At 66.9% G+C, this 230,686-nt stretch carries 193 protein-coding genes, 4 tRNA genes and 13 pseudogenes (2 of these 210 only partly in view); 104 read left to right on the forward strand and 106 right to left on the reverse strand.

Translation table 11 applies throughout. The annotated features are described in order from the left end of the window. A protein-coding gene (locus tag QP166_RS09575; RefSeq protein WP_333915708.1) for a PepSY-associated TM helix domain-containing protein crosses the window boundary here: on the reverse strand, positions 1-783 show its beginning. The gene continues 783 nt to the left of window position 1, outside the view; 783 of the gene's 1,566 nt are visible here — the first part of the coding sequence; its start codon is at positions 781-783; its stop codon lies off the left edge, out of view. Then, the gene (locus tag QP166_RS09580) at positions 780-1,082 is read right to left on the reverse strand and encodes a hypothetical protein (RefSeq protein WP_333915709.1); all 303 of its coding nucleotides are present in this window, start codon (positions 1,080-1,082) and stop codon (positions 780-782) included. The genes QP166_RS09575 and QP166_RS09580 overlap by 4 nt, the downstream gene beginning before the upstream one ends. Positions 1,083-1,396: 314 nt before the next feature. Between QP166_RS09580 and QP166_RS09585 the strand changes: the two genes are divergently transcribed. From QP166_RS09585 to QP166_RS09640, 12 genes are all read left to right on the forward strand, one after another. Next, a complete protein-coding gene (locus tag QP166_RS09585; RefSeq protein WP_333915710.1) occupies positions 1,397-3,154 on the forward strand; it encodes a type I secretion system permease/ATPase in 1,758 nt (585 codons plus the stop codon). 3 nt (positions 3,155-3,157) lie between these two features. Then, positions 3,158-4,522, forward strand: coding sequence for an HlyD family type I secretion periplasmic adaptor subunit (locus QP166_RS09590; protein WP_333915711.1), 1,365 nt, complete (start codon positions 3,158-3,160; stop codon positions 4,520-4,522). A 488-nt stretch (positions 4,523-5,010) separates the two neighbouring features. Next, positions 5,011-6,795, forward strand: coding sequence for an ATP-binding cassette domain-containing protein (locus QP166_RS09595; protein WP_333915712.1), 1,785 nt, complete (start codon positions 5,011-5,013; stop codon positions 6,793-6,795). 221 nt (positions 6,796-7,016) lie between these two features. Next, positions 7,017-7,937, forward strand: coding sequence for an ABC transporter ATP-binding protein (locus tag QP166_RS09600; RefSeq protein WP_333915713.1), 921 nt, complete (start codon positions 7,017-7,019; stop codon positions 7,935-7,937). Continuing rightward, the gene (locus QP166_RS09605) at positions 7,934-9,160 is read left to right on the forward strand and encodes an ABC transporter permease (RefSeq protein ID WP_333915714.1); all 1,227 of its coding nucleotides are present in this window, start codon (positions 7,934-7,936) and stop codon (positions 9,158-9,160) included. Before QP166_RS09600 ends, QP166_RS09605 begins: the two co-directional genes overlap by 4 nt. Before the next feature lie 123 nt (positions 9,161-9,283). Beyond that, positions 9,284-12,733 carry a TonB-dependent receptor gene (locus QP166_RS09610; protein ID WP_443027202.1) on the forward strand — a complete coding sequence of 1,150 codons (3,450 nt, stop codon included), beginning with the start codon at positions 9,284-9,286 and terminating at the stop codon, positions 12,731-12,733. Between the two features lie 92 nt (positions 12,734-12,825). Then, positions 12,826-13,977 carry a sensor histidine kinase gene (locus QP166_RS09615; RefSeq protein WP_333915715.1) on the forward strand — a complete coding sequence of 384 codons (1,152 nt, stop codon included), beginning with the start codon at positions 12,826-12,828 and terminating at the stop codon, positions 13,975-13,977. After that, positions 13,977-14,777, forward strand: a complete 801-nt coding sequence (locus tag QP166_RS09620) for a LytR/AlgR family response regulator transcription factor (protein WP_159759347.1) — start codon at positions 13,977-13,979, stop codon at positions 14,775-14,777. The genes QP166_RS09615 and QP166_RS09620 overlap by 1 nt, the downstream gene beginning before the upstream one ends. After that, entirely contained in the window at positions 14,774-15,694 is a 921-nt protein-coding gene (trhO, locus tag QP166_RS09625) for an oxygen-dependent tRNA uridine(34) hydroxylase TrhO (RefSeq protein WP_333915716.1), read from the forward strand. Before QP166_RS09620 ends, trhO begins: the two co-directional genes overlap by 4 nt. Before the next feature lie 86 nt (positions 15,695-15,780). Then, positions 15,781-16,860 carry an AI-2E family transporter gene (locus QP166_RS09630; protein WP_333915717.1) on the forward strand — a complete coding sequence of 360 codons (1,080 nt, stop codon included), beginning with the start codon at positions 15,781-15,783 and terminating at the stop codon, positions 16,858-16,860. 42 nt (positions 16,861-16,902) lie between these two features. Continuing rightward, a complete protein-coding gene (locus tag QP166_RS09635) occupies positions 16,903-17,187 on the forward strand; it encodes a hypothetical protein (RefSeq protein ID WP_333915718.1) in 285 nt (94 codons plus the stop codon). 176 nt (positions 17,188-17,363) lie between these two features. Next, the gene (locus tag QP166_RS09640) at positions 17,364-19,229 is read left to right on the forward strand and encodes an ABC-F family ATP-binding cassette domain-containing protein (protein ID WP_333915719.1); all 1,866 of its coding nucleotides are present in this window, start codon (positions 17,364-17,366) and stop codon (positions 19,227-19,229) included. A gap of 134 nt (positions 19,230-19,363) precedes the next feature. Here the strand turns inward: QP166_RS09640 and QP166_RS09645 are convergent, their stop codons facing one another. Both QP166_RS09645 and QP166_RS09650 read right to left on the reverse strand, forming a co-directional pair. After that, entirely contained in the window at positions 19,364-19,648 is a 285-nt protein-coding gene (locus QP166_RS09645; RefSeq protein WP_333915720.1) for a DUF3297 family protein, read from the reverse strand. Positions 19,649-19,726: 78 nt separating this feature from the next. Further along, the gene (locus QP166_RS09650) at positions 19,727-20,071 is read right to left on the reverse strand and encodes a hypothetical protein (protein ID WP_333915721.1); all 345 of its coding nucleotides are present in this window, start codon (positions 20,069-20,071) and stop codon (positions 19,727-19,729) included. Between the two features lie 368 nt (positions 20,072-20,439). On the opposite strand from QP166_RS09650, the gene QP166_RS09655 reads away from it, so the two are divergent. Then, positions 20,440-22,770 carry a TonB-dependent receptor gene (locus QP166_RS09655; RefSeq protein ID WP_333915722.1) on the forward strand — a complete coding sequence of 777 codons (2,331 nt, stop codon included), beginning with the start codon at positions 20,440-20,442 and terminating at the stop codon, positions 22,768-22,770. 87 nt (positions 22,771-22,857) lie between these two features. Here the strand turns inward: QP166_RS09655 and QP166_RS09660 are convergent, their stop codons facing one another. From QP166_RS09660 to typA, 3 genes are all read right to left on the reverse strand, one after another. Continuing rightward, positions 22,858-23,553, reverse strand: a complete 696-nt coding sequence (locus QP166_RS09660; protein ID WP_333915723.1) for an HAD family hydrolase — start codon at positions 23,551-23,553, stop codon at positions 22,858-22,860. Positions 23,554-23,571: 18 nt separating this feature from the next. After that, complete coding sequence (locus QP166_RS09665) at positions 23,572-24,285, reverse strand: hypothetical protein (RefSeq protein WP_333915724.1); 714 nt, start codon at positions 24,283-24,285, stop codon at positions 23,572-23,574. Between the two features lie 596 nt (positions 24,286-24,881). Next, positions 24,882-26,702 carry a translational GTPase TypA gene (gene typA, locus QP166_RS09670; RefSeq protein ID WP_333915725.1) on the reverse strand — a complete coding sequence of 607 codons (1,821 nt, stop codon included), beginning with the start codon at positions 26,700-26,702 and terminating at the stop codon, positions 24,882-24,884. A gap of 181 nt (positions 26,703-26,883) precedes the next feature. Between typA and QP166_RS09675 the strand changes: the two genes are divergently transcribed. The 3 genes from QP166_RS09675 (at position 26,884) to QP166_RS09685 (ending at position 29,319) form a co-directional block, all read left to right on the forward strand. After that, positions 26,884-28,089: a toxic anion resistance protein gene (locus tag QP166_RS09675; protein WP_333915726.1), complete on the forward strand. Its 1,206-nt coding sequence runs from the start codon at positions 26,884-26,886 to the stop codon at positions 28,087-28,089. Then, entirely contained in the window at positions 28,086-28,784 is a 699-nt protein-coding gene (locus tag QP166_RS09680; RefSeq protein ID WP_333915727.1) for a hypothetical protein, read from the forward strand. Before QP166_RS09675 ends, QP166_RS09680 begins: the two co-directional genes overlap by 4 nt. Positions 28,785-29,243: 459 nt before the next feature. Then, positions 29,244-29,319, forward strand: a tRNA-Val gene (locus QP166_RS09685). Between the two features lie 5 nt (positions 29,320-29,324). Here the strand turns inward: QP166_RS09685 and QP166_RS09690 are convergent. From QP166_RS09690 to QP166_RS09720, 7 genes are all read right to left on the reverse strand, one after another. Continuing rightward, positions 29,325-30,245, reverse strand: a complete 921-nt coding sequence (locus tag QP166_RS09690; RefSeq protein WP_333915728.1) for a winged helix DNA-binding protein — start codon at positions 30,243-30,245, stop codon at positions 29,325-29,327. A 3-nt stretch (positions 30,246-30,248) separates the two neighbouring features. Beyond that, entirely contained in the window at positions 30,249-31,742 is a 1,494-nt protein-coding gene (locus QP166_RS09695) for an NAD(P)(+) transhydrogenase (Re/Si-specific) subunit beta (protein ID WP_333915729.1), read from the reverse strand. Between the two features lie 170 nt (positions 31,743-31,912). Then, a complete protein-coding gene (locus QP166_RS09700; protein ID WP_333915730.1) occupies positions 31,913-32,209 on the reverse strand; it encodes an NAD(P) transhydrogenase subunit alpha in 297 nt (98 codons plus the stop codon). Positions 32,210-32,227: 18 nt separating this feature from the next. Then, positions 32,228-32,596, reverse strand: coding sequence for a PH domain-containing protein (locus tag QP166_RS09705; RefSeq protein ID WP_333915731.1), 369 nt, complete (start codon positions 32,594-32,596; stop codon positions 32,228-32,230). A 25-nt stretch (positions 32,597-32,621) separates the two neighbouring features. Continuing rightward, a complete protein-coding gene (locus QP166_RS09710) occupies positions 32,622-33,104 on the reverse strand; it encodes a hypothetical protein (protein ID WP_333915732.1) in 483 nt (160 codons plus the stop codon). Then, a complete protein-coding gene (locus QP166_RS09715; RefSeq protein ID WP_333915733.1) occupies positions 33,101-34,222 on the reverse strand; it encodes an NAD(P) transhydrogenase subunit alpha in 1,122 nt (373 codons plus the stop codon). Before QP166_RS09715 ends, QP166_RS09710 begins: the two co-directional genes overlap by 4 nt. Positions 34,223-34,229: 7 nt before the next feature. Further along, positions 34,230-34,352 (reverse strand): aa3-type cytochrome c oxidase subunit IV, encoded by a 123-nt coding sequence (locus QP166_RS09720; RefSeq protein WP_333915734.1) that lies wholly within the window; start codon positions 34,350-34,352, stop codon positions 34,230-34,232. A 154-nt stretch (positions 34,353-34,506) separates the two neighbouring features. On the opposite strand from QP166_RS09720, the gene QP166_RS09725 reads away from it, so the two are divergent. Together QP166_RS09725 and QP166_RS09730 are read left to right on the forward strand one after the other, a co-directional pair. Then, entirely contained in the window at positions 34,507-35,916 is a 1,410-nt protein-coding gene (locus tag QP166_RS09725; protein ID WP_333915735.1) for a sigma-54-dependent transcriptional regulator, read from the forward strand. Positions 35,917-35,934: 18 nt separating this feature from the next. Beyond that, positions 35,935-36,705 carry an SDR family NAD(P)-dependent oxidoreductase gene (locus QP166_RS09730; protein WP_333915736.1) on the forward strand — a complete coding sequence of 257 codons (771 nt, stop codon included), beginning with the start codon at positions 35,935-35,937 and terminating at the stop codon, positions 36,703-36,705. A gap of 66 nt (positions 36,706-36,771) precedes the next feature. Here the strand turns inward: QP166_RS09730 and QP166_RS09735 are convergent, their stop codons facing one another. From QP166_RS09735 to QP166_RS09770, 8 genes are all read right to left on the reverse strand, one after another. Continuing rightward, on the reverse strand, positions 36,772-37,659 hold the full coding sequence (locus QP166_RS09735; RefSeq protein WP_333915737.1) for a bestrophin family protein: 888 nt from the start codon (positions 37,657-37,659) through the stop codon (positions 36,772-36,774). A 51-nt stretch (positions 37,660-37,710) separates the two neighbouring features. Further along, the gene (gene folP, locus QP166_RS09740) at positions 37,711-38,763 is read right to left on the reverse strand and encodes a dihydropteroate synthase (protein WP_333917311.1); all 1,053 of its coding nucleotides are present in this window, start codon (positions 38,761-38,763) and stop codon (positions 37,711-37,713) included. A gap of 148 nt (positions 38,764-38,911) precedes the next feature. Beyond that, the gene (locus QP166_RS09745) at positions 38,912-40,045 is read right to left on the reverse strand and encodes a site-specific DNA-methyltransferase (RefSeq protein ID WP_333915738.1); all 1,134 of its coding nucleotides are present in this window, start codon (positions 40,043-40,045) and stop codon (positions 38,912-38,914) included. Positions 40,046-40,229: 184 nt separating this feature from the next. Next, positions 40,230-40,838 (reverse strand): ribonuclease HII, encoded by a 609-nt coding sequence (locus QP166_RS09750; RefSeq protein ID WP_333915739.1) that lies wholly within the window; start codon positions 40,836-40,838, stop codon positions 40,230-40,232. Continuing rightward, positions 40,826-41,653: a bifunctional hydroxymethylpyrimidine kinase/phosphomethylpyrimidine kinase gene (gene thiD / locus QP166_RS09755; protein ID WP_333915740.1), complete on the reverse strand. Its 828-nt coding sequence runs from the start codon at positions 41,651-41,653 to the stop codon at positions 40,826-40,828. Before thiD ends, QP166_RS09750 begins: the two co-directional genes overlap by 13 nt. Next, on the reverse strand, positions 41,650-41,874 hold the full coding sequence (locus QP166_RS09760) for a DUF1272 domain-containing protein (RefSeq protein ID WP_333915741.1): 225 nt from the start codon (positions 41,872-41,874) through the stop codon (positions 41,650-41,652). The genes thiD and QP166_RS09760 overlap by 4 nt, the downstream gene beginning before the upstream one ends. 110 nt (positions 41,875-41,984) lie before the next feature. Next, complete coding sequence (locus QP166_RS09765) at positions 41,985-42,815, reverse strand: ferredoxin--NADP reductase (protein WP_333915742.1); 831 nt, start codon at positions 42,813-42,815, stop codon at positions 41,985-41,987. A gap of 101 nt (positions 42,816-42,916) precedes the next feature. Further along, entirely contained in the window at positions 42,917-43,282 is a 366-nt protein-coding gene (locus tag QP166_RS09770; RefSeq protein ID WP_333915743.1) for a hypothetical protein, read from the reverse strand. A gap of 163 nt (positions 43,283-43,445) precedes the next feature. Between QP166_RS09770 and uvrB the strand changes: the two genes are divergently transcribed. Together uvrB and QP166_RS09780 are read left to right on the forward strand one after the other, a co-directional pair. Next, positions 43,446-45,629, forward strand: coding sequence for an excinuclease ABC subunit UvrB (gene uvrB, locus QP166_RS09775; RefSeq protein ID WP_333915744.1), 2,184 nt, complete (start codon positions 43,446-43,448; stop codon positions 45,627-45,629). A gap of 211 nt (positions 45,630-45,840) precedes the next feature. Then, entirely contained in the window at positions 45,841-46,587 is a 747-nt protein-coding gene (locus QP166_RS09780) for an energy transducer TonB (RefSeq protein WP_333915745.1), read from the forward strand. Positions 46,588-46,807: 220 nt separating this feature from the next. On the opposite strand, the gene QP166_RS09785 is transcribed toward QP166_RS09780, so the two are convergent. After that, the gene (locus tag QP166_RS09785) at positions 46,808-46,939 is read right to left on the reverse strand and encodes a hypothetical protein (RefSeq protein WP_333915746.1); all 132 of its coding nucleotides are present in this window, start codon (positions 46,937-46,939) and stop codon (positions 46,808-46,810) included. Positions 46,940-46,950: 11 nt separating this feature from the next. Further along, a complete protein-coding gene (locus QP166_RS09790) occupies positions 46,951-47,319 on the reverse strand; it encodes a PRC-barrel domain-containing protein (RefSeq protein WP_333915747.1) in 369 nt (122 codons plus the stop codon). A gap of 110 nt (positions 47,320-47,429) precedes the next feature. Between QP166_RS09790 and QP166_RS09795 the strand changes: the two genes are divergently transcribed. The 6 genes from QP166_RS09795 to QP166_RS09820 all read left to right on the forward strand — a co-directional run bounded on the left by QP166_RS09795 (position 47,430) and on the right by QP166_RS09820 (position 54,861). After that, a complete protein-coding gene (locus QP166_RS09795; RefSeq protein ID WP_333915748.1) occupies positions 47,430-47,966 on the forward strand; it encodes a hypothetical protein in 537 nt (178 codons plus the stop codon). A gap of 736 nt (positions 47,967-48,702) precedes the next feature. Then, on the forward strand, positions 48,703-50,877 hold the full coding sequence (locus tag QP166_RS09800; protein WP_333915749.1) for a TonB-dependent siderophore receptor: 2,175 nt from the start codon (positions 48,703-48,705) through the stop codon (positions 50,875-50,877). Positions 50,878-50,951: 74 nt separating this feature from the next. Beyond that, positions 50,952-51,950, forward strand: coding sequence for an SDR family oxidoreductase (locus QP166_RS09805; protein WP_333915750.1), 999 nt, complete (start codon positions 50,952-50,954; stop codon positions 51,948-51,950). Positions 51,951-52,210: 260 nt separating this feature from the next. Next, positions 52,211-52,738 carry an SRPBCC family protein gene (locus tag QP166_RS09810; protein ID WP_333915751.1) on the forward strand — a complete coding sequence of 176 codons (528 nt, stop codon included), beginning with the start codon at positions 52,211-52,213 and terminating at the stop codon, positions 52,736-52,738. Next, positions 52,735-53,910 carry a zinc-dependent alcohol dehydrogenase gene (locus QP166_RS09815; RefSeq protein WP_333915752.1) on the forward strand — a complete coding sequence of 392 codons (1,176 nt, stop codon included), beginning with the start codon at positions 52,735-52,737 and terminating at the stop codon, positions 53,908-53,910. Before QP166_RS09810 ends, QP166_RS09815 begins: the two co-directional genes overlap by 4 nt. 135 nt (positions 53,911-54,045) lie before the next feature. Next, entirely contained in the window at positions 54,046-54,861 is an 816-nt protein-coding gene (locus tag QP166_RS09820; RefSeq protein WP_333915753.1) for an SDR family NAD(P)-dependent oxidoreductase, read from the forward strand. Between the two features lie 79 nt (positions 54,862-54,940). Here QP166_RS09820 and QP166_RS09825 read toward each other — a convergent pair whose 3' ends face one another. After that, the gene (locus QP166_RS09825; RefSeq protein WP_333915754.1) at positions 54,941-56,326 is read right to left on the reverse strand and encodes a helix-turn-helix domain-containing protein; all 1,386 of its coding nucleotides are present in this window, start codon (positions 56,324-56,326) and stop codon (positions 54,941-54,943) included. A 147-nt stretch (positions 56,327-56,473) separates the two neighbouring features. Here QP166_RS09825 and QP166_RS09830 point away from each other — a divergent pair, with 147 nt between their 5' ends. The 3 genes from QP166_RS09830 (at position 56,474) to QP166_RS09840 (ending at position 58,580) form a co-directional block, all read left to right on the forward strand. Beyond that, positions 56,474-56,632 (forward strand): hypothetical protein, encoded by a 159-nt coding sequence (locus QP166_RS09830; RefSeq protein ID WP_333915755.1) that lies wholly within the window; start codon positions 56,474-56,476, stop codon positions 56,630-56,632. 10 nt (positions 56,633-56,642) lie between these two features. Beyond that, positions 56,643-58,232: an isocitrate lyase gene (locus tag QP166_RS09835; protein WP_333915756.1), complete on the forward strand. Its 1,590-nt coding sequence runs from the start codon at positions 56,643-56,645 to the stop codon at positions 58,230-58,232. 123 nt (positions 58,233-58,355) lie between these two features. Continuing rightward, positions 58,356-58,580, forward strand: a complete 225-nt coding sequence (locus QP166_RS09840; protein ID WP_333915757.1) for a hypothetical protein — start codon at positions 58,356-58,358, stop codon at positions 58,578-58,580. A gap of 121 nt (positions 58,581-58,701) precedes the next feature. On the opposite strand, the gene QP166_RS09845 is transcribed toward QP166_RS09840, so the two are convergent. The 9 genes and pseudogenes from QP166_RS09845 to QP166_RS09885 form a co-directional block, all read right to left on the reverse strand. After that, positions 58,702-59,280 carry a hypothetical protein gene (locus tag QP166_RS09845; protein ID WP_333915758.1) on the reverse strand — a complete coding sequence of 193 codons (579 nt, stop codon included), beginning with the start codon at positions 59,278-59,280 and terminating at the stop codon, positions 58,702-58,704. Continuing rightward, positions 59,271-60,503 carry a glucans biosynthesis glucosyltransferase MdoH gene (mdoH, locus tag QP166_RS09850; RefSeq protein ID WP_333915759.1) on the reverse strand — a complete coding sequence of 411 codons (1,233 nt, stop codon included), beginning with the start codon at positions 60,501-60,503 and terminating at the stop codon, positions 59,271-59,273. The genes QP166_RS09845 and mdoH overlap by 10 nt, the downstream gene beginning before the upstream one ends. Then, positions 60,500-61,990, reverse strand: coding sequence for a glucan biosynthesis protein (locus QP166_RS09855; protein ID WP_333915760.1), 1,491 nt, complete (start codon positions 61,988-61,990; stop codon positions 60,500-60,502). Before QP166_RS09855 ends, mdoH begins: the two co-directional genes overlap by 4 nt. A gap of 75 nt (positions 61,991-62,065) precedes the next feature. Beyond that, positions 62,066-62,861 (reverse strand): annotated as a pseudogene (locus tag QP166_RS09860) (thymidylate synthase). Between the two features lie 210 nt (positions 62,862-63,071). After that, positions 63,072-63,782 carry a class I SAM-dependent methyltransferase gene (locus QP166_RS09865; protein ID WP_333915761.1) on the reverse strand — a complete coding sequence of 237 codons (711 nt, stop codon included), beginning with the start codon at positions 63,780-63,782 and terminating at the stop codon, positions 63,072-63,074. 18 nt (positions 63,783-63,800) lie between these two features. Next, the gene (gene prfB, locus QP166_RS09870; protein ID WP_333915762.1) at positions 63,801-64,928 is read right to left on the reverse strand and encodes a peptide chain release factor 2; all 1,128 of its coding nucleotides are present in this window, start codon (positions 64,926-64,928) and stop codon (positions 63,801-63,803) included. Positions 64,929-65,050: 122 nt separating this feature from the next. Further along, positions 65,051-67,546 carry a penicillin-binding protein 1A gene (locus QP166_RS09875; protein ID WP_333915763.1) on the reverse strand — a complete coding sequence of 832 codons (2,496 nt, stop codon included), beginning with the start codon at positions 67,544-67,546 and terminating at the stop codon, positions 65,051-65,053. Positions 67,547-67,591: 45 nt separating this feature from the next. Continuing rightward, positions 67,592-67,912: a DMT family transporter gene (locus tag QP166_RS09880; protein WP_333915764.1), complete on the reverse strand. Its 321-nt coding sequence runs from the start codon at positions 67,910-67,912 to the stop codon at positions 67,592-67,594. Between the two features lie 251 nt (positions 67,913-68,163). Further along, a pseudogene (locus tag QP166_RS09885) lies at positions 68,164-68,919 on the reverse strand (N-acetylmuramoyl-L-alanine amidase family protein); the annotation flags it as partial. A gap of 593 nt (positions 68,920-69,512) precedes the next feature. On the opposite strand from QP166_RS09885, the gene QP166_RS09890 reads away from it, so the two are divergent. From QP166_RS09890 to QP166_RS09910, 5 genes are all read left to right on the forward strand, one after another. Further along, on the forward strand, positions 69,513-72,182 hold the full coding sequence (locus QP166_RS09890; protein ID WP_333917312.1) for an Rne/Rng family ribonuclease: 2,670 nt from the start codon (positions 69,513-69,515) through the stop codon (positions 72,180-72,182). Between the two features lie 270 nt (positions 72,183-72,452). Further along, on the forward strand, positions 72,453-73,802 hold the full coding sequence (locus tag QP166_RS09895; RefSeq protein ID WP_333915765.1) for a M48 family metalloprotease: 1,350 nt from the start codon (positions 72,453-72,455) through the stop codon (positions 73,800-73,802). Then, positions 73,799-74,509: a DsbA family protein gene (locus QP166_RS09900; RefSeq protein WP_333915766.1), complete on the forward strand. Its 711-nt coding sequence runs from the start codon at positions 73,799-73,801 to the stop codon at positions 74,507-74,509. The genes QP166_RS09895 and QP166_RS09900 overlap by 4 nt, the downstream gene beginning before the upstream one ends. Before the next feature lie 136 nt (positions 74,510-74,645). Next, on the forward strand, positions 74,646-75,575 hold the full coding sequence (locus tag QP166_RS09905; protein ID WP_333915767.1) for an ABC transporter ATP-binding protein: 930 nt from the start codon (positions 74,646-74,648) through the stop codon (positions 75,573-75,575). Then, entirely contained in the window at positions 75,572-76,333 is a 762-nt protein-coding gene (locus tag QP166_RS09910; protein ID WP_333915768.1) for an ABC transporter permease, read from the forward strand. Before QP166_RS09905 ends, QP166_RS09910 begins: the two co-directional genes overlap by 4 nt. A gap of 354 nt (positions 76,334-76,687) precedes the next feature. Here the strand turns inward: QP166_RS09910 and QP166_RS09915 are convergent, their stop codons facing one another. From QP166_RS09915 to QP166_RS09925, 3 genes and pseudogenes are all read right to left on the reverse strand, one after another. Further along, positions 76,688-77,107: a Dabb family protein gene (locus QP166_RS09915; RefSeq protein ID WP_333915769.1), complete on the reverse strand. Its 420-nt coding sequence runs from the start codon at positions 77,105-77,107 to the stop codon at positions 76,688-76,690. A gap of 127 nt (positions 77,108-77,234) precedes the next feature. Beyond that, on the reverse strand, positions 77,235-77,534 hold the full coding sequence (locus QP166_RS09920) for a hypothetical protein (RefSeq protein WP_333915770.1): 300 nt from the start codon (positions 77,532-77,534) through the stop codon (positions 77,235-77,237). Positions 77,535-77,545: 11 nt separating this feature from the next. Beyond that, positions 77,546-80,373 (reverse strand): annotated as a pseudogene (locus tag QP166_RS09925) (M16 family metallopeptidase). 147 nt (positions 80,374-80,520) lie between these two features. Here QP166_RS09925 and QP166_RS09930 point away from each other — a divergent pair. The 8 genes from QP166_RS09930 (at position 80,521) to QP166_RS09965 (ending at position 90,451) form a co-directional block, all read left to right on the forward strand. Beyond that, entirely contained in the window at positions 80,521-80,982 is a 462-nt protein-coding gene (locus QP166_RS09930; protein WP_333915771.1) for a MarR family winged helix-turn-helix transcriptional regulator, read from the forward strand. Further along, positions 80,973-81,524: a hypothetical protein gene (locus QP166_RS09935; RefSeq protein ID WP_333917394.1), complete on the forward strand. Its 552-nt coding sequence runs from the start codon at positions 80,973-80,975 to the stop codon at positions 81,522-81,524. Before QP166_RS09930 ends, QP166_RS09935 begins: the two co-directional genes overlap by 10 nt. Continuing rightward, positions 81,422-82,438: an efflux transporter outer membrane subunit gene (locus tag QP166_RS09940; protein ID WP_333917313.1), complete on the forward strand. Its 1,017-nt coding sequence runs from the start codon at positions 81,422-81,424 to the stop codon at positions 82,436-82,438. Before QP166_RS09935 ends, QP166_RS09940 begins: the two co-directional genes overlap by 103 nt. Beyond that, positions 82,435-83,604: an efflux RND transporter periplasmic adaptor subunit gene (locus QP166_RS09945; protein WP_333915772.1), complete on the forward strand. Its 1,170-nt coding sequence runs from the start codon at positions 82,435-82,437 to the stop codon at positions 83,602-83,604. The genes QP166_RS09940 and QP166_RS09945 overlap by 4 nt, the downstream gene beginning before the upstream one ends. A 426-nt stretch (positions 83,605-84,030) precedes the next feature. Further along, positions 84,031-85,575, forward strand: a complete 1,545-nt coding sequence (locus QP166_RS09950; RefSeq protein ID WP_333915773.1) for a DHA2 family efflux MFS transporter permease subunit — start codon at positions 84,031-84,033, stop codon at positions 85,573-85,575. Positions 85,576-85,758: 183 nt separating this feature from the next. Further along, on the forward strand, positions 85,759-86,952 hold the full coding sequence (gene kynU / locus QP166_RS09955) for a kynureninase (RefSeq protein WP_333915774.1): 1,194 nt from the start codon (positions 85,759-85,761) through the stop codon (positions 86,950-86,952). Beyond that, positions 86,949-87,764, forward strand: a complete 816-nt coding sequence (kynA, locus tag QP166_RS09960; RefSeq protein WP_333915775.1) for a tryptophan 2,3-dioxygenase — start codon at positions 86,949-86,951, stop codon at positions 87,762-87,764. The genes kynU and kynA overlap by 4 nt, the downstream gene beginning before the upstream one ends. Before the next feature lie 59 nt (positions 87,765-87,823). Then, positions 87,824-90,451, forward strand: a complete 2,628-nt coding sequence (locus tag QP166_RS09965) for a M1 family metallopeptidase (protein WP_333915776.1) — start codon at positions 87,824-87,826, stop codon at positions 90,449-90,451. A gap of 170 nt (positions 90,452-90,621) precedes the next feature. Here the strand turns inward: QP166_RS09965 and QP166_RS09970 are convergent, their stop codons facing one another. The 4 genes from QP166_RS09970 to QP166_RS09985 form a co-directional block, all read right to left on the reverse strand. After that, entirely contained in the window at positions 90,622-92,019 is a 1,398-nt protein-coding gene (locus QP166_RS09970) for a sugar porter family MFS transporter (RefSeq protein WP_333917314.1), read from the reverse strand. Between the two features lie 109 nt (positions 92,020-92,128). After that, positions 92,129-92,881, reverse strand: coding sequence for an SDR family NAD(P)-dependent oxidoreductase (locus QP166_RS09975; protein ID WP_333915777.1), 753 nt, complete (start codon positions 92,879-92,881; stop codon positions 92,129-92,131). Next, the gene (locus QP166_RS09980) at positions 92,878-94,011 is read right to left on the reverse strand and encodes a fumarylacetoacetate hydrolase family protein (RefSeq protein ID WP_443027203.1); all 1,134 of its coding nucleotides are present in this window, start codon (positions 94,009-94,011) and stop codon (positions 92,878-92,880) included. The genes QP166_RS09975 and QP166_RS09980 overlap by 4 nt, the downstream gene beginning before the upstream one ends. 167 nt (positions 94,012-94,178) lie before the next feature. Then, on the reverse strand, positions 94,179-96,245 hold the full coding sequence (locus tag QP166_RS09985; protein WP_333915779.1) for a putative bifunctional diguanylate cyclase/phosphodiesterase: 2,067 nt from the start codon (positions 96,243-96,245) through the stop codon (positions 94,179-94,181). A gap of 274 nt (positions 96,246-96,519) precedes the next feature. Here QP166_RS09985 and QP166_RS09990 point away from each other — a divergent pair, with 274 nt between their 5' ends. Both QP166_RS09990 and QP166_RS09995 read left to right on the forward strand, forming a co-directional pair. Beyond that, entirely contained in the window at positions 96,520-96,996 is a 477-nt protein-coding gene (locus tag QP166_RS09990) for a GAF domain-containing protein (RefSeq protein WP_333915780.1), read from the forward strand. 113 nt (positions 96,997-97,109) lie between these two features. Continuing rightward, positions 97,110-97,517, forward strand: coding sequence for a response regulator transcription factor (locus QP166_RS09995; RefSeq protein ID WP_333915781.1), 408 nt, complete (start codon positions 97,110-97,112; stop codon positions 97,515-97,517). Here the strand turns inward: QP166_RS09995 and QP166_RS10000 are convergent. Next, positions 97,483-98,223 (reverse strand): D-alanyl-D-alanine carboxypeptidase family protein, encoded by a 741-nt coding sequence (locus tag QP166_RS10000; RefSeq protein ID WP_333915782.1) that lies wholly within the window; start codon positions 98,221-98,223, stop codon positions 97,483-97,485. The genes QP166_RS09995 and QP166_RS10000 overlap by 35 nt on opposite strands. A 164-nt stretch (positions 98,224-98,387) precedes the next feature. On the opposite strand from QP166_RS10000, the gene QP166_RS10005 reads away from it, so the two are divergent. Next, on the forward strand, positions 98,388-98,960 hold the full coding sequence (locus tag QP166_RS10005) for a DNA-3-methyladenine glycosylase (RefSeq protein ID WP_333915783.1): 573 nt from the start codon (positions 98,388-98,390) through the stop codon (positions 98,958-98,960). A 65-nt stretch (positions 98,961-99,025) separates the two neighbouring features. Here QP166_RS10005 and QP166_RS10010 read toward each other — a convergent pair whose 3' ends face one another. The 5 genes from QP166_RS10010 to QP166_RS10030 form a co-directional block, all read right to left on the reverse strand. Next, positions 99,026-99,802 carry a 3-keto-disaccharide hydrolase gene (locus tag QP166_RS10010; protein ID WP_333915784.1) on the reverse strand — a complete coding sequence of 259 codons (777 nt, stop codon included), beginning with the start codon at positions 99,800-99,802 and terminating at the stop codon, positions 99,026-99,028. Beyond that, positions 99,799-101,169, reverse strand: a complete 1,371-nt coding sequence (locus tag QP166_RS10015; RefSeq protein WP_333915785.1) for a Gfo/Idh/MocA family protein — start codon at positions 101,167-101,169, stop codon at positions 99,799-99,801. Before QP166_RS10015 ends, QP166_RS10010 begins: the two co-directional genes overlap by 4 nt. A gap of 107 nt (positions 101,170-101,276) precedes the next feature. Next, positions 101,277-103,046: a DUF885 domain-containing protein gene (locus QP166_RS10020; RefSeq protein WP_333915786.1), complete on the reverse strand. Its 1,770-nt coding sequence runs from the start codon at positions 103,044-103,046 to the stop codon at positions 101,277-101,279. 13 nt (positions 103,047-103,059) lie between these two features. Then, complete coding sequence (locus QP166_RS10025; RefSeq protein ID WP_333915787.1) at positions 103,060-104,067, reverse strand: Ldh family oxidoreductase; 1,008 nt, start codon at positions 104,065-104,067, stop codon at positions 103,060-103,062. After that, positions 104,064-106,403, reverse strand: coding sequence for a beta-L-arabinofuranosidase domain-containing protein (locus QP166_RS10030; protein ID WP_333915788.1), 2,340 nt, complete (start codon positions 106,401-106,403; stop codon positions 104,064-104,066). The genes QP166_RS10025 and QP166_RS10030 overlap by 4 nt, the downstream gene beginning before the upstream one ends. A gap of 107 nt (positions 106,404-106,510) precedes the next feature. On the opposite strand from QP166_RS10030, the gene QP166_RS10035 reads away from it, so the two are divergent. Next, positions 106,511-109,180, forward strand: coding sequence for a DUF5695 domain-containing protein (locus QP166_RS10035; RefSeq protein WP_333915789.1), 2,670 nt, complete (start codon positions 106,511-106,513; stop codon positions 109,178-109,180). Positions 109,181-109,413: 233 nt separating this feature from the next. Here QP166_RS10035 and QP166_RS10040 read toward each other — a convergent pair whose 3' ends face one another. From QP166_RS10040 to QP166_RS10085, 10 genes and pseudogenes are all read right to left on the reverse strand, one after another. Beyond that, positions 109,414-109,647, reverse strand: a complete 234-nt coding sequence (locus tag QP166_RS10040) for a prolyl oligopeptidase family serine peptidase (RefSeq protein WP_333915790.1) — start codon at positions 109,645-109,647, stop codon at positions 109,414-109,416. Between the two features lie 7 nt (positions 109,648-109,654). Then, positions 109,655-111,691, reverse strand: a pseudogene (locus tag QP166_RS10045) (DPP IV N-terminal domain-containing protein); the annotation flags it as partial. Further along, the gene (locus QP166_RS10050; RefSeq protein WP_333915791.1) at positions 111,661-114,771 is read right to left on the reverse strand and encodes a glycoside hydrolase family 2 TIM barrel-domain containing protein; all 3,111 of its coding nucleotides are present in this window, start codon (positions 114,769-114,771) and stop codon (positions 111,661-111,663) included. The gene QP166_RS10050 and the pseudogene QP166_RS10045, both read right to left, overlap by 31 nt. Before the next feature lie 60 nt (positions 114,772-114,831). Continuing rightward, the gene (locus tag QP166_RS10055) at positions 114,832-117,759 is read right to left on the reverse strand and encodes a TonB-dependent receptor domain-containing protein (protein WP_333915792.1); all 2,928 of its coding nucleotides are present in this window, start codon (positions 117,757-117,759) and stop codon (positions 114,832-114,834) included. A 168-nt stretch (positions 117,760-117,927) separates the two neighbouring features. Then, positions 117,928-118,596, reverse strand: coding sequence for a GntR family transcriptional regulator (locus tag QP166_RS10060; RefSeq protein ID WP_333915793.1), 669 nt, complete (start codon positions 118,594-118,596; stop codon positions 117,928-117,930). A gap of 114 nt (positions 118,597-118,710) precedes the next feature. Then, positions 118,711-119,943, reverse strand: a complete 1,233-nt coding sequence (locus tag QP166_RS10065) for an NAD(P)/FAD-dependent oxidoreductase (RefSeq protein ID WP_333915794.1) — start codon at positions 119,941-119,943, stop codon at positions 118,711-118,713. Continuing rightward, positions 119,940-121,355, reverse strand: a complete 1,416-nt coding sequence (locus tag QP166_RS10070) for an amino acid permease (RefSeq protein ID WP_333915795.1) — start codon at positions 121,353-121,355, stop codon at positions 119,940-119,942. The genes QP166_RS10065 and QP166_RS10070 overlap by 4 nt, the downstream gene beginning before the upstream one ends. Before the next feature lie 104 nt (positions 121,356-121,459). Next, positions 121,460-122,455: a 4-hydroxyproline epimerase gene (locus QP166_RS10075; protein WP_333915796.1), complete on the reverse strand. Its 996-nt coding sequence runs from the start codon at positions 122,453-122,455 to the stop codon at positions 121,460-121,462. After that, positions 122,455-123,360, reverse strand: coding sequence for a dihydrodipicolinate synthase family protein (locus tag QP166_RS10080; RefSeq protein ID WP_333917315.1), 906 nt, complete (start codon positions 123,358-123,360; stop codon positions 122,455-122,457). The genes QP166_RS10075 and QP166_RS10080 overlap by 1 nt, the downstream gene beginning before the upstream one ends. A 72-nt stretch (positions 123,361-123,432) precedes the next feature. Beyond that, a complete protein-coding gene (locus QP166_RS10085) occupies positions 123,433-124,758 on the reverse strand; it encodes a chloride channel protein (protein ID WP_333915797.1) in 1,326 nt (441 codons plus the stop codon). Positions 124,759-124,862: 104 nt separating this feature from the next. On the opposite strand from QP166_RS10085, the gene QP166_RS10090 reads away from it, so the two are divergent. Beyond that, positions 124,863-126,401 (forward strand): DUF389 domain-containing protein, encoded by a 1,539-nt coding sequence (locus QP166_RS10090; protein ID WP_333915799.1) that lies wholly within the window; start codon positions 124,863-124,865, stop codon positions 126,399-126,401. A 173-nt stretch (positions 126,402-126,574) separates the two neighbouring features. On the opposite strand, the gene mltG is transcribed toward QP166_RS10090, so the two are convergent. From mltG to fabG, 5 genes and pseudogenes are all read right to left on the reverse strand, one after another. After that, entirely contained in the window at positions 126,575-127,543 is a 969-nt protein-coding gene (mltG, locus tag QP166_RS10095) for an endolytic transglycosylase MltG (RefSeq protein ID WP_333915800.1), read from the reverse strand. 10 nt (positions 127,544-127,553) lie between these two features. Further along, positions 127,554-128,810 (reverse strand): beta-ketoacyl-ACP synthase II, encoded by a 1,257-nt coding sequence (gene fabF / locus QP166_RS10100; RefSeq protein ID WP_333915801.1) that lies wholly within the window; start codon positions 128,808-128,810, stop codon positions 127,554-127,556. Positions 128,811-128,972: 162 nt separating this feature from the next. Then, positions 128,973-129,209: an acyl carrier protein gene (locus QP166_RS10105; protein WP_028056834.1), complete on the reverse strand. Its 237-nt coding sequence runs from the start codon at positions 129,207-129,209 to the stop codon at positions 128,973-128,975. A gap of 142 nt (positions 129,210-129,351) precedes the next feature. Further along, a complete protein-coding gene (locus QP166_RS10110; protein WP_333915802.1) occupies positions 129,352-129,726 on the reverse strand; it encodes a hypothetical protein in 375 nt (124 codons plus the stop codon). Between the two features lie 96 nt (positions 129,727-129,822). Then, positions 129,823-130,565: pseudogene (gene fabG, locus QP166_RS10115) on the reverse strand (3-oxoacyl-[acyl-carrier-protein] reductase). A gap of 196 nt (positions 130,566-130,761) precedes the next feature. On the opposite strand from fabG, the gene QP166_RS10120 reads away from it, so the two are divergent. Then, positions 130,762-131,481 (forward strand): acyltransferase family protein, encoded by a 720-nt coding sequence (locus QP166_RS10120; RefSeq protein ID WP_333915803.1) that lies wholly within the window; start codon positions 130,762-130,764, stop codon positions 131,479-131,481. Continuing rightward, entirely contained in the window at positions 131,466-131,819 is a 354-nt protein-coding gene (locus QP166_RS10125; protein WP_333915804.1) for a hypothetical protein, read from the forward strand. The genes QP166_RS10120 and QP166_RS10125 overlap by 16 nt, the downstream gene beginning before the upstream one ends. 12 nt (positions 131,820-131,831) lie before the next feature. Here QP166_RS10125 and fabD read toward each other — a convergent pair whose 3' ends face one another. Beyond that, positions 131,832-132,791 carry an ACP S-malonyltransferase gene (gene fabD / locus QP166_RS10130; protein WP_333915805.1) on the reverse strand — a complete coding sequence of 320 codons (960 nt, stop codon included), beginning with the start codon at positions 132,789-132,791 and terminating at the stop codon, positions 131,832-131,834. Between the two features lie 311 nt (positions 132,792-133,102). On the opposite strand from fabD, the gene rpsF reads away from it, so the two are divergent. From rpsF to rplI, 3 genes are read left to right on the forward strand one after another with little or no spacing between them, the layout of a single operon-like run. Next, positions 133,103-133,549 (forward strand): 30S ribosomal protein S6, encoded by a 447-nt coding sequence (gene rpsF / locus QP166_RS10135; RefSeq protein WP_333915806.1) that lies wholly within the window; start codon positions 133,103-133,105, stop codon positions 133,547-133,549. Next, complete coding sequence (gene rpsR, locus QP166_RS10140; protein ID WP_007403456.1) at positions 133,549-133,773, forward strand: 30S ribosomal protein S18; 225 nt, start codon at positions 133,549-133,551, stop codon at positions 133,771-133,773. The genes rpsF and rpsR overlap by 1 nt, the downstream gene beginning before the upstream one ends. A gap of 12 nt (positions 133,774-133,785) precedes the next feature. After that, on the forward strand, positions 133,786-134,379 hold the full coding sequence (rplI, locus tag QP166_RS10145) for a 50S ribosomal protein L9 (protein ID WP_028965469.1): 594 nt from the start codon (positions 133,786-133,788) through the stop codon (positions 134,377-134,379). 592 nt (positions 134,380-134,971) lie between these two features. Here rplI and QP166_RS10150 read toward each other — a convergent pair. Together QP166_RS10150 and QP166_RS10155 are read right to left on the reverse strand one after the other, a co-directional pair. Then, positions 134,972-136,045 (reverse strand): NAD(P)/FAD-dependent oxidoreductase, encoded by a 1,074-nt coding sequence (locus QP166_RS10150; RefSeq protein ID WP_333915809.1) that lies wholly within the window; start codon positions 136,043-136,045, stop codon positions 134,972-134,974. Further along, the gene (locus QP166_RS10155) at positions 136,042-136,980 is read right to left on the reverse strand and encodes an alpha/beta hydrolase (RefSeq protein WP_333915810.1); all 939 of its coding nucleotides are present in this window, start codon (positions 136,978-136,980) and stop codon (positions 136,042-136,044) included. The genes QP166_RS10150 and QP166_RS10155 overlap by 4 nt, the downstream gene beginning before the upstream one ends. A gap of 86 nt (positions 136,981-137,066) precedes the next feature. Between QP166_RS10155 and QP166_RS10160 the strand changes: the two genes are divergently transcribed. From QP166_RS10160 to QP166_RS10190, 7 genes and pseudogenes are all read left to right on the forward strand, one after another. Continuing rightward, positions 137,067-137,507, forward strand: coding sequence for an A24 family peptidase (locus QP166_RS10160; RefSeq protein WP_333915811.1), 441 nt, complete (start codon positions 137,067-137,069; stop codon positions 137,505-137,507). A gap of 47 nt (positions 137,508-137,554) precedes the next feature. After that, the gene (cpaB, locus tag QP166_RS10165; RefSeq protein WP_333915812.1) at positions 137,555-138,580 is read left to right on the forward strand and encodes a Flp pilus assembly protein CpaB; all 1,026 of its coding nucleotides are present in this window, start codon (positions 137,555-137,557) and stop codon (positions 138,578-138,580) included. A 1-nt stretch (position 138,581) separates the two neighbouring features. Continuing rightward, positions 138,582-140,633, forward strand: a pseudogene (locus QP166_RS10170) (CpaD family pilus assembly lipoprotein); the annotation flags it as partial. Positions 140,634-140,768: 135 nt separating this feature from the next. Further along, a complete protein-coding gene (locus tag QP166_RS10175; protein WP_333917316.1) occupies positions 140,769-142,040 on the forward strand; it encodes a P-loop NTPase in 1,272 nt (423 codons plus the stop codon). 30 nt (positions 142,041-142,070) lie between these two features. Next, complete coding sequence (locus QP166_RS10180) at positions 142,071-143,039, forward strand: type II secretion system F family protein (protein WP_333915813.1); 969 nt, start codon at positions 142,071-142,073, stop codon at positions 143,037-143,039. A 1-nt stretch (position 143,040) separates the two neighbouring features. Beyond that, entirely contained in the window at positions 143,041-144,024 is a 984-nt protein-coding gene (locus QP166_RS10185; RefSeq protein ID WP_443027204.1) for a type II secretion system F family protein, read from the forward strand. A gap of 52 nt (positions 144,025-144,076) precedes the next feature. Then, positions 144,077-144,526, forward strand: a complete 450-nt coding sequence (locus tag QP166_RS10190) for a hypothetical protein (protein ID WP_333915814.1) — start codon at positions 144,077-144,079, stop codon at positions 144,524-144,526. A gap of 588 nt (positions 144,527-145,114) precedes the next feature. Here QP166_RS10190 and QP166_RS10195 read toward each other — a convergent pair. The 4 genes and pseudogenes from QP166_RS10195 to QP166_RS10210 form a co-directional block, all read right to left on the reverse strand. Further along, positions 145,115-146,248 (reverse strand): Gfo/Idh/MocA family protein, encoded by a 1,134-nt coding sequence (locus QP166_RS10195; protein ID WP_333915815.1) that lies wholly within the window; start codon positions 146,246-146,248, stop codon positions 145,115-145,117. 181 nt (positions 146,249-146,429) lie between these two features. Next, entirely contained in the window at positions 146,430-149,141 is a 2,712-nt protein-coding gene (gene ppdK / locus QP166_RS10200) for a pyruvate, phosphate dikinase (RefSeq protein WP_333915816.1), read from the reverse strand. A gap of 74 nt (positions 149,142-149,215) precedes the next feature. Further along, a pseudogene (glyS, locus tag QP166_RS10205) lies at positions 149,216-151,341 on the reverse strand (glycine--tRNA ligase subunit beta). Further along, entirely contained in the window at positions 151,338-152,177 is an 840-nt protein-coding gene (locus QP166_RS10210) for a glycine--tRNA ligase subunit alpha (protein WP_333917318.1), read from the reverse strand. Before QP166_RS10210 ends, glyS begins: the two are co-directional and overlap by 4 nt. 107 nt (positions 152,178-152,284) lie before the next feature. On the opposite strand from QP166_RS10210, the gene QP166_RS10215 reads away from it, so the two are divergent. The 4 genes and pseudogenes from QP166_RS10215 to QP166_RS10230 all read left to right on the forward strand — a co-directional run bounded on the left by QP166_RS10215 (position 152,285) and on the right by QP166_RS10230 (position 155,564). Beyond that, a complete protein-coding gene (locus tag QP166_RS10215; RefSeq protein WP_443027250.1) occupies positions 152,285-153,205 on the forward strand; it encodes a TraB/GumN family protein in 921 nt (306 codons plus the stop codon). A gap of 313 nt (positions 153,206-153,518) precedes the next feature. Continuing rightward, positions 153,519-154,179: pseudogene (locus QP166_RS10220) on the forward strand (50S ribosomal protein L25/general stress protein Ctc). Positions 154,180-154,272: 93 nt separating this feature from the next. Beyond that, the gene (gene pth / locus QP166_RS10225; RefSeq protein WP_333915818.1) at positions 154,273-154,839 is read left to right on the forward strand and encodes an aminoacyl-tRNA hydrolase; all 567 of its coding nucleotides are present in this window, start codon (positions 154,273-154,275) and stop codon (positions 154,837-154,839) included. A 140-nt stretch (positions 154,840-154,979) separates the two neighbouring features. Beyond that, positions 154,980-155,564, forward strand: coding sequence for a TIGR02466 family protein (locus QP166_RS10230; protein ID WP_333915819.1), 585 nt, complete (start codon positions 154,980-154,982; stop codon positions 155,562-155,564). Here the strand turns inward: QP166_RS10230 and QP166_RS10235 are convergent. Continuing rightward, positions 155,548-156,408, reverse strand: coding sequence for an oxidoreductase (locus tag QP166_RS10235; protein WP_333915820.1), 861 nt, complete (start codon positions 156,406-156,408; stop codon positions 155,548-155,550). The genes QP166_RS10230 and QP166_RS10235 overlap by 17 nt on opposite strands. A gap of 86 nt (positions 156,409-156,494) precedes the next feature. Between QP166_RS10235 and QP166_RS10240 the strand changes: the two genes are divergently transcribed. Next, entirely contained in the window at positions 156,495-158,198 is a 1,704-nt protein-coding gene (locus QP166_RS10240; protein WP_333915821.1) for a DEAD/DEAH box helicase, read from the forward strand. 488 nt (positions 158,199-158,686) lie between these two features. Here the strand turns inward: QP166_RS10240 and QP166_RS10245 are convergent, their stop codons facing one another. Then, positions 158,687-161,185 (reverse strand): PhoX family protein, encoded by a 2,499-nt coding sequence (locus tag QP166_RS10245; protein ID WP_333915822.1) that lies wholly within the window; start codon positions 161,183-161,185, stop codon positions 158,687-158,689. A gap of 397 nt (positions 161,186-161,582) precedes the next feature. On the opposite strand from QP166_RS10245, the gene rplJ reads away from it, so the two are divergent. After that, positions 161,583-162,098 carry a 50S ribosomal protein L10 gene (gene rplJ / locus QP166_RS10250; RefSeq protein ID WP_333915823.1) on the forward strand — a complete coding sequence of 172 codons (516 nt, stop codon included), beginning with the start codon at positions 161,583-161,585 and terminating at the stop codon, positions 162,096-162,098. A gap of 69 nt (positions 162,099-162,167) precedes the next feature. After that, positions 162,168-162,542 carry a 50S ribosomal protein L7/L12 gene (rplL, locus tag QP166_RS10255; protein ID WP_333915824.1) on the forward strand — a complete coding sequence of 125 codons (375 nt, stop codon included), beginning with the start codon at positions 162,168-162,170 and terminating at the stop codon, positions 162,540-162,542. A 141-nt stretch (positions 162,543-162,683) separates the two neighbouring features. On the opposite strand, the gene QP166_RS10260 is transcribed toward rplL, so the two are convergent. The 3 genes from QP166_RS10260 to QP166_RS10270 are packed head-to-tail and all read right to left on the reverse strand — an operon-like array spanning position 162,684 to position 164,169. Beyond that, positions 162,684-163,427, reverse strand: coding sequence for a hypothetical protein (locus QP166_RS10260; RefSeq protein WP_333915825.1), 744 nt, complete (start codon positions 163,425-163,427; stop codon positions 162,684-162,686). Beyond that, complete coding sequence (locus QP166_RS10265) at positions 163,424-163,642, reverse strand: helix-turn-helix domain-containing protein (protein ID WP_333915826.1); 219 nt, start codon at positions 163,640-163,642, stop codon at positions 163,424-163,426. Before QP166_RS10265 ends, QP166_RS10260 begins: the two co-directional genes overlap by 4 nt. Next, on the reverse strand, positions 163,642-164,169 hold the full coding sequence (locus QP166_RS10270; RefSeq protein WP_333915827.1) for a DUF2975 domain-containing protein: 528 nt from the start codon (positions 164,167-164,169) through the stop codon (positions 163,642-163,644). Before QP166_RS10270 ends, QP166_RS10265 begins: the two co-directional genes overlap by 1 nt. A gap of 297 nt (positions 164,170-164,466) precedes the next feature. Between QP166_RS10270 and rpoB the strand changes: the two genes are divergently transcribed. Beyond that, positions 164,467-168,654, forward strand: a complete 4,188-nt coding sequence (gene rpoB / locus QP166_RS10275) for a DNA-directed RNA polymerase subunit beta (RefSeq protein ID WP_333915828.1) — start codon at positions 164,467-164,469, stop codon at positions 168,652-168,654. A gap of 132 nt (positions 168,655-168,786) precedes the next feature. Next, positions 168,787-173,085, forward strand: a complete 4,299-nt coding sequence (gene rpoC, locus QP166_RS10280) for a DNA-directed RNA polymerase subunit beta' (protein WP_333915829.1) — start codon at positions 168,787-168,789, stop codon at positions 173,083-173,085. Between the two features lie 512 nt (positions 173,086-173,597). Here rpoC and QP166_RS10285 read toward each other — a convergent pair. The 4 genes and pseudogenes from QP166_RS10285 to QP166_RS10300 all read right to left on the reverse strand — a co-directional run bounded on the left by QP166_RS10285 (position 173,598) and on the right by QP166_RS10300 (position 176,160). Further along, complete coding sequence (locus tag QP166_RS10285) at positions 173,598-174,317, reverse strand: ribonuclease T2 (protein WP_333915830.1); 720 nt, start codon at positions 174,315-174,317, stop codon at positions 173,598-173,600. A 2-nt stretch (positions 174,318-174,319) separates the two neighbouring features. After that, positions 174,320-174,829, reverse strand: coding sequence for a hypothetical protein (locus QP166_RS10290; RefSeq protein WP_333915831.1), 510 nt, complete (start codon positions 174,827-174,829; stop codon positions 174,320-174,322). Continuing rightward, positions 174,826-175,669 (reverse strand): annotated as a pseudogene (gene nadC, locus QP166_RS10295) (carboxylating nicotinate-nucleotide diphosphorylase). The gene QP166_RS10290 and the pseudogene nadC overlap by 4 nt, the downstream one beginning before the upstream one ends. Next, positions 175,666-176,160: an SH3 domain-containing protein gene (locus QP166_RS10300; protein ID WP_333915832.1), complete on the reverse strand. Its 495-nt coding sequence runs from the start codon at positions 176,158-176,160 to the stop codon at positions 175,666-175,668. Before QP166_RS10300 ends, nadC begins: the two are co-directional and overlap by 4 nt. A 74-nt stretch (positions 176,161-176,234) precedes the next feature. Between QP166_RS10300 and QP166_RS10305 the strand changes: the two genes are divergently transcribed. Beyond that, the gene (locus QP166_RS10305; protein ID WP_333915833.1) at positions 176,235-177,233 is read left to right on the forward strand and encodes a 2-hydroxyacid dehydrogenase; all 999 of its coding nucleotides are present in this window, start codon (positions 176,235-176,237) and stop codon (positions 177,231-177,233) included. A gap of 681 nt (positions 177,234-177,914) precedes the next feature. Further along, positions 177,915-178,106: a hypothetical protein gene (locus tag QP166_RS10310; protein ID WP_184034251.1), complete on the forward strand. Its 192-nt coding sequence runs from the start codon at positions 177,915-177,917 to the stop codon at positions 178,104-178,106. 508 nt (positions 178,107-178,614) lie between these two features. On the opposite strand, the gene bla is transcribed toward QP166_RS10310, so the two are convergent. The 4 genes from bla to QP166_RS10330 all read right to left on the reverse strand — a co-directional run bounded on the left by bla (position 178,615) and on the right by QP166_RS10330 (position 182,589). Next, the gene (bla, locus tag QP166_RS10315) at positions 178,615-179,475 is read right to left on the reverse strand and encodes a class A beta-lactamase (RefSeq protein WP_333915834.1); all 861 of its coding nucleotides are present in this window, start codon (positions 179,473-179,475) and stop codon (positions 178,615-178,617) included. Between the two features lie 68 nt (positions 179,476-179,543). After that, complete coding sequence (locus QP166_RS10320) at positions 179,544-179,993, reverse strand: hypothetical protein (RefSeq protein ID WP_333915835.1); 450 nt, start codon at positions 179,991-179,993, stop codon at positions 179,544-179,546. Continuing rightward, positions 179,993-181,396 carry an NAD(P)H-dependent flavin oxidoreductase gene (locus QP166_RS10325; RefSeq protein WP_333915836.1) on the reverse strand — a complete coding sequence of 468 codons (1,404 nt, stop codon included), beginning with the start codon at positions 181,394-181,396 and terminating at the stop codon, positions 179,993-179,995. The genes QP166_RS10320 and QP166_RS10325 overlap by 1 nt, the downstream gene beginning before the upstream one ends. Before the next feature lie 74 nt (positions 181,397-181,470). Beyond that, a complete protein-coding gene (locus QP166_RS10330) occupies positions 181,471-182,589 on the reverse strand; it encodes a glycosyltransferase family 4 protein (protein ID WP_333917319.1) in 1,119 nt (372 codons plus the stop codon). Between the two features lie 110 nt (positions 182,590-182,699). On the opposite strand from QP166_RS10330, the gene QP166_RS10335 reads away from it, so the two are divergent. After that, positions 182,700-182,948: a hypothetical protein gene (locus QP166_RS10335; RefSeq protein ID WP_333915837.1), complete on the forward strand. Its 249-nt coding sequence runs from the start codon at positions 182,700-182,702 to the stop codon at positions 182,946-182,948. A 102-nt stretch (positions 182,949-183,050) separates the two neighbouring features. Here the strand turns inward: QP166_RS10335 and QP166_RS10340 are convergent, their stop codons facing one another. From QP166_RS10340 to QP166_RS10350, 3 genes are all read right to left on the reverse strand, one after another. Continuing rightward, positions 183,051-184,184, reverse strand: coding sequence for a glycosidase (locus QP166_RS10340; protein WP_443027205.1), 1,134 nt, complete (start codon positions 184,182-184,184; stop codon positions 183,051-183,053). After that, positions 184,181-184,939, reverse strand: coding sequence for an SDR family oxidoreductase (locus QP166_RS10345; protein ID WP_333915839.1), 759 nt, complete (start codon positions 184,937-184,939; stop codon positions 184,181-184,183). The genes QP166_RS10340 and QP166_RS10345 overlap by 4 nt, the downstream gene beginning before the upstream one ends. Positions 184,940-185,275: 336 nt before the next feature. Continuing rightward, on the reverse strand, positions 185,276-186,148 hold the full coding sequence (locus QP166_RS10350) for an alpha/beta fold hydrolase (protein WP_333915840.1): 873 nt from the start codon (positions 186,146-186,148) through the stop codon (positions 185,276-185,278). A gap of 38 nt (positions 186,149-186,186) precedes the next feature. Between QP166_RS10350 and QP166_RS10355 the strand changes: the two genes are divergently transcribed. The 8 genes and pseudogenes from QP166_RS10355 to QP166_RS10390 all read left to right on the forward strand — a co-directional run bounded on the left by QP166_RS10355 (position 186,187) and on the right by QP166_RS10390 (position 194,142). Beyond that, the gene (locus QP166_RS10355; protein WP_333915841.1) at positions 186,187-187,545 is read left to right on the forward strand and encodes a protein adenylyltransferase SelO family protein; all 1,359 of its coding nucleotides are present in this window, start codon (positions 186,187-186,189) and stop codon (positions 187,543-187,545) included. A 46-nt stretch (positions 187,546-187,591) separates the two neighbouring features. After that, positions 187,592-189,000: pseudogene (gene astD, locus QP166_RS10360) on the forward strand (succinylglutamate-semialdehyde dehydrogenase). A 22-nt stretch (positions 189,001-189,022) separates the two neighbouring features. Next, positions 189,023-189,937: a DUF808 domain-containing protein gene (locus tag QP166_RS10365; protein ID WP_333915842.1), complete on the forward strand. Its 915-nt coding sequence runs from the start codon at positions 189,023-189,025 to the stop codon at positions 189,935-189,937. Between the two features lie 231 nt (positions 189,938-190,168). Beyond that, complete coding sequence (cobA, locus tag QP166_RS10370; RefSeq protein WP_333915843.1) at positions 190,169-190,957, forward strand: uroporphyrinogen-III C-methyltransferase; 789 nt, start codon at positions 190,169-190,171, stop codon at positions 190,955-190,957. After that, positions 190,954-191,250 carry a DUF2849 domain-containing protein gene (locus tag QP166_RS10375; RefSeq protein WP_333915844.1) on the forward strand — a complete coding sequence of 99 codons (297 nt, stop codon included), beginning with the start codon at positions 190,954-190,956 and terminating at the stop codon, positions 191,248-191,250. The genes cobA and QP166_RS10375 overlap by 4 nt, the downstream gene beginning before the upstream one ends. 40 nt (positions 191,251-191,290) lie before the next feature. Beyond that, complete coding sequence (locus tag QP166_RS10380) at positions 191,291-192,922, forward strand: nitrite/sulfite reductase (RefSeq protein ID WP_333915845.1); 1,632 nt, start codon at positions 191,291-191,293, stop codon at positions 192,920-192,922. Then, positions 192,915-193,376, forward strand: a complete 462-nt coding sequence (locus tag QP166_RS10385; RefSeq protein WP_333915846.1) for a DUF934 domain-containing protein — start codon at positions 192,915-192,917, stop codon at positions 193,374-193,376. The genes QP166_RS10380 and QP166_RS10385 overlap by 8 nt, the downstream gene beginning before the upstream one ends. Beyond that, positions 193,369-194,142, forward strand: a complete 774-nt coding sequence (locus QP166_RS10390; RefSeq protein ID WP_333915847.1) for a phosphoadenylyl-sulfate reductase — start codon at positions 193,369-193,371, stop codon at positions 194,140-194,142. Before QP166_RS10385 ends, QP166_RS10390 begins: the two co-directional genes overlap by 8 nt. A 152-nt stretch (positions 194,143-194,294) precedes the next feature. On the opposite strand, the gene QP166_RS10395 is transcribed toward QP166_RS10390, so the two are convergent. The 3 genes from QP166_RS10395 to QP166_RS10405 are packed head-to-tail and all read right to left on the reverse strand — an operon-like array spanning position 194,295 to position 195,759. Next, complete coding sequence (locus tag QP166_RS10395; protein WP_333915848.1) at positions 194,295-194,930, reverse strand: trimeric intracellular cation channel family protein; 636 nt, start codon at positions 194,928-194,930, stop codon at positions 194,295-194,297. Further along, positions 194,927-195,310, reverse strand: coding sequence for a PaaI family thioesterase (locus tag QP166_RS10400; RefSeq protein WP_333915849.1), 384 nt, complete (start codon positions 195,308-195,310; stop codon positions 194,927-194,929). The genes QP166_RS10395 and QP166_RS10400 overlap by 4 nt, the downstream gene beginning before the upstream one ends. After that, complete coding sequence (locus tag QP166_RS10405; protein ID WP_333915850.1) at positions 195,307-195,759, reverse strand: PaaI family thioesterase; 453 nt, start codon at positions 195,757-195,759, stop codon at positions 195,307-195,309. Before QP166_RS10405 ends, QP166_RS10400 begins: the two co-directional genes overlap by 4 nt. Positions 195,760-195,936: 177 nt before the next feature. Between QP166_RS10405 and QP166_RS10410 the strand changes: the two genes are divergently transcribed. The 3 genes from QP166_RS10410 (at position 195,937) to QP166_RS10420 (ending at position 197,452) form a co-directional block, all read left to right on the forward strand. After that, positions 195,937-196,242 carry a glycine zipper 2TM domain-containing protein gene (locus QP166_RS10410; RefSeq protein ID WP_333915851.1) on the forward strand — a complete coding sequence of 102 codons (306 nt, stop codon included), beginning with the start codon at positions 195,937-195,939 and terminating at the stop codon, positions 196,240-196,242. 114 nt (positions 196,243-196,356) lie between these two features. Further along, positions 196,357-196,785 carry an OsmC family protein gene (locus tag QP166_RS10415; protein WP_333915852.1) on the forward strand — a complete coding sequence of 143 codons (429 nt, stop codon included), beginning with the start codon at positions 196,357-196,359 and terminating at the stop codon, positions 196,783-196,785. Between the two features lie 97 nt (positions 196,786-196,882). After that, the gene (locus QP166_RS10420) at positions 196,883-197,452 is read left to right on the forward strand and encodes a glycine zipper 2TM domain-containing protein (protein ID WP_333915853.1); all 570 of its coding nucleotides are present in this window, start codon (positions 196,883-196,885) and stop codon (positions 197,450-197,452) included. A gap of 52 nt (positions 197,453-197,504) precedes the next feature. On the opposite strand, the gene QP166_RS10425 is transcribed toward QP166_RS10420, so the two are convergent. Beyond that, complete coding sequence (locus QP166_RS10425; RefSeq protein WP_333915854.1) at positions 197,505-197,726, reverse strand: hypothetical protein; 222 nt, start codon at positions 197,724-197,726, stop codon at positions 197,505-197,507. 91 nt (positions 197,727-197,817) lie between these two features. On the opposite strand from QP166_RS10425, the gene QP166_RS10430 reads away from it, so the two are divergent. Genes QP166_RS10430 through QP166_RS10440 form a run of 3 tightly spaced genes read left to right on the forward strand, consistent with a single transcriptional unit; the run spans position 197,818 to position 199,657 of the window. Then, positions 197,818-198,147, forward strand: a complete 330-nt coding sequence (locus tag QP166_RS10430; RefSeq protein ID WP_333915855.1) for a DMT family transporter — start codon at positions 197,818-197,820, stop codon at positions 198,145-198,147. A gap of 56 nt (positions 198,148-198,203) precedes the next feature. Beyond that, on the forward strand, positions 198,204-198,563 hold the full coding sequence (gene crcB, locus QP166_RS10435; RefSeq protein WP_333915856.1) for a fluoride efflux transporter CrcB: 360 nt from the start codon (positions 198,204-198,206) through the stop codon (positions 198,561-198,563). After that, a complete protein-coding gene (locus QP166_RS10440) occupies positions 198,560-199,657 on the forward strand; it encodes an RluA family pseudouridine synthase (protein WP_333915857.1) in 1,098 nt (365 codons plus the stop codon). Before crcB ends, QP166_RS10440 begins: the two co-directional genes overlap by 4 nt. A gap of 115 nt (positions 199,658-199,772) precedes the next feature. Here the strand turns inward: QP166_RS10440 and QP166_RS10445 are convergent, their stop codons facing one another. After that, on the reverse strand, positions 199,773-200,486 hold the full coding sequence (locus QP166_RS10445) for an NAD-dependent deacylase (RefSeq protein WP_333915858.1): 714 nt from the start codon (positions 200,484-200,486) through the stop codon (positions 199,773-199,775). A gap of 54 nt (positions 200,487-200,540) precedes the next feature. On the opposite strand from QP166_RS10445, the gene QP166_RS10450 reads away from it, so the two are divergent. Continuing rightward, the gene (locus QP166_RS10450) at positions 200,541-201,320 is read left to right on the forward strand and encodes a TSUP family transporter (protein WP_333915859.1); all 780 of its coding nucleotides are present in this window, start codon (positions 200,541-200,543) and stop codon (positions 201,318-201,320) included. A gap of 4 nt (positions 201,321-201,324) precedes the next feature. Here the strand turns inward: QP166_RS10450 and QP166_RS10455 are convergent, their stop codons facing one another. Continuing rightward, a complete protein-coding gene (locus QP166_RS10455) occupies positions 201,325-201,900 on the reverse strand; it encodes a L,D-transpeptidase family protein (RefSeq protein WP_333915860.1) in 576 nt (191 codons plus the stop codon). Positions 201,901-201,958: 58 nt separating this feature from the next. Further along, positions 201,959-202,216, reverse strand: a complete 258-nt coding sequence (locus QP166_RS10460; protein ID WP_333917395.1) for a hypothetical protein — start codon at positions 202,214-202,216, stop codon at positions 201,959-201,961. Between QP166_RS10460 and QP166_RS10465 the strand changes: the two genes are divergently transcribed. Next, positions 202,215-202,853, forward strand: coding sequence for a murein L,D-transpeptidase catalytic domain family protein (locus QP166_RS10465; RefSeq protein ID WP_443027206.1), 639 nt, complete (start codon positions 202,215-202,217; stop codon positions 202,851-202,853). The two genes, QP166_RS10460 and QP166_RS10465, sit on opposite strands and share 2 nt — an antisense overlap. A gap of 77 nt (positions 202,854-202,930) precedes the next feature. Here QP166_RS10465 and QP166_RS10470 read toward each other — a convergent pair whose 3' ends face one another. Then, positions 202,931-203,233, reverse strand: a complete 303-nt coding sequence (locus tag QP166_RS10470; protein ID WP_333915862.1) for a chorismate mutase — start codon at positions 203,231-203,233, stop codon at positions 202,931-202,933. 181 nt (positions 203,234-203,414) lie between these two features. Here QP166_RS10470 and rpsD point away from each other — a divergent pair, with 181 nt between their 5' ends. After that, positions 203,415-204,029: a 30S ribosomal protein S4 gene (gene rpsD / locus QP166_RS10475; RefSeq protein ID WP_184034336.1), complete on the forward strand. Its 615-nt coding sequence runs from the start codon at positions 203,415-203,417 to the stop codon at positions 204,027-204,029. 874 nt (positions 204,030-204,903) lie between these two features. On the opposite strand, the gene QP166_RS10480 is transcribed toward rpsD, so the two are convergent. Together QP166_RS10480 and QP166_RS10485 are read right to left on the reverse strand one after the other, a co-directional pair. After that, positions 204,904-204,979, reverse strand: a tRNA-Ala gene (locus tag QP166_RS10480). An 84-nt stretch (positions 204,980-205,063) separates the two neighbouring features. Continuing rightward, complete coding sequence (locus QP166_RS10485; protein WP_333917320.1) at positions 205,064-205,384, reverse strand: FYDLN acid domain-containing protein; 321 nt, start codon at positions 205,382-205,384, stop codon at positions 205,064-205,066. Positions 205,385-205,483: 99 nt separating this feature from the next. Here QP166_RS10485 and aroA point away from each other — a divergent pair, with 99 nt between their 5' ends. Continuing rightward, positions 205,484-206,821 (forward strand): 3-phosphoshikimate 1-carboxyvinyltransferase, encoded by a 1,338-nt coding sequence (gene aroA / locus QP166_RS10490; protein ID WP_333915863.1) that lies wholly within the window; start codon positions 205,484-205,486, stop codon positions 206,819-206,821. After that, a complete protein-coding gene (gene cmk, locus QP166_RS10495) occupies positions 206,818-207,441 on the forward strand; it encodes a (d)CMP kinase (protein WP_333915864.1) in 624 nt (207 codons plus the stop codon). The genes aroA and cmk overlap by 4 nt, the downstream gene beginning before the upstream one ends. On the opposite strand, the gene QP166_RS10500 is transcribed toward cmk, so the two are convergent. Together QP166_RS10500 and QP166_RS10505 are read right to left on the reverse strand one after the other, a co-directional pair. Next, positions 207,438-207,665 (reverse strand): type II toxin-antitoxin system RelE/ParE family toxin, encoded by a 228-nt coding sequence (locus tag QP166_RS10500; RefSeq protein ID WP_333915865.1) that lies wholly within the window; start codon positions 207,663-207,665, stop codon positions 207,438-207,440. The genes cmk and QP166_RS10500 overlap by 4 nt on opposite strands. Before the next feature lie 65 nt (positions 207,666-207,730). Continuing rightward, a complete protein-coding gene (locus QP166_RS10505; RefSeq protein ID WP_443027207.1) occupies positions 207,731-207,964 on the reverse strand; it encodes a type II toxin-antitoxin system ParD family antitoxin in 234 nt (77 codons plus the stop codon). Between the two features lie 276 nt (positions 207,965-208,240). Here QP166_RS10505 and rpsA point away from each other — a divergent pair. The 6 genes and pseudogenes from rpsA to QP166_RS10535 all read left to right on the forward strand — a co-directional run bounded on the left by rpsA (position 208,241) and on the right by QP166_RS10535 (position 212,430). Beyond that, positions 208,241-209,948: pseudogene (rpsA, locus tag QP166_RS10510) on the forward strand (30S ribosomal protein S1). Positions 209,949-210,121: 173 nt separating this feature from the next. Then, positions 210,122-210,403: an integration host factor subunit beta gene (locus QP166_RS10515; protein WP_333915867.1), complete on the forward strand. Its 282-nt coding sequence runs from the start codon at positions 210,122-210,124 to the stop codon at positions 210,401-210,403. A gap of 59 nt (positions 210,404-210,462) precedes the next feature. Next, positions 210,463-210,546: transfer RNA gene (locus tag QP166_RS10520), tRNA-Leu, on the forward strand. A gap of 44 nt (positions 210,547-210,590) precedes the next feature. After that, positions 210,591-211,424 (forward strand): annotated as a pseudogene (locus QP166_RS10525) (ABC transporter substrate-binding protein); the annotation flags it as partial. Between the two features lie 74 nt (positions 211,425-211,498). Next, complete coding sequence (locus QP166_RS10530; protein ID WP_333917396.1) at positions 211,499-212,002, forward strand: hypothetical protein; 504 nt, start codon at positions 211,499-211,501, stop codon at positions 212,000-212,002. A 5-nt stretch (positions 212,003-212,007) separates the two neighbouring features. After that, positions 212,008-212,430, forward strand: a complete 423-nt coding sequence (locus QP166_RS10535; protein ID WP_333915868.1) for a DUF4112 domain-containing protein — start codon at positions 212,008-212,010, stop codon at positions 212,428-212,430. A gap of 12 nt (positions 212,431-212,442) precedes the next feature. Here QP166_RS10535 and QP166_RS10540 read toward each other — a convergent pair whose 3' ends face one another. Further along, on the reverse strand, positions 212,443-213,537 hold the full coding sequence (locus QP166_RS10540) for an anhydro-N-acetylmuramic acid kinase (protein ID WP_333915869.1): 1,095 nt from the start codon (positions 213,535-213,537) through the stop codon (positions 212,443-212,445). A 94-nt stretch (positions 213,538-213,631) separates the two neighbouring features. On the opposite strand from QP166_RS10540, the gene rimO reads away from it, so the two are divergent. Then, a complete protein-coding gene (rimO, locus tag QP166_RS10545; RefSeq protein WP_333915870.1) occupies positions 213,632-214,963 on the forward strand; it encodes a 30S ribosomal protein S12 methylthiotransferase RimO in 1,332 nt (443 codons plus the stop codon). Between the two features lie 138 nt (positions 214,964-215,101). Then, on the forward strand, positions 215,102-216,082 hold the full coding sequence (locus tag QP166_RS10550; protein WP_443027208.1) for a methyl-accepting chemotaxis protein: 981 nt from the start codon (positions 215,102-215,104) through the stop codon (positions 216,080-216,082). Positions 216,083-216,253: 171 nt separating this feature from the next. Here QP166_RS10550 and QP166_RS10555 read toward each other — a convergent pair whose 3' ends face one another. Both QP166_RS10555 and QP166_RS10560 read right to left on the reverse strand, forming a co-directional pair. Continuing rightward, positions 216,254-216,502 carry a hypothetical protein gene (locus QP166_RS10555; protein ID WP_333915871.1) on the reverse strand — a complete coding sequence of 83 codons (249 nt, stop codon included), beginning with the start codon at positions 216,500-216,502 and terminating at the stop codon, positions 216,254-216,256. Between the two features lie 572 nt (positions 216,503-217,074). Then, positions 217,075-217,161: transfer RNA gene (locus tag QP166_RS10560), tRNA-Leu, on the reverse strand. 171 nt (positions 217,162-217,332) lie between these two features. Here QP166_RS10560 and QP166_RS10565 point away from each other — a divergent pair. From QP166_RS10565 to gltB, 6 genes and pseudogenes are all read left to right on the forward strand, one after another. Continuing rightward, positions 217,333-218,262, forward strand: a complete 930-nt coding sequence (locus QP166_RS10565) for a complex I NDUFA9 subunit family protein (RefSeq protein ID WP_333915872.1) — start codon at positions 217,333-217,335, stop codon at positions 218,260-218,262. Positions 218,263-218,297: 35 nt separating this feature from the next. Further along, positions 218,298-219,107, forward strand: coding sequence for an undecaprenyl-diphosphate phosphatase (locus QP166_RS10570; RefSeq protein WP_333915873.1), 810 nt, complete (start codon positions 218,298-218,300; stop codon positions 219,105-219,107). Between the two features lie 155 nt (positions 219,108-219,262). Beyond that, the gene (locus QP166_RS10575) at positions 219,263-220,702 is read left to right on the forward strand and encodes an NAD(P)-dependent oxidoreductase (protein ID WP_333915874.1); all 1,440 of its coding nucleotides are present in this window, start codon (positions 219,263-219,265) and stop codon (positions 220,700-220,702) included. Then, positions 220,699-220,995, forward strand: a complete 297-nt coding sequence (locus QP166_RS10580) for a hypothetical protein (RefSeq protein ID WP_333915875.1) — start codon at positions 220,699-220,701, stop codon at positions 220,993-220,995. Before QP166_RS10575 ends, QP166_RS10580 begins: the two co-directional genes overlap by 4 nt. A 50-nt stretch (positions 220,996-221,045) precedes the next feature. Beyond that, positions 221,046-221,474 carry a hypothetical protein gene (locus tag QP166_RS10585; protein WP_333915876.1) on the forward strand — a complete coding sequence of 143 codons (429 nt, stop codon included), beginning with the start codon at positions 221,046-221,048 and terminating at the stop codon, positions 221,472-221,474. Further along, positions 221,471-225,993 (forward strand): annotated as a pseudogene (gene gltB, locus QP166_RS10590) (glutamate synthase large subunit). The gene QP166_RS10585 and the pseudogene gltB overlap by 4 nt, the downstream one beginning before the upstream one ends. 89 nt (positions 225,994-226,082) lie before the next feature. Here gltB and QP166_RS10595 read toward each other — a convergent pair. The 6 genes from QP166_RS10595 to QP166_RS10620 form a co-directional block, all read right to left on the reverse strand. Next, on the reverse strand, positions 226,083-226,586 hold the full coding sequence (locus tag QP166_RS10595) for a hypothetical protein (protein ID WP_333915877.1): 504 nt from the start codon (positions 226,584-226,586) through the stop codon (positions 226,083-226,085). A 239-nt stretch (positions 226,587-226,825) separates the two neighbouring features. After that, positions 226,826-227,707: a 3-hydroxyisobutyrate dehydrogenase gene (gene mmsB / locus QP166_RS10600; RefSeq protein ID WP_333915878.1), complete on the reverse strand. Its 882-nt coding sequence runs from the start codon at positions 227,705-227,707 to the stop codon at positions 226,826-226,828. Continuing rightward, positions 227,707-227,976, reverse strand: coding sequence for a hypothetical protein (locus QP166_RS10605; protein ID WP_333915879.1), 270 nt, complete (start codon positions 227,974-227,976; stop codon positions 227,707-227,709). Before QP166_RS10605 ends, mmsB begins: the two co-directional genes overlap by 1 nt. Before the next feature lie 11 nt (positions 227,977-227,987). Beyond that, on the reverse strand, positions 227,988-228,764 hold the full coding sequence (locus QP166_RS10610) for an enoyl-CoA hydratase (protein ID WP_333915880.1): 777 nt from the start codon (positions 228,762-228,764) through the stop codon (positions 227,988-227,990). Between the two features lie 271 nt (positions 228,765-229,035). Further along, positions 229,036-230,079, reverse strand: a complete 1,044-nt coding sequence (locus tag QP166_RS10615; RefSeq protein WP_333915881.1) for an enoyl-CoA hydratase/isomerase family protein — start codon at positions 230,077-230,079, stop codon at positions 229,036-229,038. A gap of 136 nt (positions 230,080-230,215) precedes the next feature. Beyond that, positions 230,216-230,686: the final stretch of an acyl-CoA dehydrogenase family protein gene (locus tag QP166_RS10620; protein ID WP_333915882.1), read on the reverse strand. It continues 675 nt past the right edge of the window; only the last 471 of its 1,146 coding nucleotides appear in the window; its start codon lies off the right edge, out of view; its stop codon occupies positions 230,216-230,218.

Below are 230,686 nucleotides of genomic sequence, written 5' to 3' on the forward strand. Positions count from 1 at the left end.
CGGCGCGATGGGCACCAGCGGCGCATTGCGTTCGCTCGCCACCGCATCGCTCGCCAGCCCATAGGCTTCGCGCCCGAAATCGAGCGGCTGCTTGTAATTGATCGCGATCGGATAGGGCAGGTACATCAGCACCAGCGTCATCAGCCCGGTATAGGTGATGACCGCGTGATACGGCAGCGCGAGCACCGCCGACACGTTGTGCGCGTCGAGCCAGCTCCGCTGTCCCTTGTTCCAGCGCAGCGTGAAGAAGTCGGCGAAGATGCGCTTGTGCGTCACGACGCCCGAGATGATCGCGCCCAGCATGAACATCGCGCACACTCCGGCCAGCCAGCGACCCCATGGATGCGGAAGCTGCAACTGGAAGTGGAAGCGATAGAAATGCTCGCCCCCGCGCGTCTCGCGCGCGTGGATCGGCGCGCCGGTCGCGGGGTCGAGCACCTGCTCGTCCGCGCGCTTGCGCCGCTTGCCCGGCTTCGCGGCCTCTGCCTCGGCATCCGGCTTGGGCGTCGCATAGACGTGGGTCACGCCATCGCGATCGTTCGGCAATTGGATGAACCATTGCTGGTCGTGGATGCCGTCACGCGACAGGCTGGTGACCGCATTCTGCGCCGCATCGGCGGCGGCGGTGCGGTTCATCGGCAGCTCGGGCTGCATCCAGCGCGTGATCTCGGGACGGAAATAGCTCGCCGTGCCGGTCAGGAACATCGCGAACAGGATCCAGCCGGCGAGCAGCCCCAGCCAGCTGTGGATCCACGCCATCGACTGACGCAGCGATCGCGTCACGGCCGCACGCCCAGCAACCACAAGGCGATCCCGGCGACGATCGCGCCGCCCCACACCGCCGCTGCGGCCCGCGCCAGCCGCGGCTCGTGGAAGCACCACAGACCGATCGTCGCATAGAAAAGGAAGGCGGGGATCATCCCCCAGAGGGTCGCCTCGACGCGCGAAATCGGCAGCAACCGCGCCACCAGGGTCGCGACCGTGGCGGTCAGCGCATATCCGCCGAGGAACGCCGTCACGCAGCGCACCAGCATCGCCAGTGCACCGACGCGGATGTGACGAACGCGTCGGGTCGGTGTCATGACCGTGTCCGCCCGCTGCATCAACATCCGCTGTCATCCCCTGTTCGTGAACGAGGCCGACATAGCAGCGATTGCGACTGACTATCAATAGTGATCGCACATTTCGCGCGAATGAATCGCATCCCGGACCCGCGGACGTCCCTCGTCCGGCGCGCCGCACGGTCGCGGTGTCGCTAGGATTTTCTTCAGCAAACGCTGGAATATAGGCGGTGGGAAAGGGAAACCGGACTGGCGTGCGAGGCAGCCCATAATACGGGTGCGCCTCGCACGTATCCCGTCGCCACGGCGAAACCGAGATGCTAGGCATTGGTTCCATGACGATCATCTCGAATTCGGGGGCCGCCGGTCCGATGCGCGCGGCCTTGTCGCTGTGCCGCCGCCATATTCTGGCGGCGTTCGGCTTCAGCGCGCTGGTCAATATCCTCTACATCGCACCGACGCTCTACATGCTGCAGGTGTACGACCGCGTCGTGCCCACGCACGGCCGGCTGACGTTGTGGTTCCTGACCGCGGTGCTGCTGTTCGCGCTGATCACGCTGTCGATGCTCGATCGGGTGCGGACGCGGTTGCTGGTCCGCGCCGGGGTCCGGCTCGACGCGACGCTCGCGCCGCTGCTGCTCGACGCCACGATCGGCCGCCCCGACCAGCCGGTCGCGCGCCAGGCGTTGCGCGAGTTCGACAATGTCCGCCAGACTCTGAGTGGCCCCGGCGTGCTCGCGCTGTTCGACGCGCCGTGGACGCCGATCTACGTCGCGGTCTGTTTCCTCGTCCATCCGGTGCTCGGCGTCGTCGCGCTGGTCGGCGGGACGATCCTGCCGCTGATCGCGTGGCGCAACGAGAAGGGCACGCGCACCGCGCTGGAGCGCGCACAGGTCGCCGCCACCACCAGCTACGCCAGCCAGGAGGCGATGCTCGGCGGCGCGGAGGCGGTGCGTGCGCTGGGGATGCGCCGCGCGATGGTGTCGCGGCAGCTGCGGTATCGCGAGGCGATGCTCGCGCTCCAGACCCGCGCCGGCTTCACCGGCGGCAATTACATGACCGCCACCAAGTTCGTCCGCCTCGCGCTGCAAAGCCTCGCGCTCGGGCTCGGCGCGCTGCTGGCGATCGACAACCAGATCTCGGGCGGCTCGATCTTCGCCGCCTCGTTCCTGATCTCGCGCGCGCTCGCCCCGATCGAGATGCTGATCGGCAGCTGGAAGGGCATCGCGCAGGCGCACGGCAGCTACCTGCGGCTCGACAAATTGCTGACCGAGGCGCAGGCGACCGGCGCGGTGACGCAACTCCCCGCCCCCAAGGGCACGCTGCGGCTGGAGAATGTCACGCTCTTCAACGACACCCGCGACGGCACGATCATCAGCGACGTCTCGCTGCCGATCGCCGCGGGCGAGGTGATCGCGATCGTCGGCCCGAGCGGCGCGGGCAAGTCGACGCTCGCACGCATCATCGCCGGCGCGATCCGCCCCGATCGCGGCCGCGTCCGCATCGACGGCGCCGACGTCACCGACTGGGATCCGGAGCTGCTCGCCGAACATATCGGTTATCTCCCGCAGGACCCGTCGCTGTTCGCGGGGACCGTGAAGGAGAATATCGCGCGCTTCCGTACCGAGCTGGCGCACGATCCCGCCGCGATCGACGCCGCCGCGATCAAGGCCGCCGAGCGCGCCCGCGCGCGCGAGCTGATCCAGCGGCTGCCCGGCGGCTTCGACCATGAACTCAAGCCCGGCGGACGCGGCCTGTCGGCGGGTCAGGCGCAGCGCGTGGCGCTGGCCCGCGCGATGTTCGGCGATCCCGCGGTGCTGATCCTCGACGAGCCCAACGCGCACCTCGACGCCGAAGGCGACGGCGCGCTGCTCGCCGCGATCGACCATTACAAGAAGGCCGGGCACACGATCCTCGTCGTCAGCCACAAGCTCGGCATCCTGCCGGTGGTCGACAAATTGCTGGTGATGCGCGGCGGCCGGGTCGAGATGTTCGGCCCGCGTGACGAGGTGCTGCCCAAGATCGCGCCGCAACGCCCGCGCGCGGTGCCGCGCCCGACTCCTTCGATCAACGCCCCCAGCGGGAGCGCCTGAGCCATGGCCACCCTTCCCCTCTCCACCACCCCCGCCCTCACCGGCGACGACGCGGTCCACCTGCCCGCCGATCCGCGCAGCGACATCCGCAACGGCCTGATCGTCGCGGCGCTGTTCTTCATCGGCTTCCTCGGCTGGGCGGCGTTCGCGCGGCTCGACGCCGCCGCTTATGCCGAAGGCGTGCTCGCGGTCTCCGGTCAGCGGCAAGCCGTCCAGCACCGCGACGGCGGCGTGGTCGAGAAGATCTTCGTCCGCGACGGCCAGCGCGTCCAGCAAGGCCAGCTGCTGCTTCGCCTCGGCACACCCGAAGTCTATGCCAACGAACGCGCCCTGGCGTCGCAGGTCATCCGCCTGCTCGCGCAGCGTGCGCGGCTTCAGGCCGAACAGCTCGGCCAGTCGCGCATCCCGACCCCGCGCGAGTTCGCGACGCTCGACGCCGAGGATCGCGCTGACGCCGCACTGGCGATGCGGCTCCAGCAGACCGAACTGAGCGCCCGCACCGCGACGCTCACCGCACAACGCGACGCGCTCGGTCAGCGTGCTGCGCAGTCGAACGAACAGGGCCGCGGCTATGGCGAACAGGTCGTCTCCGCGCAGGAGCAATTGAAGCTGCTCGACGCGCAGCTCGATGCACTGCGCCCGGTGGCCGCCAAGGGCTTCGTCTCGCAGACCCGGCTGCGCGAACTGGAGCGGATGCGCGCCGAATTGCAGGGCCAGCGCGGGCAATATTCCGCCAGCGTCGCACAGACCCGCGAGGCCGCGCGCGAAAGCCAGATTCAGCGGCTGGAGGCCGAAGGCACCTTCACCGAACGCACCGCCGCCGATCTGCGCGACGTCGAGGTGCGGCTCGGCGAGCTGATGCCGAAGCTGGGCGCGGCGCGCGAGCAACTGGCGCGCACCGAGATCCGCGCCCCCGCCACCGGCGCGGTGGTCGGGCTGACCGTCTTCACCCCCGGCGGCGTGATCCAGCCGGGACAGAAACTGATGGATATCGTTCCCGAAGAAGCGCCGCTGCGCATTCAGGCGCGCATCTCGCCCGACGATGCCGACGACCTGCGGGTCGGCCAGCACACCAGCGTCAAGTTCCCGAGCCTCCACGAACGCGACATCCCGCCGCTTGACGGCACGATGACGCGCCTCTCCGCGGACAGCTTCACCGACGAGAAGACCGGCATCAGCTATTTCACCGCCGAGATTACGGTGCCGCCGGAAGAGCTGCACGTCCTGTCGCGCTTCCGCGGCGAACAGTTCAAGCTGCGCCCGGGGATGCCCGCTCAGGTGCTGATCCCGCTGCGCAGCCGCACCGCCCTCGATTATGCGCTCGAGCCGCTGGTCGGCGCCTTCTGGTCATCGTTCCGCGAGCATTGATCGCTGCGCCGTCTTGTCGCCCCGGACGTGATCCGGGGCGACGCTTTTGCGCGGACAGAAAGTATAGAAGTGAAGGCCGCCAACTTCATCCGTCATTGCGAGTGTAGCGAAGCAATCCAAGGCGTCCTGGTCAGGCTCTGGATTGCTTCGCTACGCTCGCAATGACGGTAGAAGGTTCGAAGACTCGTCATGCCGGACTCGTTCCGGCATCCACCCATCCGCAACCGCACCAGCCGTTGCTCTTGCGGACTAGGTCCGATCGACAATCACCGATCACCCGCCTTCTCCCGTCATCCCGGACTTGATCCGGGATCCCGCTTCTTCCTTATGTCGGGAAAAGCGGGGCTCCGGAACAGGTCCGGGGTGACGACAGTGAAGCGCCCCGACCCCGGACACACCTTCCGTTAACCATCTTCCCCTACTGCAACCACCGTCGGTCGCCGCACGCGGTCCCGCCCGGTCCCCCATCGTCGATTAATGAGTTGGCCATGCCCCAATCCGCCGAACGCACCCGCTCGCCCCATGTCGTCCTCCGCGCGCTCACGCTGCTCCGCCCGGAGCGGCTGAAGGCCGGCTCGCTGCTCGGCGCCGGAGCGCTGGTGGCCTTCCTGCAGGTCGCCGAGCCGTTGCTGTTCGGCAAGGCCGTCAATGGCCTCACCACCGGCGCCAACCCGATGCGCTACGTCGGCCTGTGGTGCGCGATCAGCGTCACGGTCTTCGCCGCTGGCGTGGTCATCGCCCTGCTCGCCGATCGCATGACGCACCGTCGCCGGCTGATCGCCATGTCCACCTACGTCGAGCACCTGCTCGCGCTGCCCCCCGCCTTCCACACCCAGGCGCGCTCGGGCCGGCTGATGCGGATCATGATCTCGGGGTGCGAGGGACTGTTCAACCTGTGGCTGCCGCTGCTGCGTGACCAGATCACCAACCTCGGCATCCTCGCGCTATTGCTCCCGATCGCGATGATGACGAACTGGCGGCTCGGGCTGGTGCTGGTCGTGCTGATGCTCGTCTATTCGGCGGTCAACCTGGTCGTGATGCGCCACACCGCCACCGGTCAGGCGCGCGTCGAGGATCGCTTCACCGATATCTCGGGCAATCTCGGCGACCTGTTCGGCAACGTCACCGTGCTGCAGAGCTTCCTCGCGGTGCCCGGCGAGATGGGCAACGTCCGCCGCTCGCTGCATGACCTGCTCCACGCACAATATCCGGTGCTCAACTGGTGGGCGGTGTCGGCGGTGCTGACGCGCGGCGCCTCGTCGATCGCGATCGTCTCGGTATTCGGCTTCGGCGCGGCGCTGATCACCCGCGGGCTCGCGACGATCGGCGACGTCGTGTCGTTCGTCGGTTTCGCGACGCTGATGATCGCGCGGCTGGAAACGGTTACCGGCTTCATCGTCAACGTCGCACAGCGCCTCCCCGCGCTCCGTCAGTTCTTCGAGGTGCTCGACCAGCAGAGCCACATCGCCGAAGCCGCCGACGCCGTGCCGCTCGCGGTCGCGGACGGTCGCGTCACCTTCGAGAACGTCTCGTTCCGCTACCCGACGGGCTCGGGCGCGGTCCACGATCTCGACTTCGAGGTCGCCCCCGGCGAGACGGTCGCGATCGTCGGCCCGACCGGTTCGGGCAAGTCGACCGCGCTCGGCCTCTTCCAGCGAGCATGGGACCCGGAAAAGGGCCGCATCCTCGTCGACGGTCAGGATATCAGCGGCGTCACCCTCGCCTCGCTGCGCGCCGCGACCGGCGTGGTGTTCCAGGAGGCCGGCCTCTTCAACCGCTCGATCGCCGAGAATATCGCGATGGGCAATCCCGACGCCACGATGGAGCAGATCGAGGATGCCGCGCGGATCGCGGGTGCCTATAACTTCATCATGCGCAAGCCCGACGGCTTCGCCACCGCGGTCGGCGATCGTGGCGCGGGGCTTTCGGGCGGCGAGCGGCAGCGGATCGCGATCGCGCGCGCCTTGCTCAAGAACGCGCCGATCCTGCTGCTCGACGAGGCGACCAGCGCGCTCGACGTCGCGACCGAGGCGCGGCTTCAGGAAAGCCTCGAGCGGTTGCGGCAGGGTCGGACCACCTTCGTCATCGCGCATCGCCTCTCGACGGTGCGCGCGGCGGACCGGATCGTCGTGCTCGATCAGGGGCGGATCGTCGAACAGGGCGGCTTCGACGAACTGCTCGCGGCGGGCGGCGCCTTCGCGAAGCTGGCGCAGGATGGCGGGCTCAGCACGCCGGCCGCCAACGACGACGCCGGCGCCCGCGCCGCCGCCTGACGTGACAGTCCACTTTCCGTTCCCCGGCGAAGGCCGGGGCCCAGGTGGGAAACGCCTGTAATCAACCGAAAGCCCTTCCAACTGGACCCCGGCCTCCGCCGGGGAACAGCATTAGGAACTCACGCAGCCCCACTTCCACACCAGTCTCGCCCGACGAGCCGATAGCGATTGGCGACGCGAACGCGCCCCGCTACGCTGCGCTGCGACAGGGGGAAGCACGCGTGGCATCGAACGATTACGCCGTCATCGCCGACGGACTGGTGAAACGATACGGCGAGCGGCGGGTGGTCGACGGAGTCGACCTGACGGTGCCGGCCGGGATGATCTACGGCGTGCTCGGTCCCAATGGCGCGGGCAAGACGACGACGCTCCGCATGACGCTCGGCATCATCGAGCCCGATGAAGGCTCCCGCACCCTGCTCGGCAGCGCGCATCCGCGCGATGTCGGCGACCGCGTCGGCTATCTGCCCGAAGAGCGCGGGCTGTATCCGTCGATGAAGGCGCGCGAAGCGGTCGCGTTCATGGGCGCGCTGCGCGGGCTCGACTGGCAGACGGGTCGTGCGCGCGCCGCCGAGATGCTGGAAGCCGTCGGGCTCGGCCATGCGGTCGACGAGAAGATCCGCAAGCTGTCGAAGGGGATGGCGCAGCTCGTCCAGTTGCTCGGCGCGGTCGTCCATCGCCCCGACCTGCTGGTGCTCGATGAGCCGTTCTCCGGACTCGACCCGGTCAATCAGGAAAGGTTGGAGCGGCTGATCCTCGCCGAGCGCGATCGTGGCGCGACGATCCTCTTCTCGACCCATGTCATGCAGCATGCGCAGCGCCTGTGCGATCGGCTGGCGGTGATCGCGGGCGGGCAGCGGCGGTTCGAAGGCACGGTCGACGAGGCACGCGCGCTGCTCCCGCAGCAGGTCCATTACGTGCCGACCCATGCCGACGCGCAACTCGCCGCGATGCTGCCGCCCGGCGCCCGGCACGAGGCGGAGGCGTGGCGCTTCGCCTTGCCCGAGGAAGGGATCGAAGGGCTGCTCCGCCGCCTGATCGACGCCGGCTACGGCATCAAGGCGCTGTCGATCGAACGGCCCGGCCTTCACGACGCGTTCGTGCGGATCGTCGGCCAGACCGCCTCGGAGTCGAACGCATGAGCCCGCTGCGCCGCCAGATCCGTCAGACGCTGACGATCGCCCGCCGCGATTTCACCGCGACGGTCTTCACCCCGATCTTCCTGCTCTTCCTGTTCGCGCCCGCCATCATGGGCTCGCTCAGCGTGCTCGGCGGGGTCAGCGCCGCCTCGGTCACGCAGGGCTCGTCCGACAAGGCCCGGCTGGTCGCGATGTTGCCCGCCGCATCGGCGGCCGCGCTGCGCAGCGCCGACGCGCAATTGCGTCCGCTGGTGCGTGGCGACGCGGCGCCTCCGCCGCTGGCGCTGCACCCGTCGGTCGAAAACGCGCCGATTGCGGCCCGCGCGATGCTCGATGCGCCCGGCGCCGACATAAACGCTGTTCTATATGGTACGCTTGCGCAGCCGAGGGTGGTATTTTCGGCCGGAAACCGGGACGACGCGCGGTATCTTGCCGCCGTAATGCGACAGGCCGCGTTGATCGAACGTGCCGGTGCCGCCGCCCCGACGGTGCGGATGGAGGCGATCAGGACTGCCGGCCCGACGCGCGGTGACCGCAACGCCGCAGCGTTCGTTGCAGTGTTCGGTATCTTCTTCCTCACCCTGTTCCTCTCCGGTCAGGTGGTGGGCACGATGGCCGAGGAGCGCAACAACAAGGTCATTGAAATCCTTGCCGCTTCCGTCCCCTTGGAGAGTGTTTTCCTCGGCAAGCTGCTCGGCATGTACGGCGTCGCGCTGCTGTTCGTTGCCTTCTGGGGTACGGTGCTCAGCCAGGTTGGCATGGTCGCCGCCGGCGCTCTCGGGGACAGTTTCATGTCTGTGACCCCGGCGATCGGCTGGTTGGCCTTCGCCGCCTTGTTCGCCGCCTATTTCACCACGGCCTTCCTGCTATTAGGCTCGGTTTTTCTAGGGGTTGGCGCACAGGCGGGGACGATGCGCGAGGTGCAGATGCTCTCGCTCCCGATCACGATCATCCAGGTCGCGATGTTCGGCCTCGCCTCCTCTGCGGTGTCGCACCCCAACAGCCTGCTCGCGACCGCGGCCGAACTTTTCCCGCTTTCCTCGCCATTTGCGATGGCCGGCCGGGCGGCGTCGGGTGCGCAATGGTGGCCGCATCTGGCCGCACTCGCCTGGCAATTGCTGTGGGTCGCGATCTTCATCACGATCGGCGCCCGACTGTTCCGCCGCGGCGTCCTGCAATCCGGCAGCGCCAAGCCCGCCTGGAAGCGGATCTTCACCCGCAGCTGACCCTTGCGGGACAAGAATGCTGTCGCTTTTTTGCAACGCCGCACGGGACTTTTGCAGCGGTGCAGCAATCGACTCGCAACTGTCACGCAACCTTCACATAGTGCGCTCATCGGCGCCCCAACGATGAAGCTGTCGCGGGTCGCACTGCGGCAAAAAGGGGACAATTTTCCGATGCGCAACAATCTGTTCGTAGGCGTGGCTGCGGTCGCGCTGGTCATGCCGGCCGCCGCGATGGCGCAAGAAACCACCTCCTCGATCCGCGGCACCGTAACCGCGAACGGCGCGCCCGTCGCGGGCGCGACGGTCACGATCCTGAACGTTCCGACGGGCGGCACCACCAACGCAACCACCGACGCCAGCGGCAGCTTCAATGCCACCGGCCTCCGCGTTGGCGGGCCTTACACCGTCACCGTCGCTGCACCTGGCTACGCTTCGACGCAAGTCACCGACATTCAGACGATCGTTGCGCAGAGCTTTGAGCTGCCGATCGAATTGACCGCCGAAAGCGCCGGCGGTGGCGACATCGTCGTTACCGCGTCGCGCTTGCCGAACGCGCGCAATCTCAGCCAGGGTCCGGCGACCGTCCTCTCCGCCGCCCAGATCGCCAGCGTCGCGTCGGTCAACCGCGACGTCCGCGACCTGATGCGCCGCGACCCGTTCGCGCGCCTCGACTATTCGGAAGGCAGCGGCCGCGCGGTCAGCTTCGCTGGGCAGAACGCGCGCTACAACCGCTTCTCGATCGACGGCGTGCCGGTGACCGATAACTTCGGCCTCAACCCGGACGGTCTGCCGACCCGCCGCTCGCCCGTCCCGTTCGACGCGATCGGCCAGTTCCAGACCAAGGTCGCGCCCTATGACGTCCGCGAAGGCAACTTCCAGGGCGGCGCGATCAACGCGATCCTGAAGTCGGGCACCAACGAGTTCCACGGCACCGGCTTCTATGCATATTCCAGCGACGAACTGACCGGCAAGCGCACGAAGGCGGGCCCGGGCGTGCCGACCGGCCGCGTGACGATCCCGAACTTCAAGTATGAAAACTACGGTGCCGAACTGTCGGGCCCGATCATCAAGGACAAGCTGTTCTTCATGGTCGCGGGTGAGCGCGTTCGCGCCGGCACGCCGATCGTGGAAGGCACGCCGGGCAACAACGCCGGCACCGTCATCCCGAACATCACCGATGCGGCGGTCCAGCAGATCCAGCAGATCGCGCAGAGCCGCTACGGCTACAACACCGGCGGCATCCTGAACAATTCGGACGATCGCGACGATCGTTTGGTCGCAAAGCTGGACGCGAACCTTTCCGACACGCAGCGCGCGTCGGTGACGTACATGTACACGAAGGATCAGATCCGCTTCAACCAGAACACCCAGGTCGGCCCGGCAAGCGCCACGGCCAATGCTCCGGGCCTGGGTCTGGAATCGAACGGCTACGTCGGCTCGAACCGCCTGCATGCTGGCGTCGTCCAGTTGAACTCGGACTGGTCGGACGAATTCTCGACCGAGGTCCGCGGTTTCTACAAGGACTACAAGCGCGGCCAGGACCCGATCTTGGGTCGCGGCTTCGCGCAGTTCCAGGTCTGCACCGCAGCGCAGTCGGATCGCGGCAGCTTCGGTACCGGCGGCAGCACGGCGACTGGCATCGACCTGTCGACCAACTGCGCCAACGGCTCGGGTGTCGTGTCGTTCGGCCCGGACATCTCGCGCCAGTCGAATGAGCTGAGCAGCCGGACCTGGGGCGGCACGGTGCAGGCGCGCCTGACCCGTGACGACCACGATCTGCGCATTTTCGGCGAAATGTCGGATACGAAGATCGTCAACCTGTTCGTGCAGCGCACGGCCGGCGACTATTACTTCGACTCGCTGGCCGACTTCCAGGAGGGGAATGCCCAGCGCCTGCGCTACCAGAACGCCATCCCGTCGCTGAACCCGATCGACGGCGCAGCGCGCTTCCAATATCAATCCTACGCCTTCGGCATCCAGGACAATTGGCGGATCAACGACCTGCTGACGCTGTCCTACGGCATGCGTTACGACATGTACGGCGGTCACGGTCGCCCGGCGCTGAACGAGAATTTCGTCAACCGCTACGGCTTCACGAACCAGGAATATATCTCGGGCAAGGGCGTGTTCCAGCCGCGCATCGGGTTCGACTTCAAGGCGACGCCGCAGCTCACCTTCCGCGGCGGCATCGGCATCTTCTCGGGCGGCTCGCCGGACGTCTATATCTCGAACAGCTATTCGAACACCGGCTTCCTGACGAACAGCATCGACGTCACGCAATCGAATAACGGCAGCTATTCGGTGGGTACCGGCGGTCAGATCCTGACCAACGTCAGCGGCACGACGATCCCGACGGCCGCCAACGATCTGGTGAAGAGTGCCGCAACCTCCACCGGCGCGCCGACCAACGCGCTGGCGCGTGACTTCCGCCTGCCGTCGCAGTGGCGCGGCACGCTGTCGGCCGATTTCGACAGCGACTTCGGCGGTTTCCTGGGCGGCGGCTGGCACCTCGGTGCCGACTTCCTGTGGTCGGAAGTGCGCAACCAGGTCTATTTCGCCGACTATCGCGTCACGCCGACCGCGCTGACCACGCCGGACGGGCGTGTCCGCTACCAGTCGGTGACGACCTTCAACGACCGTTTCCAGGACATCGTGTTGACCAATACGTCGCAGGGCCGCGCCTACATCGGCGTCGCGCGCTTCGACAAGTCGGTCGACAACTGGTTGAGCTTGTCGGCCAGCTACACCTACCAGGACGTCAAGGATAAGACGCCCGCCACCTCGTCGACCGCCGGTTCCAACTATGGCAATGGCGCATTCTTCGATGGCAGCGGCGCGACTTACGGCGTGTCGAACGATCAAGTCCGCCACTTCATCAAGTACGGCGCGACGTTCGATCACGCCTTCTTCGGCGATTATAAGACCAACTTTGCCATCTTCGGCGAAACCCGCATTGGCAAGCCGTACAGCTATACGATGCAGGACACGTCGTCGAACCGCAGCCCGATCTTCGGCAACGTCGGCACCCAGTCGCGCTACCTGATGTACGTGCCCACCTCGACCACGGACGCGCTCGTCAGCTACGGTGACACGATCGTGAACGGCGTGGTCACGCAGACCGCCGCACAGACCGCGCAGAACCTGGACGCGCTCATCAATTCGAGCGGGCTGTCCAAGTTCCGTGGCAAGATCGCGCCGCGTAACGCGTTCAACTCGCCGTGGTTCACGAAGGTCGACCTGCATCTCTCGCAGGAAATCCCGACCGGGCTGGGCGGCAGCCGCATCACGCTGTTCGCGGACGTCGAGAACGTCGGCAACTTGATCAATAAGAATTGGGGCCAGATCCGCGAATACGCCTTCCCGTACACCACGGCGGCGATCCGCGTGCAGTGTCTGCAGGCGCCGGTTGCCACGGGCACGAATCCGACCAGCGCGCAGACGACGCAGAACACCGGTCAGGCCTGCGGCCAGTATCGTTACACTGCGCCGTCGGTGGCACCGGGCCAGCAGAACGTGATCTCGTCGCGTCAGTCGCTCTACTCGGTTCGTGTCGGCGCGCGCTTCACCTTCTGATCCGCACCGAACGCACCTGACCGGGTCGCCGTCTCCCCCGAGACGGCGACCCTTCTTTGCGTGACGGCACCCGCCGGTGTAGAGAGGGCGCGATGGCGACCTCCGCGACTTCCGTCTCCGCTGCTCCTGCCCCGTCCGCTTATGCCGGTACGCCGGAGCGCCCGCTGTTCGTCCGGCCGTTCTTCGAGAACAAGGGGTCGGCATTCTGGAAGCTCCAGGCGGTCGGCTGGACCGGCTATCTGGTGCTGCGGCTCGTGTCCTCGCTCAGCAGCAATGCCTCGTTGCAGGTGATCGGCTCGGTCCTGATCGAGTCGATCATCGGCTATTGCATCACCTTGCTGCTGTCGGTGCTCTACGGCCATTATCGGCAGCTGCCGCGCGTGACCGGCATCCTGTTGTCGATCTTCACGCTGGCCGCCGCGACGTTCCTGGACGCGACGCTCTACGCCTTTTCGTTCAGCCTGATCCGACTGGCCGCGCCCGGAGTCGATCTGACGCTGCTGCTCGCCGCGCTGTTCCTCAGCTTCACGACGCTCGCCGGCTGGTCGGCGCTGTATTTCGGGATCAACTTCTACCTGATCCTTGAGGACCAGATCGACCAGATGGAGCATCTGGAAAATCAGGCATCGTCGGCGCAGCTCGCGATGCTGCGCTACCAGCTCAATCCGCATTTCCTGTTCAACACGCTCAACTCGATCTCGACGCTGGTGCTGTTGAAGCAGACCGAGCGCGCCAACGCGATGTTGAGCCGGCTGTCGTCGTTCCTGCGCTACACGCTCGCCAACGAACCGACCGCCCACGTCACCGTCGCGCAGGAAGTCGAGACGCTGAAATTGTATCTCGAGATCGAGAAGATGCGGTTCGAGGACCGGCTGCGTCCGAAATTCGATATCGATCCGGCCGCCGAAAAGGCGCGGCTGCCCTCGCTGCTGCTCCAGCCTCTGGTCGAAAATGCGATCAAATATGCCGTGACCCCGCAAGAGGATGGCGCCGAAATCTGTGTCTCCATTCGGCTCGTCGGCGACAGGGTGCTGCTCGGCGTATCCGACACCGGCCCGGGTTTGATGCCGACGAAATCGCGGCCAAGCCTTTCAACCGGCGTGGGCATCGCCAATATCAGGGAGCGGCTGGCACAGGCTTACGGGCCTGATCACCGCTTCGATGTGCGGGCCATGCCGACGGGCGGGTTCGGGGTCGAGATCGAGATCCCGTACCAGCTCGAAGTACCGAACAGAGAGGTGTGATGACCATTCGTACCATCCTCGTCGACGACGAGCCGCTTGCGATCCAGGGGCTCGAATTGCGGCTGCAGGCGCACGACGACGTCGAGATCATTGCCAAGTGCCAGAACGGCCGCGAGGCGATCAGCGCGATCAAGACCCACAAGCCAGACTTGGTTTTCCTCGACATCCAGATGCCGGGATTCGACGGTTTCTCGGTCGTTCAGGGCCTGATGGACGTCGAGCCCCCGCTCTTCGTGTTCGTCACCGCCTATTCCGACCACGCGATCCGTGCGTTCGAGGCGCAGGCGACCGATTACCTGATGAAGCCCGTCGAGGAGTCGCGGCTCGCCGATACGCTCGACCGCGTCCGCCAGCGGCTGTCCGAGCGGCAAAGCGCCGGTGAGGCCGAAAAGCTCAAGGAAGCACTGGCCGAGCACGCCCCCGAAGCGGCGGCAGAAATGGCCGATGGCGGCGATGCGGTGAACGCCAGCCGCTTCGAGAAAATGATCAACATTAAGGATCAGGGCCAGATCTTCCGCGTCGACGTCGACACGATCGAGCGGATCGACGCGGCGGGCGATTACATGGTGATCTACACCGGCGATCGAAACCTGATCCTGCGCGAGACCATGAAAGACCTGGAAAAGCGGCTCGACCCGCGGCGCTTCCAGCGCATCCATCGCTCGACGATCGTCAACCTGGATCTGGTCAAGCAGGTGAAGCCACACACCAATGGCGAATGCTTCCTGGTGCTCGATTCGGGCGCGAACGTGAAGGTCAGCCGCAGCTATCGCGACGTGGTGGCGCGCTTCGTCCATTGATCAGGGTCTCCGCCCTCTATCGCTTCGCCCGTTTCGACGACCCGCACGCGCTGCGCGAGCCACTGCTTGCCGTAGCGCGTGAGGCGGGAATCAAGGGTACGCTGCTGCTGGCGCGCGAAGGGATCAACGGCACGATTGCTGGCACGCAGGACGCGCTCGATGCGGTGATCGCACACATTCGCACGCTACCCGGCTGTGCCGACCTGTCGCTCAAGCACAGCTGGGCCGAGGCGATGCCGTTTCACCGGCTGAAGGTGAAGGTGAAGCGGGAGATCGTGACGATGGGCGTGACGGTCGATCCGTTGACCGACGCGGGCACCTATGTCGCCCCGGCGCAATGGAACGCCCTGATCGCCGATCCCGAAACGTTGGTGATCGATACGCGCAACGACTATGAGGTGGCGGTGGGCACCTTCGCAGGCGCGGTCGATCCGAAGACCACCGGCTTTGCGGACTTTCCCGCTTGGTTTCGCGAGCGGCGTGAGACGTTGTTGGCCGGCAAGAAGCGCGTGGCGATGTTCTGCACCGGCGGCATCCGCTGCGAGAAATCGACCGCCTTCCTGAAGGCGGAGGGCGTTGAGCAGGTTCACCATCTCGACGGCGGCATCCTGCGTTACCTGGAGGAAGTGCCGGCGTCCGAGAGCGCATGGCTGGGCGAATGTTTCGTGTTCGATCAACGGGTCGCAATCGGCCATGGGCTCGCGCCGGGCACACATGTGCTGTGTTTCGCGTGCCGGATGCCGGTCAGCGCGGCGGATCGCGCCTCGCCCGACTATGTCGAAGGCGTGAGCTGCCCGGCCTGCATTGGCGAGCGGACGGCCGAGGAACGCGCCGGCTATGCCGAACGTCATCGACAGGAACAGCTCGCGGCGACGCGCGGAGAGACGCATGTCGGGCGGACGTTTGATCCCGACTGATATTGTGGTGAACCGCCTTGCGGACCTAATACAGATCGGTAGCGTTTCCCTGGTGTAACGACGTGACCGCACCGGGGGCTAATTCAATGACGATCGATCGACAGCGCGTCGAAAACGGCGGGCTGATCCTTTTCCTGCTGCTGATATCGGTCGGATTGCTGCTGGTCGTCTCCGGATTCCTCGGCGCGCTGCTCTGGGCCGCGCTGGCGGCGTTGCTGTTCCAGCCAATCTTCCAGCGCTTCGCACGGCGCTGGCCTGGCCGACGCAACATGGCGGCGGCGCTGACGTTGCTGGTCATCACTGTCGCCGTCGTGATCCCGGCACTGATCCTCGGCAGCATGATCGTCGACCAGGCCGCGGGCGTTTACGAGCAGATGCGCAGCGGCCAGATCGACTTCGCACAATATTTCAAGCAAATGCACGACGCGCTTCCCGGGCGTTTGCAGCAATTACTCGATAGCGCAGGGCTCAACAGCCTCGAACGCGCACAGGCGCGCGTCACTGCGACGCTAAGCAACAGTGCGAGCGTCCTCACGAGGCAGGCGCTATCGATCGGCGCGAACGCCGCAGCCTTCCTTCTGGCATTCGGCGTCGGCCTGTACGTCACCTTCTTCCTGCTGCGCGACGGCGAGCGGATCGGTCCGGCGATCGTGCGTGCGCTGCCGCTCGAGCGTTCCGTCGCGGAGCGCCTTGCGGAGAAGTTCGTGGCGGTCGTTCGCGCGACCATCAAGGGCTCGGGCGTCGTGGCGCTGGTGCAGGGCGCGCTCGGGGCGATCACCTTCTGGATCGTCGGCTTGCCCGCCGCCTTGCTGTGGGGCGTGTTGATGGCGGTGGCCGCACTGCTGCCGGCGATCGGGCCGGCGATCATCTGGGGACCGGTTGCCGTCTATCTGCTTGCGACCGGCGCGATCTGGCAGGCTGTGGTGGTGATCGTCTCGGGCGTGTTCGTGATCGGACTGGCCGATAACGTGCTTCGTCCGATCCTCGTCGGCCGCGACACCGGGTTGCCCGACTGGCTGGTGCTGGTGACGACGCTCGGCGGCATCGACCTGCTGGGGTTGAGCGGTATCGTCGTCGGGCCGGTGGTCGGGGCGCTGTTCCTGACGGGCTGGGCGATCCTGTCCGAGCAGCGCGGTGCGGAGGTGGTGGTCGAGGCGGATGGCTGAACGCCCAGTAGCGGACGAAGAATAACGTGTTACGTTCAACCCATGACCATAGAAGCCATGCTGATATCCGGGGCCGTTATCGGCTTGCTGATTGGACTTCTCTCGCCAAGTGGGCGCGTAGGCTGCATCATCCTGTGGATCGTTCCCATCGGCATGATCGCTTACATCGCCTTTTGGCAGTGGCAGCATCCTGAAAATTTGCGTTCGACCAGCGCGTTAGATTACATGTTTGGACCCTTGTGGCCCAGTCTCGGGGCGGGCGCGGGCTACGTGGCTGGTGGCGGCCTGCGTTTCCTCGTTCACCGCCTCAAGGAAACGGGCCGCTAATTACCATTTTCCGTCATCCCCGCGAAGGCGGGGATCCAGTACCTCTGACGTCACCCTTCCATCGCCAGACCCGCACGTCTGGATTCCCGCCTTCGCGGGAATGACGTTTGGGCCAGTCGAGCGCGTAAACACCCACTCCCTTTCCCCATCCGCCGCATTCCGCTACAGGCGCGCGCATGCTTTCTCTCAACGGCATCACCGTGCGGCTTGGCGGCCGCACGATCCTCGACCGCGCCAGTGCCGCGCTGCCGCCGGGCAGTCGCGTCGGGCTGATCGGGCGCAACGGCGCGGGCAAGTCGACGATGGTGCGCGTCATTGCCGGGTTGCTGGAACCGGACGAGGGCTCGGCCGACATGCCGCGCGGCGCGCGCATCGGCTATATCGCACAGGAGGCGCCCGCCGGAGACGCCACGCCCTTGGAGACGGTGCTCGCCGCCGACACCGAGCGCGCTGCGCTGCTGGAGGAAGCCGAGGCGTTCGACGGCACCGGCTGCATGGACCGGCTCGGCGAGGTTCACGACCGGCTGATCGCGATCGACGCCTATTCCGCGCCATCGCGGGCCGCGCGCATCCTGGTGGGCCTCGGCTTCGACGAAGAGGCGCAGAACCAGCCGCTCGACAGCTTCTCGGGTGGGTGGAAGATGCGGGTCGCGCTCGCCGCCTTGCTGTTCTCGCAGCCCGACCTGCTGCTGCTCGACGAACCCAGCAACCACCTCGATCTCGAAGCGGTGATGTGGCTGGAGGATTTCCTCAAGAGCTACCGCGCGACGATCGTCGTCGTCAGCCACGAGCGCGATTTCCTCAACAACGTCGTCGACCACATCCTGCATCTGCAAGGCGGCAAGACGACGCTTTACCCCGGCGGCTATGACGCGTTCGAGCGGCAGCGTGCCGAGCGGCTCGCGCAGCTCGCTGCGGCCAGGGCCAATCAGGATGCGCAACGGGCCAAGCTGCAGGATTATGTCGCGCGCAACTCGGCGCGCGCCTCTACCGCGAAGCAGGCGCAGAGCCGCGCCAAGATGCTCGCCAAGATGCAGCCGATCGCCGAGGCGGTGAACGACCCGACGCTCAGCTTCGACTTCCCGAACCCGACCGAATTGCGCCCGCCGCTCATTACGCTCGATCACGCCGCGGTCGGCTATGGCGAGACGCCGATCCTGTCGCGGCTCAACCTGCGGATGGACCCCGAGGACCGCATCGCGCTGCTCGGCCGCAACGGCAACGGCAAGACGACGCTCGCCCGGCTGCTCGCCGCGCAGCTGACTCCGCTGGCCGGCGAGATGAGCGCCACCGGCAAGATGAAGGTCGGCTACTTCACGCAGTACCAGGTCGAGGAACTGGAGGCCGATGACACCCCGCTCGCGCATATGACGCGAGTGATGCCGGGCGCGTCGCCGGCGGCGGTGCGCGGACAGCTCGGGCGGTTCGGCTTCTCGGGCGACCGCGCGACCGCGCGCGTGGGCAGCATGTCGGGTGGCGAGCGCGCACGGCTGGCGCTCGCGCTGGTCACCCGCGAGGCGCCGCACCTGCTGATCCTCGACGAGCCGACGAACCACCTTGATGTCGACGCGCGAGAGGCGTTGGTGCAGGCGCTCAACGCCTACACCGGGGCTGTGCTGCTGGTCAGCCACGACCGGCATATGGTGGAGTTGAGCGCCGACCGGCTTGTGTTGGTGGACAATGGCACGGCCAAGGAATTCGACGGCAGCCTCGACGATTATATCGCCTTTGTGCTGGCGGGCGACGGCAAGGGCGCGGACAAGGCCAAGGGCACCAAGCAGGAGCGCAAGGCCGCGGCGGCCGCGCGCGAGAACGACAAGGCGCTGAAGAAGGAAGCGCGCGACGCCGAGGCGGAATTGACCAAGCTGACGGCGGAGCGCGCGGCGATCGACCGCGCGATGTTCGATCCGTCGACCGCCGAGCCAAAATACGCCAAGCTGACGATGACCGAGTTGATGAAGCAGCGCGCTGAGTTGAACGATCGGATCGAGGCCGCAGAAGCGCGCTGGATGGTCGCCAGCGAGGCAATGGAAGCGGCATAACGCTACCTCGACATCCTCCCGTCAGTCCCGCGAAGGCGGGAATCCAGACGCGCATGTTCTCGCAAGGGCCGAGACGTCAGAGGTTCTGGGTTCCCGCCTTCGCGGGAATGGGAATGACGTGGTAGCAAGAGGGCTTACGCCTGCTCTTCGCCCTCGCCTGCTTCCTCATCGTCACCCGCGGCGGCATTTTCGAAATACGCCTCGACCGGACCGGTCAGCTTGATCGTCAGCGGACGTCCGTGACGGTCGACCTTCTTGCCGAGCGCGACGCGAACCCAGCCTTCGGACATGCTATATTCCTCGACATCGCGGCGCTCGACGCCCTTGAAGCGGATGCCGACGCCGCGTTGCAGGGCGTCCTGGTCGAAGAACGGGCTCGACGGGTCGATCGACAGATGGTCGGGAGGAGTATCGCTCATGCTGCGCCATTGCCGCAAAGCGACGCGCGCGGCCACAAAAAAACGGCGCGGGGATCGCTCCCCGCGCCGTCGCTCGCATCACCAGCCGTAATAGCCCGGCGTGTCATAGCCACGATAATAGCCGCGCGGCTCGTAATAGACCCGCGGAGGCGGCGGCGCATAATAACGCTCGCGATAGTAAACCCGCGGCGGCGGCGCATAATAGGAACGATCGTCGTAATAATAGTTACGATCGTCGTAGCGACGATCATAGTAACGATCGCGGTTGCTCGACGCGATCGCCGCACCGAGCCCCAGCCCGATCACGCCGCCGATCAGCGCGCCGGCTGCGGTATCGCCGCCGCGATCGCGATGACGCCAGTAACGCTGCGCCTCCGCGGGCGCGGCACTGGCCAGGGCTGTCGCCATAAGGCCGGTGGCCAAGACGGTTTTCTTCAACGCAGACATAAACCGGACCTCCTGTACTCGCTCGCTAATTGGGACTGAACGCATATGTGTACGAGCCTGTGCCATGGCTATGGAACGTGGCGGCTGAACCGGTGCGGAATGGTGCATTCATCAGCGGTTTAATCGCGATCGTCGTTGTGACCGAAAGCCGCCGAATGGCCGGTTTGACCACGGCGATACCTCACCGTCGGCAAAGCGCCGGAAATATTCCGCAATATTTCATCATCTCGACACAATCGCCGCCTAGCCGCGCCAACAGGAAGCCTTCCGCATCGCCAGGGTAAACGCCGCAGCAGCCGGCGTGCCAGCGGCGCCGCCTTCCAGTCGTATCTTAAGGGGTTTACATGCGTCGTTCGTCGAAATCGATCCTGCTCGCCAGCCTTGCCGCCGGCGTCGCGCTCTCTGCTATTCCCGCCGTCGCCCAGACCGGCAGCACCGCGCCTGCTACGCCCGAAACGGCGGCCGACGCGAGCGACGCCGGGCTCGGCGAAGTGGTGGTGACGGCGGAACGCCGTACCGAGAACCTTCGCCGCGTGCCGGTGTCGGTCGCAGTGGTCACGGGTGACGACCTGCGCACCTTCCAGGCCGGCGGTGAGGATGCGCTGGCGCTCGCCGGTCGCGTACCCGGCCTGTATGCGGAGACGACCACCGGTCGCATCTTCCCGCGTTTCTACATTCGCGGGCTCGGCAACATCGATTTCTATCTCGGCGCATCGCAGCCGGTGTCGATCATCCAGGACGATGTCGTGCTGGAGCATGTCGTCCTGAAGTCCAACCCGGTCTATGACGTCGCCAATGTCGAGGTGCTGCGCGGACCGCAGGGCTCGCTGTTCGGGCGCAACACCACCGCCGGCATCATCAAATTCGACACGATCCGTCCCGGCCAGACCTGGTCGAGCCGCTTCAACGCCTCCTACGGCTCGTACAACACCGTCACCTTCGACGGCGGCGTTGGTGGGCCGATCGTGCAGGACAAGATCGCGGTACGTCTGTCGGGGCTGTACCAGCATCGCGACAATTGGATCGACAACAGCTACACCGGCGTCAGCCGCGACGGCACGCGTCCGGGTCGTGACGCGATGGGCGGCTTTGACGAGCGCGACGCGCGGTTGCAGGTGCTGCTGACCCCGACCGAGACGCTGTCGGTCAATCTGTCGGGCCACGTCCGCTCCTATGAGGGCACGTCGACGGTGTTCCACCGCGGCGCGCTCATCAAGGGCCAGAACAACATCAACCTCGAACCCCGCGACCGCGTCGCACTTGATGAAGGCGCGAACAATCCGCAGGCGTACAAGACCTATGGTGGGTCGGTGAACGCAGCGTGGGACTTCGGCGCCGCGACGCTGACCTCGATCACCGCCTATGAGACAACCTCGGGCTACAGCCGCGGCGACACCGACGGCGGTGCGGCGACCAACTTCGGCGGCGCCGGTTATGGCGAGAGCATGGGCCGCGTCCGCGACCTCGACCAGTGGACGCAGGAAGTCCGTCTCGCCAGCAACGGCGATGGGGTGTTCAAGTGGCAGTTCGGCGGCTTCTATTTCGACAGCCGCGACGACACCGAATTCTACCAGCGCGGCTATTTCCTGCTGCCGGGCGATGCGCAGCGCAACGTCAACAACTGGGTCCGGCTGCATAACGTCAACACCAGCTGGGCGGTGTTCGGGCAGGCCAGCTATCGGCTTGCCGAGCGCCTGACGCTGACCGCCGGCGCGCGCTACACCGAGGACGACAAGGACACCCGACTGGTCCGCGCCGGACGCAACGCCACGGGGACCGTCGATACCTTCCCGGCGACCGCGCCGCGTGCGATCAAGTTGACCGGCAAGGAGCCGAGCTGGGATCTGTCCGCGCTTTACGAGATCGACCCGACCGCGAGCATCTATGCCCGCGTCGCGCGCGGTTTCCGCGGGCCGACGATCCAGGGGCGCTCGGCGGTATTCAACACGCCGTTCTCCACCGCCAACAGCGAGACGATCATGTCGTACGAGGCGGGCGTGAAGACGCAGCCGACCTCGAAGCTGCGCCTCAACGCCACCGCCTTCACCTATCGGGTGAACGACATCCAGCTGAACGGCAATGACGCGAACGGCAACGGCACGCTGTTCAACGCCGATCACGCCAACGCCTACGGCGTCGAGGCGGAGATGGACTGGCGACCGATCCGCAACATCACCTTCTCGCTCGGCGGCAGCGCGATCCACACCGAGATCAAGGACAAGCGTGTCTTCGCACAGGTTTGCGCCTTCGGTGGTCAGGTGACCTGCACGGTGCTCGACCCGACGGTGAAAGCGACGATCTTCGGCGCGCCGGCGGTGCTGGCGCAGATCGACGGGAACCCGCTGCCCAACGCGCCGCGGTGGCAGGTCGATGCGGCGGTTCGTTACGATATCCCGCTGTCGGACCGCGGCAACTTCTTCGTGGCGAGCGACGTCAACATGCAGGGCTATACGAACTTCGTCCTGTACAAGACGCGTGAATTCTTCGCGAGCGACAATCTGGAGCTGGGGCTCAAGGCCGGCTTCACCACCGCGGATGGCCGCTATGAGATTGCGGCGTTTGCGCGCAACATCACCAACGAGAAGAACCTCAAGGGCGTGATCGAGAACTATAACGCCGCCGTGTTCAACGAGCCGCGGATCGTCGGCGTCTCGCTGAGCGGCAAGTTCGACTGAGCTGATACTTGGGGAGGCTTCGGCCTCCCCGTCTAACCCATCATCCCAGCCCGTCATTCCCGCGAAGGCGGGAATGACGAGGATCAATTACGCAATCTCCTCGATCCAGTCGGGCAACTCCGCCAATCGTGACAATTGACGGAAGCGCGGGTGGTCTGCTGGCGCGGTCGCCACCTCGTGCGCCCATGCCAGCGGCTGCGGGATGTACGCACCCCATGCGCCTGCCTCCAGCGCGGGCAGCACATCCGAGCGCATCGAATCGCCGGCCATCACCGCGCGTTCGGGTGTGCAGCCATAGCGATGGAAGACGCGGACGAACGTCTCGGCGCGCTTGTCGCTGACGATCTCGACACCGGTGAAGAGCTGCCCCAGCCCGGAGGCGGCCAGCTTCACCTCCTGGTGGAGCAGATCGCCCTTGGTCACCAACACCAACCGCCCGATCGCCGCCAATCGCTCGAGCGTCTCACCGATCCCGTCGAGCAACTCGACCGGATGCGCGAGCAACTCGCGCCCGATTGCAAGGATGCGCCGCACACTCGCCGCCGGCAGATCGTCGCCCGCGAGGTCGAGCGCCGTTTCGATCATCGACAGCGTGAAGCTCTTCGCTCCATAGCCATAGTGCCGCAGATTGCGGATCTCGATCGCCTGCATCCGCGCCCTCGCCGCGGCGTCTTCGGCGTAGGGCGCGACCAGATCGGCGAACGCCTGCTCGGCCGCGGCGAAGAAGCGCATATTGTGCCACAGCGTGTCGTCGGCATCGAGGCAGATGAGATCGATCGGCATGGCGCGCTTCTACATTCGTCAGAGTTCGCGCACCAGCCGCACCCCGAGCGCAGGGCGCACGCGATGATGGCGATGCTTCTCCACGCCCGCGGCGGCCTGCACGTTGATCTTGTCGGCCAGTCGCTGATGTAGCTGCGGCGCGACACGCACCAGCCGTTCCGCGCCATCCGCGACGTTCAGCTCGACCCCGGCCACCGTCCCGGCGTTGACGTCGTAGAAGGTCGCGTGGTTGAGCAGCATCGCGTTGCGCCCGTTCCGACGCTTGAGCGCGATATCGTCGAGGCCGATCATGTTCATCGTGCTCCAGCGCGCGTTGAAGCGGTGCCCGGCCATGTAGAGCAGCGCGTTGCTGTACCGGCCGGTGTCGCGGTCATAGATGCCGAGATATTGTACGCCATGCGCGCTCCGCCCGTCCGCCGACGAGCCGAACGCGGCCTGTAGCCCGAGCTTGAGCGCTTCCAGCCGGGCGCCGTTGAAGGGCAGCTCGAACTCGATCGCCTTGCCGTCCGCGAAGGCATATTCCAGCTCAGGCGCCCATTCCGCCTCGCGCGGGCGAAACGGCGACGTGGTCATCGCCAAAGCATTGATCTCCATCTCGCCCTTCTGCGCCCCGAGCGGGCGCATCATGTCGAAGATCATCGGCTCGGGGATCGCCGGGTAAGCGGTCTGCGCCGCCGCACCGGTGGCGAGGAGCATGGTGGCGAGCAGGGTCGTGGCCGTGGCGATACGCATCATAGGCTCCGCGGGAAGAGAGAGCCGCTGCCCTACCCGCCTGCCTCGGCGAAAGCGTGGATGGCCGGTGACATTGTGTTGCCGTTCCCGTGGGTTGCCCGCGCGAATGTTGCGAATGTTGAGACGCTGACGGGGTGGATGCGCAGGTCGTGACGGGGTGATGCGGGAGGCTGGTCCAGGGACTGAAGGGTTGTCGGGCATGGCCGCGAACTACCACGCCGCTGCTGGCGTAGGACAGCTTGCACGTCGTTGCCCGCCATCTCTCCGTCGCCCCTGCGCAGGCAGGGGCCTATGACTGTCAAGTCATGCGGAAGGACTGACACAGGCACGACGAAGATGTGTCAGCCGCTTCGATGGACGAGACAGTCATGGGCCCCTGCCTTCGCAGGGGCGACGGTGGGGGTGAAGTCGTCCGCAGGATCGTCGTTTGAGTACGGGCCGGGGAATGAGAACGGCCACCGCCGGGTGGGCGATGGCCGTCTGGTCTCTCGCGTAGCCCGCCACGGGCAAAGCCCGTGTCGTCGGACGGCGCTGGAGCGCCGCCGGCCGGACGAGGCTTGAGCACGCTGGCAGATTCTGCCCGCTGCCGCCTCGCCTTACGCCGCCTTGGCGCGGCTGGCGCGCTTGCGCTCGTTCGGGTCGAGGAAACGCTTGCGCAGGCGGATCGACTTCGGCGTGACTTCGACCATCTCGTCGTCGTCGATGTAGGCGATCGCCTGCTCCAGCGTCATCTTCTTCGGCGGGGTCAGGCGGATCGCATCGTCCTTGCCGCCCGAAGCGCGGAAGTTCGTCAGCTGCTTCGCCTTCATCGGGTTGACCTCTAGGTCATCCGTCTTGGCGTTCTCGCCGATGATCATGCCCTCGTACAGCGCCTCGCCGTGACCGACGAACAGGATACCGCGATCCTCGAGCGGCCCGAGCGCATAGCCCTGCGCCTCGCCAGCGCCGTTCGAGATCAGGACGCCGTTCTTGCGGCCCTCGATATTGCCCTTGTGCGGACCGTACTTCTCGAACAGCCGGTTCATGATGCCGGTGCCGCGCGTGTCCGACAGGAATTCGCCGTGATAGCCGATCATGCCGCGCGACGGCGCGGAGAAGGTGATGCGCGTCTTGCCGCCGGTCGAGGGCCGCATGTCGGTCATCTCGGCCTTGCGGAGGTTCATCTTCTCGACGACCGTGCCCGAATGCTCCTCGTCGACGTCGATGATGACGGTTTCGTACGGCTCGGTCTTCTTGCCGTCCTCGTCCTCGCCGAACAGCACGCGCGGGCGGCTGATCCCCAGTTCGAAGCCCTCGCGGCGCATCGTCTCGATCAGCACGCCGAGCTGAAGCTCGCCGCGACCGGCGACCTCGAAGCTGTCGCGGTCGGCAGCCTCGGTCACCTTGATCGCGACGTTGGTTTCCGCTTCGCGCATCAAGCGGTCGCGGATCATGCGGCTCGTCACCTTGCTGCCCTCACGGCCCGCCATCGGCGAATCGTTGACCGCAAAGCGCATCGACAGCGTCGGCGGATCGATCGGCTGCGCCTGGATCGGCACACTGACCGTGGTGTCGCAGATCGTGTTGGCGACGGTCGCGACCGCGAGGCCGGCGAGCGAGATGATGTCACCCGCGCGCGCCTCTTCGACCGGCACGCGCTCCAGCCCGCGGAAGCTCATCAGCTTCGACGCACGGCCGGTCTCGATGACATTGCCCTGATTGTCGAGCGCGTGGATCGGCTGGTTCAGCTTCACTACGCCCGACTGGACGCGACCGGTGAGGATACGGCCGAGGAAATTGTCGCGGTCGAGCAGCGTGACGAGGAAGCTGAACGGCGCTTCCTGATCCAGCGCAGGCGGCGGCACGTGATCGACGATCTTCTGGAACAGCGGGGTCAGCGTGCCCTCGCGACGGTCCATGTCCGTCGACGCATAGCCGTTGCGGCCCGACGCATAGAGCACGGGGAAGTCGAGCTGCTCGTCGCTCGCCTCAAGCGCGACGAACAGGTCGAACACTTCGTCCAGTACTTCCTGGATGCGGGCGTCCGAACGGTCGACCTTGTTGACGACGACGATCGGGCGCAGGCCCAGCGCCAGCGCCTTCCCGGTCACGAACTTGGTCTGCGGCATCGCGCCCTCGGCAGCGTCGACCAGCAGGATCACGCCGTCGACCATGCTGAGGATGCGCTCCACCTCGCCGCCGAAGTCGGCGTGGCCGGGCGTGTCGACGATGTTGATGCGCGTGCCTTCCCACTCGATCGACGTCGGCTTGGCGAGAATGGTGATCCCGCGCTCCTTTTCGAGGTCGTTCGAGTCCATCGCGCGCTCCTCGACGCGCTGGTTGTCGCGGAAGGTGCCGGACTGACGGAACAACTGGTCGACGAGAGTGGTCTTGCCATGATCGACGTGCGCGATGATGGCGATATTGCGCAGGTTCATACGGGTTCCTGAGGGTGGCCCGCTACGACGCAGGCAGTTTCGCCGCGGCGCATAGCGGAAAGTTGCATCGGATGCCAGTGCCTCGACAGCAACCTCATGCCGTATTACATGAACAACACAGTTGAAAGCCGATGACAGACGCGGGACAATGGCCGGGTCGAGACAGAAGGATGACGTGACGATGGCGACCGCTCCGAACGACGCGACCGAGCCGACGCTGGTGCTCACCCCGCCCGATCCGGTGCCCGAGGTCCGCGCCGAAAAGGCCGCCGGGCTGGTGCCGGTCGACGATGGCAAGCGCAGCGAATTGGAACGGCGCGTCGATGCCTTCGTCGAACAGCTGATCGCCGAGGACGTCAACTCGCCGGAATTCGGCAAGCGCGTCGATGCGATTACGGCGATGGGGCAGAAGGAGATCCGCGACGCCGCCGGGCAGTCGAACCGCTTTCTCGATCGCCCGGTGCGCGCGATGGATCAGGAGGCCGGGGTGGGCAAGGACCTCGCCGAGTTGCGCCGCGTGGTCGAGGATCTCGATCCGGGCAAGAAGGGCAAGCTGACCACGCCGCAAAAGCTGTTCGGGGTCATTCCGTTCGGCAACAAGGTCCGCAACTACTTCGACGGCTACAAATCGGCGCAGTCGCATATCGCCTCGATCCTGAAGAGCCTGGGCAGCGGCAAGGACGAGCTGCTGATGGACAATGCGGCGATCGATACCGAGCGCGCGAACCTGTGGACCGCGATGGGACGGCTGGAGCAGATGATCCACCTCTCGCGCACGATGGACGCGCGGCTGGAGGACAAGGCCAACGAACTGGATCACACCGACCCCGCCAAGGCCAAGGCGATCCGTGAGACAGCCTTGTTCTACGCCCGGCAACGGACGCAGGATCTGCTGACGCAGATGGCGGTGACGGTGCAGGGCTATCTGGCGCTCGATCTGGTCAAGAAGAACAATGTCGAGCTGATCAAGGGCGTCGACCGCGCGAGCACGACGACGGTCGCCGCGCTGCGCACCGCGGTGACGGTGGCGCAGGCGCTGACCAACCAGAAACTGGTGCTGGAGCAGATCACGCAGCTCAACACGACGACCGCCGGGCTGATCGATTCGACCGGCAACCTGCTGCGCCAGAATACCGCACGCATCCACGAGCAGGCGGCGGCGTCGACGATCCCGCTGGAGACGCTGCAACGCGCGTTCCAGAACATCTATGACACGATGGACGCGATCGACACGTTCAAGCTGAAGGCGCTCGACACGATGAAGGTGACCGTCGACACGCTCGGCAACGAGGTGGAGAAATCGCGCGGCTATATCGCGCGTGCAGAGGGCGCGACGCAGAACCGCGTGGCGGGCGGGGCCGAGCAGTTCAAGCTCGAGTCGTTGTGACCGACGTCGACGACGCCATCGCCGACGCGCGGGTCGCGCGCGAACGGCGTCGTGGCGGGGCGGTCATCCCGCTCCAGCGCCGACCACGCCGCGGGCGCGGCGGACGACGCAAGCGCGCGGCGGCGGTGGTGATCGGCGCGGGGCTGATCCTCACGGTCGCGATGTTGATGGGGCTGGGCGCGTTCGGGATGGTCGCGGTGGCAGCATTGATCGCGGCCATGACCCTGCTGGTGCTGTTCGCCCCCGCCACGCCGGTGCCGACGCCCGAGCGGATCGTGAAGTCGGAGGTGAAAGCGGTGCCCGCGCAGGCGGCACGCTGGCTCGACGCGCGCCGGTCGGCGCTGCCCGCGCCGGCGCAAGGCGTGCTCAACCAGCTCGACGTGCGGCTCGACACGCTCGGCGTGCAGGTCGCGACGCTCGACGAGGACAGTCCGATGGCGGCGGAGCTGCGGCGACTGGTGGGCGAGCAACTGCCGAGCTTCGTCGCGGATTACACGCGCGTGCCCCCGGCGATGCGCAACAGCCCTCGCAACGGCATGACTCCGGACCAGCAATTGGTCGAGGGACTGAGCGTGATCGAGCGCGAGCTGGGCGAGATCAGCGAGCGGCTGGCACAGGGCGACCTCGACGCGCTCGAGACGAAGCGGCGGTATCTACAGATCAAATATGAGGAGGATGCGGCCTCGGGAGAGTGACGCCCCGTCCGTCGTCCGGGACGTTGTTGCGAACGCCGTTTCTTCTGCGTGATCGTCTCGGAACCGCGGCTTGGATCAGGTCCGCGGCGACGACCCGGACGGGGACGATATCGACCCGATTCGTCATTGCGACCCCGGCGAAGGCCGGGGAAGCAATCCAGGGCCGGACCAGGACGCTCTGGATTGCTTCGCTACGCCCGCAATGACGGCAGGACGATCTAGCTCACTTGAACCGTCTTCCGTCGTCACCCCGAACGAGTTCCGGGGTCTACCGTCCCGCAAACCGGCTTGCGCGTTCGCGGAACGGTGGATGCCGGAACGGGTCCGGCATGACGAGTGAACGTCGAAGGTAACCCGTCAGCTTGAATGGATCACACCCTAGCAGGACCGCCCCCTTGATCCATCACCGGACGCCTGTATGGAGAGCGTTCCGGCCGGCGGCAGAAAACCGTCCCCGTCGGGCGCTTAGCTCAGCTGGTAGAGCGGCTCGTTTACACCGAGTAGGTCGGCGGTTCGAACCCGTCAGCGCCCACCATCCCCTCACACGAACGGCAGCCGCGCCTCCGCTAGCGTGGAGACGTAGCGATGCATCGCATCGCTCGCCTGGTCGGTCAGGGCGACGAAGGCGCGACGTCCGTCCTCGGGATCGGGAGCACGCGCGAGCAGCCGTGCGGCGGTGAGCTTGCCGATCCAGCGTAGCGCGGTGGTCGGGGCGACCGCGGCGGCGATGCACAGGCTCGACACCGAGACGCGCGTTCCCTCCAGTTGCGCGGCGAACAGATCGAGCAGCATGTCCCACGCCGGGTCCTCGAACAGCCCGCCCTCGAAGAAGCGATCGCGCAGGCGGCGCGCGCGCAGCACGTCGCGCACCGTCGTCGAGCTGATCTCGCTCATCGGCGAGGCCGGTGCGAACGCGAGGTACCGGTCCTCGGCGCGCCCGCCGCCATCGCGCTCGGTGATGCGCGTCAGCATCTCGGCGATGCGCGCCACCTCGGCACTGAGCCGCGCCAGTTGGTCACGCTCCTCGTCGGCGGCGCGCACCGATCCGGGTTCACGCGCGGCAGCGACCGCCAGGGTCCCGAGCCACTCGTGCTGAGCGGGCGCGCAAAGCAGCTGCACGGAGTCGGCGGCATCGCCGAGCGCGGCCATCACTAGATCGATCTGCGCGATCTCCATCGCCACGATGCAGCGCCACGCCTGCGCCTGTGCGAGCATCCCGACGACCGCGACCACGTCATGCGCGAGTTCGTCGGATGCTCCCTCCAGATCGAGCACCGCCACCGGGACGGGATCGGGCGTCGCGACCAGTGCCGCCGGCGCCTCCTGCAACGCGACATGCGCGCGCAATTCGCCGCCGATCAGTGCGATCGCCTCCAGCGCCGCGGCACCGCCGCGCGCGTCCATCGACGCCAGCACGAACGACGTCGTGCGGGCGCCGGCAAAGCCGAACGGGGTCGCCATGGCTCAGTCCAACGCCTTGACGATATCTTCGACCATCTTCTTCGCGTCGGCGAGTAGCATCATCGTATTGTCCCTGTAGAAAACGTCGTTGTCGACGCCGGCATAGCCGACTCCGCCCATCGAACGTTTCACGAACAGGACCGTTTTGGCCTTTTCGACATCAAGCACCGGCATGCCGTAGATCGGCGAGGTCTTGTCGGTCTTCGCCGCCGGATTGGTGACGTCGTTCGCGCCGATCACGAACGCGACGTCGGTCTGCGCGAATTCGGAGTTGATGTCCTCCAACTCGAAGACCTCGTCGTAAGGGACGTTCGCCTCGGCCAGCAACACGTTCATATGTCCCGGCATCCGACCCGCGACCGGATGGATGGCATATTTGACGCGCACGCCCTCGGCCTTCAGCTTGTCGGCCATTTCGCGCAATACGTGCTGCGCCTGCGCGACCGCCATGCCATAACCGGGAACGATGATGACCTGTTCGGCCTGGCTCATCAGGAAGGCGGCATCCTCGGCCGAACCACGCTTCCACGGTCGGTCCGTTTTGGCGGCGCTTGCGCCACCGCCGCCCGCCTCGGCGCCGAATCCGCCCGCGATGACGCTCACGAAGCTGCGGTTCATCGCGCGACACATGATGTAGGAGAGAATCGCGCCCGACGAACCGACCAGCGCGCCGGTGATGATCATCGCGCTGTTGTGGAGCGTGAAGCCCATCGCGGCGGCGGCCCAGCCCGAATAGCTGTTGAGCATCGACACCACGACCGGCATGTCCGCGCCGCCGATCGGCACAATCAGCAGGAAGCCGATCGCGAAGCTGAGCGCGGTGATCGTCCAGAACACCCACGGGCTCTGGTCTAGCGTGAAATAGGCCACCAGCGCGATGATCGCGGCGAGGACGCCGAGGTTGATGACGTGGCGCGCGGGCAGCAGGATCGGCGCGCCGCCCATGTTGCCGTTGAGCTTGAAGAACGCGATGACGCTGCCCGAGAAGGTGATCGCGCCGATCGCGACGCCCAGCCCCATCTCGATCCGGCTGACCGGGTTGATGAGCGCGACCGCACCGTCGGGCGTGAGCACCGGCAGCGCGATCCCGAACGCGACCGGGTTCAGGTAGGCGGCCGCGGCGACCAGCACCGCGGCGAGCCCGACGAGGCTGTGGAAGGCGGCGACGAGCTGCGGCATCGCGGTCATCGCTATCCGACGCGCGGTGGTAAGGCCGATCGCGGCGCCAAGGGCGATCGCGGCGACGATCTCGAAGACCGCGACGGTATCGATCGCCGAGAAAAGCGCGGCATAGTCATAACCTTCGACCAGAACGGTGATCGTCGGAACATGCGTGACCAGCGTCGTCACGACCGCGATGCCCATGCCGATCATGCCGAATCGGTTGCCGCGCTGGCTGGTGGTCGGGCTCGACAGGCCGCGCAGCGCCAGGATGAAGCAGACGCCTGCGATCAGGTACGCCAAAGCGACCCATGGATTGACGGCGACGTGTTGCACTAGCTTCTGCTCCCCGACCTCGTCGCCCCTGCGCAGGCAGGGGCCTATCTTTGTTTCGTCCTGCACGGTCGACCGACACATGGACGGCGTGATCGTGTCAGACCTTCTTCTTCACTCGACAGTCACGGACCCCTGCCTTGCGCAGGGGCGACAGCGGCCTTCACGCACGATCAGTGTTTCGGCGCCGGCCGGTCCTTCTTCTTGTACATCGCGAGCATCCGATGCGTGACCGCGAAGCCGCCGAAGATGTTGATGCTCGCGAGCACGACCGCGAGCAGCCCCAGCCATTTGCCGCCCACGCTCCCCGCCGCCGCGCTGGCGATCAGCGCACCGACGATGATGACGCTGGAGATGGCGTTGGTCACCGCCATCAACGGCGTGTGCAGCGCCGGTGTCACCGACCAGACGACGTAATAGCCGACGAAACAGGCCATCACGAAGATCGACAGGATCGCGATGAAATCCATGGGTTAGCTCCTTTCCGTTCAGCGCTTCGCCAGCACCAGCTGTGCAAGCAGCCGCTGGATCGCGGCGGGGTCGGCATCGCGGCTTACCTTCAGCGTCAGTGGCTGCGGCGTTCCCGACACCCAGATCGACAGGTCCGAATCGAGATCGAAGGTGCCCGCGCTCTCGACCGCGAAGCGCGTGATCGAGCGATAGGGCACGCTCTGGAACGACACTTTCGATCCGGTCAGCCCCTGCACGTCGACCAGCACGAAGCGGTAATTGGTGAGGAAGGCGGTGTCGCGCAGCGAGCGGAAGGCGGCGAGCACCTCCTCGCCTTCGATCAACGCATGGCCGAAGCGCTCGTGGATCTCGGCCGGTGCGACCTCGTGGCTTGCAAACAATCCCATTCCGATGCCCCCCTGCGCGTCGTCGTCAGTTCCGCGATGCACTCGCGGTTCGATCGCGGAGCGCGACCATGTCGGCGAATATCCGATCGCCCTCGGTGAAGATTTCAGTGCGATCGCGCTTCGCCTCGGCGGCGACGAGCCGCGCGGTCTCGCGCTCGGCGCGGCGGCGCTGCGTTGCCGTCCGCTGCGGTGGCGCGACGGCGGGCGCGACCACGGCGCGTTGGCAGTCGTACACCGTCTTGCGGTCGTGCTTCTCGCGATCGGACACCGCACGCGCATAGACGTCGGCGAGTTTCGAGCCCTGCAACGACTGGACGAACGCGGCGTCGCGCGCGGCGTTCTGCGCACGATAGGCGTTGATGACCTCCGGCTCGCAATGCGGCACCACGAACATCTGGTATCGGTCGACGAGATCGTAAAAGGCTTTGCGATCGGCCTTGTCGGGTGCCGCCGCGCCGGCGGCGGTTGCGAGCAGCGCCACGGCACAGGCGGCCAGGACATGCCTCACGACAGCAGCCGCGCGTTGACGACCTTCCCGTCCCTGGTCAGCCGGATCGCATCGCCGATCTCGTCGTCGAGCACCGGGCGCGCCTGCTCCTTGTCCCAGAAGGTCGACAGGAAATTGTAGAGGTTGCGCGAGAAGAGCGCCGAGGCATCCGCGGGCAGGCGACCCGCGACGTTGCGGTGGCCGACGATCCTGACGCCGTGCCGCTCGACCACCTCGCCTGCGACCGCACCCTCGACATTGCCGCCCTGCTCGACCGCGAGATCGATGACGACCGAGCCCGGGCGCATCGACGCGAGTTGCGCATCGCTGACCAGCCGCGGCGCGGCGCGGCCGGGGATCAGCGCGGTGGTGATGACGATGTCCTGCTTCGCGATGTGCGCCGACACCAATTCGGCCTGCGCCGCCTGATATTCGGGCGACATCTCACCGGCATAGCCGCCCGAGCCTTCACCCTCGATGCCTGCGACATTCTCGACGAAGATCGGTTTGGCGCCAAGTGACTGGATCTGCTCCTTCGTGGCCGAGCGGACGTCGGTGGCCGACACCTGCGCGCCCAGCCGCCGCGCGGTGGCGATCGCCTGCAGCCCGGCGACCCCGACTCCCATGACGAACACGCGCGCAGCACTGACGGTGCCCGCCGCGGTCATCATCATCGGGAAGGCGCGACCATATTCGGCGGCGGCATCCAGGACCGCCTTGTAGCCGGCGAGGTTCGATTGCGACGACAGAATGTCCATCGACTGCGCGCGCGTGATGCGCGGCATGAACTCCATCGCCAGCGCCTCGAGTCCGGCGGCGGCATAGCCATCGACCCGCGCGCGCTCACCGAACGGGTTGAGCCCCGCAACCACCCACGCGCCGGGCGCCACGCCCTCAAGCGATGTCGGGTCCGGTCCCTGCACGCCCAGCACGATGTCGGCACCCGCCAGCGTCGCCGCGCGGTCACCGATCGTCGCACCGGCGGCGGCATAATCGGCATCGGCATACGACGCCGCGGTGCCCGCGCAGCCCTCGACCGCCAGCGTCGCGCCGAGCGCAGCAAATTTTTTCACCGTCTCCGGCGTGGCGGCGACGCGGCGCTCGCCTGGCGCCTGTTCCCGGAGGACCGCGATCTTCATCGCAGGGTTACGAGATGAGCCAGATGACGAGGAACGCGAGAAGGAAACAGGCGATTGCGCCGTATTTAAGCAATCCAATCATGCTCGTATACGTCGCCTCATGTCCCTTCAGATCGGCAGGTTCAGCCATGATGATCCTCTTCCCCTTGAACGGTTCATGAGACCGTAGTTAAGCAATCAGCAACAGGCAATATGGTGTTAGCGTCGTGAGTGTCCGATTTAAGTCCCCCTTTACTCAAGGGCGTTAGGGCAGCATCGGACGAAACATGGGGCCGGGCCAGAATATGACGCGCAACGGACAACGTCTGCTGATGCTGATCGACGCCGAAGCCGCGCAACGGCGCGTCGTGGCGACGATCGCGGCCCGCGGTGGCTGGCGGACGATCATCGCCGAGGATTCGGCCAGCGCGCTGGCGACGCTGGCGACCCAGGACGGGATGCAGCTCGACGCGATCCTGCTCCATCATGCCGAGGTCGATGTCGAGCCCGCGCCTGTCATCGCCGAACTGCGCGCCTATCGCCCGCAACTCCCGATCCTGTTGCTGACCGCCCATGCCTCGGTCGCGAGCGCGGTCGAGGCGATGCGCGCGGGCGCGACCGATTATCTCAGCAAGCCGCTCGCCCCCGAGCGGCTGCTCCACGCGCTGGAGGCTGCGGTCGGCGCAACCGCGGGCGGCGAATTGCGCCCGCTGACTGAGAAAATCCCGGCGATGCTGGAGTTCGACGAGATCGTCGGCACCGCCCCCGAGTTCCGCGCCGCGCTATCGATCGCGGCGAAGGCGGCACGCGCGCGTGTCGCCGTGCTGATCGAGGGCGAGAGCGGCGTCGGCAAGGAAGTGGTCGCCGAGGCGATCCACGCCGCCTCGCCGCGCAACGCGCTGGAACGCGTCACGGTCAATTGCGGCGCGGTAGCCGCCAACACGATCTCCAGCGAGCTGTTCGGACATGAGCCGGGCGCGTTCGCGGGCGCATTCGAGCGTCGGCAAGGCCGCTTCGTCGCCGCGCATGGCGGCACGTTGTTCCTCGACGAGGTCGATTGCCTGCCGCTCGACGCGCAGGCGTTGCTGATGCGCGTCCTGCAGGACGGCGAGGTGCTGCCGCTCGGCGCGCGCCACGCGCAGTCGGTCGACGTGCGCGTCATCGCCGCCACCAACAAGCGGCTCGCCGACGAAGTCGCGGCCGGACGTTTCCGCGAAGATCTGTTTTTCCGGCTGAACGCCGTCACCGTCTCGATCCCGCCTCTGCGCCAGCGTTCGAGTGACATTCCCGCCCTCGCGCGCCATCTGCTCGATCGGATCGCGCGCCAGCCGGGGCTGCGCCAGCTCCAGATCAGCGACGACGCGCTGGCGTTGCTGATGCATTACGATTGGCCGGGCAACGTTCGCCAGTTGCAGAACGCATTGTTCCGCGCCGCGGTGCTTTGCGAAGGGGACACGCTGACCCGCGCCGACTTCCCGCAGATCGCGGCTCTGGGCAGCCGCCCTGCCCCGCGCCCGCGCGGCGAGATGCCGGACGTCCAGCTGTTCGGCCCCGACGGGCACCTGCGCCCGCTCGAAGAGATCGAGTCCGACATCATCCGGCTGGCGATCGCGCATTATCGCGGGCGCATGACCGAAGTCGCACGGCGGCTGGGGATCGGTCGCTCGACGCTCTATCGCAAGCTCAACGAGCTAGGGATCGACACCGCGGCCTGAGCACTGCACGAGCACGGCATGACGCAGCCCCTCGCCGCTCCTTCGTTCGCCGGACGTGCCTATCTCGTCACCGGCGCCGCTTCCGGGATCGGACTGGCGTGCGCGCAGCATCTCGCGGCAGGTGGTGCGGCGCGGCTGGTGCTCGCCGACCGTGATGCCGAAGCACTGGCGCGAGTCGATCTTGGCTGCACGCTCGACCTGTTGCCCGGCGACGTCGCAGACGAAGCCTTGTGGGACGAGGCCGCGGCGGTGCTGATCGGGATCGACGGCGCGGTCATCAATGCCGGCGTGGCGGGCGCCGGCGCGATCCCGGCGCTCCCCTTCGCCGAATGGCGGCGCATCCTGTCGGTAAATCTCGACGGTGCGTTCCTCACGTTTTGGGCGGTGATGCGCGCGATGGAAGGACGCAGCGGCGCGATCGTCGCGGTGGCATCGGCGGCGGGGATCAAGGCCGAGCCCGGTGTCGCCGCTTATGGCGCATCGAAAGCTGCGTTGATCCAGCTCGTGAAGGTCGCGGCGAAGGAAGGCGCGGCGCAGCGGCTGCGCGTCAACGCGATCGCGCCGGCCGGGGTCGAGACGCCGGTATGGGATGCGGTGCCGATGTTCGCCGATCGTGCCGCCGCGATCGGACGCGACGCGGCATTTGCGGAGCTCGCGTCGCTCGCGACCCCGCTGGGTCGCTACGCCAAGCCCGAAGAAGTGGCGGCGCAGATCGGCTTCCTGCTGTCGGACGCGGCCGCGCTGATAACGGGGACGGTGCTGGTCAGCGACGGCGGGTATTTGCTTTAGCGGCGGCAGGCCACCCGCGCCGTCATTGTGCCGGAGCGATCATCCTGCCCAATGCGGCGGCAAATCTCACCACAGCACCCCGGTCTTATCGGCCACCATCGGCTCGGGCGCTTCGTCGCCGATCGACTGAAGCAGATCGATCTCGATCGTGCGACACATCGCGCACAGCGGCAGATCATGGACGGTGTTCGCAAACGGATCGACCAGATCGTCGCCGATCGCCAGCACCGCGAGGAACATCAGCCCCGCCACGGTCGAGCCGAGCGGCGTCGCGAAGCCCAGCGTCTCGACCAGCCCGATCGGCAGCAGGATGCAGAACAGGTGCGTGAAGATCGTCGGGAAGAAGCGGTATTGGTTGGGAAGCGGCGTGTTCTTGAGCCGCTCCATGCCACCTTGCGCATTGGCGATGTCGATCAGCACGCTTTCCATCGAGGTCTGCTGGATCGTGTCGATCCAGCCCTTCTCGCGCGCTTCGTTGATGCGGCGGCCGGTGCCGTCGACGATGCCGTTGGCGGTGTTGGTACGTGACAGCGCGAAATCCGCCTCGCCGCGTGACAGGAAGCGCAGTACCTCGTCGTCGACCTTCTGCTTGCGCAACTGGCAACGCAGCGCGTTCACGTACGCGATCTGGCGCAGCACGATCGTGCGCTTCATGTCGCGCGCTTCCGGATCGGGCAGGAAATTGCGGGCGGCACGCGCGAGGTTACGGCTGGCGTTGATCATCAGCCCCCAGAGCGACCGCCCTTCCCACCAACGTTGATAGGCGGAATTGCTGCGGAACCCGAGGAATAGCGCCAGGGCGGAGCCGAACAGCGTCAGCGGTAACTCGGGCGCATGGAACGGCAGCAGGATATAGGTTCCGGTGACGATCACATCCCAGACGAACAGGATCGTGAGCGGCTTCCAGACCTCGCGAACGATCTGGGTGAGACGGGGTACGGCGGTAACGATCATGCCCGGCTAACGCACATCAAAAAGATCGGTGCCAGTGTCATTTCATTGCCGTCACAAAGGCGCCGACAAGGCACGATCGCGCAAGCCGCGCCAGACGCGCAGCGCCTGGACCGTCTCCACCACGTCATGCACCCGCAGCAACTGCACCCCCGCCTGCGCCCCCGCGAGCGCGAGCGCGACCGAGCCGCCAAGCCGCGATGCAACCGGCGCTTCGTTGTCGAGCGCGCCGATCAACCGCTTGCGGCTGGCGCCGAGCATGATCGGGCAGCCGAGCCCGTGGAACAGCGCCAGACCGTTGAGCAAAGCGAGGTTGTCGGCGAGCGACTTGCCGAAGCCGATTCCCGGATCGACCATGATCCGCGACCGGTCGACGCCGACCGCGACCACCGCATCGATGCGCGCCTCCAGCCAGTCGAACACCTCGGTCACCACATCGCGGTACGTCGGGCGACCGTGCCCGCCCGCCTTGGGATCGGGCGAATGCATCAGGATGACCGGCGCGCCGTTGCGCGCGACGATCTCCAGCGCGCGCTCGTCCCACAACAAAGCAGATACGTCGTTGACGATCGCGGCACCGGCGCCCAGCGCCGCCTCGATGACCGCCGCCTTGCGCGTATCGACCGACACCAGCGCCCCGGCGCGCGCCAGCCGCTCGACCACCGGCGCGACGCGGCGCGCCTCATCCTCTTCCCACACCAGCGCCGCACCGGGGCGGGTCGATTCGCCGCCGACGTCGATCACCGCCGCCCCCGCCGCCGCCATTGCCATCCCCACCGAGGCGGCACCTGCCGGGTTGTCGACATGCGCCCCGCCGTCGGAAAAGCTGTCGGGCGTGACGTTCAGGATCGCGGCGACCTGCGGCTGGTCGAAGCGCAACGTCCGCTCGCCGAGCACCCATGGCGCGCGCGACGCGATGATCCGCGCGTGGAGCGTCACGGCGCGCTCGCCAAGGTGCGCGATCTCGGCGACGGGAACGATGCGGCGGCCGGTCGGCTCGATCACCTCATAGGCCGCGAACCACTGCAACCCGCCCGCCAGCCGCGCGACCTGGCCATCGGGGTAAGCGAACGGTGCGTCGGTGAAGTGGGTCGGGCGGAGATGCATCATGCTTACTCCCCCTCCCTTACAAGGGAGGGGTCGGGGGTGGGTGCGTGCTCGCGATACGGTGATTGATCGCGCGCGGGAGCCGTATCACCAAGCCTCCACCCACCCCAACCCCTCCCTTGAAAGGAAGGGGCTTGAGCGCCGACGCTTACGGCTGGGTCGCGAGCAGATACGTCTGGCGCAGCGTGTCGATCGGCTTGAGCGCGCCCTCGGCCTCGTAATGCCAGAAGGTCCAGCCGTTGCAGGCCGGAGCGCCCTGCACCGTCGAGCCGACCTTGTGGATCGACCCGTTCGCGCCGCACGGGCTCGACAGCGAGCCGTCGGCGCGGACCATCGCCTGCCAGCGACGCTTGGTGTCGACCAGCATCGTGCCCGGCGCGAGATAGCCGTTCTCGACCAGCACCCCGAACGCGACCTTCGGCTGCGACTTGGGGCTCTGCATCGTCGCCAGCGCCGATTCGTCGAGCGGCAATGCGGCGGCGATCCGCTGCTCGGCAGCGGCGATGTAATCGCCCTCGCGCTCGATCCCCATCCAGCGGCGCCCGAGCCGCTTGGCGACCGCGCCGGTCGTGCCGGTGCCGAAGAACGGGTCGAGCACCACGTCGCCCGGCTTCGTGCAGGCCAGCAGGATGCGGTACAGCAACGCCTCGGGCTTCTGCGTCGGGTGGACCTTCACCCCGTCCTTCTTCAACCGCTCGCCGCCGCCGCAGATCGGGAATTCCCAGTCCGAGCGCATCTGAAGCTCATCGTTGAGCGTCTTCATGCTGCGATAGTTGAAGGTGTATCTCGCCTTCTCGCCCTTCGACGCCCAGATCAACGTCTCGTGCGCGTTGGTGAAGCGGGTGCCGCGGAAGTTTGGCATCGGGTTGGCCTTGCGCCACACGATGTCGTTGAGGATCCAATAGCCGAGATCCTGCACTGCGGCGCCGACGCGGAAGATGTTGTGATAGCTGCCGATCACCCAGATCGTGCCGTCATCCTTGAGGATGCGGTGCGCCTCCGCCAGCCACGCGCGGGTGAAGGCGTCATAGTGCGCGAAGGTGTCGAACTTGTCCCAATCGTCGGTGACCGCATCGACATGGCTGCCGTCGGGACGGAACAGCTCTCCGCCGAGCTGAAGATTGTAGGGCGGATCGGCGAAGATCATGTCGACCGACTTGGCCGGAAGCGCCTTCATCTGCGCGATGCAATCGCCGCGCAGGATCTGGTCGAGCGGGAGCACCACCGGCGTTTCCGCCGCGGTGGCGCGCCGCCCGCGCGCAACCTTTTCCATGACCCCCATCGAATTCCTGCTCCCCGTCTGCGAGCCCCAAAAGGGCGGGAAAGCGCGAGTCCGTCAAGAGTCGTGCGGCGAAGCGAGTCCACCTCCGACTCGTTGCAAAACCGGAACAAGATGAGTCCGTTTCTACATATTGAGTCAGATGCGACTCGACAGACTCAAGCGGTGGTAGTGTGGCCGAAACGACTCAGAACGGCAAAATGCACTGTGCGACCGGCGCGAAGCTGCGGCGATGGAGCGGCGACGGCCCATGCTCGCGCAACGCAGCGAGATGCTGGGCGCTGCCATAGCCCTTATTGGCATCCCAGCCGTAGTGCGGATGTGATTCGGCGGCGGCGATCATGATCTGGTCGCGGGTGTGCTTGGCGACGATCGAGGCGGCGGCGATCGAGCGGCTGTGCGCGTCGCCGGAGACGATCGCGGTCGCGGCATAGCTCCAGCGCGGCAGGCGGTTGCCGTCGACCAGCACATGCCCCGGCGCGCATCCCAGCACCTCCGCCAGCCGGTCGACCGCCAGCGTCATCGCCTTCATCGTCGCCCAATAGATGTTGAGCGTGTCGATCTCGCCCGGCTCGACGATTCCGACACCCAGCGCCGCGCAGTCGGTGAGCCGCGCATGGAGACGTGCGCGCTCGGCGGCGGAAAGCTTCTTCGAATCGTCGATCCCGCGCGGCACGCCCCTGGCGGGCAGAACGAGCGCACAGGCGACCACCGGCCCGGCGAGCGGCCCGCGTCCGGCCTCGTCCACCCCCGCGACCGGTGGCAGGCAGGCGCGTTCGTGCTTCAGGCCGGGCATCCGCGCTCCCACACGTCGAACGGCGCGTCGCCGAGCGCATGACCCATCGGGCCATGCCCCGCCCCCAGTGCGGGTGCGGCGTGCAGCGCCGCGCGGACATAGCGGATCGCGCGCGCGATCGCGGGTTCGAGCGTCAGCCCCGCCGCCATTCCGGTCGCGACCGCGCTGGCGAGCGTGCAGCCGGTGCCATGGCTGTGCCGCGTGTCGATGCGCGGATTGGTCCAGTCGGCGATCACGCCCTCTGCGCCGATCAGCCGGTCGACCACCGTCTCCCCTGTGGCATGGCCGCCCTTGACCAGCACCGGCGCACCGATCGCCGCGGCATAGTCGCGCGCGGCCGGCTCGATATCGGCGACATCCAGCGCGTCGCGTCCGACCAGCACCGTAAGTTCGGGAAGATTCGGCGTGACCAATGTGCTCATCCGGGCCAACCGGGCGAAGGCGGCGATCGTCGCCGCATCGGCAAGCGTCGCGCCGTTGGTGGCGACCATCACCGGATCGAGCACGATCGGCGCGGCGTACAAGCCGCTTGCCAGTTCGTCCGCCACCGCGACGGCGATCTCGGCCCCGCCGAGCATCCCGATCTTGACCGCATCGACGCCCAGGTCCTCGACCACGCACGTCATCTGCCGCCGTACCATCTCGGGTGACAGCGCGACGACCGCCTCGACCCCCAATGTATTCTGCGCGGTGATCGCGGTGATCGCGGTCATTGCATGGCCGCCGAGCATCGTCACGGTCTTCAGGTCGGCCTGAATCCCCGCCCCGCCGCCGGAATCCGACCCGGCGACGATCAGGACGCGCGCGATCGTCATGCGCGAAAATACCGCTCGGTCGCGGCGGGATGTTGCTTGAGCGCCTTGCCGACCCGCGCCGGCCGGTCGAGCAATTCGCCGCCGCAGTTCGGGCAGGTTTCATCCAGCGCGTCGGCGCATTCGGCGCAGAAGGTGCATTCCATCGAGCAGATGAACGCCCCGCCCTCATCCGCGGGCAGGTCCACGCCGCAGCGTTCGCAATCGGGTCGCATGTCGAGCATGAGCGTGGCTTAGCGTGGCGTCTCCGTCATTGCGAGCGTAGCGAAGCAATCAAGGGCGTCACGCGCTGGGCTCTGGATTGCTTCGCTCCGCTCGCAATGCCGGACAGGGATCAATCCACGAACGCCCGCTCGATCACGAATTGGCCCGGGTTGGCGTTTGAGCCCTCGACGAAGCCCTTGTGCTCCAGCACCGATGCGATCTCGCGGATCATCGCGGTCGAGCCGCACAGCATCACGCGGTCGTTTTCGGGGTCGAAGCGCGGCTCGCCCTCCAACCCTTCGAACAAACGCCCGCTCTCGATGAGCGCAGGAATACGGCCGGTGGTGTGGAAGTCCTCGCGCGTGACCGCGGGGACGTAATGGAAGCGCGTCGCTGCCTCGTCCGCCACCAACGGATCATCGGCCAGCCGCGCGCCGAGTTCGTCGTAAAACGCCAGATCGTTGACGCGGCGGACGCCGTGGACGATCACGACCTGGTCGAAGCGCTCGTACACGTCCGGGTCACGAGCGACGCTGAGGAACGGCGCGAGGCCGGTGCCGGTCGACAGCAGGAACAGCCGCTTGCCGCCGAGCAGCGCGTCGAGGACCAGCGTACCGGTAGGCTTCTTGCCGAGATAGACCTGATCGCCCGGCTCCACTGCCTGCAATCGTTCGGTCAGCGGCCCGCCGGGCACCTTGATCGACAGGAACTCAAGCTCCTCGGCCCAGGCCGGGCTGGCGATCGAATAGGCGCGCATCACCGGCTTCGCTGGTTTGTCCTCGGTTCCGCCCTCGCCGGGCAGGCCGATCATCACGAACTCGCCGGAGCGGAAGCGGAACGACGCAGGGCGCTCGACCGCGAAGCTGAACAGATGCTCGTTCCAGTGGCGCACCCATTTCACCGCCACGCTGTTGAAGGCAGTCGATTCAGGGATAAGCACTGGCGCACGCAGGTCGGTCATCGGCGATCCGGTCTGAAATGAGGATTTTTGCGAATGGGGCGCATTATGGTGCGGCGCGGGAAGGGTCAACCATAGCTAGCCTTGGGGACGGTCAAGGTGCATCAATCGCGCTGGACGAGCGGCGCCTGCACGAAGCGCAGCGCGACCCATTCGGCGGCGACCGCCATCTGCTCCGACACGCTGACTGCGCCGCCGTCCGCCACCAATGTCGCGGCGATCCGGCGCACCGCCAGCCCGTCGCCGCCAAGCGCCGCGGCGAACATCGCCAGCAACGTCGCCTCCGCATCGGTGACATGCTCGGCGCCCGGCATCCCGAAGCGCAGCCAGCGCAACGCGTGATTGTCGAGCAGCGCCATCAGCTTCGTGAAATCGGGCAGCGCCGCCATCACCCCGCGCCACCCGAAGCCGGGTGCCAGCGCCGCACACGGGCAGCGTCCGGCGCGCGCCGCGGCGGTCCATTGCCGCATCGCGCCGACGAGAAAGTGAAAATGCTCGTCGAGGTTCGGCGGCAGGCGGTCGAGGAAGCGGTAAATGGATAACCTCGATTTGCAATTGACTCGCAGTAGCCTAGGTAGAACACACCGTCAACGCGCCCTTTCGCCGCGCGCCGACCGCGCCCATATTGCGCGTATGGCGATCCAGATCCGTACCAACCTTGCCGAGCCCGAAACCGATGCGGCGTTCGTGCCGCACCGTCCTGCCCGGCCGCAAAAGGTCGAGGGCGGCAAGACGTTCAAGCTGGTCAGCGAATATGAGCCGTCGGGCGACCAGCCGACCGCGATCCGCGAGCTGGTCGACACGGCGCGGGCGGGCGAGAAGGATCAGGTGCTGCTCGGCGTCACCGGGTCGGGCAAGACCTTCACGATGGCCAAGGTGATCGAGGAAATGCAGCGCCCGGCGCTGATCCTCGCGCCGAACAAGATCCTCGCCGCACAATTGTACGGCGAGTTCAAGTCGTTCTTCCCCGATAACGCCGTCGAATATTTCGTCAGCTATTACGATTACTATCAGCCCGAGGCGTACGTCCCGCGTTCGGATACGTACATCGAAAAAGAGTCGAGCATCAACGAGTCGATCGACCGGATGCGTCACTCTGCGACGCGATCTTTGCTAGAACGTGACGACGTGATCATCGTCGCCTCGGTGTCGTGCCTGTACGGGATCGGCTCGGTCGAAACCTATTCGGCGATGATCTTCGACCTGAAGAAGGGTCAGGCGGTCGACCAGCGCGAAATCGTCCGTAAGCTGGTCGCACTGCAGTACAAGCGCAACGACGCCGCCTTCCAGCGCGGCAACTTCCGCGTGAAGGGCGATAACCTGGAGATCTTCCCTTCGCACTATGAGGACAGCGCGTGGCGCGTCTCGTTCTTCGGCGACGAGATCGAGGAAATCGTAGAGTTCGATCCGCTGACCGGCAAGAAGTCGGCGAGCCTCAACTCGATCCGCATCTACGCCAATTCGCACTATGTCACGCCCGGCCCGACGATGAAGCAGGCGAGCGAGGCGATCAAACACGAGCTTTCGGAACGGCTGAAGGAGCTGGAGATCGAGGGCAAGCTGCTCGAACGCCAGCGGTTGGAGCAGCGCACGAACTTCGACCTGGAGATGATCGCGGCGACCGGCAGCTGCAACGGCATCGAGAATTACAGCCGCTTCCTCACCGGCCGCCTGCCCGGCGAACCGCCGCCCACGCTGTTCGAGTACCTTCCCGAAAACGCGCTGCTGTTCGTCGACGAAAGCCACCAGACGATCGGGCAGATCAACGGCATGTCGCGCGGCGACCATCGTCGCAAGATCACGCTCGCTGAATATGGCTTTCGCCTGCCCTCGGCGATCGACAACCGTCCGCTGCGCTTCAACGAATGGGACGCGATGCGTCCGCAGACCGTCTGCGTCTCGGCGACGCCGGGGTCGTGGGAGATGGAGCAGGCCGGCGGCGTCTTCGCCGAACAGGTGATCCGTCCCACCGGGCTCATCGACCCGCCGGTCGAGATCAAGCCGGTCGAGGAACAGGTGCAGGATCTGATCGTCGAATGCGGCAAGACCACCGCGCTCGGCTATCGCACGCTCGTCACCACGCTGACCAAGCGGATGGCCGAGGATCTGACCGAATATATGCACGAGGCGGGGATCAAGGTCCGTTACATGCATTCCGACGTCGAGACGCTGGAGCGGATCGAGCTGATCCGCGACCTGCGGCTGGGCGTGTACGACGTGCTGATCGGCATCAACCTGTTGCGCGAGGGGCTCGACATTCCCGAATGCGGGCTGGTCGCGATCCTCGATGCCGACAAGGAGGGCTTCCTGCGCTCCGAGACCTCGCTGATCCAGACGATCGGGCGTGCGGCCCGTAACGTCGACGGGCGCGTGATCCTCTATGCCGACCGCATCACCGGCAGCATGGAGCGCGCGATGAACGAGACGGCGCGCCGTCGCGAGAAGCAGGAGGCGTATAACCTCGAACACGGCATTACGCCGACGACGATCCGCCGCAGCATCGGCGACATCATCGCGCATGTCGCGTCGAAGGATCAGGTGACGGTCGAGATCGACGAGGACCGCCCGCACATGGTCGGCCACAACCTGCGCGCCTATATCGAGGAGCTGGAAAAGAAGATGCGGAAGGCCGCATCCGATCTCGAGTTCGAGGAGGCCGGTCGTCTTCGCGACGAGATCCGCGCGCTGGAACAGGAGGAGCTTGGGCTACCGGTCGAGCAGCAGAAGCTGCCACTGATGGGGCGCAGCAACGAGGGCAAGCCGGGAACGCGCAAGACCCGCTTCGGCAAGACGCAGCGGAAGTTCGGAAAGCGGTAGGAGACGCCGCTCACCCTCTTCAGGCGTCACCCCGGCGAAGGCCGGGGTCCAGTTGCGGAGCGCATGAAGAAGAAGCGCAACGAATGCCGCGCCAAAATGCGGCCACGTCACATAGCTGGACCCCGGCATTCGCCGGGGTGACGATTGAGAAGCGGGTGACGCCGGACGCCAATCACTCCCGGTTCAGCCACCCGCTCCTATATTTCACGCCATGTACGCGCAGCCTCCCCGCGACCGAATCGGCCCGGCCGTCGCCGCCGCGGCGGTGAGTGCGGCGCTCGGCTGGGCGCTGCTCGTCGGGCTCGCGGGTGCGCCGCTCGCGCAGCGGTTCGAGGACGGGCTGGCGGTGTTCCGCGTCACGCCCCCGCCCCCGCCGCCCGCCAGGGTCGTTCCCAAGCGGACGCATACCTCCCGTCCGTCCGGCCGCGCCGCACCGCCGAACATCCGCTCGCAGGCGACACAGGTTGCCGCGCCAAAGCCGATCGTGGTCGTCCCGCTGCCGCCACCGCCGATCCCGGTCGCGCTCAAGCCTTTCGCAGGCGATCAGGCAACGCAGGGCGCGACCAGCAAGGTCGGGCCGGGCACCGGCGCGGGCGGCATCGGTGACGGGACCGGCAGCGGTGGCTGGGGGGATGGCGACGGCGGCCCCGGCGACGAGACGCCACCGGTCTGGAAGCGCGGCAGGCTGACCGACTCCGACTATCCGCGCGACATCGGCGACGCGGGATTCCAGGGGACGGTCGCAGTCAAGTTCCTCGTCTGGAGCGACGGTCGAGTGCGCGACTGTCAGGTCACGAAAAGCAGCGGCAATGCGACTCTGGACGCGACCACCTGCCGGCTGATCCAGCGCCGCTTCCGCTACGATCCCTCACGCGACGCCGATGGTCGACCAGTGCCGGCGTGGATCGTCGAAAGCCACGAATGGATCATCGTTCCGGAGCCAGCCGAGGACCAGTGAGGCAGTCGTAGCAGACGTGATCCGTTACCCCGTTCTTCTTGAGGTGGTGCGATCGAGCGCCACCGCCCACCCAGTCATTGCGAGCGTAGCGAAGCAATCCAGAGCCGGATCAGGACGCCCTGGATTGCTTCGCTACGCTCGCAATGACGACGCTTTAAGTCGCAAACAGCCGCCCCGGATCAAGTCCGCAGCGACGCTCGCTACTCAGCCGTCGGTCCGCTCAACGCTCATCCGCCGGTTCCGCGTCGGTCGTCTGCGGCGGCGGCGTGCTGTTGCCCTTCTCGGGTTCATCCGGGTCGGTCAGCAATTCCTCGACCGCTTCCTGCACGTCGTTTTCCTTGCGCTCGCTCATGGCTCCGCTCCTCACGCGATGTTGAGATTTTCGCCCTGCACCTGATAATAACTGGCGACACGATCGGCATAGGCCTGATCGAACACCGGCGCGTTGTTCGCCCAGCTCGGACCGCCCTCCAGCAAACGCCGGTCGACGGTCACGACATAGCGGTCGCGCACGGGATCGAACTGCAGCAGCGAGAAGGGCAGCGGATAATAGCTCTTCCCCATCCCGAGGAAGCCGCCGAGGCTGAGCACGGCGTGAGTCGCGCGCCCGGTCGACTTGTGGACCATGAACGCCTGCACGGTGCCGAGATGGTCGCCGTCGCGCGTATCGACCTTCATTGTGTCGCTGAGGGTGGACTGCACCAGGATCTGGGTCGGCGCGTCTTCGGCCATGACGGGATTCTCCTATGTTAATCGATCTCGCGCGGTGAACCGTCATCCCGGTGCGGCGGTTCCGGGTGCGGCGGTTGAGCGTGCGGCGACGATCCGCCATAGCGTCACGCGTGACCCGTTATCTTTCCTCGCTTCCGCTCGCCCTGCTCGTGCTGGCGAGCGCCGCCTGCGTTCCGCGCGCCGTTCCGCCCGCACCGGTCGCGCCGCCGCCGCCCGCGCCGGTCGCGCCGTCTCCTGCTCCCGCGCCGACCCCGGTCGCCGATTGGCAGGACTGGCCATGGACGCCGGGTGCATGGCGCTATGTTCGCGACGCCACCGGCACCCACGCCAGCTATGGCGTCACCCGCCAGGCCCCTGCGGCCGAGCTGCGCTGCGATCGCGCCGCGCGCGCAGTGTTGCTGTCGCGCCCGGGCAGCAATCCTGCACCGTTCACGATCCGCACCAGCGCGGCGACGCGCAGCGTGCCGACGCAGGTCGTTGCCGCCGCCGTGCCGCAGGTGGTGGCGCGCTTTGCGATCGACGATCGGTTGCTCGATGCGATGGCGTTCACGCGCGGACGCTTCACCGTCGAGCAAGCCGACAGCACACCGCTCGTGCTGCCGCCATGGGCAGAAGTGGGCCGCGTGATCGAGGATTGCCGCGGCTAATCCGGCAAGGCGGACAGGGGCGCGAAGCCTGAAATGTTCGTCCAGAACGGGACGCATTACAAGCCTTGTATCACATCCGCATTCGTCTCACATTGCTGGTGCGGCTTACGCGGTCGCAACTGTTATCAACCAGCGAAAGGAGGTGATCCGATGTCTCATGGTTCAGCAATGGGGTCGGTTCAGTTCGTTCGGGAGATGCGCTTCTAGAAATCGCTGCCCCGCTGCGGGAGGATCCTTCCTCTCTTCAACGTAGCGGGACCGGCGGTTTTTGGAGGCAACATGGTCTCCCGGGCTGGAGCTCTCCGGCCGCTGACCATGTCAAGGGGTTGTCGGGCGTCCGTTTGCGGGCGTTCGGCAACCTCTTCTCATATCTGGCGTAACTCGAAAACAGCGCGCCTTCGCACCCCATGCCGTCGCCCCTGCGCAGGCAGGGGCCCATGCCGCTATGGTATGGCGCACCGCTGAAACAGACAGGTCGCGCAGAAATGCACGACGCAGCTTTAGACCAGAATGACGAGGAGCCGACTCACGTTCGTCCTTGCGGGCACAGCGAAGCAATCCAGTGTCGGACCAGGGTGCCCTGGATTGCTTCGCTGCGCTCGCAATGACGGCTACGGTTCGATGTTGTGTCATCGCACTCTATGCCCTTGCTTGTTCACAGGACGACGGCAAACACAAAGGTTATTGATACTCACTCGCACTGACGATAGAGCCCCGTTCGATCAAAGGGGTTTCCATGTCCGTCCGTCATTCCAGCAGCTTCCTCACCCTCGCCGTCCTTCTCGCCGCCACGCCGGTGGTGGCGCAGCAGCGTAACGACACCACCACGCCCGACGACGTCATCGTCACCGGCCGCCAAGTGCCCGACCTCGCCAGCGCCGGAACGAAATCGGCGCTGCCGCTCGCCGAAACCGCGCAGTCGATCACCGTCGTCACCGGCGACCAGATCGAAGCCCTTGGCCTCCAGAACCTCAACCAGGCACTGCGCTTCGTCGCGGGCGTCACCCCCGAGACGCGCGGAGCGAGCGCCGAGGTCTACGACCAGTTCAAGCTACGCGGCTTCGACGCGCCGGTGTTCCTCGACGGGCTCAAGCAATTCGGCAGCACCACCGGCTATGCGATTCCACAGGTAGACGTCTCGCGGCTGGCACGCTTCGAGGTGCTGAAGGGCCCGGCCTCGACGCTCTACGGCCAGTCGGGCCCCGGCGGGCTCGTCGCGCAATCGAGCAAGCTGCCGGTCGACCTCCCCCTCTACGGCTCGGTCGCGGGCACCTATGGCGAGTACAACCTCTACCGCGTCGATGCCGATGTCGGCGGCGCAGCGGGAAGCGACGTGCTGTGGCGCATCTACGGCAGCGCCAACGGCAGCGACACGCAGCAGCGCTTCGCCAAGCGCGAGCGGCAAACCGTGTCCGGCGCGGTGACGATCGGCAACAATTCGCGTACGACCTTCACGTTGCTCGGCACCTATTCGCACGATCCGCACAACGGCGCCTATGGCGTCTTTCCCGCACTCGGCACGCTGATCGACAATCCCAACGGCAAGCTTTCGACCCGCTTCGATGGCGGCGAGGCGGGCAATCGCTACCAGCGCGAGCAGGCTGCGGGTACGTACATCTTCACGCACGACTTCGGCGGCGGCTGGCGCTTCCGATCCTCGGGCCGATACCAGAACGTCACCGCACAGCTCGGGCTCGTCTATGTCAGCGGCGCGCCGGTGACCGGCAGCACGCGCGTCTACAATCGCGCCAGCTATGCGACCGACGAGGAGCTGAACAACTGGACCTATGACAACCAGCTCGCCGGCACTGTCCGCACCGGGCCGATCACGCACCGGCTGTTGTTTGGCGTCGACCGGCAGGTAGCGCATTCGACGGAGGAGTATCAGTTCGGCGGCGCGACCCCGCTCGACGTCTACAATCCGGTTTACGGCACGATGGTGGTGCCGCGCACCCCGGCGCAGGTGCCGAACGGCTTCGGCAGGGCCACGATCGATGCGCGCCTGCGTCAGCAAGGCGTCTACGCGCAGGATCAGATGGAGCTGGGCGCACTGCGCGTGACGATCGGCGGACGGCAGGATTGGGCCGATGGCAAGCAGATCACCTCTTCGGGCACCAGCGAGAAGAAGGACGACAAGTTCACGTGGCGCGCCGCCGCGCTCTACACCCTGCCCTTCGGCCTTGCGCCCTATGTCAGCTATTCGACGTCGTTCGAGCCGCAGACGGCGACCGTGCGGCGCGACGATGGCTCGTTCGGGATCGCCGATCCGTCGTTCGGCAAGCAGATCGAGGCCGGCGCGAAGTTCAGCGTCCCCGGCACGCCGATCCTCCTGTCGGGCGCTTGGTTCCGCATCGACCAGACCAACGTCGTCACCTCGACTCCGGACTTCTCGATCTCGCGCCAGACGGGCGAGGTTCGCTCGACCGGTGTCGAATTCGAAGGCAGCGCACCGCTCGGGCTCGGCTTCACCGCGCGCGCCGCGTACAGCCGCCAGCGCGTCCGCGTGACCAGCGATCCGCAGGATCCGTCGCGGGTCGGGCGCGGACTGGAGACGGTCGGGCGCGGCGGTGCATCGCTGATCCTCGACTGGGCGCCGGAGCGTGGCACCTTCCACGGTCTCGCGCTGGGCGGCGCGGTGCGGCATGTCGACGAGGTCTATGCCGGCGTCTACACCCCGCCCGAGAACCCCGCAGCAGCGGCGCCGCTCAACAGCCCGTCCTACACCGTCTATGACGCCTGGGCGCGGTTCGATCTCGAGCGGCTCAGCCCGTCGCTCAAGGGGCTGAACGCGTCGGTCAACACCTCCAACCTCTTCGACAAGACCTATATCACCTCGTGCTTCGCCAATTATGCGTGGTGCTGGTACGGCAACCGCCGCGTCGTGCAGGGAACGATCGCCTATCGTTTCTGATCGCGATCAACGCGATACCCGTGAACCTCTGATCGTCCCGCCCGTTCGCGCCCGGATACCGGGAGAGTTGCGACATGGACGATCAGGGCACGACGCGCCGTTCCATTCTGGGCGGCGCCGCAGCGGCAGGGCTGGCTTTCGGCGGCACGGATACCGCAGCCGCACAGACTTCCGCCTCGGGCACCCCAGCCGTACCCTTGCGCGATCCGCGGACCAAGTACACCAGCCAGCCTTTCCCCGAGCAACGCCAGCCATGGCCCGCGCTGCAGGGTAAGATGACCCCGCGCCCCGACAGCGGCGAGACCAGCTACCGTGGCTCGGGCCGGCTGACCGGACGCAAGGCGCTGGTGACCGGCGGTGACAGCGGAATCGGCCGCGCCGCCGCGATCGCCTTCGCGCGCGAGGGCGCGGATGTCGCGATCAATTACTATCCGACCGAAGAGCCCGACGCGCGCGAAGTAAAGGCGTTGATCGAACAGGCGGGACGCAAGGCGGTGCTGCTCCCCGCCGACATCCGTACCGAGAATGCCTGCACCAAGCTGGTCGCCGATGCGGTGCGTCAGCTCGGCGGCCTCGACCTGCTCGTCAACAACGCCGCCTATCAGCAGAGCAAGGCCGACATCTCGGAAATCACCGACGAGCAGATGGTGCGTACGTTCGAGACGAACATCTTCGCGATGTTCCGGATTGCCAAGGCGGCGATCCCGTCGATGCCGCCGGGGTCGGTCATCATCAACACCGGCTCGGTCAACAGCTACGATCCCGGCGAGGAATTGCTCGATTACGCCAGCACCAAGGGCGCGATCCTGATCTTCACCAAGGGGCTGGCCAAGCAACTCGCCAAGAAGGGCATTCGCGTCAACATGGTCGCACCCGGCCCGATCTGGACGCCGTTGCAGGTGGCAGGCGGACAATTGCCCGGCACGATGGGCGAGTTCGGGCAGGACACCCCGATGGGCCGCGCCGGCCAGCCTGCCGAACTCGGACCGCTCTACGTTGCGCTGGCGGAAGACGGGACGAGCTTCTCGACCGGCACCGCCGTCGGCGCGCACGGCGGCAAGGGTAGTCCGTAAGCCGTAACCACCACCCGCCGCCACTCCCCCGTCGTCATTCCCGCCCTTCGTCATTCCCGCGAAGGCGGGAATCCAGACGCGCAGGTCCGTCAATAGAAGCGCGTACCTCAGAGGTTCTGGATCCCCGCCTTCGCGGGGATGACGAAAGGTGCGCGCTCAACAGCAAACGCCAACCACACTGACCCAGATCAAAGCACTGTTTTTCCACGGAACGCCGCTCCCCGACCGGCCATTGACGGCACGACAGGAAAGGAGCCGCCATGGCAGATGACGCCCCGCTCGCCGCCGCCAAACACGACAAGCCGACCGCGCTTGCCGCCCGTGCCGTCACGATCAACCAGCCGGTCGAGGAGGTCTACTCCCGCTTCCGCGACTTCGCCGCATGGCCCGCGTTCATGGAGAATGTCGTCCGCATCGACGTGCATGACGAACGCCGCTCGCATTGGGTGGTGAAGGCGCCCGGCGGCAGCAACGTCGAATGGGATGCGCGGATTACCGAGGAAGTGCCGGGCAAGTTGCTCGTGTGGGAAAGCGAGCCCGGTGCCGAAATCCCCAACCGCAGCCGCGTCGAATTCCGCGATGCCGGGGCGCGTGGCACAGTGGTCATCGCGACGATCGACTATGACCCGCCCGCCGGTGTCATCGGCAAGGTGATCGCCAAGATGTTCCAGCGCGAGCCCGCGATTCAGGCGCGTCGTGACCTGCGCCGTTTCAAGCAACTGCTGGAAACCGGCGAGATCGCTACCCCCGCCATGAACGCCAAGCAATTCGAGGAGATGGGGCTGTGAAAGCGATCGCCTGGCACGGCAAGCATGATGTCCGCGTCGATACCGTCGACGATCCCGGCATCGTCAACCCGCGCGACTGTATCATCAAGGTGACCTCGACCGCGATCTGCGGCTCGGACCTCCACCTCTACGATGGCTATATCCCGACCATGCAGTCGGGCGATATCCTTGGCCACGAATTCATGGGCGAGGTAGTCGAGGTCGGCGCGAAATCGACGCTCAAGAAAGGCCAACGCGTCGTCGTGCCGTTCACGATTTCGTGCGGCAGCTGCTATCATTGCACCAAGCAGCAATTCTCTGCCTGCGACAACGGCCTGCCCGCCGACAATCAGGATATTGCGCAGGAACTGTACGGACAGCCGATGGCCGGTTTGTTCGGCTACAGCCACATGACCGGCGGCTATGCCGGCGGCCAGGCCGAGTACGTCCGCGTCCCGTTCAGCGACGTCGGCCCGATCGTCATTCCCGACGGGGTCGAGGACGACAAGGTGCTGTTCCTCTCCGACATCCTGCCGACCGGCTGGATGGCGGCGGAGAATGCCGACATCGAACCCGGCGACACCGTTGCGGTATGGGGCTGCGGCCCGGTCGGGCTTTTTGCGATCCAGTCGGCGTTCCTGATGGGCGCGGAGCGCGTGATCGCGATCGATCACTTCCCCAACCGGCTCAAGCTGGCCGCAAAGTTCGGCGCGGAGACGATCAACTTCGAGGAAAGCGCGGTCTACGAGGCGCTGATGGTGATGACCGGCGGGATCGGCCCCGATGCCGTGATCGACAGCGTCGGGCTGGAGGCGCACGGCTTCTTCGTCGACAACGTGCTCGACCAGATCAAGGTCTCGACCTTCACCGGCACCGACCGGGCGCACGCCAATCGTCAGGCGATCATCGCGTGCCGCAAGGGCGGGCGGGTGTCGATGCCGGCGGTCTATGGCGGGTTCGTCGACAAATGGCCGCTCGGCGCGTTCATGGAAAAGGGGCTGACGCTCAAGACCGGGCAGACCCACGTCCAGCGCTACCTCCCTGCGCTGCTGACCGCGATCCTCGAGGAGAAGATCGACACCACCTTCCTGATCTCGCACCGCATGCCGCTGGAACAGGGCCCGGAGGGCTATCGCATGTTCCATGACGAACAGAACGAAGTGACGAAGATCGTTTTGAAGCCGGGGATGTAAGCTCCCCCAATTCCAACCCCATCGTCATTCCCGCGGACGCGGGAATCCAGACGCGCAGGTCCACGCAAGGTCGCAGCGTCAGAGGTTCTGGATCCCCGCCTCCGCGGGGATGACGGTTCTTATCAGGAGAGACCCATGCCCAACAAGTTCGCGATCATCACCGGCGCCTCGACCGGCATCGGCTTCGAACTCGCCACGCTGGCGGCGAAGGACGGCTACGACATCCTCGTCGTCGCCGACGAGCCGTTGATCGACGCCGCCGCCGCCGATTTCAAACAGTTCGGTACGCAGGTCAGCTCGGTCGAGGCCGATTTGTCGACCATCGACGGCGTCGACCGGCTGCTCGCCGCCGCCGAGGGACGCCCGATCGATCTGCTCTGCGCCAACGCCGGCAAGGGATTGGGGCGCGCGTTCCTCGATCAGGACGTCGCCGACTGGCGGCGCGTCGTCGACACCAACATCACCGGCACGCTCTATCTGCTCCAGAAGGTGCTGCGGCAGATGACCGAGCGGCATCAGGGCAAGGTGCTAGTCACCGGTTCGATCGCCGGGTTCATTCCCGGCTCCTTTCAGGCGGTCTACAACGGCACCAAGGCATTCGTGGACTCGTTCACCGATGCGCTGCGTGACGAGTTGAAGGATCATGAGGGGATCACGCTGACGACGCTGATGCCCGGCCCGGTCGAGACCGAATTCTTCGACCGCGCCGACATGATGGACACCGAAGTCGGCACGTCGGACAGCAAGTCCGATCCCGCGAAGGTCGCGCAGGACGGCTGGCACGCATTGATGGCGGGCAAGCATTCGATCGTCTCGGGCTGGAAGAACAAGCTGCAGGTCGCCGCCGCGCACATTCTGCCGCCCGAGGTCACTGCGCACCAGCATCGCAACATGGCCGAGCCGGGCACCGCGAAGAAGAAATTGCACCCTGCACCGTCATTGCGAGCGTAGCGAAGCAATCCAGTGTTCCGCGCGCTGCCCTGGATTGCGTCGCTACGCTCGCAATGACGAAGTGCATTCCGTCGCCTTCCTAATCCCCCGCAAACGTCCACCCAGAAATCGCCCGCTCGCGCTCGTTGAGCAACAACGCCCGGCCGGCTGGTGGCGCTGACCGCTGCGGGCACGCCGGGCGGTGGCACGCCCGGCACCCCAGCCCGACCGGCGTCGCCGCGCCGGTCAGGTCGAGCCCACGCGCCGCCGCCAGCGTCCCTGCCACGTCCGCCGGCACCCCCAGCGCGATTGCGAACCCGCTCTCCACCCGGTTCGCCCCCGCCCCGACCGCCGCGCCGGTCACCGCCACCGCCAACGTGAACCAGCGCGCACCGTCCTCCAGCTCCAGCAACTGCGGCACGATGCTCGCCGGCCGCTCGAACGCATGGTGGACACGCCACAACGGGCACTGCGTCTCTCCCGCGAGCAGCGGCGTGTTGCTCGCTCCCGCAAACCGCTTCGACACTTGCCCGGCGCGATCGACGCGCAGCAGGAAGAACGGCAGCCCGCGCGCACCGACACGCTGCAACGTCGTCAGCCGGTGAGCGACCTGCTCCAGCCCCGCACCGAAGCGCCGCTGCAACAGCTCCAGATCATAACCGCTCGCCTCGCACGCGCGCAGGAATCGCGCGTACGGCATCATCACCGCCGCCGCGAAATAGCCCGACAGGTGCCGCCGAAACAAGCGCTCCGCCACCCGGTCGAGCGACGCGCCGCGCACCAGCGCGTCGATCTCCGCTCGCGCCTCGATCAGCCCGCATTGCGAGGCCAGCGCGAAGGTCCGCGACCACGGCGCAAGCCGTTCCGCCAATTGCACCTGCCGTGCATGAAGATCGACGCGGACGAGATGATCTGGCAGCGCCTCGACCGGCAGGATGCGGATCGCGAGTCCGTGCCGAACGCGCAGCCGCTCGACCAATGCGCCATACAGGTCCGCGCCGACCAAGCGCAGTTCGTCGGCGATCGTCTCGGCAGCGGCATCGAGGTCAGGGAAGTGGTTGCGCCAGCGTTCGATCTCGCGCCGCACCGTCACCGCCGGATCGTCGAACACCGGTGCCACCGCGCCGCCCGTTCCGCGGTCGAACGCGCGCGCGAACGCCTCCACTCCGCCGGGCGCGGCGGCAAGCCATTCCTCCACCTCGCTGCGATCGACTTCCAGATCGGCGAACAGCGGGTCGGCCAGCCGTCGCCGGATCGCCTCCGCGCCGCCGCCCGGTTCACCCGCGACCAGCACGCGCGGATCGAAGTCGAAGCGGTCAGCAAGCGTCACCAGCAACCCCGCCGGCACCGCCCGCTGATTGCGTTCGATCAGGTTGAGATAGCTGGGCGAGATGCCGAGCATCTCCGCCATTGCGGCCTGCGTCAGGCCATGGCGTCGTCGCAGCCGCCGCACCGCATGACCCGCCAACAGCTTGTCCCGGCCCACCGGCCCCTCCTGTAAATTCCTTTACAACATGACGACACATAGCTTCGCCGGACGGACGATGCGACACGAATTCGGTGTCAATTGCTGACGACGCGCACCGCATCCACCGTACGATGCTCCTGACACCAGATGGAAGGAGCGATCATCATGCCGCACATCGAACCACAGCGCAGCCGCGCGGTCTTCTCGACCGAGGACTTCGGCCTAATGAAGGAGGCGGTCGCGCATTACGTCCGCCAGATCGCCGACGATCCGCGCTCGTCCAAATTCTCCAACCTGTACCACCGCCTCGGGCGGCTCGGCTGAGAGGATCGACATGACCTACCAGGACAGCGTCGTCGCCCTCGAAGGCACGATCATGCAGGCCGGCTCGGGCTGGGAAAGCATCCAACCCGAGGCGGTGGCGCGGATGCGATTGCAAAACCGCTTCAACACCGGGCTCGACATCGCGCGTCACACCGCCGCGGTGATGCGCCGCGACATGGCGGCCTATGATGCGGACCCGAGCGCCTACACCCAGTCGCTGGGCTGCTGGCACGGCTTCATCGCGCAGCAGAAGATCATCAGCATCCGCAAGCATTTCGGCACCACAAAGGGCCGCTATCTCTATCTGTCGGGCTGGATGGTCGCGGCGCTGCGTAGCGACTTCGGCCCCCTTCCGGACCAGTCGATGCACGAGAAGACCGCGGTGCCGGCGTTGATCGCGGAGATCTACACCTTCCTCAAACAGGCCGATGCGCGCGAGCTTGGCTTGCTGTTCCGCGACATCGACGCGGCCCGCGCCGCCGGCAACGCGATTGAGGCGCAGCGGTTGATCCACGCGGTCGATCATTACGACAGCCATGTCGTCCCGATCATCGCCGACATCGACGCCGGCTTCGGCAATGCCGAGGCGACCTATCTGCTCGCGCGCAAGATGATCGAGGCGGGCGCCTGCGCGCTCCAGATCGAGAATCAGGTCTCCGACGAAAAGCAATGCGGGCATCAAGACGGGAAGGTGACCGTGCCGCACGAGGACTTCCTCGCCAAGATCCGCGCCTGCCGCTACGCCTTCATGGAATTGGGCGTGCAGGACGGCATCATCGTCGCGCGCACCGACTCGCTCGGGGCCGGGCTGACCAAGCAGATCGCCTTCTCGCGCTCGCCCGGCGATCTAGCCGACCGCTACAACGCCTTCCTCGACGCCGACCCGGTCGACGCGCCGGCACACGGCGACGTCCTGATCGAACGCGACGGCCAGTTGCTGCGGCCGAAGCGACTTGCGTCGAACCTGTTTCAGTTCCGCGCCGGCACCGGAGAGGATCGCTGCGTGCTGGATTGCGTCACCGCGCTACGCAACGGTGCCGACCTGTTGTGGATCGAGACCGAACGCCCCGTCATCGCGCAGATCGCCGGGATGGTCGATCGCATCCGCGCCGAAGTGCCTGACGCGAAGCTGGTCTATAACAATTCGCCGAGCTTCAACTGGACGCTCAACTTCCGCCAGCAAGTCTACGACCAATGGCTTACAGACGGACGCGACCTCACTGGCTACCAGCGCGCGCGCCTGATGGACGTCGGTTACGACGAAACTGCGCTGGCGGCGGAGGCGGATGAGCATATCCGCACCTTCCAGCGCGACGCTTCGCAGCGTGCCGGCATCTTTCATCATCTGATCACGCTGCCGACCTATCATACCGCTGCCTTGGGCACCGATTTGCTGGCGCGCGACTATTTCGGCGCGGCGGGGATGCTCGGCTACGTCCAGCACGTGCAACGTCGTGAAATCCGGGAGGGAATCGATTGCGTTCGTCATCAGAACATGTCGGGCAGCGACATCGGCGACGACCATAAGGAGTATTTCGCCGGGGAGGCGGCCTTGAAGGCCGGCGGCGCGCACAACACGATGAACCAATTCGCCGCCTGATCTCCTCCAAACTCACCTCGGCGACTTTTCGTCGCATTGTAATATTACTGCCGTTGCATGACGCGTTGCGGCATGACAGTAGCCATTCGCCTCGAGGGAGATGTTTGTATGAAGAAGTTCCTGATGGCGGCTGCGGTCGCTTCGCTCGCCACCGTTCCTGCGGTTGCGGCTCCGGTCAACTCGGCTGTCAGCCTGTCGGTCGCCAAGTCGGTCCGCGCGTCGGCTCCGGCCGCGAAGAAGAACGAGCTGGCCGGTGGCGGTCTGATCGTTGCGGCCGTTGCGGCTGCGGCGGTGATCGCCGGCATCATCATCATCGCTGATGATGGCAACGATTCGGACAGCAACTAAGCTGTTTTGACGTTGAGGAAGGGGGAGCGGCGTTCGCGTCGCTCCCCCTTTTCGTGCGTGCGTTGCGGCGCACCTGATCTGGAACCCCGCGTCGTGCCGGCCCCCGGTCGAGGAAGAAGCGTTACCCCGCCGCGACTGCCGGCACCGGCGGCGGCGTTTCGCGTCCGGCATCGGTCACGAACACCCCCGCCCGCGCCGCCCGCGCGCCCCAGCGCTCGCTCGCCGTCCACTGAACGATCAGCGGCGAGAGCAGCAACCCGGCGGTAACCGGCGCCAGCCACAGCGCCGCGGCCGGCATCAGCGGCGACGACGCCAGCAACAACGCCCCCGCCAGCACATGCCAGCGGTAGCGCGGCAGGATTGCCGACATCGGCAGCCCGTCGACCCGGCGGTTCTGTGCATGCCATTCCGCCTTGCGCTGCGTCGCGACGCCCAGCAGGTCGATCGTCTGCGTCAACGCGATCCCCGGCGCGGCGAGCGTCGACAGCGGCACGTCGATCAACACCGAGCGCAGGATACCCATCGCCCCGCCCAGCGCCCGGCGGCGCTGCGCATCGCCCAGCGCATGGATGATGCCGAGCAGCTTCGGCCCGAACAGCAACGCCAGCGTCAGTTCGAGCACCATCCCCGACGGATCACCCGACATCAGCCCCGGCTCCCCGCGCACCGCCTGCACGACGCTGACCGCGATCAGCAGCAACCACAGGGAGAGGCTAGATAGCCCGCCGCCCCGAGCAGCAATTGCAGACGGTTGACCCAATGAAATCCCGATGCGCCGAGCAATTGGAGATGCTGGAGATTGCCCTGTGCCCAGCGCCGGTCTCGCACCCCGGCATCGATCAGCGTCGGGGGATATTCCTCGAACGTCTCCTCGGTCATCACCATGTGCACGCGCCAGCCGCGCCGCCGCAGCAACGCCGCCTCGACGACGTCGTGGCTCATGATCGTGCCCCCGAACGGCGGTGCGCCCGGCAGCACCGGCAGCCCGCAACTGTCCGCAAACGCCCGCACGCGGATCAGCGCATTGTGCCCCCAGAAAGTCGCCTCCGCTCCCGACCACCACACCAGCCCGGCAGTTGCCGCGGGGCCATAGATGCGGCTGGAATATTGCATCCAGCGCTGGAACAGCGTCGACGCGCCGATCACCTGCGGCACGGTCTGGAGCAGCGCGACGCTGGGGCGGCGATCCATGATCTGCGTCATGCCGACGATCGTGTCGCCGCCCATCAGGCTGTCGGCGTCGAGCATCAGCATATAGTCATAGGCCGCGCCGTGCGTGCGCAGCCAGTCGGCGATATTGCCCGGCTTGCGGCCGACATTCTCGATGCGGCGACGGTAATAGATCGCGCACTCGGATCGCTCGGCAAGCGCCTGCCACGCCGCCACTTCCGCGGCTTCGTTCTCGGCGGCGGAGTCGCTCAGGATGAAAAAGTCGAACGCACCGCAGCTTCCAGTACGGGCCAGCGCCTCGGCCATGTGCGCGAGCCGCCCGCAGACCTCGCCAATATCCTCGTTATGCACCGGCATCAGGATCGCGGTGCGGCCCTTCAACGGCTCGGACCAGCGCGGCATCGGAGTGAAGCCGGGATGCAAGCCAGTCGCCAGCACGATATAGCCGACCACGGTGTTGATGAACCCGAAGGCGAGCAGCGCGAAGAGCGGGAAGAACACCGTCAGCAACAGCATGTCGCTGATCGTCAGCCCGTCGGTCAGCACCGACTCCTTGAGCGTCGTCGACGCCGCCAGCGCCAGCACCAACGTCAGCAGTACCAGCAAGGCGCGCCGCGCGAACGTATCCGCCCCCGATCCGATCGCGCCGTCGAACGGCTCCGGCGCGCGCTCAGGCGGCGGCGGACCGTCGAAGCGCTGCTCCGGCATCTCCAGCGGCGCGGGTCCGGGCAATCGCGGGCGCGGTTCGCTCATGATCGGTAGAGCGGCATCAGCAGCGTCTCGCTCAGCGTCGTGGTGCCACGCTTCAGGAACAGTCGCACATCGGCCGGTCCGTTGGCGTGCGGCGCGATATCGGCAGTCACGCGCCAGCGGTTGCGCTGGCCGACCACCGGGTAAGCGGCGCTTTCCAGCAGCTTGCCCTTCGCGATACCGATCTCGGCACTGACCCCGCTTTGCCGCGTCAGCCCGGCGAGCCCCTCGCCGACGAAATCGGCGACCAGCTTCACCGCACCCGCGACCGGCTCGGCGCCGGGGCGCCCCGCGCTGCCGGTCCAAGTGTCGACGACATGCGCGACCCGGTCCAGCGTCGGATCGTCGCCGCCCCAGGTCAATCGATAGTCATAGGCAAGCCGCTGCCCGGCACGCACCGGCGCACCCGGCGTCCAGAAGCAGACGACATTATCGGTCGTCTCGCCCGCAGTCGGGAACGCATAGAGAATGACCCGCCCGCTGCCCCATTGCCCCCGCGGCTCGATCCACAGGTTCGGGCGGCGATCGTAGAACGCCCCGTCATCCTGGTAATGATCGAAATTGCGGTCGCGCTGGAGCAGCCCGAACCCGCGGACGTCATCCGCGGCGAAACTGTCGGTGGTCGGCTGCGCCGGGTTGCGCAGCGGCCGCCAGACGCGCTCGCCGCCGGCGGTCTGCATCGCGAGCCCGTCGGAATCGTGGATCTCGGGGCGCCAGTCGGCGGCGGTCTTGTGGCTGCGATCGTCGTACCAGAACATGCTGGTCGCCGGCGCGATGCCGAGCCGCGCGACCGGCTTTCTCAGGAACAGCACCGAGGACACGTCCTGCACCACTGCCTTGGGATGACGCGAGACGAAGCGATACGCGCCGGTCAGGCTGTCGCCATCGAGCAGCGCATAGATCGTATAGCCGCCGTCGCCGAGCGGCTCGATCCAGAATTCGGTAAAGACCGGAAATTCTTCCTTTTCCAGCCCGGTATCGATCGCGATCCCGCGCGCCGAGAGCCCATATTGATCGAGCGCCCCCGCCGAGCGGAAATAGGACGCGCCCATATAGGCGAGCCAGTCGCTGTCCTTGCCCTGCTCCATGACGCGGAAGCCAGCGAAGCCGGAGGCCGGGGTGACGCCCGGCTTGGTCTCGAACAGCGACGGCGAGTAGTCGACCCGCGTCGCGCGGCCATTGGCGACGACGTTGAGCGTGACCGGAACCGGCGCATACTTGCCGAGCGGAAACGGGCGGATGCCGCCCGCCAGCGTCTTGTCGGCGCGATACCGGATGCCCCCGACCGCGTCATAATCGAGCGCAGCGGCGGCGGCGACCGGTGGCACCGCGCGATAAGGTTGCTTCGCCAGCGCCTCCGCGCGTTGTTGAAGGACCGCCCAGGAGAAAGGCGTCGAGCTGCCCGCGCGCGCCTGCGCCCGGGCCAGCGCCGGCCAGAGCGCCGCAGCGCCCGTCGCCAGCATCGCATCGCGTCGGCTGATAATCGTCATGGCTGCGAAACAAGCTACGCCGCCAATTGTTGCAACGCAAAACGCCCGCGACACGCCGCCGCGTGCGCACGACGATCAGACCGAAACCGCTGCCTTGATATGCGGTTGCGCCTCGTAACCGTTCAGCACGAAGTCCTCCGGCTCGTACGTGTCGATCGACGCCGGCCGTCGCGCCAGCGTCAGCGTCGGCAGCACGGTCGGGCTGCGCGCGAGCTGCGTCTCGGCCTGGTCGAGATGGTTGAGGTACAGATGGCAGTCGCCGCCGGTCCAGATGAACTCGCCGACTTCCAGGTCGCATTGCTGCGCGAGCATGTGAGTCAGCAGCGCGTAGCTGGCGATGTTGAACGGCACGCCCAGGAAGATATCCGCCGAGCGCTGGTACAATTGCAGCGACAGCCGCCCGTTGGTGACATGCGTCTGGAACAGGCAGTGGCACGGGCTGAGCGCCATGGCGTGCAGCTCACCGGGGTTCCAGGCGGTGACGATCTGCCGCCGCGACGCCGGACGCATGCGAGATCTCGTCGATCAGCGCGGCGATCTGATCGATCTGCCGCCCGTCCGCCGCCGCCCACTCCCGCCATTGCTTGCCATAGACCGGGCCCAAATCGCCATTTTCGTCGGCCCATTCGTCCCAGATGCTGACCTTGCGCTCCTGCAACCAGCGGACGTTGGTGTCGCCGCGCAGGAACCACAAAAGTTCGATGATGATCGAGCGCAGATGAAGCTTCTTGGTGGTCAGGACCGGAAAGCCCTGCGCCAGATCGAAGCGCATCTGATGCCCGAAGACGCTGAGCGTCCCGGTGCCGGTTCGGTCGTCCTGCCGCACGCCCGAATCGAGCACGCGACGCATGAGGTCGAGATATTGCTGCACGCCGCGGTTCGTAGCGCGACACGCGCAGTCGCGCCACCATGCCGGCCCGCTTCCAAATCGTCATCCCCGCAGAGGCGGGGATCCAGACGCGCAGGTTCCTCGATATAAGCGCACCGTCCGAGGTTCTGGATTCCCGCCTACGCGGGAATGACGAGCTTGAAGACCGACGACCCGAATCAAACCCGGTACAACGAAAGAGTCGTCAACCGCTCACTTCATCCGGCAGGCAACGATCTCCGCCGGATCGGGCCGCCGCCCCGCCGCGCGAAACGTCGCCAGATACCCGCCCGCAGACCGCAGCTCGCGGAACCCGACCTGCGCGTACCCCACCGCCGCGAACTCGCAGCGCAACAAACGCGGCGGCGTGCCGTGCTGCTCGGTCGGGCGATCGGCATCGACCACCACCACAAGCCCGTCGCGGCGCAGCGACGGCCGCATCCGCCACAGGAATTCATACGGCTGGCCGATCTCATGATACATGTGCACCATGAAGATCCGGTCGAAGCTGTTGTCGGGCAGCCGCGGATCGGCCGGCAGCCCCAAGCGCACGCTGACATTGTCGAGCCGCTCGCGCGCGACACGTTCCGCCAGCGCCTCGTGGACGGCCGGCACCACGTCCTCCGCCAGCACGCGCCCGTTGTCACCGACGCGCGCCGCCAGCCGGATCGTGTAATAGCCCTCGCCCGCGCCGAGATCGGCGACCGTCATCCCCTTGCGGATATCGGCGAGATCCATGACGCGCCCGGCCTCACCCAGCCGGTCGCGCGTCTCCTCATTCGACCAGCGCGGCGAGACGATGTTCGCGATCGGGCGGTCGGCGGCCGGGAACGGTCCCGGCTCCTTCGCCTTGTGCTTGATGAGCGGCTGCGACCCGTCGCATGCCCCCAGCAGCAGCAACGCCACCGCCGCGATGCGGAGCATAGGCGCGCACGTCGCCACTTAGTCGACGTCTTCCACGACGACCGCCTCGCCGGAGACGCGCTGCGACAACGCCGCGGCCATGAACTCGTCGAGATCGCCGTCCAGCACGTCGCCCGGCGCGGTGCTGGTCGTGCCAGTGCGCAGGTCCTTCACCAGCTGGTACGGCTGCAGCACGTAGCTGCGGATCTGGTGGCCCCAGCCGATGTCGGTCTTGGTGGCGTTCTCGGCGTTGGCGATTGCCTCGCGCTCGGCCAGCTCACGCTCGTACAGGCGTGCGCGCAGCTGGTTATACGCCTCCGCCTTGTTCTTGTGCTGCGACCGCTGGTTTTGGCACTGCACCACGATACCGGTCGGCAAGTGCGTGATACGCACCGCGGAATCGGTCGTGTTGATGTGCTGCCCGCCCGCGCCCGACGCGCGATAGGTGTCGATGCGCAACTCGCTCTCGTTGATCTCGACCTCGATATTGTCGTCGATCACCGGATAGACCCACACGCTCGAAAAGCTCGTGTGACGGCGCGCGGCGCTGTCGTACGGGCTGATCCGCACCAGCCGGTGGACGCCGGATTCGACCTTGGCATAGCCGTAGGCGTTCTCGCCCTTGACCAGCAACGTCGCGCTCTTGATCCCGGCCTGCTCACCGGCGTGATAGTCGATCAGCTCGACCTTCATGCCCCGCCGCTCCGCCCAGCGCGTGTACATGCGCTGGAGCATCCCGGCCCAGTCCTGGCTCTCGGTCCCGCCCGCGCCGGCGTTGATCTCGATATAGCTGTCGTTGGCATCCGCCTCGCCCGCCAGCAGCGCTTTGACCTTGTCGGCCTGCGCACGATCGGCGAGCGCCTTGAGGGCGGCGACGCCCTCTTCGGCCATCTCGGCATCGCCCTCGGCATCGGCCATCTCGATCAGCTCGGCGGTGTCCGACAGCTCGCGCTCGATATCGCGCGTCGCGGTGATCGCCTCGTCCAGCCGGCGACGCTCGCGCATCACCGCCTGCGCTTCCTTGGGGTTGTTCCACAGCGCCTGATCCTCGACGCGCGCGTTGAGTTCGTCGAGGCGACGCAACGCGCGGTCCCAGTCGAGGAATCGGCGCAGCAGCGCCAGCGCCTCGTTGATGCTGTCGACATGGGCCTGCGCTTCGGCGCGCATAACTTTACTCCAAGGTCACGCCGCGCCGGCCAGAAGGGGATCCCGACCGGCACGAGCGGGGCTACGTGACCGGGGAATCCCGGCGACTGGCTGGGACGACGAAAAAACGTTCTACCGACGACTTAGTAGATGCCCCCCTGCCTCTGCAAGAAGTCGCTGTCACCGGCGGGTGTCCCGCTCGCGCTCGCGCTGGGCCGAGCGGACGGGGCGGCGGTCGGCGCGACGCGACGCGCGCGTCGTGCCTCGCTCTGCGGCTTGAACGCCTCCCAGATCACCGCCTGCTTGGGATCGTTGTCGGTCGGGAAGGTCCCGAACACCGGTCGCCCGCTCGCGCGATCGATCCGGACCATCCGGATACCCGGCGGCGCGCGGAACGGGATCGCCGGCATCCCCGCATACGCCTTCTGCGCCCATTCCTTGAATACCGGCACCGCCACCGTCCCGCCTTGCGCATAGCCGCCCAGGCTGCGCGGGCTGTCGAAGCCCATGTAGAGCCCGGCGATCATCTGCGGCGTGCCGCCGATGAACCACACGTCGGTGGGGCCATTGTTGGTGCCGGTCTTGCCGAACATCGGGCGGTTCAGGTCGCGCAGCGCGGTCGCGGTGCCGCGCTGGATCACGCCCTCGGTGATGTGCACCATCTGATAGGCGCTCATCGCGTCCAGCACCTGCCGCCCACCGGTCGCGGGGCGCGGCATCGCGCGGCCGTTCCAGTCGCGCGCGTTGCACCCGTCACACGCGCGCCAGTTCTCGGGCCAGATCACCTGCCCGTGCCGATCCTGCGCGACGTCGATCAACGACGGATCGTGCCAGCGACCCCAATTGGCAAGCACGCCATAAGCGTTGACCATCTTCGTGACGGTCGTCTCGCCCGCGCCAAGCGCGTAGGAGAGATAGGGAGAATAATCGCCGACCCCCATCGCCTTGATCATCTTCACGACGCGGCCCATGCCGGTCTGCGCGGCGGTGCGCACCGTCATCAGGTTGCGCGACTGTTCGATGCCCCAGCGCATCGTGTGCGGCCCGGCGCCGCGTGAATTGCCGAAGTTGCGGAAGCATTTCTGCCCCAGCCGCGCACCCTGGTCGACGCAGAACGGCCCGTCGACGATGATCGACGCCGGGGTCATGCCGTTCTCCAGCGCCGCCGAATAGACGATCGGCTTGATCGTCGAGCCCGGCTGACGGAACGCCTGGGTCGCGCGATTGAAAGACTGGACGCTCGACTCGAACCCGCCCTGCATCGCGAGGATGCGCCCGGTCGCCGGCTCCTGCACGACGAACCCGCCCGAGATGCGCGGAACCGACCGCAGCGCGAACCGACCCGTTCCGCTCGGCGCCACCGCGATGATGTCGCCAGGCTTGATCGCGGCGAAGGCGGCCCCGCCCTGGTTGCGCACCGGCATCTGCGCCGCGTCGCGCGCCATCGTCCCGGTCGTGCCGTCCGCGAAGCCAAGCCGCCACGCGTCGCCGTCACGCGCGATCGCGATCGCCGCGCGCCAGTTTTCGTGGTCGATCATGATGTTGCTGCCGATCAGCGGCCCCTGCCACGCCTCGCCCTCGATATCGACATGCCGCAGCGGCCCCGACCAGCCGCGCCCGGCATCGAAGCGCAACAGCCCGTTGCGCAGCGCCTCGGCGGCATATTGCTGGATGGTCTTGTCGAGCGAGGTGCGCACCCACAGGCCCCCGGCGTAGACGCTGTGCGGCCCATCCTCGGATTGTTCACCGAACTTCGCGATCAGTTCGCGGCGCACTTCCTCGACGAAATAGCCGCCGACCCGCTCGAACTTCGGCGTGCGATGCGTGATCGCACCGATCGGCTCGGCAGCCGCCGCCTGCGCCTGCGCCGCTGTGACGAAGCCATTCTTGACCATCTCGCGCAGCACGTAATTGCGCCGCTCCAGCGCGCGATCGGTGTTGCGGAACGGGTCGTAGTTCGACGGTCCTTTCGGCAGGATCGCCAGATAGGCGAGCTGCCCGAGCGTCAACTCGCTCAGTTCCTTGTCGAAATAGGCATGGCTCGCCGCCTCGACGCCGTACGCGTTACGTCCGAGGAAGATCTGGTTGAGGTACAGCTCGATGATCTGCGGCTTGGTCAGCGTCTCCTCGATCTTATACGCCAGCAACGCCTCGCGGATCTTGCGAGTCGGGGAATATTCGTTGCCGATCAGCAGGTTCTTCGCGACCTGCTGCGTGATCGTCGATCCGCCGCGCGCGCGCTGCCCGGTGCCGAACTTGCGCGCATAATCGAACACCGCGCCCGCCAGCCCGGGGAAGTCGACGCCGTGATGCTCGAAGAAGGTCTTGTCCTCGGCGGCGAGGAACGCCTTCACCAGCAACGGCGGATATTCGTTATAGGCCAGCTCGACGCGGCGTTCGCGGGCATAGGAATAGATCGGCGCACCGTCCGCGCCGCGCACGTTGGTCGGCAATGGCGGTTCGTACGCCTTCAGCTTGTCGACCGACGGCAGGTCGCGCGCGAACACCAGCCAGAAGACGCCGAGCGCCACCACCAGCAGTCCCAGCAGATAGGTGCCCCAACGCACCCACCAGCGACGCCACAGCGCGCGGGGAGAGATACGCCGAACGGGCACGGCAGCGGTCGGATCGGAAGCCATGTCGGTTTCGGCGTTTACGGTCTCGCCCGCCAAACGGCAACTCGCTCAGGCAGGGGCGAACAGTTTCGTGCCGACGACCCCGACGATGATCAGCGCGATGAACCCGATCTGCGCGGGCGCGAGCTTCTCGCCGAACAGGAACACGCCGAAGATCGTGACGCCGACCGCACCCAGCCCGGTCCACACGGCATAGGCGGTTCCCGCGGGCAACCCGCGCATCGCCATCGCCAGCAACCCCATGTTGACGAAGCTGAGCGTGATCGGGACGATCGACGCCAGCCACGATCCTTGCGTAGCGACCCATTTCAGGCTGAGCGCCCAGACGATTTCGGTGACCACGGCAACGCCGAGGATGAGCCACGCCATGGCGAGGATCTCCTTGATTGCGGGCTCGTATGGAAAAGCGCAGCGGCCGGAAACCCGTAAGAGGCGTGCGCGGCGGCCCCGTTAGGCGCCGGAGGCGCGCAAGTCCAGTCCCGCCATTCCCATCCCGTTCGCTTCGAGCAGGGTTCGAGCGAAGCCGAGAACCCGCCCGTCGAGAAGGTGCTTGGGGCAACCACCTCTCGACACGCCGTCTCGACTGCGCTCGACGGCTGCTCGAGGCGAGCGGTGTCTTCCTACCGCTCCGCCATATGCCGCGCGAAATACACGTCCACCGCGCGCCGAACGCTCTCGGCGATCTTCTCGCGCCCCTCCTTGCTGTCGAGGAACGCCGCGTCAGACGCGGTCGAGATATATCCCGTCTCGAACAGGATCGACGGCATGTCCGGCGCCTTGAGCACCATCAGCGAGGCGGTGCGGTGGAAGTTGCTCTTGATCGGGATCAGCGGCCGCGCCTCGCGCCCCAGCAGCCGCGCGAACCCGGCCGAGGCGTTCATCGTCTCGCGCTGGGTCAGGTCGATCAGGATCGACGACACGTCCGGGTCGCGATCGAGCGTCACCCCCGCAATCACATCGGCACGGTTCTCGCGCGCCGCCAGCCGCGCCGCCTCGCGATCCGATGCGACGTCCGACAGCGTATAAGCCGTGGCGCCCGTCGGCGTACCGGTGCCGACGCTGTCGCAATGGACCGAGATGAACAGGTCCGCCTTCAGCCGCCGCGCGATCCCGAACCGCTCGCGCAATATGATGAAGCGATCGTCGTCCCGAGTCAGCGCCACGCGCACCCGCCCGCTCTCGACCAGCGCGTCGCGGATCGCCCGCGCGATCTTCAGCGTCACGTCCTTCTCGCGCAGCCCGACCGCCGGATTGACCGCGCCGGGATCATTGCCGCCATGCCCGGCGTCGATCACCACCAGCGGACGCCCCGCCGCGCCGGCGACGCGCGGCAGCCGCACCCCGCGTGCGGGTGGCGGCACCCGCACCGTCACCGTGCGAGGCGTGGCGTCGTGGTGGGACTTCCACGGCAGGAAATCGAGCTGCGGCAACGGATCGCCGCCCGCCGCCGGCGCGGCAAGCGCCAGCAGCGCCGCCGCGATCATCGCTCCCGCCGTGCCTTCCCCCGCCGTTCCCGCCATGGCCCCTTTTCCGCTACGCTGCACCCTCGCGATCGGGATAGACCGCCGATCTTCCCGCATGATTAACGTCTTCAATTCATAAAAACGAGCCGGTTGAAGCGAAGACGTTGCGATGCTACGTGTCGCGATGACCGGAAATGTTGCGCGAAGGTCGCGCGACGCAGCTTCCGGTGCCACCCCCGCCCGGCGACGTGCCGGCCCCGGGGTCATCAGGTTGACGCTCGCAATGCCGCATTCCGCCCGATCGCTGTTCCGCCCGGCCCATGCCGGCGGCGGTACGATCGCGGACGGCCTTTCCCGCTCGATGGAGTGGGCGGCAAAGCGAACCGCAGCAGACATCATCATCATCCGCGCGGCAGACCCCATCGGGCGGTCGGCCGCGCCTTATCGTCGCGCCCCCTCCCCTTCGGCGGAGGGCGGCGCGTGGAGAGTTTTCAATGACCACGCGTATGCTGATCGACGCACGCCACCGGGAAGAAACCCGCGTGGCGGTCGTCAAGGGTAACCGGATCGAGGAATTCGATTTCGAGAGTGCCGAGCGCAAGCAGCTCAAGGGTAACATCTATCTCGCCAAGGTGACGCGCGTCGAGCCGTCGTTGCAGGCGGCGTTCGTCGATTACGGCGGCAATCGCCACGGCTTCCTGGCGTTCAGCGAGATCCACCCGGATTATTATCAGATCCCCAAGGAGGATCGCGAGGCGCTGCTGCGCGAGGAGGCCGAGCACGCCGCCGAGGAAGCCGCGTTGCGCGCCGAGCAGGATGCGCTCGACGACGGTGATTTCGCCGACGATGCCGAAGGCGACGATCACGACGACGCCGATCACGATCATGACCACGATCACGACGCGGAAGAGGGCGACGCCCCCGCCCCGCGCCGTCGCGGCCGGTCGGGCACCAACGACGACCAGGTCGAGGCGCTGCGTCAGCGTCGCATGAATCTGCGCCGCCGCTACAAGATTCAGGACGTCATCCATCGCCGCCAGGTGCTGCTGGTGCAGGTCGTCAAGGAAGAGCGCGGCAACAAGGGCGCGGCGCTGACCACGTACCTGTCGCTCGCCGGCCGTTATTGCGTGCTGATGCCCAACACGTCGCATGGCGGCGGGATCAGCCGGAAGATCAGCAATGCCGCCGATCGCAAGCGTCTCAAGACGATCATGGCCGATCTGCAATTGCCGTCGTCGATGGGCTGCATCGTCCGCACCGCCGGGCTTCAGCGCACCAAGACCGAGATCAAGCGCGACTTCGACTATCTCGCCCGCCTGTGGGACGAGATCCGCGAAAAGACGCTGACGTCGAGCGCGCCCGCGCTCGTGTACGGCGACAGCGACCTGATGAAGCGCGCGATCCGCGACATCTACAACAAGGACATCGACGAGGTCATTGTCGAGGGTGACGACGGCTATCGTCAGGCGCGCGAATTCATGCGGCTGCTGATGCCGACGCACGCCAAGAAGGTGAAGCATTACAGCGACCCGGTGCCGCTCTATCAGCGCGCAGGCGTCGAGGATCAGCTCGCCGCGATGTACCACCCGGTCGTCCAGCTCAAGTCGGGTGGCTATCTGGTCATCAACCCGACCGAGGCTTTGGTGTCGATCGACATCAACTCCGGGCGTTCGACCCGCGAGCACAATATCGAGCAGACCGCCACCGCGACCAACCTCGAAGCGGCGCAGGAAATCGCGCGCCAGCTCCGCCTGCGCGACATGGCGGGCCTGATCGTCATCGACTTCATCGACATGGATAACGGATCGAACGTCCGTAAGGTCGAGAAGGCGATGAAGGAGGCGCTCAAGAACGATCGCGCCCGCATCCAGGTCGGCCGCATCTCCGGCTTCGGCCTGATGGAAATGAGCCGTCAGCGGCTGCGCACCGGCGTGCTCGAAGCCTCGACGCGCCCCTGCCCGCATTGCGAAGGCACCGGCTTCGTCCGCACCGCCTCGTCGTCGGGCCTGTCGGCGCTGCGGCTGATCGAGGACGAAGCGGCGCGCGGGCGCGGCTCGATCCTGACGCTGCGGTGCAGCCAGGAAGCCGCCTTCTACGTGCTCAACCGCAAGCGCTCCGACATCGCCGAGATCGAGGATCGCTACGGCGTCACCGTCGAGATCATCCCCGATGGCGAGGAAGAAGGCGCGCGCATGTCGGTAGAGGCCAGCGGACCGCCGCCCGCACATCCGCCGAAGTTCGATCGTCCGATCGTCGAGGAGCCCGAAGACGATCTGGTCGAGGACGAGATTGACGAGGAGGAAGAGGCCGAGGACGAAGACACCGTCGAGCAGGTCGCCGCGCCCGAGGGCGAAGGCGGACGTGGTGGGCGGCGTCGCCGTCGTCGTCGCGGGCGCCGCGGTCGCGATCGTGTCGAGGGTGATGAGCGCAGCGACGAAGAGGCCGACGAGGTCGAGGCTGCCGAGCCGACTGAAGTCGACGCCGACGCCGACGCCGACGCCGAGCCGGACGCTACGGTCGACGCCGAAGCGAGCGACGAAGCCGAGCGTGAGGGCGGCCGTCGCCGTCGCCGCGGGCGTCGCGGTCGCCGTCGTGACGGTGAGCGTGGTGGCGATCAGGCCGTCGAAACGACTGCCGAGCCCGAAGCCGAGGCCGAGATCGCCGCAGCTCCGGCGATCGAGCCCGAGCCGGTCGTCGCCGAGGAAGAGCCCGTCGCCGAGGAGCCGGCCGCGCCGAAGACGCGCCGCCGTCCGCGCGCCCGCGTCGCTGCCGAGCCGACCCCGGCCCCGACCGCGCGCCGTGGCCGCAAGCCCGCCGCTGCCCCTGCACCCGCCCCGGCGCCGGAGCCGGCGCCTGTCGCAGCCGAGCAGCCGGTCGCCGAGGACGCTCCTGCCAAGCCGAAGCGTACGCGCCGCAAGAAGGTCGCCGAGCCGGTGGTCGAGGCGGGTGACGCCGGTCCGGTCAACGACGGCCTGCCCGCGCCCGAGCCGGTCGCCGAGGAAGCCCCGGCCAAGCCGAAGCGCACGCGTCGCAAGAAGGTCGTCGACGAAGCGGCACCGGAGCCGGCGGCGACCGAGGCATCGGCCCCTGCCGAAGAGCCCGGCACCGAGGAACCGTCGGCCGACGCGACCGCGCAGCCCCGCCGCGGTTGGTGGCAGCGCACCTTCGGCGCGTGATCCGATCGGCCGGGCTTCAGCGGCGGTTCACTCGAATCGCCGCAAAGCCCGGCCGATGATCTCTGCTTTTACCCCAGTCGGGTCGATCGGCAGACGCCCCTCACCTGTTTTCTTCCGTCATCCCGGACTTGATCCGGGATCCCGCTTCTTACCGCGGGCGCGCAAAGTGGGGCCGCCGATCAAGTCTCGGGCGACGGACAAGGTGAACGTTCCGGTGAAATGCACCGATGCTCCTTCCGGCTCCTGCCGTCATGCCCTAAGACCCACCGCATGCGCCGCCTGATCGCCGCCGTCGCCACCGCCGTCCTGCTCCTCGCGCAACCCGCGCAGGCGCAGTCGCTGCTGCGCGATGCCGAAACCGAGGCGCTGCTCAAGGACATGTCCGCCCCGCTCGTCACCGCGGCGGGCCTGCGCCCGGCCGACGTGTCGTTCGCGCTGGTCAACGACGATTCGATCAACGCCTTCGTCGCCGGCGGGCAGACCGTCTACATCCACACCGGGCTGCTCCAGCAGGCCGACAGCGCCAATCAGGTGCAGGGCGTCATCGCCCACGAACTCGGCCACATTGCCGACGGCCATGTCATCACCGGCGCACAGGCGCAGAAGCCCGCAATGGGCGTCTACCTGCTCTCGATGGTGCTCGGGCTCGCCGCGATGGCGGCGGGCGGTGGCGAGGCGGGCGCGGGCATCCTCGCCGCCGGTCAGCAGGTCGCAATGGGCAAGGTCCTCGCCTTCAGCCGCGTGCAGGAAGCGACCGCCGACGCCTCGGCGGTCCGCTACCTCGACACCGCCGGGATCACCGGCAAGGGGATGCTCGAGTTCTTCAAGAAGCTGCAACAGCAGGAATATCGCTACGGCACGAAGAACATCGACCCGTTCATGCAGTCGCACCCGCTGTCGGGCACGCGCGTCCAGACGCTGACCGCCGATGTGCAGGCGTCGAAGGCATGGAGCAAGCCGGCCAACAGCGCCTTGCAGGAGCGTTTCCTGCGCGTGCGCGCCAAGCTCGACGGCTATCTGATGCCGCCCCCGCAGGCGCTCCAGAAATATCCCGACAGCGACCAGACGGTCTATGCGCATTACGCCCGCGCCTATGCGTATCACCGCGCCGGCTATCCCGAAAAGGCGGATGCCGAGGCCGAGGCGCTGGTCGCCAAGGAACCCAACGATCCCTATTTCCAGGAGATCATGGGGCAGATCCTGCTGGAGGCCGGCAAGCCGAAGCTCGCGCTCGCCCCGCTCAAGCGCGCCACCGAGGGCTCGCGCGCCAATCCGCTGATCGCCACCACCTACGGCCACGCGCTGATCGCGACCGAGGACGCCACCAATTATGACGAGGCGAAGCGCGTGCTGCGCACCGCCGTGGCGCGTGACGATGAAAACCCCTTCGCGTGGTTCCAGCTCGGCACGGTCTACGAATTGACTGGCGATGAGGCGCGCGCCGCGCTGGCGAGTGCCGAACGCGCGAGCATGATGGGCGACGATCGCACCGCGGTCGACCGCGCCCGCTATGCGATGGCGGGCATCCCCAAGAACACCCCCGACTGGATCCGCGCGCAGGACATTGCGATGACCGCGCAGAATGCCGTCGACAAGACCGGAAAGAAGCGCCGACGTTGAACAGGTTGATGGTGTTGGCGCTGGTCGCGATCGGGCTGTTGTTCGGTGCCGGCGGGATGTGGCTCGCGGACCGCGCGGCACCGGTCGGTGCGGCGGACGAGGCGCGGATCGGTCGCGTCGTGCGCGAATATGTCCTGGCGCATCCCGAACTGATTCCGGAGGCGATCGAACGTCTGCAACAGCGCGACGCGACCCGCGCGATCGCTGCTAATCGCGGCGCGATCGAGACCCCGTACGGCAACGCCTGGATCGGTAATCCGAACGCCGATGTCACCCTGGTGGAATTCTACGACTATAATTGCGGCTTTTGCCGCGCCAGCCTGCCCACGATCGAGAAGCTGGTCGCCGCAAACAAGAATTTGCGCGTCGTTTTCAAGGAACTGCCGGTCCTCGCAGAGAGCAGCCGCACCGCCGCCCGCGCTTCGCTCGCCGCCGCATCACAAGGCAAATTCAAGGACTTCCACGACGCGCTCTACGCCGCCGGCCCGGTCAGCGACGCCACGATCGCGCAGGCCGCGCGCGCCAGCGGGGTCAACCTCGCGAACATGCCCGCCGACGCCGACGAAACGCTGCGCACCAACCTCGAACTCGCGCAAAAGCTTGGCATAAACGGCACACCGGCGTGGGTGGTCGGTGATCAGCTACTCAGCGGCGCCCTCCCGCTCGACCGCTTGCAGGACGCCGTGGCAAAAGCGCGCGCGTCCTAGCCCCAACACGGACCCGCAATCCCAGCATCTCCACCATAGACTTCGCGCCCGAACATCACCATCTGCACGCCACCGATCCGGGTCGGACACGATGACGATCACGCCGAGCATCGATCGGCAGCAGCAAGGGGGCCGAATGCCGGAACCGATTCTCACCGTCGCGGGTGTGTCGAAGACCTACAAGAACGGCCCGACCGCGCTCGGCACGGTCGACCTGACCGTCAACCGCGGCGAGATCTTTGCGCTGCTCGGGCCGAACGGCGCGGGCAAGACGACGCTGATCAGCATCATCTGCGGGATCGTCACTCCCAGCGCCGGCACGGTCACGGTCGCCGGCCATGACGTGACGCGCGACTATAAGGCCGCCCGCCGCGCGATCGGGCTGGTTCCGCAGGAGCTGGCGACCGATCAGTTCGAAAGCGTGCTCGCCACGGTCACTTTCTCGCGGCGGCTGTTCGGGCGTTCGGGCCATTCCGACTATATCGAACAGGTGCTGCGCGACCTGTCGCTGTGGGAAAAGCGCCATGCCAAGATCAAGGACCTCTCGGGCGGGATGAAGCGCCGCGTGCTGATCGCCAAGGCGCTCGCGCACGAGCCGCAGATCCTGTTCCTCGACGAGCCGACCGCCGGGGTCGACGTCGCGCTGCGCCGCGACATGTGGAAGCTGGTGCATCGGCTGCGCGAACAGGGCGCGACGATCATCCTCACCACCCATTATATCGAGGAGGCCGAGGAAATGGCCGATCGCGTCGGCGTCATCACCGGCGGCAAGCTGCTGCTGGTCGAGGAGAAGAACGCGCTGATGGCCAAGCTGGGCAAGCGACAGATGGACCTGACGTTGGTCGAGCCGATGACGGCGGTCCCGGCGGCCCTGTCCGACTGGCCGCTGACGCTCGAGGATGAGGGCCACACCCTGCGCTACGTCTTCGATGCCAAGGCCGAGGATACCGGCATTCCGCGGCTGCTCGAACGGCTGGCGCAGCAACATATCGCCTTTCGCGACCTCGAAACGCGCAAGTCGAGCCTCGAAGACATCTTCGTCGATCTGGTGGGAGGAAGCGCATGAACCTGCACGGGATCTGGGCGATCTATCGCTTCGAAATGGCGCGGTTCGGGCGGACGATCTGGACCAGCCTCGCGACGCCCGTCATCACCACCACGCTCTATTTCATCGTCTTCGGTGCGGCGATCGGATCGCAGATGCGCGGGATCGACGGGGTCAGCTATGGCGCGTTCATCGTACCGGGATTGATGCTGCTGACGATCTTCTCGGAAAGCATCTTCAACGCCAGCCTCGGCATCTACATGCCGAAGTTCACCGGCACGATCTACGAGCTGCTATCCGCGCCCTTGTCGCCGATCGAGACGGTGATCGGTTACGTCGGCGCAGCGGCGACCAAATCGATGGTGATCGCGATGGTGATCCTCGCCACCGCGCATTTGTTCGTCGATCTTCACATCGCGCATCCGTTGCTGATGCTGCTCTACCTGCTGCTGGTCACCGCCAGTTTCGCGCTGTTCGGCTTCTGCCTCGGCATCTGGGCGAACGGGTTCGAGCAGTTGCAGATCATCCCGCTGCTCGTCGTCACCCCGCTGACCTTCCTCGGCGGCGCCTTCTACTCGCTGGACGTGCTGCCCGAGCCGTGGCGGACGGTGACGTTGTTCAATCCGGTCGCCTATCTCATCAACGGCTTCCGCTGGACGTTCTTCGGGCAGAGCGATGTCTCGTTCGCGCTGTGCGTCGCGGTGACGATGGGCTTCGCGGCGCTGTGCCTCGCCGCCGTGGTCACGATCTTCCGCACCGGCTGGCGGCTGAAGAGCTAGCTCGGATCGACGTTCACCGATCACCCGCCTCCTCCCGTCATTCCGGACTTGATCCGGGATCCCGCTTCTTCCTTCTGTCGGCAAAAGCGGGGCTCCGGATCAAGGCTCTCCTGAGCTAGCCGAAGGGTCCGAGGCGACGATGAAGCGATCGCGGCGACCAGGCGGCATAGAAGTCCTGAATGCCGATCCGGTCCAGGTCGGATCGACTTGCATCGTCATTGCGAGCGTAGCGAAGCAATCCAGAGCGTCCTGATCCGCCCCTGGATTGCTTCGCTACGCTCGCAATGACGAACGCGGGTAGCTTCCATATTATTCTGATATCAAGGTAGGCTGCCGTAACGCAGCCACCCGCCGTCAGTCGACCCGCAGCGTGTCGTACACCGTCACCTTGCGCCACAACGGCTCGCAATCCGCGACGAACTTCTGGTGGATCGGGTGATCCTGATACGCCTTCTGGTCGGCGACCGTGTCGAAGAACATCAATTCCGACACCTGATAGCTCCCATCGACCACGTCACGCGCCTCGGTATCGGCGGGCACGCCGATGTGCAGCGCGCGGATCACCGGGATTGCCGCCAGCGTGCGCAGCCCGGTGATCAGCCGATCACGGTCGGCGGTGGACGTCGGGTTCTTCAACCAGAAGAACACATGATGCACCACCTTGGCGGGCACCACCGCAGCCGCGGCCTGCGCCTCGCCGCCCGATACGGCCCCCGCGATCCCTGCCCCGCCGATCGCCATCATCGCCATCATCTCCCTGCGTCCTGCATCCACGATCAATCTCCTCAATCGCGAGCGGATTTGCCTTGCGCGTGCGGGACTTGCCAGCACCAAATAGTCGTACGGCGCGGCAGGATCGCTCCTGCCGCGCCGTACGCACGTCCCACCATAGTGGCGTCGCTCAGGCGGTGCGCGTCCCCGACAGCGGGAAGCTACCGAACGCACCGGCGCCGACGCTGCCGGTCACCGTGTCGCCGTCCACCGTCGCGGTGATGTCGAGCGTCATCGGCATCGGCACCGTCATCTGCTGCTTCCACGCCAGCGTGTTGCCGTCGACGGTGCCGTTCACGTCCGACGCGCCCATCGCGCCCGACGCCTGGCCGGTGAACGTCTCACCCGACTGCGTCACGGTCAGCGTCATCTTCTGATCGCCCAGCGGCGACTTCACCGTGCAATCGTAGGTTCCATCCACTCCGGCCATCGTGTTACTCCTTACTTGGCGGCGGGCGCCGGACGCGTTCCGGCCACCGCAGCAGCCGGCATGACCTCGACCGGCAGCCCCAGCGAGTCAAGCTGCGGCTTCACCTTGGCCGCCTCGCCGACCACCACCCACACGAACTTCGCCGGATCGATCGCCGCCTTCGTCGCCGCATTGACCTGCGGCAGCGTCAGCGCGCGATATTTCTGTGTGATCGTCGCGTAATAATCGTCGGGACGCTTGTAGAGGTCGTTGGCCTGCATCGCGGTCAGGACGTCGTCCGACGTCTCGAAATTGCCCGACAGCGAGCGCGTGCCGGCGTTGATCGCGCGGGTGAACTCCTCCTGGGTCATCGGCTTGCTGGTCAGGAACTGCGTCACGTCGGCGCGCAACGCCGCCAGCGACGGTCCGGTCTGATCGGCCTGTACCGGCGCGTACAGGATATAGGGTGCGGCCTCCGCGTTGCGGGTGAAATTGCCGCGCACGCCGTACGACCAATGCTTGTCTTCGCGCAAGTCCATGTTGAGCCGGCCGAGGAAGCTGCCGCCCAATGCGTCGTTACCCACCTGCAGCGGCAGCAGGTCGTCGGTGCCCTTCAACCCGGTTTGCACCGCCGCCGCGATCATCGACTGCGGGCTGGCGGGACGGTCGACCAGCACGATCCGCGGCGACACGGCGGTCGACGCCGGCGGGAACGCCTTGGCGCCGGCCGCGCCGACCGGCTTCCAGTCGCCGAACCGCGCCTCCATGACCTGGCGGATCTCGGCGAGCGGCCGGTCGGAGACGACGAAGATCTTCGCCTTGTCCGGGCGCAGCCACGCCTGCTGGAACGCGATCAGCTCGGCGCGGGTCAGCCCCTGCACCGCCGCGGCATCGCCCGACCCCTGCGCCTTGGCATAGGGGAGTTCGGCGCCACCAGCTTCGGCAGGACGCGCTGTACCAACCCCTGCGGGCTGGTCAGTTCCTGCGCGATCTCGGTCAGTTGCTGCGTCTTGACGCGCCCCAGCTCGCTCTCGGGGAAGGCCGGCGTCCGCGCGATGCCCGCCCACAGGTCCGCCCCGGTCGCAAGGTTCGCGCTCGGCACGCGCAGCGACAGCGTCGTGCGGTCCGGGCTGCTCCCGCTCGAGATCGATGCGCCCAGCCGCTCGCGCGCCTCGGCGATCTGGATCGAGTCCAGCGCCTTCGTGCCCTCGTCCATCATGCTCAGCGTCAGCTGCTGCGTGCCCAGCTTGTCGGCGACGTCCGCCGCAACGCCGGCATCGAAGCTGAGCACCGCCTGCGTGATCGGCACGACCGCGCGGTTGGCGTAGATCAGTTCGATGCCGTTCGACAGCTTGGAGCGCTCCACCTTCGGGAACGACAGGCCTGCCACCTCGCCGACCGCCGGGATCGCGCCGCGCGTGCCCTTTGCGGGCGGTTCGGGCGCCTCGACCACCTTCGCCGGCGGCACGGCCTTCGATTCCGCATAAGCGTCGCGGTCGCCGTTGACGATGTCGATCTGGTAGGAAGGACGCGTCAGCCACTTGGCCGCAACCGCCTTCACGCTCGCCGGGGTCTGCGCCGCCAGTTCGGCGAGCTGTTTCTTGTAGAAACCGGGATCGTTGGAATAAAGCGCGCCCTCCGCGAGTGCGACCGCCTTGCCGCCGAATCCGCCGACCGCCTCCAGGCCGTCGATCCGGCCGGACACGGTGCTGGTGACGTAGCGATTGACCTCGTCGGCGGTCGGGCCGTTCTTGATGAAGTCGGCGACGATCCGATCGACGCGCGCCGACACTGTCGCCGGATCGACGCCCGGGCGGACGATCGTCACGATCTGGAACGTGCCGACCTGCGCGAACGATTCATATTCGGCGGACGCCTGCACCGCGAGCTTCTCGCCCTTGACCAGCACGTTGCTCAGCCGCGAGCTGGCCAGCCCGCCGAGCACCCCAGCGGCGACTTCCAGCGAGGCCGAGTCCTTGTCGTTGAGGCCGGGCACCGCCCATTCCTTCATGATCAGGGTCGCGGCGACGCGGTCCTTCATCACTTCCTTGGCCGGACCGGGCAGCGAGGCCGGGATCGGGGCGGGCGGCGCGACGCTCTTCGGCCCGGCGGCGATCGCGCCGAAATACTTCTCGACCAGCGGCTTGGCGGTCGCGACATCGACGTCGCCGGCCAGCACCAGCACCGCATTGTTCGGCCCGTAATGGCCCTTGAACCAGTTCTTGACGTCGGCGAGGCTCGCCTGGTCGAGATCGGCCATCGAGCCGATCGTGGTGTGGCCATAAGGGTGCGTCGCCGGGAACAGCCCCTCGGTCGCCTTGTAGCGGAGCAGCCCGTACGGCTGGTTGTCGCCCTGCCGCTTCTCGTTCTGCACCACGCCGCGCTGCTCATCGAGCACGCCTTGCGTGATCGCGCCGGTCAGATAGCCCATGCGATCGGATTCGAGGAACAGCGCACGCGCCAGCGCGGCGGTCGGCACCGTCTCGAAGTAATTGGTGCGGTCGAAGTAGGTCGTGCCGTTGAAGTCGGTCGCGCCCACCTGTTGCAGCGGCTCGAAGAAGTCGCCCGGCGCATTCTCGCTGCCGTTGAACATCAGATGTTCAAACAGATGCGCGAAGCCGGTCTTGCCCTTGGGCTCGTGCTTCGATCCGACGTCATACCAGACGCTGACCGCGACGATCGGTGCCTTGCGATCGGTGTGGACGACCACGCGCAGGCCGTTCTTCAGCGTGAACTGCTGATAAGGGATGTCGACTGCCTTGACGAGTTGCGACACCGGCGCGGGGGCGTTCTGCGCCAGCACGGGGGTCGTCAAAGCCGCCAGCGCCGAACCGGCGGCCAGGAATGCGCGATAAGCCAACTTTGATGCTCCCCTAGGGAAATGAAGTGTCTGTCGAAACCATAGCGGCCCCCGCCTCCGCCGCAAGCGTGACGGCCTACCCCGCCCGCGGCAATATTACGAAACAAAGTCATTGACTGCCCCGGCAATGGTTGCCATGGCAACTGTATGAGCTTCTACGATCCCGAGACCTACACGCCTGAACAATCAATCGGTTACCTTATCAAGACCTGTAACCAGACGATGACGGGGCTGCTCGATCGACTGCTGGCGGACGAGGAGCTGAACTCGTCGCAATGGTCGGCGATGATGACGATCCATCACGGCGAGGCGCCGACCTGCGCCGCGCTCGCGCGCGGGATGGCGCACGACAAGGGCGCGATGACGCGGCTGATCGACACGCTGGAGGAGAAGGGTCTCGTAGAGCGCACCCGCTCCGCCGACGATCGCCGCGTCGTGCATCTGTCGCTCACCCCCGCCGGGCGCGCGATGACCTTCCGCTGCCGGGACATGGTCGTCGAACATTGGAACCGCTGCTTCACCGGCTGGGCGGATGCCGAGGTCGAGACGCTAATCTCGCTGATGCAGAAGATGCGCTGCACGCTGGAGGACATTGCCACATGCCCCTGACCCCGTCCGCCTGCCCCGCCGCCCCGCCGATACGCGCCTTGTGCAGTCTCTCGCGCGCACGCGCCGGGCTCGCCGCGGCGGTGGCGCTGCTGTTCGCCGGTTGCGCCGCCCCCGCCTCGCACACCTCGGTGGAGGCGAAGACGCCGACCGCGCTGGCGCTCGCCGGCCCGTCGGTGCAGCTCGCGCCCGATTGGTGGCACGCGATCGGCGATCCGCAGCTCGACCGGCTGGTCGCCGACGCACTCGCCGGCAACCCTTCGCTCGATATCGCCTCGGCGCGCGTCCGTCAGGCGCAGGCGGCGCTCGAACGGCAGGATGCCGAGCGCCGCCCCTCGATCGATGCCGACGCGCAGGTGCAGGGCACGCGACTGTCGGGCAATTACACGATCCCGCCCCCTATGCCGGCACCGTCCGCGCGCTCGGCACCGCACAGGCCGGGCTGTCGTGGAACCTCGACCTGTTCGGCCGACAAAAGGCTGCGATCGAGGCCGCCGCTGCGCAGACCCGCGCCGCCGGCTATGACGTCGCCGCCGCGCGGTTGATGCTCGCCGGGGCGGTCGTGCAAAATTACGTCGAGGTCGCGCGCGCCGAACGCCGCGCCGCCATCGCGGCACGCACGATCAGGGCGCGCGAGGGCTCGCTGTCGCTGGTGCAGGCGCGCGAGCGAAGCCAGCTCGCCAGCCGCATCGACGTCACCGCCGCCGGGACGCTGCTGGCACAGGCGCGGCTCGCGCTGGTGCAGGCACAGGCGGCGCGTGTGCTCGCCACCAACGCGCTGGCGGCGCTCGCCGGGCGCGGCAGCGATTATGCCGCGACGATCGGCGCGACGCATCTCGCCACCGACACCGCACTGCCGGTCCCGACCGCGATCCCCGCTGACCTTCTCGCGCGCCGCGCTGACATCGCCGCGGCACAGGCACGGATCGCTGCCGCCGGGGCCGAGCGACAGGTCGCGCGCCGCGCCTTCTATCCCAACATCAACCTGTCGGCGCTGGTCGGGCTGCAGGCGATCGGCTTCGGCAATTTCGTCGACCTCGATTCCGGCACCGCGGGCGGTGGCGCGGCACTCCATCTGCCGTTGTTCGACAGCGGGCGGCGCCGCGCGGATCTGGCCGGCGCCACCGCCGCGCTCGACGTCGCGACCGCGCAATACAATGACGCCGTCGTCACCGCCGCGCGACAGGTCGCCGACGCGATCGCGCAGGTCCGCGCCACCGACACCGCGCGCGTCAGCCAGCGCCAGGTGACCGCCGGCTTCGCGGAGACCAACCGCCTCAACACGATCCGCGTCGCCAGTGGGCTCAACAGCCGGCTCGATCTGGTCGACAACGATGTCCGCTTGCTCGACGCCGAGCTGGCCGATGCCAGCCTCTCCATCGACGCGCTCGCCGCGCGCGCGCAACTCGCCACCGCTCTGGGCGGCGGCTTCGATCCCGTTCAGGACGCTGCCCGATGACCGACACCGCCACCCCCGCTCCTTCGCCGGCCCCCGCTCCCACGGGCAAGCCCGCCGCCCGCCGCCGCGCGCTCACCATCCTCGCGGTGATCGTCGCGCTGGTCGCGATCGGCTGGGCGATCTTCCACTTCTTCTTCAGCCCACCCGAGCAGGAAACCGACGACGCCTACGTCGCGGGTGACGTGGTCGCGGTCACTGCGCGCGATCCGGGCACCGTCACCGCGCTGCGCGCCGACAACACGCAGGCGGTCAAGGCCGGGCAGCCGCTGATCGACCTTGATCCCACCACCGCCGACGTCAACGTCGCCGCCGCCGCCGCCGAGCTGGCGCGCGCGGTCCGCAGCACGCGTGCCGACTTCACCCGCGTCGGGCAGAGCGACGCCGGGATCGTCCAGGCGCAGGCCGAACTGTCGCGCACCCAGGCCGATTACGCGCGTCGCCGCTCCGCCGCCGCACAGGGCGCGGTATCGGGCGAAGAATTATCGCACGCCGCCGACGCGGTGAAGGTCGCGCAGGCTAACCTCCGCCTCGCGCGCGAGCAGCGGCGACAGGCGCAGGCGACCGTGCAGGGCACCGACGTGAACACCAATCCTGCGGTGCTGAGCGCGATCGCCGCCTATCGCCGCGCCGCGATCACGCGCAGCCACATGCACATGACCGCGCCGATCGCGGGCGTGGTGGCACAACGCACGGTGCAGGTCGGGCAGCAGGTCAACGCCGGCACGCCGTTGATGGCGATCGTCCCGCTCGACCGCGTGTGGGTCGATGCCAACTTCCGTGAGACGCAGCTCAAGGATGTTCGCCTCGGCCAGCCGGTCGAGCTGACCTCCGACATGTACGGTGGCGACGTGAAGTTCCACGGCCGCGTCGTCGGCTTGTCGGCGGGCAGCGGCAACGCCTTCGCGCTGCTCCCGCCGCAGAACGCCAGCGGCAACTGGATCAAGATCGTCCAGCGCCTGCCCGTCCGCATCGCGCTCGACCCGCGCGAACTGCGCGCACACCCGCTACGCGTCGGGCTGTCGGTGAAGGCGACGATCGACACCGCCGACACGCGCGGACCACAACTCGCACAGGCCGCGACGACGCCCTATCAGGGCAGCACGACAACCGGCAGCGACCCAGAGGTGGAGGCGGAAATCCGTCGCATCGTGGCGGCAAACCGGTAATGCGCCGCCTGCCTTCCCGTCAGTTCAGCACACCACGTCGCGAGTACCAGCCGCCCCTCCGTCATGGCCGCACCCCTCTTCGTCATTCCCGCGCAGGCGGGAATCCAGACGCGCGTAGCTCGGCGAAAGAGGCGCAGCGTCAGAGGTTCTGGATTCCCGCCTTCGCGGGAATGACGGAAGAGGGGTGCTGCGACGACACCCGATCAGGGCAATACGGCCCTCCGCACCGATCCGCAGATCGAGACCGCAATCCATCGCATCGTGGCAGCGAACCAGTGATGTCCCCTGCACCCCTTCGTCATCCCCGCGCAGGCGGGAATCCAGACGCGCGGAGCCCGGCGAAAGAGGCGCAACGCCAGAGCTTCTGGACTCCCGCCTTCGCGGGAACGACGGTGGTGAGTGGCGCAATCGGTGGGAGCATCATGAATGGCTAGTGCCCCGGCCTCCGGCCCCCCGCCCCTCACCGGCGCGCGGCTCGGCGTCACCGCGCTGGCGCTCGCGCTCGGCACCTTCATGATGGTGCTCGACTCGACGATCGCCAACGTCTCGCTTCCCACCATCGCCGGCAATCTCGGCGTCTCCAGCGACAATTCGACATGGGTCGTCACCGCCTTCGCGGTCGCCAACGGCGTCGCTGTGCCGCTCACCGGCTGGCTGATGCGACGCTTCGGCGTGGTGCGCGTCTTCTGCACCTCGGTCGTGCTGTTCACGATCGCCTCGTTCCTGTGCGGGATCGCATGGAACCTGCCGTCGCTGATCGTCTTTCGCGTCATGCAAGGCGCGGTATCGGGACCGATGATGCCGGGCAGCCAGGCGCTGCTGATCGCGATCTTCCCCTCGGACAAACGCTCGACCGCGCTCGGCATCTGGTCGATGACGACCTTGGTCGCACCAATCATGGGGCCAATCCTCGGCGGGTACATTTCCGACAATTACCATTGGTCGTGGATCTTCCTGATCAACGTCCCCTTCGGCATCATCACCGCCTTCATCTGCTGGACGCGGCTGCGCGACCGTGAGACGCCGACCATGCAATTGCCGATCGACACGGTCGGCCTCGGCCTGCTGGTGCTGTGGGTCGGGTCGTTGCAGGTGATGCTCGATCTCGGCAAGAATGCCGACTGGTTCAACGATCCGCTGATCGTCGTGCTGTCGATCGTCGCGATCGTCGGCTTCGTCTCCTGGGTGATCTGGGAGTTGACCGACGCCAACCCGACCGTCGACCTCAGCTTGTTCGCGCGCCGCAACTTCTGGATCGGCAATCTCGCGTTTTCGCTGGGCTACGCGGTGTTCTTCGCCAACATCCTGATCCTGCCGCTGTGGCTCCAGACGCAGATGGGCTATACCGCCACCTGGGCCGGGCTGGTCGCCGCGCCGAGTGGCTTGGTCGCCGTGATCCTGACCCCGCTGATCGCGCGACTGTCGGGCAAGATCGACGCACGCATCCTCGCCACCGTCGCCTTCGCCGGCTTCGCGATCAGTTACTGGATGCGCTCGGGCTTCACGACGCAGGCGACCTTCTACGATCTGATGCTGCCGTTGCTCGTGCAGGGCGTCTCGATGGCGACCTTCTTCCTCGCGATGCTGACGATCCTGCTCGACGGCATCCCGCCCGAGAAGATCCCGTCGGCGACCGGCATCTCGAACTTCGGCCGGATCGTCGCGGGCGGGTTCGCCGCCTCGCTGATCTCGACCGCGTGGGACCGTCGCGAGGCGCTCCACCAGTCGCGGCTCGCCGAAGCGATCGGCAACGGCATCGGCTGGCAGATGGCGTCGGAGAATTTGCAGAAGCTCGGAATGACCACGCAGCAAGCCGCCGCCGCGGTGACGCGCCAGATGGTCGGGCAGGCGTATCTGCTGTCCTCGACCGATCTGTTCCGCCTGTCGGCCTGGCTGGCCGCGGTGCTGATCGTCCCGATCTGGCTCTGCCGCCGCCCGCAGCCGCAGCATGGGCCGGTGGCGGCGGATTGAGGCTGCTTCCTTCTCCACCCTCGTTCGCTTCGAGTAGCGATCGAGCCTGTCGAGAGCGCGTATCGAGAAGTCGCCGACGCAAGCCCCTCTCCATATGCCGTCCCGACAAGCTCGACGGCTACTCGAGGCGAACGGGATCGTGAGGGGCTTCCGTATCCCCGGTAACGATCCTACCCTGCCCTCATGACCGACTTCGCCGCCACCCGCGCCCTGTTCCATTTGCCGGAAGGCGTGATCTACCTCGACGGCAACTCGCTCGGCCCGCTGCCGCTCGCCGCCGAGGCCCGCGCCGCGCAAGTGCTCCGCGCCGAATGGGGAGATCGGCTGATCCGTGCCTGGAACGATGCCGACTGGACCACGCTACCCGCGCGCGTCGGGGACCGCATCGCACGGCTGATCGGCGCCCCGCCCGGCAGCGTCACCACCGGCGACACGCTGTCGATCAAGGTCTTCCAGGCGCTCGCCGCCGCGCTCGCGCTCCGCCCGGACCGGCGCATCGTCCTCTCCGACACCGGCAATTTCCCGACCGATCTCTACATCGCCGACGCGCTGACGCAGGCGTTGAACCGCAGATTGGAAGTGAAGGTCGTCGCCCCCGAAGACGTCGCCGCCGCGATCGACGACAGCGTCGCGGTCGTGATGCTCACGCAGGTCGATTACCGCACCGGCCGGCTCCACGACATGCCCGCGCTTACCGCACGCGCCCATGCGGCAGGCGCGCTGACCGTCTGGGACCTCGCGCATTCCGCGGGCGCGCTGCCGATCGACCTTGTCGCCGCGCACGCCGACTTCGCGGTCGGCTGCACCTACAAATATCTCAACGGCGGCCCCGGCGCGCCCGCCTTCATCCATGTCGCGCGCGAGCACGCGAACGTCGCGCAGCCGATCCTCGCCGGCTGGTTCGGGCATGACGCGCCGTTCGCGTTCGAGCGCGGCTATTGCCCCGCCCCCGGCGTCGAGCGGATGCGCGTCGGCACCCCGCCGATCGTCGCGCTGTCGATCCTCGACGCCGCGCTCGACCCATGGGACCAGGTCGACATGGCTGATCTGCGCGCCGCCTCGATCCGCCTGTCGGAACGCTTCATCCGCGACGTCGAGGCGCATTGCCCGCAGGTCACGCTCGCCTCGCCGCGCGACCCGCACGCGCGCGGCAGCCAGGTCAGCTTCACGCATCCCCAGGCCTATGCCGTGATGCAGGCGCTGATCGCGCGCGGCGTGATCGGCGACGTCCGCGCGCCCGACATACTGCGCTTCGGCTTCACCCCGCTCTACCTGACCGAGGACGAAGTCGCACAGGCCGCCGCGATCCTCACCGACATCCTCGCGACCGGCGAATGGGACCAGCCGCGCTTCCACCAACGCGCGAACGTGACATGACCGACACGCACCACGACGCCGAACTCAACTTCGCCGACCGTATGGGCTACGGCGACTATCTTGCGCTCGACCGTGTACTGGACGCCCAGCATCCGCTGAGCGACGCGCACGACGAATTGCTGTTCATCATCCAGCACCAGACCAGCGAGTTGTGGATGAAGCTGGCGGTCCACGAACTCGAAAGCGCGCGCGACGCGATCCTGTCCGGCGCGCTGCCAGAAGCGTTCAAGCTGCTGGCGCGCGTGTCGCGCATCCTCGAACAGCTCAACGGCGCGTGGGACGTGCTGCGCACGATGACTCCCAGCGACTATACCACCTTCCGCGACGCGCTCGGTCGCTCGTCCGGCTTCCAGTCGTGGCAATATCGCGCGATCGAATATCTGTGCGGCAACCGCACCGCCGCGACGCTCGGCCCGCACCGCCACCGTCCCGCGATGCTCGCGCGACTGGAAGCGATCCTCGCCGCACCGAGCATCTACGACGCCGCGCTTACCCGTCTCCACGCCGCCGGGCTGCTCGCCGACCCGGCACGCGACTGGCGCACCCCGCACGCGCCGGCCGAGGCGATCACCGCCGCCTGGGCGACCGTCTACCGCGACCCGCAAGCGCATTGGCCGCTCTACGAACTTGCCGAGAAACTGGTCGATCTCGAGGATTATTTCCGCCGCTGGCGCTTCAACCACGTCACCACCGTCGAGCGTGTGATCGGGCTCAAGCGCGGCACCGGCGGCACCGCGGGCGTGTCGTACCTGCGCCGGATGCTGGAGGTCGAGCTGTTCCCCGAACTATGGGCAGTGCGCACCCAGCTATAGAGCGCTACCCTCCGGTCGTCGCGGCTGTTACGATCCCCGCCAAGAAGGGGATTGATCCGATGAAGACCTTGCTGCTCGCCTCCGCGGCGCTGCTGTTCGCCGTGCCCGCCACCGCCCAGACGCCCGAGGTTCCGCTCGGTCGATTGTCCGACGCCGCGCGCCCGACCGCCTATCGCCTCGCGCTGACCATCGATCCCACCCAGCCGCGCTTCACGGGCCATACCGAGATCGACACGCAGGTCGCGCGCGCCACGCGCTCACTGTTCCTGCACGGCAACGACCTCACCGTCACTCGCGTCACCGCTACTGCGGGCAAGCGCACGCTGACCGCACGCTATACGCAGGTCGACGCCTCGGGCGTCGCGCGGCTCGACTTCGACGGCACGCTGCCCGCCGGCCGCGTCACGCTGACCTTCGATTACGACGCGCCGTTCATGACCGGCAGCGAAGGGCTGTACCGCGCCAAGGTCGGAGACGACTGGTACGCCTGGACGCAATTCGAACCGATCGACGCGCGCCGCATGTTCCCGTCGTTCGACGAACCGGGCTTCAAAACGCCGTTCACGCTGTCGATCACCGCCCCGACCACGCAGAAGGTCTTCGCCAACACTCCGGAGGTCGCGCACGGCACTTCGGGCGGCGGGCTGACCGTCCACAAGTTCGCCGCGTCAAAGCCGCTGCCGACCTATCTGGTCGCGCTCGCGGTCGGTGCGTTCGACGTCGTCCCCGGCAACGCCCCCGCCAATGCGGTGCGCAAGACCGCGCTTCCGTATCGCGCGATCGCCACCAAGGGGCAGGCGTCGCGCCTGCAACTCGCCGCCAGCGAAGGCCCGAAGATCCTCGCGCTCCACGAAGATTATTTCGGCATCCCCTATCCGTTCGAGAAGCTCGACCAGATCGCCTCGCCGGTGATGAGCGGCGCGATGGAGAATGCCGGACTCGTCACCTACAACGACACGTTGCTGCTGCTCTCGCCCGACGCCCCCGCCGCGCAGCGCCGCGACTTCGGGATGGTCGTCGCGCACGAACTGGCACACCAATGGTTCGGCGACCTCGTGACTCCGAAATGGTGGACCGACATCTGGCTCAACGAGAGCTTCGCCGAATGGGCCGGCAACCGCGTCGGCGAATTGTGGCAGCCGGGGCTCGGCACCGAAGTCGGACAACTCGCCGAGGCGTTGGCGGCGATGGACACCGACAGCCAGTCGGTCGGTCGCCCGATCCGTCAGGAGATCAAGCGCAGCGACGAAGTCTCCAGCGCCTTCGATCTCGATCACCTACCAAAAGGGGGTCAGGTGCTGACGATGGTCGAGCGCTATCTCGGCCCCGATCGCTTCCGCCGCGGCGTCCAATATCACCTCAACCGCTTCCGCTATGGCAATGCCGACGCCAACGACTTCTTCGCGTCGATGGCCAAGGGCTCGGGTGACCCCGGCGTCGTGCCGGTGTTCCGCAGCTTCGTCGAACAGACCGGGGTGCCGGTCATCAGCATCCGGCAGGACGGCACCGGCTGGCGGCTCGCGCAGGCGCGCTACCGCCCGATCGGCGTCGCCGCGGTCGCGCCGCAGACCTGGAACGTGCCCGTCTGTGCGCGACAGGGCGAGGTGCGCAGCTGCACGCTGCTGACCGGCGCGAGCGGCACGCTCGCGCTTAAGGGCAACGGTCTGGCGGTCCCCAACGCCGATGGCGCGGGCTATTGGCGCTACAGCCTCGACGATGCCGGATGGCAGACGCTGATGGCCGGCGCCGCCGCCCTGCCAGCGCGTGAGGCGATGGCCGCCGCCGACAGCCTGTGGTCGGACTTCACCGCCGGCAATGCCGGCTTCGCGCGCGTCGTGTCGAGCGCGCGCATCCTCGCCGACCATCGCGAGCGCTCGGCGACCTTGCTGCTTCCCTCGGCGATCGACGGCGTCGAACGCTTCGGGCTCACGCCCGCCGCCGAAGCGGGGCTACGTCGCCTCGCGGGCGAGCTGTCGCTGCCGCGGCTGCGCAGCCTCGGCGCGCTCAAGCTCACCACCGGCGCCTATGCGAATGAGGAAACCGGGCAGAGCCAGTTGCGCCAATCGCTGGTTTCCTATGCCGCGTTCGTCGCCAAGGATGCCACGGTCCGCCGCCAGCTCACCACCGCCGCACAGGCGTCGCTGGCGGGCGACGCGCAGGCGCTCGACCCGAGCTATCGCGCGGTCGCATTCGTCGCGGCGGTGCAGGATCTTGGCGTGCCGTTCATGGATACGCTCCGCTCCGCGCTGATCGCCAGCACCGATCCGCTCTTCCGCCAGCAGGCGGTGCGCGCGCTTGGTTCGGCGACCACCCCCGCCGCCGTCACCCGCGCGTTGGCGCTGACCGAGGATCAGGCGCTGCAATCGACCGAGCGTGTCACGATCCTGCGCATCCTTCCCAACCGCCCGGTCGGACGCGACGCCGTGTTCGCACGCTTGCAACAGAATTTCGACGCGGTCGCCGGCAGCATCCCGGTGTTCGCCCGCCCGCGCCTGCCCTTGTCGTTTGCCGGCTATTGCAGCGCCGACAAGGCCGCTGCGGTCGAGGCGATGTTCCGCCCCAAGCTTGCGGTGCTGAACGGCGGCGCGCTCGAACTCGGCCAGACGCTCGACGCGATCAACCAATGCGTTGCGCTAAAGGCCGCCAAGGGCGCGGAGATCGAAGCGGTGCTGACGAAGGCGCAGTGACCTACCGCTCGTCGCCCCGGACGTGATCCGGGGCCCCGCTTCCTCTTGGCGACGGCGAACGATCGCCTTCTTCCGTCCTTGCTACGCTCGAAATGACGAACCACGGTCAGCCAAAGAAAAGGGGCGGCCACCGCAGCGACCGCCCCCTTCTCACCGCAAGAAGCGCAACCTCACCCCTGCATATCCTCCAGCTCGCGCCCGCGCGTCTCGTGCACCATCTTTCGCACGAAGAAGAACGAGATCGCAGCGAACACCGCATAGCCGGTATAGGTCACCGCCAGCCCCGGCGACACCGCCAGCGCCGGGAAGCTGACCGAGATCGCCGCATTGGCGATCCACTGCGCGAAGCCGGCGACCGCCAACCCCGAACCGCGGATCTGGTTCGGGAACATCTCGCCCAGCATCACCCACATCACCGGGCCCCAGCTGGCGTTGAAGAAGATCACGTACAAATTCGCCGCGACCAGCGCGATCACGCCATTGTTGCCCGGCAGGCTCACTGCGCCCGCCGCATCGGTGACCGCGGTCGAGAACGCCCAGGCGACCACCGCCAGCGTCACCGCCATGCCCGCCGATCCGATCAGCAGCAGCGGCTTGCGCCCGATCCGGTCGACGGTGAAGATCGTGAACACGCACGCCGCGATCGACAGCACGCCCGACAGGATATTGGTCTGCAGCGCATAATCCTCGGAGAAGCCGACAGCCTCCCACAAGGTCGCGCCATAATAGAAGACGACGTTGATCCCGACGAGCTGCTGGAACACCGCCAGCCCGATTCCGGCCCAGACGATCGGGCGGATACGGCCGGTGGTGCGGTCCTTGAGGTCCGACAGCTTGGGGCGGTGATGATCGGCGGCGAGGCTGCCGCGGATCTCGCCGACCTTGCGATCGGCCTCGGCGGTGCCGAACAGCCGAGTCAGCACCTTGTGCGCCTCGTCGTCACGCCCGCGCGCGACCAGATAGCGCGGGCTTTCCGGGATCACGAGCAGCGCGAGCAGATACACCAGCGCCGGGATCGCCTGCAGCCAGAACATCCACCGCCATGCCGTGAAGCCGAACCAGAAGTCCGCGGTCGAGCCACCGGCGTAGCGCGCCAGTGCGAAGTTCGCGACGAACGCGCCGGTCAGGCCGGTGATGATCATCACCTGCTGCAAGCTGGAGAGTCGTCCGCGGATCGCCGCCGGCGTCACTTCGGAAATATAGACCGGCGAGATGACGCTCGCCGCACCGACGCCAAGCCCGCCGACGATACGCGCGAGGATGAAGATCACCGAGGACGAGGCCGCCCCCGCGACCAGGGCGCTGATCAGGAACAGGAACGCCGATCCCATCATCACGCCGCGCCGCCCGATCCGGTCCGCGAGCCGCCCGGCCCCGAACGCACCGATCGACGAGCCGATCAGAATCGCGCCGACGTTGACGCCGATCCCCAGCTTGCCGAGATCGAAGGCGCTTTCCAGCCCCTTCTGCGTGCCGTTGATGACGCCCGAGTCGTAACCGAACATGAAGCCGCCGATCGTCGCCACCGCAACGATCGCGGCGATGAAGCCTATGTTCACCTGCCCCATCGCGGCATCGCGATCCGCCGGTCCGCCCGGCTCCATCATCACCATCGCCATCCCAGTCCCGCTCCCATTTGTGTTTTGCTTCGTGATCTAACGCCGTGGCTCGCTCCGGTCAGCGCCACCCGGCATCGACGAAATATTCGTGCCCCGTGCACATCCGCGCATCGTCGGAGGCGAGGAACAGCGCCAGCGCCGCGACGTCGGCAGGCTGGATGCGTCCGTCCAGGCATTGCGCCGCGACGATCTCCGCCTCGCCTTCGGGCGTGTACCATTTCTCCTGCCGCGGGGTCTGGACGTTGCCGGGCACGATCGTGGTGACGCGAATGTTGTCGCGCCCCAGATCGCGCGCCATGCTGCGCGTCATCCCCTCGATCGCGGCCTTGGCGGTCTGGTAGAGCACCAGCTCGGGGAGTCCGAGGTGCCAGCTGATCGAGCCGAAGTTGACGATCGCGCCGCCGCCCGCCGCTTTCAGGTGCGGCACCGCCGCCTGCGCGGCGAAGAACAGATGCCGCAGGTTCACCGCCATCCGCTCGTCCCAATAGGCCGGCGTGACCTCGGCGATCGTATGGCGATCGTCGTTGGCGGCATTGTTGACGAGCACGTCGAGCCCGCCGAGCGTCTCGACCAGCGCCGCGATCGTGCCCGGCAGCGCCGCGACATCGGTCAGGTCGCAACGCTTGAAATGCGTCCGTTCGCCCAGCCGGTCGGCAAGCGCCTGCCCCGCCTCTTCCGCCACATCCACGAACGCGACATGCGCCCCTTGCGCGGCGAACGCCTCGACCAGCCCCGCACCGATCCCGGTCGCACCGCCGGTGATCAGGACGCGCTTGCCCGACAGCGACGGATAGATGGCGTGACCGCTCACTTGGTCGGTTCCAGCAGACCGCGCCCGGCGAGGTTGCGGAACAGCGCGCCGATCCCGCCGGTCCACGGCGCGGCGTCCTTCGAGGTCACGACGCGATTGACCAGCCGGCCCAGCTTCGCGCTTTCGATCGTGACGACGTCGCCGACCTTGTGCGTGAAGCCGCGGCCCGGCTCGTCGCGATCCTGCACCGGCGCGAACAACGTGCCCAGGAACAGCACGAAGCCGTCCGGATACTGGTGTTCCGACAACGTCTGGCGCACCAGGTCGAGCGGATCGCGGCTGATTTCGGCCATGTTGCTGACCCCGTCGAGGTCATAACCGTCCTCGCCATGGATGTTCAGCCGCACCTCGGCGTGACGAACGTCGTCGATCGTGAACCCGTCGTCGAACAACCGCACCAGCGGCCCGAGCGAGCAGGAGGCGTTATTGTCCTTTGCCTTGCCGAGCAGCAGCGCCGAGCGCCCCTCGAAATCGCGCAAATTCACGTCGTTGCCCAGCGTCGCACCGATCGCCTCGCCGCGGCTGTTCACCAGCAGCGCGACCTCGGGCTCGGGGTTGTTCCAGTGCGAGTCGGACCGGATACCGATCTCGGCCCCCGCCCCGACCGTCGCCAAAACGGGTGCCTTGGTGAAGACCTCCGCATCCGGGCCGATCGCAACCTCCAGATATTGCGACCAAAGTCCGTCCTCGATCAGCGCGCGCTTCAGCTCGGCCGCCTCGGGCGTGCCGGGCACCACCGAACGGATCGACCCGCCCATCCGTGCCTCGAGCCGCCCGCGGATCTCCGCCGCCGCCGACCAGTCGCCACGCGCCCGCTCCTCGATCACCCGCTCGATCGCCGACACCGCAAACGTCACGCCGCACGCCTTGACGCACTGAAGGTCAACCGGGCTGAGGAGTTCGAGCGCCGCCTCGTCGAGCGCGCCGAGCGACCGCCCGCCCGCCCCCGACAAATCCCCTGCCTCGACCAGCGTCGACACGGTCGGAGAAACCGCCGACATGTCAAAGGCTTCACCTGCGATCACCAGCAGCGGGATCGGACCGGCCGGAGTCGCCGCGCGCCCCACGAACCGTCCCGAACGCCAATCCTGCGGCAAGCCCGACGCAATCGCGTCGTTGAGCTGCGCCATCATCCCCTCCACCTTCTCAGTCTGATAGCGCTAACAACACCGCAATTGCGAGCGTGTCAAGCGGCCGCCGCAACAACGCGGCGTGCATCGATCATCGGTAACGTCGCGTCGAAGCACGTCAACGGCAGATAGGTCGCAGGTGCGTCACCCGCGCACATGGGCAGGCTTCAGGAGCGCGCCACCCATTGCGTCGCGACGGGGCGCGCGCTGAGCATCGCCGCGGGATCGGCGCAGTGGATCGCCTCGCGCGACGGGCGACCGATCAGAAATCCCTGCGCCTGCGGAATACCCCATTCGCGCAACCGCGCGAGTTGCGCCGCTTCTTCAACCCCTTCGGCGACGATCGCGATGCCAAGGCTCGCCCCCAGCGCCGCGATGCTGCGCACGATCGATCCCGACGGCGCATGATCCAGCATCGTCGCGACGAAGCTGCGATCGACCTTCAACTTGTCGAACCGGAAGTCACGCAAATTGCCGAGTGAGGAATAACCTGTCCCGAAATCGTCCATGACGATCGCCGCGCCATGATGCTGCAAGGTACGCAGGACCGTCAGGACTGGTTGCCGCCGCTTGTCGAGCAGGGTCGCACTCTCGGTGACCTCGAACTCAAGCCGTGTCGGCGTAAGGCGATGACGTCGCGCCAGCGCCAGCAATTCGTGCGCCAGCGCGGGTTGCCGGAACTGGATCGCCGACAGGTTCAGCGCGAGCGTGATGTGATCGGGCCAGCGGCTCGCCGCCGCCATCGCCTGATCCGCCATCCACAGCCCGATCGTATCGATACGCCCGCTCGCCTCCGCCAGCGGGATGAACTGGTCGGGCCGAATGTCGCCAAGCTCGGGGTGCGCCCAGCGCAGCAGCGCCTCCTGTCCGATCACCTGCAACGTGTCGGCATCGACAATCGGCTGAAATGCGAGGTACAGCTCGCCGCGCTCGGCCGCGCCGTCCAGATCGCGCGACAGCCGCCAGCGCAGCCGCACCTCTTCCTTGAACTGATCGTCGAAGAAGCGCGCGGTTTGCCGCCCCTCCGCCTTGGCGCGATACATCGCCATGTCGGCGAGATTGTACAGCTCCTCGCCTTCCTGCTCGACCCCGGACAGCGCGACCCCGATGCTCATCTGCACCGGCACGGGGTCGCCCGCCGTCGCCTCGCAGGCGCGCAGGATCCGCTGCACCAACAGCTCGGCAGCGGCCGGTTGATCGCCGCCCATCTGGACGATCGCGAACTCGTCGCCGCCCAGCCGCGCGACCATGTCGCTGGCGCGCACGCACGCGCTCAACAATTGCGCCGCCGCCCGCAACGCCGCATCGCCGCCGGCATGACCGAAGCGATCGTTGATCGACTTGAAGTCGTCCAGGTCGATCGCGAACACCGCCAGCCGTTCGCCCGTCCGCGGCGCACGCAACAGTTTCTGCGCAAGTTGCTCCTCGAACAGCAGCCGATTGGGCAGCCCGGTCAACATGTCGTGATGCGCGAGGAACTCGACCCGCCGCTCGGCGCGACGCCGCTCCTCCACCGCGCTGCGATAATCGGTGATTCCGCGCGCGAGATCGCCGACCTCGTCGCTGCGGTTGGTTCCCGGTACGTCGAGCGCCGCGTCCTCGCCGTGGCTTAGCTGCCGGACGCGCTCGGCGATCGCGACCAACGGCCGGATCACGCGACGGCGCAGCCACGCCATACACAGCAGCAGCACGCCAAGCACCGCGATCGCGCCGATCAACCCGCCCTTGAGGTTGGTGGCCAGACCTCCGGCGCTGCGCCGCAGTTCGCTATCGATCCGCTCGATCAAGGTTCCGCGCAGGGTCGAACGCGACGCCTCCAGCCTGCGCAGCGACGCGAGGAACCCCGGCATGTGCCGCGAGATCCGCTCCGGCGCGTCGCGCGCATCCTGGAGCAGGTGCAAGCTCAATGTCGCGAATTCGGCCTCCGCCGCCCGCCGGGTCCGCACCGCCGGACCCAGATCGTCGGGTGCCGTAAGCTGCGGCGACAGATGCACGTTGCCGTGGTGGAAGTCGCGAAGTGCGCCACTTACCGAAACCCACTGCGCCGGCGATACGGGGCGCCCCTGCTCGGCCAGGCGCGTGACCTCGCCGACCCCCAACCGCAATCGTCGCTGCAACTGGTCCTGCCGCTCTTCCATCTGCAGCAATCTGGTGAGCTGTTCGAGCGTCTCGTTCTCGACGTAGATCGCGCGGCCGAGCACCATCCCGCCCGCGAGCAACGCCAGCCCCAGCACCAGGACGGCGCCGAAGGCAGCAGCAACTCGAGTCGATATGGATGTCGGTAGCACACAACCTCCGCGGTCGTTCGACGTACACGACGAATTATTACTGGTTTATGAGCGAAGCACGCTCCATGCGAACAACCTGCATCAACGAAGTCGCACACAGAAGCGTCGATGTACGGGGAATTAACGAAGGTCAGGGCCTCCGTTGCTTGACTCGGCTCGCGACGGCTAAGAAAATGGCTCATTAACAGATGGATGCACCTGGATGCTCATGGGAGAATCGATGATCGCCGTCGATGAGACCGCACGACAGGCTGCGGTAGATCGCCTCGATCTCCCGTCGAAGCGTTGGGACGAGCGATTGCAGCGGATTGCCGAGCGCGCCGCGGACATCGCGAAAACGCCGATCGGCGCGATTTCGGTGGTGGACCGCGCGCGCCAATGGATGATCGCCAAGCGCGGTCCGGTCGACGACGAGGTGCCGCGTGCGCTGTCCTTCTGTGCAACGGCGATTCAGCGACCGGGCGAAACGATGGTGGTGCCCGATGCCGCGCTGGACCCGCGCTTCGCGAGCAATCCCTTCGTCACTGGCTCGCCGCCCATCCGCTTTTACGTCGGCATTCCGCTGGTCGATCGTGCCGGCTATCCGTTGGGCGCATTGTGCGTGGTCGATCACGAACCCCACCATCAATTGCCGGACCTTTATGATCTGAGCGCGCTAGCCCGCGAAGCCGAGCGGATCTTCACGCGGCCGAATTGATCACCCGATTTGGCGAGACTGCAACGCTCGTGTCGCTTTCGGCTTGCGGTGGTAGCGCGTGCAGCTAAGCGCATGAAAATGCGGACTGCTCCGCAAAGGATCTCGGAGGACGGGTGCCGCAGCGAAAACGCATCATGCTGGTCGAGGATACGGCCAGTCATCGCAAGCTCTACTCCTCCTGGTTGCGGATCGGCGGCTATGACCCGCATGTTCTCGCCGACGAACGCACCGTTCAACAAATGGTCGAAGAGGTTCGTCCCGCGGCGATCATCGTCGACATCCGCCTGCCCAACGTCAGCGGGCTCGACGTGATCGAAGGGCTGAAGAGCGACGAGCGTACCCGCGCCATTCCGGTCATGGCGCTGACCGTCCTCAACAGCGCCAGCGATCGGTCCGCCTGTCTCGCCGCCGGCGCCGACGTCTTCGTGACAAAGCCCGATCGGATCGCCACCTTCCTCGACCGGATCGCGGCGCTGCTCGCCGATGTCAGCGGCGCGGACGCCGCAGCCGCGGCTCGGTAAAGCCGGCCTCCATCAGATTGGCGACCAGCAGGTCGCGCTCGGCGCTGGTGGGAGCGCCCATGACGACGACGATCATCCGCTTGCTCCCACGCCGCGCCGACGCGGCGAGATTAAATCCCGCCTCGACGGTATAGCCGGTCTTCAGCCCGTCCATCCCTTCGACCTTGCCGAGCAACTTGTTGTGATTGGGGCGCACGTGCCGTTCCCAGGTGATCGTGCGCGTCTTGAACAGCGCGTAATGTCTGGCTTCGTCGCGGATCAGGTGCCGCGCGAGGGTAGCAATGTCGCGCGCGGTGGTGCGCCCGGCGCTCGGCGCGAGCCCCGTCGCGTTGCCGAAACGCGTGTGCGTCATGCCGATCTCGGCTGCGCGCGCGTTCATCCGCGTCACGAAATTGCGCTCGCTTCCCGCCAGCCGCTCGCCGATCGCCACCGCGATGTCGTTGGCGGAAATTACCGCCACCGCACGCAGCGCCGCATCGACGCGGATGGTCCTCCCGCGTCGCAACCCCAGCTTCGAGGGTTGCTGCCGCTCGGCCGCCGCGCTCATCGTCACCAGCGTGCCCGGCTTCAGCGTGCCGGCGTCGAGCGCCTCGAACGCGAGGAGCAGCGTCATCATCTTGGCGAGCGACGCAGGCGGGCGCTCGCGATCGGCATTGTCCTCTTCCAGCACTTGCCCGGTGCCGGCATCGATCACGATCTCGGACACCGGAGCGCGGGGGCGGCGATCGTCGGTGCGGCGGCGAACAGCGCCAACCCCGACATCGCGATACGCAACACATTTGACATGGCGCCGACGCCTAACCGCTCGGTGCGCCCACGACAACGCCGTGCCGCGGTTCACACGCCATCGCGAGGCACCATATCGGCAAGATGAACCACAGCTTCTTCGCGCGCGATGTCGTGACCGTGGCTCGCGCGCTGATCGGGGTGACGATGACGATCGACGGCGTCGGCGGCATGATCGTCGAAACCGAAGCCTATGATGCCGACGACCCGGCCTCGCACAGCTTCTCAGGCCCGGGCATGCGCAACGCCACGATGTTCGGCGCGGCGGGCGCGGCCTATGTCTATCGCATCTACGGGCTGCATCACTGCCTCAACGTCACGTGCGGCGATGGCGCGGCGGTGCTGATCCGCGCGCTCGCGCCATCCGAGGGGGTGGAGGTGATGCGCGCTCGCCGGGCGACGACGCAAGCCGAGGCGATGCTGTGCGCCGGCCCCGGGCGGCTGTGCAAGGCGTTGGGCGTCGACCTGTCGCTCGACGGCGCGCCGCTCGATGCGCTCCCGTTCGCATGGCGCGATCGGATGACTGCTCCACCGATCACCGCCGGCCCACGGATCGGCATCACCCGCGCCGCCGACGTGCCGTGGCGCTTCGTTCTCCCCGGCTCGCCATCGCTCAGTCGCCGGGAACCGAACTCCACCCCGTCATCCCGAACGTGATCCGGGACCCCGCTTCTTCATTTGGTCGCCAGGAAGAAGCGGGGTTCCGGATCGATGATAACGGCTCAATCCTTCAGATCGCGGATCCAGATGTTGCGATAGCTGATCGGCTGGCTCGGATCGCCGTGGTCCTGCAACTTGATCGGCGCGCGCCCGTGCGCGACATACTTCGGCTTGCCGATATACACCGTCCCGCCGCGCACCTCGGTATGGTTCTGCGTCAACACGCCGTTGATATAGGCGGTGACATAGGCCGGCCGCGTCACGGCCCCGTCCGCACCGAATTGCGGTGCGGACCAAGTCACGTCGACCGTCTGCCATTCGCCGGGCTTGCGCGCCGGATTGGCGAGCGGCGGCGTCTGCTTGTAGATCGCGCCCAGCTGCCCGTTGACGTAGGTCTGGTTGTTGTAGCTGTCCATGATCTGCATCTCGTACCCGTCGTCGCCCTTGCCGGTCGACGCCAGGAACAGCCCGCTGTTGCCGCGCGCCTGCCCTTCACCGGTGATGTTGGCAGGGATGCGATATTCGAGGTGCAGTTGGTAGCTGCCGAACGTCTGCTTCGTCTGGATATTGCCGGTGCCCTTCTTCACCGTCACCGCGCCGTCCGCGACCGTCCAGCCGGCCGCGCCACCGGTGTTGACCGCCGACCATTTGTCGAGGTTCTTGCCGTCGAACAGCACCACCGCATCCGACGGCGCTGCCCAGCCCGCGAACGCGCCCGGCGTCACCACCGGCACCGCGGGCGACCATTGTTCGGTCGCCTTCGGATCGCCCTGCGGCGTCTGTGCGACTCCTGCGGACGCCGCGAGCAACAGCCCGCTGCCCAGCACGATACCCTTCATAGCTCCCATCCCTTTCGATACTCCCGATCCAGATAGCGGTTCGCATCCGCGACGTTGGTAACCCGAGACGCAGCCCCGTCATAGTCGATTGGCTGCCCGGCCTTCAGCGCCACGACGCCCAGCAGCATCGTCTCGGTCAGCGGCACCGCGGTCGCGAACGGGCTGGAGATCGCCTCCTGCCCGCGGATCGCGCGGATCCAGTTCATCTCATGGCCGCCCATGCCGCCCTGGATGCGCGGCAACGACTGCGCCACCGCCTGCGCACGCTCGGCGACGCCGTCACCGATCAGCGTTAGTTTCTCGCCATAGGTCTCGTGCATCAACATGCCCTGATCGCCGATGTAGAGCACGCCCCCGCCCGGATCCATCCGCGCGCCCGCCGGCATCCCCAGCGGACTCGGCGGCATCAACCCGCCGTCATACCACGTCATGCGGATCGGCCCGCCCTTGGCGTTGCCGAAGTCGAAATAGGTCACGGTCGCCAGCGGATAGCTGCCGTCGCCGGGGTTCTTCGGATTACCCCACACGCTGTGCCGCGTCTCGACACGCGTCGGCAATCCCAGCTCCAGCGCCCAGACCGGGAAGTCGACCAGATGCGCACCCATGTCGCCCAGCGCGCCGGTTCCGAACGGCGTCCAGCCGCGCCAGTTGAAATGCGCGTACATCGGGTTGTAGCCCCAATCGACCGGCGCCGGCCCGCGCCACGCATCCCATTCGAGCGAGGCCGGTGTCGCGACCGCGTCCGGCCGCGCGACGCCCTGCGGCCAGATCGGACGGTTGGTCCACACCTGCACCTCGCGCACGCGCCCGATCGCGCCGCCGCGCAGGATCTCGACGGCGCGCCGCCCGTCGTCGCCCGAATGGCCCTGATTGCCCATCTGCGTGACCAGCTTGGCATTGTCGCGGGCCAGCGCCGCGAGCACGCGCCCCTCGCGCACGGTGTAGGTCAGCGGCTTCTGCACATAGACGTGCAACCCGCGCTGCATCGCCCATTTCGCCGCGACTGCGTGATGATGGTCGGGCGCGGCGATCACCACCGCGTCCAGATCCTTGCGCGTGTCGAGCATCCGCCGGTAATCGCCGTACTTCTCGGCCTTGTCATACGCGGCCTTCAGCGCGGCGCGCTTCGGATCGGCGACCGACTTGGCGACATGCGCCATGTCGACGTCGCACATCGCGACGATGTTCTGCGACGTCAGGTTCGCCATGTTCGACGCCCCCATCCCGCCCGCGCCGATCACCGCCACGTTGACACGGTCGTTCGCGCCGCGCCGCCGCGTGCGTGCAGCGGCCGAGACGGGCGTGCTGCCCAACCCCGCCGCCAGCGCCGCGGCACCGCCCAGCCAGCTTCGCCGGTCGATCGTCATCCATGCCTCTCCCGATTATGTCGGCGGCACGATGATCGGAAAGGACAGCAAGCACAACCCATTGCGAACTCTCCCCTCCCCTTCAGGGGAGGGGAGAAGCATTTACCTCACGGCAGCGGATAAGGCCCCTTCCCGCCATCCTTGATGAAGCGATCGACGCGCTGGTCGATCATCGGCAACGGCACCGAGCCCAGGCTGAGCATCGCATCGTGGAAGGCGCGGATATCGAACTTCCCGCCCAACGCTTTCTGCGCCTTCGCCTTGGCATCGAGGAACGCCAGCTCACCCGTATAATAGCTGAGCGCCTGCCCCGGCCATGCGATGTACCGATCGACCTCGGTGGTGATTTCGTGGTTCGACAAAGCGGTGTTGTCGCGCAGGTACTTCTGCGCCTGCTCGCGCGTCCAGCCCTTGGCGTGAATGCCGGTGTCGACCACCAGCCGCGCCGCGCGCCACATCTGGTACGACAGCATCCCGAACGTCTCATAGGGCGTCTCGTACATCCCCATGTCCTCGCCCAGCGCCTCGCAATACAGCGCCCAACCCTCACCGAACGCCGAGATATATTCGTCGCGGCGGTAGGCCGGCAGGTCGGTCAGCTCCATCGCGAACGGCATCTGGAACGCGTGCCCCGGCGCGCTTTCATGCAGGGTCAGCGCCGGCAACGAATAGAGCCCCCGCGAGGGCAGGTCGTAGGTATTGACCAGATAGACCCCCGGTCCGCCGCGCCCGCTGGTGTAGAATGGCGCAATGTCGGGCGCGACCGGCTTGATCGCGAAGCGCATCCGCGGCAGCCGCCCGAAATAGGTGCCCGCCTTGCCGTCGAAGGTCTTGGCGATCCAGGCCGCGCGGTTGAGCAGGTCCTGCGGCGTCTTGGCATAGAATTGCGGATCGGTGCGCAGATAGTCGAGGAACGCCGGCAGGTCCTTCTGCCATTTCACCTCTCGCATCACGTCCAGCATCCGCGCGCGGATCTTGGCGACCTCGGAAAGCCCGATCGTATGGATCTGCTCGGGGGTCAGGTCGCGCGTCACGAACTCGCGGACCTTGGACTGATAATAGGCCCGCCCGTCAGGCAGATCGTACGCCGCCAGCGACTTGCGCGCGTTGGGGATATATTCGTCGCGCAGGAATGCCTGCAGCTTCTGGTGCGCGGGCACCACCGCGGAGGCGATCACGCGCTTCGCCTCCGCGCGCAACGCCGCCTGCTTGTCGGCGGGGATCGACGCGGGCAACGTCTTGAACGGCGCGTAGAATGGCGAGCCTTCCCCCGCACCCGCGGCGACGATCTCCGCCACGCCCTTGTCGCGCCCGTCGAGCGTCACCTTGGGCGGCGTGAACCCACGCTTCAGCCCGGCGCGCATATTGACGATCTGCTGATCGTAATAGCGTGGCAGGCTGCCGAGCTGCGACAGATAGCGGCGCAGCGCCGGCTCGTCCCGATAGGTCTCGCGCGCCATCCCGCCGATGCTCATCCAGAAACTGGTGTCGGCGTTCAGCGGCTTCTCGAACTCGCGATATTGCTGCTCGGCGAGCAACGCGCTGATCTGCCCGCGATAGACGGTGTAGTCGTCGCGCGCCTGCGGCGACAGCGTCGCCGGATCGATCCGGTCGAGCGCCGCCATCGTCTCGGTCCAGCGCTTCGTCATCGCCGCCTGCGCCGCCGGGCCGACATCCGGCAGGGTCGCATTCTGGCTGGCGGGTGCGTCCTCGTCCGGCCCATTCAGCGTCCGCCGCCACGCATATTCGCTCCCGGACAGCTTACGGAACGCCGCGTCGCTCGCGCGCACCGCCTTGGTGTTTGCCGTGGGCGGGGTGGTAGCCGGCACCGCGGCGGGCACGGCCAGCAACAGCGTCAGCGCAAGCGTGATCGTCATGCCTTCTCCTTCGTCACTTCGTCGATATCGTCAAGCAATCGGCGCGAGACGAGCACCCCGTCGCGCGTGCTGACCGGCCGCAGCGCGTGCCGCCGTGCGCCCGAAACCCGTGCCCCTGGCCCTCGATCGCCGCAAACACCGTTTCGGCGCGCGCGAAATGCTCGCCCGCCGCCGCCCCGAGGAACCCGGCCGGATCGAGCGCGATGATCAGCTCACCGCCGAGCGGCGAGCCCTTGCGCCCCGCATCCCACGCGATCGACTCCGCGCTGGTCAGGTCACCGATCAGCGGCCCTGCGAGCAACTCGACCATCAGCGCCAGCGCCGACCCCTTGTGCCCGCCGAACGTCCGCATCGCCCCCGCCAGCGCGGCGGCGGCGTCGGTGGTGTCGCTGCCATCGGGAGCATGGCCCCAATCGGCAGGCACCGGCTTGCCTGCGCGACGATGCAGTTCGATCTCGCCGCGCGCCACCGCGCTGGTCGCGAAGTCGAAGACGAACGGCGCTTTGTCACGGCGCGGCCAGCCGAACGCGATCGGGTTGGTCCCGAACACCGGCTGCGTGCCCCCGGCGGGCGCGACCCACGCGTGATTGGGCGTCACCGCCAACGCGACCAGCCCCGCTTCGACCAGCGCCTCGACTTCCGGCCACAGCGCTGCGAAATGCACGATATTGTTGATCGCCAGCGCGGCGATGCCATTGGCGCGCGCCGCCGCGACCAATGCCTCCCGCCCGGTTTCGAACGCCAGTTGCGCGAACCCGCCCTTGCCATCGACCCGCACCACACCGCTCGCGCGCTGCTCCAGCACCGGGACCGCATCGGGCACGACCACCCCGCTCGCGACCGAATGCGCCGCGACGAGCAGACGGTACAGCCCGTGCGCTCCGCACCCGTCACGCTCGCCCGCGACGATCGTCTCCGCGACCGCAGCGACATGCGCCGGTGCAAGCCCGACGCGCGTCAACGTGGCGCGCGCATAGTCGCGCACCTCGTCCAGCGTCATCCGGACCTGCCCGTCATTCATGCACGCGGCTCCGCCTTTGCGGTGAACAGCCGCACGCCGAACACCGGCCCGGCGCTGTTCTTGTCATGCGGCACGAACCGCACCTTCACCTTCTTCTTGCCCTTGGTCAGCGCCTCCGGGATCGGATAGTCGACGTCGAAGAACGCCCCCGGTTTGTCGGCGTCGAGGGTCTGCGTGGCGATGCGCTGGTTGTCGACCAGAATGTCGAACGTCCGCTTGCGCTCGTCGCCCCAATAGGTCGCCTGCAACAGCAGCGGCCCCGGCTTCACCGCCATCGCAAACTCGAAGAACCCGCCGGTGCGCGCATCGCGTCCGTTGCGCCCGCGATAGGCGAGCGGATAGGAAATCTCCGAGGTGAGATCGTGGTCGCGCTCCGGTTGCATCTCGCCCAGATGCATGATGTCGACCGAGCGGGCCGCAAGATCCTTCTGCCGCGCCTGTTCGGCGAGGAACGCGGTTTCCTCCACCTTCCACTGCGCATCGGTGAAGCGCTTGAAATAGACTGCGCTGCGTCGATCGTACTGGCGATAGAAGGGCACGAACGTCAGGTCGGCGGGGCGGATCAGCCCGGCCGTCGCATATTGCGCGCTCTCCTCGTCCACCGGGCGGAACGCGGCGAGCAGATCCTGGCCGACCATCGCCGGTTCGGGATGATCCCACTCGCCATCGGCGCGCCCCAGATCGGCCGCGAGCACCAGCGGTCCGCGGAGCACCGCGATCGTCTGCTCGTCGCCCGGCGTCGGCTCCAGCCGCAGGTCGAGCGGCAGCCGGATCGTCACGTTATCACCGGCCTTCCAGCGTCGCGTGACGATCGCATAGCCACCGGCCTGCGCCGCGTCGGCAGGCTTGCCGTTGACCAACACCTCATGCCCCTTCGCCCAGCCCGGCACGCGCAGCGCGACCGGGAAGCGCCCCGCCTTGCCGAGCTTCGTGAAAGTGAGCGTCGCCGCGCCATCGAACGGATAGACGGTGTCGAGCCCCAGCACCGCGTCACGTTCCTTCCACGTCGCATCGGCGGGAATGTAGAGGTTGACGATCAGCGTGTCGTCGCCGCTCCAGAAGATGCTCTCGCCATGCTTGGAATGGCTCTCCATGCCGGTGCCGACGCAGCACCAGAATTCCTCGCCCTCGCGCTCCGAGTAAGCGCGCTTCGCCCCCGACATCAGCGGCATCATATAGGTGAAGCCGCCGTTCACCGGCTCCTGATGCGCCATGATATGATTGAGGTGCGCGCGCTCGTAGAAGTCGAACAATGCGCCATCGGGCTGCCACGCGAACAGATGCCGCGTCAGCTTGAGCATATTGTAGGTGTTGCAGCTTTCGCACGTCTGGTCGGTGATGTGCTGCGCGATCGTGTCGGCGCCGCTGAAATATTCGCGATCGGCATTGCCGCCGATGACGTAGCTGTGGTGCCGCGTCACTTGCTCCCAGAAGAAGCGCGCCGCGGTCGCCTGTTCGGGCTTGCCGGTGATCTCGTGCAGCCGCGCGAGCCCGATCAGTTTCGGCACCTGCGTGTTGGCGTGGAAGTTGGCGAGCTGGTCGCGCTTCTGCGTCAACGGATCGAGGTTGCGCTTGTCATAGATTTGCTCCGCCAGCCGCAACCAGCGCGCGTCGCCGGTGCGCGCGTGCAGCTCGGCGAAACTCTCGTTCAGCCCACCATATTCGCACGCCAGCATCACCTGCACCTGCTCGTCGCTCAGGCTGGCAAACACGCGCTCGATGTAGCCGCCCAGCGCGACCGCGAGCGCCATCGCCTGCTCGTTCGGACCGATATGATCGACGACGTCGAACAGCCCGGTGTAGAGCTTGTGCCAATTGTAATACGGCACCCAGCAGCCGTTGAGATCGAACCCGGCCGAGCGGATATCGCCGCGCATGATCTCGGGGAAAATCTCCTTGCCGTTGACGACCGTGCCGTCCTTGCGCTTGCGCGAGAAGCCCGCGACATAACCGTCGCCATGCGCCGCCTGGCACCGCGCGAGTTCGCCGATGATATAGGTCGCCCGCGTCACGCAATCAGTGCACCCGGTCTGTGCGTGCATCAACGCCAGCGCCGACAGATAATGGCCGAGCGTATGCCCCGCGATCGTGTCGCTCTCCCACCCGCCATATACCGCCGCCTTGGGCGTCAATCCGGCGAACGCATGGTAATTGTGCAGCAGTCGATCGGGTGATAGCCGTAGCAGATAGGCGCGGTTGACCTCGACGGCGCGCGCGAAATCCGACGGTCGCAGCCGCACCGCCGACAGCGGAAAGGCCTTTGCCGAGCGCGGCAATCCGGCTCCCGCCTGCGCCGCCGCCGGAACGGCGAGCATCGGCAACGTCGCCGAAGACATCAAAAACCCGCGACGACCAACAAGCATTTTCATCTCCCCGGAATATTGTATACGATATGGCAAGCGGGTACGAAGTCAATCGAACTGCGAAGAATAAAGGGCAAGCGATGCGACCTGTGGCTTATTATCTCGCAGGCGCCGTGCTGGCGAGCGGCGCGCTGCTCCATGCTGCTCCCGCCATGCCGGTGCAAGGGACCGATGGCGCGCTGACGCTCACGCTCGATCCTGCCAGCCAGACGCTACGCACGCTGTCGCCGCGCGCCGAGCCGGGCTTCGATTTCGTGCCGAGCGGACGCGCCACCGCCCGCAGCGGCGATGGCTTCAACCAGATCGGCGACCTCCACCTCCGCGTTCGCAGCACCGATGGTACGTGGCGCGACTTCTCCTCCGCGCAGCATCGTATGCCGGTGCTCGCGCTCGCAACCACCGGCAACGTCATCGCGCGCGCCGATATCACCGCGACGATGGGCGAGGGTTTCCCGCTCACCGTCGAACGGACATGGCTGCGCGACAAGGGCACACCGGTACTGCGCTTCACGCTCACCAACCGCGGCACCACTCCGGTCGAGGTCGGCGCGCTCGGGATGCCGATGGTGTTCGACAACATCATCACCGACCGCTCGCTCGAACAGGCGCATGCACAGGCGAGCTTCGTCGATCCCTATATCGGCAACGACGCCGGCTATCTCCAGGTCACGCGCCTCAACGGCAAGGGGCCGGCGCTGCTCGTGCTGCCGGACGGCCGCACCCCGCTCGAACAATATCGCATCCTTGATGACGCCCGGCGCAAGACCGCCTCGCCGGCCTTCACGGATCGCACCCCGCGCCAGCAGACCTTCGAAGGCTTTTACGACTGGATGGTCGCGAGCAGCGCGATGGCCGACAAGGGACAGCCGTGGAACCCCGCCACCGGCTTCACGCTCGCGCCGGGCGAGCACCGCACCTTCGGCGTGCGGCTAGTCGCCGCGCCGTCGATCCGCGCGATCGAAGCAACGCTGCAAGCCGAGCGTCGCCCGGTGGCGATCGGCATCCCCGGCTATGTCGTCCCCAACGACAGCCCCGCCGACCTGTTCGTCCGCGCCGCGCAAGCCGTGCGCGACATCAAGGTCTCTCCCGCCGACGCCCTCACGCTGACGAAGGTGCCGGGGCCGCAGGGCTGGAACCGCTGGCGTATCACCGGCACCGGCTGGGGTCGCGCGCGCGTCGCGATCACCTATGCCGACGGCAGCGTGCAGAGCGTCCATTACTACGCCACCAAGCCGCTCGCGCAGGTCGCCGCCGACCTCGGCCGGTTCAGCACCACGAAGCAATGGTTCGACGACGCCGCCGACCCGTTCAAGCGCGCGCCCTCGATCCTCACCTATGACCGCGAAGCAAACCGCATCGTCACGCAGGATCAGCGCGTGTGGATCGCGGGGATGAGCGACGAGGGCGGCGGCGGCGCATGGGTCGCCGCGACGATCAAGCAACTCGACCATCCCGATGCCGGCGAGATCGCCAGGCTGGAGCGGATGGTCGACGAAACCGTGCTCGGCAAGTTGCAGGTGGACGGCGGCGGGGTGAAGAAGAGCCTCTTCTACTACGACCCCAAGACCTTCGGCTCCTATTACGACAAAGGCATCGACTGGTCGACCTGGGCGTCCTGGGACAGGAAGCAGGCCGACGATCTCGGCCGCTCGTACAATTACCCGCATGTCGCGATCGGCCATTGGGTGCTCTACCGGCTCGCGCGGCACCACGCCGGGCTGGTCAGGCGCCACGACTGGCGCTTCTATCTCGACCATGCCTATCTCACGACCGTCGCGATGATGCGCGACGCGCCGCATTATGCGCAATTCGGGCAGATGGAGGGCGAGGTCTTCCTCGAAATCCTCGCCGACCTGAAGCGCGAAGGGCTGACCACACAAGGGAACGAAGTCGAGCGGCTGATGAAGGCGCGCGCCGACCATTGGCGCACGCTCGCCTATCCGTTCGGCAGCGAGATGGCGTGGGATTCGACCGGCCAGCCCGAAGTCTATGCCTGGATGCGTTACTTCGACCATCCGAAGGAAGCGGCGGTCACGCGCGAGGTGATCCTCGGCTACGATCCGACGATCCCGCATTGGGGCTATAACGGCAACGCGCGCCGCTACTGGGACTTCCTGTACGGCGGCAAGGTCAAGCGGATCGAGCGGCAGATCCACCATTACGGCTCCGCGCTCAACGCGGTGCCGCTGTTCGACGCCTATCGTCGCGATCCCGCCGACCTCCATTTGCTGCGCGTCGCTTATGGCGGGTTCATGGGCGGGATCACCAACGTCGACCGCGACGGGTTCGCCTCGGCGGCGTTCCACTCCGAACCGGACATGATGCGCTGGGACGCCTACACCGGCGACTATGGCATGGGCTATTTCGGCCACGCCTATGCCGCTGCGACCTATCTGGTGAAGGACCCGACGCTCGGCTGGCTCGGCTTCGGCGGCACGGTGCGCAAGGACGGTGCGGCAATCGAGATCGTCCCGCACGACGGCGCACGCACGCGACTGTTCGTCGCGCCGGCCGGGCAGTGGATCACGCTGGCAGCAGGCACGATCGCCAAGGCGCGCTGGCTGCCGGCGACGCGTCGTATCGAACTGACACTCGACCCGGCGACCGCGACGACGCCCGCGGCGCATCTGGCGGTCGAGTCACCGACTGGCGGCGCGGCGTATGCGAGCGACAAGGGCACCCCGGAACGCGGCTTCACGACGATCCCGCTGTCGCCGACCACGACGACCGTGACCCTGACGCCCCGATAACCGCCGTCGCCCCGGACTTGATCCAAGATCCCGCTTCTTCTTTCACCGTCACAAAAAGCGGGATCTTGGATCAAGTACGGGGCGACGACACAAAACTCCGTCATCCCCGCGAAGGCGGGGATCCAGAACCTCTGACCTCCGCGGCTCAAGCGTAAACCTGCGCGTCTGGATTCCCGCCTCCGCGGGAATGACGAAGAAAAGGCATCCTACCGATGCCCATCAAAGCAGCGCCCCTACCGCGCCCCACCCAGCGCGCGCAGGAAGAAGTCATACTCCCGCCGCTGCCCATAAGCGACCGGCCCGGTCGACCGCCCGACCGTATGTTCGCCATTCGGCACCACCAGCAGCTCGAAGTCCTTGTCCGCGCGCACCAGCGCATCGACCACCTGCATCGTCGAGGCCGGATCGACGTTCAGAATCCTGCTCGCCGACCACCAGCAGCAGCTTGCCCTGCAACCGGGCGGCATGGACCACCCCCGACGCCGCCAGATAGCTCGCGTCGACCGGCCAGCCGAGCCATTGTTCGTTCCAGTCGATCTTGTCCATGCGGTTGTCGAAACACCCCGCGAACGCCACCCCGGCCTTGTAGAAGTCCGGGTGGAACAACAACGCGTTGAGCGTGCTCTGCCCGCCCGCCGACCCGCCATAGATGCCGACCCGTGACAGATCGACCGACGTATCCTTCGCCGCCAGCGCCTTCATCCACGCGATGCGATCGGGAAAGCCGCTGTCGGCGAGGTTCTTCCACGCGATGTCGTGAAACGCCTTTGAGCGGTTCGCCGTCCCCATCCCGTCGATCATCACGACGATGAAGCCGAGGTCGGCGATCTGCTGCATCCCCATTGCCTTGTCGCCGCCCGAAAAGGCGCCGAACGGCCAGTAGCCCTTCGGCACGAAGCTGTCGTGCGGCCCGGCGTAGATGTTCTCGATCACCGCATAACGCTTGGTCGGATCGTAATCGCGCGGCCGCACCACCAGCCCATAGATGTCGGTCGTGCCGTCGCGACCCTTGGCGACGAACGGTTCGGGCGGACGATAGCCGGCGGCGGTCAGCGCGCGCACGTCGCCACGCTCCAGCGTCGCCAGCACCTTGCCGCTCATCGCATCACGCACGTCCGCCACTTCCGCCACATCGGTGCGCGAATGCACGTCGACGAACGTCCGCCCGTCGGGCGCGAAGCTCGCCTCGTGCGTCTCGTCGCCATCGGTCAGCCGCGTCAGGTTGCGCCCGTCGAAATCCACGCGGAACCAGTGTTTGTGGTACGGGTCCTCACCCGGCGTCATGCCGCTTGCCGAGAACCAGATCCGTCGCTGATCGTCATCGACGCGCGCGATATCGCGCACCACCCATGAACCGCGCGTGATCTGCCGCTTCACCCGACCGGTCGCCGCATCGATCAGATAAAGGTGCCGCCACCCGTCGCGCTCCGACGCCCAGATCAGCTCGCGTCCCAGATCGCCGACGTCATGCGCATAGCGCCGCTCGTCGAAGATGAAGGTCTTCGCATCCTCGCGCACCGCCTCATGCGCCTCTCCGGTCGCGGCATCGACCGCGATCACCGAAGCGTGCTGAAATCCACGCCGCATATAGTCGAACGCAAAGCTGCGCCCGTCCTTGCGCCAGCCGATCGCGCCGAGCTGCCACGGGTTCGGGAACAAGGCGTCCGACACCTCTACGCGCTGCCCGGTCGCCGCCTCGAAGATCACCGGCCGCTCCTGATCGATCGCGTCGCCGGGCTTGGGATAGAGTTGCTCGGCCAGCTCCGGCTGCACCCGCCCCTTGGGCGAGGAGATAACGCGCGTCACGATCCGGCGATAACCGGGCCGCACGCGATAGAGCGCCAGCCACTTCCCATCGGGTGACCAGGCGATCGTCTCGGGATCGTAGAAGTCGCCGGGGCTGCCATCCTGGCTGCGCCACGCCTCCGCGCCGCCGCCGACGCCACGCAGCACGAGATTGTCGTCGATCACCAGCGCCTCGCGCGCGCCATCGGGCGAGCGATGCGGCGCGTTGCGCGCCGGCACCTTCAGGTCACGCACCACGCCGAAGCCGCGCGGCCGCCGCCCCTCACCCTCGACCCGCGCGCACGCATAATCGGTCAACGTGCAGCGCCACGGCGCATAGTCGATCGCGAACTCGATCTCGCGCCGCTCGCCCGTGAAGGCGAAATGATCGAACGGCAGGCGGCGCGGATCGACCGCCTGCCCCAGCGCGCTGCCGAGCCCCTTCGCCACCGCCGCCGCATCGAATGGCACCGCCTTGGCGTGTGTCGCGGCATCGACATCGACGAAGGCGAACCCGCCCTCGACGGTCTTGCGATAATGGAAGTGCCGTCCATCCGCGTCCCATTCCGCCGGGAAGGCGATGTCGCGCGTCAACCATTGCCATTGATCGCGCAACGCGATCGAGCGCGCGACGCGCTGATCGGTCTGCGCGATCGCCGGGGTGGCAAGCAACGCGATCGCGAGCAACGCACGCCTCACTGCGCCGCGCCCAACGTATAGGTCCATTCGATTGGCTGGAGCGGCACACGATATTTCATGTGCGGCCGCCCATCCAGGCTCCAACCTGTGTCGCCCCCCACGCCGCTCTGCGCCGCGTCGATCAGCAGCGTGCCGTCGCCATGCGCACGAATGTCGCTGCTATGCGCCTTGGCGGCCGGCTTCTCCATCAGATCGGCGTACGGGAACGGCAGCGCGTTGATCGCCAATGGTCGATCGCCGCTGACCCGCACCCCCGCCCCGTCCGCGCCGGTCAGGTCGAACCAGCGCACGTCCTGCTTGGTCCCCGATTCCTGCGGTCGCGCATAATCATGGTATTGCTCGGCCAGCGTCCCGCGCCACTCGCCGATCAGCGCCGCGGTCTTGCGATCGGCATAATTCTCCCACGGCCCGCGCCCATACCAGTGCAACCGGTCGAGCGTCGGCGTCATGTGGAATTGCACCCCGACGCGCGGCGGATCGGGCAGGTCGTCGCGGATCGGCACGAAGCGCACCGCCGCGCGCGCCTGTCCCTTGCTGTCCATCGTCCAGCGCGTCGTGACCTTCACCGATCCCACGCCCATGTCGTGCGTCACGACGATCGCGTCACCGTCGACCGCCAGTGCGTCGAGCCGGCGGTTGTTGCTGAACTGCTCCCACACCTTGTGCGTCTTGGTCACGCCGGTGCCGACGTCATTGTCGGTCGGCGCGCGCCAGAAGTCCGGCGCGCCACCGGTCAGCAGTGTCGCCCCGCCGCGCGCATAGCGCCGCACCAGCCCGGTCGCCTTGTCGATCTCCAGCACCGCATCGCCCGCCGCCAACCGCCACGCATCACCGCCATCGCCATCGCCATCGCTCGGCGCGACGCTGCCGACCGGCGCGGCAAGCGCGCGCGGCGGCGACAGCGCGAATTGCTCATAGCCGACGACATGCCCCGCCTCGACCAGCGGGATCGCGCCCTTGGTCGCGCGCGCGCGCAGCACCAGCATCCGCTCCGCGCCGGCGTCGCGCGCCGCCGGCAGTGCCAGCGACAGCGGCGCACGCGCGCCCGGCGTGACCTGCGGCATCGCCACCGACCCGCGCGCCACCTCGCGCCCATCCTCCAGCACCGCATAGTCGAGCGTGAAGCGCGACAGGTCGATATGGTCGTGACGGTTCACCACCGCATAGCCCGCGCCGTCGCGCGCGAACTGGATCGGCGCATAGACCTTGGTCAGCTCGTAATACTCCGGATCGGGCGTCCGGTCGGACTGGATCACGCCATCCCCGACCGGGCTATCGTCGCCATACGGCACGAAGTCGCGTCCCTGCGCCCAATAGTCGCGCCCGTCCGCATCCTTCCGGATGATCGTCTGATCCACCCAGTCCCACACGAAGCCGCCCTGCAGCTTCTTGTGCGCGTGGATGACGTCCCAATAATCCTGGAAGTTGCCCAGGCTATTACCCATCGCATGCGCATATTCGCACAGGATCAGCGGCTGGGTGAACTCGGGTCGTTCGGCATAATCGACCAGTTTCTCGATATCGTCGTACATCGGCGCGAAGATATCGACATAGGCGTTGGTCGGGTGCCGCCACCCGCTCATGCTATGGCCGAGGAAGTTGATCAGCCGCGTATTATCCCGCGCCTTCACCCATTTCGCTGCCGCCTCGAAACTGGTGCCGACGCCGGTCTCGTTGCCCAACGACCAGAAGATGATCGACGGATGGTTCTTGTCACGCTCCACCATCCGCTCGACGCGATCGAGATGCGCCGCCTTCCACTCGGGCTTGTAGCCGAGCAGCGTATGTTCGGGATCGCCGTTCTGCTGCGCCGCCGACAAGTAACCGTGGCTCTCGATATTGGCCTCGTCCATGACATACAGCCCGATCTCGTCGGCGAGGTCGTCGATGCGCGGATCGTTGGGGTAGTGCGACAGGCGCAACGCGTTGATGTTGGCGGCCTTCATCAATTCCAGGTCGCGCCGCAGCGTCGCGTCGGAGACGATGCGGAAGGTATGCGGATCGTGCTCGTGGCGGTTGACCCCGCGGATCGTGATGCGCCGCCCGTTGACGCGCACCTCGCCGTCCTCGATCGCGACGGTGCGGAACCCGATCTTCCGCGCGGTCGCCTCGACCACCTTGCCCTTGGCGTCGAGCAACTCGACCAGCAACGTATAGAGTTCGGGCGTCTCCGCGCTCCACGCGCGCACCGCCGGAATACTCCCATCGAGCCGAACAATGCGCCCGGCATCGGGCGTACCCTCGCGCTGCAGCAGCACCCGCCCGCGATCCATGACGGTCGCACGCACCCGTACCGGCGCCACGCCGCCGCCGACCGCGACGTTCAGTGCCAGCGTACCGTCACGATATCGATTGGCGAGCCCCGCGCGAATATCGAGGTCGCGCAGGTGCGTCGCGGGCGCGGCATAGAGCGTCACGCTGCGCTCGATCCCGTTCACCCGCCAAAAGTCCTGATCTTCCAGATAGCTGCCATCGGCATAGCGATACAAATCGATCGCCACCGTGTTGCGCCCCGGGTGCATCGCCCTGGTCACGTCGAACTCGGCGGGAAGCTTGGAATCCTCCGAATAGCCGACGCGTTCGCCGTTCACGAACAGATAGTAAGCCGCCCCCGCCGCGCCGACCGTCAGCAACAGCCGCCGTCCCGCGAAATGCGCGGGCACCACCACCTCGCGCCGGTACGAGCCGACCTCGTTCAGCTTGTGGTCGATCCACGGCTGGTTGCGCGGAAAGGGATAGCCCGAACCGATGAACACCGGGGTCCCCTGCCCCTCGGCCTGGAGGATGCCAGGCACCGCCACCTTGGCCCAGCTGCTCACGTCATAGTCGGGCTTCTCGAAACCGACCGGCCGCGCCTCGGGATCGGGCGAGTGGTGGAACGACCATTGCCCGTCGAGCGACAGGTGATAGCGCGACCGCGCCGGCGCGTCGCGCAACGCCGCGGCCTTGCTCTCGAAGCCGGCGAAGGTCGCGTGCATCGGCTCGGCCCCGACGCGGATCACCTCGGGCCGCTCCCATTCGGCGGGGGTCGGTGTCGGGGTTTGCGCCGTCGCCTGCGCGATCGCCAGCGTTGACACCAGCACGGCAAGTGCGACCCGACCCGTCATCTCATTCTCCCACGACGACGGCCGACGCGCATGCGCCGGCCGCCTTCTCCATCACCTTCTTCAGAACTCGGCCGACAGACCGACGAAGAACGTGCGCCCGGCGACGTCGTACACGCCGGGATAGGTGTTGCCATTACCGAAGGACGACAAAACGCCCTGGGCGATCGCAGGCGGGTCACGATCCAACAGGTTGTTGACGCCGATCCGGAACGTCAGGTTCGTCGCCACCGTCGCGGTCGCCGCAAGGTCGAAGTAATTCGCCACGGGCAGACGCGAGTTGATGATGTATTTGTCACCGGTCAGCGACGGATCGGAGGTGTTGTACGACAGCTTCGTCGCGCCGATGTACCGCCAGTTGAGCGATACCGAACTCTTCTGATCGCTCGACACCCACGTGAAGCGGGCCTGGTGGCGCCACTCCGGCGACGGCTGCCCGCACGAGCCGCCGAACAGCCCCTTGCAATCATAGGTCGGGAAGCCCGGAAGCGACTGGGTCGTCAATTCGCGCAGCCATGTGCCGAGCATATCGACGCTGAACCTTCCGACGCGGGTCGGCACCGCATAGCTGGCGCCGATGTCGAGGCCGCTCGTGCCCAGCTCGCCGGTGTTCAGGTTGGTCGCCGTCACATAGCCGAGCGTATTCGCATCCGCCCCGAACAGCACGCCGTTGCGCGGATTGCGTTGGAACAGCGAACAGAAGAACGGATCGGCGGTCGCGAAACACTGACTGATCGTCAGCGGCACCGGGATCGTGCCGATATAGTCCTTCACCTTGATGTTGAAATAATCGACCGACAGCGTCAGCCGCGGCATGAAGGTCGGCGTCAACACCACGCCCGCGGTATAGGTATCGGCCTCCTCCGGCTTCAACGCTGGATTGCCGCCGAACAATCCGTTGCAGGTCTCGCTGGGACATTCGATGATCCGGCCGTACTGCGCTTGCGTCACACCCGTCAGGGCGCATTGCGCGAACGTCGCGGTCGGCGTCGCGCCCGAGCAGGGATCCTGCGCGGTGATGTTGCCCGGCGCGCGCGGGTCGAACAATTCGCGGATGTTCGGCGCGCGGATCGCGCGATTATACCCACCGCGCAGTCGCAGATCGCGCGACGGCGCCCAGGCGATCTCACCCTTGTACGTCGACACCCCCTTATCGTTGGTGCTGTACTTGGAATAACGATAGCCGCCCGTCAGCGACAATTCCTCCAGGAACGGCCGGTTCTCGACGATCGGCACGCGCACTTCGGTGAACACCTCGGTGACGTCGAACTTGCCCGAGACTTCCTGCGTCCCCTTCGCCTGCGCCAGCGCGTCGGCGTTGAACTCATAGCTCTCGCGGCGATGCTCGACACCGATGACCGCGCCGATCCCCGTATCCGCCCATGGCAATTTGGCGCCGAACGCGCCGCCGTCGAAGGTAAAGGTGCCGGACAGCACCGTTTCCTTGCTGATGCTGTCGGTGCTCGTCGGCGAATAGATGTAGCTCAACGCTTCCGCGCTTGGCCCGCCATATTGGAAGACGTTCAGCGGCACGCACGTGGGATCGGTTCCGTCGATGACGGACAGGCAGGTCGGCGTGCCGTTGCGGTTGACGACCTTCAGCGCCTTGTTCGCCTTCGCCGGGTCGATGTCGTTGCGATAGGTCTCGTTGAACAGCACCGTCGAGAACAACGCATTCGCATCATAGCGAATGCCCGGCGCGATCTCGCCGCGGACGCCACCGCTGACGCGATAATCGGTGTGGCGCAGATCATCCCGACGCGGCTGCGCCGGTGCGGCCACCGGACGATAGCCGATATAGGTGTCCTGCGTCGCGCTGGTGCCATAGGCACTTCCGCACAGCAACTGGCCCTGCTGCGCGCTCATCAACGGATTGTCGCAGTTGATCGAGTAATTATAGCCCTGGAACAGCGCGGACGGCGCGACCTGCGAATTGGTATGGTCGTCCATGAACATGAAGCTGCCGTAGATTTCGGCAGCCGGCGTCACTTCATATCTGGCAAACGCGCCCGCGGTATAGCGCGTGTCGTTGCGCTGGAAGTAGTTCGACGGAGCGTAATTGTAGCGGAAGCTGTTATCGTACGGCACCCACGTCTTCTGCCCGTCCCGCGTATTGTTATAGCCGGTCGGGGACACGCCATCGCGCAGTGGCGTGAAGCGTCCGAATTCGTTGTTCGACGAGCCGCCACAGACAAGATCGCTGCGGTCGCCGTTCGGATCGAGCGCGCAGGCCGATACGTCGCGGTTATACTGGAGGATCGGCTTGACGTCGCGATACCCGAAATAGGCGGTCACGTTGCCGCGATTGTCGGCAAAGTTCGTGCCCATCGCGATATTGGCGTCGAAACGCTGCCCGTCGACGGGCGAGTCCGGCGCGCGGCTGAACCCGGCGGCCGTCAAACGCTGCCGATAACCGGCATTGTCGTTGTGATGCGCGGAAAACCCATATTGCACATCGGTCTTCACGCCGTTCAGATCGTCACGCAGCACGAAGTTGATGACGCCCGACACCGCGTCCGACCCATAGACCGCCGAAGCACCACCGGTGACGACGTCGACGCGCTTGACCATGAACGCCGGGACGAAGTTCAGATCGGTCGCCTGTACCGGCAACAATCGCTGCCCGTTCAGGAGCACGAGATTGCGGTTGCTGCCCAGATTGCGGAGGTTGACCTGCGATGTCCCGTCCGACCCATTGGAGACGTTCTCGTTCGCATCGGCTGTGACCTGCGGCAGGCGGTTGAGCACGCTCTCGATATTCGTCGCGCCCTGCAGCCGGATCTCGCCAGCGTCGACGGTCGTGATCGGGCTGTTGCTCATCACCCCCGGTTGCGCGAGCCGCGTACCGGTCACGACGACCCCCTCGCCTTCCGCCTCGGTCGACGTCGACGCTTGATCGCCTGTCGTCACCTGTGCCGCCGCTGGCATCGCCACGCCGAGCGCCAGTGCGCCAAGCGCGGCCGACGCGAGCCACTTCGTTGCTCCAACCATGGTTAACCCCCTTCTTTTCATCTGTTTGATCGACCGACCATACATCGAAGAAGGCGTACATCAAATATATTATACGAAAGAATGTCTAAAAAATGTATGCGCCTGTTATTTTATTGCGCACTCTTGCTTTGCCAAATGGCCATTTTGGTCGTGACGCTTGATCGAACCTCACGCTCCTTCGAGGTTACCACCCCCACGAAACTCGCGGCGCAGGTCGAGCACCGTCTGCTCGATATGCGCATGCATTCGCTCGCGCACGGCGTGCGTGTCGCGCAGCAACCAGCTTTCGAGCAGATGCGCATGTTCGTCGTTGGCGCGCTGGTCGCGTCCCAGTGGCTCCAGATGCTTGCGCACATAGCGCTCGCCCATCACGTGCAGACGCTCCAGCATCGTCGTCGTGATCGACTGACGCGACGGGCGCAGCAGCGCGAGATGGAAGGCACGATTGAACGCCCCCACGCCGTCACCATGCGCGTTCGTCGCCTCGTCGAGTTGCGCCAGCAACTGCACCGCCACGTCGCGTTCCTGCTGAGTCGCGTTCGCGGCGGCCTGCGCGGCGACCTCCGGCTCCAGCTTGAGCCGCAGCGCATAGACTTCCTCGGCCTCCGCGATCGTCAGTTCGCGCACGAAATACCCGCGGTTCGCACGCGATCGGACCAATCCCTCCTGCTCCAGCCGCGTCAGCGCCTCGCGTAGCGGGATCTTGCTGACCCCCAGTTCGGCGGCGAGCGCGTCCTGCCGGATCGCACGATCGGCTTCGACCTGCCCGGTCAGGATGCGGTCCCGAACCAGGTCGACGAGCTGCTCGGAGAGATTGCGAACGATAATGCCGGTCATCTAAAAGCCCCAACCGGCGACGATATACCGGTAAATCATCTAACCCGCGCGTCACGTACCGCGCAATGGCCGCGGCGGCACCGCACCGAAACGGATCGGATGACCAGCCGCCGGCTACCCGAACCGCGCCAGGTCGAATGGCGCCAGGTCATAGGCCGGCGTCTCGTCGTGGAGCAGCGCCGCCAGCGCCTCGCCGCTCGTCGCCGACAGCGTGAGGCCGAGATGCTGATGCCCGAACGCATATGCCACCGCGCTGCGCCGCCCGATCGCGGGTAGATAATCGGGCAGCGTCGGCCGCGCCCCCATCCACGGCGCGAGCGGCTCCTGCAAAGGCAGGCCGAGCGCAGCGACATGCGCGCGCAACCGCGCCCATTTGCGCGGATCGGCCGGTGTCTCGACCGCCGCGAACTCGACGATGCTCGCCGCCCGCAACCGCCCGGCGAAGCGCGTGACGATCATCGAACGATCCTCGAACACCACCGGCGGCTGGTCGGCGGGCCAGTCGCCCGGATCGCCCTCGATATGATAGCCGCGCTCGGCGATCAGCGGCGCGCGCAGCCCCAGCGGCGCGACGAGCGAGGCGGAGGCAGCCCCCGCCGCGACCACCACGACATCGGCTTCTGCCTGGCTGCCATCCTCAAGCGTCACCGTCGCGCTATGACCCGCGGTGGCGATCGACCGCGCCCGGCCATGAACGCGCACGCCGCCCCCGTCAACGAAGCGCGCCGTCAACGCGTCACCCAGCGCGCCGGTATCGGTGATCTGTCCGCTCCCCTCGAAGCGCACCGCCCCTGCGATCGTCGCCGTGGTCAAGCGCGCGAGTTGCGCCAGTTCTTCGGGCGTCGCGTCACGCACCGTCGCGGTGCCGGTGTCCGCGACCAGCCACGCCGCGCGCCCGCGCGCCGCGCTGTCGGCGGTCTCCCACACGACGAAATGCCCGTCGACGCGCAACAGCGCCGCCGCAGCCGCATCGGCCAGCACGCGCTGCCACGCCGGGATCGCGGTGGCGAGCATTGCCGACAGCGCGGCCTTGCCACGCGCGAACCGCGCGGGCGTGCTGGCGCGCAGCAATCGGATCGTAAACGGCAGCCAATGCCGGATCGCACGCGGCGGCAGCGCCAACGCGCCGCCGCGCGAGAACAGCCGCCTGGGAACGCTCTTCACCGTCGCTAGCGATGCCAGCGGCTCGACCTGTTCGACCGCGATATGCCCGGCATTGCCCCAGGAGGCGCCGCGCCACGGCGCATCGGGGGCGACGATCGTCACCTGCGTGCCGCGCCGCTGGAGCGCGAGCGCGACGTTGAGCGCCACCACGCCATTGCCGATGACGATCGCCGAGCGGATCATCCCTGCGCCCGCACCAGACTGCGCGCACGGCCATAGGCGAGATAGAAGACCAGGCCGAGCACGTTCCACAATGCGAACCGCGTCAGCGTGTGCGTCGGCAGGCTCACCAACAGGTAGATGCAGCCGAGGATCGCCAGCGTCCCCACCACCATCGGCGCCGGACAGCGGAACACGCGCTTGAGTTCCGGCGCGCGCTTGCGCAGCACCATCATGCACGCCGCCACCGCGATGAACGCCAGCAACGTCCCCGCATTCGCCAGCTCGGCGATCTCATCGAGCCGGAAGAAGCCCGCCACCGCCGCGACGAACACGCCCGTCACCATCGTCACCAGCGCGGGCGATCCCGTCCGGGCCGACACGCGGCTCAGGCTGCGCGGCAGCAGTCCGTCGCGCGACATCACGAAGAAGATGCGGCTCTGCCCGTACATCATGACGAGGATCACCGAGGGCAGCGCGATCAGCGCCGCCAGTCCGATCGCCCAAGCCGCGAACGGGTGCTGGAGCGTGCGCAAGACGTACGCGAGCGGCTCGGCCGACTTGCCGAGGTCGATGTAGCTCACCGCTCCGATCGCTGCGACCGCGACGCCCATATAGATCAGGGTGCACGCCGCCATCGATCCGATGATCCCGATCGTCAGGTCGCGTCCCGGGTTGCGCGCCTCTTCCGCGGAAGTCGCGACCGCATCGAAGCCGTAGAAGGCGAAGAAGACGATCGCCGCCGCCGCCATTACCCCGCGCGTCGCGCCATTCTCGACATGGCTGCCGAATCCGTACGGCATGAACGGCTCGAAATTGCCGCCGTTGAACGCGGGCAGCGCGACGACGACGAACACGCCCAGCGCGACCATCTTGATCGCGACCAGCACGATGTTGAACGTCGCGCTCTCCTTCGTCCCGGCGACCAGCATCCCCGCGATCCCCAGCGCGACCAGCACCGCCGGAAGATTGACGATCCCGCCGCCATGCGGTCCCGACAGCAGCATCGCGGGCATATTTACGCCCGCACTCTGCAACCAGCCGACCAGATAGGCGGACCAGCCGACCGCGACGGTCGAACAGGCAAGCGAATATTCGAGGATCAAACTCCACCCGACGATCCAGGCGATGCTCTCGCCGATCACGGAATAGGTATAGGTATAGGCACTTCCCGCGGTCGGGATCAGCGTCGCCATCTCGGCATAGGCCAGCGCCGCGCACGCGCACACCGCCCCCGCGATCGCAAATGACAGGATAACCGCCGGCCCCGCCCGCTCCGCACCGACACCGGTCAGCGTATAGATGCCCGTTCCGACGATCGCGCCGATCCCCAGCGCGATCAAATGCGGCCAGCTCAGCGTCTTTCGCAGCTTGCGATCCGGATCGGCTTCGTTCGCGTTCAGGGGCTTAAGCGGCCCCAGTAATCCTCGTGCCAAGCGCCGCTCCCTTTTTTGATGAAATCCGTTTGCCTCGAGCAGGGTTCGAGCGAAGCCGAGAACCCGCCCGTCGAGAGGCTGCTCGAGGCGAACGGCAGGTTCGATCACACCACCGTGAACCCCGCGAAGAACGGGTCTTCGCGATCGATCCAGATCGTATTGAATCCCGTCGCGATCGCCGATCCTTCGATCGACGGCACGATCGCCGCCTGATCGCCGATCATGGTGTCCGCCTCGACCCGCCCGATGAAGCGGCTGCCGATATAGCTCTCATGCACGAAGCGGTCGCCGACCTTCAACCGCCCGGTCGCCGCCAGATGCGCCAACCGCGCCGAGGTGCCGGTGCCGCACGGGCTGCGATCGATCGCGCGCTCACCATAGAAGACCGCGTTGCGCCCGTCCGCACCCTCGCCCTTGGGTTTGTCGGCCCACAGCACATGGCTGACCCCGCGGATCGTCGGCTCCAGCGGATGGACCGGCTCATACGCCGCCCGCACCAACTCGCGGATCACACGGCTCAACTCGACGATCCGCGCCGCGCCCAAATTGTCCAGCCCGGTGTACGCCCCCTGCGGCTCGACGATCGCATAGTAATTGCCACCATAAGCGACATCGATCGACAGCGGCCCGAACCCCGGCACGTCGATCTGCAACCCTTGGATCGCCAAATAGGCCGGCACGTTGCGGATCTTCACCGAGCGGACGCGATTGCCCTCAGCGGCATAATCGATCTCGATCACCCCCGCGGGCACCTCGACGCGCAAGCGTCCCGGTTCGCGCGGCGTGATCAGGCCGTTCTCCAGCCCGAAGGTGATCATCCCGATCGTGCCATGCCCGCACATCGGCAGACACCCGGACGTCTCGATGAACAGGATCGCTGCATCCGCATCGCCGCACGGCGGGTACAGGAACCCGCCCGACATCATGTCGTGCCCGCGCGGCTCGAAGCACAAGCCGGTGCGGATCCAGTCGAAACGCGCGAGAAAGTCCTGCCGCCGCTCCGCCATGCTGGCGCCCCGCAGCAACGGGGCGCCACCGGCTACCAGACGGACGGGATTGCCCGCCGTGTGGCCATCGATGCAGAAGAAGGTGTGGCGCATCAGGCCGCGAGAGCCTCCTTGAGCACCGGCCGCGTCGCCGCGCACTTCTCGACCATCGCGATCACCTCGGCTCGGCGTGCGCCTTCCAGCGGCAGTCGCGGCAGACGGACGCGCTCCGACCCGCGGCCCATGATCTCCTCGGCAAGCTTGATCGACTGCACCAGATCATGCTCGGCATCCAGGTGGAGCAGCGGCATGAACCAACGATAGATGCGCCGCGCCTCTTCCCAGTCGCCGCGATACACCGCCGCGATCAGCGCGACCGATTCCTGCGGGAAGGCGCTGGTCAGGCCGGAAACCCACCCGCTCGCGCCAAGCAACATCCCCTCCAGCGCGACGTCGTCCAGCCCTGCCATCACGACATAGCGATCACCGAACCGATTGATGACGTCGGTGAAGCGGCGCGGATCGGGCGCGCTTTCCTTGACCGCGACGATGTTCTTGACCGGATCGAGCAGCTCCAGCGTGTCGAAGTCGACCGAGACACGATAGGCCGGCGGATTGTTGTAGAGCATGATCGGCAGGCCGGTCGCTTCCGCAACGGTACCGAAATGCGTCGCCAGCTCGGTCGGCGTCGGGACATAGACCATCGCGGGCAGCAGCATCAGCGCGTCGACGCCGATATCCTCGACCTCCTTCGCGAACGCGGCCGCACGCCGCGTGGTGAATTCGGAGACGCCGCACACCAGCGGCACGCGCCCGCCGACCGCCTCGACCCCGGCGCGCAGCACCGCATGCTTTTCCTCGACGTCCAGCGAGTTGTTCTCGCCGCAGGTGCCGAGCAGGATCAGCCCGTCGACGCCATCCTCGACCAGTGCGACCAACCCACGCTGCGTCGCGTCGATGTCGACCGACCCGTCACCCGCGAACTGCGTCGTCGCTGCAGGATAGACGCCCGTCCACATGCTCGAACCAGAAACCACATTACCCTCCTGAATAGCAAGCTTCGTATACGATATAAGGTCAGAGGAGCCAAGCTATTTGTTCAGGGGCAGCGCGAAGGTCCGCGCGAGACCGTGATACAATTTCTCACGGCATACGAACTGGCTGGCACCATCGGCGACGAAGGCGGTGGCGAACATCGGCAGCATCAGCCCACGGCTGCCCGTAGTTTCGGCCAGGATGATCACCGCCGTCAACGGCGCGCGCACAACTCCCGCGAAATAGCCGACCATGCCGAGGATCACGACCGCCGAGGCGGGCGAGTCCGCGAACAGCGGGCGCAGCAGATTGCCGATCCCCGCCCCCACCGCCAGCGATGGTGCGAAGATCCCGCCAGGCAGACCCGCGACCGCCGTCGCCAGCGTCGCGAGCAGCTTGGCGGGGCCGAACCACAAGGGGGCGTCGACGCCGCCGATCATCGCGCGCGCCGCGCTATAGCCAGTGCCCCATGTCAACCCCGTTCCGCAGCCCAGCACCGCGACGACCACGCCGCATCCGACTGCGAACCGGATCGGATAACGCTTGCTCCACGCCGCCAGCGGATGCGCGCCCCGCGCGAAGGCCAGCATCGCGCGTGCAAACGCCCCGCCGGACAGGCCGCCGACCAGCCCGGCGACCCCGGCGACGATCAGCGCCGAACCGATCGGCATGTGCGCACCGACCAGCCCGAAATACAGGTAATCGCCCTGCACCGATTGCGCGACCATTCCCGCGATCACGATCGCGCCGACCACCAGCAACGTCACCTTCTGCTCATAGGCGGAGGCGAGTTCCTCGATCGCGAACAACAGACCCGCCAGCGGCGTGTTGAACGCCGCCGCCACGCCTGCCGCACCACCGGCGATCAGCACCCCGGCGCGTAACGGCACGCGCAGGATACGATGCGTCAGCCCCATCACCGCCGCGGCGATCTGCACCGTCGGCCCCTCGCGCCCGACCGAAGCTCCCGCCAGCACCGCCGCCAGCGTCAGCGCCGCCTTGCCGATCACCGTCGGCATCGACACCAGCGAGCGCGTCGCGGCCTCGGGATCGGCTTGCGCCGCCATCACCTGCGGAATGCCCGATCCGCGCGCCAACGGCACGTAACGCCGCGTCAGCCACGCCAGCGCGCCGAAGGTCAGCGGAGTCGTAATTATCGGCACCCAGCGATGCTGTCGGGCGAGGCCGACAAACAACTCGCCGCACGCATCCGCCGCCAGCGCGAACACCGTCGCCGCCAGCCCGATCGCCACCGCGCCGATCAGAAGCGCCAGCCGTGCACGCAGTCGTGTCGCGCGCGGGCGCTGCGAGCGGAGCAAGGCCCGCAGTCGCGTCGGCGTCCATTCGAGACGAGGGCGACGCGATGAAGATTGCTCCGGCATAGGCACGCCTTACACGTCCGCGCCGCGAAATGGCCAGCATGGACCCCGCCGCTCCACCGACCGTTTGATCGCTTCACGGGTGTAACGAACCGGCAGAATGCGCTTTGACTGACGAACGAACGACGACGATCGCACCACCGCTGGTCGTCCGGCGACAAAAGCTGCGCCGCTGGTGGTCGATGTGGGTGACAGGCGGGGTCGATCACGATGCGGTGCTCCGCCAGATCGCGGGCGATTCCGGCTGGTCCGGTCGCTATGCCTTCCTGATCGTCATCTCCGCCGCGATCTCGCTGCTCGGATTGCTGATGCCGTCGGTTGCGGTGCTGATCGGCGCGATGCTGTTGTCGCCGCTCATGATGCCGATCATCGGCCTCGGCTTCGGCATTGCCACCTTCGATACCGTCGCGATGCGGCGCAGCGCCACCGCGCTGCTCGCCGGCGCGGCGCTCGCGGTCGCGCTGTCGGTGGTTTTCGTTGCGCTCTCGCCGATCCAGACGATCACCAGCGAGATCGCGGGGCGCACCCGCCCGACCCTCTTCGACCTGCTCGTCGCGCTTCTTTCGGCGGTTGCCGGCGCCTATGCCCTGATCCGCGGCCGGGGCGGCACGGTCGTGGGCGTGGCGATCGCGATCGCGCTAATGCCGCCGCTCGCGGTCGTCGGCTTCGGCATCGCAACGCGCAACTGGACGGTCTTCGCGGGCGCGATGCTGCTGTTCACCACCAATGCGGTCACGATCGCGCTGACCGCCGCGCTGGTCGCGCGTCTGTACGGCTTCGGCGGCCACCTGTCGCGCCATCATACCGGGTGGCAGCTCGCGCTCTTCGTCGGCGCGGTCGGGCTGCTGTCGGTCCCGCTGGTTTCTGCGCTGCGCCAGATCGCGTTCGAGGCGGTCGCACAGCGGCAGGTGCGTGATACGATCCGCAACCGCTTCCCCGACGCAGCGCGGCTCAGTCAGCTCGACATCGACTATGCGCGTGATCCGATCCGGGTGCGGGCGGTGGTTCTAACGCCGTCGCTCGATCCGCAGGCGGATCGTGTACTGGTCGCCGATCTGCGCGCGCGGCTCAAACGCCCGATCGATCTGCACGTCGACCAATTGCGCGTCAGCCCCGACGCCAATGGGGTCGAGGCGGCGCAAATCGCGCGCGCCGCAGAGCCACGCGAGGATATCGCCAGCGCGGCGCGCGATCGTGCCGTCGCCGATCTTGCGCTGGTCGCGGGCGTCGCGCCGGACAAGGTCGCCATCGACGCCAACGATCGAACGCTGCGCACCACCGCCGCGCCGCTACCCGGCCTCGGGCTGGATGGCTATCGTGCGTTGGAGGCGCGCGCGGACCGGCTGCTGACCCAATGGCGCATCCTGCTCGCGCCACCGGCCGACGTGCCGCTGTCGCCTGTTCCGATCGTCGAGGGCGTGGTCGATATCACCGCGCTCGACTCGCTTGCCTGGGGCGCGATCCGGCTGAACCGCCCGCTTTCGGTCGATGGCGGCACGCTCGCGCAGCGCCGCGCCGTCGCCGCAGCGCTGATCGCGCGCGGTGCTCGGGCGGCGGCCGGCAACGCAGGAGGGCGCCTGCGCGCATCATGGCAGCCGGAGCCCGCCGCCCCCACAGAGCAATCAACCCCGGAGCAGGCGAGTTAAACGCTTAGATCAGAAAGCCAGTAAACCGACACATATCCGTCATTGCGAGCGCAGCGAAGCAATCCAGGGCGTTCTGATCCGGCGCTCGATTGATCGCTACGTTCTCAATGACGACCCTCGTTCGACATGACGCCACCGCGCTCAACGGCGCAGACTGCCCCTATCGCCCGCGGCTACATTTCCCCACGCGCGCGGCGGATCGCATACCATTTCTTCACATTGGCATTATGCTCGGCCAACGTATCCGCAAAGACATGCCCTCCGCTGCCGTCGGCGACGAAATACAGCGCCTTCGTCTGCGCCGGATCGAGCACCGCATCGATCGATCGCCGTCCCGGATTGGCGATAGGGCCGACCGGCAGGCCCGCCTCGGCATAGGTGTTATAGCCGTTCTTCGCGCGCAGCTCCGACTGGCGGATGCGCCGTCCCAGCGGCCGCCCCTTGGTGATCGGGTAGATGACGGTCGGATCGGCCTGCAACGGCATACCCAGCCGCAGCCGGTTGCCATAGACCGCCGCCACCGTCCGCCGCTCCTCGGGCTTGCCGGTTTCCTTCTCGACGATCGAGGCGAGGATGACCGCCTGTTCGGGTGTCCTGACCACGGCACCCGGCTTGCGCGTCTTCCATGCCGTGGCGAGATAGGTCTTCATCGCCGCCTGCATCCGTGCCAGCACCGCCGTGCGCGGCTCGCCGCGCTCGAACGTGTAACCGTCCGGCAGTACCGAGCCTTCCGCGGGCACCCTGACGTCACCGGTCAGCGTTTGCGCCTTCAACAAGGCGTCGCGCACCATCACCGATGGCAGCCCTTCGGGCACCACCACCAGCCGTTGCACCGCCTTGCCGCCTTGCAGGATCGCAAGCACCTGCGCCGCGCTGGCATGATCCGGAAACGCATATTCGCCGGCCTTGATCGGCGCGTCCGACCCGAAGATCCGCGCCTGCAGGCGGAAGCGGCTGGCCGAGGCGATCACCCCGGCCTTCTCCAGCGTGCGCGCCGCCGCGGCGAGGCTCGATCCCTCGGCGATCTCGACGGTGGCCGCGCGCGGCAACGGGCCGGCGCCCTTCCAGCCGTACCCGACCCAGAAGCCGGCCGCGATCAGCAGCAGGCCGGCGACAAGAGCGAAGCAGCCGAGCCTGCGCATGACGGTCGCCTCAGATCGCCTTCATCACCAGCGACGCGTTGGTGCCGCCGAAGCCGAACGAATTGTTCAGCACCGCGCGCACCGGACGCTTCTTGGCATGATGCGGGACCAGATCGACACCCTCGGTCCCCTCGTCGGGATTGTCGAGGTTGAGTGTTGGCGGCACGATCTGATCACGCAGCGCGAGGATGCAGAAGATGCTCTCCACCGCGCCCGCGCCGCCCAGCAAATGCCCGATCGCCGACTTGGTGCTCGACATCGAAGCGCCCGACAGATCGTCGCCGAACACGCGCTTCGCCGCCGCCAGCTCGATCGTGTCGGCCATCGTCGAGGTGCCGTGGGCGTTGATATAGTCGATGTCGGCCGGGGTCATCCCCGCCTTGCGCAGCGCCATGCGCATCGCCAGTTCCGCGCCCTTGCCCTCCGGGTGTGGCGCGGTGACGTGATAGGCATCGCCCGACAGGCCATAGCCCACGACCTCGGCATAGATCTTCGCACCGCGCGCCTTGGCGTGCTCATATTCCTCGAGCACGATCACCCCCGCGCCCTCGCCCATCACGAAGCCGTCGCGATCCTTGTCATAGGGCCGGCTGGCCTGCTCGGGCCGGTCGTTCATGCTGGTGTTGAGCGCGCGCGCCTGCGCAAAGCCCGCGACACCGAGCGGGTTGACCGTGCTCTCCGCGCCGCCCGCCAGCATGATGTCGGCGTCGTCGTCGCGGATCATCCGCGCTGCGTCGCCAATCGAATGCGCGCCGGTCGAGCATGCGGTGACGACGGCGTGATTCGGCCCCATCAGCCCGTATTTGATCGAAACCTGCCCCGAAATCAGGTTGATGAGGCGGCCGTGGACGAAATGCGGGCTCACCCGGCCAGGGCCACGCTCGTGCAGATTGATCGATTCGATCTCGATCCCCGGAAGCCCGCCGATCCCCGAACCGATCGACACGCCGGCACGCATCCGCATCTCTTCGTCCATCTCGGTCAGCCCGGCGTCCTCGAGCGCCTGCCCCGCCGCGTCGATGCCATAGACGATAAACGGATCAACCTGTCGCTGGACCTTGTGGTCGACACGCTTGTCCGGGTCGAAGCCATATTCATGGTCCTTCGGCTTCACCTCGCACGCGATCAGGCATTTCTGCCCGGTAGTGTCGAAGCGCGTGATCGGACCCGCGCCCGATTTTCCGGCGATCAGGTTCGCCCAGGCGGTTTCCACATCCGCCCCGAGCGGGGTGACGAGGCCAAGTCCGGTGACGACGACGCGACGCATAGGCTTCCCTTCTTCCCGCCCATTGCGCCTCTCCCACGCATCCGGCGGTCTTCATTACGAAACGGCTCCCCATCCTCTAGCGAAGGATGGGGAGCCGCTCAAATCGTTCGACGGCCGGGCGATGGCAAGGGCGAGGCCCCCGCCACCCGGCGCATCAGGGCGTCAGCCCTTATGCTCGTCGATATAGGTGATCGCGTCCTTGACGGTCGAGATCTTCTCGGCGGCATCGTCCGGGATTTCCACCCCGAACTCCTCCTCGAACGCCATGACCAGCTCGACGATGTCGAGGCTGTCCGCGCCCAGATCGTCGATGAAGCTCGCGTCCTCGGTCACCTTGTCGGCTTCGACGCCGAGATGCTCGACGACGATCTTCTTCACGCGGTCGGCGGTCTCGCTCATAACTTTCCCTCTTTCGATTTGGGGGTAGATTTAGAATTCCTGAACGCAGGTAGAGCCGGTCGGCCCGCCTGACAAGTCCGTGTGTGCGGCGGAACGCCCGAACGCCGCGTCGACTTCGATGGCGGGCATTCTTTGTCGTCGATCAGTGCGACGCCGCCCGTCTGCGTAACGGGCAGGACGCCGCACCCAGCGCGACCACGACGCCGGCAAGTAGAGGAAGCCCCACAAATAGCGCCACCGGGTCGACCGAGCCGAAATAGCAGCACACCGCCGCAAGCGGCGCCAGCACGACATGCGCGATCAGCAACCGGACGACGCCCAGGGTGGCCGATGTGGACACCATGGCCACGTTCAACAGCATGAGCGCGGCGCACGAGCAGCAGACCTGCGCGGCATCGTCCCACCCGCTCGGTGCACCGGCAACGAGCGTGCTTCCCGTGTCCCACAGCATGAACAAGCCCAGCGGCACTGCAAGCAGGAAACCGAAACCCCGTATGCCGATCATCAATCGGGACATGGCGAAGCTCCCTGCTACCGATCAACGCACCCTAGCCGCCGCGACGAACGGAAGAAGAGCAGATCGCTCCCGCAGCCCCATGGTGGGTCAACAGGCTCAGACCATCGCCATACCGCCGTTGACGTGGATCGTCTGCCCGGTGACGTACCCCGCCTCCTTCGACGCCAGATAGATGACCGCCGCGGCAATGTCCTCGCCCGTCCCCAGGTCGCCCGCCGGAATGCGCGTGAGCAGCGCGGTCTTCTGCGCCTCGGGCAGCCCATCGGTCATCGCCGAGCGGATGAAGCCCGGCGCGACGCAGTTGACGGTAATAGTGCGGCTGGCCAGTTCCTGCGCTAGTGCCTTGGACATGCCGACCAGCCCCGCCTTCGACGCGGCATAATTCGCCTGGCCCGGATTGCCGGTCTGCCCGACGACCGAGGTGATCGAGATGACGCGCCCGAAGCGCTGCTTCATCATCGGCTTGGCCGCCGCACGGATCAGGCGGAAGGCCGCTTCCAGGTTGACGCGGATCACCTGATCCCATTCGTCGTCCTTCATCCGCATCGCCAGATTGTCGCGCGTGACCCCCGCGTTGTTGACGAGGATATCGAGTCGCCCGCCCAACGCCGTCACCGCTTGCGGCACCAGCGCATCGACCGCGGCGGCGTCCGAGAGATCGCAAGGAAGTGCGACATGCCCCGCCCCGCTCAGCTCACCCAGAAACGCTTCGAGCTTGGCGACGTTCGATCCCGATACCGCCAGCCGCGCGCCCCGTGCCGCAAGCCCCTTGGCGATCGCCGAGCCGATCCCCCCGATGCGCCGGTGACCAACGCGGTCATGCCTGACAGGTCGAACATCTCTGATCCTTCACAATGACGCGCCCGCTTTATCGCCTCGCCGTGGAGCGACAAGTCCCAGAACGGGCAAGCCAGTCTGACGACGCGATAGAAGTCGCGCGATTATCATTCTAGGCCAACCAGATAGTCCGGGGGACGATGACAGGGGGTAAGGCAACTGACGTTCAATCCGGTCGGCGACGCGCTCGCCGACGACATGCCGCACGCCGATGACCGGCCCCACCGCCGGCACCGCGGCATCGATGGCTGGCGCGCGGTCGCGGCCGGGTTCGTCGTCTTCTCGCATGCGATCAACTTCCGCTTCCGCATTCCGGCGGAGTCGGCAATGCATCTGGTGGAGCGGGTGTCCGAACCGCTCTCGCAGATCGGCGTTCAGTTGTTCTTCGTCATCAGCGGCTTCATCATCACCTCGCTGATGCTGCGCGAAGAGGCGAAGCGGGGTCGCGTCAGCATCGCCGCTTTCTACGCACGCCGCTTCTGCCGCATCCTGCCCCCGCTGCTTGCCTATTTTGCGGTGGTCGGCCTGCTCTCCGCCGCTGGTGCGCTCACGCTGCCGGCCGACAGCTTCGCCAGCGCGGCGACCTTCACCTGCAACATCGGCTTCGTCGATTGCGATTGGTGGGTGGCGCACACCTGGTCGCTGGCGGTCGAGGAGCAATTCTATCTCGCCTGGCCGCTGCTGATCGCGCTCGCCGCGCCGCGCTGGCGCGTGCCGCTGCTGATCGCGGCGCTGATCGGCTGCACGGTCGGAATTGCGATGAAGCCGTATATTTTCCACAGCAACTTCACGTCGTTCGGCTGCGTCGCAGCCGGCGCGCTCTACGCGCTGAGCCCCGCGTTAGAAGCGCGTGCCAGCGCGCTACCGCCACGCCGGTATGGCTGGCTGCGGTTGCACTGCTGGTGGTTGGCCCGCTGACCCGGCTGGAGGTCGTCGCGATCGTCGCGCTGCCGTTCCTCGTCACCTATATAATCTTCGCCGGCAACGCGCTGCGCTGGGTGCGCGCGATCCTCGAATGGCGCGTCCTTCAGATCATCGGTGCGGGCTCGTACAGCCTGTACCTCTGGCAGCAGCTCTTCCTCGCATCGCCCTCGCATTACACGAACGCGCCGTTCCCGATCCTACTGCTGCCGATCGTCGTTCTGCTCTCGGTCTATCTGGTCGAGCGCCCGTTCATCCGCCTCGGCCGCCGCCTCTCGCGGCGGATCGAGGAGCGCCCGCCTGAGCGAAGCATCGCCCGGACCGCTCGTGCCTGAAAGGATCCCAGCTTACAGCCGCTTCAGCAACGCCTCGATATCGTCCATCGAAACCACGCTCACCGCCTCCACATCCGGCGCGATCCGCTTGACCATCGGCGACAGGACCTTGCCGCCGAACTCGACGACTTCGGTCACGCCGGCCTCCACCATGGCCAGCACCGATTCGCGCCATCGCACCCGGCCCGTCACCTGCTCGACCAGCAAGCGCCGGATCGCGCCGGGATCGGCGACCGCCGCGGCGTCGACGTTGGCGAAGACCGGCACCAGCGGCGCGCGGAGATCGGCCTCCGCCAGCGCGCCCTCCATGACCCGCGCCGCATCCTCCATCATCGCGCAGTGGAACGGCGCCGATACCGGCAACAGCACCGCACGCTTCGCGCCCATCTCCTTGGCGAGCGCCACCGCGCGTTCGACCGCGACACGATGACCGGAGATCACCACTTGCGACGGATCATTGTCGTTGGCGACGGTGCAAACCAGCGTCTCGCCGGTTTCTGTCAGGATCAGGTCGACCGCCGCGCCAGCGATCGCCTGCGCCTTTTCGACGTCGGCGCCCAGCAACGCCGCCATCGCTCCCTCGCCGACCGGGACCGCCGCCTGCATCGCGCGGCCGCGCGTCTTGAGCAGCCGCGCGGTCGTGCCGAGGTCGAGCGCTTCGGCGCCGCACAATGCGCTATATTCGCCCAGCGAATGCCCGGCGACGTAATCGGCCTTTTCGGCCAGCCGCACATTGCCCTCACGCGTCAGCACGCGCAGCGTGGCGATCGCATTGGCCATGATCGCCGGCTGCGCATTCTCGGTCAGGGTCAGTTCGTCGGCCGGACCTTCCGCCATCAGCCTGCGAAGATTCTGCCCCAACGCCTCGTCGACCTCGCCGAACACTTCGCGCGCCACCACCGAGGCATCGGCGAGTGCCGCCCCCATGCCGACCGCCTGGCTGCCCTGACCGGGAAAGATGAACGCGCGCATGAGGACCTCCGTGAAAATCGCCCGCGCTGCTAGGCCGCGCGTCGGCACCGGGTCAACCACTGGCGATTCGGCACGCTTTCTGGCATAAGGATGTCACGAGGGCGGAACACTCAATCCAACGCGCGATCGTCTCAACATTCGCAACATTCGCGCCTCAACATTCGGTTGCGCTGGACGCAATTTGACGTCATAGCGCGACGGCCTCGGGCGGAAGGGGATCACCCTTGCCGCCCTTTGCCATTGGAACGACAGCCGGAGGGGCGTTGCGCATGGGGCGTACGTCAGCGATCGGCCAACATGAAGGTACATGCATGGCTCTGTACGAGCATGTGTTCCTTGCGCGCCAGGATCTGGCACAGGCGCAGGTGGACACGCTGGCGGAAACCGCCACCAAGATCGTCGAGGAACGTGGCGGCAAGGTCGTCAAGACCGAGACCTGGGGCTTGCGTTCGCTCGCCTATCGCATCGCGAAGAACCGCAAGGCGCACTACGTGATGCTCGAGATCGACGCACCGGGCGACACCGTCGCCGAGCTGGAGCGTCAGACCAGCATCAACGAGGACGTGATCCGCTACATGACCGTCCGCGTCGACGGCCACGAAGAAGGTCCGACCGTGATGATGCGCAAGCAGGAGCGCGACCGTGAGCGCCGCAGCGACCGCGAAGGCGGCCGTGATGGTGGCCGTGGCGAGCGTGGTGACCGCGGCGATCGTGGTGACCGTGGCCCCCGTCGTGACCGTGAAGAGGAGGCCGCATAATGGCGCGTCCGTTTTTCCGCCGCCGCAAGTCGTGCCCGTTCAGCGCCAAGGATGCGCCCCGGATCGACTATAAGGACGTCCGTCTGCTCCAGGGCTTCGTGTCCGAGCGTGGCAAGATCGTTCCGTCGCGCATCACCTCGGTGAGCGCCAAGAAGCAGCGCGAGCTGGCGCAGGCGATCAAGCGCGCCCGCCACCTGGGCCTGCTGCCCTACGTCGTGAAGTAAGGAGAAGAGCAGATGGATATCATCCTGCTTGAGCGCGTCGAGAAGCTCGGCGGCATCGGCGACGTGGTGAAGGTCAAGGACGGGTTCGCCCGTAACTACCTGCTCCCGAACAAGAAGGCGCTGCGCGCCAACGAAGCCAACCGCAAGGTCTTCGAGGCGAACCGCGCCCGCATCGAGAGCGAGAACGCCAACCGTCGCGGCGAGGCCGAGAAGGAAGCGGGCTCGTTCAAGGACGCGCAGATCACGCTGATCCGTCAGTCGTCGAACACCGGCCAGCTCTACGGCTCGGTCGCGGTCCGCGATCTGGTCGAGGCGCTGGTGGCCGATGGTCACAAGGTGACCAAGAGCCAGGTGGTGCTGGATCGTCCGATCAAGTCGATCGGCCTGTACGACGTCAAGGTGCAGCTGCACCCGGAAGTCGTCGTGAACGTCAAGGTCAACGTCGCGCGCTCGCCCGAAGAGGCCGAGATGCAGTCGGCAGGTGTCGACGTCATGCAGCAGGTCTTCGAAGAAGGTCGCGATCAGGGCGGCTTCACCGAGGATTACGATCCCAATGCCGAGCCGGGCGCGACCGCCGAGGCTCAGTCGGACGACGCGCAGGGCTGATCGGCCCTACGTATCGCCTGCACGAAAAAGGCCCGCCCGGATCGCTCCGGGCGGGCCTTTCCTTGTTCGGCACCGTCACTTCGGGGGGAACGGCGGTGCCTTCGGGGGACTGTAATTAAATCAATTAAGGAACGTTCCAGACAGCGCCGACCACCGCGACCAGCGGAAGGAGGGCAAAAGCGAGCGGCGTGAATTGCTTCAGCATGGCGACCTTTGCGAGCCGTTATCGTTGATGGCAGCACAATCGTCGCGGCAGGCAAAGGTTGCGCGAAGCTGAACAAAATTGATCGGCCCACCGGAATTACTGGCGCGACGAAGCGAAGCCTTGCGACGGAACAGAGCGGCCCCCGACAGGTTCTTTGCTGGCCAGCCACCATATTCGAAGTGGCTTCAACGTCGATTTGTGGGATTACCGTCGTGCAGGCCAAGGAGCGGGAACGTCGCGAGCAAGTGAGTACGATGGGACGTGCGCTGCGATCGAGCCTGCGGGTGCCCACCGATACCTATATCACTGGCGATATACCCACCTTGTTGACGCTGCTGGCACAGGTCCCTGGCGTTCCGGAGCGCAAACAGGACTGATCGGTCGCGCTCAGTAGCCAAACCGTCGAGGTGTGTAGCGTTCGGCGTCGAGCCCCACTGACAGCGGCGTGTCGAGCAGAAGTGCTGCACCGATTTGCGCAGCCGCAGGTGCGGTCTGAATCCCGAACCCGCCTTGTCCGGCGAACCAGAAGAACCCCGCCTCCGCCATGCCGTAGACCGGCAGCCGATCCGGCGCGAACGATCGCAGCCCGGCCCAGTGCCGCTCGACCCGCACGACCCGCCAGTTCACCACCCGCTCAAGCCGGTCGATCGCGATCGCGATGTCGAGTTCCTCGGCCGTGACATCATGCGCCACGACCGGATGCTCGTCATGCGGGCTGAGCCACAGCCGGCCGCCAGCCTCTGGCTTGAAGTAGAAACCGCCGCGCACGTCGATGACGAACGGCAGCGTCGCGGGTACGGGCGGGTCGGTCTGTAGCTGCACCATCGTCCGGCGATAGGGCGTGATCCCGATCGGCCGCACGCCGCTGCGCACCGCGACTTCATCGGCCCACGCGCCCGCCGCATCGACGAGGATCGTGGCCTCGAATGAGCGGCCATCCTCGGTCTCGATCCGCCACACGCCGTCCCGCCGGACCGCCGACGACAAACGCGCCGAGTTCACCGTCGAGGTTCCGCTACGTGCCGCCTGCGCCAGATAGTCGCCGTGCAGCCGCGCCACATCGATATAGGCGCAGGTCGGCTCGCTGACCCCCAGCGTCCAGTCCGCGCGCAATCCGGGGATCAGCGGCTGCGGATCGACCGCCGACAGCGCGACCGGAGTCGCGGCGAATTCGTCGAGCAATGCCGCGATCGCTGCGGCATCGTCGTCGCGCCCGATATGGACCGCGCCGAGCGGATCGAGATAGCCGCCCACCTGCAACGCCACGCCGGATGCGGTGGTCAGCGGCTGGATGTCCGGCCCGCCGTAGGTTTCGGACCAGAACGCGGCCGAACGCCCCGTCGCGTGGTAGCCGGGACGCTCCTCCCCTTCGAGCAGCAGCACGCGCGCACGGTCGCCGATCGCCGCGGCGAGGCTGGCGCCGGCGATCCCGGCGCCCACGATCGCGATGTCGTAGGTCATGCCGCGTGACGATCGAGGAACGCGTCGATCGCCGCCATCGCGCGGGCCCGCACCGGATCGGCCTCGCGCAGCAATTCGTGCGCAGCCCCGGCGCCGAACCGCACCAATGTCGCATTCGGCAAACGCGTCGCGACCTGCGCCGCGGCATGCGGAACGACGAGCCGATCATTGTCGGCGACCAGCATCAGCACCGGCGTCGACAGCGCGCCCAACCCGGGATCGGCGCGCAGCCGTGCGGTCGCCGCAAATGCCTCCGCCAGCCATGCCCAGCTCGGCGGCCCGAGTCGCAGCTCCGGTTGCGCGGTCAGCCACCATTCCTCGTCGGCGTAGCGCGCGTCGTCGCCGGTCAGCAGCCGTTGCCGCGGCAACATGCCGGGACGTTCATGGCTTTTCCACGCCGGGCGCGCCGGGTCGCCGATCCGCCGCATCGCCTGCGCCACGCGCGTCCCCAGCCATGCACCGACCGGTGAGCGCAACCCGAGCATCGGTGCGACCAGCACCACCGCATCGGCGCGGATGACGCCGTCGAGCAACGCGCGCAGTACGAGGTACCCGCCCATCGAATGTCCGACGATCACGTGCGGTCCGTCCTGCTGCGCGGTCCAATTGGGCCATACCTCTGCCAAATCGGCGATCAGCGGGGCGAAATCGTCGCAATGCCCGACATGCGGGTCGACGCCGAGTCGGCCCGACCCACCCTGCCCGCGCCAGTCGAACGCGGTCACCGCCCAGCCGCGATCGTGCCAATCGCCGAACGCCTCCAGATACTTCTCGATCATGTCGCCGCGGCCGCCCTGGAACATCAGCGCCCCGCGCCCCCGCTCGTCGCGCGAAAAGCGGCGTAATCGCCATCCATCCGCCGCGACATCGAAGGACAAGCGCGCATCGGCCGGAAGGGCGCGGCGCATCGCGGCGGGATCGGTCGTCATCGACATTGCAGGCATGGTTACGGTTTCTCAAACGGTTCCGTCTAGCGCCATGCGGCATGATCTGGGGATTTCTCACATGGTTGCTGCCCACAATGATGGGCGCGCTCCTGCTGTCGGCAGGGATCCAGGACGTGCGCTCGCGTGAGATCGCCAATTGGAAGAATGCCGCGATCGCGCTGCTCGCCCCTTTGTGGTGGGTCGCGATCGGGCTCGATCCGTGGCCGGGGATGGCGGTGCAACTCGGTGTCGCGCTGCTCGTCTTCGCGCTGTTCGTCGGAGCGTTCGCGCTCGGACAGATGGGCGGCGGCGACGTCAAGCTGATCGGCGCGCAGTCATTGTGGTTAGCGCCGCTGCACCTGCTCGACCTGTTGCTGGCGATGTCGGTGATCGGCGGGGCGCTGACGCTGGCGATGCTGATCGAACATCGCATCCGGCGCAGCCCCGACGCGATCGAGGTTCCGTACGGCGTCGCGATCGCGATCGCCGGACTTCTCGCGCTCCGCGAACCGCTCCTTAACCAATTTACCCAATAATCACAGTCACACAGCGCTGCCATCGCGGCGCGGGGACAGGGTCTTTCATGGATAGTCGCAAGCTCATTCTGCTGGTCGGTGCGCTGATGGTCGCCGCGATCACCGCGTTTGCCGCGCGAACGATGCTGGTCGGCTCGCCTGCACCCGAGGCCGCCGCGATGGGGGTCGCGGCCCCGCACATCGACGGGCCGGAGGTGCTGGTCGCCACGCGCGCGTTGCCGGTCGGCACGATCCTCGATGCCAGCGCGCTGAAGTTCCAGCCCTGGCCCAAGGAGCTGGTCGAGAACGCCTATTACATGCGCAGCGGCACCGACCTGTCGAAGCTGATCGGCACGGTGGTTCGCCTGCCGATCACCGCCGGTCAGCCGGTGACGCAGGGGCAGCTGGTGAAGCCGGGCGACCGCGGCTTCCTTGCCGCCGCGCTCGGCGCGGGGATGCGCGCGGTGACGGTGCCGGTGTCGGCGCAGACCAGCGTCGCCGGCTTCGTCTTCCCGGGTGACCATATCGACCTTATCCTGACCCAGTCGGTCGAAGGTGACGGTCCGCCGCTGCGCGCCAGCGAGACGGTGATGCGCAACCTGCGCGTACTCGCGACCGACCAGCGCACCACCGACCAGAAGGACGATCAGGGGAATACCGTCGTCCAGACCTTCTCGACGATCACCGTCGAGGCGACCCCGAAAATCGCCGAGCAGATCGCGGTCGCGCAGACGATCGGCACGCTGTCGCTGTCGCTGCGCTCGCTCGCCGACAATGCGTCCGAGCTTGATCGCGCGATCGCCTCCGGCGCGGTCAGCGTCGGCGAGACGCGCGATGCGAAGGCCGAGGAAGCGGCGATCGACCGGCTGGCCAACATGCCGCAGACCGGCAACACCACCTATGCGGTCGGTGCGGACGTCTCGCGCTTCCAGCGCCGCACCGCGCCGCCGCGCAACAACGCCGCGGCGCCCGCTCCGTCGATGCCGGGAATGCCGGTGACGGTCGCCGCGTCCGGAGCGATCCCCGTCGGTCCCAAGGTCCGGATCGCCCGCGGCAACGCCGTGACCGAAGTCTCCGTCGCAGGAAAGAACTGAGATGCGCTCCTCCCTGTTTCATGGCGCGGCGCTGGCCGTGGCGCTGACGGCGGCGCTCGCGCCGGCCGCGAGCACCGCCGCCCCGCGCGCGGCGCAGCGTCCCGCGGCGGCGACCCGGCCGGTCGTGCGCAGCGGCCTCCCGCCGGTTGGCGTCACCAAGCCCAGCCTCGAGAAGTGGCTGTCGATCGGCGAAGGTGAGCTGATCACCCTCCCCGCCGCGGTCAGCGAGGTGTGGACCTCCAATTCCGCCGCAGCGGACGTCTATGTCGCCAACCCGCGTCAGATCCACCTGTTCGGCAAGGCCGATGGCGAGGCCACGATCTTCGCCACCGATCGCAACGGCGCGGTGATCTACGCCGCGACGATCCGCGTCGCGCAGAATTCGACGCAGATCGACCGGATGCTTCAGGCGGCGCTGCCCGGCAGCGACTTCCACGTCACGCTGGTCGGGCAGATCGCGGTGCTGAACGGCAACGCCGCTGCGCCCGCCGATGCCGAACAGGCGCAGCGACTGGTCACCAGCCTGCTCAATCCCGGCGTCGATGCGAGTGCGGACAATGCCACGCTCAGGATGTCGGTCATCAACCGCATCAAGGTGGCGACGCCGTTGCAGGTCAATCTGCAGGTCAAGTTCGCCGAGGTGAGCCGCTCGTTCCTCAAGAACATCGCGAACAACATCACGACGCGCACGCTGGGGAACCGCAATCCGATGCTCGGGCTCGGCTTCGGCCGGCAGGGCACGATCAACAGCGTCTTGCCCGGCACCGATCCGAACCTGCCGAACGGCGGCACCAGCTTCACGCTGCCGGCGGTCGCCAATGGTGCCGGGACGTTCAGCCTGTTCGGGCGCCTGCTCGGGACCGACTTCATCAACGCGCTCGATCTCGGCGAGACCTTGGGCCAGGTGACGACGCTCGCCAATCCGAACCTGACCGCGCTGTCGGGGGAGACCGGCACGTTCCTGGCGGGCGGTGAAATCCCGATCCCGATCGCGCAGGCGCTCGGCACCAACTCGATCGAGTACAAGCAGTTCGGCGTCAGCCTCGCCTACACGCCGACCGTACTGTCGGACGGGCGGATTTCGCTGCGCGTCAAGCCCGAGGTGTCGCAGCTCGACTACGGCAATGCGGTGTCGGTCGGCAGCGCGCGCGTGCCGGCGCTGACCACGCGCCGCGCCGAGACGACCGTCGAGCTGGGTTCGGGCCAGAGCTTCATGATCGCCGGCCTGATGCAGAACACGCACAACAACAGCTATACCAAGACGCCCGGCGTCGGCGATCTGCCGATCCTGGGTGCGCTGTTCCGGTCGAACGGCTTTCAGCGCAACGAGACCGAGTTGGTGATCGTCATCACCCCGTATCTCGTCCGCCCGGTCGACGCCGCCGACATCAAGCTGCCGACCGACGGCTACAAGGCGCCGACCGATCTCGAACGCGCGTTCCTGGGCAAGCTCGACAGCGGCAATCGCGCCGCCGACCGTCCGAAGCCCAAGCTCGACACCCTGCCGCGCCGCCGGCGCCGGCTTCTCGATCAAGTGAGAAGGCTCCCCATGACCTCGCGTCCGCTCCTGATCCTCCTCACGCTCGCCGCCGCGACACCGCTTGCGGCATGCGGCGACTATCGCGGGCTGGAAACCGCCCACCAGCCGGTCGTGTCGCACACCGACTATGCGCTGGACCTGCTCGCCGGACCCGATGGCCTGGGCGGCGGCGAGGCGCAACGTCTGCGCGGCTGGCTCGACGTGCTCGCACCGGCGCCCGGCGCGACGATCGCGATCGACGATCCCGCCGCCTCTCCCGGCGCGCGCGCCGAGATCGCTGCACTCGCCACCGCGCGCGGGCTTCGTCTCGACAGCAGCGCAGGCCCGCGCGGCGACACCCCACCGGCGGGAACGCTGCGGGTCGTGGTGACGCGCAGCACGGCGTCGGTGCCGAGTTGCCAGGTGCCCGGCGCCACCGCCAGTTTGGTCAATTTCGACGCCCACACCAGCGGCGCGTTCGGCTGCGCGATCAACGGCACGCTGGCAGCGATGATCGCCGATCCGAATGACCTGATCCGTGGCAAGCGCGATGACGGTTCCACGACCGCGATCACCGCCGCCAAGGCGATCGGCGTGTGGCGCAAGGCGGCACCGACCGGCGGCGGCGGCGCGGTCGTCAAGGGCGAATCAACCGCGGGGGCCGCTGACATGAACGCACCGTGGAAAGTCGCCGGCGCGGCGGCACGTGCGCCCTTCCTCGCCTTCTGCTGCGACGACAATGCCAGCATGACGCTGCGCGCGGTCGTCGACGAACTCGGCTGGCCGCAGGAGAACGTCTACAAGGGCGGGCTGCGGCAGGCGGTGCAGACGCTGGCGGTTTCGTCCAGCCCGCAGTTGCTGTTCGTGGACCTGAGCGAGACGAGCGATCCGCTCGCCGACATCAACAGCCTCGCCGAGGTTTGCGAGCCGGGGACGATCGTCATCGCCGCGGGGCAGGTCAACGACGTCCGCCTCTATCGCGACCTGCTGGCGAGCGGCATCCACGATTATCTGCTCAAGCCGCTCGGCGTCGATGCGGTGCGCGACGCTTTCGCGTCGGCACAGGCGATGCTCAATTCGCCGCGCTATGCCGATACCTCCACGGAGCGCGTCCACTCGGCGCTGGCGGTGATCGGTTGCCGTGGCGGCGTCGGCGCGTCGACGATCGCGACCTCGCTCGCCTGGCAGATGAGCGAGGCCGGCAAGCGCTCGACGGCGTTGCTCGACCTCGACGTCCATTTCGGCACCAATGCGTTGGCGATGGACATCGAGCCGGGGCGCGGCCTGATCGACGCGATCGACAACCCCAGCCGCATCGACGGACTTTTCCTCGAACGCGCGCTGGTCCGCGCGTCGAACAAACTGTCGGTGCTGTCGGCCGAGGCGCCGATCAGCAATCCGATCGTCACCGACGGCACCGCTTACTATCAATTGCAGGAGGAGCTGCGCGGCGCCTTCGACATGAGCATCATGGACCTGCCGCGCGCGATGCTGATCCAGCATCCGCACCTGATGGCCGAAGTGCAGGCCGTCGTGCTGGTGACCGACCTGACGCTGGCGGCGGCGCGCGACACGATCCGGTTGCTGTCGTGGCTGCGCACCAACGCGCCCCAGGCACAGGTCTGCGTCCTCGCCAACCGCGTGCAGCCGGGTGCGCAGCAGGAGGTGACGCGCAAGGATTTCGAGGGTTCGATCGAGCGCAAGATCGACGTCGTGCTCCCCTACGATCACCGGCTGGCGTCGCAGGCGGCCAAGCTCGGCAAGACGATGGCGGCGGTCGGCAAGGGGTCGAAGACCATCGCACCGTTGGTCGAACTCGCCGGGCGCTTGCTGGCGGCGACCGGTGACGATCCGGTGCCGCTGAACGGCGGCGCGGCACGCGGCGGCTCGCTGATCGCGCGCATCGCCGAGCTGATGGCGAAGAAGCCGGCGCGGAAATGACGACGCACCCCCTTACCCCGCGGAGCCGCCATGTCGCCGCTGATCCTGCTGCTATTGGCCGCGGGGATGACGCTGGGGCTGCTGGTCTTCGCGCTGGCCGGACCGTCGACTCAGAAAGCTGGCACGCGTCGGCTGGCGGTGCTGCGCGAGCGGCATGTTGCCGTACCGACGAACACGATCGAGGCGCAGATGCGCCGGATCACCGGGCGGAGCGCAACGCGCGCCGACCTGGCGATGACGCGTATCCTGCCCAACGCCGCCGAGTTGCGGAAGCGGCTGTCGATGACCGGCAAGTCGTGGACGGTCGGGCAATATGGCATCGCAGGCGGGACGATCGCGGCGGTGACGCTGCTGCTGTTGCTGGTGCAGGGCGTGACGGTGCTGATCGCCCTTCCGGTCGGCATGTTGCTGGGCGCGATGATCCCGCATTTCACGGTCGGGTTCCTGATCAAGCGCCGCATCGCGGCCTTCATCGCCAAATTTCCCGATGCGATCGAACTGCTGGTCCGCGGCCTGCGCTCGGGCCTGCCGATCTCGGAGACGATGCAGGTCGTCGCCGCCGAGGTGCCGGGGCCCGTCGGCGAGGAATTCCGCTCGGTATCCGACAAGATGCGGATCGGTCGCGGCATGGACGTCGCGCTGCAGGAAACCGCCGACCGGCTGATGACCGCCGAGTTCCAGTTCTTCGTCATCACGATCGCGATCCAGCGCGAGACCGGCGGCAACCTTGCCGAAACGCTCCAGAACCTTGCCACGGTGCTCCGTCAGCGCGGCCAGATGAAGCTGAAGATCAAGGCGATGTCGTCTGAATCGAAGGCGTCCGCCTATATCATCGGTTCGCTGCCGTTCATCGTCTTCGCGCTGATCTACTCGATCAACCCGCCGTATATGCAGACGTTCTTCAGCGACACGCGGCTGTCGGTCGCCGCAGTCGGTGGCCTGATCTGGATGTCGATCGGCGCCTTCATCATGTCCCGTATGGTGAGTTTCGAGATCTGATATGCCCATGCTGTTCGGCCTCGATCTGCTGATGCTGGCGACGCTGCTGCCCGGACTCGGCGCGGCGCTGCTCATCGGCGCCTATGCCACCCGCGCGCTCCGCGATCCGATGACGCGGCGCGTCCGCACGCTCAACGATCGCCGTGAGCAGTTGAAGGCGGGTATCACCGCCTCGACCGCGAAGCGGCGCACCAAGCTGGTCCACCAGAGCAATGCCGCCGATCGCGTCCGCACCTTGCTGTCGTCGCTGCGCGTCTTGCAGGACGAGCAGGTCAAGGACGCTCAACGCAAGCTGGTCCAGGCGGGCATCCGCAACAAGGAATGGGCGGTCGCGGTCATCTTCGGCCGGTTGGTGCTGCCGATCGTGTTCGGTGGCCTCATGGTGATCTGGGTGTATCTGCTCGACGCCTTTCCCGAATGGGGCGCCCTCAAGCGCTATGGGCTGGTCGCGGGGACGTTCGTGCTCGCCTACAAGGCACCCGACATCTACTTGAAAAACAGGATCACCAAGCGCACCGACGGCATCCGCAAGGGCCTTCCCGACGCGCTCGACCTGCTCGTGATCTGCGCTGAGGCCGGCTTGACCGTCGATGCCGCCTTCCACCGCGTTTCGCGCGAGCTGGGCAAGGCCTATGCCGAACTCGGCGAGGAATTTGCGCTGACCGCGATCGAGCTGGGATTCCTAACCGACCGGCGGCAGGCGTTCGAGAACCTCGCCAATCGTGTCGACCTCGATGCGGTGCGCGGCGTCGTGACGACGATGATCCAGACCGAGAAATACGGCACGCCGCTCGCCAGCGCGCTCCGCGTGCTCTCGGCCGAATTCCGTCACGAGCGAATGATGCGCGCCGAGGAAAAGGCGGCACGCTTGCCGGCGATCATGACGGTGCCGCTGATCATGTTCATCCTGCCGGTATTGTTCATCGTCATCCTCGGACCGGCCGCCTGCTCGCTCAACGACTCGTTCATCAACGCCAAGCCATAGGAACAGCCGCCCGATTGCGTCGTTCAGCCACTGTAACGAGTGGAGATTCGTCATGCTGTTCACCACGACAACGCAATATATCGCGGTGGCGATCGCGCTGGTCGCCGGTTGGCTGTTCGGTCTGGCCAGTCATCCCGGCGGGCGGAAGTGGAAAGAGCGCTATGTCACTGAGCGCGACGCGCATGCGGTGACCAACAAGCGAATTGCCGAGCTGGAACGCGATCACGACACCGCCACTAAGCGCGCCACCGAGCTGGAACGCGACCACGGCACTGTCGGTACGCGCGTCACCGAGCTGGAGCGCGAGCGTGATCTTGCCAATGAGCGTGTCGCGGAGCTGAAGCGCGAGAACGACGAACTGGAGCGCGAGAACAGCCGCTTGTCGGCCGCGCGGCCGGTGGTGGAAGATCGCTTCGTTCGTGACGATCGCCCGTACGACGGGGATCGATATGACGGTGATCGGCTTGCACCCGGGCATCCGCGCGATCGTGGGTTTATCTGAGCGAGTAGATGCTCCGTCGCCTCTCGCTTTCGGTGACCAACTGATCGTGAAGCGACGCACCTTTTCTCGTTCGTCAGCCAGCCGGCGCGTTGCACTCGAAGACAGACTTCGCTCGATTGATGGTGCAACTGATGCCCGTCAATTAATCGGCGTGTCAGAGTACAATCACGTTTAGTCGAATCGACGGCGTCATTGCGAGCTTGGCTCGTGCCAATGCTATCGTGATTTAAGGTGCGATTCATCAAAGCTCAGGTGTGTACCCCGGCGAAGGCCGGGGTCCAGTTGGGTGACCCTGCCGATGCGCGGCGCGCTCCATTTCCCGGACCTTCCCAACTGGGCCCCGGCCTTCGCCGGGGTGCAGATAGTGCCAAACGGCTGGTCCGCCTTGATCAACCCAACACCCGACATTCGCCGAATGAAGGCGAGGAAGTCACGGCTGCCAACCGGCCGGTATCGTGGGCGGCATCATCAGCAACGCCGCACCCAGCTCGGTCCCGCCCCGAACTCACCCCGGTGACGATCGCTACCGACCCGACCAACCGCTGCGGTCCATTGGATAAGACCGATCCTTCCGCCGCCAATATCCGATCAGTCGCCGGTCGGCGGCGCAGCATTGACGGGATCGGGTGCCGACACCGCTCGCAGCGTCTGCTCCTGAAAATCCGGATCGATCCGCCGCGTGCGACCGATCGACGGGATCTTGACCGCCTGCTTCGTCTTGAGCGCCTCGACGATCGCCTCGATCACCAGCAGGTCGGCAAGTCCCTCCTCACCGTCCGGCTCGGGCGAGCGATCTTCGAGGATGCAGTCGGAGAAATACTTCAGCTCGCCGCCGAATTGATCGGTGGCTTTGAACGTCTCCGCGCTGTCTTTCTCACCGACACGACGACGATGCGCCAGGCCCTGGCCGAAGCCGAACGCCGGATCCATCTGGATCGAACCCTTGGTGCCGGCAATGGTCAGGATATCGACGTTGTTGGCATAATAGCTGACCGTGAACTGCGCGAGGCGATTGCCCGGCATCCGCAGCGTCACCGCGAACGTATCGTCCAGGTCGCCGAACCCCGAGCCCGAATGGCGTACCGCCAGCGCCGAGACGACCTCCAGCGGCTCCGCCCCGAACAGGTAGCGGATCGCGTTGATCGGATAGGGTGCCATGTCGAACAACGGCCCGGCCTCGATCCCGCTCGTCGCGCGGTGGTTGGCGGGATCGACCATCTGCGTGAAGCAGGCGGTGAAGGAGATCAGTTCACCGAGTTCGCCGGTGCGGATCCGTCGGATCGCGTCGAGCGTCGCCGGCTCGAAGTGCAGGCGGTAAGCGGTCATCAGCTGCGCCTTGCCCTTGGCGGCCGCCGCCATGATCTCGCGTGCCTTCGCCGACGACACGTCGAGCGGCTTCTCGCTCAACACGTGGATACCGGCCTCGAGCGCCGGCACTGCGAACTCCGCGTGCCGCCAGTTGGGCGTCGCGAGATAGATCGCGTCGATCTCGCCCGACGCGAGCAGCGCCGGAAATTGCTCGTAGCTGTAGAGGTGCTTGATGCCGTAGCGCTTGCCGAGCTTTTCCAGCTTCTCGGGATCGCCCGACACTAGCGCCGTCATCGTCGAATTGCCGGTATGCGACACGCCCGGCATCAACGCCTCCTGCGAAATGTCGCCGAGCCCGACGATAGCGTAGCGGACCTTGCGGCCGCCAAGGCCGAGTGCCGAAGCGATGCTCATACGTAACTCCTGATCGGGCAAGTCGGGCGAAACCGCGCCACGCCCGCGGATAGTTCCCGTGGCATCAGGGTTTTGTCGCTTCCCCGGCGCGCGCGCCGGTGCCGCGCGGCAGCGGCACCGGTGTCCCAGCCACTGCTCGGCAGGCGTATCGACCGCGCGCTTTCGGGCGGCAGTCGCTACGTCAGGCGCGCGCCTTCAACGCCGCCTGTGCCGCCGCCAACCGTGCGATCGGTACGCGATAGGGAGACGCGGAGACGTAATCGAGCCCGACCTGCTCGCAAAAGGCGATCGACGCCGGATCGCCGCCATGCTCGCCGCAGATACCCAGCTTGATGCCAGGGCGCGTCTTGCGCCCGCGCTCGGCGGCGATCTCGACCAGCTCGCCGACCCCTTCGACATCCAGGCTGACGAACGGATCGCGCGCGTAGATGCCCTTTTCGACATAGGCGCCCAGGAAGCGGCTGGCGTCGTCGCGGCTGACACCCAGCGTCGTCTGCGTCAGGTCGTTGGTGCCGAACGAGAAGAACTCGCCCGCCTCCGCGATCTCGCCCGCGCGCAGCGCCGCACGCGGCAGCTCGATCATCGTGCCGACCAGATAGTCGACTGTCCGCCCGCGCTCGGCGAACACCGTCCTGGCGGCGGTGTCGACGACGGTCTTCATCAACTCCAGCTCGCGCTTGGTGCCGACCAGCGGGATCATCACCTCGGGGATCGGCGCCTCTCCCGACTTTTCGGCGACGTCGATCGCCGCCTCGAAGATCGCGCGCGCCTGCATCTCGTAGATTTCGGGATAGGTCACGCCCAGCCGGCAGCCGCGATGCCCGAGCATCGGGTTGAACTCATGCAGCTCGGCCGCGCGACGCTTCAACTGCTCGACCGCGACACCCGCCGCGGTGGCGACCTCGGCGAACTCATTCTCCTCATGCGGCAGGAATTCGTGGAGCGGCGGATCGAGCAGCCGCACCGTCACCGGCAGGCCCGCCATCACCTCGAAGATCGCGGTGAAATCGGCGCGTTGTTCCGGGAGCAGCTTCTCCAACGCTACGCGACGGCCGGCCTCGTCCTCGGCGAGGATCATCTGGCGCACCGCGGTGATGCGCGCCGCGTCGAAGAACATATGCTCGGTGCGGCACAGCCCGACCCCCTCCGCGCCGAAATCGCGCGCGGTGCGGCAGTCGAGCGGCGTTTCGGCATTGGCGCGGACCTTGAGCCGGCGCACGCCATCGGCCCATTCCATCAACGTCCCGAAATCGCCGGCCAGTTCGGGCTGGATCGTCGCGACCTCGCCGATCATCACCTCGCCGGTCGCGCCGTCGATCGTCAGCGTGTCGCCCTCGCGCACCTCGCGGCCCCCGCAGCGCAGCACCTTGTCCTTGGCGGAGATCGACAGCGATCCCGCGCCCGAAACGCACGGCCGCCCCATGCCGCGGGCGACCACCGCGGCGTGGCTGGTCATCCCGCCGCGCGCGGTCAGGATGCCCTTCGCGGCGTGCATCCCGTGGATGTCCTCCGGGCTGGTTTCGGTGCGGACGAGGATCACCGCCTTGCCGTCCGCCGCCATCCGCTCGGCGGTGTCGGCGTCGAACACCACCAGCCCGCTAGCCGCCCCCGGCGAGGCGGGCAGCCCCTTGGTCAGCACGTCGCGGGTCGCCTCGGGATCGAGCGTCGGGTGGAGCAATTGGTCGAGCGCCTGCGGCTCGACGCGCGCGATCGCTTCCTCGCGGGTGATCAGCCCCTCGCTCGCCATCTCCACCGCGATCTTGAGCGCGGCCTTGGCGGTGCGCTTGCCCGAGCGGGTCTGGAGCATCCACAGCTTCCCGCGCTCGACGGTGAACTCGATGTCCTGCATGTCGCGGTAATGGGTTTCGAGCTTGTCGAAGACCGCCGCCAACTCGGTATAGACCTGGGGCAGCGCCTCTTCCATCGACAGCGGCTTGGCCCCCGCTTCCTCGCGCGCGGCCTTCGTCAGATACTGGGGCGTGCGGATGCCGGCGACGACGTCCTCGCCCTGCGCATTGATCAGGAACTCGCCGTAATAGGCGCGGTCGCCCTTCGCCGGATCGCGGGTGAAGGCGACGCCGGTCGCGCTGGTGTCGCCCATGTTCCCGAACACCATCGCCTGCACGTTGACCGCGGTGCCCCAGTCGCCGGGAATGTGGTTCAGGCGGCGATAGACCTTCGCCCGCTCCGACTGCCACGATCCGAACACCGCGCCGACCGCGCCCCAGAGCTGGTCATGCACGTCCTGCGGGAAGGGCTTGCCCCATTCCTTCGCGACGACACCCTTGTACTCGGCGACCAGTTCGCGCCAGTCGGCCGCCGACAATTCGGTATCGAGCGTGTAGCCGCGATCCTCCTTGGCGATCTCCAACGCTTCCTCGAAGGCGCCGTGATCGAGTTCGAGCACGACGTCCGAATACATCTGGATGAAGCGGCGGTAGCTGTCCCAGGCGAAGCGCTCGTCGCCGCTCGTCTTGGCGAGCCCCTCGACGGTTTCGTCGTTGAGGCCGAGGTTGAGGACCGTGTCCATCATCCCCGGCATCGACACGCGCGCGCCGGAGCGGACCGACACCAGCAACGGATCGGCAGCGTTTCCGAATGCCTTGCCGGTGATCTGCTCGATATGCGCGATCCCTTCGGCGACCTCGGCCTTGAGCGAGTCCGGAAAGCGCTCGCCCTCGTCGTAATAGCGCGCGCACATCGCGGTCGAGATCGTGAAGCCCGGCGGCACCGGCAGGTCGATCGACGCCATTTCGGCGAGGTTCGCGCCCTTGCCGCCGAGCAGGTTCCGCACCTCGGCAGGAACGTCCCCCGGACGTTCCTGTGACCCGACGCGCCCCTTGCCCCCGTCGGAGACGCCGCCACCGAAGCGATAGACGTAACGCTGGGTCATGGTTCCTCGTCCTTGATTTCGCGTCGGTGGCCCGCGCGAATGTTGCGAAAGTTGAGGCGCCGGCGGGGTAAGCGTCAGCCCTCGATTCTCGAAAAGTCGGCCACCTTGTGCACTGCGGCGCGAACGCGCGCCAGCAGGATTAAACGTGTTTTACGCTTCTCCGGATCGCTGTCGTTGACGGTAACGCTATCAAAGAACGCGTCGATCGGCGCGCGCAAGTTGGCCAGCGCCGCCATCGCGCCCTCGAAATCCTCTCGCGCGATTGCTTGCGCCGCGGCGGGTTCGGCGGCGTCGAGCGCGGCGATCAGCGCAGCTTCGTCCTTCTCGGGCGTGTAGGACAGTGGTTGTTGATTGGGTGCCGCGGGCTCTTCGTCGGTGACGCCTTCCTTCTTGAGGATGTTGGCGGCGCGCTTGTAGCCAGCGAGCAGGTTCGCGCCGTCATCGGTGGTGACGAACGATTGCAGCGCGCGGACGCGGGCGAGCAGGCGGACGAGATCGTCCTCACCGCCAAGCGCGAACACCGCGTCGATCAGGTCGTGGCGGACACCGGCCTCGCGTTGCTGGACCTTGAGGCGGTCGGCGAAGAAGTCGAGCAGTTCGGCCGGCACCTGATAGCGAAGGTTGTTCTCGGTAATCAGGCGAATAACGCCCAGCGCCGAGCGACGGAGCGCGAACGGATCTTTCGAACCGGTCGGTGCCTGACCGATCGCGAAGAATTGCTGGAGGCTGTCCAGCTTATCCGCCAGCGCAACCGCGACCGTTACCGGGTCCGTCGGAACGTCGTCGCCCTGCCCGACCGGCTTGTAATGGTCGCGGATCGCGTTCGCGACGGCTTCGTCCTCGCCCTGCGCGGCGGCGTAATAGCCACCCATCAAGCCCTGTAGCTCGGGGAACTCGCCGACCATGCCGGTGACGAGGTCGGCCTTGGCCAGCTTTGCGGCGCGGTAGGCTTGTTGGGCGAGCGCCTCCCTCTCCCCTCCGGGGAGAGGGCCGGGGTGAGGGGTTGGGGTCTCAGCGAGACCGGCCCCTCGGTGAGACACCGGCCCCTCACCCAAACCCTCTCCCCGGGGGGAAAGGGCTTAACGATGCCGTCTTCGACCAGCCACTTGGCTAGCTTGGCAACGCGTTCGACCTTGTCCGCGACGGTGCCGAGCTTTTCGTGGAAAACGATCCGGTCGAGCTTCTTCACCTGCTCCTCCAGCGGCACCTTCAGATCGGTGTCGTAGAAGAAGCGCGCATCGCTCAGTCGTGCGGCGAGCACCTTGCGGTTGCCCTCGACGATCTTCGCACCGCCATCGTGCGCGACGATGTTAGCGGTACAGATGAAGGCGTTGGCGAGCTTCGCCGCACCGTCGCGACACACGAAATATTTCTGATTCACGCGCGCAGTCAATTGGATGACCTCGGGCGGCACCGACAGGAACTCCGCGTCGAAACGGCCAAGCAGCGGCACCGGCCATTCGGTCAGTCCGGCATTCTCGGCGACCAGCCCTTCGTCCTCGACCAGCACCAGACCTGCCTCGGCGGCGAGCCCGGCGGCGCGGTCGCGGATGATCGCGGCGCGCTCGTCCTGGTCGACGATGACGTGGCAGGCGCGCAGCTTCTCGACATAGTCCAGCGCCGACCCGATCGTGATCGCACTCGGATGGTGGAAGCGGTGGCAGAGCGTCGCCGCGCCGCTCTCGACACCGGCGATCGTGACCGGCACGACCTGTTCGCCGAGCAACGCGACGATGCCCTGGAGCGGGCGGACCCAGCGCAGGCTCTCGGTCGATAGCGAGGCATCGCCCCAGCGCATCGACTTCGGCCAGGGAAAGGCGCGGATCACGGCCGGGATCGCTTCGGCGAGCACGTCCGCGGTCGCGCGACCGGGCTTTTCGGTGATCGCGTAGAGCACGCCGTCGCGCTCGGTAAGCTGCTCGCGGGTCAGCCCGGTCTTGCGGAGGAACCCCTCCAGCGCCTGCGGCGGCGCGGCAGCGCGCGGGCCCTTCACTTCCTCGCTGACCGCCTGCGTGGCGTCGGGCAGGTCGCGCAGGATCAGCGTCAGGCGGCGCGGAGTCGCGTAGGTGACGGTCGCGGCGGCGGTGAGCCCGGCCTTCGCCAGCTCGGCGGCGAACAGCCGTGCGAGATCCTCGCGCGCCTTGGCCTGCATCCGCGCCGGGATTTCCTCCGAGCGGAGTTCGAGAAGAAAATCGCTCACGCCGCCCACCCGTTCTTTTCCATGTACGCGGCGCACGCCGCCTTCGCGAGATCGCGGACCCGGCCGATATACGCCTGCCGCTCGGCGACCGAGATCACGCCGCGCGCCTGCAACAGGTTGAAGGTGTGGCTGGCCTTGATCGCCTGTTCATAGGCAGGGATCGGCAGCTTCGCGGCGAGGCTGCGCTCGCACTCCGCCGCGGCCTTCTTGAACAGGTCGAACAAGGCGTCGGTGTCGGCGACCTCGAAATTCCAGGTCGACATCTGCCGCTCGTTCTCGAGGAACACGTCGCCATACGACACGCCGGCATCGTTGAACGCGAGATCGTAGACGTTGTCGACGTTCTGGATATACATCGCGAGCCGTTCCAGCCCGTAGGTCAGCTCGCCCGCGACCGGCTTCATGTCGAACCCGCCCATCTGCTGGAAATAGGTGAATTGCGTCACCTCCATCCCGTCGCACCAGACCTCCCAGCCCAGCCCCCAGGCGCCGAGCGTCGGGCTTTCCCAATCGTCCTCGACGAAGCGGATGTCGTGCAGCCCGGTATCGACGCCGATCGCGGCGAGGCTGCCGAGGTACAATTCCTGCAGGTCGGGCGGGCTGGGCTTCAGGATCACCTGATATTGATAATAATGCTGGAGCCGGTTCGGGTTCTCGCCATAGCGGCCGTCGGTCGGGCGGCGGCACGGCTGGACATAGGCGGCGTTCCACGTGTCCGGCCCCAGCGCGCGCAGCGTGGTGGCGGGATGGAAGGTGCCGGCCCCCATTTCCATGTCATAGGGCTGGAGGATCGCACAGCCGCGCTCCGACCAATATTGGTGGAGCCGCAGGATCATCGCCTGGAAGCTGAGCGGGCGGGGAGCGCTGATGTCGGTCACGCGGCGAGCCTGTGGCGCAAGGGCGGCGTGGAATCAACAAGACCGTCGTGCTTCCCTTTCGGACGATGGCTCGCCATGGAGGTGGGCATGAAGAACGCCGCCCCCTGCTCGCGCTGCTCCTCGCCTTGCCGCTGCCCGCCTGTGCGCAGCCGGCGCCCGCGCCCGCCGCGACGACGCAGGATGCCGATCCCGCCTTGTGGGTGGTCAAGGACAAGGACACGACGATCTATCTCTTCGGGACGATCCACGTCCTGAAGCCGGGGCTGTCGTGGTTCGACGAGGCGGTGAAGACCGCGTTCGACCGCTCGCAGACGCTGGTGCTGGAGATGGTCGAGCCCGACGCCAAAACCCAACAGCGCGTGGTGAGCGCCGCGGCCTTCGATCCGAACGGCACGCCGCTGACGCAGCAGCTCTCGCCCAATTACCGTGCGGCTTTTGCGAAGGCGATGGGTGACGGGCAGGTGCAGCCGGCGGTGTACGAGAAGATGCGGCCGTGGTTTGCGGCGGTGACGCTGTCGCTGCTGCCGGTGCGCCAGCTCGGCTACGATCCCGCCAATGGCCCGGAGAAGGTGCTGACCGACGCGGCGAAGGCGGCGGGCAAGCCGGTCGTCGGGCTGGAGACGTTCGAAGGGCAATTGGGGGTGTTCGGCAAGTTGTCGAAGGGCGCTCAGGTGCAGTTGCTGGAGAGCACGCTCGACGAGCTGCCCAAGGTCGATACGACGTTCACGACGCTGGTCGATGCCTGGGCGAGCGGCAAGCCCGAAGGCGTGGCGAAGGAGATGAACGAGTCGCTCAAGGACTCGCCAGAGGTCGCCAAGGTGCTGCTGACCGACCGCAACAAGCAATGGGCGGCGTGGATCGCGGAGCGGATGAAGCGGCCGGGGACGGTGTTCATCGCGGTCGGCGCGGGGCATCTCGCCGGCGCGGGCAGCGTGCAGGATCAGTTGGGGACGTACAAGCTGAAGGCGGTGCGGGTTAAGTACTGACCTGTCGCCCCTGCGCAGGAAGACAGGCGGCCACTCGATCGCCGTCGCCCCTGCGCAGGCAGAAGCCTATGGCTGTGTCGTCACGCATCGAGATCTGACACAAAGCGCGCGGCCCATGTGTCTGCCTCGCATCAGCACGATACAGACATGGGCCCCTGCCTGCGCAGGGGCGACGGCGTGTGTTAGGGCGCGCTGGCACGCGACCGCACCTTGCAATTCCCGCCCTGCCCGGCTAAGCGCGCGGGCTTCCGGTCATGGTCATCCCTGGAGGCGTGGTCCGGAAGGCATATCACCGTATTTCGGAGCATTTGAGATGAGCGACACCATTACGCTCGCAGCCGAGACGCGTGACCGGGTTGGCAAGGGAGCCTCCCGTGCACTCCGTCGCGACGGCCGCGTCCCCGCCGTGATCTATGGCCAGAACAAGGAGCCGACCTCGATCCATCTCGAGGAGAAGGCACTCGTCAAGGCATTGATGACCGGCCACTTCATGAACTCGGTCATCATGGTCGACGGCACGCGCACGCTGGCCAAGGACGTGGCGTTCCACCCGGTCACCGACCGTCCGACGCACGTCGACTTCCTGCGAGATCGGCGAGCACGAGACCGTGACGATCGCGGTGCCGGTCGTGTTCACCGACGAAGAGGACGCGCCGGGCATCAAGAAGGGCAACGGCGTGCTCAACATCGTCCAGCATGACGTCGAGCTGGTCGTCGACGCCGCCGACATCCCCAGCGAGATCACCGTCTCGCTCGCGGGGATCGAGATCGGCGACACGATCCACATCTCCGACCTGAAGCTGCCGAAGGGCGCGAAGGCCGCCGCCGACGGCGACGTCGCGGTCGCCACGCTGGTCGCGCCGACCGTCCCGACCGCAGCGGACGAGCAGGCCGACGCCGAAGTGGCCGAGGCGCAGTCGGCCGAGTCCGAAGCGGCTGCCGCCGAGGAAGCCGGCGAGGACAAGGGCGAGTAATCGCCGGTCCGCCGACTTGGTGCGGACCATCGTTCGGGGGCAGGGCAGCGGCGACGCTCCCCTGCCCTTTGCTTTTGGAGAGAAGGATCAGCGATGCTATTGTGGGTGGGGCTCGGCAATCCGGGCGCGCAATATGCGATGCACCGCCACAATGTCGGCTTCATGGCGGTCGATGCCATCGCCGAGGTCCATGGCTTCGCCGCGCCGGCAAAGAAGTTTCAGGGCTGGTTGCAGGAGGGCCGGATCGGCACGACGAAGGTGCTGTTGCTCAAGCCCGCGACCTTCATGAACGACAGCGGTCGTTCGGTCGGCGAGGCGCTGCGCTTCTACAAGCTCGGCACCGATGCGCTGACCGTCTTCCATGACGAACTCGACCTCGCGCCGATGAAGGTCAAGGTGAAGCAGGGCGGCGGGACGGCCGGGCATAACGGCCTGCGCTCGATCGACCAGCATCTCGGCCCGGACTTCCGCCGCGTGCGGATCGGGATCGGGCATCCCGGGCACAAGGACCGCGTGACCGGGCACGTGCTCGGCAGTTACGCCAAGAGCGAGATCGACGCCCTGAGCGACGTGCTCGGCGCCTTGTCGGGCGAGGCGGAGTGGCTGGCGCAAGGGGACGACGTGCGGTTCATGAACGACGTGGCGCTGCGTCTGGGGTAAGCGCGCTGCCCGTCGGACGACATACGCGCCTCCCTTCCACCGTTCGTGCTGAGCTTGTCGAAGCACGTGCTCCTCGTGACACGCCCTTCGACAAGCTCAGGGCGAACGGTCCGGAAGTCACCTCCAATAGGACCATGACCATGCCGACCCGCCAACTCTTCCCGACCCTGTTCTACGACGCCGACGTCGCCGACGCCGACCTTCTCGCCGACCTCGATGCGTCGTGCCGCACGCTGGCGGACGAGGATGGCGCGGGGAAGCGCTGGTCGAAGGCGCATGGCTATCGCGGCTATACCAGCTACGCCTCGCTCAACGACCTGCCGCTGCGCGATCCGGTATTCGCCGACCTCAAGAAGCTGCTCGACCGCCATGTCGCCGCCTTCGCGAAGGAGGCCGGGTTCGATCTGGGCGGCCGCAAGCTGAAGCTCGATAGCCTGTGGGTCAACGTCATGAAGCCGGGCGGCACGCACTCCGGCCATCTGCATCCGCACAGCGTCGTGTCGGGCACCTTCTATGTCGCGGTGCCCGAAGGTTCGGGGGCGCTCAAGCTGGAAGACCCGCGGCTGCCGATGCTGATGGCCGCGCCGCCGCGCGACGGCACGTTCGTCTATGCCGAGCCGCGCGACGGCGCGCTGTTCCTGTGGGAAAGCTGGCTGCGGCACGAGGTGATGACCAGCACCGCCAAGGCCGAGCGGATCAGCGTCAGCTTCAATTATCGCTGGTAGCGTCGGGGTAGTCGGCACCCAGCGCTTCGTCGCGGAGTCCTTCGATCTCGGCGACTCGCGCGCGCAATCGCTCGGTCACCGCGTCATAGCCCCATTTGCCGAGCACCAGATGCCGCGGCGGCGCCGCGCGCGTGACCGCCGCGATCATCGCCTCGCCCGCCCGCACCGGATCGCCGGGCTGATTGCCTGAATAGCCCTTGGTGTTCGCCATCCGGGCCGCGGCCGTCTCGCTATAATCGGCGATATGGCTCTCGGTCTGGCGTAGCGAACGACCCGCCCAATCGGTGCGGAATGGTCCCGGCTCGACACACGTCACCGTAATGCCGAGCGGCGCGACCTCGGCGACGAGCGCATCGGAGAAGCCCTCCACCGCGTGCTTCGACGCGGCATAATAGCCCGACGACGGAAAACCGACGAGCCCGGCGACCGAGGTGATGTTGACGATCGCACCCTGGCGACGCTCGCGCATCCCCGGCAGCACCGCGCGGGTCATCGCGAACAGGCCGAAGACGTTCGCGTCGAATTGCGCGCGGATCTCGTCCTCCTCGCCCTCCTCGATGCTGGATTGATAGCCATAGCCGGCATTGTTCACGAGCACGTCGACGCGCCCGAACCGTTCCTCGGCGGCCGCGACGGCGGCGGTGATCGCGGCTGCGTCGGTGACGTCGAGCGCCAACGCGAGCAGCCGATCGTCCTGCCCCGCCGCGAGGTCCGCGACCCGCGCCGCGTCGCGCGCGGTCGCCACCACGCGCCAGCCCTTGGCGAGCACCAGCTTGGCCAGTTCACGACCGAAACCGGTCGAGCAACCGGTGATGAACCAGACCGGATCAGCAGGAAGCGTCATAGGAAAATCCACATTCGGCAGGAAAGCTGGCCCAACGCGGTGCCGTCTCGCTGCGTTCCCACTGGCAATTGTCGGCCAAAGGGTCCATGTGGGAGCCTTCATGGACTTCCCGAATCTCCCCCGCGCTCGCCAGCGCGCTCGCCACGCGTGGTTACACCGCGCTCACCCCCGTTCAGGCCGAGGTGACCGCCGAGGTCGCACATGGCCGCGACCTGCTCGTCTCTGCGCAGACCGGCTCCGGCAAGACCGTCGCCTTCGGCCTCGCGATGGCCGAGCAACTGCTGAGCGAGGACGGCAATTTGCCGGTCGCCGGCCCGCCGCTTGCGCTGGTGATCGCGCCGACGCGCGAACTGGCGTTGCAGGTCGCCAAGGAACTGACCTGGCTCTATGCCAATGCGCGGATCGCGACCTGCGTCGGCGGCATGGACGCCAGCCGCGAGCGCCGCGCGCTGAACCATGGCGCGCATATCGTCGTCGGCACGCCTGGCCGTCTGCGCGATCATGCCGAACGCGGCGCGCTCAACCTGTCGCAGATCCGCGCCGCCGTTTTGGACGAGGCGGACGAGATGCTCGACATGGGCTTCCGCGACGACCTTCAGGCGCTGCTCGACCAGACGCCGACCGAGCGCCGCACCCTGTTGTTCTCCGCCACGCTGCCGCGCCCGATCGTGGCGCTCGCCAAGGCGTATCAGCGCGACGCGCTCCGCATCTCGACCGTCAGCGAGCAACGCGGTCACGGCGACATCACCTATCGCGCGGTGACGGTGTCGCCGTCCGAAATCGAGCATGCGGTCATCAACCTGCTGCGCTTCTACGAGGCGGAGACCGCCATCCTGTTCTGCGCGACCCGCGACAACGTCCGGCATCTGCACGCCGGGCTGGTCGAGCGCGGCTTCGCGGCGGTGGCACTGTCGGGCGAGCATTCGCAGAACGAGCGCAACCATGCGCTGCAGGCGTTGCGCGATCGGCGCGCGCGGGTCTGCGTCGCGACCGACGTCGCGGCGCGCGGGATCGATCTGCCGACGCTCAGCCTCGTCGTCCACGTCGAAATGCCTCGCGATGCCGAGGTGTTGCAGCACCGTTCGGGCCGCACCGGGCGCGCGGGCAAGAAGGGCACTGCGGTGCTGATCGTTCCCTATCCGCGCCGTCGCCGCGTCGAGATGATGCTGCGCGGGGCGCGGATCGCCACCGAATGGGGTGAGGTGCCGACCGCCGAGGCGATCCGCGCCAAGGATCGCGAGCGGTTGCTCGAACGCCTGCTCGCTCCAGTCGAGGTCGACGACGACGATCAGGCGCTGGCCGCCGAGCTGCTCAAGCAGCGCACGCCGGAAGAGATCGCCGCCGCACTGGTCGCGGCGCAGCGCGCGTCGCTTCCCGCACCCGAGGAACTCGCCGATCGCAGCGAGATGACCGAGCGTCAGCAGAAGGGCCATCGCGATGGCTTCGACGACGTGGTGTGGTTCCACATGAACGTCGGTCGCCGCCAGAACGCCGACCCGCGCTGGGTGCTGCCGCTGCTGTGCCGCCGCGGGCATGTCACCAAGGCCGAGATCGGCGCGATCCGCATCGGCGCGACCGAGACGCAGTTCCAGGTGCCGAGCGCACTGGCCGCGCGCTTCGCAGCGGCGGTGAAGGCGTCCGCCAACGCCGACGGCGAAGACGAGAGCGGCGTCCGTATCGAGCGGATGCCGAGCGGCGCCGCGCCGATCCGCAACGCCGGTGCACCGCCGCAGCGGCGACACGGCGGCGGTGGCGCTGCCCCACGCGGCGCACCGCGCCCGCGGCGGTAAGACTGGGAGGGTGCGGCGCTTCTGATCGCACCCACTCCGTCATTCCCGCGCAGGCGGGACCTATGCGAATGCCTTCATCGTGCTCCTACGAAAGCAGGAGCTCAAGGTTTCGGGTCTCGTAGGGCGTCGTTCTGCTTGGCCCTGGACTCCTGCTTTCACAGGAGAACAAGCTCGGGTGCGGTAAGGAGCGGCCCTTCCCCCACATCCGTCATTCCCGCGCAGGCGAGAATCCAGAACCTCTGACAGCAGTGGCTCTTACCGGCGGTGGCGGCCTACCACGCAGGGGGCCGCGTCCGCAGTAATAAGATGCCGCCTTTCCCATATCCGTCATTCCCGCGAAGGCGGGAATCCAGAACCTCTGAGGTTCGTGAATCTACCGACGGACCTGCGCGTCTGGATTCCCGCCTTCGCGGGAATGACGGTGGATCGAAAACGGCGGCCGTAGCCCCCGCTACGGTCGCCGTTTTCGTATCCGGTCGATACCGGGCTTAGAGCCCGATGACCCCGCCGTCGTTCTTGGTGATCACCACCGTTGCCGAGCGCGGGCGGCCGGTGCCGGTGCCGGTCGCCTGACTCTGCGGCCAGTTCGAGGTGATGTTGTTGTAGGCACCCTCTTCACCCGGGTGCTGGATGTTGATGAAGATCGAACGGCCATCGGCGGTCGAGGTGATGCCGGTGACCTCACACTCCTTCGGCCCGACCAGGAAGCGCTTCAGCTTCGCGCCCGGCTTGGCGCCGATGCGCGCGGTGGTGGTGGCGGTGCCGCCGAACGAGCTGGTGACGGCCTTGGTCGTGCCGTCGCCGACGCGGCCGGGCATCCCGACCAACAACATGCAATTGGTCACGTCGGTATAGGCGCTATCGTCGGTCTCGACGAACAGCAGCGGCGACGCCTGCCCGCCCGCATTGGTGGGCAAGCCGAACCACAGGCCGTCCGGCGACGAGAAGTCGTTGGTGGCATCCAGATCCGACAGGTTGACGTTGGCCGCATCCGCGCCGGCGCGCGCACCGAAGGCATAGACGTCCCAGGTAAAGGTCAGCGACTCAGTCGAGTCGTTGGCTTCGCGCAACCGGACGATATGGCCATTGGCGTTGCCCGAGTTCGTCTTGCCGTCGGTGCGGGTATCGACATAGGCGCGCGGATTGGCCGGGTCGATCGAGCGCTGGCTGCTGCTCGTCGCAACGCCGACACGGTTCGAATTGTTGGTCAGCGTGCAATACATCTCGCCATTGACCGGGTTCACCGCGGTCCATTCCGGGCGATCCATCGGCGTCGCCCCCAGCGCGTCGCCGGCGAGCCGCGCATTGGCGAGCACGTCGGCCTGGTTGGCGAACGGATAGCGCGTGTTGTTCGCATCCAGGCCGTTCTGGCCGAACACCAGCGGCAGCCACTGCCCGGTGCCGTCGGCGTTGAACCTGGCGACGTACAGCGTGCCGGTGTCGAGATACTTGTCGCCGGTCGCGAGGCGATCGGACGGGGTCGCATCCGCCGTCGCCCAGGCGGTCGCCGAGACGAACTTGTAGACATATTCGTTACGGCCGTCGTCGCCCATGTAGAAGGCCGGCTTGACGCCCGCGATCACCCGGCCCGGCATCACGCCCTCATGCGCCATGCGGCCGAGCGCGGTGCGCTTGCGCGGGGTGGACGCCGGATTGAACGGATCGATTTCGAGCACCCAGCCGAACGTGTACGGCTCGTTGCGGAAATCGGCGGTGCCGTCCGCGGCGAGCGACGCCGAGGCGGTCGCGTTCCAGCGGCGATAGACCGTGGAGGTGGCATCGGCCGGCGTCACCGTCGACCACCGGTGGTTGCCCGTCGCGGCCTCCCCGATGCCGTAGCGCGACAGCGAGATGTTCTGCTTGGTGTTGCCGGCGACGACGCGCACCGCGGCGTCACCGGTGTCGCGGCGGAAATAGCCCGCCCAATTCTCCTCGCACGTCGCATAGTCGCCCCACGGCAGCGCACCGTTCGCGCAATTGTTGATCGTGCCGCGGCCCGTGGTGCCATCCTTCGAATAGACCGTACGCAGCATCGCGTCGCCCTTCACCGGGCCGCTGAACGCGACGGGCGTGTTCGGCGTCACGCGGCGGTTGAGCGTGCTGGCCTGCACGTAGCTCCAGGCGCCGGTATTGCCGGCGCGGGTGACCTCGACGACCGACACGCCATGCGCCTCGATCTCCTTGATGACCTCGGCCTCGACGGTGCGGACGCCGTTCACGGTCGTCTGCCCGGCGGCGTGCAGATAGTTCGGGTTGATATATTCGTGGTTCAGCACGAGCAGCCCGCGCGTGTTGTTGCTGGCATCGGGGGTGGTGCCACTGGCGGCGAGGCCGAAGAAGCTCATGCCGTCATGGTTGTCGCCGGCACGCTGCGCGAAATTGCTGTCGGTGCCGTCATTGGCATAGGCCGTGACGCCGCTCGCGAGCGGATCGCCGACGCGGTAGATGACCGAGGCGGTATAGCCGGTCGGCACCGTCACGATGTCATTCTTGTTCTTGGCGACCGCGGTGAAATCGAGCGTGGCGGGGTTGATGACGACCGTCGTGCGCTCGGTGCTGCTGCCGTTGCCGTTGGTGGCGGTAAACGCCAGCACGGCGTTGGTCGCGGCCGTCACGTTCGGCGCGACGAAGCTGACCGAGGTGCCGCTGGTCGTCAGCGCGAGGCTGGGGCCGCTCACCTGCGACCAGCTCGTGGTCTTGGCGTTGCTGCTGGCGGTGGCGGTCAGCGTCACGATGCGGCCGCCCTGCGTCTGGACGGTCGAGCCGTCCGAGACGGTGATGACGTCGGCGTCATTGTCGTCCGCGCCGCAGCCGCTGAGCATCGACGCGCCGAACGCCGCGGTGGTCATCGCGCTCATCCCGCCCATCATCTGCCGCCGCGAATACCGCTGGTCGACCAGCTCGCCGAGCGTGGTGGTGGTGGACGGATTGGTGTCGACGTCGCCGTCAGTGAAGACGATCGCGTCGTCGTGGCGCAGGCTGGTCATTTGGCGTTCCCCGATTTGGTTCCTGCCGGCGGCTATCGCGGCGAAGAAAGGCACCGCCGTGAAGGTTCGACGACGCCGGAACGACAGTTCGGCGTCAGATACGTGACACATGCTTCACGCTTGACCTGCGCGCGCGATCCGCTATAGCCCGCCGCGTCGCCGGTCCGCTCGCGGGCATGGCACACCGTCCGAGACAGCGGGTGGCCCCTCGGGCCTTAATCCCCCGCCGAGGCGGGGACAGGATCGACGCTCCCCGCGCCTGCACGATCATCGTGCGGCCGGTTGCCGGTCATTCCCCATCGCTGGACTATGCCGCCGGTCGTGCATCCGCACGGAAGGCGGTTCGTACCCGGAAGGCGCGTGTTTCGGCACGTCCCTTCCCAACGTGGAGAATGGCATGGATCGTAGTCAGAAGACCGCGGCCGTCGCCGAGCTCAACGCTACCTTCTCCGAGGTTGCCGTGGTGGTCGTCACCCGCAACCTGGGGATGACGGTGGCGCAGTCGACCGACTTGCGCAACCGGATGCGGGACGCCGGCGCGACCTACAAGGTCTCGAAGAACAAGCTTGCCAGGATCGCACTCGACGGCACCGACTATGGGTCGATCAGCGACATGCTGACCGGTCCGGTCGGCCTGGCGACCTCGACCGATCCGGTCGCGGCTGCCAAGGTTGCCGCCGAATTCGCCAAGACGACCGACAAGTTCGAGATCGTCGGCGGTGCGATGGGCACGACCCCGCTCGATGTGGCGGGCGTGCAGGCACTGGCCACGCTGCCGTCGCTGGACGAGCTGCGTGCGAAGATCGTCGGCCTCATCGTGGCACCTGCCACGAAGCTGGCGACCATCACCCAGGCCCCGGCCGCGCAGATCGCGCGCGTGTTGGCAGCTTATTCGGAGAAGGAGGCAGCCTGATTTCGGGCCGCATCCTGTTGATGTTTGGATTTTGGGGCACCTGTCCCCGTTTAGATAGGAAGTAAGATCATGGCAGACCTGAACGCGCTCGTTGAGAGCCTGAGCGAGCTGACCGTCCTCGAGGCCGCCGAGCTGTCGAAGATGCTCGAAGAGAAGTGGGGCGTCTCGGCCGCTGCGGCGGTTGCGGCTCCGGCTGCTGGCGGCGGCGCTGCTGCTCCGGCCGCTGAAGAGAAGACCGAGTTCGACGTGATCCTGACCGGCGACGGTGGCAAGAAGATCAACGTCATCAAGGAAGTCCGCGCGATCACCGGCCTGGGCCTGACCGAAGCCAAGGCGCTCGTCGAAGGCGCGCCGAAGCCCGTCAAGGAAGGCGTGAGCAAGGACGAGGCCGAGAAGGTCAAGAAGCAGCTGGAAGAAGCCGGCGCGACCGTCGAACTGAAGTAAGCCGAAGTGTGAGGGGCTCGCCCCTTACACGAGGCCGGCCGACGAGCGGCCCAAGCCCGCTCGTTCGACGTCATCGGATTCACTCCGATGACGTGGCCGCCAGCAGAAAAGGGGCGACATCCGCAAGGGTGCCGCCCCTTTTCATGCCTGCCATCCCCGCCACGTCAGCCGCACCCGGCTGCCGACGAACAGCGCTGCCCCGGCCAGCGACGCGAGCAATCCGACGCAGACGGAATCGAACGCCATCAGCCCCCATACGACCGGCGCGCCCTGCCCCAGCGCCAGCCGGTGGTTCGCCATATGCAGCAGTTGCGCCGGCGCGGCCGCAACCGCGAGATACAGCGTCAGCACCAGCGCCGACGGCAGATGCGTCGTGAACGCCGCGCGCCACGCCAGCGTCCGGTCCTCGACCAGCTCCGCGACCAGCAGCAGCACCGCCCCGGACTGTAGCACGAACGACAACACGCCGAACCCGACCGCGCCGACGATCCCGGTGCGCGCTCCCAGCCAGCTACACGCGACGCTCACCGCCGCGGTCAGCGCCACCAGCACCAGCACGCGCAACGCGGTAGCAACAGGCGGCAGAAGGGCGCGACGCGCCGACCCGCTCACCTGGAAGCGCGCCATCGCCAGCATCGCCAGCACGACGCCCGCGACCTTCGCATAGCCGAAGTCCCAGCGGATCGCCTCCTTGCCCAGCGTCCGAAACGCCGCGAGCGAGTCGAACATGCCGAGCTTGATCTCGACGACATGCTGCGCCGCCTCCGGCACGATCGCGATCGCCGCCAGCCATGGCGCGGCCTTCATCGCGCCCCCGCCGCGACGGTAGATGTCGACCACATCGGCCCCGATCCGCCGCCATCCCGTGCGTCGTTCCCCGCTCATTCCTCCCCGTCCCCCTCTATCCATGTCAACAATTCCCCGGGCTGGCAGTCGAGCGCGCGACAGATCGCCTCAAGCGTCGAGAAACGGATCGCCTTCGCCTTGCCGGTCTTCAGGATCGATAGATTGGCCAGGGTGATGCCGACCGTGTCGCTCAGCTCGGTCAGCGACATGCGGCGGTGATGCAACAGGTCGTCGAGATGCACGATCACCGGCATCAGACGGTCCCCTCCAGCTCGGCATCGAGCCGCGCGCCCGCCGCGAACACCCGCGCCAGCACGAAGGCGATCAGCACCGAGATCCACCCCGCAAGCGACGGCGTCCACGCCGCCACGTCCGCTCCGGTGCGTGCGATCAATGCGGTCAGCGCGCTACCGAACAGGTCCACGCACTGGACCCCGACCAGCCCCCAGCCGATGGTGGTGACGCGCGCCGCATTGTCGGGATCGAACGGCGCGCCCCGCCGCACGCTACGAAGCACGTCGGCGAGCGCACGCAGGCAGCGGTCGAGCGGCCAGACCGCAATCACGCCGATCAGAATCAGCGTCCGCAATTCCCAGATCACCGCCGGGATGAAGACCGCGTCACGGTACTTGCGCCCCAGTTGCGCGGCGAGCAGCGGCTCCGCCACGAAGCTCGCGATCAAGCACCCGACGGCAAGGACGCCGAACCCGATGTTCGCCACCGCGCACCAACGCAGCGCGCGTTCTCCCCATCGCACCAGCCGCGAACCGTCACCGTCCATCACACGCCCCCTCCGAATCCCGCGCAATAATTGACAGCCTTATCGAATTACGACAAGCTAAATATCGTTTATCAATATGTCGACCTCGATAAGCGGACAGGCTTTGACAGTCTGCTGGCCACCTCCTATATCCGCTCCATCACCACAGCTTCCGGGAAACGGCACGCCTTGCGCAGCGTGTCGATCGGATTGGGAAGCCGCGGTTCAGGACGCTGAAAGCCGACGCATCTTTGCGCTCGGCTTTTCTTCGTTCGACCCTGCGCCTGCATTTTGACGGCTGACGAGGCACAAGCTTTTATGGCGACCAATCCGATCGACGCGGGCACCGCGCGGACCGAGAAGGCTCTGAACGGGGCGGGCACGCGCAAGCGTCGCATCCGCAAGGTTTTCGGCAACATCCACGAAGTGGTGCAGATGCCGAACCTGATCGAGGTCCAGCGCGAGAGCTATGAGCAGTTCCTGCGTTCCGATCCGTCGATCAACTATGTCTCGGGTCTCGAGAAGACGCTGCGCAGCGTGTTCCCGATCCGCGACTTCGCCGGCACCGCCGAGCTGGACTTCGTCAATTACGAGCTGGAGCCGCCGAAGTTCGACGTCGAGGAATGCCGTCAGCGCGGCATCACCTATGCAGCGCCGATGCGCGTCACGTTGCGCCTGATCGTGTTCGAGGTGGATCCCGATACGGAGACCCGTTCGGTGCTCGATATCAAGGAGCAGGACGTCTACATGGGCGACATGCCGCTCATGACCGAGAACGGCACCTTCTTCATCAACGGCACCGAGCGCGTCATCGTGTCGCAGATGCACCGCTCGCCGGGCGTGCTGTTCGATCACGATCGCGGCAAGACGCACGCGTCGGGCAAGTATTTGTTCGCGGCGCGCGTGATCCCGTATCGCGGCTCGTGGCTCGATTTCGAGTTCGACGCCAAGGACATCGTCAACGTCCGTATCGACCGTAAGCGCAAGCTGCCGGTCACCGCGCTGCTGTACGCGCTGGGGATGAACGGCGAGGAGATCCTCAACCAGTTCTACAACCGCGTCACGTTCGTGCGTGGCCAGGGCGGCTGGCAGATCCCGTTCCAGGTCGAGAGCTGGCGCGGCGTGAAGCCGACCTTCGACATCGTCGATGCCAAGTCGGGCGAAGTGATCTTCGCCGCCGGCACCAAGATCACTCCGCGCGCGGCGAACAAGGCCGGCAAGGACGGTCTGGAGACGCTGTTGATCCCGACCGAGGAAATCTACGGTCGCTACAGCGCTTATGACCTGATCAACGCAGCCACCGGCGAGATCTACGTCGAGGCCGGTGACGAGATCGGGCCGGAGAACCTCGAAAAGCTCGACAAGGCGGGGATCGACCGCATCGAGCTGCTCGACATCGACCATGTCGCGACGGGTCCGTGGATCCGCAACACGCTCAAGGCCGACAAGGCCGAGGAGCGCGAGCAGGCGCTGTCGGACATCTATCGCGTGATGCGCCCCGGCGAGCCGCCGACGCTGGAGACGGCGGAGTCGCTGTTCGCCGGCCTGTTCTTCGATCCGGACCGCTACGACCTGTCGGCGGTGGGCCGCGTGAAGCTGAACATGCGCCTGGAGCTGGATGCGCCGGACACGCACACCACGCTGCGGACCGAGGACATTCTGGCGGTCGTCAAGACGCTGGTCGGCCTGAAGGACGGCAAGGGCGAAATCGACGACATCGACAATCTCGGCAACCGCCGCGTCCGTTCGGTGGGCGAGCTGCTGGAGAATCAGTATCGCGTCGGCCTGCTCCGCATGGAGCGCGCCGTGAAGGAGCGCATGTCGTCGGTCGACGTCTCGACGGTGATGCCGAACGACTTGATCAACGCCAAGCCCGCGGTCGCCGCGGTGCGCGAGTTCTTCGGTTCGTCGCAGCTGTCGCAGTTCATGGACCAGACCAACCCGCTCTCCGAAGTGACGCACAAGCGTCGCGTCTCGGCGCTCGGGCCGGGCGGTCTGACGCGTGAGCGTGCGGGTTTTGAGGTCCGCGACGTCCACCCGACCCACTATGGCCGCATCTGCCCGATCGAGACCCCGGAAGGCCCGAACATCGGTCTGATCAACTCGCTGTCGACCTTCGCGCGCGTCAACAAGTACGGCTTCATCGAGACGCCGTACCGCAAGATCGTGGACGGCAAGGTGACCAACGAGGTCGTCTATCTGTCGGCGATGGAAGAGCAGAAGCACACCGTCGCGCAGGCGTCGGCGGAGCTGAACGAGGACGGCTCGTTCGCCGAGGAGCTGGTCTCCGCACGGCAGGCGGGCGAGTTCCTGATGGCGCTGCCGGAGACGGTGACGCTGATGGACGTGTCGCCGAAGCAGCTCGTGTCGGTCGCGGCGTCGCTGATCCCGTTCCTGGAGAACGACGACGCGAACCGCGCATTGATGGGCTCGAACATGCAGCGTCAGGCCGTGCCGCTGGTGCGCGCCGAGGCGCCGTTCGTCGGCACCGGGATGGAGGAGACCGTGGCGCGCGATTCGGGCGCGGCGATCTCGGCCAAGCGTGCGGGCATCGTCGACCAGGTCGACGCGGCGCGTATCGTGGTCCGCGCAACCGGCGAGGTCGATGCCGGCAAGTCGGGCGTCGACATCTACACGTTGATGAAGTTCCAGCGTTCGAACCAGTCGACCTGCATCAACCAGCGTCCGCTGGTGAAGGTGGGCGACGTGGTGAATGCGGGCGACTGCATCGCCGATGGTCCGTCGACCGAGTTCGGCGAGCTGGCGCTGGGCCGCAACGCGCTCGTCGCGTTCATGCCCTGGAACGGCTACAACTACGAGGATTCGATCCTCATCAGCGAGCGGATCGTGAAGGACGACGTGTTCACGTCGATCCACATCGACGAGTTCGAGGTGATGGCCCGCGATACGAAGCTCGGGCCGGAGGACATCACCCGCGACATCCCGAACGTCGGCGAGGAAGCGCTGCGCAACCTCGACGAGGCGGGCATCGTGTACGTCGGCGCCGAGGTCGAGCCGGGCGACATCCTGGTCGGCAAGATCACGCCGAAGGGCGAAAGCCCGATGACGCCGGAAGAGAAGCTGCTCCGCGCGATCTTCGGTGAAAAGGCGTCGGACGTGCGCGACACGTCGCTGCGTCTGCCGCCGGGCGTGGCCGGGACGATCGTCGACGTCCGCGTCTTCAATCGCCACGGCATCGACAAGGACGAGCGCGCGATGGCGATCGAGCGCGAGGAGATCGAGCGCCTGAAGAAGGACTCGGACGACGAGCGCACGATCCTCAACCGCGCGACCTGGTCGCGTCTGCGTGAGATGCTGCTGGGTCAGGTCGCGACCGCCGCGCCGAAGGGCGTCAAGAAGGGCGTGACCATCGACATGGACGTGCTGGACAGCGTCGAACGCCACGAATGGTGGAAGTTCGCGGTGGCCGACGATGCGGTCCAGTCGAACCTCGAGGCCGTGAAGGGCCAGTATGACGAGGCGGCCAAGCGCATCCGAGACAAGTTCGAGGATCGCCGCGAGAAGCTGGAGCGCGGTGACGAGCTGCCGCCGGGCGTGCTGAAGATGGTCAAGGTGTTCGTCGCGGTGAAGCGCAAGCTGCAGCCGGGCGACAAGATGGCCGGCCGTCACGGCAACAAGGGCGTCATCAGCCGCATCCTGCCGGCGGAGGACATGCCGTTCCTCGCCGACGGGACGCCGGTCGACCTCGTGCTCAACCCGCTGGGCGTGCCGAGCCGCATGAACGTCGGGCAGATCTTCGAGACGCACCTCGGCTGGGCGGCGCGTGGGCTTGGTCAGCAGATCAAGCACGCGCTGGAAGACTGGCGCGACGCCAACCCCGACGCCAAGGCGGGCGAGATGCCCGACGTGGTCAAGGATCGGCTCCGCACCGTCTATGGCGAGCATTATCTCGACGACATCGACTCGCGCGACGCGGGCGAGATCATCGAGCTGGCGCAGAACCTGACGCCCGGCGTTCCGATGGGCACCCCGGTGTTCGACGGCGCGGTCGAGAAGGACGTGTCGGACATGCTCGAGCTGGCCGGGCTCGACACCTCGGGTCAGTCGGACCTGTTCGACGGGCGCACCGGCGACAAGTTCGACCGCAAGGTGACAGTGGGCATCATCTACATGCTCAAGCTGCACCACCTTGTGGACGACAAGATCCACGCCCGGTCGATCGGGCCGTACTCGCTCGTCACGCAGCAGCCGCTGGGTGGTAAGGCGCAGTTCGGTGGCCAGCGCTTCGGCGAAATGGAAGTCTGGGCGCTCCAGGCGTATGGCGCGGCGTACACGCTCCAGGAAATGCTGACGGTGAAGTCGGACGACGTGGTCGGCCGCACCAAGGTCTACGAGGCGATCGTCAAGGGCGACGACACGTTCGAGGCCGGCATCCCGGAGAGCTTTAACGTGCTCGTCAAGGAAATGCGCTCGCTGGGTCTCAACGTCGATCTCAAGTCGATGGAAGAGGCGCAGGACGACGGCATGGCCGAGGCCGCGGAGTAACTCTTCTACCCTCCCCTCCCTTCAAGGGAGGGGATTGAGGGGTGGGTGGCCACACGCGGATCGGTCCCGTGAGCCACCTACCCACCCCGGCCCCTCCCTTCCAGGGAGGGGAGATGAGGCAGGGACTGAAAAATGAACGAACTGACCAATTTCGCCAATCCGCTCGCGAAGGCGGAGACCTTCGACCAGATCCAGATCGGGATCGCGTCGCCGGACAAGATCCGCTCGTGGTCGTTCGGTGAGATCAAGAAGCCCGAGACGATCAACTATCGTACGTTCAAGCCCGAGCGTGACGGCCTGTTCTGCGCGCGCATCTTCGGTCCGATCAAGGATTACGAGTGCCTGTGCGGCAAGTACAAGCGCATGAAGTACAAGGGCATCGTCTGCGAGAAGTGCGGTGTCGAAGTCACGGTGTCGAAGGTCCGCCGCGAGCGGATGGGCCATATCGAGCTGGCCGCGCCGGTCGCGCACATCTGGTTCCTGAAGTCGCTGCCGAGCCGCATCGGCCTCCTGCTCGACATGCAGCTGAAGCAGCTCGAGCGCGTGCTATACTTCGAGGCGTATATCGTCATCGAGCCGGGCCTGACCCCGCTGGAGAAGTTCCAGCTGCTCACCGAGGATGAGCTGCTCGAGGCGCAGGACGAATATGGCGAGGACGCCTTCTCCGCCGGGATCGGCGCGGAAGCGGTCCGCATCATGCTCGAAAGCCTCGATCTCGAGGGCGAGAAGGTCGCGCTGCTCGAAGAGCTGGCGACGACCAAGTCGGAGCTGAAGCCCAAGAAGATCATCAAGCGCCTCAAGGTCGTCGAGAGCTTCCTCGAATCCGGCAACCGCCCGGAATGGATGATCCTCGAGGTCGTGCCGGTCATCCCGCCCGAGCTGCGCCCACTGGTGCCGCTGGACGGCGGCCGCTTCGCGACGTCGGACCTGAACGACCTGTATCGCCGCGTCATCAACCGCAACAACCGGTTGAAGCGCCTCATGGAACTGCGCGCGCCGGACATCATCGTCCGCAACGAGAAGCGCATGTTGCAGGAAGCGGTCGACGCGCTGTTCGATAACGGCCGTCGCGGTCGCACGATCACCGGCGCCAACAAGCGTCCGCTTAAGTCGCTGTCCGACATGCTCAAGGGCAAGCAGGGCCGCTTCCGCCAGAACCTTCTCGGCAAGCGCGTCGACTATTCGGGTCGTTCGGTCATCGTGACCGGCCCGGAGCTGAAGCTGCACCAATGCGGCCTGCCCAAGAAGATGGCGCTCGAGCTGTTCAAGCCGTTCATCTACGCGCGCCTCGACGCCAAGGGCCTCAGCATGACGCTGAAGCAGGCGAAGAAGTGGGTCGAGAAGGAGCGCAAGGAAGTCTGGGACATCCTGGACGAGGTGATCCGCGAGCATCCCGTGCTGCTGAACCGCGCGCCGACGCTCCACCGCCTCGGCATCCAGGCGTTCGAGCCGGTGTTGATCGAGGGCAAGGCGATCCAGCTGCATCCGCTGGTCTGCTCCGCGTTCAACGCCGACTTCGACGGCGACCAGATGGCCGTGCACGTTCCGCTGTCGCTCGAAGCGCAGCTGGAAGCGCGCGTCCTGATGATGTCGACCAACAACATCCTGTCGCCTGCGAACGGCAAGCCGATCATCGTGCCGTCGCAGGACATGGTGCTTGGTCTGTATTACCTGTCGCTTGAGAAGCAGAAGGAGCCGGGCGAAGGCATGATGCTCGGCGACATGGCCGAGGTGCATCAGGCGCTGTTCGCCGGCGCGGTGACGCTCCACACCAAGATCGTCAGCCGCGTTCCGCAGACCGACGAGCAGGGCAACCAGTATCTCAAGCGCTATGAGACCACGCCGGGTCGCATGTTGCTGGGCGAGTGCCTGCCCAAGAGCCACAAGGTGCCGTTCGACGTCGTCAACCGCGTCTTGACCAAGAAGGACGTCGGCGAAGTCATCGACGAGGTCTATCGTCACACCGGCCAGAAGGAGACCGTGCTGTTCGCCGACGCGATCATGTCGCTGGGCTTCCGTCACGCGTTCCGCGCCGGCATCTCGTTCGGCAAGGACGACATGCTGATCGCGCCGGACAAGGACAAGCTGGTCGACGAGACCCGCGACCTCGTGAAGGACTTCGAACAGCAATATCAGGACGGCCTGATCACGCAGCAGGAGAAGTACAACAAGGTCATCGACGCCTGGAGCCGTTGCGGCGACCAGGTCGCGAACTCGATGATGAACGAGATCAAGGCGGTGCGCCATTACGAGGACGGCCCGCTGGTCGGCCGCGAGCGCGACATCAACTCGATCTACATGATGGCCCACTCGGGTGCGCGTGGTAGCCCCGCGCAGATCAAGCAGCTCGCCGGTATGCGCGGCCTGATGGCGAAGCCGTCGGGCGAGATCATCGAGACGCCGATCATCTCGAACTTCAAGGAAGGTCTGACCGTCCTCGAATACTTCAACTCCACCCACGGCGCGCGTAAGGGCCTTGCGGATACGGCGTTGAAGACCGCGAACTCGGGCTATCTCACCCGCCGCCTCGTCGACGTGTCGCAGGACTGCACGATCGTCGAGCTGGATTGCGGCACCGAGCGCGCGCTGGAGATGAAGGCGATCGTGCAGGGCGGTTCGACGATCGCCTCGCTGGGCGAGCGTATCCTGGGTCGTACGACGGCCGAGGACGTCGTGGATGCCAAGACCGGCAAGGTCGTCATACCCGTAGGCACCCTGCTCGACGAGCCGATGGTCGCGCAGATCGAGGCGCTGGGTGTCCCGGCGATGAAGATCCGCTCGCCTTTGGTCTGCGAGAGCAAGGTCGGCGTGTGCGGCAAGTGCTACGGGCGTGACCTCGCCCGCGGTACGCCGGTCAACATCGGCGAGGCGGTCGGCGTGATCGCGGCGCAGTCGATCGGCGAGCCGGGCACGCAGCTGACGATGCGGACCTTCCACATCGGCGGCGCGGCGCAGCTCAACGAGCAGTCGAACCTCGAATCGCCGGTCGATGGCACGGTCGAGTTCCGCGACCTGCGCCTGATCGAGGATCAGCGCGGCCGTCGCGTGGTGCTCAGCCGTTCGGGCGAGATCGCGATCGTCGACATGGACGGCCGCGAGCTGGCGGTGCACAAGATCCCGTACGGCGCGTACGTCATGTTCGATGATGGCCACATCATCAGCAAGGGCGACCGGATGGCGGAATGGGATCCGTTCACCATGCCGGTGATCACGGAAACCGGCGGCACCGTGAAGTTCCAGGATCTGATCGAGGGCAAGACGCTCACCGAGCAGGTGGACGAAGCGACCGGTATCGCGCAGCGCGTGGTGATCGAATATCGTGCGACCACCAAGTCGAAGGAGGATCTGCGTCCGCGCATGACCCTGCTCGACGAGGGTTCGGGCGAGGCCGCTCGCTACCTGCTGGCGCCGGGCGCGGTGCTGTCGGTCGAGGACAACGGCACCGTCCATGCCGGCGACGTGCTGGCGCGTGTCGCGCGCGAAAGCGCCAAGACCCGCGACATCACCGGCGGTCTGCCGCGCGTCGCCGAATTGTTCGAGGCGCGCATCCCCAAGGAAGCGGCGATCATCGCCAAGGTTTCCGGTCGGGTGGTGTTCGGCAAGGACTATAAGGCGAAGCGCAAGATCGGCATCCAGCCCGAGGACGGCGGCGACGTCGTCGAGTATCTGGTGCCGAAGTCGAAGGTGATCGACGTTCAGGAAGGCGACTACGTCAAGCGTGGCGACAACCTGATCGGCGGTTCGCCGAACCCGCATGACATTCTGGAGACGATGGGGATCGAGCCGCTGGCCGAATATCTCGTCAGCGAAATCCAGGAAGTCTATCGACTGCAGGGCGTGAAGATCAACGACAAGCACATCGAGACGATCGTTCGTCAGATGCTGCAGAAGGTCGAGATCATCGAGTCCGGCGAGACCACCTTGCTGGTGGGCGAGCAGGTCGATCGCGAGGAGATGGACGCAATCAACGAGAAGCTGGAGGACGGTCAGGCGCGCGCAGCGGGCAAGCCGGTCCTGCTCGGCATCACCAAGGCGTCGCTGCAGACCCGCAGCTTCATCTCGGCGGCGTCGTTCCAGGAAACCACGCGCGTCCTCACCGAGGCGGCGGTCCAGGGCAAGCAGGACACGCTGATGGGCCTCAAGGAGAATGTGATCGTCGGTCGCCTGATCCCGGCGGGCACCGGTGCGGGCATGAACCGCCTGCGCGTGGCGGCATCGTCGCGCGACGCGGCACTGCGCGTCCAGCAGCGCAAGTTGCAGGACGCGATGGTCGCGGCCGGCTCGGCCGGCACCGCGGCGCAGACCCGCGCGGCCGAAGTGAAGCGCAGCGCGCGCGAGGACGTCGGCACCGGCAGCGATCCGCTCGCCGAGGTCGTCCCCTCGGGCACCGGCACCGACGCCGATGCGGGCGAGTATCTGAACAAGGAGTGATCCTCGTTCAGGCCACGCGCCTGCTGTAGAAAAGCCGCCGTCCGGGATGCCGGGCGGCGGCTTTTCCTTTGTTCGCGCGGTTGCGGACAGGCGAGCCGGAACGAGCCGCGCCGTCTCACCCTCCGTCGTTTCCGCGAAGAAGGGAATCCAGAACCTCGGACCTCTAGGATGTGATCCGAGCAACGCTGACATGTACCCCGGCGAAGGCCGGGGCCCAGGTGGGGGACGCTATTGATGTGTGTCGCGCTACCTCTCCCTGACCTTCCCACCTGGGCCCCGGCCTCCGCCGGGGTACAATAGAAATGATTCAAGCCAGCTGGATCAAACTCTGAGCGCTGATCGACGGTCCAGCGCGTCTGGATCCCCGCCTTCGCGGGGATGACGGAGAGTGGACGGTACCAGTCCCCCACACACCCGTCATTGCGAGCGCAGCGAAGCAATCCAGGGCGTCCTGATCCGGCCCTGGATTGCTTTGCTACGCTCGCAATGACGAACCCATGCGACCCCTCACCTCACCGCGGCGGCGTAATCGTGATCCGCGCCGCCGGGTTCAGCCCGCCCTGATGCGCAGGGCAGCGCGCGTAGCGGAAGCGCTTGTCGGTGCACAGCCACACCTCGTCGAGCGCCCCGCTTTTCGTACCGGTCACGCGCATCATGTCGGCGCGCAGCCCCGGATTGGCGGCAGCGATCGCCTCCGCCAGCCGCCCGGCGGTCAGCGGCGTCTGCGCCAGCCGCGCCATGTCGGGGAAGCGCAGCGCGTGGAACATCGCGTTCGACTTGGTGAAATAGCGGTCGGGCGTATACCCGGCCATGCACGTGCCGTGCTTGGCCCATTCGTGCTGCATCAACTGCGGCGAGGGCGTCGCACAGACGTGGCGGCGGATCACCTGTCGCGACAGGATCGGCGTCGCGCGACAATATTGCGGCCAGTCCTTGCCGACGCCATCCGGCCACAGCCCGTGGAGCACGAAGCCGAAGCGATTGCTGCCTCCGCACTGGAAGCCCGCATTCGGCCGGTCGCCGCTGGTCCGGCAATATTCGGGGCTCCAGCTGATCGCGAGCGTATAGCCACCGATCGGCAGCCGCCGCGCCGGCTGGCTCGCCGAGGGAAGATCGGGGCGCGGACGCGGCAGATCGGCCGGGATCGCGCACGACAGCGCCTGCGCACTCGCCACGCCCGGCATCGCGATCGCGGCCAGCGCGCCCAGCATCGCCACTCGCTTCGTCGTCATCGTCATGCTTCTTCTTCCTCGGGCTCCAGCCCTTCGCCGAACCACAATCGCGCATCGCTGCGGAACAGTTGCACGACTGCCGCGATGCTCAGCGCGAGGATCGCCGCCGACAGCAACAGCGCCACCACCGGCACCTTGCCGCGCGCCACGACCATCAGGTTGATCGCGAAGCGCACCGCCGCCAGCCCGGTCAGGATCGTCACCACCCATTTTGCGGCCAGGCTCGCGCGCCGGGAAACCAAATACCAGAGCGCCAGCGTGATCGCGCAGCTCAGCAGCAGCGCGGAGGGCAACAGCCAGCCATAGCTCGCGGTCTTGGGATCGAGCGCCAGCCGGTCGACGGTCTGCTGCCAGCTGAACGCCCAGCCGACCAGCGACATCGCGAAGGAGGCGAGATACAGCCGCTCAAACCGCACGATCGACATCGACCGGCCATCCGCGCCGAAGTACGTCCGCAGCGACTTCTTCGCGACCGGCTTGCTCGTCTTCGTCTTGTTCCTGCGCTCGCTCATAGCTCTGCAAAGTCCAGCCCGATATCGGCGGCGGGAGCCGACTGGGTGATCCGCCCGACGCTGACATAGCGCACACCGCTACGCGCGATCGCACCGATCGTCTCCAGCGTGACCCCGCCCGACGCCTCGGTCGGCACGCGACCGGCGACGATCGTCACCGCCGTGCGCAGCATGTCCGGCCCCATGTTGTCGAGCAAGAGGTGTGTTGCGCCGGCCGCAATGGCTGGCTCGATCTGGTCGATCCGGTCGACCTCGACGATGATCGTCGCGATCCCCGCCGCCTTCGCCAGCGCCGCCGCCGGGCCGACCCCCGGCGACCGCGACATGATTGTCCTTGATCATCGCGGCGTCCCACAGGCCCATGCGATGGTTCTGCGCCCCGCCGGTGCGGGTGGCATATTTCTCCAGCCGCCTGAGGCCGGGGATCGTCTTGCGCGTATCGAGCAGCGTCGCACCGCTTCCCGCGATCGCATCGACATAGGCCGCGGTCAGCGTCGCGATCCCCGACAGATGCTGGACGGTGTTGAGCGCGGAGCGTTCGGCGGTCAGCAGGGCGCGCGCATTGCCGGTGATGCGCATCAGCGCGGTGCCCGGCGCGACACGCTCGCCGTCCTGCACCAGCATCGTGATCGCCGCATCGGGATCGAGCCGCCGGAAGAACGCCGCCGCAATTTCCAGCCCACACACCGTGATCGCGTCGCGGCTGTCCATGATCGCCTCGAACCGCGCCTCGGCCGGGATTACCGCGGCGGAGGTGACGTCGCCCCCCTCGCCCAGATCCTCGGCAAGCGTCGCGGCGACGAACGCGTCGAGGTCGAACCCGTCGAGCCGGAAGGTCATGGCAATTCCTCGGTCGGCGCGACGCCCCAGACGCGGTCGGTCTGGATAAACCCCGCCTGCCCCTTCACGTCGAACCTGCACCAGCCGTTGCTGCAGCGCGAGACGCGCCCGACCACGCCGGGCTGGACCCGCCATACGATCGTCGGCCCGCCGGGGCGGTCGCGCAATTCGGCCGGCTCGGTTCCGCGCACTATCGCGGTGCGCCGATAGCTGAGCAAGGCGTTGAGCATCCATCCTTGCGTGCCGTCGGGATCCTCGACGCGGCGCCATTCCTTGAACGCCTCCAGCACGCGCACCGGCAGGTCGGCGCGGACATAGATCCAGCTCGCCGGAAAGTTGCGCCCCGGCCCGGTGCGCATCCGCGCGCGCGATGCCGCGATCGAGCCGACATAAGGCGGCTCCTTCGCATCGATTTCCGCCGCAGCAGGCATGGGCGCGAGCAGCGACGCTGCCGCCATCGCTGCCACGATCGTGAGATGATCCCTGTTCACATCCGCCCTGTAGCCACGCCTGCCCCGCCGCATCAACCGTTGACGCACGGACGCGCGTTCGCCAATCCCGACATATGGCCGATACGCGACGCTGCGCCCATCCCAAGGTGATCGTGACGCGGGCGCTGCCCGACGTCGTGATGCGGCGGCTCGACGAATTGTTCGACGTGACCGGCAATGCCGACGACAAGCCGTTCACGCGCGACGCGCTCGCCGCCGCCATGGCCGATTGCGACGTGCTGGTGCCCGCCGTGACCGACACGATCGACGCCGCGCTGATCGCGGCTGCCGGCCCGCGCCTGCGACTGATCGCGAACTTCGGCGCTGGCGTGAACCATATCGACCTGAAGGCGGCGCGCGCGCGCGGGATCATCGTCACCAACACGCCCGGCGTGCTGACCGAGGACACCGCCGACATGACGATGGCGTTGATCGTCTCGGTGCCGCGGCGGCTGGCGGAGGGCGAGAAGCTGGTCCGCGCCGGCGAGTGGAAGGGGTGGAGCCCCGGCGGGATGCTCGGCTACCGGATCGGCGGCAAGGCGCTGGGGATCGTCGGCATGGGCCGCATCGGTCAGGCGGTGGCGCGGCGTGCGCGCGCCTTCGGGCTGTCGATTCATTACCATAACCGCCATCGCCTGCCGAAGGTCGTCGAGGCGGAGCTGAACGCGGTGTGGCACCCCAACCTCGACGAACTGCTCGGCGCGATCGACATCCTGACGCTCCACACGCCGCTCAACGCCGACAGCCGCGAGCTGATCGACGCGCGCCGCATCGCGCTGCTGCGCCCACATGTCTTCGTCATCAACGCCAGCCGCGGCGGGATAGTGGACGAGGACGCGCTGGTCGACGCGCTGGAGAACGGGCGGCTGGCGGGCGCGGGGCTCGACGTCTGGCGGCACGAGCCCGAAATCGACCCGCGGCTGCTCGCGCTATCGAACGTCGTGATGACCCCGCATATGGGCTCCGCGACCTGGGAGGGGCGCGTCGCGTCGGGCGAGAAGGTGATCGCCAACATCCGCATGTGGGCTGACGGCCACCGCCCGCCGGATCAGGTGCTCGAGGGTTGGGCGTAGCGCAAGACTGCCACATCGTCCCCGCAGGCGTATTGCGGGACCCGCCGCTCCGCTAAAATCAACGACTTGCACGTTTGCGAAGCCGTGAATGCCGGAACGTGTCCAGCATGACGGGGAAGTCGAGGTCACCTCACCTCTTCCGCCCGCAACGCGGAGATGCCCGCTCGAGAACATGATGGCATCGGTCCCAACAACCGTCATTGCGAGCGTAGCGAAGCAATCCAGGGCGCCCTGATCCAACCCTGGATTGCTTCGCTACGCTCGCAATGACGGATGGAGTTGACGTCATTCCGGTCAACTCAATCCGACCCGGCAGGAAACGAATCTCTCCCCTCCCCACGGCGCCGAGGATCAGCGCGGCGATCACCCGCCCGCTGTAACGCAGGCATAGCTCCTGATGGATGGCGGCGGCATCGGGGCTGCTGGCGCTCATCGCGCGGACGGCTTCGTCGCGGGCACGTTCGGCGTGATAGGCGGCGTGGCGATCGTTTGGCATCGGGCTCTCCGTCATGGCCCGTCCGCCCTCGGCGCGCGACGTTGCGGACGAATGTCGCCCGCGTTGCCGTGCCGCAATCTCTGTCGCAGCCGCGCCGCCTGCGATGCGTGACGAAACATGTCCGTCCGGAACCGCGGCGGGGCCGCAGCATTGACGCCGCATCCCCCAGCACAGGAAGCAAACACATGAAAAAGATCGCTCTTTCCGCCCTGCTCGTCGCCGCTGCGGTGTCGACCTCGGCCTGCTCGACCCTGCGCGGCGCGGCGATCGGCGGCGCCGGTGGTGCCGGCGTAGCGGCCGCGACCGGCGGCAGCGTCGAGAAGGGCGCGGCGGTCGGCGGCGTCGGCGGTGCCGTTGTGGGCACCGTCGTGGACTGACCTCCGCGCACCGCAATGCGATGATGACGGCGCGTCACCCCAAGCGGGTGGCGCGCCGTTTCGTTCGGGGGCAGCGGTGAGCGGGATCGTGATGATGGCGGCGGCGGTGACCGCGACCTGTCCGGCGCGGCGGGGCGGCCCTCCACAGCGTTAAAATCTATGACAGCCCGACCGGCGACGTTGCCGTGCTCTCGGTGCGACGCACCGTTTGAAGAACCATTCGTATTCGTACCCCGGCGAAGGCCGGGGCCTAGCTGGGAAGGTCGGTGAAATGGAGCGCGACGCAGATCAGCAGCGTCCCCCAACTGGGCCCCGGCCATTGCCGGGGTACCCGTCAGGGCAGATGAGTCACACCGAAAACGGCCGAGGCTAGAGTGCGATGACACAACGTCGAACCGAAGCCGTCATTGCGAGCGCAGCGAAGCAATCTAGGGCGTCTTGATCCGGCTCTGGATTGCTTCGCTGCGCTCGCAATGACGAACGTGGGTCGGCTCCACGTCATCCTGGCCTAGGCGACGCTACCTGCGGCGATACGCCCCACCTTCGCCAACACCGCCTCCGCGCTTGCGGCCGATGCCGATCGAATCGGCTCGAAATAGGCCGCGACGATCACTGGCGCGCGACCGCGCGGGCCACCAAAGGCGAGATCGACGAAGATCGGCCGCTGCTCGCCGCCGCCCGTCCCTGTCTTGTCGCCCGCGTACCAGCCCGCGGGAAAACCCGCGCGCAGACGGCTCCGCCCGGTATGCGCCGCGACCATCCACTCGATGAGCAGCGCGCGGCTCACCGGCCGCAACACGGTGCCCCGCACGAACCTGGCGACGGTCGCAGCCATCGCCGCCGCGGTCGTCGTGTCAAACGTGGTGCCCGGCGGTGTCACGTTCAGCGCGGGTTCGTAGCGGTCGAGCCGGCTGACCCGGTCGCCGTTCGACCGCCAGAACGCCGTCAGCCGGGCCGGCCCACCGACCTTGCGCAGCAGCACGTTCGCGGCGGTATTGTCGCTGGTGACGACGGCAGCGCGTGCCAGATCGCGGATCGACAAGGTCATGGCGGCGATCGCAGTCGTCACCGGGCTGTGCGGGAGGATGTCGCCTGCCGACCAGCCGAGCCCTTCGCTCAAGGTAAGCCGGCCGTGATCCGCCGCGGCAAGGATCATCGCGGCCAGCGACAGTTTGAACGAGCTGGCCTGCGTAAAGCGCTCATGCTCTCGCCAGCCGGTCGTCGTGCCGCGGCCCGTATCGACGATACACACGCCCAGCCGGCCACCGGCGCGACGCTCCAGCGCGGCAAGCGCCTCTTCGACCGACGATCGCGGGGCCGCGCCGGTCAGCGCGAGGGCGCCGCCGACCAGCAGGTGACGTCGAGACACTTGGCTGCTCATCATGGGCCTATAGCATCGTCAATTACATGCTGACACGACCGCTACCCCGCGCTGCCTCAATATTGGTCTGACTTTGCCTCCGGCCAGTCCAGCAGACCCGCCCGCGCAATATCCTTGTCGCGCCCAAACGATCGCAGGATCGCCACCAATTCCTCGCATACCGGCACGAACACGCCGCACAGCGCCACCCGGGTGACCGGCAACACCCGCCGCCACACGCCCTCGCCAAATACTTCGAGGTCAGCCATCATCTCGACGGGCAACGCCGCACCATCCAGCCGCGCGAACGGGTGCGAGCGGAAGAGGTCGCTGGCCACACCGATCGTCACCGCGCCCGCCCAGTCGCGCAGCACGCACGTCGCATCATAGGCGCTCACCAGCACGTCGATATCGGCGACCGACGTCGCTCCGCCATGCAGCCGCACCGCCGCGCTGCCGATCACCCACCACGGATCGCGCGCGTCGCGCAGTGCTGTCGCAACCTGCGCCAGCGCCGCGTCGAACATCAGTCGCCGGTCAGGATGCGATCGACAAGCTGCTTCACCGTCGGCACGAAGCCGTTCGAGTAGAAGGGATCACGCTTGAAGTTATACGCCGCATGGCCCGCGAACATCAGGTTCGCGTCGGTGTCGCCGCCGTGCGCGATGTCCTGCAGCGTCTTCTGGATGCAGAAGCTGCGCGGATCGGCAAGCCGCCCGGTCGAGTTGGTCTCGGTATCCGCCCAGCTCGAGAACAGGCACTGGCTGAGGCAGCCCATGCAATCGGCCTGATCCTTGCGGATCTCGCCCTTTTCCTGCGGCGTCACGAAGACGAGCGTATTGTCCGGGGTCTTGAGCGCGTCGGTGAAGCCAGCGCCGAACCATTCGCGCGCGCGCAGCAGGTCGTTGCGCGTCACCCAGAAGTTCTTGCCCTTCACCCCGACGTCGAGCTGGAAGACATGGTCGCCCGCTTCCTGCGTCGAGAAGGCGATCTGCCGCTCCGACCGCGCCTCCAGCGAGCGCAGGAACGGGTTGCGCACCGCCGACGAATAGAAACCGGTCGGCGAGAAACGGTGCAGCAGTACCTCGCCTTCCTCGATCTGCGTCAGCTTGGCCTTCCAGTCCTCGGGGATCGGGCTTTCCTGCGTCAACAGCGGACGCGTACCGTACTGGAACGCGATCTGTCCGAGTTCGGGATTGTCGATCCACTCGTTCCAGTCGCGCAGATACCAGACGCCGCCCGCCATCACGATCGGGGTGGTGTCGGGGATGCCGCCCTCGCGCATCGTCTCGCGCAGCGCCTTGACGCGCGGATAGGGATCCTCGGGCTTCAGCGGGTCCTCGGCATTCGACAGGCCGTTGTGCCCGCCCGCCAGCCACGGGTCTTCATAGACGACCGCCGCCAGCCATTCGCTCGCCTTCGAATAGGCGCGCTTCCACAGCGCGCGGAACGCGCGGCCGGAGCTGACGATTGGCAGGTAGTTGACGTTGTACGACGCCGCGATCTCGCTGAGCTTGTACGGCATTCCCGCGCCGCAGGTGACGCCGGCCACCAGCCCGCGCGTCCGCTCCAGAACGCCGTGCAGCACGCGCGGCGCGCCGCCCATTTCCCACAGGACGTTGATGTTGATCGCGCCCTTGCCGCCCGCGATCTCCCACGCGCGCTGCACCTGCTGCACCGCGCCCTCGACCGCATAGGCGATCAGTTCCTCGTGCCGCTCACGCCGGGTCAGCGCGCGATAGATCTGCGGGATGATCTTGCCGTCGGGATCGTAGCTGTCCGCGTTCACCGCCGAAACCGTACCGATCCCGCCTGCCGCCGCCCAGGCGCCCGCCGACGCGTGATTGGTGGCGGCAACCCCCTTGCCCCCTTCCACCAGCGGCCAGACCTCGCGGCCTGCATAGACGATCGGCTTCAGCCCCTTGAACACGCGATTTCCCGTTTCACCAGTGATGCAGCGGTCCCCTATAAAGCAATCGGGCCGCAACGCGACCGAAATGCGACTCAACCGGGCAAAGCCGGTCGCCCGATCGCCGCCGAATAGACCGCAGCCGAGCGTGCGATCATCGCTGCGGTATCATGGCGTTCCGTCGCGCGGGCGCGGTTGGCCGCCCCGGCCGCCGCGCGCAACGTCGCGTCGCTGACCAGCGGCTGCAGCGCATCGCGCAGCGACACCTCGGCGGCATGGGGCGACAGCAACGCGCCATTTTCCGGGGCGAGCAGCGCCTCGGTCGCGCCGCCGCGCAACGCCATGACCGGCACCCCCGCCGCCATCGCCTCGACGACGATCGCGGGCGCCGCGCCGAGCCGCATCGGCAGCAGCAGCACGTCGACGCCGCCCAGCCACGCCGCCGTCGGGGTCAACGCACCGGGCAGCACCAGCCGATCGTCGATCCCCATCGCCAGCGCCGCGCGCTCCACCGCCGCACGCCCTGCGCCATCGCCGACGGCGACGAGCCGGAAGCGCGCCGCCAGCCCCGCGACCGCGCGCACCAGCAACGCCAGTTCCGCGTCGCTCGCGTTATCTAGCGGCACGCCGATCACCACCTCGACCGGCTTGCGGCGGAAGCCGGCGACGCTTTTCGCATTCGGCCCGCGCGCAAAGGCCGACAGGTCGATGCCGTCGGGGATGACATGCAACCGCGCCTCCGGGACCTTCCAGCGCGCCGCCGCCGTCTCGGCCGCGGCCGATCCCCCCACCACCAGCCCCGCCGCCGCGCCCAGCGCGATCCGGCGATACAATCGCGCGCTCCCGGCGCTCGTCGCCTCGGCGGGGTCCTCGTGATGGACGATCGGCGGCGTGTCGCGCGGGAACGCCCGCCGCGCCATCACCGCATCGATCGCGCCCGCACCGAAACTCAGCACCAGATCGTGCCCGCGCATCGCGCGCGCGATCGCCTCGTAGCGTGCGACCGACACCGTGCCGGCCAGCGGCGGCGGGTTCTGCGCCAGCATCCCCGTCACGCCCTCGGGCAGCGCGGCGCGACAATCATCTGCCGCGACCACGTGCCGCGCCGCGTCGCGAAACGCGGTCATCAATTGCACCGCGCGCCGGCTCCACGGATCGCCGCCGTGCGGATCGAAGGCGTCGAACAGGTAAAGAATGGACAGCGACTGTGACATAGTCGCCACATACTACGCCAAATGCTGCCGCGCACCATGTTCTGCTTCCCCTACGACAAGGAACAGGACAAGCAGCGGCCTGTTATCTGCGACTAACAGGAGACGCACCCATGAAGATCGCTTCCATGTTCGCCGCCGCCGCTTCGCTCACGCTGGCTGCTGCTCCCGCTCTCGCCGCCCCGGCCGCCAGCCCGGCAGCCTCGCTGTCGATCGCGAAGTCGGCCCGCGCCAGCACCGCCACCTCGGGCAAGAGCAAGCTCGGCGCGCCGGGCTCGATCGTCGCGCTGGTGCTCGCCGCCGCGATTGTCGCCGGCGGCGTGTTCATCGCGGTCGACGACAACAACTCGGACAGCAACTGATCCGAACCATCGCGCCGCTCCGGCGGCGTGATGACATAAAGGCCCGGGGCGCACATGCGCTCCGGGCCTTTTTGGTTCCTGGCAAAGACCTGCCTGTCGGACCTAGCCGATCCGCCCCTTCGGCACGTGCGTGATCCGGCACGCGAGGTCGGCCTCCCCGCTCGCCACCACCCAGTGATCGCCGCCGTCCGCGATCCCGGTCGTGAACACCACGTCGGTCACGTACAGCAGGTCCTCCGACGGCTTGAGCAACTCCGGCGCCGGCTCCAGCAACGGCGCATGATCGGTCGCCAGCGTGCGCGACGGATCGTCGCGATCGAGCAGCGTCCAATAGGTCCGATAGGTGCCGACCACCCCCGACGGCTCGACGCCATGCCACAGCGACAGCCAGCCCTGCTGCCCGCCGACCTCCGCCAGCACCGGCGGCGCGCCGCCGCCCATCCGCGCGGTCGCCATCGTCTGCGCATGGGGGCGGATGCCCGGCTTGTCGTAGGGCTTCCAGTGCAAGGCGTCGGGCGACATCGCGAGGTTGATCGACGGCCCCGCGCGCCATTCGGACTCGGGCGGATAGGCGAAGTACAAATCGCCGAGCGGCCGCGTCTGCGCGCAGAACTTGCCCCCGACCTTGCCCTCGAAGATCAGCATGTCCTTGTTCTGGTGATCGAGAACGATCCCCTCCAGCGTCCAGTCGAGCGCATCGTCGCTGGTATAGAGCGTCGTCGAATGCCGCTCGGGGCTGACGGAACAGGTCGTCATGTAATAGCGCCCGTCGACCTGCGTGATCCGCGCATCCTCGACGCCATAACATTGATAGTCGGTGCGCGGCGCGATCGCGCGGTCATAATGGATCGCCACCACCGCGCGGCCCGCGGCGTCCAGCTCGACCGGCAACAGCCACGACAAGGAGGTCAGCGCCATCACCTTCCACCCGCCGCCGCGCATCATGAACTTGCGCGGATCGGATGTGTCGACCAGCGACAGCGGCCAGGCGTCGAGCTCATAGCCGCCATCGTGCCAGCGGATCGCATGGACCTGCTGCTCACGGACGGGATGACGTAGCGCCTCGGCAACGCGCACCATCAACAACAGATTGCCGTTCGGCAACCGCGTCATCCCCGGATTGAACGCGCCCAGCACATAGGTCTCGGCGTCGATCTTCCCCGCCAGCGGCGAGCGCGACAGGTCGATATCGCGTGGGGTCAGCACCAACGCATCATGCGGCCAGTCCGCCATCATTCCTCCTCCTGCACGCGCGGGCTGATCGTCAGCCGCTGGATCACGGTGCGGCGCGGCTGGGTGAGCAGATACTGGACGCCGACCGCGATATCCTCCGCGCGCAGCATCGTTCCCGCCTCGATCTGCGCGCGTTGTTCTTCGGAACTGACGTCGGGCATCTGCATGTCGGCCCCGGTCTTGCCCGGCTCGACCAGCGCGACGCGAATGTCCTTGCCGCCCAATTCGCGGCGCAGCGCGATCGAAAAGCCCTGCAACCCGTGCTTGATCGCGGCATAGACCGTCGAGTGCGGGCCCAGCACATAGGCGCTGGTCGACCCGATCATCACAATATCGCCGCCGGCCGCCATCGTCGCGGCGGCGCGGTGCGCCAGCAGCAGATACTGCGTGAAGTTAAGCGAGATCGCATGTCGCACCGCCGCTTCGTCCATTTCGGTCAGCCCCGCCGCTGCCTCCGCCGCATTGGCGACGACGATGTCATAACCGCCGAGCGCCGCGTCGGCGGCGGACAGGAACGCGCCGACATTGTCGGGATCGGACAGATCGGACAATGCACCCTCGCCCGTACCGACCTCGCGGATATCGGCGAGCGCCTCGTCGAGGTGCGCCTGATCGGTGCCGCCGATAAACACCGACGCGCCCTCGGCCGCGAGCAGCCGCGCGATCGCCCGCCCGATGCCGGTGGTGCCACCGGTAATCGCGGCGCGGCGTCCGGCAAGCGGCAGTACGCTGGTATGAGCGTCCCGAACGTCAGTCATGCGACACCTCCACAATCCGTCCATACCACCCCGGCGAACGCCGGGGCCCAGCTGGGAGAACCGCAGCGATTCATCACCGGGCGTCCCCCAACTGGACCCCGGCGTTCGCCGGGGCGGAAGCGGTTGGTTTGAAACGACAGCTGCGATTGCAACGAGCGACCGGCCCGTCGTTTACCCCAACCCTCTCCCCAGTACGTCGCCCCGGACCTGATCCGGGGCCCCGCTCCTTCTTCTCGGCCAGCGCAAAAGCGGGATCCCGGATCATTTCCGGGACAACGGGGAAGACAGATCATGCGGGCTCTCCAAACGCACGCCGTAAAGCCCGGCGACAGCGCCTCAGTCCACCGGCCGGTTCCCCGTCCGCGCCAGCCAGTGCATCAACGCAGGTTGCACCTCCGGCTCGCCAAGCATCGGCGCATGGCCGATCCCCGGCACCGTCACCAGCGTCGCGTCGGGCAGCGCGGCGACCATCCGCTCGGCGGTGCGGGCGGACAGGATATCGCTCAACGCGCCCCGCACCACCAGCACCGGCACGCCCGCCAGGGCGGCAAGCGCGCGCCACATGTCCGGCCCCGCCTCGTTGCCGGGCAGGCGGAACGGCTCGGCGATCTTCATATCGTAGTCGAGCACGATCCGCCCCGCGGAGTTGAGCCGGTACAGCCGCTTGGCCATCGCCAGCCATTGCTCGATCCCCCAGTCGGGATAGGCGCCGGCATTGCCCTCCTGCACCCCGCGCGCGGCGTGCATCCATGTCGGATAGGTGCTCGGCTTGCCGACATAGCCGCGGATGCGCGCCAGCCCCGCCGGCTCGATCTCCGGCCCGACGTCGTTGAGCAACGCGCCGGCCAATCGTCCCGGCACCAGCCCGGCGAGCAGCATCGTCACGATCCCGCCCAGCGAGGTGCCGATCGTCACGAACCGGTCGATCTTCTGCTCGTCGAGCAGGGCCACCACGTCCTGCGCATAGGTCAGCGGAACGTAGCTCATCGGGTCCTTGGCATAGCCGCTCTCGCCGCGCCCGCGGAACTCGATCGCGATCACGCGCCGTACGGGCGCGATCGCCTGCGCGACCGCCGCGAAGTCGCGCGCGTTGCGGGTCAGGCCGGGCAGGCACAATACCGGCGGGGCGTCATCTGCCCCGGAATAGTCGAGCGCATGGAGCCGCAGCCCGTCGCTAGACCACCAGTAAATGTCCCGAAACTCCGCCATCGCTTGCGCCCTTTGCCGACCGCCCCCCATATCGCGGCATGGCCGTCGACCCGCAAGCATATCGCCCCGAGCGCACCCTCACCGCGCTCGGCGAGCCCTTTTACGACGAAGTCGCCGCGGCGCGCTTCCCGCAGGCGATCTTACGCTTCCGCAACGATCGCGCCGCGGCGCAGGTCGGGCTCGACATGCTCGACGACGATGAATGGATCGCACATTTCGGCCGCTTTGCACCGTTGCCGGGCACGCTCGAACAGCCGCTGGCGCTGCGCTACCACGGGCATCAGTTCCGCGTGTACAATCCCGACATCGGCGACGGGCGCGGCTTTACCTTCGCGCAGCTCCGCGACACGTCGGGGCGGTTGCTCGACCTCGGCACCAAGGGGTCCGGGCAAACGCCGTGGAGCCGTTTCGGCGATGGACGCCTGACGCTGAAGGGCGGCGTGCGCGAGGTGCTGGCGACCGAGATGCTCGAGGCGCTGAACGTCCCCACCTCGCGCAGCTTCTCGCTGATCGAGACCGGCGAGGCGCTGGAGCGGAACGACGAACCCTCGCCGACGCGCGGCAGCGTGCTGGTGCGGCTCAATCATTCGCATGTCCGCATCGGGACGTTCCAGCGGCTCGCCTATCACCGCGACGAGGACGCGCTGCGCCGGCTGACCGGCTATGTGCTGCGCGAACTGTACGGCGAGGACAGCGACGATCCGGTCCGGCTGCTGGACCTGGTCGTCGCGCGCACCGCCACGCTCGCCGCGCGCTATATGGCGGCCGGGTTCGTCCACGGCGTGCTCAATAGCGACAACATCAACGTCACCGGCGAGAGCTTCGACTATGGCCCGTGGCGGTTTGCGCCGGTCTGGGACCCGGCGTTCGTTGCCGCCTATTTCGACCACGCCGGGCTCTACGCCTTCGGCCGCCAGCCCGAGGCGATCCTGTGGGACGTGATGCAACTCGCCTCGTCGCTCCGCCAGATCGCCGAGCCCGAGCCGCTGATCGCCGCGCTCGACGCGTTCGCCGGCCATTATCAGCCCGCGATCGCCGAGGCGGTGCTGTGGCGACTCGGCCGGGTGCCGCGTGCGCCGGAGGAAGACCGTGCACTCGTTCAGGCGGTCGAACGCGCGCTTCGGGCGACGCTGATGCCGGTCGACCAATTCTTCTTCGATGCCTTTGCGCAACCGCTGCCGCAAACATTCGCGAGCGAGTGGGACGAGGTCCGGGCCCGTTTGGAATCCTATGCGCCACGCCGAACCCGCGATCACGCTTATTGGCAGGGCGCGCCCTGCGCGATGCTGATCGACGAGGTCGAGGCGATCTGGTCACCGATCGCCGCCGCCGACGAGTGGGGGCCGTTTGGCGCAAAGATCGCAAACATCCGCGCGATGGCCGACGCGCTGCGCTGACGATCCCCCTTCCGCCTTGATCAAAGTTACGGCTAAGACCAGCGGCATGGCTGAGCTGATCTCCTTCGAACCCGCCACCGGCGCGGAATTGTGGCGTGCGGAGACGAGCGACGTCGATGCCGAGGTCGTGACGGCGCGCGCCGGCTTCGTGCCGTGGGCGGCCAAGTCCTTGTCTTTCCGCATCGAAACCCTGCGCCGCTTCGCCAATGTCGTCCGCCAGCGCGCTGACGCCTTCACCGACCTGATCGCGCGCGAAACCGGCAAGCCGCTCTGGGAAGCCCGCACCGAGGTCGACACAGTCGCCGCCAAGGTCGACATCTCGGTCAGCGCCTATGCCGAACGCACCGCACAGCGCCGGCTCGACGCGCCGATGAACACGCGCATGGCGCTGCGCCACAAGCCGCACGGCGTGCTGGCGGTGCTGGGGCCGTACAATTTCCCCGCGCATCTGCCCAACGGTCACATCGTTCCCGCTCTGATCGCGGGCAATGCCATCGTCTTCAAACCATCGGAGAAAACCCCCGCGACGGGCGCGTTTCTGGTCGACTGCTTCCACGCCGCCGGGGTGCCCGCTGAGACGCTGCGGCTGGTGATCGGCGGCCCCGCCGAGGGCCGGGCGCTGGCCGCGCACGACGGGATCGACGGACTGCTGTTCACCGGCTCGGCACGCACCGGGATCGCGCTCAACCGCGCTTTCGCCGAAAAGCCCGAGAAGATCCTCGCGCTGGAGATGGGCGGCAACAACCCGATCCTGGTGTGGGACACCCCGATCTACACGCCGCCGCAGTGCTGATCGTCCAGTCCGCCTTCACCACCGCCGGACAGCGCTGCACCGCCGCGCGGCGATTGATCGTGCAGGAATCGCTGGCAGAACCGTTGCTTGCCGAACTGGCGTCGCTGACCCGCCGGCTGATCGTCGGCGCGCCGCACGACGATCCGGCGCCGTTCATGGGCCCGGTGATCGACAATGAGGTCGCCGACGGGCTGACCGAGAGCTTCCTCGCGCTGATGATGAAGGGCGGCCGCCCGATCCACCATATGGCGCGCCCGGTCGACGATCGGCCGTTCCTGACGCCTGGAATCATCGACGTCACCGACGTCGGCGACCGCCCCGATATCGAGCTGTTCGGCCCGCTGCTGCAGGTGATCCGCGCCAGTGACTTCGACGAGGCGATCGCGGAGGCGAACAACACCCGCTACGGCCTGTCGGCGTCGTTGATCAGCCAGACTCCGGCATTGTTCGACCGCTTCTGGGCCGGCGCGCGCGCCGGGATCGTCAACTGGAACCGTCCGACCAACGGCGCGTCGTCGTCTGCGCCGTTCGGCGGGATCGGCTGGTCGGGCAACCACCGGCCAAGCGCGTATTACGCCGCCGATTATTGCGCCTATCCGGTCGTCTCGAACGAGGCAGAGGCGGCGCGCGCGACGATCGGCATCGGCCTGGCCGACGCCTGATTTCAGATAGGGATCGAACGACATGGCAAGCGGACTCGTCGCGCTGCTCGACGATATCGCCGGATTGACCCGGCTGGCCGCGGCGTCGCTCGACGATGTCGGCGCCGCCGCGACCAAGGCGGGGACGAAGGCGGCGGGGGTGGTGATCGACGATACCGCGGTGACCCCGCGCTATGTCGTCGGCCTCTCACCCAAGCGCGAGTTGCCGATCATCGGCAAGATCGCGCTGGGCTCGATCCGCAACAAACTGCTGTTCCTGTTGCCCGCCGCGCTGATCCTGAGCGCGGTCGCGCCCTGGGCGCTCGCGCCGTTGCTGATGCTGGGCGGCGCGTTCCTGTGCTTCGAGGGCGCGGAAAAGGTGATTGAGGCGATCTCCGGCGGGCATGGCGCTGACGAAGAAACGCTGACGACCGATCCGGTCGCGCTGGAAAAACAGAAGGTGTCGGGCGCGATCCGCACCGACTTCATCCTCTCGGCCGAGATCATGGTGATCGCGCTGCGCGAGGTATCGGACCAACCGCTGCTCACGCAGGCGATCACGCTGGCGATCGTCGCCGTGGCGATCACCGCGGGTGTGTATGGTGTCGTCGCGCTGATCGTAAAGGCGGACGATGTCGGCCTGTATCTGGCGCAGCGGCCGTCGGCGACGGCGCAGGCGATCGGACGCGGGCTGGTGAAGGGTGTGCCGGTGCTGATGCAGGTGCTGACGGTGGTCGGCACCGCGGCGATGCTGTGGGTTGGCGGCGACCTGCTGATCCACAATGCCGCCGATGTCGGCGTGCCGGCGCCGGCCGAATTCGTCCACCATCTCGCCGAGGGCGCGGGCGGCGGGGTACTCGGCTGGCTGGTCAGCGCAGGGATCGCGGGCGTGTTCGGGCTGCTGGTCGGCGGCGTGATCGCGGCGGTGATGCACAAGGTCCACGCGGCGCGGCATTGACCGTCCACCACCGTCATTCCCGCGCAGGCGGGAATCCAGACGCGCAGTTCTGTCGATAAAGGCGAAACGTCGAAGTTCCTGGACTCCCGCCTCCGCGGAAATGACGGTGGTGGCTTTGGCGCAGGTGCGACGGCGAAGGTGCGGGACCGACAACCACAAAACCAATCCTACGCCACCACCAAGCATCGCTCGATTGCACCCCCGTCCCCCTGCCCCACATGCGGTGGCATCATGGCGACGCTTCTTGATCCCGACGCGCGCGGTCGCGTCATCCTCGTCGGTGCCGGTCCCGGCGACCCCGGCCTGCTCACCGTTCGTGCGGTGGAGGCGCTGCGCTGCGCCGATGTCGTCGTCCACGACGGGCTGATCGACCCGCGCGTCCTCGATCTCGCTCCGCCCGAAGCGCATCGCATCTCGGTCGCCAAGCGCCGCGCGCGCCACACCTTGCCGCAAGAGGCGATCAACGCATTGATCGTCGCCCATGTGAAGGCGGGCAGCGTCGTCGTCCGGCTCAAGGGCGGCGACCCGTTCATCTTTGGACGCGGCGGCGAGGAGGTCGAAGCGGTGCGCGCCGCCGGCCTCGCGGTCGAGGTCATCCCCGGCGTATCGGCGGCGCTCGGCTGCGCGGCCGAGGCGATGCTGCCGCTGACGCACCGCGACCACAGCTCCGCGGTCACCTTCGTCGCCGGCCAGTGCAAGGGGCTGACCGATCAGGATTGGTCGGGGCTCGCCGGACAGGGCCGCACGCTGGTGATCTACATGGGCGTCGCGACTGCCGAGGCGATTGCCGACAAGCTGATGGCCGATGGCGTCGCGCCCGACATGCCGGTCGCGGTGCTGGAGAAGGGTACGCTCCCCGGCCACCGCGCACTGCGCACCCTGCTCGCCGATCTCGGCGCGATGGTGTCGCGCGAGCGGGTGGCGAGCCCGGCGATCATCGTCGTCGGCGAAGTGGTCGAACTGTCCGACGCCGAGGACCGGCTGGCGGGCTATGCAAAGGTGGCGGAGACGATGGCATGAGGCTGGTGACCGGCAACGATCTGGCGAGCGGCGACGTCGTCTGGTGGACCGGCCGCGACTGGTCGCGCCACATCGGCGACGCCAGCGACGCCGGTGAGCGCGCCGAGGCGATCGCGCGCGAGGAAGAGGCGGCGCGCCGCGTCAACGTCCCCTATGTGATCGAGGCGAGCGAGACCCCCGATGGTCCGCGCCCGGCGCACATCAAGGACCGCATCCGCGCGCTCGGCCCGACCGTCCGCCCCGACCTGACGCTCAAGCCCGCCGACGCCCATGCGGGCGACTGGGTGATCTGAACCCCTCCCCGCCATTTGCGCGGGGATCGAGGAAGCAACGATGTACAAGTACGACGAATATGATCAGTCGATCGTCGATGCGAGGGTCGAGGAGTTTCGCGACCAGTGCCAGCGCCGGCTGTCGGGCGAGCTGAGCGAGGATCAGTTCAAGCCGCTGCGGCTGATGAACGGTCTCTACCTTCAACTGCACGCCTATATGCTGCGCGTCGCAGTACCTTATGGCACGCTCAATGCCCGACAGATGCGGATGCTGGCGCATGTCGCGCGCAAGTACGACCGCGGCTACGGCCATTTCACCACCCGCCAGAACATCCAGTACAATTGGATCAAGCTGGAGGACGCCGCCGACATCCTCGCCGAGCTGGCGACGGTGGAGATGCACGCGATCCAGACCAGCGGCAATTGCATCCGCAACATTAGCTCGGACCAGTTCGCGGGCGCTGCCGCCGACGAGGTGACCGACCCGCGTCCTTTCGCGGAGTTGCTGCGGCAGTGGAGCACGTTCCACCCCGAATTCACTTACCTGCCGCGAAAGTTCAAGATCGCGGTGATCGCCGCTGACGAGGATCGCGCGGCGATGCGGCTGCACGACATCGGGCTACAGTTGCTCGAGCGTGACGGCGTGCTTGGCGCCAAGGTGTACGTCGGCGGCGGCATGGGCCGCACCCCGATGATCGCGCCGGAGATCAAGGACTTCATCCCCGCCGATCAGCTGATGAGCTATCTGGAGGCGTGCCTGCGCGTCTACAATCGCTACGGTCGGCGCGACAATATCTACAAGGCGCGGATCAAGATCCTGATCCACGAACTCGGCGCCGACAAATACCGCGCCGAGGTCGAGGAGGAATTCGCGCAGGTGCGCCAGCTCGGCATCGATCCGCCCGCCGCCGAACTGGCGCGGATCAGCCAGATGTTCGCCCCACCCGCCTTTTCCGCCGACGACGGCGCGGTCGCCGACCGCAGCGACCCGGACTTCGCTGTATGGCTCGACCAGAACGTCCGCCCGCACAAGCAGCCCGGCCATGCGATCGTCACCGTCTCGCTCAAGCCGATCGGCGGCATCCCCGGCGATGCCTCCGCCGAGCAGATCGACGTGATGGCCGACCTCGCGGAGCGCTACAGCTTCGACGAGCTACGCGTCACCCATGCGCAGAACATCGTCCTGCCGCACGTCCGCGTCGCCGACCTCAAGCCGGTGTGGGAGGCGCTCACCGAGGCCGGGCTCGCCGACGCGAACCTCGACCTCATCAGCGACATCATCGCCTGCCCCGGCCTCGATTATTGCGCGCTCGCCAATGCGCGCTCGATCCCGCTCGCGCAGAAGATCGGGCAACGCTTCGCCGATCTCCATCGCCAGCGCGATCTGGGCGAGTTGAAGCTCAAGATCAGCGGCTGCATCAACGCCTGCGGCCACCATCACGCCGGGCACATCGGCATCCTCGGCGTCGACCGGAAGGGCACCGAGAATTATCAGCTGCTGCTCGGAGGTTCGGGCGCCGAAGACGTGTCGCTGGGCAAGATCACCGGCCCCGGCTTCGACGAGGACGGCGTGGTCGATGCGATCGAGCGCGTGACCGACACCTATGTCCGCATCCGCGAAACCGGCGAGCGCTTCGTCGACACCTATCGCCGCGTGGGAATGCAGCCGTTCAAGGAGGCGATCTATGGTTGATGCGTTCGAGGTCGACCTGATCGACGACCGCGCCCATCTGCGCTTTCGCGACGGCGCGACGCATGAAGAGCCGGCGGTGACGCTCGACGCCTTCCTAGCGGGACAGTCGAACGCCACCGCGGTGCGGATCGAACCCGGCGACGATGCCCGCGCGCTGATCCCGCACCTCGCGCGGCTCGCGTTGATCGAGGTGTCGTTCCCGACCTTCCGCGACGGACGCGGCTATTCGGTCGCACGGATCCTGCGCGAGGCAGGCTATGCCGGCGAGCTGCGTGCCGAAGGCGACGTGCTGGTCGACCAGATCCCGCTGATGCGCCGCTGCGGCTTCGACGCCTTCGCGCCGCACGCGGCGGTCGACCCGGTCGTGCTCAAGCGATCGCTGGAGCGCTACGATCACGTCTATCAAAAGGCCGCCGATGCGGCGGTCCCGGTGTGGAAATTGCGTCATGGGTGAGCCGGCTCACGATCTGCCCCTTCACGATCTCGACGTCATCGACGTCCGCCCCGCCTTCACCGCTGCCGACGCCGCGACGATGCAGGAGCGGTTCGAGGGCGTCTCGGCACCAGACATGCTGCGCGAGCTGCTGACCGGCGAGTTGGCGGGGCGCATCGCCGCGGTATCGTCGTTCGGTGCGGAATCCGCCGTGCTGCTGCACATGATCGCGGCGGTCGATCGCGACGTGCCGGTGATCTTCACCAACACGCAGAAGATGTTCGGCGAAACCTTGGCCTATCGTGACGAATTGTCCGAACGACTGGGGCTGACCGACCTGCGCGTATTCCGCCCCGATCCGCGATTGCTGCGCCTGAAGGACGAAAAGGGGCTGCGCTGGTCCTACGATCCCGACGGCTGCTGCGAGCTGCGTAAGGTCGAGCCGCTGCGCCGCGCGCTGTTGCCGTTTCAGTCGTGGATTTCCGGCCGCAAGGGCTTCCAGGCGAAGACCCGCAAGGCGCTGCCGCGCTTCGAGGAGGATGAGGGCCGGTTGAAGATCAACCCGCTCGCCGACTGGTCGAAGGAAAAGCTCGACAGCTATTTTGCCGAGCATGATCTGCCGCGGCACCCGCTCGAGACGCAGGGCTATCTGTCGATCGGCTGCGCGCCATGCACGTCGAAGGTCCGCCCCGGCGAAGACCCGCGCGCCGGGCGCTGGCGCGGCTGGGACAAGGTCGAGTGCGGCATCCACGTCGCGGAGAAGCCGGGCGAAGAACCGGCGTTCTGAGCGGAACGCTGCCCGTCATCCCCGCGCAGGCAGGGGCCTATGGCTGTAGCGTTCTGCCCAGACGCTTGTCACGGCGACCGATCACTTTGTGACAGATGGTGCATCGGGACGGTAAAGACATGGGCCCCTGCCTGCGCAGGGGCGACACGTACCTACCCCTCCCCATAAGCCGGCAGCGCCAGCTTGAACCGGATCGCCGCGGCCCGCAGCGCGAAGCCGGCGACCGCTGCGATTACCGCGGCATGCCACGGCACCATCCCCAATTCGCGTAGCCCCACGTAGCAGCCCGCCGCCAGCGCGGCGGCGGTGACGTATAATTCCGGGCGCATCAGGATCGACGGCTCGCCCGCCAAGACGTCCCGGATGATCCCGCCGACGCAGCCGGTCACCACGCCCATCAGCGCGGCGGGCAGCGGCGGCACGCCATAACCGAGCGCCTTGGCCGCGCCATAGACCGCATAGGCGGCGAGCCCGACCGCGTCGAACCAGTCGAGCGCTGCGCCGCGCCACCATCGTTCCGGTGTGCTCCAGATCACCCCCGCCACGATCAGGCACACCGCCGCGACGCGCGAGTCGTGCACCCAGAACACCGGCGCGCCGATCAGCAGGTCGCGCACCGTTCCACCACCGACCCCGGTGATGAGCGCGAAGAAGGCCAGCGTCACCGGCGTCTGCGCGCGCCGGGCGGCCGCCAGCGCGCCCGATGCGGCGAACACCGCCAACCCCGCCACATCCAGCCACGGCGCGAACGCAGGCAGCAACACGACCGGATCGAGCGGCGGGGTCATCCGCTTGCGCGCTCGATCAGATAGTTCATGCGTGCGCTGGCGATCGGACGCGCGCGATCGTCCTGCCACGCCACAGCGGTGACGGTCGCGATCCGCGCGCCGAGCCGCGTGATCTCGCCCGCCGCGCGCGTGACGTGATCGCGTCCGCCGCGCATGAAGTCGACGGTGGCGTTGATCGGCTTGATCCGCGCCTCTTCGGCAGCGAGCGCATGACGCACCGCCGCCACCGCCGCGACCTCCAGCAGGCCGGCGATCGCGCCGCCCTGCAGATAGCCGGGACGCCCGACGACATGTTGTCCGAACGGCATCACGATCTCCGGCGCGCCGTCGACCAGCTCCAGCGTGACACCCAGCAATTGCGCATAAGGCGGCAGCGTCACGCGGCCACCCGCGGATAGCTGCCCGCGGTCGCCATGAACGTGGCCGCGACATGGGCGACCGGATCGTCAGGGTCGCCATCATGCGCGATCCCGCGCGTGAACGCGATCGAGCGGGTCAGGCGCAGGCACTCGCCGCGGCCGATCACGGTCTGATGCGGACGCGCGGGCCGCAGATAGTCGATGCGCAGATCGAGCGTGGCGTGTGCGACGAAGGCGTTGCAGCGATGCCAGACCGCAAGGCTGGTCGCGACGTCCATGAGCGCGATGATCGGACCGGACGCGATGATGCCGGTCTCTTCGTCGCCGACCAGATCGGCGTGCCACGGTTGTGCGACCTCGATCCAGTCGTCGCCATGCGCATGATAACGCTGCCCAAGACGGCCGCCATGGCCGGCGACCGACGGGGTCTCCAGCAGGTAGCGTGCCATTACGGTGGGGTTCCAGTCCATCGCTCGCCCTCTACACGGCCACCGACGCGGCGCAATATTGCTTCGATCCAAGCTGTTTAGTCGGCTCGTGCCCGTAGCTGTCCCAGGATGAACGCGATGTTGTTTCATGTTCATGCAACTGCGCTAAAGGAAACACGTTTCGGTCGCATCACGATTCAATGAACGGGAGAATTTTTCATGCGTAAACTCATGCTTGCCTTTGGCGCGGTCGCAATGGTTGCTCCGACGCTGGTCGCCACCACAGTCGATGCCGATGCGCAGCGTCGCCACAAATATCGCGAGTGGCGCGGTAACGACGGCCGCCTGCGCTGCCGTAAGCCCGACGGCACCACCGGTTTGGTGGTCGGCGCGGTCGCGGGTGGCCTGCTCGGCCGCACGATCGACACGCGGGGTGACCGCACGCTGGGCACGGTACTGGGCGGCGTCGGCGGCGCGCTCGCCGGGCGCGAGATCGAGCGCAGCGGCAAGCGTCAGTGCCGTTGAGGCAGTGAATTGTCGTCGATCGGTGCGCCTTTCTCGCCCGATCGACGTTGAGGGGGCGCGAACCGTGGCAGCACGGCTCGCGCCCTTTTTCGTGTGACGACAAGGAGAGCGAATATGCCTACCCGCAGCGGATCGGCACGGTACGAAGGTTTCGGCAAGGACGGCAACGGCTGGACATCGACACAGTCGGGCGTGCTCAGCGACACGCGCTATGGCTTCGGCTCGCGGTTCGAGGACGGTCCGGGCACCAACCCCGAAGAATTGATCGCCGCCGCTCACGCCAGTTGCTTCACGATGGCGCTCAGCTTCGCGCTTGCCGGCGCCGGCTATAATGACGGAACGCTGGAGACCGATGCACGCGTCACCGTCGACAAGGACGGCGACGGCTTCACGATCACGTCGTCAAAGCTGAACCTGAAGGCAAAGGTGCCGGGTATCGACGCCGACGAATTCGCGCGCATTGCCGAGGAAGCCAAGGCAAACTGCCCGGTATCGAAGTTGTTGAAGGCCGAAATCAGCCTGACGCATGAACTCACGCAATAATGTCCCGCAAGTGAACGCAAGGTAGTATTGTGTTCACGCAACTCGCATCCGCCGTCATCGTTCTCCCCTCACTCTGTTTATCTGAAGGGAGCAAGTGATGCGTATCATCATGGCGGCGGTGCTTGGAGCGACGGCATTGACCTCGATATCGGTCGCACCCGCGCAGGCACAGCGCCCGCGCGACGCGAACCGCGAATATCGCGAAGATGTTCGGGACGCGCGTCAGGAATATCGCGAGGATCTGCGCGGTGCCGACTCGCGGCGTGACGTGCGCAATGCGCGTCGCGAATATCGCGATAGCGTCCGTGACGCACAGCGCGACCGCAACGACAGCCTTCGCGACTGGCGCCAGTCGCGACGCTACGACTATAACAAGCTCGAAGCCGGCCAACGCCGTTACTATGCCGATCGTTATTACCGCGACGGCCGCTACTATCAGCAGCGCGCACTGAGCCGGAACGATCGCATCTATCGCGGCAACAATGGCCGGTATTACTGCCGTCGCAACGACGGGACGACCGGGCTGATTGTCGGTGGCCTGGCCGGCGGCGCGCTCGGCAATGTCATTGCTGGTGGCGGGTCGCGGCTGCTCGGCACGCTGATCGGCGCGGGCGGTGGTGCGCTGCTTGGCCAGCGTATCGACCGCGGTCAGGTGGTCTGCCGATAGAAGCGAAAGCGCCCGGCCGCGTGCCGGGCGCTTCTTTCCGGCTCGTCTTCGATCAGATCAGTCCGCCACCCAGCATCAGGCGCAGGCCGAAGATCAGGATCAGGACCAGGTTGAGGTTGCGTCCACCGTTGCGTGACGACAAGGCGCCGACGGCTGCGCCGACCACCGCGATCGGAATGACGAACCAATAGCCCCAGGCGAAGAATGGCAGGAACGGCACGATCCCGAGCAGGAGCGCGACGAGGCCGATGACGATCGAGATCAGGTTGAGCATGGACGGAACATGGCGCTTCCGCCGGTGTCTTGCAAGAACAAGACACACCTAACCTGTCGCCAACGCCAGGCCGACGCGCAATAGAGCGGCCATGGCTTATCTGTTCCTGCTGATCGCGATCGTCGCCGAGGTTACCGCCACCTCGGCGTTGAAGCAGTCGAACGGCTTCACCCGCATTTGGCCATCGGTAGTGACGGTGGCGGGATACGCGATCGCCTTCTATCTGTTGTCACTCACCTTGCGGACGATGCCGACCGGGATCGCCTATGCGATCTGGTCCGGGGTCGGAATCGTGCTGGTCACCGCGGTGGCGTGGCTCTGGCACGGGCAGCGGCTCGACGCTGCGGCGATCATCGGCATGGCGCTGATCATCGCGGGCGTGCTGGTGATGAACCTGTTCTCGCACGACGCGCACGGCTGATTTCCCTTGAACGCCGAAACGCGATAGGGCGCGGCGATGAACTCCTCTTTCTTGTCATGGCGGGCGGCGCGGTCGGCGCCGGCGCACGTCATCTGACCGGGCGCGCGATGGCGCAGGCGCTCGGGACCGCCTGGCCATGGGGCACGCTGACGGTCAATCTCGTCGGCGGATTGTTGATGGGGCTGCTGGTCGGCGTGCTCGCACGATCGGCAAGCGCCAGCGGCGAGACGTGGCGCTTGCTGCTCGGCGTCGGCGTGCTCGGCGGCTATACGACCTTCTCGTCGTTCGCGCTCGACGTCGTCGGGATGATCGAGCGCGGCGCGCTGATCGCGGCGCTCGGCTATATCTTGCTGTCGGTGATCGGCGCGACCGTCGCGCTGTTCGCCGGGCTCGCGATCGCACGGGTGCCGGCATGAGCGACGCGGTCCGTCAGTTCACCGTCGGCTATGACGACGACGGCATCCGGGTCGATCGCTGGTTCAAGCGGCATCTGCCCGACACCAGCTTCACCACCGTCGCCAAATGGGCGCGCACCGGGCAGCTGCGTGTCGATGGTTCCCGCGTCGGCCCCGGCGACCGCATCCAGGCCGGCCAGGTGCTGCGCGTGCCGCCGCCCGAGCCGGAGCGCGTCGAGGAGCGCCCGAAGCGCGAGCGCGCGCCGCTCAGCGAGGACGAGGCCGCATACGCGCGCGAAATGGTGATCCACAAGGACGCCGCCGCGCTGGTGCTCAACAAGCCGCCGGGGCTCGCGACACAGGGCGGGACCAAGACCGTCCAGCATGTCGACGGTCTGCTCGACGCGCTTCAGTATGAGGCCGAGGGTCGGCCCAAGCTGGTCCACCGGCTCGACAAGGACACGTCGGGGGCGCTGCTCGTGGCGCGCAGCGCGCGCGCGGCGGCGGCCTTCGCCAAGAGCTTCTCCAGCCGCACCGCCAAGAAGATCTATTGGGCGCTGGTGGTCGATGTGCCGTCGATCGACGACGGGATGATCGAACTGCCGATCGCCAAGCAGCCCGGCACCGGCGGCGAGAAGATGCACGTCGACGAGGAGAACGGCCAGGCCGCCCGCACCCGCTATCGCGTGATCGAACGCGCCGGCAATCGCGCCTGTTGGGTCGAGTTGCAGCCGTTCACCGGGCGCACGCACCAGTTGCGCGTCCATATGGCCGCGATCGGGCACCCGATCGTCGGGGACGGCAAATATGGTGGTCCCGCTGCATTCCTGACCGGTAATATCAGCCGCAAGATGCATCTCCACGCACGCCGCATCCGTGTCGATCACCCCGATGGCGGCGAGATCGACGTCACCGCGGAGCTGCCGACGCACTTCAGCGAGAGCCTGGCGAGCCTCGGGTTCGAGGTGATGGCGGGCGACATGATGCCGCTCGACGTCAAGCTTCCCCCGACGCGCGAGGAAAAGAAGGCGCGCGCCCGGGCCCACGCCAAGTCGGTGCGCAAGGAACGGCGCGGCGAACGACGCGGCCGCGGCACGGGGAAGGAACGAGGCTGATCCCATCGCCCCGGACTTGATCCGGGGCGGCTGCGACCGTCCGGAAGTCGTCCTCAACACTCCGTCACCCCGGACGCGTTTCGGCATGACGGGGTGAGTTGCGCAGAGGTTTCAATCAAGTCCGGTACGACGGTGAGTTCGCCGCCAGAACCGCGTCGACCCATTCCGGCACCAGCGTCGCCGCCCGCCCGAGCCGCGTCTCTTCGAACCACGCACTGCCCTCGGACGGATCGAGGTTCAGCTCCAGCGTTGCCGCGCCATGCTGCCGCGCCAGTCGTACGAACCCTGCGGCGGGATAGACCGCGCCCGACGTGCCGATCGACACGAACAGATCGGCGCGCGACAGCACGTCCTCGATCCGCTCCATCTGGTACGGCATCTCGCCGAAGAACACGATGTCGGGTCGAAGCGCCGCAGCGCCGCACGCCGGACACGCGCTGCCCGGCGGCAGCGCCCCGGTCCATGCCTGTCGCGTACCGCACGCCGCACACAGCGCCGAGCGCAACTCGCCATGCATGTGCAGCAGCCGCACCGCTCCGGCCCGCTCGTGCAGGTCATCGACATTCTGTGTGACGATCAACAGCTCCCCGCCCCATTCGCGATCGAGCCGCGCCAGCGCATCATGCGCGGCATTGGGCGCGACCGACGCGAGGGCGGCACGCCGCAAGTCGTAGAAGCGGTGCACCAGCGCCGGATCGCGCGCCAGTGCTTCGGGCGTGCAGACATCCTCGACGCGGTGCCCCTCCCATAGCCCGCCCGGCCCGCGGAAGGTTGTGATGCCGCTTTCGGCAGAGATGCCCGCGCCGGTAAGGATGACGATGGTGTGCATGGCGCCATGCTACCCGTCTGGCGATCCCCGGCAAAGCCGCTTAGGTCCGCACTCATGCACCTCGCCCCCGACATCTTCGCCTTCCTCGTCCTCGTCGCGTTCGTCGCGGGGGCGATCGATGCGCTGGCGGGCGGTGGCGGGCTGCTGACGATTCCGGCGCTGCTCGCGGCCGGGGTGCCGCCGGTCGCGGCACTGGCCACCAACAAACTGCAAAGTGCGGTCGGCACCGGATCGGCGTTCCTCACGTTCTGGCGCGCCGGCCATGTCGACCTCCGCCGCTTCGCGCTGCCCGCCGGCGGCGCATTCGCCGGGTCGGTCGCAGGTGCGGTGACGGTGCAGCATGTCGACCCACGCTTCCTGGCGGCGTTCGTGCCGGTGCTGCTGATCGCGATGGCCTTCTATTTCCTGCTCGCCCCGCCGATGAGCGAGTCCGATCGCCATGCGCGGCTCGGACGCGCCGGATTGACCGGCGTGACGACATTGATGGGGTTCTACGACGGCTTCTTCGGGCCGGGAACGGGATCCTTCCTCACCACCGCGCTCGTCGCACTCGGTGGGCTCGGGCTCGTGCGCGCGATCGCCAACACGAAGTTCCTCAATCTCGCCACCAACATCGCCGCCCTCGTTGCGATGATCGCCGGCGGCAAGGTGCTGTGGCTGCTCGGTGGTGCGATGGCGGCGGCAAACGTCGCGGGCAACCAATGCGGCGCATGGGCGGCGCTGCGCTTTGGAGGCAAAGGAGTGCGACTGTTGCTGGTCACGATGTCGATCGCGCTGACGATCAAGCTGCTGTCCGATCCCGCCAATCCGCTATGGGCGTGGCTCGGCCGATAGAAGTTCAGCGGCTCGCATAGTCATTGGCGCGTGCGGCGTCCTCCGCATCGCCGCTGGGGAGGAAGGCGCCCGCGACATAGGCCTCCTCGGTAACCTCGACGGTCGCGCCGAGCTGCGTCGCGCCGAACAGCTTCTTGGCGAAGGCGGTCGGCAGCCGGATGCAGCCGTGCGACGCCGGAAAGCCGGGATTGCGCCCGGCGTGCAGCGCGACGCCGTCCCATGTCAGCCGCTGCATGAACTGCATCGGCGCGTCGTCGTAGAGGTTCGACCGGTGCTGCGCCTTCTTCTGCAGGATCGTGAACGTGCCGGTGGGTGTCGGCCGATCGTCCGAACCGGTCGACACCGACGAAGCCGCCACCAATTGCTGTCCACGGAAGACATAGGCGCGCTGATCGGGGATTGAAATCAGGACGCTCACCCGCCCTGCACCGTCCGCCGCCGGGGTCCAGACGAAACGATTGGGTGGCAGCGTCGCCGCGGCCTCGGTGATCGCCAGCGCTTCCGATCCATCGGCCGAGGCCGGTGAAGCGATGCCGCTCATCAGCACGGCCGCGAGCAGGAAGGGAGCGATTCGACGCATGACGATGGCCTTCTGACGATCCTTGCGATAGCCGGCCCATCCGGCGCACATCGATCAATCAACGCGCCGCGACCATTTCGGTGCCGAACGACGAAGCGTTCATGATCTGCGGCAAATGCGTCAAGATCAGGCACAAACAGCGGTTAACGCTGACGATAATTAACCTGTTCCATGCTACATGACGGGCATTGGAGCGGGGATTTACGTTACTCATGATGCAGTCGCAGGAGACGGTGTCGTCACGCCGTGCTTTGCTGAAGACCGGCGGATTGTTCGTCGGTGCCTTGATGATCCCGGGTGCGGTGTCGGCCGGCATGCGCGATCGTGCGCGCCGCGGCACGCCGGAATCGCTGATCCCGGATGATTTCTTCCACCCGTCGGCCACGCCGGTCACGCAGCCCGCCGTCGCCAGCGCGACCGCGCAGCCGGCGCTCGATGCGCCGGGCGTCAACCCGCAGCTGCTCAAGCGCGCCCTGGCGTCGCTCGAGCGGCACGGCAGCCGGATCGCCAAGCGCGACCGGATCGCGGTGGCGGACTTCTCGGCGGGATCAAGCGCACCGCGTTTCCACCTGATCAACCTCGAGGACGGGCACACCGTCTCGAAGCTGGTCGCGCACGGCAGCGGGTCGGACCCCGCGCACACTGGCTATCTGCAGCGCTTCTCGAACCAGAACGGCTCGAACGCCTCGTGCGAAGGCGCGTTCGCGACTGCCGATTATTATGTCGGCAAGCACGGGCGTTCGCAGCGGTTGCTCGGGCTCGACGCCACGAACAACAATGCACTGGACCGCGCGATCGTCGTCCACGCGGCCTGGTATGCCAATCCCGACATGATCCGTGAGCGCGGGATGCTCGGACGCAGCCAGGGCTGTTTCGCGGTCGGCGAGAGCGAGTTGACCGAAGTGTTCGAGCGGCTCGGGCCGGGGCGGATGATCTACGCCGCCAAGGTGTGAGGCTCACGCCGCGCAGCGGTAGTTCCTGCCCATCAATCTAACTTGGTCACCCCGGACTTGATCCGGGGCGACGACCTTTACCGCGCGTCGAACGCCGCGAGTTCATATTCGATCGACGCCTCGACCAACGTCTCCCACATTGCCGCGACCGCGTCGGCGGGCAGCCCGAGCCGCTCCGCCTCGTCGCGCGCCTGCATGATCACCTGCGCCTTGCGCGCCTCGTCACGCACCGCAGCGCGCGCCGGCTTGATCCGCGCGGCGGCGTCCATATAGTCGAAGCGACGCCGCAGCAGCGCGACCAGTTCGCGGTCGAGCGCGTCGACGCCGGCGCGGACGTCGCTCATGGTGGTGCAGTGCTGGCCGGGCAGGATCTCGCTCATGCCGCGTTGCTTGGCGACCGGCGAAGCGTCTGTCCAGCTTGACTTGCCGACCCTGCCGGGCTAGGCGCGCCGCTTCGCAATTGCCCCCGCATCCCGGTGAAGCGGCGGGCCTGTATCTCGTTTTCGGGATGCGGCGCGAGACCGGGACCTACGTTGTTCGCTTATTGCAAAAGGTTATTACATGTCGAAGCGCCATAGCGCCAAGTACAAGCTCGACCGTCGTCTCGGCGAGAACATCTGGGGTCGTCCGAAGAGCCCGGTCAACAAGCGCGAGTACGGCCCCGGCCAGCATGGTCAGCGCCGCAAGGGCAAGGTGTCGGACTTCGGCATCCAGCTTCGCGCCAAGCAGAAGCTCAAGGGCTATTATGGCGACGTGACCGAGAAGCAGTTCCGTCACGCCTATGACGAAGCGTCGCGCATGAAGGGCGATACCTCGCAGAACCTGATCGGCCTGCTCGAGCGCCGCCTCGACGCGATCGTCTACCGCGCGAAGTTCGCGCCGACGATCTGGGCTGCGCGCCAGCTGGTCAGCCACGGCCACATCCGCGTCAACGGCGTGAAGTGCAACGTCGCGTCGCGCCGCTGCTCGATCAACGACGAGATCTCGCTGGGCAGCAAGGCGCAGGAAATGGCGCTGGTCATGGAAGCGCAGAATCTCGCCGAGCGCGAAGTGCCCGACTATGTCGCGCAGGACGGCAACACCAAGGTGACGCTGGTCCGCGTCCCGACGCTCGACGAAGTGCCCTATCCGGTGAAGATGGAGCCGAACCTGGTCGTCGAGTTCTACTCGCGCTGATCCGGCTGCCATCGGCAGAACGAGGGCGGTCCCGCGGGGCCGCCCTTTTCGTTGCGCGTACAGCGGCGGTCGCACTCACGCCGTGTCGCGCACGTCTCATCCGAGAGTTTGCTTGACCCATCGCTTCTGTACCCCGGCGAAGGCCGGGGCCCAGTTGGGAAGGCATGTGTGATGATGCGCAACGCACATCGGTAGCGTCCCCCAACAAGAGCGCGATGACATCACATTGAACCGGAACTATCATTGCGAGCGCAGCGAAGCAATCCAGGGCGTCCTGATCCAACCCTGGATTGCTTTGCTACGCTCGCAATGACGTATGCGGGTCGGCTCCACGTCATCTGGATCTAGGCTCCGGCCTCCGCAGGGGTGACGCTTTAGCTTCGGTAGGTCACACTCTTGCGCCCGGCGCACCCAACCGCCCGGCGCACCCTACCGTTCGTTGCCCCCCGCCCCGTTCGTGCTGAGCTTGTCGAAGCACGTGCCCACGAAGCACTGCCCTACTCTGCCCGTTCGTGCTGAGCCGGTCGAAGCACCGCGCGCGACGCCGACCCGCCGGATCGCCGGCGCGCCGATGGTCGCAAAACCGTCACCGGACGCCACCGACCGCGCACGTTCCCGCACGTTCCCGCGCGAACCCGCCACTATCGATGTACGGAGCCGGTTATTTTTGCCGCTGGCTCCGCACCGGAACGCCCGGCGACCTTCGAAAACCGACCGCACATCAACACCAAACGCCCACCACGCAGTGTCTCAGCCACCCTCCGCCCCCACGAAACCGCTACACGCTGCGACCGCGACGCACGCAAAAAATCCGCCCCACCCACGTTCGCACGCCGGTCGGTCGGAGATCGAATTACCAGGAAGACGGAGGGAATGGTGGAGCCGAGGGGGATCGAACCCCTGACCTTCGCAATGCCATTGCGACGCTCTCCCAGCTGAGCTACGGCCCCATTCCGTCCGGGAGGCAGCCCACTAACCGGGGGCTGCCGGCTTGGCAAGCGGCAATTTCGCCACTTGCCAAGCTTTTTGAAAGGTCAGTTGTTCTCGTCGTCTTCGTTGCTGGTTTCGACGCCCAGATCGTCGTCGCCGCCGAGATCGACCTCGTCGTCGGGCGAGGGCTCCTCGTCTTCACCGGTGTCCAGATCCTCGTCGTCACCAGCAAGGTCGGAGTCGACCTTTTCCTTGTCCGGCTTGGCAGCCTCGAACGGCAGCGGCTGCTTGGACTTGAGGATCGGCTCCGGCTGCCATGCATAACCGCAGTTGATGCAGGTGACGGGATCGTCCTTCTCGAGGTCGTAGAAACGCGTCGCGCATTTCGGGCACGTACGCTTCGTGCCCCATTCCGGCTGGATCATGCCGTGAAAAGCCTTTCGGATGGGTGGATCAAACAGGTCGCCCTGTGAAGTGGCGCGTGCCTTGCCATAGCGCAAGGCGGCTGGCAAGGCGCGGCGCGCATGGCGCATTCCTCCTCCCCCACTCCGTTCACCGTTCCCTCGCCCACGCGGCTGTCGGGACGGATCCGCGTTCCCGGCGACAAGTCGATCAGCCACCGTTCGCTGATGCTGTCCGCGCTGGCGGTCGGCGAAAGCCGCGTCGAAGGGCTGCTGGAGGGCGAGGACGTGCTCGCCACCGCCGCCGCGATGCGGGCGCTGGGCGCGACGATCGAGCGTGGCGAGGATGGCATCTGGCGCATCCACGGCGTGGGGGTCGGCGGGCTGCTCCAGCCGACGCAGGCGCTCGACATGGGCAATTCGGGCACCTCGACCCGCTTGTTGATGGGGCTGGTCGCCAGCCATCCGATCACCGCGACCTTCACGGGCGACGCTTCGCTGTCGTCACGCCCGATGGCGCGCGTCACGGTGCCGTTGGAACAGATGGGCGCGTCGATCGAAGCGTCACCGGGAACGCGCCTGCCGTTGATGGTGCGCGGCGCCTGCCCGGCGGTCCCGATCGAATACGAGCTGCCGGTCGCCTCGGCGCAGGTAAAGTCGGCGGTGCTGCTCGCCGCGCTCAACACGCCGGGCATCACGCGCGTGATCGAGCCGGTCCCGACACGCGATCACAGCGAGCGGATGCTGGCCGGCTTCGGCGCGCAGCTGACCGTCGAACAGGGCCCACGCGGACGCATCATCTCGGTGACCGGCGAGGCGGAGCTGAAGCCGCAGTCGATCGTCGTGCCCGGCGATCCGTCGTCGGCGGCGTTCTGGATGGTCGCGGCGTCGATCGTTCCGGGCAGCGACGTGGTGATCGAGAATGTCGGGCTCAACCCGACGCGCGCCGGCCTGCTGACCGCGTTGCGCATGATGGGCGCTGACATCACCGAGCTCTATGCGCGTGTCGTCGGTGGCGAGCCGGTCGCCGACCTGCGCGTCCGCCATGCGGCGCTTGCCGGGATCGTGGTACCGCACGATCTCGCGCCATCGATGATCGACGAATATCCGGCGCTGTTCGTCGCAGCCGCCTTTGCCGAAGGCGCGACGGTTGCACGCGGGGCCGAGGAACTGCGCGTCAAGGAAAGCGACCGGATCGCGGCGATGGGCGCCGCGCTGTCCGCAAACGGTGTTGCCACTGACGAACATTCGGACGGGCTGACCGTCCATGGATCGGGCGGCGAGAAGATCGCGGGCGGCGGGACGGTGGAGACCAAGCTCGATCATCGGATCGCGATGAGCATGACGGTCGCCGGACTGCACGCGCGCGCCGCGGTGACGATCGACGACATCGCGCCGGTCGCCACCAGCTACCCGGCCTTCTATCAGCAACTGGCGCAATTATCGGGAGCCGACGCATGATCATCGCGGTCGATGGCCCCGCCGCTTCGGGCAAGGGTACGATCGCGCGCGCGCTCGCCAGCCACTACGGCATCCCGCACCTCGACACCGGGTTGCTGTACCGCGCGGTTGCGGCTCAAGTGACGCGGCTGGAGCTTGATCCGGCGCTCGAAGCCGATGCAATCGCGGCGTGCGACTTCGACGATCACCTGCTCGGCGACGCGATCCTGCGCGACGATGCCACCGGGCAGATCGCGTCGATCGTATCGGCACATCCGCTGGTGCGCGCGGCGCTGCTCCAGCGGCAGCGGCGCTTCGCGCACCAGCCCGGTGGCGCGGTGCTCGATGGGCGCGATATCGGGACCGTGATCGCGCCCGACGCCGACGCCAAGTTGTTCGTGCGCGCCACCCCGACGATCCGCGCGCGACGGCGTCACGACGAACTCCACAAGCGCGGCAGCGCAATCAGCTACGATCAGGTCCTGTCCGACATTCGCACGCGCGACGATCGCGACAGCTCCCGCTCCACTGCCCCGCTGGTCGCGGCGGCGGATGCGATGGAACTCGACACCAGCTTTCTGTCGATCGAGGCCGCGATTTCGCGCGCGATCGCGCTGGTGGATGCACGCCTCCAACGCTAGTCGGCGAGCCAATCCTCGCGGCCGTGGCGGATGCGGAGGATCAGGACATTGTCGTCCGGATCGACCGTGTACAAGATGAGATGCGATCCCGTCGGATAACTACGAACGTTGGCGCGCAACTCCGGCCGCTGTCGGCCTGCCCTCGGATGATCGCCAAGAAACACGAATGCACGATCGAGCTGATCCGCATACCGCTCGGCCTGTTCCCGTCCGAACTTCTGCACGCCGAAGAGAAAATCGAGAAGTAATCCTCGTCCGCCTCATCACTCAGACTGTAGCTCATAACCGATCAGTCGAGTTGCGCGCGCCGACGCGCTTCCGCACGTCGACCTTCTGGCGATCGCTGCGACACACCGCTCGCGCGCGCCTCGTCCACCAGCCGCTGCATGTTCGCGATCTTTTCCGCCCGCACCTGTTCGCGGCGGATCAGGTCGCGCACGACGTCGCTGGAGTTGCTGTACCGGCCGGTCGCCGCCTGCTCCTCGACCCAGTCTTTCATGGCGTCGGGGAGCGAGATGTTCATCGTAGCCATGCCTGCAAGGTTCCCCGTTTGGCAATCATTGTCAACCTTGCTTGCCGGGCACTTTTCGGCTAGGGCGCGGCGGTCCGGCGGGCTGTGGCTCGCGGAGGCGCGGCGCGATGGCTTGCCCTTCGCGCCTTTTCGCACATCCGCGAATAGCCCCCGCCGCTCCCCAGATCGAACGGATGTCGCACCCGGCACGGGGCCGGTGCGACAGTGATGGCCAAGACCGGCGGAACCAACCGCCTGGCCGGAAAACGACATAGGACAGTTTCTTTTATGGCCTCTGTGGCAACTCCCTCGCGTGATGAATTCGCGGCGATGCTCGATGACATGTTCGGCGGCGCCGACAGCTTCGAGGGCCGCGTGGTGCTGGGCACCGTTACCGCCATCGAGAACGACCTGGTCGTCATCGACGTCGGCCTGAAGAGCGAAGGCCGTGTGCCGCTGCGCGAATTCGCGCCTGCGCCGGGCCAGAAGGCCGACCTGAAGGTCGGTGACGAAGTCGAGGTCTATGTCGACCGCGTCGAGAACATGCACGGCGAAGCGATGCTGTCGCGCGACCGCGCCCGCCGCGAAGCCGCCTGGGACAAGCTGGAGCTGGAATTCGCCAAGACCGCGCGCGTCGAGGGCGTGATCTTCGGCCGCGTGAAGGGTGGCTTCACCGTCGATCTGAACGGCGCCGTGGCGTTCCTGCCGGGTTCGCAGGTCGACATCCGCCCGGTGCGCGACGTCACCCCGCTGATGGACATCCCGCAGCCGTTCCAGATCCTGAAGATGGACCGCAAGCGCGGCAACATCGTCGTGTCGCGTCGTGCGGTTCTGGAAGAGACCCGCGCCGAGCAACGTTCGGGCCTGATCCAGTCGCTGCATGAAGGCCAGATCATCGATGGCGTCGTCAAGAACATCACCGATTACGGTGCGTTCGTCGACCTGGGCGGCATCGACGGCCTGCTGCACGTCACCGACCTCAGCTACAAGCGCGTCGGCCACCCGAGCGAGATGATCAACATCGGCGACACCGTGAAGGTGCAGATCATCCGCATCAACAAGGACACGCAGCGCATCTCGCTGGGCATGAAGCAGCTCGAGAGCGATCCGTGGGATGGCGCCGCCGCCAAGTATCCGGTCGGTGCGAAGCTATCGGGCCGCGTCACGAACATCACCGAATATGGTGCGTTCGTCGAGCTGGAAGCCGGCATCGAGGGCCTGGTCCACGTCAGCGAAATGTCCTGGACCAAGAAGAACGTCCATCCGGGCAAGATCGTCTCGACCTCGCAGGAAGTCGAAGTCGTCGTGCTCGAGGTCGACGAGGACAAGCGTCGCATCTCGCTGGGCCTGAAGCAGGCGCAGAACAACCCGTGGGAGGCATTCGCTGCCGCGCACCCGATCGGCTCGACCGTCGAGGGCGAAGTCAAGAACGCCACCGAGTTCGGCCTGTTCATCGGTCTGGACAACGACGTCGACGGCATGGTCCACATGTCTGACATCGCATGGGGCGTGTCGGGTGAGGACGCGCTGAACCTGCACCGCAAGGGTGAGATGGTTCAGGCCGTCGTGCTCGACATCGACTCCGAGAAGGAGCGAGATCTCGCTCGGTATGAAGCAGCTCGAGCGTGGCGGTCCGGTCGCGGCGGGCGCGGGCGATCGCCTGGGCAAGAACCAGGTCACCACCGTCACCGTCCTCGAAGTTCGCGATGCGGGCCTCGAAGTGCAGGCGGGCGACGATGGCGCGACCGGCTTCATCAAGCGCACCGACCTCGGCCGCGATCGCGACGAGCAGCGTCCGGAGCGTTTCCAGGTCGGGCAGAAGTTCGACGCGATGGTGACCGGCTTCGATCGCTCCAAGAAGCCGACCTTCTCGGTCAAGGCAATGCAGATCGCCGAAGAGAAGCAGGCCGTGGCGCAGTATGGTTCGTCGGACTCGGGTGCGTCGCTCGGCGACATCCTGGGCGAAGCGCTCAAGGCGCGCGACACCAAGAAGTAAGCGCATCTGCCTTGCGGCAGCGAAGGGGTCGGCCGATGGTCGGCCCCTTTTCTTTAACCTAAGTTGGGTGATCCACTTTGCGCAATCGTTGCCAATTCGGAGGTACCGACGACTCAAACTTACATGTATCAGGTCATCGTGATGTTAATCCTGATCTAAGGGAACCGCAGACGATGATACGATCGGAGTTGGTGCAGGCATTGTTGAAGGACAATCCCGGCCTGTCCCAGCGCGATGTCGAGGCGATCGTCTCGACCTTCTTCGATGAGATTACTGGTCGGCTTGCCGCCAACGGCCGCGTCGAATTGCGCGGTTTTGGAGCTTTCTCCACCCGTGCGCGCGATGCGCGTGTCGGACGGAATCCGCGCACTGGCGAAACGGTCGATGTCGATGCCAAGCGCGTGCCGTTCTTCAAACCCGGCAAGGAAATGCGTCACCGCCTCAACGTCGCGTGAATCGGCGGCCCGCTATGGGTTGACGCGGCGCGTCACAACGGCTTCGTGGCCGATGATGCGCGGGCGTGGCGGAATAGGTAGACGCTGGGGACTTAAAATCCTCTGCCATTGGCGTGCGGGTTCGAGTCCCGCCGCCCGCACCAGCATCGTTCGCTTGACCGCGGCGACCTTCCTCGCGCTGGCCACGATGTCGTGCGGCCGGCGAGCCGATGTCGGCGCCGTCGTCGTCAGCGTGATCGGCACCACGCCCCACGTCGCCGGACGCGATCGCGCTGACCTGTCGACGCCGAACCGCCTACTGACCGATTCGCTTGCCGAGGGGCTGGTCCGGTTCGACGCGGTCGGGCAGATCGAGGCTGGCGTCGCCGAACGCTGGATCGTCATCGACGACGGGCGCAGCTACATCTTCCGCCTTCGCGATGCCGCATGGAGCGACGGTACGCCGGTGTTGGCGCGCGATGTCGTCCCCCTGCTCCGTCGCCAGATCGCGCGCGGTGCCGCGAACCAGATCGCACCCTATCTGACCGCCGTCGCCTCGGTCGTCGAAATGACTCCCGAGGTGATCGAGATTGAACTGGCGAGACCGCGCCCTGACCTCCTCAAACTGTTCGCGCAACCGGAAATGGCGCTCGTTCGCGCCGCGCCGGCCGGTGGAGCGGGACCGTTCCGACGGCGCGATGGCAGCCGCGATGGCATCCTGCTGACCCCGGCGCTCGATCCCGACCGCGACCCCGACGAAGAACGCCCGACCCCCGAAGAGAACGTGCTGCTGCGCGGCGAGCGCGCCGCGATGGCGATCCTGCGCTTCGTCGAGCGTCACTCCGATCTGGTCAGCGGCGGGACGATCGACGACTGGCCGATCCTGCAAGCCGCCAACCCCGCGCCCGCGAACGTTCGCATCGATCCCGCCGCCGGGCTGTTTGGGCTGGCGATCGTCAGGCGTGAGGGTTTTCTTGCGGACGCCGACAATCGCGGCGCCATCGCGCAGGCGATCGACCGCGCCGATCTGACCCGCAGCATCTCCGGCGACTGGCCGGCGCGCGAGACCGTCCTGCCCGAGCAACTCGACTCGGGAGCCCCGCCAATGGTCCCGGCATGGGCGACCCTGCCCCCGAGCAACGCCCCGCAGCGGCGCGGACGCGCGTCGCGGCGTGGCGCACGGCGAACGGCGACGCGCCGGTGGTCCGTATCGCGCTGCCCGCCGGACCCGGCGGAACGATCCTATGGGCACACGTCGCGCGGGATCTTTATGCCATCGGCATCAAGCCGGTGCGCGTCGCGCGCGACGATCCGGCCGCCGACCTGCGCCTCGTCGACCGGGTCGCACCCTATGACAATGCGCGCTGGTATCTCGCCGAAGCGTGTGTCGCCTGCTCTCCCGAGGCGCGCGACGCGATCGACGCCGCGCGCCTGGCCGACACGCTGCCGCAGCGTGCCGAGGCGGCGGCGCTCGCCGATCGATTGCTGACGCAGGATGTCGCGTTCGTCCCGCTCGCAAGGCCATTCCGCTGGTCGCTCGTCGCGCTTCGTCTGCGGCAATGGCAGCCCAATCCCCGCGCGTGGCACCCATTGAACCGGCTGCGCGCCGACCCCAATTGATTTCCATGAACGCTCGCCCCACGCCGCTGAACGCCGGCCTCTTCGACGGCCTGCCCGTCGGCACCGATCCCGCCGCCGTCCGGCGCCGCGTCGAGGCGGTCGAACGGTTGCTGGAGGGGCTCTACGTCATTCCAGGGATCAACCGCCGCGTCGGTCTGGACGCGATCGTCGGACTGGTGCCGGTGGTCGGCGATCTCGTCGCGGGCGCGATGGGCATGTGGCTGGTGTGGGAAGCGCGCAATCTCGGCATGGGGCGGCTGGCGCTGATGGGGATGACGGCACGGGTCGGCTTCGACACCGTCCTGGGCATGATCCCGGTCGTGGGCGACGCCGCCGACTTTTTCTACCGCTCGAACACGCGCAACCTGAAGCGGATCAAGAAGCACCTCGATCGCCACCATCCCGCCACCGTCACGCTCGATCGCTGAGACCGGTACGCGTCACGCCGCGGCAGGCACGAACACCGTGCCGCCCGGCATCGCGCGCGGCACACCGGTCGTCCCCGGGAAGCTGATCGGCAGCCCCGCCAGCGTCCGCACCGCCATATAGGCGAAGCCCTCCGCCTCCAATCCGTCGCCATGCCAGCCGAGCGCATCGACGGGCTCGGGGATAAGCCCGGTATGCTCGGCGATCATCCGCAGCATCGCGGGATTGTGGCGCCCACCGCCCGCCACCAGCAATCGCCGCGGCGCGACCGGCAGCAGCGTCAGCGCGTGCGCAACGCTCGCCGCGGTGAAGGCGGTCAACGTCGCCGCCCCGTCTGCTGCCGACAACCCGCGCGCCGCCTGAACGGTGAAGTCGTTGCGATCGAGCGACTTGGGGTATGGCGCATCGAAGAACGGATGGTCGAGCAGCGTATCGAGCACCGTTTCGTCGACGCGCCCCGAGGCCGCGAGTGCGCCATCCTTGTCGAGGCGCGCGCCGCTTTCCTGCTCGACCCATGTATCGATCAGCCCATTGGCCGGGCCGGTGTCGAAGGCAGCGACCGCCTCTCCATTGTCGATCAGCGTGACGTTGGCGACGCCGCCGAGATTGAGGACCGCGACCGGCCCGTCCAGCGCAGCGGCAAGCGCAGCGTGATAGATCGGGAGCAACGGCGCGCCCTGCCCGCCTGCCGCGACATCGGCGCTGCGAAAGTCGGCGACGGTGCGGATGCCGGTGACGTTGGCAAGCACCTGCCCGTCGCCGATCTGCCATGTCCAGCGCCGGTCGGGACGATGCGCAACCGTCTGGCCGTGAAAGCCGATCACGCCGACATCCTGGGGCGTCGCGCCGGCGTCACGAAGCAGCTTTTGCACGGCCAAGGCGTGGGTCCGCGTGATCAGCGCCGCCGCCTCCACCAGCGGCGGGCTGGCGCGTGGGCGCGGATAGGTGAGCGCAATCGCGGTCGCCTCCGCCAGTTGCGCGCGCGCTGCGTCCGAATAAGGCTCGCCGCGAAATGCGATGTGTCGAACCGCCTGCTGCCCATTGGTTTCGATCAGCGCCGCGTCGATCCCATCCAGCGACGTGCCCGACATCAATCCGATCGCCAGCATCCCCGCCTCCCTCTGTACCGAAACAGCCGCCGCTATCGCGCGTGCCGGGCCCACTGGCAAATCGCGTCGTCGCGCATTATGTGCGGACGATCCCATGGCAACGCAAATCCCCTCACCGCCCCGCGTGGGCATGGTCTCGCTCGGCTGTCCCAAGAACCTGGTCGACAGCGAACGGATCCTGACCCAGCTCCGCGCCGATGGCTATCAGATGTCCGCCGATTATGCTGGCGCGGATGTCGTGCTGGTCAACACCTGCGGCTTCCTCGACTCAGCCAAGGAAGAATCGCTCGAGGCGATCGGCGAAGCGATCGCCGAAAACGGTCGCGTGATCGTCACCGGTTGCATGGGCAAGGAAGCCGAAACGATCCGCACCCGTTTCCCCGGCGTGCTCGCGATCACCGGCGCGCACGAATATGAGCAGGTGGTCGAGGCGGTTCACGCCGCCGCGCCTGCCTCGCTCAGCCCGTTCGTCGATCTGATCCCGGATGCCGGGCTGAAGCTGACGCCGCGCCATTACAGCTATCTGAAGATCTCCGAGGGCTGCAATCACCGCTGTTCCTTCTGCATCATCCCGTCCTTGCGCGGCGATCTGGTCAGCCGCCGTCCCGACGCGATCCTCCGCGAGGCGGAGAAGCTGGTCGCAGCGGGAACGAAGGAACTGCTGGTCATCAGCCAGGATACGTCCGCCTACGGCATCGACATCCGCGACCAGTCGCGGATGTGGAAGGGTGCGGAGGTCCGCCCGCACATGACCGATCTCGCGCGCGAACTGGGCAAGATCGCGCCTTGGGTGCGGTTGCATTACGTCTACCCCTATCCGCACGTCGATCAGGTGATCCCGTTGATGGCGGAGGGGCTGGTGCTCCCCTATCTCGACATCCCCTTCCAGCACGCAGCCCCCGCTGTGCTACGGCGGATGAAGCGCCCTGCCAATGACGCGAAGGTGCTCGGACGGATCAAGGCGTGGCGCGACATCTGCCCCGATATTGCGATCCGCTCGACGTTCGTCGTCGGTTTCCCCGGCGAGACCGAGGAAGACTTCCAGTATCTGCTCGACTGGCTCGACGAGGCGCAGCTCGACCGCGTCGGTGCGTTCCGGTTCGAGCCCGTCGAGGGTGCGTCGGCCAATGCGCTGCCCGATCCGGTGCCCGAAGCGGTCAAGGAAGAACGCTACGCACGGATCATGGAAAAGACCGCCGCGATCTCCGCGGCGAAGCTGGCCGCGAAGGTCGGCCGCCGGCTGGACGTGATCGTCGACGCGGTCGATGCCGAAAGCGGCGGCGCGTCCGGACGGTCGATGGCCGATGCGCCGGAGATCGACGGCGAAGTGCATTTGCGCGATGCCGGGCATCTCGCGCCCGGTGACATCCTGCCGGTGCTGATCGAGGAAGCGGACGACCACGATTTGTTCGGCGTTCCGGTCTAATCGGGCTCGCCCACCTTTCATCCCGAAAAGCAGCTTCCATACTATTGGTTAACCCGGCGCTTCTAGACCGGACCGACCATCGATGGAGCTTTCATGCCGCGCCGAATCCGGTCTCTCTTGTCGCTATTGAGCGCCGATGTGGCTGCTCATGCGGATCGATCCGAGGCGATCGCGGGGCAGACGCGGCTCCTGGCGCTCAATGCAGCGATCGAGGCTGCGCGATCGGGTGAGGCCGGGCGCGGCTTCGGTGTCGTCGCGCAGGAAGTGAAGACATTGGCGGCACAGGCGAGCAGTTCGTCGCGCGCCTTCCGCGAAGAATTGCTCGGACGCCTGCATCAAGGCAGCGAAATCGCCGCCGACCTGGTCCGTGAACTCGAAGGCGGCCGGCTGGGTGAACTCGCGCAGTCGATCGCCGACGCGCTGTCACGCACGTTGTTCGACCGCACGATCGACGTTCGGGTTCTGGCGAGCGATCATGCCGTACGCGAGAGCCTGTTGCTGCCCGGCGACGTGCGCGCCGAAACGCGCGCGCTGGAGCGGATGCGATCGCTGCTCGGATTCTCACCCTACTTCCTCAACGCCTTCGTCGTCGCGGCCGATGGTCAGGTCGGGGTGTGCGCGCACGACAATGCCGCGGTGCGCACGGTGCGCTTCGAAAACTACAGCCAGTTTCGCGGCGTGATGGATGGACCGCTGCCCAACGGTTGGGCCACCGACGAGGTGTGGCCCAATCCCTGGTCACATGACCGCAAAGTGTTGATCTTCGTCGCGCCGGTCGTGGTGGAGGGCGTGACGATCGGGGTCTGCTATCTCGAATATGACTTCGAGGGGCAGGTTGCGCGGTTGATCGACGTGATGAACCGCTCCTCACAACGCGCCACGATCTCGATCGTCGATTCGCAGGGCCGTGTGGTCGCCACTACAGGAACGCGCCGCTTCCATGAGCGGCATCCTTTCGCGATCGATGCGCCCGGCGGCCGCGTCCAATCGCTCGATCGGCTGGTGGTCGCGCAGGCAACGGTGCCGAGCGATCATGGCGTTGCAGGGCTGAACTTCCGCTGCGTTATCGAGGATCATCTCGCCTCCGACAGCGATGTGCTCGCGGCGATGGCTGCCTGATCTTACAAGACTGTCGACGGACGATTGTCGCCGGTCAGACGGTACCGGCGGGCGGCTCAAGGACCCGCATGGCGAGCGTTCGCAGCGCCTGTGCCTCGATCTCGTCGACCGGCGTGCGCACTGTCCTGCTGGAGACGCACAACACCCCAACCGCGAGCCCGGCGGCATTGACTATCGGCGCTGCGGCAAAAAACGGATCAAGCCGACGCGAACGAACGGGTTCGAGCCAAACCGGTCGTCGGTCATCGTGTCGGGCACGCAAAACAGATCGGCCGGCGCGACGAGTGCGTGCGCGGACATCGATCGCGCCCGGTCGTAGCGTCCCAATTGCCCGCCCGATGAAGCAACCACGATCTGCAGATCGTCAACGATCACTGCGACCCCCGCCCAATCGGCGTTGACGACCTTCCGCGCTGCCATCGCAATCGCGTTCAGCCGCGGATCGTTCACGCGATCAAGTAACCCGGACTCTCGAGCAGCGACGTTGCGGGCATGTTCGTTGGAGGGAATGGGTGCCGGGGAGTAAAGGGTCACCGACACTTAGGAACATTCCTCTTCCAGCCAGAGCGATCCCCGTGCATCTTCGTCACAAGATGTGTTCAAGCTGATAGGAGCACCTGTCATCTAGACTTTCTAGTAACCTAAATGACTCTCTTCGCTGTTTGATCCTACGCGGTTTTTTACGGATGTTTCATAGTGGGACAATAACGGGAATACCCTCGTTTTTGCCTCTTCTCAAAGTCCGTTAGCCGTTCGCGGCTAGCCGTCATAATGATGGTTGAAGCTTTCGAAGCTTCGTCGCGGCGCGCTAAACGCCCGTCACGCAGCTAAAACATGCGGGCCGGATACAAGACGCGCATGTGCAGCGATGCTGACCGCGCCCGCTTGCGGTGAACCGAAATGCTAAAGACAGAACAGCGCGAAAGGCTTAAGCTCGATCCACCGAACGGCGGTAGCGCCACATAAAGTGGCGTCCGGCCTGCGGCCGGAAATGGTGCCCAGAAGAGGACTCGAACCTCCACGACCTTGCGGTCGCCAGCACCTGAAGCTGGTGCGTCTACCAATTCCGCCATCTGGGCACGGGGTAGGCCGGTGCCTCTATGGGCGGGTGCTGGGGGTGTCAACACGATTTTGTCTCGCATCTGTCACTTTTTTGCAGCGCGGCATGGAAAGCGGCTAAACCTTGTCAACGCAGGGTGCGGCGGGCAAGGCACGCGCAGAGCTAAAGGGCTTTCGAGATGAAGGACGGCATGGACAACAAGCTGGTGACGCTGATCGGCGGCGGGGGTTTCCTCGGCCGCTACATCGCGCAGGCGCTGCTGTCGGCGGGCGCGCGGGTGCGCATCGCGCAGCGCGACCCGCGACAGGCATTCTTCCTGAAGCCGCAGGGCGGGCTCGGGCAGACGCAATTCGTCGCGGTCGACGTGACACGGCCAGAGACGATCGCCAACGCGGTTCACGGCGCGGACGGCGTCGTGAACCTGGTCGGCACGTTCGCGGGCAATCTGGCGCGCGTGCATGTTGATGGCGCGCGGCATGTCGCGGAAGCGGCGGCGAAGAACGGCGCGGCGCTCGTCCATGTCTCGGCGATCGGCGCCGATGCGGGCGGCGACTCGCTCTATGCGCAGACCAAGGGCAAGGGCGAGGATGCGGTGCGTGCCGCCTGCCCATCCGCGACGATCCTGCGCCCCTCGACCGTCTTCGGCCGCGAGGATCAGTTCGTGAACCGCTTCGCCGGGATGATCGCGCGGCTGCCGGTGGTGCCGGTGCTCAAGCCGTCGGCGCGCTTCCAGCCGGTATTCGTCGGCGACGTCGCCCGTGCCGCAGTGACCGCGCTGTCCGATCCCGAAACCTTCGGTGGCCGCACCTTCGAACTCGGCGGGCCGGAAGTGTTGACGATGCTGGAGCTGCACCAGCGGATCGCGCGCCACATCGGTCGGGCGCCGCATTTCGCGCCATTGCCCGATGCGCTCGGCGGTGTGCTCGCCGCGCTGCCCGGAACGCCGATCACCGCCGACCAGTGGAAGATGCTCGGGCATGACAGCGTCGTCACCAACGGGGCTGAAGGCCTGATCGCGCTCGGGATCGGCGCGACGCCGCTCGACGCGGTCGCCCCCGAGTGGCTCGTCCGGTACCGCAAGGCGGGCCGTTTCGGCATGATCGAACGCGCGGCAGGCTGAACCCTGTCGCGGCCATCCATTGACGAGGACCGCGCGTGAACGACCTTCTTACCATCATCCTGCTCGGCATCGTCGAGGGGGTCACCGAATTCCTGCCGGTTTCCTCCACGGGCCATCTCGTGCTCGCGGGTTCGCTGCTCGGGCTGTCGGAAGGTGATGCGACCTTCGATATCGTCATCCAGCTCGGCGCGATCCTTGCGGTGGTCGTGCTGTTCTGGGGCCGCTTCATGCGCGTCGGCGCCGGGCTGCTCCGCCGCGAACCGCAGGCGATCCAGTTCACGCGCAACGTCCTGCTCGGCTTCCTGCCCTCAGCCGTCGTCGGCGCGATCGCTTATTCCGCGATCCGCGCGGTGCTCGAGGCGCCGGGGACCGGCCCGTTTGTCGTCGCGGTCGCGCTGATCGTCGGCGGTATCGCGATCCTGTTCATCGAGCGCGTCGCGCCGCACGCCGTCCCCGGATCGGTCGAAACGATGCGCTGGAAGACCGCGCTGTCGATCGGCGTGGTGCAGTGCCTCTCGATGATCCCCGGCGTCAGCCGCTCGGGCGCAACGATCATGGGCGCGCGCGCGATGGGCGTCGATCAGGAGACCGCCGCCGAGTTCAGCTTCTTCCTCGCGATCCCGACGATGATGGGCGCGACCACGCTCGCCCTGTGGAAGAGCCGGCATGATCTCGGCAACGCCCACCTTTCCGCGATTGCGATCGGCTTCGTCATTTCGTTCGTGGTCGCGATGGTGGTGATCCGCTGGTTCATGGCGATCGTCACCAAGCATGGCTTCGCACCGTTCGCCTGGTATCGAATTGTGGTCGGTGTGGTGGCTCTCGCAGCATTGGCGATGCGGTAAGCATCAAATCGGACCTTATTTATAGGTCTTCTTGCAAGCTAGTCGCAGCTACTCAGTCAGAATCCGATTTTATAGGTTAGCTACACTGTCGTAAATGCCGAATTGCTCGTGACAGCGCGCAAATCGTGTGAGAGGTCGGCGATCGGAGGACACCGATGGCCGACATGCTCAAGTTCGTTGAACGCCCGCAATCCTATCCGGCCAAGCGCGCCGCCGATGCGCGCGCCGAGGATTTCCGCGAGATCGCCGAGCGCTATGCGATCCCCGCTGCCGAGGACCAGGCCGGGCGTTGTTCGCAATGCGGCGTGCCCTATTGCTCGGTGCATTGCCCGCTCCACAATCACATTCCCGACTGGTTGCGCCTGACCGCCGAGGGCCGGCTGCGCGAAGCCTATGAGCTGAGCAACGCCACTTCGACCATGCCGGAGATCTGTGGCCGCATCTGCCCGCAGGACCGTCTGTGCGAGGGCAATTGCGTCATCGAGTTCAGCGGCCACGGTGCGGTGACGATCGGCTCGGTCGAGAAATTCATCACCGACACCGCGTGGGAAGAAGGCTGGGTCGAACCGCTCGTCCCCGGCCCGGCGCGCGGTCAGTCGGTCGGCGTGATCGGTGCCGGCCCGGCCGGCCTCAGCGCCGCCGAATATTTGCGCGGCCACGGCTACGAGGTGCACGTCTACGATCGCCACGATCGCGCCGGCGGACTGCTGACCTATGGCATCCCCGGCTTCAAGCTCGAGAAGCCGGTCGTGATGCGCCGCGTCGAGCGGCTCAAGGCCGGTGGCATCGTCTTCCACGAAGGCTTCGAGGTCGGCCGCGACGCCACGCTCGACGAGTTGCGGTCGCGCCACGATGCGCTGCTGATCGCCACCGGCGTCTACAAGGCGCGCGCGATCGACGTCGCGGGCAATGACCTGAACGGCGTCGTCGCCGCGCTCGACTATCTGACCGCGTCCAACCGCAAGAGCTTCGGCGATGCGGTCCCCGAATTTGAGGACGGCCGGCTGAACGCTGCCGGCAAGAACGTCGTCGTGATCGGCGGCGGCGACACTGCGATGGACTGCGTCCGTACCGCGATCCGTCAGGGCGCGACATCGGTGAAGTGCCTCTACCGCCGCGACCGCGCCAACATGCCCGGCTCGCAGCGCGAGGTCGCCAACGCCGAGGAAGAAGGCGTCGAGTTCGTCTGGCTCTCCGCCCCCGCGAGCTTCGCGGGTGAGGACGGCGATGCGACGACGGTGCGCGCCAACCGGATGCGGCTCGGCGCGCCCGACGCCAGCGGCCGTCGCGCGCCAGAGGTCGATCCCGGCGCGGCCGAGGACATGCCCGCCGATCTGGTCATCAAGGCGCTCGGCTTCGACGCCGAGGAACTGCCGAAGCTGTGGGGCGCACCCGAACTGGGCGTGACGCGCTGGGGCACGGTGCTGGTCGACAGCAAGACGCTGATGACCTCGCTCGACGGCGTGTTCGCGGCGGGCGATATCGTCCGCGGCGCGTCGCTGGTCGTCTGGGCGATCCGCGACGGGCGCGATGTGGCGGCGACGATGCACAAATATTTGAAGGCGAAGGCCAAGGATGCGAAGGTGGCGGCATGAGGTTGCCGCCGGACTATGTCGCGGCGATCAAGGAGGCCGCGCGCGAGGCGTTCGGCGCCTCGGCCGTCGTGCGCCTGTTCGGCAGCCGCGTCCACGACGACCTGCGCGGTGGCGATATTGATCTGCATGTCGAGGCAGATCCTCTGGATGACGAGTGGCGCGCGCGCGGCGTGTTCGAGGATTTACTGTTTCGCCAGATTCCCCCGCAAAAGGTTGACGTGATCGTGACGCAGCGTGGCAAGGCACCACGCGGGTTCGAGCGCATTGCCTATCGCGACGGGCTGGCGTTGTGACTCCAGAGTCGGAAATCTTTGAAGATCTTTTGCACTCGCTTCGAGCGCTGATGATCTCCGCACACGATGCACTCGGGCTTCTCCCGGAACTTCCTGAAAATCCCGATGCCTTCGCTGAACTCCCGGTGGTAGCGCGCGTGGCAAGCGTTGCCGTCCTCAAGGAGTTCGAGCAGCTGCAAGACACGCTAAATGCGCTCTTTCGCACGACCTTACGGGCATTGGGCGTCCGGCTTAAAGGGCTGTACCCGCTCGACATCGGACACCGGATGGAAGAGCTCGACGTTCTGGACGATGCCGATCGCTGGCTTGCGATCGTCATGCTTCGGAACGAGCTGGTGCACGAATATCCGACCGAGGCAGTGGATCGTGTCGCGCGCCTGCGCGCCGCGATCGGACACTTCCCGTTCCTTTTCGACGCTGCCGCGCGGATCGAGCGCGCAATCGAACGACATGACCTGATGAAGGGCCAGACCTCATGACCGACACCCTCGACGCCCGCCGCGCCCATCTTGCCGAACACGGCATGTACCGCCCCGAATTCGAGGGCGACGCCTGCGGCGTCGGCCTCGTCGCCGCGACCGATGGCAAGCCGTCGCGCCGCGTCGTTCAGTCCGCGATCGACGCGCTCAAGGCGGTGTGGCACCGCGGCGCGGTCGACGCCGATGGCAAGACCGGCGACGGCGCGGGCATCCACGTCGACCTGCCGGTGCGCTTCTTCGACGATTGCGTCGCCGCCAGCGGGCATAAGGCGATGCCGAACCGACTTGCGGTCGGCATGGTGTTCCTGCCGCGCACCGATCTGTCGGCGCAGGAAACCTGCCGCACGATCGTCGAATCCGAGGTGATCGGCGCGGGCTACACCATCTATGGCTGGCGTCAGGTGCCGGTTGACGTCTCAGTGATCGGCATGAAGGCGCAGTCGACGCGTCCCGAGATCGAGCAGATCATGATCGCCGGCCCCCTGCCCGGCGACGTGTCGGCCGAGGAATTCGAGAAGAACCTCTATCTCGTCCGCCGCCGGATCGAAAAGCGCGTGATCGCGGCGCAGATCCAGGGCTTCTACGTCTGTTCGCTGTCGTGCCGCTCGATCATCTACAAGGGGCTGTTCCTCGCCGAGAGCCTGTCGGTCTTCTACCCGGACCTGACCGATGCGCGCTTCGAGAGCCGCGTCGCGATCTTCCACCAGCGTTATTCCACCAACACTTTCCCGCAATGGTGGCTGGCGCAGCCGTTCCGCTGCCTCGCGCACAACGGCGAGATCAACACGATCCGCGGCAACAAGAACTGGATGCTCAGCCACGAGATCCGCATGGCGTCGATCGCGTTCGGTGAACATTCGGAGGACATCAAGCCGGTGATCCCGGCGGGTGCGTCCGACACCGCTGCACTCGACGCGACGTTCGAGGCGATCTGCCGCTCGGGCCGCGATGCGCCGACCGCCAAGCTGATGCTGGTGCCCGAGGCATGGCAGAAGAACACCGACACGCCTGAAAGCCACGCGGCGATGTACCAATATCTCGCCTCGGTCATGGAGCCATGGGACGGCCCGGCCGCGCTGGCGATGACCGACGGACGCTGGGCGGTCGGCGGGGTCGACCGCAACGCGCTGCGTCCGCTGCGCTACACGCAGACTGCCGATGGCTTGCTGATCGTCGGATCGGAGGCCGGGATGGTCGTGGTGCCGGAAAGCACCGTGCTCGCCAAGGGCCGGCTCGGGCCGGGGCAGATGATCGCGGTCGACCTCCAGGAAGGCCGCGTGCTGCTCGACCGTGAGGTCAAGGACCGGATCGCCGGCGAACAGGATTATGCCGCGATGATCGGCGAGTTCTCGACGATGGCCGATCTGCCCCCCGCCCCCGCCGACAGCGTCACCCGGTATGACCGTCCCGATCTGGCGCGGCGGCAGGTCGCGGCCGGGCAGACGATCGAGGACATGGAGCTGATCCTGTCGCCAATGGTCGAGACCGGCAAGGAAGCGATCGGCTCGATGGGCGACGACACGCCGCTGGCGGTCATCTCCGACAAGCCACGCCTCATCAGCCAGTTCTTCCGGCAGAATTTCGCGCAGGTCACCAATCCGCCGATCGACCCGCTGCGCGAGCGCTACGTCATGTCGCTGAAGACGCGCTTCGGCAATCTCGCGAATATCCTCGATACCGAGGATCGGCGCGAGCGCGTGCTGGTGCTCGACAGCCCGGTGCTGACCTCGACCGACTGGGCGCGGCTGAAGGCGTATTTCGGCAACGCCGCCGCCGATATCGACTGCACCTTCGAGACCGGGGTGGCGCGGAACGGCTCCGCGCCGCGATCCAGCGCATCCGCAACCAGGCCGAACAGGCGGTGCGTGAGGGCAAGAGCGAGCTGTTCCTCACCGACGAGCGGATCGGCGAAGACCGCGTCGCGATCCCCGGCGTGCTGGCGGCCGCGGCCGTGCACACGCATCTCGTCCGCCGCGGCCTGCGCTCCTATGCCTCGATCAACGTCCGCGCGGCGGAATGCCTCGACACGCATTATTATGCGGTGCTGATCGGCGTCGGCGCGACGACCGTGAACGCCTACCTGGCCGAAGCGGCGATCGCCGACCGCCATGCGCGCGGGCTGTTCGGCAAATTGTCGATGGAGGAATGCACCACCCGCCACAAGAAAGCGATCGAGGAAGGGCTGCTCAAGATCCTGTCGAAGATGGGGATCGCGGTCATCTCCTCGTACCGCGGCGGCTATAATTTCGAGGCGGTCGGCCTCAGCCGTGCGCTGGTCAACGACCTCTTCCCCGGGATGCCCGCCAAGATCAGCGGCGAGGGCTATGCCTCACTGCACGTCAACGCGACCGACCGTCACGAGGCGGCATTCGATCAGGCGGTGGCGACGCTGCCGATCGGCGGTTTCTATCGCCAGCGCCACAATGGCGAGGCGCATGCCTATTCGGCGCAGCTGATGCATCTGCTGCAGACCGCGGTGTCGACGGACAGCTATTCCAGCTACCTGCAATTCTCGCGCGGGGTGTCGGACCTGCCGCCGATCTACCTGCGCGACCTGCTCCAGTTCAACTTCCCGAACGAAGGCGTGCCGGTCGATCAGGTCGAGGCGATCACCGAAATCCGCAAGCGCTTCGTGACGCCGGGTATGTCGCTCGGCGCGCTGTCGCCCGAGGCGCACGAGACGCTGGCGATCGCGATGAACCGCATCGGCGCGAAGGCGGTGTCCGGCGAAGGCGGCGAGGACAAGATCCGCTACACGCCGTACGACAATGGCGACAACGCGAACTCGGTCATCAAGCAGGTCGCGTCGGGCCGCTTCGGCGTGACGGCCGAGTATCTCAATGCCTGCGAGGAGATCGAGATCAAGGTCGCGCAGGGCGCCAAGCCCGGCGAGGGCGGGCAGCTGCCCGGCTTCAAGGTCACCGAGTTCATCGCCAAGCTGCGCCATGCGACGCCAGGCGTGACGCTGATCTCGCCGCCGCCGCACCACGACATCTATTCGATCGAGGATCTGGCGCAGCTCATCTACGACCTGAAGCAGATCAACCCGCGCGCCCGCGTCTGCGTCAAGCTGGTGTCGTCGGCCGGCATCGGCACGGTCGCGGCGGGCGTGGCCAAGGCTCACGCCGACGTCATCCTGGTGAGCGGCCACGTCGGCGGTACGGGCGCCTCGCCGCAGACGAGCATCAAATATGCGGGCACGCCCTGGGAAATGGGGCTGTCCGAGGTCAACCAAGTGCTGACGCTCAACGGGCTGCGCGGTCGGATCAAGCTGCGCGCGGACGGCGGGCTGAAGACTGGCCGCGACATCGTGATCGCCGCGATCCTGGGCGCGGAAGAGTTCGGCATCGGCACGCTCAGCCTCGTGGCGATGGGCTGCATCATGGTGCGCCAGTGCCACAGCAACACCTGCCCGGTCGGCGTCTGCACGCAGGACGAGGCATTGCGGGGCAAGTTCGTCGGCACGCCTGAGAAGGTCATCAACCTGATGACCTTCATCGCCGAGGAAGTCCGCGACATCCTCGCGCGGCTGGGCGTCCGTTCGCTCGACGACGTGATCGGCCGCACCGAATTGCTGCGGCAGGTCAGCCGTGGCGCCGAGCATCTCGACGACCTAGACCTGAACCCGATCCTCGCGAAGGTCGATGCGACCGACGCCGAGCGCCGGTTCAGCCTGTCGACGTTCCGCAACGAGGTGCCCGACAGCCTCGATGCGCAGATCATCAAGGATGCCGCGGCGGTCTTCTCGCGCGGCGAGAAGATGCAGCTCACCTATTCGGTGCGCAACACGCACCGCGCGGTCGGCACGCGACTGTCGAGCGAGATCACCCGCACCTTCGGCATGTCCAAGCTGGCCGAGAACCATGTCACGATCCGGCTGCGCGGCTCGGCGGGCCAGTCGCTGGGCGCGTTCCTGTGCAGCGGCGTCACGCTGGAGGTCTTCGGCGACGCCAACGATTATGTCGGCAAGGGGCTGTCGGGCGGCAAGATCGTCGTCCGCCCCGCGGTGTCGTCACCGCTGCGCAGCCAGGACAATACGATCCTCGGCAACACCGTCCTGTACGGCGCGACCAGCGGCAAGCTGTTCGCGGCGGGTCAGGCCGGCGAGCGCTTCGCGGTCCGCAATTCCGGCGCGACCGTGGTGGTCGAGGGCTGCGGCGCGAACGGCTGCGAGTATATGACCGGCGGCACCGCGGTGGTGCTGGGCGAGGTCGGCGCGAACTTCGGCGCCGGGATGACCGGCGGGATGGCGTTCGTCTACGACCCGACCGGCAGCTTCGCGCGCCGCGCCAATCCCGAGAACATCGTGTGGCAACGCGTCGCCGCCGCCCATTGGGAAGAGAGGCTGCGCGGGCTGATCGCCGAACATGCCGCCGTGACCGACAGCCGCTGGTCGCGCGGGCTGATCGACGACTGGGACCGCGTGGTCGGTTCGTTCTGGCAGGTGATCCCGCGTGAGATGCTCACCCGGCTCAGCCACCCGCTCGACGATGCCGAGACGCTGGAGGCGGCAGAGTAGGATCTGCGTCACGTCATTGCGAGCGCAGCGAAGCAATCCAGGGCGTCCTGATCCGGCCCTGGATTGCTTCGCTACGCTCGCAATGACGTTCAAGGCGAGACACGCCGCCACCGCCACAACACCAGCCACAGCACTCCCCCGGCCAGCGCCAGCACCGGCCAGCCACCATCGGTGCGCCACAGATACCCGATCCCGGCCACCAGCACCGCGAGCGTCAGCAACGCCGCGGTAGCCGGCGCATGAAGCCGCCGCGCGAGCCACGCCGCCAGCGCCAGCGCGGCCACCGCATTGGTCGCGAGCCACAGATACGACGCCCCCGCCGACAGCGCACCGACGAACGGCAGCTTGACCGTCGCATAGCCGATCATCCGGTTCGGAAACGTGTCCGCGGCAAGGTGCAGCCCGGTCCCGGCCCCGACGCCACAGGCCGCCGGATACCACCGCCGCCGCGCCAGCAACGCACAGGCCGGCACGATGCTGTGGGTCAGCGCGCTCCGATGCCCGAGCCACAGCCGCAGGTCGAGATCGGGCATCGTCAGCCCGATCAGAAAGGAGACGAACGTGACGAGCACGGCGATCAGGGCAGGCGGCATGTCGGCGCAGGTGGCACGAGGAGAGTGCCCCGTCCATAACCCGTCATTGCGAGCGCAGCGAAGCAATCCAGGGTCGGACCAGGACGCCCTGGATTGCGTCGCTACGCTCGCAATGACGGAATCTCGCAGAAACGCTGACCTTCGTCGCCACCGAACTTGATCCGAAACCCGGCTTCCTCCTCCCCGTCGAACGAGGAAAAAGCGGAACCGCGGCCCCCATGTCCGGGATGACGGGCAACTTACCGCGGCGTCTCCAGCATCCGGATGATTCCCGAAAAATCCAGCCCGCCCTGCCCCGCATCCACGAACGCCCGGTACAGATCGCGCGCGCGCGTCCCCATCGGCACCTGCGCCGCCGCGCCGTCGGCCGCCGCCATCGCCAGCTCCAGATCCTTGAGCATCAGCGCGCCCGCAAACCCGCCCTTATATTCCCGATCGGCCGGCGATTCCGGCCCGACCCCCGGCACCGGACAATAGGACGTCATCGACCAGCTCTGTCCGGTCGCCTTGCTGGAAATGTCGTAGAAGGTCTGCGCATCCAGCCCGAGCTTCTCCGCCAGCGCGAACGCCTCGCACGTCGCCGCCATCGTCGCGCCGAGGATCAGATTGTTGCACATCTTGGCGACCTGCCCTGCGCCGCTGTCGCCGGCATGGATCACCGCCTTGCCCATATCCTCCAGGAACGGCCGTGCCCGCTCGAACGCCGCCGCCGGGCCGCCGACCATGAAGGTCAGCGTCCCCGCCTGCGCCGCCGCGATCCCGCCCGACACCGGCGCATCGACCGCGGCGATTCCGCGCGCCGCGGCCTCGCTTGCGATCCGTCGCGCGGTGGCGAGGTCGATCGTCGAACAATCGATCAGCACCGTATCGACCGCCACGTCGGACAGGCTCTCGGCATAGACCTGCGCGACATGGCTCCCGGCAGGCAACATCGTCACCACCGCCTCCGCGCCGTCGGCGGCCTCGTGCGCCGATGCGACCGGCAGGCATCCCGCCGCCTTGGCCGCATCCAGCGCCGCCGCCGACAGATCGAAGGCGCGGACGTCATGCCCCTTCTTCGCGAGGTTGGCGGCCATCCCGCCACCCATGTTGCCGAGCCCGATGAAGCCGACGCGCGCCATCACGCGATCCTCGCTCGGCGCGGACGCAACAGCGTCGCGATCCCCGCGCCGATCAACGCCAGCACCGCGACGCCGACGAACGTCCCGACGAAGGTGATCGCCACCGCTTCGAACCGCGCCGACACCGACGCCAGCATCGCGACGATCATCGCCGCCGCGCCGATCAGCCCGACGACCACCGCCGCCTTCACCGCGCCCCAGCGCGGGAAACGGACCGCCGCCGCGCCCGCGACGACGATCGCCAGCAGCACCAGGATAATCACGGTCATGGTCGCTTCTCCTATTTGCCCGTCCATTGGCCGGGGCGCTTCTCGACGAACGCCGCCATGCCTTCCTTCTGGTCGGCGGTCCCGAACAGCCCGTGGAACAACCGGCGTTCGAACTGCACGCCCTGCGCCAAGGTCGTCTCGAACGCGGCGTTGACCATTTCCTTGTTCGCCAGCACCGCCAGTGGCGCCATGCCGGCGATCGTCTGTGCGGTCTTCACCGCTTCCTCGACCAGCTCGGCCGCCGGAACGATACGGCTGACCAGCCCGGCGCGTTCCGCCTCGGCGGCGTCGATCATCCGTCCGGTCAGGCACATCTCCATCGCCTTGGCCTTGCCGACCGCGCGCGCCAGTCGCTGCGAACCGCCCATGCCCGGCGTCACCGCCAGCTTGATCTCCGGCTGGCCGAACTTGGCGGTATCGGCGGCGAGGATGAAGTCGCACATCATCGCCAACTCGCACCCGCCGCCCAACGCATAGCCCGCGACCGCGGCGATGATCGGCTTGCGCGTCTGCGTCAGCCGCTCGTAGCCGCCGAAGAAATTGCCGCCGTACATGTCGGCGAAGCCCTGCGCCGACATCTCTTTGATATCCGCGCCGGCCGCGAACGCCTTCTCGCTGCCGGTCAGCACCGCGCAGCCCTGCGTGGTGTCGGCGTCGAAAGCGGCAAGCGCGGCGAGCAGGTCGGCGAGCACCTGCGAATTGAGCGCATTGAGCGCCTTCGGCCGGTTGAGCGTGATCAGCGTCACACGCCCGCGCTGTTCGACCAACAGTGTTTCGTATTGCGGCATATCGCCTTACCTCCGTCACCCCTGCGCAGGCAGGGGCCTATCGCTGTCTAATCTAGAGCCATCGGCACGACACAAGCACGCCATACATGTGTCCGACACTGCGCGGTACGCCACAGACATGGGTCCGTGCCTGCACAGGGGCGACCGCGTCCTCGGAGCAGTCGCTCCCCACCCGTTCGTGCTGAGCTTGTCGAAGCACGTGCCCCGTTTCCCGCCCTTCGCCAAGCTCAGCACGAGCGGTGCAAAGTGCGCGAGCCGCGCAGCACCCCGATCACCCCGCCGTCCACGCCTCATCCTCCGGCAGCGGCGCGAAGATGCGGTCGATCATATGGTCGCTCACCCCTTCCACGCTCGCCGGCTCCCAGCGCGGGGCATTGTCCTTGTCGACGATCAGCGCGCGGACGCCCTCGGCGAAATCCGGCCTTTGCACGACGCGACACGCGACGGCATATTCCTGCCGCATCTCGTCGGCGAAGCTCGCCATCCCCGCGGCGTCCTTGAGCAATTTTAGCGACACCTTCATCGCCTGCGGTGACTTGGTCGCGAGCGTCGCCAGCGTCGCCTGCGGAAATTCTCCGCCGTCCGCCTGCAAGGTGGCCAGCACTTCCTCCAACTCGTCGGACGCGAACAGCCGGTCGATCATGTCACGCTGCGCGAGCAGCTTCGCCGCTGGTGCTTGCTCGGCCAGTCCGGACAGCGTCGCCTCGATCGCCTCCGGCTCGGCGACGATCCGCGCCTTGGCCTCTTCGACCCGCGCGGCGGCCAGATAATGCGTCGCCAGCCCCAGCGCGAGCGCCTCCGCGCCATCCAGCCGCGCGCCGGTCAGCGCCAGATACTGGCCGATCCGCCCCGGCAATCGCGACAGGTACCAGCCGCCGCCGACATCGGGGAACAGGCCGATCCCGGTCTCCGGCATCGCCAACCGCGTATGCTCGGTCGCGACGCGGTAGCGGCACGGCTGCGACACCCCGACCCCGCCGCCCATCGTCACGCCATCCATGAAGGCCACCGTGTCCTTCACATAGGTGAACAGCCGATGGTTCATGCGATATTCGGTGTGGAAGAAGGCGCGCGCCTCCGCGCCGTCGCCGGCACCCCTACCTGCAAGCATCCGGATATCGCCGCCCGCGCAGAAGCCGCGTCCCTCGGCATGATCGATGACGACGCATCGCACCGCCGCCTCGCCGCGCCACGCCTCGAGCGCGTCGAGGATGTTCTGGCACATCTCGGTGTTGAGCGCGTGCAATGCCTTCGGCCGGTTGAGCCGGATGCGCCCGACCGGGCCTTCCACGATCGTAATCAAATCCTGCGTCATCATCTCTCCTGCCCTCGCCCCTGGAAGGGGAGAGGGATACCGCAGCTTGGCGGCACCGCCGCCTAGCGAAGGTTGGGTGAGGGTGGGCGAGCCCGGGGCTCGCACGATCGCACCGCGATCGGTTACCCCTCACCCATCAATGCCGCACCAATTCGCGCCCGATGATCATCCGCATCACCTGATTGGTGCCTTCCAAGATCGAATGCACCCGCAGGTCGCGCCAGAAGCGCTCGATCGGATAGTCCATCAGATATCCGTAGCCGCCATGCAGTTGCAGCGCGCGATCGACCACGCTCGATCCGGTGTCGGTCGCCAGCCGCTTCGCCATCGCCGCGAAGCGCGTCTTGTCGGGCGCGTTGGCGCTGACCTTGGCGGCAGCGACGTAGAGCAGGCACCGCGCCGCCTGCAGCTCGGTCTCCATATCGGCGAGCATGAACTGCGTGTTCTGGAAATCGCTCACCGCCGTTCCGAACTGCTTGCGGTCCTTCGTATAGGTGATCGTCTCGTCGAGACAACGCTGCGCTCCGCCCAGCGAGCACGCCCCGATGTTGAGCCGCCCGCCATCCAGCCCGGCCATCGCGAAGCGGAACCCCTCGCCTTCCTGCCC

It is taken from the genome of Sphingomonas sp. LR60 (assembly GCF_036855935.1).
Taxonomy (GTDB): Bacteria; Pseudomonadota; Alphaproteobacteria; order Sphingomonadales; family Sphingomonadaceae; genus Sphingomonas.

Coding starts and splice junctions, on each gene's coding strand:
- QP166_RS10330 (WP_333917319.1), bottom strand. CDS start 182,589: ATGTCACAGTCGCTGTCCATTCTTTACCTGTTCGACGCCTTCGATCCG.
- QP166_RS10410 (WP_333915851.1), top strand. CDS start 195,937: ATGCGTAAACTCATGCTTGCCTTTGGCGCGGTCGCAATGGTTGCTCCG.
- QP166_RS10575 (WP_333915874.1), top strand. CDS start 219,263: ATGGCCGACATGCTCAAGTTCGTTGAACGCCCGCAATCCTATCCGGCC.
- QP166_RS09835 (WP_333915756.1), top strand. CDS start 56,643: ATGACCTACCAGGACAGCGTCGTCGCCCTCGAAGGCACGATCATGCAG.
- folP (WP_333917311.1), bottom strand. CDS start 38,763: ATGCATCTCCGCCCGACCCACTTCACCGACGCACCGTTCGCTTACCCC.
- QP166_RS10450 (WP_333915859.1), top strand. CDS start 200,541: ATGCACCTCGCCCCCGACATCTTCGCCTTCCTCGTCCTCGTCGCGTTC.
- QP166_RS09620 (WP_159759347.1), top strand. CDS start 13,977: ATGACCATTCGTACCATCCTCGTCGACGACGAGCCGCTTGCGATCCAG.
- QP166_RS10235 (WP_333915820.1), bottom strand. CDS start 156,408: ATGACGCTTCCTGCTGATCCGGTCTGGTTCATCACCGGTTGCTCGACC.
- QP166_RS10120 (WP_333915803.1), top strand. CDS start 130,762: ATGCCGCACGCCGATGACCGGCCCCACCGCCGGCACCGCGGCATCGAT.
- QP166_RS10110 (WP_333915802.1), bottom strand. CDS start 129,726: ATGTCCCGATTGATGATCGGCATACGGGGTTTCGGTTTCCTGCTTGCA.
- rpsD (WP_184034336.1), top strand. CDS start 203,415: ATGTCGAAGCGCCATAGCGCCAAGTACAAGCTCGACCGTCGTCTCGGC.
- QP166_RS10505 (WP_443027207.1), bottom strand. CDS start 207,964: ATGAACATCTCGCTCCCCGACGCCATGAAAGACTGGGTCGAGGAGCAG.
- QP166_RS10565 (WP_333915872.1), top strand. CDS start 217,333: ATGGACAACAAGCTGGTGACGCTGATCGGCGGCGGGGGTTTCCTCGGC.
- QP166_RS09980 (WP_443027203.1), bottom strand. CDS start 94,011: ATGGCGCAGCTCAACGACGCGATTGCGTCGGGCTTGCCGCAGGATTGG.
- QP166_RS10005 (WP_333915783.1), top strand. CDS start 98,388: ATGAACCACAGCTTCTTCGCGCGCGATGTCGTGACCGTGGCTCGCGCG.
- typA (WP_333915725.1), bottom strand. CDS start 26,702: ATGAACCTGCGCAATATCGCCATCATCGCGCACGTCGATCATGGCAAG.
- QP166_RS09800 (WP_333915749.1), top strand. CDS start 48,703: ATGTCCGTCCGTCATTCCAGCAGCTTCCTCACCCTCGCCGTCCTTCTC.
- QP166_RS10180 (WP_333915813.1), top strand. CDS start 142,071: ATGTCGCCGCTGATCCTGCTGCTATTGGCCGCGGGGATGACGCTGGGG.
- QP166_RS10395 (WP_333915848.1), bottom strand. CDS start 194,930: ATGACCCCGCCGCTCGATCCGGTCGTGTTGCTGCCTGCGTTCGCGCCG.
- pth (WP_333915818.1), top strand. CDS start 154,273: ATGCTATTGTGGGTGGGGCTCGGCAATCCGGGCGCGCAATATGCGATG.
- QP166_RS10610 (WP_333915880.1), bottom strand. CDS start 228,764: ATGCCGCAATACGAAACACTGTTGGTCGAACAGCGCGGGCGTGTGACG.
- mmsB (WP_333915878.1), bottom strand. CDS start 227,707: ATGGCGCGCGTCGGCTTCATCGGGCTCGGCAACATGGGTGGCGGGATG.
- rpoB (WP_333915828.1), top strand. CDS start 164,467: ATGGCGACCAATCCGATCGACGCGGGCACCGCGCGGACCGAGAAGGCT.
- QP166_RS10035 (WP_333915789.1), top strand. CDS start 106,511: ATGCGACCTGTGGCTTATTATCTCGCAGGCGCCGTGCTGGCGAGCGGC.
- kynA (WP_333915775.1), top strand. CDS start 86,949: ATGACCGACACGCACCACGACGCCGAACTCAACTTCGCCGACCGTATG.
- rpsR (WP_007403456.1), top strand. CDS start 133,549: ATGGCGCGTCCGTTTTTCCGCCGCCGCAAGTCGTGCCCGTTCAGCGCC.
- QP166_RS10390 (WP_333915847.1), top strand. CDS start 193,369: ATGGGTGAGCCGGCTCACGATCTGCCCCTTCACGATCTCGACGTCATC.
- fabD (WP_333915805.1), bottom strand. CDS start 132,791: ATGCGCGCGTTCATCTTTCCCGGTCAGGGCAGCCAGGCGGTCGGCATG.
- QP166_RS09990 (WP_333915780.1), top strand. CDS start 96,520: ATGATCGCCGTCGATGAGACCGCACGACAGGCTGCGGTAGATCGCCTC.
- QP166_RS10260 (WP_333915825.1), bottom strand. CDS start 163,427: ATGAGCGGGGAACGACGCACGGGATGGCGGCGGATCGGGGCCGATGTG.
- QP166_RS09855 (WP_333915760.1), bottom strand. CDS start 61,990: ATGACGATTATCAGCCGACGCGATGCGATGCTGGCGACGGGCGCTGCG.
- QP166_RS10020 (WP_333915786.1), bottom strand. CDS start 103,046: ATGACGATCACGCTTGCGCTGACGCTGTTGCTGGCCGTGCCCGCCGCG.
- aroA (WP_333915863.1), top strand. CDS start 205,484: ATGGCGCATTCCTCCTCCCCCACTCCGTTCACCGTTCCCTCGCCCACG.
- QP166_RS10025 (WP_333915787.1), bottom strand. CDS start 104,067: ATGAATGACGGGCAGGTCCGGATGACGCTGGACGAGGTGCGCGACTAT.
- QP166_RS10265 (WP_333915826.1), bottom strand. CDS start 163,642: ATGCCGGTGATCGTGCATCTCGACGACCTGTTGCATCACCGCCGCATG.
- QP166_RS10420 (WP_333915853.1), top strand. CDS start 196,883: ATGCGTATCATCATGGCGGCGGTGCTTGGAGCGACGGCATTGACCTCG.
- QP166_RS09675 (WP_333915726.1), top strand. CDS start 26,884: ATGGCGACCGCTCCGAACGACGCGACCGAGCCGACGCTGGTGCTCACC.
- QP166_RS09690 (WP_333915728.1), bottom strand. CDS start 30,245: ATGGCGACCCCGTTCGGCTTTGCCGGCGCCCGCACGACGTCGTTCGTG.
- QP166_RS10445 (WP_333915858.1), bottom strand. CDS start 200,486: ATGCACACCATCGTCATCCTTACCGGCGCGGGCATCTCTGCCGAAAGC.
- QP166_RS10075 (WP_333915796.1), bottom strand. CDS start 122,455: ATGCGCCACACCTTCTTCTGCATCGATGGCCACACGGCGGGCAATCCC.
- QP166_RS09580 (WP_333915709.1), bottom strand. CDS start 1,082: ATGACACCGACCCGACGCGTTCGTCACATCCGCGTCGGTGCACTGGCG.
- QP166_RS10615 (WP_333915881.1), bottom strand. CDS start 230,079: ATGACGCAGGATTTGATTACGATCGTGGAAGGCCCGGTCGGGCGCATC.
- cmk (WP_333915864.1), top strand. CDS start 206,818: ATGATCATCGCGGTCGATGGCCCCGCCGCTTCGGGCAAGGGTACGATC.
- QP166_RS10535 (WP_333915868.1), top strand. CDS start 212,008: ATGAACGCTCGCCCCACGCCGCTGAACGCCGGCCTCTTCGACGGCCTG.
- QP166_RS10340 (WP_443027205.1), bottom strand. CDS start 184,184: ATGATGGCGGACTGGCCGCATGATGCGTTGGTGCTGACCCCACGCGAT.
- QP166_RS09630 (WP_333915717.1), top strand. CDS start 15,781: ATGACGATCGATCGACAGCGCGTCGAAAACGGCGGGCTGATCCTTTTC.
- QP166_RS09880 (WP_333915764.1), bottom strand. CDS start 67,912: ATGGCGTGGCTCATCCTCGGCGTTGCCGTGGTCACCGAAATCGTCTGG.
- QP166_RS09595 (WP_333915712.1), top strand. CDS start 5,011: ATGCCCCAATCCGCCGAACGCACCCGCTCGCCCCATGTCGTCCTCCGC.
- QP166_RS09840 (WP_333915757.1), top strand. CDS start 58,356: ATGGCGGCTGCGGTCGCTTCGCTCGCCACCGTTCCTGCGGTTGCGGCT.
- QP166_RS10425 (WP_333915854.1), bottom strand. CDS start 197,726: ATGCTCAACCTGATCTCGATCGTCATCGGCCTCGTCGCGCTCCTGCTC.
- rplI (WP_028965469.1), top strand. CDS start 133,786: ATGGATATCATCCTGCTTGAGCGCGTCGAGAAGCTCGGCGGCATCGGC.
- prfB (WP_333915762.1), bottom strand. CDS start 64,928: ATGCGCGCCGAAGCGCAGGCCCATGTCGACAGCATCAACGAGGCGCTG.
- QP166_RS10150 (WP_333915809.1), bottom strand. CDS start 136,045: ATGACCTACGACATCGCGATCGTGGGCGCCGGGATCGCCGGCGCCAGC.
- QP166_RS09945 (WP_333915772.1), top strand. CDS start 82,435: ATGACCGACACCGCCACCCCCGCTCCTTCGCCGGCCCCCGCTCCCACG.
- QP166_RS10580 (WP_333915875.1), top strand. CDS start 220,699: ATGAGGTTGCCGCCGGACTATGTCGCGGCGATCAAGGAGGCCGCGCGC.
- rpoC (WP_333915829.1), top strand. CDS start 168,787: ATGAACGAACTGACCAATTTCGCCAATCCGCTCGCGAAGGCGGAGACC.
- QP166_RS10270 (WP_333915827.1), bottom strand. CDS start 164,169: ATGGACGGTGACGGTTCGCGGCTGGTGCGATGGGGAGAACGCGCGCTG.
- QP166_RS09930 (WP_333915771.1), top strand. CDS start 80,521: ATGAGCTTCTACGATCCCGAGACCTACACGCCTGAACAATCAATCGGT.
- QP166_RS10190 (WP_333915814.1), top strand. CDS start 144,077: ATGCTGTTCACCACGACAACGCAATATATCGCGGTGGCGATCGCGCTG.
- QP166_RS10385 (WP_333915846.1), top strand. CDS start 192,915: ATGGTTGATGCGTTCGAGGTCGACCTGATCGACGACCGCGCCCATCTG.
- QP166_RS10060 (WP_333915793.1), bottom strand. CDS start 118,596: ATGACCGGCATTATCGTTCGCAATCTCTCCGAGCAGCTCGTCGACCTG.
- QP166_RS10460 (WP_333917395.1), bottom strand. CDS start 202,216: ATGCCGGCCGACACCGCACCCGGGATCATCAAGGCACCGACGAACAAT.
- QP166_RS10015 (WP_333915785.1), bottom strand. CDS start 101,169: ATGACGATCGACCGGCGAAGCTGGCTGGGCGGTGCCGCGGCGCTGGCG.
- QP166_RS10285 (WP_333915830.1), bottom strand. CDS start 174,317: ATGACGACGAAGCGAGTGGCGATGCTGGGCGCGCTGGCCGCGATCGCG.
- QP166_RS09820 (WP_333915753.1), top strand. CDS start 54,046: ATGCCCAACAAGTTCGCGATCATCACCGGCGCCTCGACCGGCATCGGC.
- QP166_RS10195 (WP_333915815.1), bottom strand. CDS start 146,248: ATGAGCATCGCTTCGGCACTCGGCCTTGGCGGCCGCAAGGTCCGCTAC.
- rimO (WP_333915870.1), top strand. CDS start 213,632: ATGGCAACGCAAATCCCCTCACCGCCCCGCGTGGGCATGGTCTCGCTC.
- QP166_RS09805 (WP_333915750.1), top strand. CDS start 50,952: ATGGACGATCAGGGCACGACGCGCCGTTCCATTCTGGGCGGCGCCGCA.
- QP166_RS10215 (WP_443027250.1), top strand. CDS start 152,285: ATGGCTCGCCATGGAGGTGGGCATGAAGAACGCCGCCCCCTGCTCGCG.
- QP166_RS10465 (WP_443027206.1), top strand. CDS start 202,215: ATGCGCGATCGTGCGCGCCGCGGCACGCCGGAATCGCTGATCCCGGAT.
- QP166_RS10485 (WP_333917320.1), bottom strand. CDS start 205,384: ATGATCCAGCCGGAATGGGGCACGAAGCGTACGTGCCCGAAATGCGCG.
- QP166_RS10290 (WP_333915831.1), bottom strand. CDS start 174,829: ATGAGCGAGCGCAGGAACAAGACGAAGACGAGCAAGCCGGTCGCGAAG.
- fabF (WP_333915801.1), bottom strand. CDS start 128,810: ATGCGTCGCGTCGTCGTCACCGGACTTGGCCTCGTCACCCCGCTCGGG.
- QP166_RS09790 (WP_333915747.1), bottom strand. CDS start 47,319: ATGGCCGAAGACGCGCCGACCCAGATCCTGGTGCAGTCCACCCTCAGC.
- QP166_RS09610 (WP_443027202.1), top strand. CDS start 9,284: ATGAAGCTGTCGCGGGTCGCACTGCGGCAAAAAGGGGACAATTTTCCG.
- rplJ (WP_333915823.1), top strand. CDS start 161,583: ATGGATCGTAGTCAGAAGACCGCGGCCGTCGCCGAGCTCAACGCTACC.
- QP166_RS10080 (WP_333917315.1), bottom strand. CDS start 123,360: ATGTGGACGGGCGTCTATCCTGCAGCGACGACGCAGTTCGCGGGTGAC.
- QP166_RS10605 (WP_333915879.1), bottom strand. CDS start 227,976: ATGACCGTGATTATCCTGGTGCTGCTGGCGATCGTCGTCGCGGGCGCG.
- cpaB (WP_333915812.1), top strand. CDS start 137,555: ATGGATAGTCGCAAGCTCATTCTGCTGGTCGGTGCGCTGATGGTCGCC.
- QP166_RS09770 (WP_333915743.1), bottom strand. CDS start 43,282: ATGCGGCAATGGACCGCCGCGGCGCGCGCCGGACGCTGCCCGTGTGCG.
- QP166_RS09725 (WP_333915735.1), top strand. CDS start 34,507: ATGACGCGCAACGGACAACGTCTGCTGATGCTGATCGACGCCGAAGCC.
- QP166_RS09655 (WP_333915722.1), top strand. CDS start 20,440: ATGCGTCGTTCGTCGAAATCGATCCTGCTCGCCAGCCTTGCCGCCGGC.
- QP166_RS09895 (WP_333915765.1), top strand. CDS start 72,453: ATGCGCCGCCTGATCGCCGCCGTCGCCACCGCCGTCCTGCTCCTCGCG.
- QP166_RS10105 (WP_028056834.1), bottom strand. CDS start 129,209: ATGAGCGAGACCGCCGACCGCGTGAAGAAGATCGTCGTCGAGCATCTC.
- QP166_RS09605 (WP_333915714.1), top strand. CDS start 7,934: ATGAGCCCGCTGCGCCGCCAGATCCGTCAGACGCTGACGATCGCCCGC.
- QP166_RS10335 (WP_333915837.1), top strand. CDS start 182,700: ATGAAGATCGCTTCCATGTTCGCCGCCGCCGCTTCGCTCACGCTGGCT.
- crcB (WP_333915856.1), top strand. CDS start 198,204: ATGGCGGGCGGCGCGGTCGGCGCCGGCGCACGTCATCTGACCGGGCGC.
- QP166_RS10010 (WP_333915784.1), bottom strand. CDS start 99,802: ATGAAGGGTATCGTGCTGGGCAGCGGGCTGTTGCTCGCGGCGTCCGCA.
- QP166_RS09700 (WP_333915730.1), bottom strand. CDS start 32,209: ATGGATTTCATCGCGATCCTGTCGATCTTCGTGATGGCCTGTTTCGTC.
- QP166_RS10430 (WP_333915855.1), top strand. CDS start 197,818: ATGGCTTATCTGTTCCTGCTGATCGCGATCGTCGCCGAGGTTACCGCC.
- QP166_RS10155 (WP_333915810.1), bottom strand. CDS start 136,980: ATGTCGATGACGACCGATCCCGCCGCGATGCGCCGCGCCCTTCCGGCC.
- QP166_RS10055 (WP_333915792.1), bottom strand. CDS start 117,759: ATGGTTGGAGCAACGAAGTGGCTCGCGTCGGCCGCGCTTGGCGCACTG.
- QP166_RS09745 (WP_333915738.1), bottom strand. CDS start 40,045: ATGGGGGTCATGGAAAAGGTTGCGCGCGGGCGGCGCGCCACCGCGGCG.
- QP166_RS10160 (WP_333915811.1), top strand. CDS start 137,067: ATGATGGGCGCGCTCCTGCTGTCGGCAGGGATCCAGGACGTGCGCTCG.
- QP166_RS10030 (WP_333915788.1), bottom strand. CDS start 106,403: ATGTCTTCGGCGACGTTGCCGATGCTCGCCGTTCCGGCGGCGGCGCAG.
- QP166_RS09935 (WP_333917394.1), top strand. CDS start 80,973: ATGCCCCTGACCCCGTCCGCCTGCCCCGCCGCCCCGCCGATACGCGCC.
- QP166_RS10175 (WP_333917316.1), top strand. CDS start 140,769: ATGAACGCACCGTGGAAAGTCGCCGGCGCGGCGGCACGTGCGCCCTTC.
- QP166_RS09760 (WP_333915741.1), bottom strand. CDS start 41,874: ATGCTCGACATGCGACCCGATTGCGAACGCTGCGGCGTGGACCTGCCC.
- QP166_RS09920 (WP_333915770.1), bottom strand. CDS start 77,534: ATGGCCGGAGTGGATGGAACCTACGATTGCACGGTGAAGTCGCCGCTG.
- rplL (WP_333915824.1), top strand. CDS start 162,168: ATGGCAGACCTGAACGCGCTCGTTGAGAGCCTGAGCGAGCTGACCGTC.
- QP166_RS09735 (WP_333915737.1), bottom strand. CDS start 37,659: ATGATCGTTACCGCCGTACCCCGTCTCACCCAGATCGTTCGCGAGGTC.
- QP166_RS10365 (WP_333915842.1), top strand. CDS start 189,023: ATGGCAAGCGGACTCGTCGCGCTGCTCGACGATATCGCCGGATTGACC.
- QP166_RS10065 (WP_333915794.1), bottom strand. CDS start 119,943: ATGATCCGCTCGGCGATCGTCATCGGCAATGGCGTGGTGGCGCTCAAC.
- QP166_RS10355 (WP_333915841.1), top strand. CDS start 186,187: ATGGCCGTCGACCCGCAAGCATATCGCCCCGAGCGCACCCTCACCGCG.
- QP166_RS10375 (WP_333915844.1), top strand. CDS start 190,954: ATGAGGCTGGTGACCGGCAACGATCTGGCGAGCGGCGACGTCGTCTGG.
- QP166_RS09705 (WP_333915731.1), bottom strand. CDS start 32,596: ATGGGATTGTTTGCAAGCCACGAGGTCGCACCGGCCGAGATCCACGAG.
- QP166_RS10455 (WP_333915860.1), bottom strand. CDS start 201,900: ATGCGTCGAATCGCTCCCTTCCTGCTCGCGGCCGTGCTGATGAGCGGC.
- QP166_RS10380 (WP_333915845.1), top strand. CDS start 191,291: ATGTACAAGTACGACGAATATGATCAGTCGATCGTCGATGCGAGGGTC.
- QP166_RS09875 (WP_333915763.1), bottom strand. CDS start 67,546: ATGGCTTCCGATCCGACCGCTGCCGTGCCCGTTCGGCGTATCTCTCCC.
- QP166_RS09780 (WP_333915745.1), top strand. CDS start 45,841: ATGTACGCGCAGCCTCCCCGCGACCGAATCGGCCCGGCCGTCGCCGCC.
- QP166_RS10540 (WP_333915869.1), bottom strand. CDS start 213,537: ATGCTGGCGATCGGATTGATGTCGGGCACGTCGCTGGATGGGATCGAC.
- QP166_RS10085 (WP_333915797.1), bottom strand. CDS start 124,758: ATGCCGGAGCAATCTTCATCGCGTCGCCCTCGTCTCGAATGGACGCCG.
- mdoH (WP_333915759.1), bottom strand. CDS start 60,503: ATGAGCGAACCGCGCCCGCGATTGCCCGGACCCGCGCCGCTGGAGATG.
- QP166_RS10585 (WP_333915876.1), top strand. CDS start 221,046: ATGATCTCCGCACACGATGCACTCGGGCTTCTCCCGGAACTTCCTGAA.
- QP166_RS09590 (WP_333915711.1), top strand. CDS start 3,158: ATGGCCACCCTTCCCCTCTCCACCACCCCCGCCCTCACCGGCGACGAC.
- QP166_RS10415 (WP_333915852.1), top strand. CDS start 196,357: ATGCCTACCCGCAGCGGATCGGCACGGTACGAAGGTTTCGGCAAGGAC.
- QP166_RS09660 (WP_333915723.1), bottom strand. CDS start 23,553: ATGCCGATCGATCTCATCTGCCTCGATGCCGACGACACGCTGTGGCAC.
- QP166_RS10050 (WP_333915791.1), bottom strand. CDS start 114,771: ATGACGGGTCGGGTCGCACTTGCCGTGCTGGTGTCAACGCTGGCGATC.
- QP166_RS09665 (WP_333915724.1), bottom strand. CDS start 24,285: ATGCGTATCGCCACGGCCACGACCCTGCTCGCCACCATGCTCCTCGCC.
- QP166_RS09965 (WP_333915776.1), top strand. CDS start 87,824: ATGAAGACCTTGCTGCTCGCCTCCGCGGCGCTGCTGTTCGCCGTGCCC.
- QP166_RS09585 (WP_333915710.1), top strand. CDS start 1,397: ATGACGATCATCTCGAATTCGGGGGCCGCCGGTCCGATGCGCGCGGCC.
- QP166_RS10350 (WP_333915840.1), bottom strand. CDS start 186,148: ATGGCGGAGTTTCGGGACATTTACTGGTGGTCTAGCGACGGGCTGCGG.
- mltG (WP_333915800.1), bottom strand. CDS start 127,543: ATGCGCAGGCTCGGCTGCTTCGCTCTTGTCGCCGGCCTGCTGCTGATC.
- QP166_RS10555 (WP_333915871.1), bottom strand. CDS start 216,502: ATGGCAGCGCGGAAGGTCGTCAACGCCGATTGGGCGGGGGTCGCAGTG.
- QP166_RS09785 (WP_333915746.1), bottom strand. CDS start 46,939: ATGAGCGAGCGCAAGGAAAACGACGTGCAGGAAGCGGTCGAGGAATTG.
- QP166_RS09865 (WP_333915761.1), bottom strand. CDS start 63,782: ATGCTCCGCATCGCGGCGGTGGCGTTGCTGCTGCTGGGGGCATGCGAC.
- QP166_RS10515 (WP_333915867.1), top strand. CDS start 210,122: ATGATACGATCGGAGTTGGTGCAGGCATTGTTGAAGGACAATCCCGGC.
- QP166_RS10405 (WP_333915850.1), bottom strand. CDS start 195,759: ATGGACTGGAACCCCACCGTAATGGCACGCTACCTGCTGGAGACCCCG.
- uvrB (WP_333915744.1), top strand. CDS start 43,446: ATGGCGATCCAGATCCGTACCAACCTTGCCGAGCCCGAAACCGATGCG.
- QP166_RS10245 (WP_333915822.1), bottom strand. CDS start 161,185: ATGACCAGCCTGCGCCACGACGACGCGATCGTCTTCACTGACGGCGAC.
- ppdK (WP_333915816.1), bottom strand. CDS start 149,141: ATGACCCAGCGTTACGTCTATCGCTTCGGTGGCGGCGTCTCCGACGGG.
- QP166_RS09970 (WP_333917314.1), bottom strand. CDS start 92,019: ATGGGGCAGGTGAACATAGGCTTCATCGCCGCGATCGTTGCGGTGGCG.
- QP166_RS09810 (WP_333915751.1), top strand. CDS start 52,211: ATGGCAGATGACGCCCCGCTCGCCGCCGCCAAACACGACAAGCCGACC.
- kynU (WP_333915774.1), top strand. CDS start 85,759: ATGACCGACTTCGCCGCCACCCGCGCCCTGTTCCATTTGCCGGAAGGC.
- QP166_RS10210 (WP_333917318.1), bottom strand. CDS start 152,177: ATGATCCTGCGGCTCCACCAATATTGGTCGGAGCGCGGCTGTGCGATC.
- QP166_RS09715 (WP_333915733.1), bottom strand. CDS start 34,222: ATGAAGATCGCGGTCCTCCGGGAACAGGCGCCAGGCGAGCGCCGCGTC.
- QP166_RS09910 (WP_333915768.1), top strand. CDS start 75,572: ATGAACCTGCACGGGATCTGGGCGATCTATCGCTTCGAAATGGCGCGG.
- thiD (WP_333915740.1), bottom strand. CDS start 41,653: ATGACGATCGCGCGCGTCCTGATCGTCGCCGGGTCGGATTCCGGCGGC.
- QP166_RS10345 (WP_333915839.1), bottom strand. CDS start 184,939: ATGACTGACGTTCGGGACGCTCATACCAGCGTACTGCCGCTTGCCGGA.
- QP166_RS10440 (WP_333915857.1), top strand. CDS start 198,560: ATGAGCGACGCGGTCCGTCAGTTCACCGTCGGCTATGACGACGACGGC.
- QP166_RS10305 (WP_333915833.1), top strand. CDS start 176,235: ATGGCCGATACGCGACGCTGCGCCCATCCCAAGGTGATCGTGACGCGG.
- QP166_RS10595 (WP_333915877.1), bottom strand. CDS start 226,586: ATGCCGCCTGCCCTGATCGCCGTGCTCGTCACGTTCGTCTCCTTTCTG.
- QP166_RS09645 (WP_333915720.1), bottom strand. CDS start 19,648: ATGAGCGATACTCCTCCCGACCATCTGTCGATCGACCCGTCGAGCCCG.
- QP166_RS09730 (WP_333915736.1), top strand. CDS start 35,935: ATGACGCAGCCCCTCGCCGCTCCTTCGTTCGCCGGACGTGCCTATCTC.
- QP166_RS10310 (WP_184034251.1), top strand. CDS start 177,915: ATGAAAAAGATCGCTCTTTCCGCCCTGCTCGTCGCCGCTGCGGTGTCG.
- QP166_RS09720 (WP_333915734.1), bottom strand. CDS start 34,352: ATGGCTGAACCTGCCGATCTGAAGGGACATGAGGCGACGTATACGAGC.
- QP166_RS09750 (WP_333915739.1), bottom strand. CDS start 40,838: ATGCCCGGCCTGAAGCACGAACGCGCCTGCCTGCCACCGGTCGCGGGG.
- QP166_RS09635 (WP_333915718.1), top strand. CDS start 16,903: ATGACCATAGAAGCCATGCTGATATCCGGGGCCGTTATCGGCTTGCTG.
- QP166_RS09765 (WP_333915742.1), bottom strand. CDS start 42,815: ATGACCGACCTGCGTGCGCCAGTGCTTATCCCTGAATCGACTGCCTTC.
- QP166_RS09830 (WP_333915755.1), top strand. CDS start 56,474: ATGCCGCACATCGAACCACAGCGCAGCCGCGCGGTCTTCTCGACCGAG.
- QP166_RS10040 (WP_333915790.1), bottom strand. CDS start 109,647: ATGCCGCCCGGTTGCAGGGCAAGCTGCTGCTGGTGGTCGGCGAGCAGG.
- QP166_RS09890 (WP_333917312.1), top strand. CDS start 69,513: ATGCTGATCGACGCACGCCACCGGGAAGAAACCCGCGTGGCGGTCGTC.
- rpsF (WP_333915806.1), top strand. CDS start 133,103: ATGGCTCTGTACGAGCATGTGTTCCTTGCGCGCCAGGATCTGGCACAG.
- QP166_RS10240 (WP_333915821.1), top strand. CDS start 156,495: ATGTGGGAGCCTTCATGGACTTCCCGAATCTCCCCCGCGCTCGCCAGC.
- QP166_RS10530 (WP_333917396.1), top strand. CDS start 211,499: ATGGGCGACCCTGCCCCCGAGCAACGCCCCGCAGCGGCGCGGACGCGC.
- QP166_RS09905 (WP_333915767.1), top strand. CDS start 74,646: ATGCCGGAACCGATTCTCACCGTCGCGGGTGTGTCGAAGACCTACAAG.
- QP166_RS10470 (WP_333915862.1), bottom strand. CDS start 203,233: ATGAGCGAGATCCTGCCCGGCCAGCACTGCACCACCATGAGCGACGTC.
- QP166_RS10320 (WP_333915835.1), bottom strand. CDS start 179,993: ATGTTCGACGCGGCGCTGGCGCAGGTTGCGACAGCACTGCGCGACGCG.
- cobA (WP_333915843.1), top strand. CDS start 190,169: ATGGCGACGCTTCTTGATCCCGACGCGCGCGGTCGCGTCATCCTCGTC.
- QP166_RS09640 (WP_333915719.1), top strand. CDS start 17,364: ATGCTTTCTCTCAACGGCATCACCGTGCGGCTTGGCGGCCGCACGATC.
- QP166_RS09950 (WP_333915773.1), top strand. CDS start 84,031: ATGGCTAGTGCCCCGGCCTCCGGCCCCCCGCCCCTCACCGGCGCGCGG.
- QP166_RS09615 (WP_333915715.1), top strand. CDS start 12,826: ATGGCGACCTCCGCGACTTCCGTCTCCGCTGCTCCTGCCCCGTCCGCT.
- QP166_RS10185 (WP_443027204.1), top strand. CDS start 143,041: ATGCCCATGCTGTTCGGCCTCGATCTGCTGATGCTGGCGACGCTGCTG.
- QP166_RS10230 (WP_333915819.1), top strand. CDS start 154,980: ATGCCGACCCGCCAACTCTTCCCGACCCTGTTCTACGACGCCGACGTC.